We start from the raw sequence: 230,686 nt of genomic DNA, 5'->3' as shown, positions 1-230,686 counted from the left end.
GAATTGTTCGGCTATGCCCCCGGCGCCTTCACCGGTGCCCAGCGCGGCGGCAAGCCTGGCCTGATGGAGCTGGCCGACCAAGGCACGGTATTTCTTGATGAGATCGGCGAGATGTCGCCTTATCTACAGGCCAAGTTGCTGCGTTTTCTCAACGATGGCAGCTTCCGTCGTGTAGGCGGCGACCGTGAGATCAAGGTCAACGTACGCATCCTCAGCGCCACCCATCGCGACCTGGAAAAAATGGTCAGCGAAGGCACCTTCCGGGAAGACCTGTTCTATCGCCTGAACGTGCTCAACGTCGAAGTCCCGCCCCTGCGCGAACGCGGCCAGGACATCCTGCTGCTGGCTCGTTATTTCATGCAGCAAGCCTGTGCGCAGATCCAGCGCCCGGTCTGCCGCCTGGCGCCTGGTACGTACCCGGCCCTGTTGGGCAACCGCTGGCCGGGCAACGTACGTCAGTTGCAGAACGTGATCTTCCGCGCCGCCGCGATCTGCGAAAGCAGCCTGGTGGATATTGGCGACCTGGACATCGCCGGCACCTCGGTGGCGCGCCAGAGTGACGGTGAGGTCAACAGCCTGGAGCAAGCGGTGGAAGATTTTGAGCGCGGGTTGCTGGAGAAACTGTACGCCAGCTATCCCTCGACCCGACAACTGGCCAGCCGTTTGCAAACCTCGCATACCGCCATCGCCCATCGATTGCGCAAATATGGAATTCCCGGAAAGTCATAAAGTCACGCCGTTGTGGGACGGGCTCGATGCTTAGCCTTACCAGTATTGCCGACGCGCTCGACGGACTATTGAGCCCGTCGCATTAAAAAATAACTGCCGGGCCAGACGTTCGCCGATTTTGGAATAGTAAATATCAATCGCGCGGCTGTCAGACACATCGGCGAGGCTTTGAAAACTCAAAAAACGCTCTTGCAGCTTTTTCAGATGACCTGCGGTGTACGGCGTGTCGGGCGAGTCTTGTGCGCTGTAGTGAAAGTGCGCATAGCCCAGCACTGCGCCCGCCTTGTCCTGAATCATATATTCCTGCAAATAGTCGTTCTCGCGCTTGAGCTTGATACGCCCCTGAATCGATAAAATCTCAATCTCGCCCTGGCTTTTAAGGTATTCAATACCCTCCGCGACGGGCGGAAGACGCTTGGTCATTTCTATACGGATCAGCCGGCCCTGCTCGATCAGGCGACCCACAGCCTGTTCTAGCGTGAGCAACCGTTGGGATGTTATGTCCGCTGAGTCAGCGTCTGGATTTTCCCCCAGCGCCATGGCTTTGCGGATCTTGTCGGCGACCGCATTCATAGCGTTGGCCTTGCGAACAAGTCCGGCCTCGACCTGCTCAGGCACCGTACTTGTTTGCGCTTCGATACGGGCCTGATCAATATTGAGCGTTGCTCTTCCCAGCAACCTTTGAGCATCGGCCAACAGTTTTTCCAATGATCGTACCGGGCGCGACACCGCTGGTGTGACGTTGGCAACCGACTCAAACTCACTGGAGCTGCCATCACGGCGAAAGCTTGCCAGGATAAGCTTGTCGACAGGCTCTATCACGTCGACTATTTCTTCTGTCGAGCCCGGCGCACCTGTGCGTAGTAGCCCCACCATGTATCGGTTTTTCTGGTCGCGAACCAAACGTTTATCAGAGTCCAAAGCCGGCCTGCGTCGTGGCCCAGGCCCGGAAAATTTTTCGCGATTCTGCTCGCGAAGCGCAATCGCGAGCAAACGTTGTGCTTCGTGTTCAATACTATTGATGAGGCGGTACAAGCGCTGGATATAGTCCGGATCCAACAACCCAGACGAAGCCCAGTCAGCCCCGCGCAACCACGCCTGGGCGGTTTCGTATTCGCGAAGGTTATCCTTGAGCCCAGTGATGCGTTGCTCAAGGCTGATCGGGCTTGGTGGCTCCAATATCTTCTGTGAGCCTGCCGTCACACTGAGCTGTTCGATCATGTGACTTAAATGCACAAAATCCTCGAACTCCTCCGCGAACGGGCGTCGGTTCAATATCAACCCTCGGTAAACTTCCAACTGCCGCGACTTCCAGTCCAATGGCGTGGTGGACGGGGCCGCCGACAGCAGACTCGACTCCAGGTCATACCCGGGAATAGCTGTCATCTGCTCCCTGTTGTTTCGCTCCAGAATACTCAACTCAATCAACTGATCGTTAAGCTCGGCAGTTTTTAACCCTTGCGTGCGCAACGTCTGGTGCGCGAACTCTGCGACAGATACATCCTCATCCACAAGCTGAGCACGCAACTGCTGCTTTCGTTCGCTAGAAAGTGCTAAAGCGGCACGTGCAGTTTTCAGCACGCTCATTTGCTCGCGCATGTTCTCGATCAACGCTTCCAATTGCAGGATATTTTCCTGCTCAAAACCTGGGAGTGGTCTATTGGCGTTTTTTGCTATCAACAGATCCAGCTTTTCCCGCTGGCAGCGGTTTTGTTTTTTGAGCTCTATCAGGTAGCGTGCTCTGATGTTTTCCCGCAGTAGGTCAGTAAACGCACTCTGGTTCGTCTCGAAGGCTTTTTTATAGAGCTCATGCGCTGCCACCACAGGCCTCTCAGCCTCCATCAGTCGCGTCGTCGCATCGTTGTAATTGCGCCCAAGTATCTGATTATTTCTCTGGATGTTGGCACGCAGCTCGGCAGGTGTCGGTTTGGGCTGCCCCCCACGCAACTGCATACCAAGGTCGATTCCCCACACGCCTCGTGGGTTTCTCCTGAGCCACGGCCCAAGGCGTTCGTCGTTTCTCAAATCGACTATTCGCCAGCGACCGTCCAGTTGCTTGACGCCATACAATTTGCTGTTGATCAGTGTGTAGTCAGCATGGCTGCGTATTCCACTTGTGTGTTGAAGCACCACACGGCCACGTACAGGACTATTTTTTGAAAGGATGGCGGGATTCGTGGGCCTACTCTCCCCTGCCCTCGGCGACCATTGAAACGTCGCAAGCTGCGCACGCTGCGCCGCATTGAGCCTCAGCGTTGCGTTGGCCCAAGAGGAGTCCACAATCGTTACATCCGCCATCGCGCTGTGCCAATCAAACGTCGACACCGATTGCCTTGAGTGAACGGGCGCAATGGCCTCGCCACCACCCGTCCACCGAATGTCAGGCTCGACCCCCATCAAGCCCAAACGCTCCTCCAGCATCACAACAGGGCTCATCAGCAGACCCGAAAGACTTCCGATCAGCTCGGCCATCATATCGGCGCGAGCCTCCTGACTGGCATCGGATGGCAGGGCGAGCACCGCCCGAAAGCTTGCGGATATTTGCAACAGCCATCCGGCGGTGGCCACCGGTCCTCTGAGCATGGGCAGCACCGCATTGAAGAGCTGCCAGAGGTTGTTCCTGAACAGCGTCCAGCGCAGCGCCTCGTTGGAGACCGATTGTTTTTCAGCGCTCTGCCACAGGCTTCTGGCGTTTTGATCGAAGACAACGTCGAGGAACTCCCCGGGCACCGTTTCATCACACAGCAACGCAGGGCTGGAAGCAGGCAACACACTGAACTCATCGCCGGGCAAAACACGTTGAAAACGCGGGTTTAGAAAACCACCATTGTCAAATATCGCCCGGCTGCGCTCGGAGAAACGCTCAAGCACCAAATGCTGCAAGTCGCTGCCTGTCCGAGCGACCTCATCGAGCAATGCCTGGCGACTGGGGAACTGCTCAAGTACAACTGCAGCGTGATCAGGTCGATACAGGACATGAGGCAAATGCCCATTGTCTCGAGGACCTATCACAAACAGATTTGCCGCCGTATGAACCGTTCCGCCGGCGTGAGCAAGAAATCCCAGCGGCCGAGCCACGATCACCTCATCCGCCACCCTGCGCAACGCGTGATCAGTGCGCATCATCGCTTGCACCACGTTGTACCCCTGCCGGGTAAACCCGTTGCTGCGCACGAGGCTGTACTCAAGGGCCAACATCGGTAATTGAAGCATCATTTGGTCGCGGAACAATCGGCGGCGACGTGCCGACTCGGCAGCATCCAGGTACAACTTGTCTTTGAGAAGGACCGGGTAATGTTTGCCCACATCGACAGCCGCCATCAATTTATTCAGGTAATCGCCCTGGGTTAACCAAACCGGCACATTGCCCGGGTCTGCCTGATTGACGATATCTATGCTGGCGTAGGGCGTGGCATACGGGTTTTCCAATGACCACAGGGTCAAGGTTCGTGTGGTGCTCTGTGTCCAACCAATCGTCGAGCCCTGGGTCCGCTTAACGGTGAGCAGATAATCGTCCGGGTTGAGACCCCCCTTTTCCGGGAAATCTATCAGCATCTGCTGCTGCAGCTTTTTGCGTGCATACACATCGATAGGCTCAAGCCCATCGAGAAATGAGGCGCCGCCAGTTCGCCGTTGCAGGTCAGCAAGACGAGCGCACCACTGGCCATAAGCCTGGCGATCAGCCGCCCCGGCTGCTTGCAACCAGAGAGGCAGTTGCTCTTCGTTAGGCTGCCCAACACGCTCCGAGTCGAACCAAACCAGTGGCGAAGTGAGTTTATGAAATACGCCTACATAACTGGCGACCTCGGGTAATTCCGACCAGTCGACCTTTTTCAGGCTCCTCAGTTGCCCGTCCAGCAAAGTCTGCGCCAGGGCATCAAAGGCGTTGCCTGCCGGCTCCTTGAGCACCCATTTGATCGCAATGCCCGGCTTGTAGTCGCGCATATAGCGAGGCAGCAACGCGCCCAAATCATCCAGTGTGCCGAGCCTCACTACATTCATGGCCGGGATATACAATAGGATGACTGTTTCCTGGTCGACGTCGCGCTTCAGGACCAGCATGGGAAGCCATTCACCCAATTGCCCTTCGTGGGCGGCATATACCTGATAGATCCACAATCGGTTCGTCTCGCCCACTACTTGCCGGTCCTGGCGGTCCCCCCAGAGCTGCTCAGGATCATCGCTCAGGAACATTTTTTGTTGCGCGGACGTCAGCGGTGGGTTCTGCCGGGCCTTACGCAAGCACAAGCGCAAGTGCCGGCCTACAGCGTGCCAACGACTCAGCGAAGAGTCATCGGGTACCCGCGCATTCCAATATTCCACGAGCCTCGACCAAAAACCGTCGAGCAACCTGGGGGCGAGGGCGTTGAGCATGAACTCGATATCATCGACCGAGATAGCTTTGTCCGCCGGTTTGAACTCATCACCTGCGGTATTCACCAGCAATTGATGATGGCCCGAGGTGTAGTTCAAGACCTTGCCGACCATGCGGCACTGGATAAGGGCATCGCTCAAAGGTACAAGCTGGTTATAGGTCGCCCCACGATGTGACCCCGTTTGTTGTATGACACCAATCCAACAAGCACTCGCTCGCAGATTGGAGCCGGCAAACAAGTCGTCAAACCATTCCTGGATCATCACTTGGGCGACTTGCGTCAAGGTCAAACGCCTAGCAAACACCCCGGCGAGGTAGTTGTGCGACTCCTGTGCCTGCTGAGTTTCTGTGGGTGGCGATGTGTGGCTGTTCATGGCGATATTCCCGATCAAGTGATGATCGCAACATAGATCGCCGACAAATGAATCAGGCAGTAGATAGATCGCACCTCATGCACGCAGACTCAAAAACGCCCTCCACCCGTATCAAAAACGCTACACCGGAACGATTTCAATACAGCACTAAGTCCCTCTGGTTTTGCAAGGTTTTGATCCCTAAGTGCATTTTTACAACTCAGGCATGTATTGATTTCGTTCCACAACAATCTCCGCCAATTTCAAAAATTAAGCTCAAGCAACTGATAAATATAGATAAATTTAAAATGGCCGATTTTTTGCTTGAAGTTTGGTTATGCGCTCGGCTGACACGAGCATTTAATCCCGTCCACCAGACGATTCTGGCCCTGAGGAGTTTCCATGAGCGAGTTGCGTTTCACTGAAGATCACGAATGGCTGCGCGCCGAAGCCGATGGCAGCGTCACCGTGGGTATCACCGCTTTTGCGCAGGACGCGCTGGGTGATGTGGTTTTCGTGCAACTGCCGGAGTTGCAGGCTTACGACAAAGGCGCTGAAGCCTCCACCGTGGAATCGGTAAAAGCCGCCAGCGGCGTCTACATGCCGCTGGACGGTGAAGTGCTGGAAGTTAACGACAAACTTGATGGCAGCCCGGAACTGGTCAACGAAGACCCGATGGGCGAAGGCTGGTTCTTCCGCTTTAAACCAGCCGACGCCGAGGCAGTGGCTAAGCTGTTGGATCAGGATGCGTACGACCGCCTGATCAAAGCCAACGCCGAAGCTTGAGGAGCGCGCCATGACTGTTCAACTGACGACCGCCAACGAATTCATCGCCCGCCACATCGGCCCGCGCCAGGAAGACGAGCAGCAGATGCTTGCCAGCCTGGGCTTTGACTCCCTCGAAGCGCTGAGCGCCAGCGTGATCCCGGAAAGCATCAAGGGCACCTCGGTGCTGGGCATGAATGACGGCTTGAGCGAAGCCGATGCCCTGGCTTCGATCAAGGCTATCGCCGCCAAGAACCAACTGTTCAAGACCTACATCGGCCAGGGCTACTACAACTGCCACACGCCGTCGCCGATCCTGCGTAACCTGTTGGAAAACCCGGCCTGGTACACCGCCTACACCCCGTACCAACCAGAGATTTCCCAGGGCCGCCTGGAAGCACTGCTGAACTTCCAGACCCTGATCAGCGACCTCACCGGCCTGCCGATCGCCAACGCTTCCCTGCTCGACGAAGCCACCGCCGCCGCCGAAGCCATGACCTTCTGCAAGCGCCTGAGCAAGAACAAGGGCAGCAACGCCTTCTTCGCCTCGATCCACAGCCACCCGCAAACCCTCGATGTGCTGCGCACCCGCGCCGAGCCGTTGGGTATCGATGTGGTGGTGGGCGACGAGCGTCAGTTGAGCGACGTCAGCGCGTTTTTCGGCGCGCTGCTGCAATACCCGGCAAGCAACGGTGATGTGTTCGACTACCGCGAACTGACCGAACGCTTCCACGCCGCCAACGCCTTGGTGGCCGTGGCCGCCGACCTGCTGGCCCTGACCCTGCTGACGCCTCCAGGCGAATTCGGCGCGGACGTGGCCATCGGCAGCGCGCAACGCTTCGGCGTGCCGCTGGGCTTCGGTGGCCCGCATGCGGCCTACTTCTCCACCAAGGATGCGTTCAAGCGTGATATGCCGGGCCGCCTGGTGGGCGTCTCCGTCGACCGTTTCGGCAAGCCGGCCCTACGTCTGGCGATGCAGACCCGCGAGCAACATATCCGCCGCGAAAAAGCCACCAGCAACATCTGCACCGCCCAGGTCCTGCTCGCCAACATCGCCAGCATGTACGCCGTGTACCACGGTCCCAAAGGCCTGACCCAGATTGCCCAACGCATTCATCACCTGACCGCGATCCTGGCCAAAGGCTTGAACGCCCTGGGCCTGAAGGTCGAGCAGGAAAACTTCTTCGACACCCTGACGATCAAGACCGGCGCCAGCACCGCAGCCCTGCACGACAAAGCCCATGCCCAACGCATCAACCTGCGTGTCGTGGACGCCGAGCGCCTGGGCCTGTCGGTGGACGAAACCACTGCGCAAGCCGACATCGAAACCCTGTTCGCGCTGTTCGCCGGCGACAAGGCCCTGCCAGACTTCGCAACCCTGGCCGCCAGTGTCGACAGCACCTTGCCAACTGCGCTGCTGCGCCAGTCGCCGATCCTCAGCCACCCGGTCTTCAACCGTTATCACTCGGAAACCGAGCTGATGCGCTACCTGCGCAAGCTCGCCGACAAGGACCTGGCCCTGGATCGCACCATGATCCCGCTGGGCTCCTGCACCATGAAACTCAACGCCGCCAGCGAAATGATCCCGGTGACCTGGGCTGAATTCGGCGCCTTGCACCCCTTCGCGCCCGCAGAACAAAGCGCCGGCTACCAGCAACTGACCACCGAACTGGAGGCCATGCTCTGCGCGGCCACAGGTTACGACGCGATCTCGCTGCAGCCGAACGCCGGCTCCCAAGGTGAGTACGCGGGCCTGTTGGCGATTCGTGCCTACCACCAGAGCCGTGGCGATGACCGCCGCGATATCTGCCTGATCCCCTCGTCGGCCCACGGCACCAACCCGGCGACCGCCAACATGGCCGGTATGCGCGTAGTGGTCACCGCCTGCGACGCGCGGGGCAACGTTGATATCGAAGACTTGCGTGCCAAGGCCATCGAGCACCGTGACCACCTCGCTGCGCTGATGATCACCTATCCGTCGACTCACGGAGTATTCGAGGAGGGTATCCGCGAAATCTGCGGGATCATTCATGACAACGGCGGCCAGGTATACATCGACGGCGCCAACATGAACGCGATGGTCGGCCTCTGCGCACCCGGCAAGTTCGGCGGCGACGTGTCCCACCTGAACCTGCACAAGACCTTCTGCATCCCCCACGGAGGCGGCGGCCCGGGCGTTGGGCCGATTGGCGTCAAATCCCACCTCACGCCATTCCTGCCCGGCCACGCCGCCATGGAGCGCAAGGAAGGCGCAGTCTGCGCAGCACCGTTCGGCAGCGCGAGCATTCTGCCGATCACCTGGATGTACATCAGCATGATGGGCGGCGCCGGCCTCCAGCGTGCTTCGCAGCTGGCGATCCTGAACGCCAACTACATCTCCCGTCGCCTGGAAGAGCACTATCCAGTGCTTTACACCGGTAGCAACGGCCTGGTTGCTCACGAGTGCATCCTGGACTTGCGTCCGTTGAAAGACAGCAGCGGCATCAGCGTCGACGACGTGGCCAAGCGCCTGATTGACTTTGGTTTCCACGCACCAACCATGTCGTTCCCGGTGGCCGGTACCTTGATGATCGAGCCGACCGAAAGTGAGTCCAAGGAAGAACTGGACCGCTTCTGCGACGCGATGATCGCCATCCGCGAAGAAATCCGCGCGGTGGAAAACGGCACATTGGACAAAGACGACAACCCGCTGAAGAACGCTCCGCACACCGCAGCGGAACTGGTGGGTGAATGGAGCCACCCATACAGTCGCGAACAGGCGGTTTACCCGGTGGCATCGTTGATCGAGGGTAAGTACTGGCCGCCGGTTGGGCGTGTCGACAACGTGTTTGGCGACCGTAACCTGGTATGCGCATGCCCTTCGATAGAGAGCTACGCCTGATCTGACTGAGCGAATACGGTCAAACATGTGGGAGCGGGCTTGCTCGCTCCCACAATTAGACCGATTGCACTCGACACATAATAAGAAACCGGAGAACAACCATGTCCCTTAGCGTGTTCGACCTGTTCAAGATTGGCATCGGCCCCTCCAGTTCCCATACCGTCGGCCCGATGCGCGCCGCGGCCCGGTTTGTCGAGGGCTTGCGACGTGACAACCTGCTGAGCACCACCACCAGCGTAAAGGTGGAACTCTACGGCTCCCTCGGCGCCACCGGCAAAGGCCATGGCAGCGACAAAGCCGTGTTGCTTGGCCTGGAAGGCGAACACCCGGACACCGTCAACACTGAAACCGTGGCTGAGCGCCTGGCGCAAATGCGCAAGGACGGCCGCTTGAACCTGCTCGGCGAACACAGCATTGCGTTCAACGAGAAAGAACACCTGGCGATGATTCGCAAACCCCTCGCCTACCATCCCAACGGCATGATCTTTCGCGCCTTCGACGCCACAAACATCCAGATTCGCAGCCGTGAATACTATTCGGTCGGCGGCGGGTTCGTGGTGGATGAAGACGCCGCCGGCGCCGACCGTATCGTCGAAGATGCAACGCCCCTGACTTTCCCGTTCAAAAGCGCCAAGGACTTGCTCGGCCATTGCGCCACCTATGGGCTACCCATCAGCCAGGTGATGCTGACCAACGAAAGTGCCTGGCGCCCTGAAGCAGAAACCCGCAGTGGCCTGCTGAACATCTGGCAAGTGATGCAGGACTGCGTGGATGCCGGCTGTCGCAACGAAGGAATTCTGCCCGGCGGCCTGAAGGTCAAGCGCCGAGCGGCAGCGCTGCACCGCCAGTTGTGCAAGAACCCGGAGTCCTCACTGCGTGACCCGTTGTCCGTGCTCGATTGGGTCAACCTGTACGCCCTGGCGGTCAATGAAGAAAACGCCAATGGCGGGCGCGTGGTGACAGCGCCTACCAATGGCGCAGCCGGCATTGTGCCAGCAGTGCTGCATTACTACATGCGCTTCATCCCCGGAGCCAGCGAAGACGGTGTGGTGCGTTTCCTCCTTACCGCCGCTGCGATTGGCATCCTCTACAAAGAAAACGCTTCGATTTCCGGCGCTGAGGTCGGTTGCCAGGGTGAAGTCGGCGTGGCCTGCTCCATGGCTGCAGGAGCCTTGTGTGAAGTGCTGGGCGGTACGGTTTCCCAAGTGGAGAACGCTGCAGAGATCGGCATGGAACACAACCTCGGCCTGACCTGCGACCCCATCGGCGGGCTGGTGCAGGTGCCGTGTATCGAGCGCAACGCCATGGGCTCGGTCAAAGCCATCAATGCCGTGCGCATGGCCCTGCGCGGCGACGGGCAACACTTCGTCTCGCTGGATAAGGTCATCCGTACCATGCGCCAGACCGGCGCCGACATGAAAAGCAAATACAAAGAAACCGCTCGCGGCGGTCTGGCGGTCAACATTATCGAGTGCTGACGCCAACTGGCGCGTCCGCACGTTTTTCAGGAGCTGAATATGTCCACCGAAACCCTGTTGAAAACCCCGCTCCACGCCCTGCATATTGAACTGGGCGCGCGCATGGTGCCGTTTGCCGGCTATGCCATGCCAGTGCAATACCCGCTGGGTGTGATGAAGGAACACCTGCATACCCGTGAACAGGCCGGGTTGTTCGATGTGTCGCACATGGGCCAGATTCGCCTGACCGGCGCGGATGCCGCCAAGGCCCTGGAAACCCTGGTGCCGGTGGACATCATCGACCTGCCGGTGGGCATGCAGCGTTATGCCATGTTCACCAACGATCAGGGCGGCATTCTTGACGACTTGATGGTCGCGAACCTGGGCAATGACGAGCTTTTTCTGGTGGTCAACGCTGCCTGCAAGGATCAAGACCTGGCTCACCTTCGCCAACACATTGGCAATCAATGCAGCATCGAGTCACTGTTCGAGGAACGCGCCCTGTTGGCGCTGCAAGGTCCGGCAGCGGTCAAGGTGCTCGCGCGCCTGGCGCCTGAAGTCACCCAAATGACGTTTATGCAGTTCGCGACCCTGCGCCTGCTGGGCGTGGACTGCTATGTCAGTCGCTCCGGCTACACCGGTGAAGACGGTTTCGAAATTTCCGTCCCAGCGGCCAATGCCGAAAGCCTGGCCCGCAGCCTGCTGGCCGAAACCGAAGTCGCAGCCATCGGCCTCGGCGCACGCGACTCACTGCGCCTGGAAGCCGGCCTGTGCCTCTACGGTCATGACATGAACACCGACACCACACCGATTGAGGCGAGCCTCTTGTGGGCAATCTCCAAAGCCCGTCGCGCCGACGGTGCTCGGGCTGGTGGGTTCCCTGGTGCTGATCGCATTTTCACTCAGCAGCAAACCGGCGTCAGACGCAAGCGCGTGGGTTTGTTGCCGCAAGAGCGCACACCGGTACGCGAAGGCGCAGAAATCGTCGACGAGCACGGTACTGTCATCGGCAGCGTTTGCAGCGGCGGCTTTGGCCCAACCCTCGGCGGACCACTTGCGATGGGTTACCTGGATCACGCTTTTACCACGCTGGATACCCAAGTATCGGCAATGGTACGCGGGAAAAAGGTGCCACTTCATGTAAGTAAAATGCCATTTGTGCCACAACGTTACTATCGCGGCTGATTGGTTGTTTCTATAAGTAACGTAGTTGCGCATGCATGCACTAATCTGTAACGCAACCGCCATAAAATAGTGCAGTTACGATAGTCATTATTTTGCGGGACTGCTTATAACAAGTGGCTAAGGCTATCGAATAAGACACTTCGGCAATACTGGCCGAAGTGTCTTATTCCCGTGTAAACAAGCGGCTTGCACAGGGCTTGTTTTTTCCATATTGGTTGGCGTAGAGTTTGCCCACTGTGTTTGCATGGGTCGCTTGGAACCTGGACCTGGGCAGTAGCCAATGTATGCTACAACCCGTTCGACGTCTCTTACTTTCCTGCAACCCAGCCCAGTACTCTTTCATTTGAAAGGGGCTGTCATTAATTTTTAGCGTCAAAGGAAAGAAGAAAATGGCTGAACGTCAGAGCGGTATCGTCAAGTGGTTTAACGACGAGAAAGGTTTTGGTTTTATCACTCCTGACAGCGGTCCGGATCTGTTCGTACATTTCCGCGCCATTCAGGGCAACGGCTTCAAAAGCCTGAAAGAAGGCCAGAAAGTGACCTTCGTTTCGGTGCAAGGCCAAAAAGGCCTGCAGGCCGACGAAGTACAAGCAGAAGGCTAAGCCTGCTGCGACAAAAAGCCCCTGATGGTGACATCAGGGGCTTTTTTATGTGCGTTTGTCCGTAAAATGGCTTTTTCCCTTCAGAGAGCCCAGCCATGTCGAAACACCTGCTAAGCCCCCAAGGCGCATTTCCCCCCGTGGGCCTGGGCCGTCGCCTGGCAGCGATGTTCTATGACTTCCTGCTATGTACCGCTTTGCTGATCGTCACCGCCTTCGTCTACAAACTGGTGGGAATCGCCTTTGTCGGCGAAGCCAGGATGCGCGCACTCTCGGAGTCTGGCGCGCTGGACGGTGACCCCTTGCTGTCGACGCTTCTGTTTTTTGTGCTGTTCGGATTTTTCGCCAAATTCTGGACCCACTCCGGGCAGACGTTGGGTATGCAAGTATGGGGCGTGCGGGTGCAAAACGCCGATGGCTCGCGCATCAGTCTGTGGCAAGCGTTGTTGCGTTTTGTGGTGTCGATTGCGTCATGGCTGTGCGCAGGGCTGGGGTTTATCTGGTCGTTGGTAGACAAGAAAAAGCGCGCCTGGCATGACATCTATTCCGACACGCAACTGGTGCGAATCCCGAAGCAGAAGAAATAAAATTCTAGCCAGTGGACAACAAAATGTGGGAGCGGGCTTGCTCGCTCCCACATTTGCTAATGCGTTTACCTCAAATCAGGCGTTACCCGCCAGCCTCAGGCGCGCAGCCTGGGTGAAGTCGAGCATACGCTTGAGTGGGCGCACTGCATGAGGGATCAATGACGGCTCGACGAAGATCTCGTTGGTGCCTTCACGCAGGCATTGCAACGTGCGCTCCAGCGTATTCATCGCCATCCACGGGCAGTGCGCGCAACTGCGGCATGCCGCGCCATTGCCAGCGGTAGGCGCCTCGACGAAAATCTTGTCCGGACACAGCTGCTGCATCTTGTAGAAAATGCCGCGATCGGTCGCCACGATAAAGGTCTTGTTCGGCAGGCGTTGAGCTGCTGCGATCAACTGGCTGGTGGAACCCACGGCGTCGGCCAATTCGATGACCGCCGTCGGGGATTCCGGGTGAACCAGGATCGCAGCATCCGGATACAGGGCCTTCATGTCCTCCAATTGCTTGGACTTGAACTCTTCGTGGACGATGCAGGCACCATCCCATAGCAGCATGTCAGCACCGGTCTGGCGCTGGATGTAGGTACCCAGGTGCTTGTCCGGCCCCCAGATGATGGTCTCGCCGTTGTCCATCAGGCTTTCGACGATCTCCAGGGCGCAACTGGAGGTCACTACCCAATCAGCACGGGCCTTGACCGCGGCCGAGGTGTTGGCATACACCACCACGGTGCGCTCGGGATGTTGATCGCAGAATGCGGAAAACTCATCCACCGGGCATCCCAGATCCAGGGAGCAGGTCGCTTCCAGGGTCGGCATCAGGATACGTTTTTCAGGGGTGAGGATTTTTGCAGTCTCGCCCATGAAGCGTACACCAGCGACCAGTACGGTCTTGGCCGGGTGCGCAGCGCCGAAACGCGCCATCTCCAGGGAGTCGGAAACACAGCCGCCGGTTTCCTCGGCCAGGGCCTGGATGACCGGGTCACAGTAGAAATGGGCAACCAGTACCGCATCTTGAGCCTTGAGCTCAGCAGCAATGGCAGAACGTAAGCTCGCCTCTTCTTCGACACTGAGCACCTTGGGCTGCTTGGCGTCAAGGTGAGCTTGGACCAGAAGGCGTTCGGAAATTTGCGTCATGTTCGCAAGACCTGCAGGCGCCGTTGCGCGAAAGTCGAGTGTACCACCGGCTCTGGAGCCCTTCGGGCGCCGCCGGACGAAGTGATTGTGTTCATCAAGCACGGTGAAGCTGGGCAAGGCTACAGAATATCGAATGGATTCAAAAGCCTAATCTGGGGTATATGCCCATTGCCGCCAGGTAAAAGTACCTTACTCTTTACTCGCCCTGGGTACATTGCCCATTTCCCTGGCAAGGTCCAGCCAGGCGCGCGCCGCCTGCGGTAGATGCGCGTGGCGGCGCCAGGCCAGGGCTATGTGCCAATCAGTCCGGGGCTCGTCCAAGGGTGTCAACGCGATACCGGGGTGCCGGTGTTTACGGGCGAGCATCTGGGGTAAAAATGCCACACCCAGTCCCGCACTGACCAAATCGACAATAAAATCGATCTGCGCACTGCGAGCTGTTATTCGAGGCACCACTCCCCTGCGCTCGCAAGCGTTGAGAATGATGGGATTGAGGGCAAAACCAGCCTCGTACAGTATGAATGGCGAATCGGCGAGATCGGAAAAATTGACCTTCGCCCGCCCGGCCAAAGGATGGTCCGTCGGCATCACCACCATCAGCGGCTCGACTCGCACGTCCTGATATTCAAACTCGCCCTCAACCGGCACCAACAAGGCCGCCAGGTCCACTTGGCCAGCCTGGAGACACTGAGCAAGTTTCTTGCTGCCGTGTTCGATCAATTCGATCTCGATCTCGGGATAACGCCGCCGATACAGGGCAAACATCGCTGCAAACAACTCCCCACTGCCCACCGGCGGCAATCCGATACGCAACACCCCGCGCCTTAGACCCAACAGGTCATTGATCTCAGCAACCAAATCGCTGCGCTCTGCCAGCAGCACCTGCGCACGACGGTAGGCAATTTCACCTGCGGCTGTCAGCTCGCTCTTATGTCCGATACGGTTGAACAATGGCGTACCCAGTTCGTCTTCCAGGCTCTTTACCGCCTTGCTGACACTGGATTGGGTCAACGAAACCACCTCGGCGGCCTGTGAGAAACCGCCCTGGCGTACCACTTCGACAAAGGTACGCAACGTGCGAAGGTTCATGAGTATTCCGTTTGCGACTGAATTAAAGTTGGAAAAGTTGTTTTTACCATGATGTGCCTTTGTCTATCCTCCTTCCACCGTTCTCTATATTCCGGGGCCTCACTGTTCATGATCATTTCGTCTGCATCGGATTACCGCGAAGCCGCACGCCGCAAACTGCCGCGCTTTTTGTTCGACTATATCGACGGTGGTGCTTATGCCGAACGCACCCTCAAGAGCAACAGCTCGGACCTGGCAGACATCAGCTTGCGCCAGCGCATCCTGCGCAATGTCGAGAGCCTGAGCCTGGAGACCACGTTGTTCGACCAGCCCCTGGCAATGCCGGTCATCATGAGCCCGGTAGGCTTGACCGGCATGTTCGCCCGGCGCGGGGAAGTGCAGGTGGCGAAAGCGGCGGCCAACAAAGGTATTCCCTTCTGTTTGTCGACTGTCTCGGTTTGCCCGATCGAGGAAGTGGCATCCCAGACCGCGCAATCGATCTGGTTTCAGCTCTATGTATTGAAAGATCGTGGCTTCATGAAAAACGCCCTGGAACGGGCGCAAGCTGCGGGAGTGAAGACCCTGGTGTTCACCGTCGACATGCCGACACCTGGCGCGCGTTATCGCGATGCTCACTCCGCAATGTCCGGGCCGTACGCAGCACAGCGGCGGATGCTGCAGGTCGTGGGCAAACCGGCCTGGGCCTTGGATGTCGGTCTTATGGGTCGCCCGCACGACTTGGGCAATATTTCCAGGTACTTGGGCAAACCGACCCACCTCGAAGATTACATCGGCTGGCTGGCAACCAACTTCGATCCTTCCATCAGCTGGAAAGACCTGGAGTGGATCCGCGAATTCTGGAAAGGGCCGATGATCATCAAGGGCATTCTCGACGCTCAGGATGCCAAGGATGCGGTGAGCTTCGGCGCGGACGGGATCGTCGTCTCCAACCATGGCGGTCGCCAGTTGGATGGTGTGCTGTCCACCGCCAAAGCCTTGCCCGCTATCGCACAGGCGGTGGGCAGCGACCTTACGGTGCTGGTCGACTCCGGAGTACGCTCGGGGCTGGACGTAGTACGCATGCTCGCGTTGGGCGCCAGAGGTGTATTGCTCGGTCGCGCGCCCGCCTACGCATTGGCAGCTGACGGCCAGCGCGGCGTGGAGAACCTGTTGGATATCTTTGCCAAGGAAATGCGCGTGGCAATGACCTTGACCGGGGTTACATCGATTGCGCAGATTGACGAGTCGATCCTGGTTCAAGGGCAAATCTGACGTTCAGGCCTCGCTGATCTTACTGACGCTGGTGATCTGGCCGTTCCAGATCATCTCGTAATGAGCAGACTGGACAATTGACGACACCGCCCTGGGTGTCATAAGTGCCCAGCAGTGATTGCCCGGGGCACGCACGGACATGTACCGAAGCCCCGGGCAGCCAGCGCTCTTGAGTGCGCCTCCCAGACGCTGTGCATGGGAGTAATCGTCCGGGTCATAGATGGGATCGGTCATCGGTACGCAAGCCGCATCCTTCATCGAATTGGTCACAAACGAACAGGACAGTCCACGAAACACGAAGCGCTCAAAGTTGAGGCCTTGCACTTTCGACCAATACTGATTCTGATGATGGCGCACTTCCACCAGCGCCGTCTCCATCGTAGCGGCCAGATACAGCACGCCAAAACTGCCATCGCTGAAACGCGAACCGGCAGGGTTCACATGAGTGAATGGCGCTATAGCGTATGAACATCCAGCAATGCCAAAAGGGATTTCGCGGCGAGGTATCAACTCAAGCAAACCAACCTCATTGCCCAGCCTTGGGTTGGTAAGAGCCTGGATCTGGTACAGCACATCAAATTCATCGGCGTCCGCCACATCATCAAACAACGCAATCGGTGGAAACTTGGAATTGACCAGGCGATAGGCCTGCGATAGCTCCCAGGCCAGGTCTCCCAGACACTCCAGCATCACCATTGCGCACCACGCAGCACATCGATCCGGCGAAATGTCTCGTACAAGGAAATCATATCGCCCTGAGCCATGATCTCAAGCGGCGTACGCCCATTGAAGAAGCTGTTGTCGTTCACCATCCCCGGGAAGCCGTACACGTTCTCGGGGTTATCAAAGATCATGCGCAGTGTGGCGTGGATGTTCAGCACAAAACTGATGCGTTGCATCTGGTCGTGATCCAGGCCAATGGTCCACTCGGCATCGCGCTGTCTGGCCCGGGTATAGGTGCTGCGCGAAATGCGCAGGATGCGACAGGCTTGCTCGCTGCTGGCCTGCCATTTTTCGAGGATGCCCACTGCAGCGCGCAACCCGGCCACGCACTGGTCTTTGGTGAAACCCTGGGACTGGAGGACTAGTGTCATGATTTACACCCTTAACTACTCTACAGACTCAAATATAGACATATTGCATCCACAGAACAAATCAAAGGCAAAAAAAAACCCGGAAATCCTCACTTGCGTGGGCCTTCCGGATTTTCTAAACCGCCAAAAATGGTGGGTCGTGTGGGATTCGAACCTACGACCAATTGGTTAAAAGCCAACTGCTCTACCAACTGAGCTAACGACCCGCTGTGTGGTGGCGCGTATAATACTGATTTCTAAGGATTATTCAACACCTTATTTTAAATAAATCAGAAATAACGCGTCGGGTCCGAAATTCCGGCCGCCTGGAAGCCTTCTGCACGCAGCCGGCAACTGTCGCATTTCCTACAAGCACGACCGTCATCGTCTGCCTGATAGCAGGAAACTGTCAGCGAATAATCGACGCCAAGTCCTACGCCAGCCTTGACGATATCGGCTTTGCTCAGGTTCTGCAGCGGCGCCAGGATACGGAAGCCCTGCCCCTCTACACCGGCCTTCGTCGCCAGGTTGGCCATGCGCTCGAACGACTCGACAAACTCTGGACGGCAATCCGGATAGCCGGAGTAATCCACAGCGTTGACGCCGATAAAAATGTCACGGGCATTGAGCACCTCTGCCCAACCCAGGGCCAGAGACAGGAACACCGTGTTGCGCGCCGGTACGTAGGTGACCGGAATGCCGTCACTGGGGGTCTCCGGCACGTCAATGGAGCTGTCAGTCAGCGCCGAACCACCAATGCCGTTGAGGTTCAGGCCGATCACTTTGTGCTCGACCACACCCAAGTCACGGGCAACGCGCGCGGCGGCATCCAACTCGGCACGGGAACGTTGGCCATAATCGAAACTCATGGTGTAGCAGCTGTAGCCCTGTGCACGCGCCATCGCGACGACAGTCGCGGAATCAAGGCCACCGGACAGCAGGATTACCGCACGTTTTTGATCAAGGGTTTGTTCAGTCATTTCAGCGTCCCGGCTCGTCGTTCCAAAGGTATTTATGCAACTGCAATTGCAGGCGCACCGGCAGGTTATCCGCGACCACCCAGTCAGCAAGATCGCGGGCGTTCAAGTCATGATGGCTTGGTGAGAACAATACTTCACCCGCGCGCCGGTCCAGGCCGTACTGGATCAGCTTGGAGCTGGCCCAGTCATAGTCCTCGCGCGAACAGATGACGAACTTGACCTGGTCATTGCTGGTCAACAGGTCGATATTTTCGTAGCGGTTGCGATGCACTTCCTTGGAACCCGGCGTCTTGAGATCGACGACCCGACTGACCCGGGTATCGACCGCAGAAATATCCAGGGCGCCACTGGTCTCCAGGGACACTTCGTAGCCGGCATCACATAGACGCTTGAGCAAAGGAATCGCATTGGGTTGGGCCAAGGGCTCGCCACCGGTCACACAGACGTAACGGGGGCGAAAGCTGGCAACCTGTTCCAGAATATCTTCGAGAGTGCGCACGGTGCCGCCACTGAAGGCGTAGGCGCTATCACAGTACTGACAGCGCAGCGGGCACCCGGTAAGGCGCACAAATACTGTGGGCAAACCGGCGGTGCGCGTTTCACCCTGTAACGAGTAAAAAACTTCGGTGATGCGTAATGTGTCTTGCATAATCGCCACGGGCGTAACAGCTAAACAGGCTGTCCGCCTCCGTCAGGCACTTCAAGGGATCCCGGCAAAGCGTGAACCCCAAAAAGCGTATTTCATAAAAGGGCGTGGATTCTAACGAAAAAAACCGCGACAAGCGCGGGTTTCTTCCAAACGTGGGCCGCATCGCCTACAAGCGTTGCAGGTCCCGCTGAGCCAACTGGGCGGCGGATGTGCCCGGATACTGGGCAACCACCTGCTGCAAGATGCCTTTGACCTTGTCGGTATGACCCAGACGGCGCTCTACATCAGCCAGTTTGTACAGCGAATCAGGCACCTTGGCGTGCTTTGGATAAAGCTGGCTGACCCTGGCAAACGCCTGGCCTGCGCTCTGCAAGTCACCCTTGGCCAGATTGACTTCGCCCAACCAATACTGCGCATTACCCGCGTACTGGCTATTCGGATAACGACCCAGGAAAGCGGTGAACGCTTTGCTGGCCTTGTCGAAATCTTTGGCTTTGATCAGGTCGAAGGCTGCATCGTAGTACAGTTTTTCCTTCGCCGGATCAGCCGGCTCGTTGCTCGCGGCAGGCGTTTGGCTTACACCTGCGGCGGCACCACCAGCGGCGCTTTCAGCGCCCCCGGCAGAAGAATTATCAGGAGTAGCGGCTGGTGTAACGCCGGCTCCAATGCGTCGATCAAGATCCTGGTATCGCTCCAGGCCTTCTTGCTTCAGACGATTGACTTCATTTTGCAGAACTTCAATCGCGCCTTGCTGCTGCGCCAACTGATCCTGCATGCGTTGCAGCTGGTTGAACAGTTCGCCCTGTGCCGAGACAGGGGCCGTAACCCCTCCCCCGGCATAGGCGCCGTTCGTGCCATAACCTGCTGGTGGATAGCTGCTCCCACTATTGTTATAGCCAGAGTTGCTATCTTCCACAGGAACCGCAGCCCACACCGCAAGCGGTGCGAAGCTGAGAGCCAATACGGTTACAACACGACGGCACGTTCGCATGACGAATTACTTACGCAGTTCGACGCGACGGTTTTGAGCCCAGGATTGCTCGTCGTTGCCGGTAGCAACTGGACGCTCTTCACCGTAGGAAACCAGTTCCAGCTGAGCTGGGGAAACACCTTGCAGTACCAGGTAGCGCTGAACGGCTTTCGCACGACGCTCGCCCAGTGCCATGTTGTACTCACGAGTACCACGTTCGTCGGTGTTGCCTTCCAGAACAACGCGAGCGCCGTTACCTTTCAGGTCTTTCGCGTGAACGTCCAGAGCGCGCATGGCTTCTGGCTTCAGGTCCGAACTGTCGTATTCGAAGTAGAAAGTGGTGATCGCGCGCAGAGCAGCTTCTTCGCTCAGGGAGCCGTCAACTGCACCAGTGTTAGCGCCGTAACCAGCGTTTGGATCAACAGCTGCGCCTTCACCGGCATTGTCGCCGCCTTTAGAGGAGCAACCAACGGCTACGGACAGAGCCAGAGCCAGAGCAGCAAACTTACCAAACTTCAGCATTTCCATCGTGAAACTCCTAATGAACCCCAGTGTGTTAAGCAAATCGTATAGCGCCGCGTCAGTTCAGGTAAGGGGACCAGGACGGTTCTCTGACTTCGCCTTGTGCGGTAGGAAGCGGGAGCCTTACGCGTCCATTAATGGACACGAGCATCAAGACTCCCCGGCCCTGCTGGCGGGTGGCGTAGATTACCATGGTGCCGTTGGGCGCAACAGTAGGCGACTCATCAAGAGTGCTATCTGTAAGGATTTTTACGCTTCCGCGCTGCAAATCCTGGGCCGCCACCTTGAAATTAGTGAAACCTTCCTGACGATGGATCATGACCAGAGTCTTTTCATCGGCCGAAAGCTTCGGATTGGCGTTGTAGTTACCAATAAAGGTCACACGTTCTGCACCGCCGCCACCGACGCTGCTCTTATAGATTTGCGGCTTGCCACCACGGTCGGAGGTGAAGTAGATCGTCGAGCCATCCTTGCCCCAGAACGGCTCGGTGTTGATACCCGGGCCCGAAGTGACGCGGGTGATCTGGCGCGAACCGAGGTTCATCACGTAGATATCCGGGTTACCGTCCTTGGACAGTACGAATGCCAGGCGATTGCCATCTGGTGACCAGGCTGGCGCACCGTTAAGGCCTTCAAAGTTGGTGATCTGCTCGCGACGACCGGTGTCAATGTGCTGGACAAAGATGCGTGGACGCTTTTGCTCAAACGAAACGTAGGCGATACGCTTGCCGTCAGGTGCAAAACGCGGCGAAAGAATAGGCTCGCGCGATTGCAGCAAAGTCACCGCCCGGGCACCGTCGTAATCCGAACGTTGCAAGGTGTAGCGGGTGTTGTTTACCGAAAAGCGCTCGGCGGTCACGTACAACAGGCGAGTGGAGAATGCACCTTTGATACCGACCAGTTTTTCAAACGATTGGTCGGCAATGTAGTGCGCCATATCCCGCAATTGATCGACACTTCCCGAAACGCTACCGGTCAGCACCTGTTGCTCGGTGGCAACGTTGAACAGCGCGTATTGAACCTGCAGGCGGCCACCGGCTGGAACGATGCTACCTACCATCAGGTACTGGGCACCCAGCGCCTTCCAGTCACGGTAGATGACTTCGCTGCCTTGGGTGGGCTGGCTGATCATGTTCTGTTTCGGAATCGGTGCGTAATAACCCGAGTTGCGCAGGTCGTTGCCAATGATCTCGGCCATGTCGTCCGGCAACACGCTGCCGCCCTGCCAGCCAAATGGCACTACGGCAATCGGGGTAGCCCGATCGCTGCCACTGGTAACCAGGATGTTCTTTTCATCCGCCGCCGCTATCCCTGCCATACAGCAAATAACGACAAGCATTCCTCGAAGAAGGTTTCTCACAAGGCTAGATCCTCAGGTGTGAATGTCATTTTGAATGAACGATAGGGAGCGAAGTCACTTGGTTTCATTCCCTGCATCTCGGTCAACCGGCCAATATTCTTGACCGCTGCAACCGCCGAACTGTCGAACGAGCCGTCGCCGCTGGACTTGGCCACGTTGACCGAAGTCACCGTACCGTCCGGCAACATGCCGATCTGCAGCACGACTGTCATGCCTTTGCGTGCCGAAGGTGGACGCGTCCAGCCTTCAGCTGCCCGAGCCCGAATCAGATCGTCGAAGCTGCCCGCGACTTCATCGCCAAGCTCATCGGCCAGGGCTTGCTGACGTTGCGGCGTGTCGGAAAGCAAATCAGCCAAGGCCTGGGCCTTTTTGTCTTCGGCGGATTTACGTGCTGCTTCCTGGGCCTTCTTCTTGGAGGCATCGGCAGCAGCTTTCTTCTTCGCATCGTCGGCGGCTTTTTTCTTCGCATCGTCGGCTTCAGCTTTTTTCTTGGCGTCTTGCGCGGCTTTCTTCTTCGCGTCCTCGACTATCTTTTTCTTGGCTTCTTCAGCGGCCTTTTTCTTGGCCTCTTCTTCAGCCGCTTTCTTGGCTTCTTCCTCAGTCTTTTTCTTGGCTATATCAGCCAGTTTTTTCTCTTCGGCTTTTTTCGCTTCGGCAGCTTTCTCGGACTTCTTGGCTTCATCAGCTTTTTTCGCCTCGTCGGCCTTCTGCGCTTCGTCAGCCTTTTTTGATTCTTCGGCCTTTTGAGCCGCCTCTTCTTTCTTTTGTTCCGCAGCAGCCTTCACCGCTTCCTGCTCGACCTTTTTCTGCTCCATCTGCTCGACTTCAGTCTGGCGCGCAGCTGTCTTCTTGGCCTCACCCGCAATCTTCTGATTGGTCTGGGTGGTAGCCTGGCTTTTCGACTTGAGCTGATACAGGGTCGCCTGCACGATCGGTTTGGCCGGCGGCAGCTCCGGGGTCATGGCAAAGCTGACGAACAGCATGCCGAACACCAGGACGTGCAGGGCAATCGCCCACACGCCAGGCCAGAAGTAGCTTTCCGAGGCGGACGGCTCTCGCTGTTGCTGCATCAGGGCGCCTCGGTAATCAAGCCAACATTACCGACCCCGGCCTTCTGCAGCCCGCCCATGGCGCCCATTACGGAACCATAGTCGACGGACTTGTCACCGCGGATGAAGACCTGGGTGAGCTTGCCACCTTCGGTGCCAGCCCGAATGATCTTGGTCACCGCGTCGGTCATTTGCGGCAAGGTCATGGCCTTGTCCTGCTGCTTCTGTGTATCGACTTCGCTGCCAAGATTCCAGTAATAGGTCTTGTCGGACTTGATCGAAATGGTCAACACCTGGGTATTGTTGTCCTGTGGCAAGGCTTCGCTGGAAACCTTGGGCAGATCAACCTTCACCCCCTGATTGAGCATCGGTGCGGTCACCATGAAAATCACCAGCAGCACCAACATCACATCGATGTAAGGCACTACGTTCATCTCGGCGACCGGCTTGCGCTTCTTGCGAGCTCGAGCGATTAAAGCCATTGGGAATTACCTGCTTATTCTTCGCTGGTGTGCACTTTACGGTGCAGGATCGCCTGGAATTCATCGGCGAAGGTGTAGTAACGACCGATCAAGGTCTCACTGGTTGCAGCGAAACGGTTGTAGGCGATTACTGCCGGGATTGCAGCGAACAGGCCGATGGCGGTGGCGATCAGTGCTTCGGCGATACCCGGGGCCACGGTGGCCAGGGTCGCTTGCTGTGCCGTTGCCAGGCCACGGAAGGAGTTCATGATGCCCCAGACAGTGCCGAACAGACCGATATACGGGCTGACCGAACCAACGGTGGCAAGGAACGGCAGGCTCTGCTCGAGCTTTTCTTCTTCACGGGAGATCGCAACGCGCATGGCACGGGCAACACCTTCCATGACAGCTTCAGGGTCGACGCCTGACTGCTGGCGCAGACGGGAAAACTCCTTGAAACCTGCACGAAAGATCTGCTCGACGCCCGAGTCCGGATCTGGATTGCTCCCCGCTTGGCGATACAGTTTGGACAGGTCGATACCCGACCAGAAGCGCTCCTCGAAGCTCTCCAGGGCACGTCGACCAGCGCGCAGCAGGTTGCTACGCTGAAAAATCATGATCCATGAGGTAACCGATGCGGCTACCAGGGTCAGCATTACCAGTTGAACCACGACACTGGCATTGCTGACCAGGCTCCACATGGAGGTATGGTCGACGACGGTTGGTTCCACGCTAAATCTCCTGCTCTGATTGTTTACCCGCGCCGCTCACGCTGGCAAAGGCCGCACGTAGAGTTTCGGGAATGGCCCTGGGTTTCAAACTGTTGGTGCGCACACAAGCCACCAGGAACTGCCCCTCACAGAGCAGCGTTGCATCCGTAGCCCGCCTGACCTGCTGTTTAAAGCGCAGGCTGACACGGTTCAATTCGATTACTTCTGCACTGACCAGCAATTCGTCGTCCAGCCGCGCCGGCGCGTGATAACGGGCCTCGCTGGAATGCACGACGAATAACAGATCCTCACCTGCCAGCGCGGACTGGGCAAAGCCCAATGCCCTTAGCCGCTCGGTTCGAGCCCGCTCCATGAACTTCAGGTAGTTGACGTAATAAACGATGCCGCCAGCATCGGTGTCTTCGTAATAAACGCGACAACGATGTACGAACGACTGATCCCCAATTTGCGCGCGCATACTCTAGTGCTTACTCCTCAGGTTGCCAATCCGGCCAAGCAACTGTTTTTTCATTCTCGAAACATTTCTTACGAAAGAATGACGACGCCAGCCACTAGGACAGCACAAACGCCGAATAAATCGACTTACGCCGCCCTTTTAATCGTCCACTGCATCGAGGAATTCGTCTACTACAGGCATCTCGCCTAATCGTGACGGAATGTTTAACCCAAAATGCAGGTAGGCATGGCGGGTAACCACACGACCTCTGGGTGTACGCATGATGTAGCCTTGCTGGATCAGGTACGGCTCCAAAACATCCTCGATGGTGTGACGTTCTTCGCTGATGGCCGCCGCGAGGCTGTCCACGCCGACCGGGCCGCCATCGAACTTCTCGATCATGGTCAACAGCAGGCGCCGGTCCTGATGGTCAAAACCATGCTCGTCCACATCCAGCAGATTAAGCGCCAGGTCAGCCACTGCCTTGGTGATATGCCCCTTGGCACGCACTTCAGCAAAATCGCGCACTCGCCGCAGCAGGCGATTGGCGATTCGAGGAGTACCACGGGCACGCCGTGCAATCTCAAAGGCGCCTTCCGGGTCCAGCGGCAACCCGAGGATGCCCGCCGAGCGACTGACAATCGTGGCCAGGTCCGCAGTACTGTAGAACTCTAGACGTTGAACAATGCCGAAACGGTCTCGCAACGGGTTGGTCAGCATTCCGGCACGGGTAGTGGCGCCGACCAGGGTGAACGGTGGCAGATCAAGTTTGATCGAGCGCGCCGCCGGCCCTTCGCCGATCATGATGTCCAGTTGAAAGTCTTCCATGGCCGGGTATAGCACTTCTTCGACGATGGGAGACAACCGGTGAATTTCGTCGATAAACAGCACGTCATGGGGTTCAAGATTGGTCAGCAATGCGGCCAAGTCCCCCGGACGCTCCAACACAGGACCGGACGTAGACTTGATCGACACCCCCATTTCCTGGGCGATGATCATGGCCAAGGTAGTCTTGCCAAGACCCGGCGGACCGAAGATCAATGTGTGGTCGAGGGACTCGCTACGCCCGCGCGCCGCCTGGATAAACAACTCCATCTGCTCGCGCACAGTTGGCTGGCCGATATATTCGGCCAGGCTGAGCGGGCGGATGGCCCGATCCTGGACTTCTTCGCGGTCGCGCGGGCCCGTGGCCGCAATCAGACGATCTGCTTCAATCACTTAAATCATTCCCTTCAGAGCGCGGCGGATCATATCTTCGCTGCTCAAGTTCTTGTCTTTGATCGCGGACACCGCCTTGCTGGCTTCCTGTGGCTTGTACCCCAGAGAAATCAGGGCGCTGACAGCGTCGCTTTCGGCGCTGGCCACATGCTCGCGTGGCGCGTCCGGCTGATTCGGCACCAAGGCGAACATACTCGGCACCACTTCCCAGGCCTTGAAACGATCCTTGAGTTCCACCAACAGGCGCTCAGCGGTTTTCTTGCCGACCCCCGGCACCTTGGTCAACGCAGAAGTATCCTGGGCCGACACGGCACGTACCAACTCATCGACTTCCAGGCTCGACATCAACGCCAGCGCCAGCTTCGGCCCGACGCCATTGAGGCGTATCAGTTCGCGAAAGAAATCCCGGTCACGCTTGCCAATGAAACCATAGAGCAATTGCGCGTCTTCGCGCACCACCAGGTGGGTATGCAGGGTCAGCAGCTCACCGACCGATGGCAGGCGGTAAAGGGTGGTCATGGGCACTTCAAGCTCATACCCCAGCCCATCCACGTCCAGAATCAGGTGCGGCGGCTGTTTCTCAGCCAAGGTGCCGCGTAAGCGTCCAATCACGTTCAGATCCTTAAAGCTCGGGTCAGATCAAGGCCTGACCGGTAATTACGCGGGGATGATGGCCGATCACATCGGTTTTTCATGCGACCTGCGCAGAATGATTGCGCTGATGCTATCAGAGACGCAGCCGACCACCACGACTGCGTGCGGTGCCCAGGCCGTGGGGCAGCAAGCTGGAGCGAGTATGGGCATGACAAATGGCAATCGCCAGGGCGTCGGAGGCGTCGATTTGCGGTTTGGCAGTGAGCTTGAGCATATGCATGACCATCATCTGCACCTGCTCTTTATTGGCTGCACCGGTACCGACGACCGCCTGCTTGACCTGGGTCGCGGTATATTCGGCGATTTCCATGCCCTCTTCCGCGCCTGCAACGATCGCGGCACCACGGGCCTGCCCGAGCTTCAACGCGGAGTCGGCGTTTTTCGCCATGAACACTTTTTCAATGCCCATGGTCACCGGACCATAGGTCTGGATCACTTCGCGCACGCCCCGATAGACGATTTGCAAGCGCTCGACCAACTCGCCGGAACCGGTTCGTATGCAGCCTGAGGCAACATAGATGCAGCCCCGTGGAGTCTGCTGGACCACGCCGAAGCCGGTGATGCGCGAGCCGGGGTCGATACCAAGGATTAAAGTCATAACGCCTGCGCGGTAGTGAGAACACACATAACCCCTGTGGGAGCGGGCTTGCTCGCGAAGGCGGTGTGCCAGTCAATGCATGTGCAAGCTGATCTACCGTCTTCGCGAGCAAGCCCGCTCCCACATTGGATCTCTATCGATCTTAAGTAAGCTGTTCAGCCACAGACTCGGGGATGTCGGCATTGGAATACACATTCTGCACATCATCCAGGTCTTCGAGCATATCCAACAGCTTGAGCACCTTCTGTGCGCCGTCCAGGTCCAGTTCGGCACTGGTGGTCGGCAGCATCACGATTTCCGCATCGGTACCCTTGAAGCCTGCGGCTTGCAGAGCGTTACGCACCGCATAGAACCCGGCAAACGAGGTGAACACATCGATGGAGCCATCGTCGTTGGTCACCACGTCGTCGGCGTCAGCCTCCATCGCAGCTTCCATCAACGCATCTTCGTCCACGTCTGGCGCGAAAGAAACCTGCCCCTTGCGCTCGAACAGATAGGCTACCGAACCATCAGTGCCCAGGTTACCACCGCACTTGCTGAATGCATGGCGGACGGCCGCGGCGGTACGGTTGCGGTTGTCGGTCATGCACTCGACCATCACCGCTACACCACCCGGACCGTAACCTTCGTAACTCAGCTCGACCATATCGTCGGTGTCGGCTGCGCCTGCACCGCGCGCAACTGCACGATCGATGATATCGCGACTCATGTTCGCGCCCAGAGCCTTGTCCAGCGCCAGGCGCAGACGCGGGTTAGAACCCGGATCGCCCCCGCCCTGCCTGGCCGCAACGGTCAGTTCGCGTATCCACTTGGTGAAAATCTTGCCTTTCTTGGCATCCTGACGCTCTTTGCGGTGCTTGATGTTCGCCCACTTGGAATGGCCAGCCATAACACAACTCCGAAATTCTCTAGAAACCTTGATCGGTCCCGCCCCAGGCGGGATTTAGCTCTTTAACGCAAAGGCGCATCCGAAGATGCGCCTTTTTTGACTCTCGTAAAACCTTATCGCGCTTTCACACGGCGGCCTTACTCAGCCTTTGGCGCCTCGCGCAGACGGATATGCAATTCGCGCAGCGCCTTGGCATCCACCACCCCCGGAGCCTGCGTCATCACGTCGGCAGCACTCTGGGTTTTCGGGAAGGCAATTACTTCACGGATCGACTGGGCACCAGTCATCAGCATCACCAGGCGGTCAAGACCGAAGGCCAGACCACCGTGAGGTGGCGCGCCGTATTTCAGCGCATCGAGCAGGAAGCCGAACTTCTCTTCCTGTTCCGCCTCGTTGATACCCAGCAGACGGAACACTGCTTGCTGCATTTCCTTGCGATGGATACGGATCGATCCACCACCCAACTCGGTACCGTTGAGCACCATGTCGTAGGCGCGGGACAGAGCGCCCGCCGGATTGGCCTCCAGCTCTTGCGGCGAGCACTTCGGCGCGGTGAACGGGTGGTGCAGGGCAGAGAAGCTGCCGTCGTCGTTCTCTTCAAACATCGGGAAGTCGACGACCCACATCGGTGCCCATTCGCAGGTCAGCAGGCTCAGGTCGTGGCCCAGCTTGATTCGCAGCGCGCCCAAGGCCTCGCTGACGATCTTCGACTTGTCGGCGCCGAAGAACACGATGTCGCCGTCAACCGCGCCAACGCGATCGAGGATCGCATTGAGGTTGGCTTCAGGGATGTTCTTCACGATTGGTGACTGCAGGCCCTCAACACCCTTGGCGCGCTCATTGACCTTGATGTATGCCAAGCCCTTGGCGCCGTAGATACCGACAAACTTGGTGTAGTCGTCGATCTGCTTGCGCGGCATGCTTGCCCCGCCTGGAACGCGCAGTGCGGCAATGCGGCATTTCGGGTCGTTGGCCGGGCCGCTGAACACCTTGAAGTCGACTTCTTTCAGCTGGTCGGCCACATCCACCAGTTCCAGCGGGTTACGCAGGTCTGGCTTGTCGGAACCGTAGCGGCGCATGGCCTCTTCGAACGTCATGTGCGGGAAATCACCGAACTCCAAGTCCAGCACTTCCTTGAACAGGTTGCGGATCATTTGCTCGGTGAGACCCATGATCTCTTTTTCATCGAGGAAGCTGGTCTCGATGTCGATCTGGGTGAATTCAGGCTGGCGATCAGCACGCAGGTCTTCGTCACGGAAGCACTTGGCAATCTGGTAGTAACGGTCGAAGCCGGCCACCATCAACAGCTGCTTGAACAGCTGCGGCGATTGCGGCAAGGCGAAGAAGCTGCCGGCGTGGGTACGGCTCGGTACCAGGTAGTCGCGAGCGCCTTCCGGGGTGGCACGGGTCAGGATCGGCGTCTCGACGTCAAGGAAGCCGTTCTCGTCGAGGAAGCGACGGATGCTGGTGGTCATGCGCGAACGCAGACGCAGCTTCTCGGCCATTTCCGGACGACGCAAGTCCAGGAAGCGGTAGCGCAGGCGAGTTTCTTCGCCAACGTCGGAAAACTCGTTCAATGGGAACGGCGGAGTTTCCGACTCGTTCAGCACTTCAAGCTCGTAGCCCAGCACTTCGATCGCGCCCGAGGCCATGTTGGCGTTGACGGCGCCAGCCGGACGCAGGCGAACCTTGCCGGTGATCTTCACAACGTATTCGCTGCGTACACGATCGGCAGCAGCGAAGCTCTCGGCACGATCCGGGTCGAATACCACTTGGGCCAGACCATCACGATCACGGATATCGAGGAAGATTACCCCGCCGTGGTCGCGGCGACGGTGAACCCATCCGCAAAGGGTGATTTCCTGACCTTCCAGGGTCTCGTTCAGTTGGCCGCAATAGTGGCTGCGCATCATGGTAGTGGTTTCACTTCTCGTAATTCGAAATTCGGTGGAGTTCCTGCTCGATCACCGCACCTTAAGCCAGGCAACGGATAATGCAAGAGCTCGCGCGTAGAGTTCAACTCAGTCTGCTTTGTCGCCGCCAGCCAGGTTTTTCTTCGAACCGGTCTTGAAGTCGGTCTCGTACCAGCCAGTCCCGCTCAAGCGAAAGCCCGGCATCGACAACATTTTCTTAAGCTCGGAAGCCTGACAAGCAGGGCAATCGACCAACGGCGCGTCGCTGATCTTTTGAATGGCTTCCAACTGATGACCACAGGAAGCACATTGATAGTCGTACATGGGCATGGGTTGTCTCGGCGATCACGTCACTGCTGCGCCGCGCCCTGGCCCGGGAACTGAAAAAGCCCGGCATGCGCAGCAAAGAGCGGGATTATATCTGGTAAATCGGGGCTGTGCAGCCGCGGCGGCCACCAGATTCAAAGATAGAGAGCCACGCCGGGTTCAAGCCCGGCACACATCCCGCCCATCGGAGCATCTGTAATCGGGCCGCACAATCACCCCGGACCTGCCTTATTCACTGGCGGTGCTGCCCCTTCAACACATGGACCACGCACACGACCCTGACCAGGCCACTGAAGTTCTTGACCCCGCCATAGCGCAAATGTACTTCCCGATCCACGTAGGACAACAACGCACTGATCGAGCAGGTGTTGACCCTGGCTATTTCCGCCAGAATGTTCCAGTAGACTTCTTCAAGCCTCAGGCAAGTGGAAAAACCATTAAGCCTGACTGAACGAGACAGCGGTCGAGCCAGTGCCATATCGAATCCCTTGGCAAAGGGATCGACCTTTATCCTGTGCAAACCCGAAGTTCCGGTTGCACCATTACCCTCTCCACGCGACATACACTTGACACTCCCTTGCCAAACGGCTGTTGAATAAACTGCTCTTATTTGCCGTTGGGCCTATAAAACAGCAAGTAGACAACTGCAGCCAGAAGACGGGGAGTTGATCACCGTAGGACAAACCGGCAGGCGAGCCAGGAAGCCCGCACGCCAGGATGAGGGAGAACAGGGCAGAGGCGTCAGACCGGCGCCACTGCCCCGTGATTTACTTGGTTTCAAGCAGCGAACGCAACATCCATGCAGTTTTCTCATGAACCTGCATGCGCTGGGTCAGCAAATCGGCGGTCGGCTCGTCACTGACCTTCTCAAGCAAGGGGAAGATCCCGCGCGCCGTGCGGGTAACGGCCTCTTGCCCTTCGACAAGTTGCTTGATCATGTCTTCGGCAGCGGGTACTCCTTCTTCTTCCTTGATTGAAGAAAGGCGTGCATATATCGAGTAGGCTCCCGGCGCGGGGAAACCCAGGGCGCGAATACGCTCGGCAATCGAATCCACCGCCAATGCCAGTTCGTTATATTGCTCCTCAAACATCAAGTGCAAGGTACGAAACTGCGGCCCCGTTACGTTCCAGTGAAAGTTATGGGTCTTCAGATAAAGTACATAGGTATCCGAAAGCAACCGTGAGAGTCCATCCACAATGGATTTACGATCTTCTTCACTGATACCAATATCGATTGCCATGTTTATCCCCTTCAGATGATGGAGTTTCATTGATCAGGTGCCGTTGCACTCTAGCAAGAGCATTCATCTTGCGCAGCCCGCCTTCCTGCTGATGCCTGCGACAAATCGCCCCTTGGGCAGTATTCGCATGCGACCGGCACTGCGCGGCAAGTGGAAAAAAACCCACACCTGTCTAGGACAAGCGTTTGCCCTACAAATGCCCTGTTTCTCGCAACGCCTTGAAATGCTTGATTTGAGTAGGCACAGGCTTTGCTGTTAAATAGGCAGCGTGTCGCTGCCGTTATTTTCTGCGGCAAGCCGCATAGGCTGATACCCGCGCACGTGCCCAACGCCTCCCTATTGTTCAGAAGCGAACCGTGCCAGTCAGCTCTTCCTTGTGATCCGTCTAAACGTGAGTTAATCAAAATGTTGAAAATCGTCCACCTGCTAACGGGCGCCGCAGCCTTGCTGCTGTCCTTTATCCCTAGCCTACGAACCGAAACCCTACCCTACCTGCAACAACCCGATGCTATTTACCTGGCCTTTTTTGGCCTTATCAACTTGACCCTGGCTCCCGTCATTCCCTACTGGAACAAAGGCGCCCGTCATCAATTGCAAAACCTGGTCAGCGCACTACTGGTGCTGGCTGTTGTCGTACAAACCCTGACGCTGCTGGCGCCAATGCCCGAAGTCAGCGGCCATCCTGCCGTCCTGTTGAGCCTGGGGATCGCACTGGTCGCCATTGTTCTGCACCTGGCCGTCAGTTTCTACCGCTCGGCCCCGGCTGCCGCGTCGCAAAACTACGACATGACCAACCGTGATACCGGGACCGTCAAGTGGTTCAACACCTCGAAAGGCTTTGGCTTCATTTCCCGGGACTCGGGCGACGATATCTTCGTCCATTTCCGGGCTATTCGTGGCGAAGGCCATCGCGTTCTGGTGGAAGGCCAGCGTGTGGAGTTCTCCGTGATGAACCGTGACAAAGGCCTGCAAGCTGAAGATGTGATCGCAGCCCTGCCGCGTCGCTGATTCCAGCTCAAAAAAAACCGCGATGCAGCTTTTGCTGGCATCGCGGTTTTTTTTGCCCGGACATCTTCCGGGCATTTTAATAATGAGGCGGCGGGGCTTCTTCTTCGGAAGATTCGAACTGCCCGCCCATCTCCTCCTGACGCTTGAGTAAAGCGCTCATCTGCAATTGCAGACGCTCTACCGCGCGCTGCTGGGCCACCAGAATGTCGTTCAACGTCTCTATGGTGTCGTCCTGAAAAGCCAAGCGGCTTTCAAGGTCCGTCACCCGATCTTGCAGGTCCATGGTTCAATCCTGGGTAAAAGTGAAATCGGCGGGCAACAGCTCGCGCAGACGGGCACCAATAGCCGCTACCTGCTCCGGTATATAGGGCACTGCCGGATGCTTGCCCCAGACCGGTGCAGGCCATGCCGCATCATCACGCTTGCGCGCAATGACATGCACATGCAGTTGACTGACCACATTACCCAGCGCGCCAATGTTCATCTTGTCGACAGCGAAACCCTGATGAACTACCTGCGCCAAAGCCGTGGTTTCTTGCCATAGGCGCTGTTGATCGGCGGCATCAAGCTCAAACGCTTCGCTGATGCCATCAATACGCGGCACCAGGATCAGCCAGAGATAATTAGAGTCGTTGCACAGCAGCAACCGGCACAGAGGATAGTCCCCGATAGGCAGCGTGTCATTTTGCAGACGTGGATCCAAGGCGAACACTGCAGTCACTCCGTTCGGCTAGTGAATTTTTCCAGATGCCCAGCATACCTGCGAATGATCGCTGCTTCACGGGCAATCCCTGACACCACCAGCACACGCACCAAAATGAGTCATTTCTGCCCCATTTCGTGCAACGCCCATCCACCATCTACTCACATCCCGGGGTCAACCGGTAACGTTTTTCCTGGAAGCCGATTGCTCGCCGCCCCAAAAACCAGCGACCTTCCCGCGCCAAGCCCAAACCAAACGACGCAAAAACCCCGTGCTTATGCGGTTTTCACAATCCTTGAAGGTTTTTCACGAAAAAATGACATTCAGTTACCGGTTTGTGCACGCTTGTTGCATTACCACCCACATCGTCGACAACGACACCCGACAGGAAGCGGATGTTTCACGATAGAAAACAATAGTGAGTCAGTGCATTCAGGGAAGTCTTGAAACTTTGAATCGGTTAATTACCAGCTGTATTCAAGGCAATAAGGACAGCATTGAAGTTGTCAGTCTGGTTACACACAGACTGTAAATTTGCGACACGGATCTAGCAATTTACGACAGCCTCGTAAAGAAGCTGAAAGGAAAGATGGGCAAGTATCGCCAATATTGCCAGCGTGCTATAAATTTGCGCTGACACCAAAAAGAAAGAGCCGCCCAGACAAAAATACAGGTGGGACGGCAGTACTCTTCCTAAAAACCAAAGGAGCAAATCACGATGCGCGTGATGAAGTGGAGCATGATCGCCCTGGCTGTTTCAGCAGGCACCTCGCAGTTCGCAATGGCGTCCTCCCAAGACGAATCCAAGGGTTTTGTTGAGGACAGCACTTTCAGCATCAACACTCGCGCCCTGTACTTCAGCCGCGATTTCCGTAACAACCCGTCGGGCACTCAAAGCCGTGCCGAAGAGTCCGGCCTGGGCTTCCACGCCCTGTACGAGTCGGGCTTCACCCAAGGCACCGTTGGTGTCGGCGTCGACGTGATCGGCCTGCTGGGCGTCAAGCTCGACAGCGGCAAGGGCCGCGCCGGCACCGGTCTGTTCCCGACTGGCTCTGACGGTCGTTCGCAGGATGATTACTCCAAAGGTGGTGGCGCCATCAAGTTCCGTATCTCCGATACAGTCTTGAAAGTGGGCGACCAGTACACCACCGCGCCGGTGTTCGCTTCCGATGACAGCCGCTTGCTTCCTGAACTGCCGCAAGGTATCTCGATCACCAGTAACGAGATCAAGGGCCTGAAGCTTGAAGGCGGTCACTTCACTGCAACCCGCGCACAAAGCCAGACTTACCACGACAGCCTGGGCCTGACCAAGACGGACTTCGTGGGTGGTGTGTACTCGTTCACTCCGGAATTCACCGGCAGCCTGTACTACGCCAAGACCGAAGATTACTTCCGCAAGTACTACAGCAACCTGAACTGGACCCACGCCCTGAGCGACGACCAGTCCCTTGCCATCGACTTCAACATCTACGACACCAAAAGCGAAGGTCAAGGCCTGCAACGCGCCTACAACGATGGCACGACCAAGCTTGATAACCGTGCGTTCAGCTTGCAAGGCGCCTACACCATCGGCGCGCACACCTTCACCCTGGCCGCTCAAAAAGTTACCGGTGACGGCGACTACGGCTATGGCGTAGACGGCGGCGGCACGGTGTTCCTGGCCAACTCGGTCGCCCGTTCGGACTTCAACGCCGAAGGCGAGAAGTCTTACCAGGCGCGCTATGACATCAACATGGCTACCTTCGGCGTTCCGGGCCTGAGCTTCATGGCCCGTTACATCACAGGTAGCGGCGCCAATACCGCCACCACCTCGAACGGTAAAGAGTGGGAACGCGACCTCGAAGCCAAGTACGTGATTCAGGCAGGTCCTGCAAAAGACCTGAGCCTGCGCGTACGTCAAGCCACCTACCGCTCCGGTGATGGCGTGTACTACGGCTCGCCGTCGATCGACGAACTGCGTCTGATCGCGCAATACCCGCTGAACATCCTGTAATTAACGCGTTAATTACTACGATGAACTAGAGCTTGGGCTCTAAAAAAAGCCGCTCACTTGATAGCAAGTGAGAGGCTTTTTTATTGCAGTTTTAATAGCATTATGAAACTAGCAAGCTAACTATCTAGTTTACCAGCCGAATCGAACTTGACCACCCGGCCAAATTCAATCCCGATATTCACTATTAATTGGTAACCGTTTCCTGCATCACACGAATAACCCGTTGTGGAAACGGAATATCAATCCCGACCGCTTTCAACCTGTCACGGGCCTTTTCATTAAGCATGAACACCACATCCCAGTAATCCGCGGTTTTCGTCCAGGCCCGCAGGGATACCGTAATCGAGCTATCACCCAAGGTCGAAACCACCGCTACCGGCTCAGGATCAACCAAAACTCGTGAATCCCTTGCCAGTTCAAGCAGAACTTCACGAGCCTTTTGCAGATCGGCCTCGTAGTCCACGCCCACGTCAAAGATCACTTTGCGTGTTGGCTGGCGGTTGGTATTGGTGATGATCCCGTTGGACAGAATCCCGTTGGGCACAATCACTGTCTTGTTGTCACCGGTACGAATCACCGTATGGAAGATCTGGATGCTATCAACGGTACCCGCCGTGCCCTGGGCCTCAATCCAGTCGCCGATGCGAAACGGACGGAACAGCAGGATCAGCACGCCACCGGCAAAGTTCGCCAGGCTGCCTTGCAACGCCAGGCCAATGGCCAGGGTCGCACCACCAATCGCGGCGACAAAAGAGGTGGTTTCCACCCCGATCATGGAGGCCACGCTGATGATCAGCATGATCTTCAGCACAATGTTCGACAGCTTGGTGACAAAGCCCTGCAACGCCAGATCCGCATTGCGCATGGCCAGCAAACGCCCCATTTTATGGGTCAGCTTGTTGATCAGCCACCAACCGATCGCCAGGGTGATGACAGCCAGCAATACCCGGCTGCCGTATTCCATGAGCATCGGGATCCAGGCCTGGGAGGCCTTGACCAAGTGTTCCACTTCAGCATTCAAATCCATCTATATTCTCCTGTTTGCCGGATGTGCAGCTGCAATAAAGGTCGCCACAGCAATTGAGCCCCTAAGGGCTCAATCGTTTCTGCAGGTTCTGCGGCGTGAGACGTCGAAAACGCCCACAGGTTCCCCAAGCGGGTCAGTCGCGGAAGTTATTGAACTGCAACGGCATATCGAAGGTTTTGGCGCGCAGGGCCGCGATGGCCTCTTGCAGATCGTCGCGCTTCTTGCCAGTGATACGCACCTGCTCACCCTGAATCGCGGCCTGGACCTTGAGTTTGGCATCCTTGACATGGGCGACGATTTTTTTCGCCAACTCCTTGTCGATCCCTTCTTTAAGCACAGCTTCCTGCTTCATCAGCTTGCCCGAAGCGTAGGCATCCTTGACCTCAAGGCACTGTGCATCGATCTTGCGCTTGACCAAAGCCAGCTTGAGGATCTCGATCATCGCTTCCAACTGGAAGTCGGCCTCGGCAGTCAAATTGACCGTCAGGTCCTTTTCCTTGAACTCGAAGCTGCCCTTGCCTTTCAAATCATAACGACGGTCCAGCTCCTTGACGGCGTTCTCGACGGCGTTGGTGACTTCGTGCTTGTCCAGTTCAGATACCACGTCGAACGACGGCATGTAATCTCTCCAATAAAAAGGGGCGCGACTCAATAGAGATGGAGCGCGCCTGGCTTGCGGGTAAAATGCCCGCGCATTATAACGACTCTTTACGGTGAGCTGCTCGGCTCGCCCTGCGGCTTGTGGAGCAAAACTGATGTCAACCCTATGGCACGTCCTTGGCGCCGGTAGTCTCGGGACACTGTGGGCTACCCGCCTGACACGCGCCGGACTGCCGGTGAGGCTGATACTGCGCGATCGCTCTCGCCTGGCAAGCTACCAGGCAGTATCAGGATTAACTCTGGTTGAACAGGGTCAAGCCCACACGTACCCGGTCATCGGTGAAACCGCCGACAGCCCCGGCCTGATTCATCGCCTGTTGGTAGCGTGCAAGGCCTACGACGCACAGGGTGCAGTCGCACAACTGGCTCATCGCCTGGCCCCGGATGCAGAACTGATCCTGCTGCAAAACGGGCTGGGCAGCCAGGATGCCGTCGCCGCGCAGTTGCCCCAGGCTCGCTGCGTATTCGCTTCCAGCACCGAAGGAGCGTATCGCGAAAGCGAATGGCGAGTAGTGTTCGCCGGTCATGGCTATACCTGGCTGGGCGATGTGAATCATCCCACCCCCCCACTGTGGCTGGAGGATCTGCATGCCGCCGGTATCGCCCATGAATGGAGTACCGACATCCTCACCCGTCTCTGGCGAAAACTGGCACTCAACTGTGCGATCAATCCTCTGACCGTAATACATCACTGTCGTAACGGAGGCCTGCAGGATCACCGGTGTGAAGTGGCGATCTTATGCTCCGAGTTGACCCAGTTGCTGGACCGCTGTGGTCAGCCGGCAGCCGCGCATAATCTACAGGCCGAAGTAGAACGAGTGATCCAGGCTACCGCGGCCAATTATTCGTCGATGTATCAGGACGTCGCCAATGGCCGGCGCACTGAAATCAGCTATCTGCTCGGTTATGCGTGTCGAGTGGCCCTGCGCCATCAGTTGAGCCTGCCGCACCTGCAGCAACTGCAGGTGCGCCTGGTGCAGCACTTGGACGCACACAGATTGCCCATCGACTGAGGCACGCGCTACCCTGCCAGCTTGTTCCTTGCCTGTGAAAACCCCGATGCCTCTGCGCCAGCGCCTCGAAAATCTACCAGTTGGACAGAAACTGCTGGCGGCACTGCTGGTGCTCCTGACCACCGTACTGCTGGTGGCCAACCTGACCTTTATCAGTGCGGCCTACTGGATATCCCAGGAAAGTATGGCGCCCCAAGCCTTGCAGGCTATCGGTCGCCTGGTGTCCAACCCGGCCCTCGCCGCCCAGGCTCTGGACTCTCCCGCCCAGGCCAAGGCCTTGCTCAACGAGCTGACCAGTTATTCTCCACTTCGGGCAGCGGCACTGTATGACAGCGATGGCAATCGCCTGGCACAGCTGCAACAAGGAGACCAATTGCACCTGCCAGACAATTATCGACACATCCAAGCCTGGCAGGTCACCGAGTTTCGCAGCAACCAGGTCATTACCCTGCCTCGCCCCGGCCAGCCCTCGGGGCACTTGCTCCTGGTGGCCAGTAGCGAACTGCCGACCGCCTTCTACACCGGCACCCTGACCGCCAGCCTCGGCATTCTGATCTTCAGCGTGCTGCTGTGGCTGGTCATTGCCCGGCAGATCAAACGCCTGATCACCCGCCCCATCTATGAGCTGGAAGAGCTGTCGCGCCAGGTCACCCGGGAAGAGAACTACGCACTGCGTGCCAGTCGAGGCAACCGTGACGAGATTGGTAGCCTGGCCGAAGCATTCAATACCATGCTTTCACGCATTGAAGCCCGCGAACAGCAGCTCAAACGCGCGCGCGACGATTCCCAGGCCGCCTATGACCAGGCTCAAGGCCTGGCCGAGGAAACGCGACACACCAACCGCAAGCTGGAGCTGGAAGTTCAGGTGCGCAGCAAGATAGAGAAGAAACTCACCGGGTTTCAAAACTACCTCAACAGCATCATCGACTCCATGCCATCGGCGCTGATCGCCCTGGACGAACAACTCTATGTGACCCAGTGGAACCAGGAAGCCAGCGCCTTGTCTGGCACCCGTCTGGCCGAGGCGTTGAACCAACCGATCTTCCTCGCCTTCGAACCGCTCAAGCCTTACCTGCCCCAACTCAAGGCCACGGTAGAGGAACACACCGTGGAACGCATCGAGCGTGTCACCTGGATCAAGGACGATGAGCCCAGGCACTATGCCCTGACCTTCTATCCTCTTACAGGTGGTGCCGGACGTGGCGTAGTCATCCGGATCGATGACATCACCCAGCGTCTGTCGCTGGAGGAAATGATGGTGCAATCGGAGAAGATGCTATCGGTCGGCGGTCTTGCCGCCGGCATGGCCCACGAAATCAATAACCCGCTCGGTGCGATCCTGCACAACGTGCAGAACATTCGCCGGCGCTTGTCGACAGAGCTGCCGAAGAACCTGGAACACGCCGAGCAGGTGGGGGTTGAGCTGGACACGGTCAACCGCTATCTGCAAAGCCGCGAAGTCCCGCAGCTGCTTGACGGCATCCAGCAGGCCGGCGCCCGTGCCGCGAAGATCGTTACCCATATGCTCAGTTTCAGCCGTCGCAGCAATCGCCAGATGGCGCCCTGCGACTTGCCGGCCCTGATCGACCAGGCGGTAGAAATTGCCGGTAACGACTTTGACCTGGCCATTGGTTTCGACTTCAAAGGCCAGGCGATCATTCGCCAGTTCGATCCGCAACTGGGCCCCGTACCCGGCACCGCCAACGAACTGGAACAAGTGCTGCTCAACTTATTGAAAAACGCAGCCCAGGCCATCCACCTGCGCGCAGATGACAGCGAGCCAGGGCGCATCATCCTGCGGACCCGGCTCAATCCTCCGTGGGCAGAGATTCAGGTCGAAGACAATGGCATCGGGATGAGCGAGAACGTACGCAAACGCACATTCGAGCCATTTTTCACGACCAAGGAGATTGGCCAGGGCACCGGGCTCGGCTTGTCGGTGTCCTATTTCATCATTACCAATAACCACAAAGGCCAGATGGAAGTTCACTCCACTCCGGGCCAGGGCACATGCTTCACCTTACGCCTGCCGCTGGCGGGCAGCCAGTTCCCCCCTCAAGCATTCATTCAACAGGAGCATTGATCATGGGCTTTCGCCTGTCGAAGATTTACACCCGCACCGGCGATAAAGGCGAGACCGGCCTGGGTGACGGCCGCCGCGTGCCCAAAGATCATCCGCGGGTAGAAGCCATTGGCGAAGTCGACACGCTCAATAGTCAGCTGGGGTTGCTGCTGGCTGGCCTTGAGGAACAGAGCGGCAAGCACCCTGGGCTGGAAGACGTCATCGAAGTGCTGGCGCCCTGCCAACACCGCTTGTTCGATTTGGGTGGCGAGTTGGCGATGCCGGTGTATAAAGCGCTGAATGCAGGGGAAGTTGATCGACTGGAAGCGGCGATTGATCGCTGGAATGAGGAGGTCGGGCCGCTGGAGAACTTCATTTTGCCGGGCGGTTCCGCGCTCATTGCCCAGGCCCACGTGTGTCGCAGCCTGGCCCGCAGCGCGGAACGCAGGTGCCAGCAGTTGAATGCGATCGAACCGTTGGAAGGTGTGGGGCTGGCGTATATCAACCGGCTGTCGGACTTGCTGTTTGTTGCAGCGCGGGTGATTGCCAAGCGCCAGGGGGTTGCAGAGGTTTTGTGGCAGGCGGCGGCTAAGCCGCACTGACATTCTGCTGGATTTTGTATTGTTTTATCTGGCCTCAGGCCAAAACGCCCGAATCCCCGCTACACCTTGAGCACCGGCTTCCCAGGCTATTTCACGCTCAGCAGGTCCGACGCCGCCCAAGAGAAAGACTGGCTTGCTGAACCCACTGATCAACTGCTTGGCCTGCTCCCAACCCAACGGCTGCGCATCGGGATGGGTCTGGGTCGGTTGCACCGGCGATAGCGTGACAAAATCCACGTCCATCAATTCGGCCAGCGCCAGCTCCTCGGCATTATGGCAAGACGCCGCCAGCCAGCGATCCTTGGGCAGCGGCCGTCCCTTGCTGGCGTACTTGCGCAGTTGTGCCGACGTCATGTGCCAGCCCGCGGAGGGAAAATCACCCAGCCATTCAAACGGCCCCTTGAGCATCAACTGCGCCTTGCCCGCGCACAGGCCTACAGCGTCTACCGCCAAGTCCCGATATTTCGGGTCGTAGCCGTTGGGCGCGCGTAGTTGCACCAGCTTGATACCGCTAGCAATCGCCTGCTGAATTCCGCGTAACAATGTCGGTGTTTCCAGTTCGCCGGGCGTGATCAGGTACTCGGCGGGCAAACGAGCCGCCGCGACGATAGGTGCATTCGCCGCCGGAAATTCGTAGTTCGACAAGTCCCGCGGCATTACCCATTCAAGAGGCTGCCCTTCCGCGCCATGGGGCTCACCGGTAAACGCCGAAACCTCCCAGACATCCAGCAACACCTGCTTGTCCGGGTAGTCATGCTGAATTTTGATCAACGGTCGCGCCGCAGTGACCTGGATGCCCAACTCTTCCAGCAACTCTCGAGCCAGCGCCGTAGCGACTGTTTCATGGGCCTCCACCTTGCCGCCGGGAAATTCCCAGAGGCCACCCTGATGCTGGGTGTCTGCGCGGCGCGCCAGCAGAATCCTGCCACCACTACCACGAATAACCGCTGCTGCTACATGAACTCGTTTCACCGTACTACGTCCTCCAACCAAACCTTGAATGACAGGGCCGCCGCGCAGCCCTGCCCGCGACTGACGTATCAGGTGCGGTATTCGGCGTTGATCTTCACATACTCGTGGGACAGATCGGTGGTCCAGATAGTCTCGCTGCAATCGCCGCGACCCAATTCGATACGTATGGTGATTTCTTCCTGTTGCATCACCGCCGAACCCTGGGCCTCGGTGTATGTCTCGGCGCGAGCGCCCTTGCTCGCGATGCATACTTCGCCCAGGAACACGTCGATCTTGCTGACGTCCAGGCTCGGTACGCCGGCACGGCCGACGGCTGCCAGAATACGACCCCAGTTGGGATCGGACGCAAACAGCGCCGTCTTGATCAGCGGCGAATGAGCCACCGTGTAACCGACATCCAGGCACTCCTGGTAATTGCCGCCGCCATTGACTTCGACAGTTACGAATTTGGTCGCGCCTTCGCCATCGCGCACGATGGCCTGGGCCACGTCCATGCACACTTCGAACACTGCTTGCTTCAACGCGGCGAACAGCGGGCCGTTGGAAGAGGTAATTTGCGGCACGTCGGCCTTGCCGGTCGCAATCAACATGCAGCAGTCGTTGGTCGACGTGTCGCCGTCGATGGTGATGCGGTTGAACGATTTGTTGGCACCGTCCAGCATCAGGTTTTGCAGCACGTCACGGGAGACTTTGGCGTCGGTGGCGATGTAGCCAAGCATGGTCGCCATGTTCGGACGGATCATGCCAGCACCCTTGCTGATGCCGGTGACGGTAACGGTGACACCTTCATATACGAACTGACGGCTCGCCCCCTTGGGCAACGTGTCAGTGGTCATGATCCCGGTGGCGGCGGCTGCCCAGTTATTCTCGGACAGGTCGTCCAACGCCGCTTGCAACGCGCCTTCGATCTTTTCCACCGGCAGCGGTTCGCCGATCACTCCAGTGGAGTAAGGCAGGATCTGGTTGGCATCGACCCCTGTCAGCTCCGCCAGTTTGGCGCAGGTACGGGCAGCAGCGACCAGGCCCGGCTCGCCGGTACCGGCGTTGGCATTGCCGGTGTTGGTCAGCAGATAACGCACAGGGCCTTCTACACGTTGCTTGGCCAGGATAACCGGCGCTGCGCAGAATGCATTCAGAGTAAATACACCGGCAACGGTAGAACCTTCGGCACAGCGCATCACTACCACATCCTTGCGCCCCGGGCGCTTGATGCCGGCCGAAGCAATACCGAGTTCAAAACCGGCTACCGGGTGCAGCGTAGGCAAAGGACCAAGACCAACAGCCATGAATGCGCTCCTTAGAAAATGTGATGTCTGTGCCGTCGTCATCGACGGAGAAATAATGGCAAAACGCCGCGACGGCTGAGGCCGGTCGCGGCGCAGGGTGTTGCAGCTTCAGGCGAAAATCTTAGTTGATTTCGCCGTGGCAGTGTTTGAACTTCTTGCCCGAACCGCACCAGCACGGCTCGTTGCGGCCCAGCTTCTGCTCGTTGCGTACTGGTGCCTGGGCTACGTCAACCTCTTCGCCCAACACTTGCGGTTCGTCAAGACCAGGTGCCTCGTCATGCTGGAACTGCATACGCGCAGCCAGGGCTTCAGCTTCCTGACGCAGGCGCGCTTCCTCCTCGATCGGGTCTTCGCGGCGTACTTGAACGTGGGACAGCACACGAATCGAATCGCGCTTGATCGAATCCAGCAACTCGGAGAACAGCGTGAACGACTCGCGCTTGTATTCCTGCTTCGGGTTCTTCTGGGCGTAGCCACGCAAATGGATACCATGACGCAGGTGGTCCATGGTCGACAGGTGGTCTTTCCACAGGTCGTCCAGCACGCGTAAAACGATTTGCTTCTCGAAAGTGCGCAGGGCTTCGGCACTCGCCTGCTCTTCTTTCTCGTTATAAGCAGCCAGCAGCTCGGCCATCAGTTTTTCGCGCAGGGTTTCTTCGTACAGATGATCGTCTTCGTCGAGCCATTGCTGGACGGGCAAGTCGACTCCAAAATCGCTCTTCAACGCAGCTTCCAGGCCTGCGACATCCCACTGCTCAGGTAGGGATTGTGGCGGGATATGCGCGGAAACAGTGGCGTTGAGCACGTCCTGGCGGAAATCGGCAATGGTTTCGCCAATGTTGTCGGCGGCCAGCAACGTGTTACGCATGTGATAAATCACTTTACGCTGTTCGTTGTTGACGTCATCGAACTCCAGCAACTGCTTGCGAATATCGAAGTTGCGACCTTCTACCTTGCGCTGGGCCTTTTCGATGGCATTGGTCACCATGCGATGCTCGATCGCTTCACCGGACTGCATGCCCAGGGCCTTCATGAAGTTCTTCACCCGGTCCGAGGCAAAGATGCGCATCAGGCTGTCTTCCAGGGACAGGTAGAAACGACTGGAACCGGCGTCACCCTGGCGGCCGGCACGACCACGCAACTGGTTATCGATACGACGCGATTCATGACGCTCGGAGGCGATCACCTGCAAACCACCGGATTCCAGCACTGCCTGGTGGCGTTTTTGCCAATCGGCCTTGATCTGGGCTATCTGTTCAGGGGTTGGGTTGTCGAGCGAAGCTACTTCAACCTCCCAGTTGCCGCCCAACAGGATGTCGGTACCACGACCGGCCATGTTGGTGGCGATGGTCAGCGCACCTGGACGACCAGCCTGGGCGATGATCTCGGCTTCTTTTTCGTGGAACTTGGCGTTGAGGACCTTGTGCTCGATGCCCTCCTTGTTGAGCAGATTGGACATGTGCTCTGACGTTTCGATGGTGGCGGTACCCACCAGCACCGGGCGGCCGTGGGTCATGCACTCCTTGATGTCAGCGACGATGGCCGCGTATTTCTCTTCGGCGGTCAGGAACACCAGGTCGTTATAGTCTTTACGGGCCAGCGGCTTGTTCGGCGGGATAACCATCACCGACAGACCGTAGATCTGGTGGAATTCGAACGCTTCGGTGTCAGCAGTACCGGTCATGCCAGAAAGCTTGTTATACAGACGGAAGTAGTTCTGGAAGGTGGTCGATGCCAATGTCTGGCTCTCGGCCTGGATATTGAGCACTTCCTTGGCTTCGATGGCCTGGTGCAGGCCTTCCGACAAACGACGACCGGGCATGGTACGACCGGTGTGCTCGTCGACCAGCACGACCTGGCCGTCCTGGACGATGTATTCGACATTGCGATTGAACAGCTTGTGAGCACGCAGGCCAGCATAGACGTGAGTCAACAGGCCCAGGTTATGCGCCGAGTACAGGCTCTCGCCTTCAGCCAGCAGGCCGATCTGGGTCAGCATTTCTTCGACGAACTGGTGACCGGCTTCGTTGAGTTCAACCTGGCGGGTCTTCTCGTCGATGGAGTAATGACCTTCTTTGGTCACTACGCCTTCCACTTCCTCGATGTGCTGTTCAAGGCGTGGGATCAGCTTGTTGATCTCGGTGTACAGGCGCGAGCTGTCTTCTGCCTGGCCGGAGATGATCAGCGGGGTACGGGCTTCGTCGATCAGGATGGAGTCGACTTCGTCGATCACGGCAAAATTGAGTTCACGCTGGAATTTTTCTTCCATGCTGAACGCCATATTATCGCGCAGGTAGTCAAAACCGAATTCGTTGTTGGTGCCGTAGGTGATATCGGCAGCGTAGGCGGCACGCTTTTCTTCCGGCGGCTGGAACGGCGTTACCACGCCAACAGTCAGGCCGAGGAACTCATACAGCGGGCGCATCCAGTTGGCGTCCCGGCGGGCCAGGTAGTCGTTCACCGTCACAACGTGCACGCCCTTGCCGGACAGCGCGTTGAGGTAAACGCCCAGGGTCGCTACCAGAGTCTTGCCTTCACCGGTACGCATCTCGGCAATCATGCCTTCATGCAGGGTCATGCCACCGATCAACTGAACGTCGAAGTGGCGCATGCCCATGACGCGCTTACCGGCTTCGCGGGCTACCGCAAAGGCTTCGGGAAGCAGCTTGTCGAGGGTTTCACCTTTGGCTATGCGGGCCTTGAACTCTTCGGTCTTGGCGCGCAACTGCTCGTCCGACAGGGCAACCATCTGCTCTTCGAAGGCATTGACCAGCTGCACCGTCTTGAGCATGCGTTTGACTTCGCGCTCATTCTTGCTTCCAAAAAGTTTCTTTAACAAAGGCGCAAACATATCGGCAGGTTCTTCCACACTTAGGGATGGAGGGCGCACCGTGAGTGGCCCGAGCAGCCCTCACGGCCGCATGCGAACGCGTATTCTACCCGGAAACGTGGGTGAAGAAAGTGGCGTTGTTGCGCGATGCTGGCTCAGCTCTCTGGGAGGGCTTATTTAAAATAAGGGCTTTTTCCTGAACTTCAACCCATAGGGGCGAGAAGTTACTTATTGATTTAATGGACAAACTGCCGCCAAAGCAATGGGCGCAGTGACGCAGGCACTTTCTGCTACCATGGCTGCTCTGTTACTTAAGGTGTCTGATCATGGCATTTCGCCCACTTACGGCCCGTGCTCCCGCCGTGTTGCTTCGCGAAGCCAAGCCCCTGAAAGCCATCTTTGGTCACGCGCAACGCTTGGGCCAGCTGCAACGCCTGCTGGAAAGCCAATTGCAACCTGCGGCCCGAGAACACTGCCATGTAGCCTCATGGCGCGAAGGTACCCTGCTGCTGATTGTCACCGACGGGCATTGGGCGACTCGCCTGCGCTATCAGCAAAAACGTTTGCAGCGCCAGTTGCAGGCATTTGATGTGTTCGCCAGCCTGACGCGCATCCAGTTCAAGGTTCAGCCACCCACCGTACAGCAAGGTGCGGTGGGGCATACGATGGACCTGTCGGTAAATGCCGCCGAGACGATCCAAGCGACAGCAGATGGGATCAGCGACCCGAAGTTGCGCGCGGCGCTGGAGCGATTGGCCAGTCATGCCAAACCCAAGGCCTGAAGTGACACGCTCCCACAATGTGATGGCTATTTGCGCTTGCTACCGCCCAGCAAAGACCCCAGCAGCCCGCGCACCAACTGCCGGCCCATCTGATTCGCCGCTTGCTGCATCGCTGACTTCAGAGCCTTGCCCGCGGTGGTTCCCAGAAACGCTCCGGCCTTGTCGGTAAAACTCGGCTCTTCAGCCGCCGCCGGGGCGCCAGCTTCAGGTCCCAGCGCTTTGCGTGCCATCAGCACTTCGTAAGCCGATTCCCGATCAACCGGCTTGTCATAGCGGCCCAATAGCGACGAGCTGGCGATCAACGCCGCCCGCTCGGCCTCGGTCAACGGACCGATTCTCGACTGCGGCGGCGCCACCAGCACCCGCTGGACTACCTCTGGCGTACCTTTTTCCTGCAAGGTACCTACCAACGCTTCGCCTGTCCCAAGCTCGGTCAGCGCTGCCAGGGCATCAAACGCCGGGTTCGGCCGGAAGCCATCGGCCACTGCCCTCAGGGATTTCTGTTCCTTGGTGGTGAACGCCCGCAGGCCGTGCTGGATTCGCAATCCCAGTTGCGCCAGCACGGTATCCGGCAAGTCGCCAGGCGACTGGGTGACGAAATACACCCCGACACCTTTGGAGCGGATCAACCGCACTACCTGTTCCAGACGTTCCTGCAACGCCTTGGGCGTGTCGGCAAACAGCAAGTGCGCTTCATCGAAAAACAGCGCCAGCAGAGGCTTTTCGGCATCGCCACGCTCTGGCAGTTGCTCGAACAGTTCCGCCAGCAACCACAGCAAAAAGGTGGCGTAGACCTTCGGAGACTCGTGCACCAGGCGGCTCGCATCCAGCAGATGAATACGTCCGCGGCCGTCGCTGGCCGGTTGCAGAATATCTTCCAGTTGCAGCGCCGGCTCGCCGAACAGGGCTTCTGCCCCTTGTTGTTCCAGCACCGCCAGGCGTCGCAGCAACGCTTGACTGGAACCGGTGGTCATCAGGGCCGCGTCATCACCCAACAGTTCCGGATGAAACTTGAGGTGATTGAGCAGCGCCTTGAGGTCCTTGAGATCCAGCAGCAACAATCCCTCGCGATCCGCCACTTTAAAGGCGGCGTACAAGGTCGACTGCTGACTGTCCGTCAGCTCCAAAAGGCTACCCAGCAACAGCGGGCCCATTTCACTCAAAGTCGTGCGAAGTGGATGTCCAGACTGACCGTGGATATCCCACAACGTCACCGGATATGCCTTAGGCGTGTAGTTCAAGAACGGCATGCCGGCAATTCGCTCGGCCACCTTACCCTGAGGGTTGCCTGCGGCACCCAGGCCACACAGGTCGCCCTTGATATCCGCAGCGAATACCGCGACGCCAGCGTCACTGAATGCTTCCGCCAGGCGTTGCAGGGTCACGGTCTTGCCCGTCCCTGTCGCACCGGCGATCAAGCCATGGCGGTTAGCCAGGCGCATGGCCTGGGCGATCGGCTGAACGTTGAGGTCTGCACCAATCAGGAGTTGCGATGAGTCAGGCATTTTGTCACCCATGGTTAATCTTTGGCGCTGCACGGTCGATACACACAAAGCGAGAGACCAAAAAGGTCTTGAAAACAGACCGGATAGTTCCTGCAGGAGCAGATGGAAATATCACACTTTTTTCAACGCTGCCATTTTGCGCGTTTACATAAGAGCGCGCTTCGGACACTAAGACCTTAGCGGACACGACAAGCCATGAATAAAAATCTGCGCTTCAGCCACAAAATCCTGCTTGCAGCTGCCCTTATCGTCATTGCCGCTTTCGCGTTGTTTACCTTTTACAACGACTACCTGCAACGCAATGCGATTCGCAACGACCTCGACAACTATCTGCACGAGATGGGTGATGTCACCGCCAGCAACATCCAAACCTGGCTCGCCGGACGCATTGTCCTGGTAGAAAACGCCGCACAAAACATCGCCATCAATCCGCAGCCGGCGGTAGTTGCCAGCTTGCTGGAGCAGAAGTCCCTGACAACATCGTTCATGGCCACCTACCTGGGTGACAGCAGCGGTGGCTTCACCATCCGCCCCGATGCCAAGATGCCCGATGGCTTCGATCCACGTGTCCGGCCCTGGTACAAAGGTGCCCAGAGCAGCAACGGCTCAACCCTGACCGAGCCCTATATCGATGCTGCCACCGGGCAATTGATCATTTCCATCGCCACCCCCAGCAGCAAGGCCGGGCAAAGTGTGGGCGTGGTTGGTGGCGATCTGAGCCTGCAAACCCTGGTGGACAACATCGCCGCGCTGGACTTCGGTGGCATGGGCTATGCGTTCCTGGTCAGTGCCGACGGTAAAGTGCTGGTACACCCGGATAAAGACCTGGTGATGAAAGCTCTAAGCGAGGTCTACCCGACGCACACCCCGAAAATCAGCGAAGACTTCAGCGAAGTCGAGGTTAATGGCAAGACTCGCATCGTCACCTTTGCCCCGATCAAGGGCCTGCCTTCAGTACATTGGTACATCGGCCTGTCGGTAGATAAAGATAAATCCTTCGCCATGCTCAGCGAATTCCGCTCATCAGCCATTATCGCCACCATTATTGCGGTGGTGATTATCATCGCCCTGCTGGGTATGCTGATCCGTGTGCTGTTGCAACCGCTGCATGTCATGACCCGCGCCATGGAAGACATCGCCGACGGTGAAGGCGACCTGACGCGCCGCCTGAATATCCAGAACCACGACGAGTTCGGCATTCTAGGCCAGGCCTTCAATCGCTTTGTAGAACGGATTCACACCTCGATTCGCGAAGTATCCTCGGCTACCGGACAAGTCAATGAAGTGGCATTGCGCGTAGTCAGCGCGTCCAACTCGTCGATGATCAACTCCGACGAGCAGGCCAACCGAACCAGCAGCGTTGCCGCAGCGATCAACGAACTGGGGGCCGCCGCCCAGGAAATCGCACGCAATGCCGCCCAGGCCTCTCACCAGGCCAGCGATGCCCGGCATCTGGCCGAGGACGGCCAGCAAGTGGTTGAGCGCAATATCAAGGCAATGAACCAGTTGTCAGCGATGATCAGCACCTCGAGCAGTAACATCGAAGCGCTCAACAGCAAGACCGTAAACATCGGGCAGATTCTCGAGGTCATCACCAGTATTTCCCAGCAAACCAACCTGCTGGCGCTAAATGCGGCCATCGAGGCAGCACGAGCCGGGGAAGCCGGGCGCGGCTTCGCAGTGGTAGCCGACGAGGTGCGTAACCTGGCACACCGCACGCAAGAGTCGGCGCAACAGGTGCAAAAGATGATCGAAGAACTGCAAGTAGGCGCTCGGGAATCCGTCAGTACCATGAGCGAAAGCCAGCGCCATAGCCTCGACAGTGTGGAAATCGCCAACCTTGCGGGCGAGCGCCTGACCAGCGTCACCCAGCGCATCAGCGAGATTGACGGCATGAACCAGTCTGTTGCCACCGCCACTGAGGAACAGACCTCTGTCGTGGAGTCGATCAACATGGACATTACCGAAATCAACACACTCAATCAGGAGGGCGTCGAAAACCTGCAGTCGACCTTGCGCGCCTGCTCTGACCTGGAGCAGCAAGCGTCACGATTGAAGCAATTGGTAGGCAGTTTCCGTATTTAAACTCAGCCCGTTTCAAGGTCTTTGAGAGGCTGGTATTTAAACCGTATCAGGGCCGAGCTTGCCGTGAGGTCCTGACGCCGCTGGCTCCGCAGCCTGCTGTAACTGCTCCCACAACCGCGCCGCGCCGGGAAACTCGGTGCCGTCCTCGGCATCGAGGGCATCCGGGTCATACCGACTCAGACAGCCCTCCCCCAACGTTGCAGGTGCTCTGGATGTGGCTTTATCCAAAGGATCACTCATCATCCGATCCTCCTATCCGAGATTAAGAAAAAGGGCCTGAAGCGATTAAACGCCCAGGCCCTTTGTTCTTCAATCACTACAGATCAATCAGAACACCACAGTCTTGTTGCCATGCACCAGGACCCGGTCTTCCAAGTGATAGCGCAGGCCACGGGCCAGAACCATCTTCTCGACATCACGACCGAATCGCACCATATCTTCAATGCTGTCACTATGGCTGACACGGACCACGTCCTGCTCGATGATCGGGCCTGCGTCCAACTCTTCGGTGACGTAATGGCACGTCGCGCCGATCAGCTTCACGCCCCGCAGGGAGGCCTGGTGATAGGGCTTGGCACCGACAAACGAAGGCAGGAAGCTGTGATGAATGTTGATCACCTTGCCGGCGTATTCGCGGCACAGTTCCGGCGGCAGGATCTGCATGTAGCGCGCCAGCACCACCACATCGGCCTCGTGCTGCTTGACCAGACGTGAGACTTCGGCAAAGGCCGGCTCTTTATTCTGCGAGTCGACCGGAACGTGGTAATACGGGATGCCGTGCCACTCGACCATGCTGCGCAGATCATCATGGTTGGAGATCACGCAGGCGATTTCGCAATCGAGCTCATCGCTGTGCCAACGGTGCAACAAGTCCGCCAGGCAATGAGATTCGCGGCTGGCCATTAACACCACGCGTTTTTTCTGCTCGGTGTCGGCGATGCGCCAAGTCATCGAAAACTCTTCGGCGATAGGTGCAAACGCCTCACGAAAAGCCTCGAGACCAAAGGGCAGCGTGTCGGCACGGATCTCGTGACGCATAAAAAACCAACCGCTGAGATTGTCCGAGTGATGACTCGCTTCGGTGATCCAGCCGTTGTGGGAGGCCAGGAAGTTACTGACTTTAGCAACGATACCGACCCGGTCCGGGCAAGCAATCACCAGACGAAAAGTGCGCATTAGGGGGAAACTCCAGAACTTCGCAAAGGTCGCCATTCTAGCGATTACGCAGAAAAACTGCAGTATTCCTCAAGCTCATTGCACCCAGCGGTGCCACGCCCCCCTTAATCGCACAGGGCTGTGGCCTGTAAACATTCACATACAAACAGCTGTTAGATGAGATTTAAAGCGACTTTCTTAAGCCCCGTAGATCGGTATTAATTAACTCGCTCACAACCGCACATCGCAAATAAAGAATATAAATTACATAAATCCGGCCTTAAATGTTTACTTAAGCAAACCGCCTGATTATTATTGGGCCACTATTTTTGTCACCCAGCGCCCTACATAAGGTATGTCCACATGTCCCTGATCAACGAATATCGCGCCACCGAAGAAGCTATCAAAGAGCTGCAAGCCCGTTTGAAGAACCTGTCCCAAGACGACAAACTGCAAACCGAGCTGGAATTCGAAGGCAAACTGCGCAGCCTGATGGGCGAATACTCCAAATCCCTGCGTGACATCATCGCGCTGCTGGATCCGGAATCGAAAGTTAAAGCGCCACGCGGTGCCGTAAAAACTACCACGACCAAGCGCGCACGCAAGGTCAAGCAATACAAAAATCCACATAACGGCGAAGTGATTGAAACCAAAGGTGGCAATCACAAGACTCTGAAAGAGTGGAAAGCCAAGTGGGGCGGCGATGTTGTTGAAGGCTGGGCTACCCTGCTGGGCTAAGTCCCGCTCGGTCATGCACTGATTCACGACGCAATAAAAAACGCCAGCTTGCTGGCGTTTTTTATTGCGTGGATTTTCTTGAAAACCGATTACAGACTCAGGCGCTGACATAAAGAGTCGGCATACGCCTGCCATTGATCAAGCACCTGACGCTGAAACGTTGTAGCACTAACGTACAACTCGAGCCTGGCTAGATTGAAACTCTCGAAGGTATTTGGCGCTCCGTACGCAGCGTCCGACAAACGTTGCTGACAGAAGAGCTTCCAGCGTTGTTGCTCTTCGCTGTTCAAGGTTTCAGCAAAGTTACGGGCGCGGTAGCGAAACAATAATTCCGGTAATCGGTCATCATCAAAAGGCCATGGCTGGCGCGCCAACTGTGCAGGTTCCGCCGCCCGGACTTGCTCACATAAACGCCGGTCACGGTCGCCGATAAAACCGTCATACAGCTGTTGCTCAGGATCGGCGCATGAAGCAAATTCTTCTTCGGCATAAATCGCCGGTAATTTGTCGCGCCAAACTTCCTGTGCGTCAGTTAGTCGCAGCGCCCTGGCCTGAAATTCACCCATATCCAGGTTCAGACGCTGCCGATCTTCGGCCCGCAACACATTCAACGGCGCCACCACCGGGCAACGATTGATATGTATCAACTTGAGCGGCACCGGCAACTCGCCGTCTGCCAGCTCATCCCGTCGGGTATACAGGCGCTGGCGCAAAGTCTCGGCATCCAGGCTCAGCAACCCCGCGGGATCAAGACCCAGGTCACAGACGATCAGGGCGTTGCGATTGCGCGGGTGCCAAGCCAGCGGCAGGACCACCCCAAGATAATGACGCTCGGCTGAGAAGCGCCCGGAGATATGCACCATGGGTTGTAGTAACCGGATCTGGTCCATGACTCGCTGCTTGCTGCGCTGCTGAAACAGCCAGTGGTAGAGCTTGGGCTGCCTGTCACGAATCAACCGGGCCAAGGCGATGGTGGCGCGCACATCCGACAAGGCATCGTGAGCCTGGCCATGGTCGATCCTATTGGCTGCCGTCAGGCGCTCGAGTTTGAGGGTCACGCGCCCGTCCTGCTCCGGCCAGACAATGCCCTCCGGGCGCAGGGCATAGGCTGTACGCACCACATCAATCAAGTCCCAGCGACTGTTGCCGCCCTGCCATTCCCGCGCATAAGGGTCGAAAAAATTGCGGTACAAACTGTAGCGCGTCATTTCATCATCGAAACGCAGAGTGTTGTAACCCGCACCACAGGTGCCAGTAGCCGCCAGCTCCGTGTGTACGCGCGTCATGAAATCAGCCTCTGCCAGGCCTTTTTCCGCAAGTTGGCCGGGCGTTATGCCGGTGATCATGCACGCCGCTGGATGCGGCAGGATGTCATCACTGGGTTGGCAGTAGAGGTTGACCGGCGGTCCGATTTCGTTGAGTTCGAGGTCGGTTCGAATCCCGGCCACCTGCAGCGGGCGGTCGTTACGCGGATTGATGCCGGTGGTTTCATAGTCGTACCAGAAGATCGAGGTCACGGGCTATTCCTGTGCTGAAGACCGACAAAGTCTAGGCGCTGAACCACAGTTGGGGCCAGCGTCATATGCACTGGATAAACATTCAGTGAAACCTTGGCGCATTTTGAGGTGTTACTTGCACCGACGACACTGCTAGCATCGACCGTTCTTAATGAACCGGCGAGCCGTGAAGGCCGCCCCATATCCAACCATTTCGTACTGACAGAGAACGCAATGCCATCCGCGCCACTGGATACCCGCTACCAGATCGAGACCCCAGAGGGCATCGACCTGCCGCTACGCCCCGCCGGCCTGGCGCCTCGTGCGCTGGCGTTCGGTTTCGACTTGGGCTTGCGCGGCCTTGTGCTCGGCATCCTGTATATCGCCCTGGCCTTTCTCGGCAACCTGGGTGTCGGCCTGGGCGCTATTCTGCTGTTCCTCGTCAGCTGGTGGTACATGGTGCTGTTTGAAGTACTCAACCAGGGGTGCTCGCCTGGTAAACAGATCATGGGCCTGCAGGTAGTACAGGACGACGGCACGCCCATCGGCTGGTCCGCGTCGCTGATCCGTAACTTGCTGCGATTTGTCGACATGCTGCCGTTCGGTTACTTCCTGGGTGCTATCAGTTGTCTGCAGCATCCCCACTTCAAGCGCCTGGGCGACATCGCAGGTGGCACCCTGGTGATCTATCGCCAGCGGCCACTGATGCGGCCACAACTGCCACAGGCAGCAGCCCTGAGCCTGCCTTTTGCGCTTGACCTGAACGAGCAGCGCGCGATTCTCGGTTTCGCCGAACGCCAGGGAGAACTGTCAGCCGAACGCGTCCACGAACTGGCCGCCATTCTCGCCACGCCCTTGCAGGTTCCGCCAGCGCGTGCAGCAGAACAACTCAACGGCGTTGCCCGCGGGTTGTTGGGGCCCGCATGAAACAGAGCCTTTTCGAAAACCGGCACCAACCACAATGGCAAGCTTTTGCGGCTCAACTGCAACAGCTCGAGCAGGGCAAGGCAAAAGCCCAGGACCTGGCCAGCTTCCCCCGTGACTACCGACGCCTGTGCCAGCATCTGGCCCTGGCCCAGGAGCGAGGCTACAGCAGCTATCTGGTAGACCCATTGCAACAATTGGCGCTACGCGGCCATCAACAGTTGTATCGCCACCGTAGCCGACTGGCTGCCAACATCCTGAGTTTTCTGCTGGCCGGTTTCCCCCGACTGGTTCGTGAACAGTGGCGATTCGTCCTAGTGGCCAGCCTGCTGTTCTTCGGCAGCTTGATCGGCATTGCATTGCTGGTCTACCTGTTTCCGGGCCTGATCTACAGCATCGTCAACCCGCAACAAGTCACCGAGATGCAGAACATGTACGACCCCGCCGTCAGCCGCTTGGGGCTCGCCGCCGAACGGGCATCGAGTGAAGACTGGATGATGTTCGGTTATTACGTCATGCATAACATCGGCATCGCGTTCCAGACATTCGCCGGTGGCTTGCTGTTTGGCCTGGGCAGCGTGTTCTTCCTGTTTTTCAATGGCCTGATGATCGGGGCTGTTGCCGGTCATCTCACAGAAATCGGCTACGGGCAGACTTTCTGGTCATTTGTTGTCGGCCATGGCGCCTTTGAACTGACAGCCATCGCCCTGGCCGGGGCGGCAGGCCTGCAACTGGGCTGGGCGCTGATTGCGCCCGGGGCTTTGCCTCGAGGCGAAGCGCTGCGCCTGGAGGCCCGCAAAAGCGTACAGATGATCTGCGGGGTTATTTTATTGCTGCTGATCGCAGCGTTTATAGAAGCCTATTGGTCCTCCATGACTTCCGTGAAGCCTTGGGTCAAATACCTGGTGGGGGCCGCGCTCTGGGCAGTGGTAGCCATTTATCTGCTGTTCGCCGGTCGGAGTCAGCATGCGCCTGAGTGATGCCAGCGTAGTGATTCGTCCCCGCACGTCCTGGGAAGCCATGGACCTGGGCGTGTTGCTGGCCCGCGAGCACCGTGTGTTACTGATGGGCAGTTGGGCCTTGGTGAGCCTGCCGGTTTTTGCCCTGCTCTGCCTTATGCTGTGGGACCACCCTTCCCTCGCAATGCTGCTGTTCTGGTGGTTGAAACCCGCATTTGACCGCCTGCCGCTGTACATCCTGTCCAAAGTCCTGTTTGGCGAGACGCCGACCCTCAAGCAAGCCGTCCGCCAATGGCCATACCTGCTCAAGGGCCAATTGCTGGCCAGCCTGACCTGGCGGCGCTTTAGCCTCAGTCGCAGCTTCCTGATGCCCGTGGTGCAACTCGAAGGTCTCAAGGGGCAGGCCCGCCAGCAACGCCAGGGAATACTTCAACAACGTAATGCCGGTGCCGCCCGCTGGCTGACGCTTATCGGCATGCATCTTGAAATAGTGCTGTGGGTCGGCCTGATGGCGTTGCTCTACCTGTTTCTGCCCTATCAGGTTGAGCTGGATTGGGACTGGCAACAACTGGCACTTGCCAGCGAACAGGACTGGTTCTGGCTGGAGCACCTGAGCAATGCTCTTTACGCCCTGGTCCTGGTGTTCTGGGAGCCGATCTATGTAGCGTGTGGATTCAGCCTCTACCTGAACCGGAGAACCGTGTTGGAAGCCTGGGACCTGGAACTGGTGTTCCGCCGGTTGCGCCAACGCCTGGCTTCAGTTGCTACGGTCATGTTGCTGGCGATCGGCCTGGTGCTGATTGCACCAGCACCACGCGCCATGGCCGGAGAACCGCTGGAAGCCTTGAGCCCCCAAGCTGCCCACCAGTCGATCAAGGCACTGCTGGAGCAACCGCCATTCAAGCACCCGGAAACCGTCACGCATTATCGCTTCGGCGACGAAAAACCTGGCAAAAAACCAGGGCAGGATAGCGAGGCGCATCTGCCCGCCTGGCTGAAATCGCTGCTGGACAACCTTAACAGCAACACATTGAAGCCCTTGGCCCAAATGCTCGAAGTGCTGTTATGGGCGGCCTTGGCAGGCGCTCTCACCTTGATGATCTGGCGCTACCGCGATTGGCTGCGCACCTTTGTCAGCGGCCCCAGCATTCGCCAACCCACGCCCACCAAACCTGCACCCACGCAACTGTTCGGCCTGGACCTGAATGCCCGGACGCTACCCGACGATATCGCAGCAAGCGCCGAACAACTTTGGTCGACACACCCACGGGAAGCCCTCGGCCTGCTTTATCGCGGCTTGCTCAGCCGGCTACTCCATGACTTCAACCTGCCGTTGAAAAGCGCCGATACGGAAGCTCAGGTCCTGGAGCAAGTTCGCCATCTGCAACAACCGCAACTACTAGCGTTCAGCGATGACTTGACCCGACATTGGCAGAACCTCGCCTATGGCCATCGCCTGCCGCCAACCCAGGCTCAAAACCAGCTGTGCAACAATTGGCGAGCCTTGTTCGGCCCTGAGGGGGGGCAATGAATCGGCCACTGCTGGGACTCGGGTTACTGCTCAGTTGCCTACTGGTGGCTGGTGGTTTTTACGCCTGGCACAAGGCAATCCCCTATGAAGAAGTGGTGGATCGCGGCCCCTCCCCTGAAGCCCAGGCCAACCCGTACCTCGCGGCCGAGCACTTCCTGCGCAAGCAGGGCCTGAGCGTCGCGCACGTCAACAACCTTGAACACCTGGCCAGCCTTCCTCCCAATGGCAACAGCCTGCTGTTACTTGGTGAACGCAGCCACATGTCGCCACGCAGGGTAGAACAGTTGCTGGCCTGGACCAAGGCCGGCGGCCATCTGTTGCTGGTGGCCGAAGCCATCTGGGATGACGAAACCCAGGCCAGCGGTGACCTGTTGCTTGATCGCTTGCAGTTGCGCCAACTGTTCAGTGAAAACTTCGATCAGACAGCCCTGCATCGTAAACGCAACAAACCCGACCTCACCCGACTGTATGTCGACAACGAAACCGACCCTACCTTTTTCAGTTTCGATACCGACTTCCATCTCATCGACCCCAGGCACCTGGCTCAGTTCTCGGCCAACAGCGCCAAGGCCAGTCACCTGATGCAGCTTCATCTCGGGCAAGGCAAAGTCACCGTAATCACCGATAGCGAGCTATGGAAAACCCCAGCCATTGCCTTGCACGACAACGCCTGGCTGCTCTGGCACCTGACTCAGGGCACTGATGTCACGCTACTGTCGAACAATGACGCCGAAGACCTGTTCAGCCTGTTGTTGCGCTACTTCCCACAAGCGCTTGTCGCGCTCGCGGCCTTGATCCTTCTAGGCCTGTGGCAGGCTGCCATGCGCCAGGGGCCTGTCCAGGCGCCCGCGCCCAGGGCACGACGACAGTTGCAGGAACACTTGAATGCCAGCGCCGACTTCCTGCTGCGCCGCAGCGGTCAAAACAGCTTGTTGCAAGCCTTGCAACGCGACATTCTGCGCACCGCCCGGCGCCGCCATCCCGGATTTGAACACCTTGATGCCGATGAGCAGTGGCAAGCCCTGGAACGCCTGACCCACCAGCCAGCCCTTATCATCAGCCAAGCCTTGGGCCCACTCCCGGCAAAACGACTTTCCAGTGTCGACTTCAGCCGCCAGGTGGCCTACCTGCAAACTCTCAGGAATGCCTTATGATCGAACATCCAGTTGACCCCTCCCCGACCGCCGACGACGCGCTGACACGGCAACGGGCCAGCCAGTTGGCCCAGGCTCTGCGTACCGAACTGCGAAAAGCGGTGATCGGCCAGGACCGGGTGATCGACGAGGTTCTGGTTGCGTTGATCGCTGGCGGCCATGTGTTGCTCGAAGGCGTTCCCGGCCTGGGCAAGACCCTGCTGGTGCGTGCCTTGGCCCGCTGTTTCGACGGTGAGTTCGCACGCATCCAGTTTACCCCGGACCTGATGCCCAGCGACGTCACCGGGCATGCGGTGTACGACCTGCATACCGAACAATTCAAATTGCGAAAGGGCCCAGTTTTCACCCATCTGCTACTGGCGGACGAGATCAACCGGGCACCGGCGAAAACCCAGGCTGCATTGCTCGAAGCCATGCAAGAACGCCAGGTCACCCTGGAAGGCGAAGCCTTGCCCATCGGGCAGCCATTCATGGTGCTGGCAACCCAGAACCCTATCGAACAGGAAGGCACCTATCCACTACCGGAGGCCGAGCTCGACCGTTTCATGCTCAAGGTGCGAATGGATTACCCCGAGGCACAGCAAGAGCTCGATATGGTCCGCGAGGTGACTCGTTCATCCCGCGCCGACATGCTCGATGTACAGCCACTGCGCACCGTGCTGCAAGCCAGCGATGTGCTGCTGTTGCAGCAAGTCGCCAGTGCGCTGGCACTGGACGAACAAGTACTCGACTACGCCGTACGCCTGGCCCGCACCACGCGCAGTTGGCCCGGCCTGAGCATCGGCGCTGGCCCACGCGCGTCCATTGCACTGGTCCAGGGAGCCCGTGCTCGGGCCTTGCTGCGCGGTGGCGAATTCGTGACCCCCGACGACGTCAAGGACGGTGCCCTGGCCGTACTGCGCCATCGAGTACGTATCGCTCCAGAGCTGGATATCGACGGACTGGAGGTGGATCAAGTACTCAAACAGCTGCTGGACCAAGTGCCGGCGCCACGACAATGACACGCCCATGAGACCCACTCGCCTACTGTTGACCTGGCTCGCGGCGCTGCTAGGCCTGAATATCGTACTCGGCACCTTTGCAGCCTTGCAGTTCAACGTGCCGGACACCCTTCACTCAGTGGCCTGGGGCTTGCTCCTGGCCCTGTTACTGTTGGCCCTGCTGGATGGCGGCCGCCTGCAGCGCCGCCCCTCGCCTAACGTCCGACGGCAGATTCCCGGCAGCCTGGCATTGGGGCGTTGGAGCGACGTGCGAATCACCCTGGACCATAACTACCCGCATGAATTGGCCGTGAGCGTGTTCGATCACGTGCCGGATGGCCTGAGCGTGGACAATCTGCCTCAATCCATCGCTCTGCGACCCGGAGCAAACAGTGAGCTGGGTTATCGCCTGCGCCCTTTGCGCCGTGGGCACTTCAACTTTGAGCACTGCGAAATCCATCTGCCCAGCCCATTCGGGTTGTGGTTGGCACGGCGCCATATACCCGTCAGTGATGTCACACGGGTGTATCCGGATTTCGCGCGGCTCTACGGTGCGCAGTTGTTGGCGGTAGACAACTGGCTCAGCCAGCTCGGCGTACGCCAGCGCCAGCGGCGCGGGCCTGGGCTGGAGTTTCACCAATTGCGTGAGTATCGCGAGGGTGACAGCCTGCGGCAGATCGACTGGAAGGCTACAGCTCGCCAGCGCACGCCGATTGCCCGGGAATACCAGGATGAGCGTGACCAACAGATTGTGCTGATGCTGGACTGTGGCCGGCGTATGCGCAGCCAGGATGGCGAGTTGTCGCATTTCGACCACGCCCTCAATGCCTGCCTGCTGCTCAGCTATGTGGCTCTGCGCCAGGGCGATGCAGTAGGTTTGTGCACCTTTGCCGGGGAACAGCCACGCTACCTGGCGCCGGTCAAGGGCAGCGGCCAACTGAACCAGTTGCTCAACGCCGTATATGACCTGGATACCACCCGCCGTACTGCCGACTATCAGGCAGCCGCCAGCCAACTGCTGGCCCGCCAGAAACGTCGAGCACTGGTGATTGTGGTGACCAATTTGCGGGATGAAGACGATGAAGAGCTACTGACAGCCGTCAAGCGAATCAACCGCCAGCACCGCGTACTGGTCGCCAGCCTTCGCGAAGAAGTCCTCGATCAATTGCGCCGAGATCCCGTGCAAACCCTGCCCCAAGCCCTCGCCTACTGTGGCGCCGTCGATTATCTCAATGCCCGGGAAGAACTCCATGACCGCTTGAAGACCCAGGACCTGGCGTTGCTGGACGCCCGTCCTTCGGAGCTGGGCGCAGCACTGGTGACACGCTATATGGGCTGGAAAAAAGCCGGGGCACTCTAGTGGTAGCTAGGCCGAAGCCTGTAAGGGATCAAAGCTGAAATAATGCAACAGCGCATTGATCAACGACTGATACTCAAGGGAGGCCTGCACTACACGGAACCCCGAATCATAGTGCCGGGGATTGATATCTTCATGGCTCCACAGGCATCTGGCAGTAAGGTCAATGACCTGTACATCGTCCCCAGGCCCTGGAACCTTCAAGCACAGCTCAAAATCCATGTCGACCATCATCGGCAATTGACTGACCAACATAAGACCCTCCTCGGAAACATTGCCCAAGTATCCGATGAGCTTATCCGTATGGCGGTTAAAAACCCGCAAAAAGCATGGTAACTGGTGTCGTTCAATTCGCCGGTGGGTAAACATGATGAAGTCGCCATCCAATGGCCATGAATCTGGCCGCTCCAGTGATTCGGAACGGGCCGCCGTCGCCAGCAGCCCTTCCCCCCCCCTCAACAGACCGCGCTATGCCACATTACAGCTGCCGGATACGGGGTTATACAAACACACTTTCAAAGAATAGCTCTCCTAGGGCAAGAGGCCAGCAGTCAAATGATAAATATCATCACAATGCCGCCGGCCTGGCCTGGTTGGCTCGGCCCGCCGGGTAGTGCCCCAGTTGCGCCAGCGTATCGAGTCGGGCACGGGCGCGGAACGCGTACTCGCTCGCAGGGTATTGGCTGATGATGAATTGATAGGTTTGCACCGCGTCGACAAACAGCTTCTGGCGCTCCAGGCACTGCCCGCGCAACATCGACACCTCGGGTTGCACATAGCGACGGGACCGACTCTGCCGGTCGACCTGCGACAGTTCGAGGGTAACCCGCTCACAATCGCCCACGTTGTAGGCCCGATAGGCGTTATTCAAATGATGGTCCATCGACCAACGGGTACAGCCAGCAACACCAACCGCCAAAGCAACAATGATCACAATTCTCATGAGGGCTCTCCTGTCTTGAGCAGTGTATCGACCCCTATGCGAAAATCTTCAAGACTGTTCACCTGCCCCACAGAGCGAAAACAAGCTAATCAACAATAAGTAGTGCAAACGAACAATGACTACAGCCAAAGAGCATAGTAGCCTTCCCCAGCGCTAGAACTCAGGAGTCCGTGCATGTCCGTCCGTCGTACCAAAATCGTCGCCACCCTTGGCCCGGCCAGTAACTCGCCGGAAGTCCTCGAACAGCTGATTCTGGCTGGTCTGGACGTTGCCCGTCTGAACTTCTCCCACGGCACCCCGGACGAGCACAAGGCTCGCGCCAAGCTGGTGCGCGACCTCGCGGCCAAGCACGGTCGCTTCGTCGCCCTGCTGGGTGACCTGCAAGGCCCGAAAATCCGCATCGCCAAGTTTGCCGACAAGCGGATCGAGCTGAAGATCGGTGACAAATTCACCTTCTCCACCAGCCATCCGCTGACCGAAGGCAACCAGCAGGTCGTAGGTATCGACTACCCGGATCTGGTCAAGGATTGCGGCGTCGGCGACGAACTGCTGCTGGACGACGGCCGTGTGGTCATGCGTGTCGACACTGCCACCGTCACCGAACTGAACTGCACCGTGCTCATCGGTGGCCCGCTGTCGGACCATAAAGGCATCAACCGTCGCGGTGGTGGCCTGACCGCGCCAGCCCTGACCGAAAAAGACAAGGCTGACATCAAGCTTGCTGCCGAAATGGAAGTGGACTACCTCGCCGTGTCCTTCCCACGCGACGCTGCCGACATGGAATATGCCCGTAAACTGCGCGACGAAGCCGGCGGAACCGCTTGGCTGGTGGCGAAGATCGAACGCGCCGAAGCCGTGGCCGATGACGAAACCCTCGACGGCCTGATCAAGGCGTCCGACGCCGTGATGGTTGCCCGTGGCGACCTGGGTGTGGAAATTGGTGACGCCGAGCTGATCGGCATCCAGAAAAAGATCATTCTGCACGCACGCCGCCACAATAAAGCGGTGATCGTAGCGACCCAGATGATGGAGTCGATGATCCAGAACCCAATGCCGACCCGCGCTGAAGTGTCCGACGTGGCCAACGCCGTGCTCGACTACACCGACGCCGTGATGCTTTCGGCTGAAAGTGCCGCCGGCCCGTACCCGCTGGAAGCTGTGCAGGCCATGGCGCGCATCTGCGTCGGTGCCGAAAAGCACCCGACCAGCAAGACCTCCAGCCACCGCATCGGCAAGGTCTTCGAAAGCTGCGACCAGAGCATCGCCCTGGCCGCCATGTACACCGCCAACCACTTCCCGGGCGTGAAGGCAATCATCGCCCTGACCGAAAGTGGCTACACGCCGTTGATCATGTCGCGCATCCGTTCCTCGGTGCCGATCTATGCGTTCACGCCACACCGCGAAGCCCAGGCCCGCGCGGCGATGTTCCGTGGCGTGTACACCATTCCGTTCGATCCGGCCTCGCTGGCACCGAACGAAGTCAGCCAAAAGGCTATCGAAGAGCTGGTCAAACGCGGCGTCGTAGAGAAAGGCGACTGGGTCATCCTGACCAAAGGCGATAGCTACCACACCACTGGTGGCACCAATGGCATGAAGATCCTGCACGTGGGCGACCCGCAGGTCTGAGTGACACGCTGAAAAGCAATGTAGGAGGGGGCTTGCTCCCGATTGCGGTGGATCAGTTACAGATAGGCTGACTGACACACCGCTATCGAGAGCAATCCCCCTCCCACATTTGGTTAGCGTCGATTGATAAACCCCGACAACGCCGCAATCGCTTCCGGCGACCTCAACCGCTGGGTAAACAACGCCCCCTCCTCCTCGATCACCTGCCGCAACTGCTCACGATCAACGTTTTTCATCAGTTGCTTGGTCACCTGCACCGCTCCCGGTGCCAAGACTTCAAAGCGCTCGGCAATTTCCCGCGCCTTGGCCAAGGCCGCTTCGCCACTGTGCAGCGCCTCGGTAGCAATGCCCCATTCAGCCGCCTGCGCGCCCGAAAATTCTTCACCCAGCAGCAACAATTCAGCCGCTTTCGCATGCCCGAGCAAACGCGGCAGGATCAGGCTCGAACCAAACTCCGGGCACAGCCCCAGGTTCACGAACGGCATACGCAATCGCGCATCCCGACTGACATACACCAGATCGCAATGCAGCAGCAGCGTGGTGCCAATACCTACCGCCACACCGGCCACGCCGGCAACCACCGGTTTGCGGCAATTAAGCAGGCTCTTCATAAAGTAAAACGGTGGGCTGTCGAGGTCCGCGGGCGGTTGTTCAAGGAAGTCGCCAATGTCGTTGCCAGCGGTAAAACACTCGCTGCTGCCTTGGATCAACACGGCATTGATAGTCGGGTCTGCATCGGCCTGTTCCAGCGCCTCGGCCAATCGACTGTACATTGCGCGAGTCAGGGCGTTTTTTTTGTCGGGGCGATTGAGTTGCAGGATCAGCAGCCCGCGATCGCGTTGCAACAGGATGGCGTCAGTCATGATCATTCTCGCAAATGAGAATCAGCGTTCAACTACGAGGCAGGAACACATCAGCCAGCAGTTGATTGCGCGGCAATCCGGCCAGGAACAGGCGTTTGGAAAACGCCTCAATGCTGGCAGGGTGCCCGCAGAGTAAGGCCAGTGTTTGCCGGGACACAAGCCGCAGTTGCGCCAAAGCCTCAGCCAACTGCGCCGCAGTCCATAGCTCCACCGTCAGGTTGGAATGACTGGCGGCCAGCGCAGCCAGGGGCTCAGCCAAATAATGGGCGCTGTCATCATGTGCCAGGTGAATCACGCGGATGGCGCCTTGGTGATCCTGGCGCAATGCCTCCCTCAACACACCCCAGAGCGGTGCGATCCCCGTACCGGAACCGATCAGCCAGAGCGGTCGCGCCTGCCAGTCCGGGTCGTACTGCAGCGCCCCGCCGCGTAACTCGCCCAGGTGCAGACTGTCGCCAGCCTTGAGCGTGCGTGCGGCATCACTGAATTCACCAGGCAAACGGCAATCGAGGTGAAACTCCAGGAACGGGTCGACCTGAGGCAGGCTGGCCAACGAATAAGGCCGCGCGACCTTGCCCGCCCACAACACCAGATGCTGGCCCGCCTGATAACGCAGGCCGCGCTCCGGTTGCAGGCGCAGACGCAGGACTGACGGAGTGAGCCAATCGACCCGCAGCACGCGCGCGGCCAAGCCATCGTTCAACGGATCAAAGGCTTCAACCTGCAGGTCGCCAATAACCTGGCATTGGCAGGCCAGGCGCCAGCCCTCCTGACGCTGCGCGGCGCTCAACGCATCGGGTTGTTTGTCCTGGACCTCACCCCGACAACGTACCAGGCAGGCATGACAACTACCGGCCCGGCAGCTGGAGGGCACGGCCACACCGGCCTGGTTCAGGGCATCCAGCAGGTTGTTGCCGGTGGGTACCGACCAGTGGCGTTCGCCGACGTGCAGTTCAGGCATGGAAAGTCTCGGATCAAAAAGGCGGACACAGGAAATCACGCCCGGCAGAGTTTGACCATCGTCGGGTGTATCGGCCATCGCGCCGGGTTATACTGCCGCGCCTTTTTAGCGTCGCGCCAGTACTTTCGGCGTGTCTTGGAAAGGTGCCTTCAGCGACCGATACACCCATCTGAAGACACCTTTATTGAATGTTCCCGTCTTTTAGAGGAGCGCGACTCATGACCGTGATCAAGCAAGACGACCTGATTCAGAGCGTTGCCGACGCCCTGCAGTTCATTTCCTACTACCACCCCGTTGACTTCATCCAGGCCATGCACGAGGCCTACCTGCGCGAAGAATCGCCAGCGGCCCGTGACTCCATCGCCCAGATCCTGATCAACTCGCGCATGTGTGCCACCGGCCACCGCCCGATCTGCCAGGACACCGGCATCGTCACGGTCTTTGTACGTGTAGGTATGGACGTGCGCTGGGATGGCGCCACCATGGGCCTGGACGACATGATCAACGAAGGCGTGCGTCGCGCCTACAACCTGCCGGAAAACGTCCTGCGGGCTTCGATCCTCGCCGACCCAGCCGGTGCGCGCAAGAACACCAAGGACAACACGCCAGCCGTGATCCACTACTCCATCGTCCCGGGTAACACCGTGGAAGTGGACGTGGCGGCCAAGGGTGGCGGTTCCGAGAACAAGTCGAAAATGGCCATGCTCAACCCGTCCGACTCGATCGTCGACTGGGTACTCAAGACCGTTCCGACCATGGGCGCCGGCTGGTGTCCACCCGGCATGCTGGGCATCGGCATCGGCGGCACCGCCGAGAAAGCCGCAGTGATGGCCAAGGAAGTGTTGATGGAGTCCATCGACATCCACGAGCTGAAAAAGCGCGGCCCCAAGAACCGTATCGAAGAGATGCGCCTGGAACTGTTCGAGAAGGTCAACCAACTGGGTATCGGCGCCCAGGGCCTGGGTGGCCTGACCACCGTACTCGACGTGAAGATCATGGATTACCCGACCCACGCAGCCTCGTTGCCGGTGTGCATGATTCCCAACTGCGCCGCCACCCGCCACGCGCACTTCGTGCTCGACGGTTCCGGCCCGGCGTCGCTGGAAGCGCCACCGCTGGATGCCTACCCGGAAATCGTCTGGGAAGCTGGCCCGTCGGCCCGTCGCGTCAATCTCGACACTCTGACGCCGGAAGACGTGCAAAGCTGGAAGCCGGGTGAAACCGTGTTGCTCAACGGCAAGATGCTCACCGGCCGCGACGCTGCGCACAAGCGCATGGTCGAAATGCTGAACAAGGGTGAGACCCTGCCAGTGGACCTCAAGGGTCGCTTTATCTACTACGTCGGCCCGGTTGATCCAGTGCGCGAAGAAGTGGTTGGCCCGGCTGGCCCGACCACCGCCACGCGGATGGACAAGTTCACCCGTCAGATCCTTGAGCAGACCGGCCTGCTGGGCATGATCGGCAAATCCGAGCGCGGCCCGACCGCTATCGAAGCGATCAAGGACCACAAGGCGGTCTATCTGATGGCAGTGGGCGGCGCGGCTTACCTGGTGGCGCAGGCCATCAAGAAGTCCCGCGTCGTGGCTTTCGCCGAGCTGGGCATGGAAGCGATCTACGAGTTCGACGTCAAGGACATGCCCGTCACCGTCGCAGTCGACAGCAAGGGCGAGTCGGTGCATATCACCGGTCCCGCCATCTGGCAGAAAAAGATCAGTGAAAGCCTGGCAGTAGAAGTGCAGTAAGCACCCTCCTGCAAAGATAAAGGCGACTGTGGCCATAGGCTGCAGTCGCCTTTTTTGTGGCTGACGATTTTGTCCTGCCGAACGCGATCAGGTGGTGCGGGCTTGCTCGTCACACCCGCAAAGCGCTGCATGTTATGGTGCTTCCCCCTCCTGCAGCTGTTCATTCTCGTATGATCGCGATCCCTCGCCCATTACGTTTGACCTTCTACTCCCTGCTGATTATTGCCGGTGCCGTACTGGCCGCCGCAGTCGCCATCCGCCAGGCTGAGCGCCAGTCCCTGGTCGACGATGCCGGACGTGCGAGCCAGCAGTTGGCGCTGTATGCAAACTCGTTGCACACCCTGATCGAACGTTACCGCGCCCTGCCCGCCGTGCTGGCCCTGGATTCGGAAATGATCAGCGCCTTGAAAGGCCCTCTGGACCCCGTCACCCAGGACTTGCTGAACCACAAGCTGGAGAAAATCAATGGCGCCGCGCAGTCCTCCACCCTGGAGTTGATGGACAGTACCGGCCTGGCGGTGGCGGCCAGTAACTGGCGCTTGCCCAGCAGTTATGTCGGCAATAACTACGCATTTCGCCCCTACTTCATCCAGACCCGAAGCCAGGGCACCGGGCGTTTTTATGCGGTGGGCGTAACCACCGGAATCCCGGGTTACTTCCTCTCCAGCGCGGTACTCGACGAGCACCAACAGTTTATCGGGGCCATGGTAGTGAAACTGGAGTTCCCGGAGCTGGAGCGCGAATGGGCCCAGGGTAATGATCTGCTGCTGGTCAGCGACGCACGGGGTATCGTGTTTATTGCCAATCAACCTGGCTGGCGTTATCGCAACTTGCGCCCGCTGTCAGAAACCGACCGCGCTGAACTCAAGGCCACTCGTCAGTACGACAAAAAACAGCTACTGCCACTGGGCACCCGGGAGCTGCAACGCTTTGACGAAAACAGCCATCTGATGCGAGTCGACGGCCCACAAGGCAGCGCCAATTACATTTGGGAATCCCTGCCCCTGAAAGCCGAAGGCTGGACCCTGCACCTGTTGCGCAAGCCCCAGGTCGCTGCCGAAGACCAACGCAACGCCGGCCTCGCAGCGGCGGGCCTATGGTTGACGCTGGTGTTCCTGCTGCTGTTCCTGACCCAGCGCTGGCGCCTGGCCCGCCTGCGCCAGCGCAGCCGCGAGGAACTTGAGCAACTGGTGCAAGAGCGCACGCGTGCGCTGCGCACCGCCCAGGATGGCCTGGTGCAATCGGCCAAGCTGGCGGCACTGGGGCAGATGTCTGCCGCCCTGGCCCACGAGATCAATCAGCCGCTGACCGCCCAGCGCATGCAACTGGCCACCTTGCGCCTGTTGCTGGAACACGGCCGTGTCGATGACGCCTATCAGGCACTGACGCCGCTGGACGAGATGCTCACGCGCATGGCCGCCCTCACCGGTCATCTCAAGACCTTCGCCCGCAAAAGCCCCAGCGGCCTGCGCGAACGCCTGGACCTGTCGACTGTCGTGGATCAAGCCCTGCACTTGCTCGATGCACGCCTGCGCGACGAGTCCATCGGTACAGTGTTGGAACTGACCCGCCCGGCCTGGGTACGCGGCGACGCAATCCGCCTGGAACAGGTATTGATCAACCTGCTGCGCAATGCCCTCGACGCCATGGCTGATAAACCACGCAAACGCCTGAAAATCTGCCTGCGAGCCGACCAGCAACTCTGGCAGCTGACCGTCAGTGACAGCGGCGGCGGGATTGCCGAGGAGCACCTGGGCAGCGTGTTTGACCCGTTTTTCACCACCAAACCGGTAGGCGATGGGCTCGGCCTCGGGCTGGCAGTGTCATACGCTATCGTGCATGAATTGGGTGGACACCTGAGCGCTGGCAACCTGGATGACGGCGCCGTCTTTACCCTGACCCTGCCTATCGCACTGGAGACACCAGATTTATGCTGAACGCCGTGATCATCGTCGATGACGAAGCCAGCATCCGCACCGCCGTGGAACAATGGCTGAGCCTCTCGGGGTTCGAGGTGCAGCTGTTCAGCCGAGCAGATGACTGCCTGGCACAACTGCCCCGCAACTTTCCCGGCGTGATCCTCAGCGATGTGCGCATGCCAGGGCTCAGCGGCCTGGAGTTGCTGGCCGAAGTACAACGGCGCGACCCCGACCTGCCGGTGATCCTGCTGACCGGCCACGGCGATGTACCGATGGCTGTCGAAGCCATGCGCGACGGCGCTTATGATTTCCTGGAAAAACCTTTCAGCCCCGACGCGCTGCTCAGCAGCCTGCGCCGGGCCCTGGACAAACGTGGCCTGGTCCTGGAAAACCGGCGACTGCATCAGCAGGCTGATCATCGGGCCAAGCTGGAGTCGAGCCTGTTGGGAGTGTCTCGCAGCTTGCAGAATTTGCGCCGCCAGGTGTTAGACCTCGCGGCCTTGCCGGTCAATGTGCTGATCCGCGGCGAGACTGGCAGCGGCAAGGAACTGGTTGCCCGCTGCCTGCATGACTTCGGGCCGCGGGCGAAGAAGCCGTTTGTCGCGTTGAACTGTGCAGCGATTCCCGAGCAATTGTTTGAAGCCGAACTATTCGGCCATGAAAGCGGCGCCTTCACCGGCGCCCAAGGCAAGCGCGTCGGTAAACTGGAGTACGCCGACGGCGGTACCTTGTTTCTTGACGAGATCGAAAGCATGCCCCTGGCCCAGCAAGTGAAACTGCTGCGGGTATTGCAGGAACAGAAACTCGAGCGCCTGGGCTCCAACCAGAGCATCAAGGTGGATTTGCGTATTATCGCCGCCACCAAACCGGATCTGCTGGACGAAGCGCGGGCCGGTCGTTTTCGCGAGGACCTGGCTTACCGTCTGACCGTCGCACAACTGCGCTTGCCGCCCCTGCGCGAACGTCGCGAAGATATTCCGCTGTTGTTCGAGCACTTTGTCCAGGGAGTTGCCGAACGCCTGGGCCGCAGCGTTGCGCCGCTCAGCGGCCCGCAATTGGGGCGTCTGCTCAGCCATGACTGGCCAGGCAACGTACGCGAACTGGCCAACGCCGCCGAACGTCAGGCACTTGGCCTGGGTGACCCTGAGCCGGACGCCATCGAGGCCGGACAATCGTTGGCGGCACAGCAGGAGGCCTTCGAAGCGCATTGTTTGAAAGCAGCGCTAAGCCGGCATAAAGGCGATATCAAGGCGGTACTGGCCGAACTGCAACTGCCGCGGCGTACGCTGAATGAAAAGATGCAGCGCCATGGCTTGGTGCGGGAGATGTTTCTTTAAACCTCGCCCCAGCGCTCAGGCTTACTCATACCGTGGACGCTTCGATAAACGTAAGCGGATTTCCGCTCATTCCCTGCAAAACATCAGCGACTTTCCGCTCAAAAAAATCCTGGGACCCTTCTAGCCCGGGCCTTCATCCGCTTGGCACAACTCCTGCTATAGCCCCGACAGGCTGCGCTTGAGCGCGCTCCACAAAAACAATTAGATGAAGGATCCTTCAATGGATAACTCCAACTCCCTGCCTCTGGGGTCGGCAGCCGCGCCGGCAAAAGAACGCACCACCTCCAGTCGCATCAAATCGATCTTCAGCGGTTCGGTCGGCAATATGGTCGAGTGGTACGACTGGTACGTCTATGCCGCTTTCTCGCTGTACTTCGCCAAGGCTTTCTTTCCCAAAGGCGACACCACCGCCCAATTGCTCAACACCGCCGCGATCTTCGCCGTAGGCTTCCTGATGCGCCCGATCGGGGGCTGGCTGATGGGGCTGTACGCCGACCGCGCCGGCCGCAAAGCGGCGCTGATGGCCTCGGTATTGTTGATGTGCTTCGGCTCGCTGATCATTGCGCTCAGCCCCGGTTATGAAACCATCGGCGTCGGCGCGCCGATCCTGCTGGTCTTCGCCCGTTTGCTGCAAGGTTTGTCGGTAGGTGGCGAATACGGCACCTCAGCCACTTACCTGAGTGAAATGGCAACCAAGGAGCGTCGCGGCTTCTTCTCCAGTTTCCAGTATGTGACCCTGATCTCCGGTCAGCTCATCGCGTTGGCGGTGCTGATCGTGCTGCAGCAGGTCCTCACCACCGAAGAGCTGTATGCCTGGGGCTGGCGTATCCCGTTTGCCATCGGTGCCCTGTGCGCGGTAGTCGCGCTGTATCTGCGCCGCGGCATGGAAGAAACCGAGTCGTTCACCAAGAAAGAAAAAGCCAAGGAAAGCGCCATGCGCACCTTGATGCGCCACCCCAAGGAGCTGATGACCGTGGTCGGCCTGACCATGGGCGGCACGCTGGCGTTCTACACGTACACCACCTACATGCAGAAATACCTGGTGAACACGGTCGGCATGAGTATTTCCGACTCCACCACCATCTCGGCCGCCACGCTGTTTCTGTTCATGTGCCTGCAACCGATTATCGGCGGTCTCTCTGACAAGGTCGGTCGCCGGCCTATCCTGATTGCCTTCGGCGTCCTCGGCACGTTGTTCACCGTACCGATCCTCACCACCCTGCATACCGTCCAGACCTGGTGGGGCGCGTTTTTCCTGATCATGGCGGCGCTGATCATCGTCAGCGGCTACACGTCGATCAACGCGGTGGTAAAGGCCGAACTGTTCCCTACCGAAATCCGTGCCCTGGGCGTTGGCCTGCCTTATGCGCTGACGGTATCGATCTTCGGCGGCACCGCCGAATACATCGCGCTGTGGTTCAAGAGCATTGGTATGGAAACCGGCTACTACTGGTACGTGACTGCCTGTATTGCCGTATCGCTGGTGGTCTACGTGACCATGAAAGATACCCGCAAGCATTCGCGGATCACCACGGATTAAGGCCGCTGGGGGCACACCGACAGTGCCCCTGGAAGAAGCTCGAAAACATGAAACCAAGCACGCCGGTTTGATCGTTGTTGTTCGTGCAAACGAACACATCCGACAAACCGGTGCTCTTGCTTTCGATACCCCTTCTCCCTTCCTGCCAGGGCAGGTTCACTCAATAACTATGCACACCACCTCGGCTCTACGGGTCAAGTAAAACTGGCACGACCCGTTAATCCCCAAACCGAGGAGCCCTTATGTTATTGCGCTACGTCACCCCGGCCCTACTTCCTGCACTGCTGTGCCTTGCTGGCCTGACCTGTGCCAGAGACCTGGCAGAAGGGCTGACCGATCAGTCCCCATCCGTTGCACTCCAGAACCACAGTCAAGCTTATGCGCTGTGGTCTGGTATCGGCCGGTTGAAAAACTCCATCGGCCACACCTGCAATGCGGTGCTGCTCGATACCCGTAATCGCAAGGGCAACGCCGTCGGCCCGGCCTACGCACTGACCAGCGGGCACTGCGTGTTCTTCAGCTATGGCACCGCACGCCTCAGCAAAACCATCGACGCGAGCATCATCTTCAACTATTTCTACGACGTCCCTGAACAACAGCACACTGCGCACGTTAAAACCACTCTTTGGAGCAGCATGGCCGGTACTGACCTGGCGATTCTCGAGCTGGATACCACACTGGCGACACTTATCGCCAAGGGCATCATGCCTCTCAAACTGGCTGACCATTATCAGTATGCGGGGGAGCGCGAGGTGATCAACGTCGGATCACCAAGCGGATTTCTTCAGAAAGGCTTGCGCATGAGCGTCTGCAAGGAGTCCACCACAGACAGTTTTGTCGAACATCCCGGTGTCTTTCCCGGCGCCATGAAAAACCGCTGTAACGACCTTCAGTTCGGCAGTTCCGGCAGCCCGATGCTGGATCGTCAGACCAACGAGATCACCGGCATCGTCAGCAAGGTCGCAGCCGTGATAAAAAAAGAGATTCTTAACAACTGCAAAAACACCTCTGCCTGTGAAGCAGCCAAGTTCAACTACAGCTATCCAGCGCACGACCTGCGGCACTGCTTTGTCGATGGGCTGTTCCTGAACAACACCGTGAGTTGTCAACTCAAACCCGTCGAGATAACCCTGGAGGAACCCTGGAACCTACCGCCCTTCGTGCACATACAAGAAGGTGCCACCCAGCAAAGTATCTTGCCCACCTGGAATGTCAGGTTTTCCATCGAGGACCCCTTTTATCGTTATAAAACAGTGAACAGCGTCAAGAATTGCGACGTTCCCTCTGGCTACAAAAGCGCCATGGCATCGACCGATGCCTATATCAATCAGGCGATCGGCCCAGCCTTGGGCCCACATGTGCTGTGCATCATAGGACTGACTACACGCAGCCAACCTCTGACCTCGGCCTTGCTGCACAATGCGTATACACACGCTGTGTTCTTGATGCCTGCAGCGCCAGCTCCGAAAATCAGCCTGAATTACCGGTTGGCCTGGGAAGACCAACACGCAGGTTTTATTCACTATTACGCCTATATCGTACGGTCGCTCGCAGCGTCCTGCGCCGACAGCAGCGACGCCCGCTACGCACCGACCACCGGTAGCGTTACCTTTGAGGCATCCCAGCTACCCGTTACGGTTTGCAGCTATGCACGCAATGCCGCGGGTCAACCCTCGGCCACACGCAAAGATGTGATCGAAGGCTCAACGCCAGGCTCTTGAGTGCAGACACTGGTGGAAATCCGGCGCTACGGCTTGCACTATGACGCCTTCTTTTGAGCGCCCAGCAGGAACCCGGCCATGCCCGACGATATTCATTTCTACGAACCCGCCAACGGACACGACCTGCCCCATGATCCGTTCAATGCCATTGTCGGCCCACGGCCGATTGGCTGGATTTCTTCACAGGACCGCGAAGGTCGACTGAACCTGGCGCCTTACAGTTTCTTCAACGCGTTTAACTACATTCCACCCATCATTGGATTTTCCAGTGTCGGGCGTAAAGACAGCCTCAATAACATCGAACAGACCGGTGAATTTGTCTGGAACCTGGCCACCCGCCCGTTGGCCGAGCAAATGAACCAAAGCTGTGCCGCCGTATCGCCCGAGGTTGACGAGTTTGCGTTGGCCGGTCTGACACCGGTGGCTTGCAGAGTGATCGCCGTGCCTCGTGTGGGTGAAAGCCCGGTGTCGTTCGAATGCAAGGTCACGCAGATCATTCAACTGCAGCGCGCCGACCAGGAGTTGGTACCCAGCTGGCTGGTACTCGGCGAGGTAGTCGCGGTGCATATCGCCAAATGGCTGCTCAAGGATGGTATCTACGACACCGCGGCCGCCGAACCGATTTTGCGCGGCGGCGGCCCGGCGGATTACTTTCAGTTGGGGCCTGAGGCGTTGTTCAAAATGCACCGCCCCAAATAATCCACCTACACCACCGCCGCCCAGACCAACTGACCTTCTTCGTCGATGTCGATCAAGCGTTCAAGCTGCTGCCCTGCAGCAGCATCGGCATCGTCGGCGGTCTTGAAGGTCTGTCCATCGAGGATCTGGTGAAAGCGCGGGGCGCTCATGCCGTCCAGCGCCTTGACGGCGATGGCGGCGCGGTAGCCACCTTCATCCTGGCGTACCAGAGCGGAAACAGCTTCGTGGTGGGCAAATTCTTTACGTGCCATGTTGCATGGTCCTGGCCAATGGAAAGTCAGCCATTCTAGACGTTCAGCCGGCCAGTTGCAGGTATTGCCCATAGCCGTTGACGGCAGAGGTGTCGGTGAAGGTCTGGAAGTCCATGCTGCGCACCAGCATGTCGTTCAACAATTCGGTGAAGATCATCAGCGCCGGAGAGCTGAAATATGCGCTCATCGCCTGTTCGCTACTCCAGAAACCCGACACCAGCCACACGTCAGGATCCACCTGGGAGCGCTGTAGTGAAAACTGCAGGCAACCAGGAACCTCGCGCCCCGGTTCGATCAAACTGCTCAAGCGTGCACCCAGTTCTGGGCTGCACCCGGTACGGGCACGGATAAAGGCCATATGGCTCGCGGGAATGGGGGTGGACATGTTCGACTCTCCCGTTGAGAAGTGATGCTCGGCAGACACCGTGAGGGTGTGTTGCCACAAGATCAAAGATACGGGCGCGAGCACAGGGGCGGTTAGTCGATTCCTGCTGGCTTATTGCACAATCCTGCGAGATGCGCAGAGAGAGCGATCGAGGCCGACAGTTTTTTACCCCATGAACGCTTTGTTTCAGAAGCGTGACTTGCCTGATTCGCGAAGATTCGCAGGATCAGGCAAGGATTGTGCAGAATTGGCGTAACACTGTTTACTCGCTCGCCTTTAATCTGCCCACCATCAACAAAGCTTGCCGAGGTCGCCCCATGTCGTTGCCCGACAATCACGCCACGCCTCTCGACGCCGAGATGGAAAAGCAACGCGCTGAACTGGCCGGTATCGTGCGTCGGCACACTTGGGATGAAGGCTCCTACGGTACCGCGATCACGTCGCTGTTCCTCAACCGCCATAACACCCCCCGTGACTTTATGCCTGTGCTGGTGGAGCCCGCCTTGTGCATCCTGGCCCACGGCAGCAAGGAAGTGCGCCTGGCCAACGAAACCTTCGCCTACGACCCACTCAATTACCTGGTGTTTTCGGTGGCGATGCCGGTGGCTGGCAGGATCATCGATGCCACGCCGCAAGATCCCAACCTGTCGATTCGAATCAATATCGACCCGGCCCAACTCACTGCATTGATCGCCGAAGCCGGCCCCATGGGCGTACCCACCCGCCCCACTTCGCGCGGCATGTACGTGGACCGTATCGATCAGCAGTTGCTCGATGCCGTGTTGCGCCTGACCCGGCTGCTGGACAGCCCCAAGGACATCGCGATGCTCGCGCCCCTGGTCAACCGGGAGATTCTCTATCGACTATTGCGTAGCCCGCAGGGTTACCGACTGTACGAAATCGCTGTCGCTAACAGTCAGAGCCATCGTGTCAGCCGAGCCATCACCTGGCTCAACAGCAACTACGAACAACCGCTGCGCATCGACGACCTGGCCAGGGAAGTCAACTTGAGTGTCTCGACCCTGCATCATCGCTTCAAGGCGATCACCGCCATGAGCCCGCTGCAGTATCAGAAGCAATTGCGCCTGCAGGAAGCCCGGCGCCTGATGCTCGCCGAGGGCCTGGAAGCCTCGGCGGCGGGATATCGGGTCGGGTATGAAAGCCCGTCGCAGTTCAGCCGCGAATACAGCCGCCTGTTTGGTGCGCCGCCGTTGCGCGATCTGGCTCGCTTGCGCCAGAGCGTTTAATCCAGGCTGCGGGGCAATTGCAACGTGACCCGCAGGCCGCCTTCGCGCAAATTCTGCAAACTCACTTCGCCGCCATGGCTGTGGGCAATGTTGCGAGCGATACCCAAACCCAAGCCGTAGCCCTGTTGTTGCCCGGCAAGCCGGAAGTGCGGCTCGAACACTTGCTCCAGACGCTGCTCCGGAACGCCCGGGCCTTCGTCATCAACATGAAGAATGAATTCAGCGCCGTTGTCCTCGATATGCAGATGAGCGTTCTGCCCGTACTTCAAGGCATTGTCGATCAGGTTGCCGATGCAGCGCTTGAGGGCCAGCGGCTTGCCCGCAAAAGCCGCCAACGCCCGACCTTGCTGGGTAATGCGGCCGTTGCCGTTGGGTGCCAGGTACGGCTCCACCAGGCAGTCGAGCACGTGATTGAGGTCCACCGGCTCGATGTTTTCGTGGATATCGGTGTCTTTGACGCATTGCAGGGCGCCCTTGACCAGCAATTCCAATTCATCCAGGTCACGGCCAAACTTGGCTTGCAGTTTCTCGTCCTCCAATAACTCGACCCGCAGACGCAGGCGCGTGATCGGCGTGCGCAAGTCATGGGAGATAGCGCTGAACAATTGGCTGCGTTCGGTGAGGTAGCGACTGATGCGATCGCGCATGGCATTGAACGCACGGCCCACTTCCACCACTTCGCTGCCGCCGCCTTCGGCCACCGGCTCCACATCGGCGCCCAGGGACATATCTCGCGCGGCGCGGGCCAGGCGTTTGAGTGGACGACTTTGCCAGTGCACCAGCAGGCCGATGAACAGCAACAGGAAGCCGCTGGTCAGCACAATAAACCACACTTGCTGGGACGGCAGGCCTTGTTCCTCAAGGCTGGTGTAAGGCTCGGGCAACAACGAGGCGATATACAGCCACTCGCCGGCCGCCAGTTGAATCTGTGTGACCAGTACCGGAGGATTGACCGGTTCCAGGGTCAAGGCGTAATGCGCCCAGGAGCGCGGCAGTTCATCAAGCTTCAAGCCGGCATTGAAAATACGCAGGTCTTCGGCGCCGACAAACTCGATCGAGACGTGCACGTCGCGGCCCAGGGTCTGGTGCAACACCTCTTTCACCGCACCGAGTACCGCCTGCTTGCGCGGGGTTTGAGGCAATACCTGCATGTCCAGCGGCTTGTCGTTGAGTGTCACGACAAATCGTGTGCCCCCCATGCTGCGCAACTGGTCCAGCACCAGCGGCCGATAGGCCACCGGCAGCGAACGGAAATAGCTGACGCTGGCCGTCATCGAATGGGCCAGGCTGCGGGCACTGGTGACCAGCCCCTCCAATTGGGTAGCACGCAACTGCGAAACCCAGATCACGCTGGACAGCGTCTGGGCAAACAGCACCGCCAGCAAAGTCAGCAGGAGCATGCGCCCCAGCAACGAACGGGGTACTGGAATCCGCCGGCGCAGCTCGTTCAGCCGCTCAATGGGCATTACTGGCAACCACACTGGCCGCCAATTGATAACCGCTGCCGCGCACAGTGCGGATCAGCCGTGGAGGTTTTTCAGTGTCACGCAGGCGCTGTCGCAGACGGCTGACGGCCATGTCGACAATCCGGTCCAATGGCATCAGGTCACGGCCACGGGTGGCATTGCCAATGGTGTCGCGATCGAGGATTTGCTGGGGATGATCAAGGAACAGTTTCAATAACGCGAAATCGGCACCGGAGAGGATGACTTCCTCGCCATCCAGATGAAACAGACGGTGGCTGACCATATCCAGGCGCCACTCATCGAACACCAGCACGTCGCCACTGCGCTCCTGGCCAAACTGGCACCGACGCAACAGAGCCTTGATCCGCGCCTGCAACTCCCGCGGGCTGAAAGGCTTGCCGATATAGTCATCGGCGCCCAGCTCCAGGCCGATAACCCGGTCAGCTTCATCCGAGCTGGCCGTCAGCATAATGATCGGCACCTGCGCCTGGCGCGGATGCTGGCGGATCCACCGGCAGAGGCTGAAACCGTCTTCATCCGGCAGCATGACGTCGAGGATCACCAGGTCGCACGGCGCATCGCTCATCGCCTGGCGAAACCCCGCGCCGTTGGGCACACCCCGCACCTGGAAGCCAGCGCGGCTGAGGTAGGTCTGCAGCAATTCGCGGATTTCCTCGTCGTCATCGACCAGGAGAATGGATTTACTGATTACGCTCACGGGGGTCCTCCTTGTTGTTATGGGTGAGGCCGGTCAGGCAAACGCTTGCTCCAACGCCACACCCGCTCCGGTCAAGCCGGAATACGGTGCAGTTACCAACCACACCGGGATGCCCTTGAAGTAGTCGCTCATGCAGCCTTTGTCGCCAAAGCTCCTGGCAAACCCGCTGCGGATAAAAAAGTCGGCAAACCGCGGGATCACCCCACCGACGATGTACACACCGCCGCGCCCGCCGGTGGTCAGCACGTTGTTGCCGGCCACGCGGCCCAACCAAATGCTGAACTGGTCCAGTACTTCCATGGCAACCGGATCGCCCGCAAGCCCCGCCGCCGTGATGGCTTCCGGGGTTTCCAATACCGGCACATGGCCGTCAACCGCGCAAATCGCCCGGTACAAACGCGGCAAACCGCCACCGCTCAATACCGTTTCAGCGCTGACATGTCCGATTTCGCTGTAGATGTGCTGCCATAGCTGGGTTTCCCGTGGGCTGCTCAGTGGCAGATCGACATGGCCGCCCTCCCCCGGCAACGCCGTCCAACGCCCCGCGCCGTGGTCCAGCAAGGTGCCGACGCCCAAACCAGTGCCCGGGCCAATCACGACCGCAGGACGCAATGGCTCCGGGGTGCCTTCGCAGACCACGCGAAACTCATCGGGCTGCAAGCGCGTCATGCCCAGGGCCATGGCCGAAAAATCGTTGACCAGCAGCAGCTCGTCTACCTGCAAGGTTTTGCAGAATGCAGTCTTGCTCAAACGCCAGTGATTGTTGGTGAACTTGAATTCATCACCGCTCACCGGCCCGGCCACTGAGAGGCACACGGCGCCAATCTCGCCGACTTCCAGGCCTTGTTGCTTGAGGTAGACCTTGATGGCTTCCTCAGGGCTTTCGTGATCCGCCGTGGCCTGTACCTGGACTGAATGCAGATCCTGGTCCCGCCACAACGCAAAACGGGCGTTGGTACCGCCGATGTCACCAACCAGCGCAAGCTTCACTTAAGTGTCTCCAGGGCAGAGGTAAAGGCGCTGGCGCCTTGCTCTGCGGAGCTTGCGGCCAGGCGCATAAACGCAAACAGTTCGCGACCGGCCCCCACGTTATTGCCCAGCAGGCCCGTGGCAGGCGTGCGCGCTGCAAATTCTTCGGCGTCCACCTTAAGCTCCAAGGTGCCTTTGACGCCATCCACACGAATGATATCGCCATCCTTGACCCGCGCCAGCGCACCGCCGCTCTGAGCCTCGGGGTTGACATGAATCGCGGCGGGGATCTTACCCGAGGCGCCGGACATGCGCCCGTCTGTTACCAGCGCCACCTTGAAACCACGGTCTTGCAACACGCCAAGGAACGGCGTCATCTTGTGCAGCTCCGGCATGCCGTTGGAACGCGGGCCCTGGAAGCGCATCACTGCGACAAAGTCTTTCTCCAACTGGCCGGCCTTGAACGCATCGGCCAAGTCCTGTTGATCCTGGAACACCACCGCCGGCGCTTCGACGACCTGGTGCTCAAGGGCCACGGCGGATACCTTCATCACGCCCCGCCCGAGGTTGCCCTCCATCACACGCAAACCGCCCTCGGGAGAAAACGCGCGGGCGACCGGGCGCAGGATGCTCTCGTCGAGGCTTTCGATCGGGCCATCGCGCCAGATCAACTCGCCGTCTACCAGGAACGGCTCCTGGGTGTAGCGGCTCAAGCCATGGCCCGCGACGGTGTTGACGTCTTCGTGCAGCAAGCCGGCTTCCAGCAGTTCGCGGATCAGGAACGACATGCCGCCTGCAGCCTGGAAATGGTTGATGTCGGCCTTGCCGTTCGGGTAGACGTGGGACAGGGTCGGCACCACTTCAGAGAGGTCGGCCATGTCTTGCCAGGTCAGGATGATGCCCGCCGACATGGCAATGGCTGGCATGTGCAAGGTGTGGTTGGTGGAACCGCCGGTGGCGTTGAGGGCAACGATGGAGTTGACCAGGGATTTTTCGTCGACGATTTCGCCAATCGGCATGAATGAACCGTTTTGTTTGGTCAGGCGCGTAACCTGATGCGCGGCTTCACGGGTCAACGCATCACGCAGCGGCGTGTACGGGTTGACGAACGACGCGCCCGGCAAATGCAGGCCCATGACTTCCATCAGCAACTGGTTGGTGTTGGCGGTGCCGTAGAAGGTGCAGGTGCCGGGGCTGTGGTAGGACTTCATCTCCGATTCCAGCAACTCTTCGCGCGTGGCCTTGCCTTCGGCATAGCGCTGGCGCACGTCGGCCTTCTGCTTGTTGGAAATACCCGACGGCATCGGCCCGCCCGGTACGAAGATCATCGGCAGATGTCCATACCGCAGGGCCCCCATCATCAGGCCAGGGACGATCTTGTCGCAGATCCCGAGCATCAGCGCGGCGTCGAACATGTTGTGGGACAGCGCTACCGCCGTGGACATCGCGATCACTTCACGGCTCAGCAGGCTCAACTCCATGCCGGGCTCGCCTTGGGTCACCCCATCGCACATCGCTGGAGTGCCGCCCGCAAACTGGCCGACCGAGCCGATCTCGCGCAGGGCCTTTTTGATTTGCTCGGGAAAATGTTCGTAGGGTTGGTGCGCTGACAGCATGTCGTTATACGAGGAAACAATTGCCACGTTGGCGGCGTTCATCATGCGCAGGCTGTTCTTGTCTTCGGTGCCGCAACCGGCGACGCCATGGGCGAAGTTGGCGCATTGCAGCTTACCGCGCATCGGACCGTCGCTGGCAGCGCCGCGAATCAGCGCAAGGTAAGCCTCACGGGTGGGGCGGCTGCGGGCGATAAGGCGTTCGGTGACCTCAAGTACGCGGGGATGCATGTGTAGAACTCCAGGCTAACGGATGTGGCGACCTTCGTTCCTATGCTGGTCAAACGCCCGCAGCCAAGAGGCTGGCAGACAGTTACTTGACCAATCGGACCAGTTGATTCAGGTCACTCGTTGTAGATTGAACAAAATATTGCCACTAAAAAGGCTTGTTTTCTATTTTTATGCGAATAATCTTGTAATTCTTACAACAAATCGACGACAGGCGCTTTCAAATGACTCTTCGAATTGCAATCAATGGTTTTGGCCGTATTGGCCGCAACGTCCTGCGCGCACTTTATACCCAAGGCTACCGCCAGGATTTGCAGATCGTCGCCATCAACGATCTGGGCGACAGCTCGATCAATGCCCATCTGCTTAAATACGACACGGTTCACGGCACGTTCGATGCCGAGGTCGCTCATGATCAGGAAAGCCTGACCGTCAACGGTGACCGTATTGCCGTCAGCGCGATTCGCAACCCTGCCGACCTGCCGTGGGCTGCCGAGAAGATCGACGTGGTCTTCGAATGCACTGGTCTGTTCACCGACCGCGCCAAGGCTGCTGCCCATATTAGCGCCGGCGCCCGCAAAGTAATCATTTCAGCTCCGGCCAAAGGCGCAGACGCTACCGTGGTCTACGGGGTGAACCATGACATTTTGCGTCAATCCCACCAGATCATTTCCAACGCTTCGTGCACCACTAACTGCCTGGCACCGGTCGCCCAGGTGCTGCACCGCGAGCTGGGCATCGAAAGCGGCTTGATGACTACGATTCATGCCTATACCAATGACCAGAACCTGACCGACGTCTACCACACCGACCCGTACCGTGCGCGCTCTGCCACCCAGAACATGATCCCGAGCAAGACCGGCGCCGCCGAAGCCGTGGGCCTGGTGTTGCCGGAATTGGCGGGCAAGCTGACGGGCATGGCCGTGCGTGTGCCGGTGATCAATGTGTCGTTGGTAGACCTGACTGTACAGCTCAAGCGTGAAGCCAGTGCCGATGAGGTCAATGCCTTGCTCAAGGAGGCCAGCCAGCATTCGAAGATTCTGGGGTACAACACCTTGCCGCTGGTTTCCAGCGACTTCAACCATAACCCGTTATCGTCGATTTTCGATGCCAACCACACTAAGTCCAGCGGTAAGCTGTTGAAGGTGTTGGCCTGGTATGACAACGAGTGGGGCTTTTCCAATCGCATGCTGGATAACTGCCTGGCGTTGTGTAACGCGGAGTAAGCAGGATTGGGGTGCGTATATCCATTGCTGCGGTAATAACGGCTATTGGTTGCACCCTTATGGCCAGCTCTTTCAAGGGAAAGCCGGCCAGAAAGATCTGTCGAGTAACCGTGTGGGAACGGGCTTGCTCGCGATGACGGAGGGTCAGTCAATACCTTAGGTGACTGGTCTACCGCTATCGCGAGCAAGCCCGCTCGCACATTTGGATCGAGATGAATCAGGCCGATATCCGATACTTTCAGACCGTCGCGGGAGAATATTCGCAACCCACAATGATTTCACTTCACCGGGCGCAAACCATATCCGTTATTACCGCAGCAATGGATATGCCCACCCCTTGCCTTTTACGCTGATGATAAGCATTATCATTCGCTACCAATCGGCCTGGTATCACTGTGAGCCAATCTCGCTTCAATCATGTCTTCCTCACCCAACGGGTGATTCTTCTGCGCACCTTGCAGCGGATGGTGAACAACCCCAGTACCGCCGAGGACCTGCTACAGGAAACCTACCTGCGCGTAACCCGGGCTCTCAGCGAACGGCCGATTGATCATCTGGAACCCTTCGTTTTCCAGACCGCACGCAATTTAGCCCTGGATCATCTGCGCGCCCGCCGGATTCAATCCCGCACTCTGCTCGAAGATGTCCCGATGGACGTCCTGCAAAGTGTCGCCTCCCCCAGTAGTACCCCGGAAGACGCGACCCATGCCGAACAATTGCTGGAGCACCTGAGCGTCAGCCTTGGACAGTTGAGCTCCCGCCAACAGCGGATTTTCATCCTCAGCCGCTTGCATGGCTGCAGCTACCAAGAAATCGCCGATCAACTCGAAATCTCCCTGAGTACAGTGCAAAAGGAGCTGAAACTGATCATGGCGATTTGCGTGGGTGTGGCTGAACGACTCGATCGCCCTTAAGCTTTGTCAGGACAAACCGACAGAAACGTCGCAAAAATGCGCAAGACATTGAATAAAACGTGGCGAAGACCCGAGGAACACCGTGACGGACCCGAATAAACTGCACCCCCATGAGCTCGCGCATGAGGTGTTGCAACATACGGCCATGAACCAAGCCCTCGATTGGCTGATCGCCTTGCAATGCCCGGCGCCCGGCCAGCAAGCCGAGTTCCAGGCCTGGCTGGCCGCCGACCCCGCACATGCCCAAGCCTTCGCCAAGGCCCAGGCCGCCTGGGGTGGTGCGCCCGTCCACAGCGCCGCCGCGGCCCTGAATGCGCCGCGCAAACCCAGGGCCTGGCGCCGCATGAAGCCACACTGGAAACCCTTGGCCACCGCAGCGGTGTTGCTGTTGGGGCTGTTCAGTTTCAGCAATCTGCCGGTGCGCCTGCAGGCCGATCATCTGACCGTGGTCGGCGAACGCCAGCGCGTGCAGCTTGATGACGGATCCAAGGTATTGCTCAACACCAACTCGGCATTCTCCAGCACCATCAATGACCAGCAACGCGTCGCGCGGCTGTACCAGGGCGAAGCGTTTTTCGAAGTGGTCGCCAGCCGTGGCCGGCCCCTGCAAATCGATGCCGGCCCGGTACGCGCCAGCGTCAGTGATACCGCCTTCGCCGTGCGTTACCTCAACGGTGAAGCCCAGGTCCAGGTGCAACGCGGCGATGTCGACCTGAGCACCACTTCCGGCAACAACCGAGTGCGCCTGAGTGCAGGCGAGAGCATCCGCATCGGACCCAAGGGCTTTGGCCAACCGGCCAGGCTCGATGCCAGCAAGGATCTGGCCTGGGTCCAGGGCCGGCTGGTGTTTGAAAACTGCCCGATGAGCGAAGTACTGGCCGAACTGCGGCGCTATTATCCAGGCTGGATCGTCAACACCAATGACCGGCTCGCCAGCGTCGCCGTCACCGGCAATTACCGCCTGGACCAGCCGCTGGATGTGGTTCGTTCCCTCGCCCACATCACCTCGGCCAAACTCTCGGAGTTCCCGGCGCTAGTCATTATCAATTGAGAATAATTATTTTTACTCGTTAGCCCACGCTGGTACGTCTAGTCTTAGCCAATGCAACTGATTCCCATTTGAATCGGTTTCGTAACTATAAGATTCGTACCTTCCGGAGCGCTTTCGATGTCCTCTTGTTTCAACCGCCGGTCTTCGTCGCCCACCCGTCGGCATGGCCTCTCCCTGCTGACTGCCGCCATCCTGCTGGCGGGCAGTCCGGTCATGACGGCCATGGCCGCCGACGCCGCCCCGCGCAGCTACACCGACTACACCTTCAGCATCGAACAGCAATCCCTGGTCTCGGCACTGAACGCCTTTACCGCCGTTACCGGCTGGCAAGTCGGCTTGCCGGCCGAACTGGGCGAAGGCGTTTCGTCCCCCGGCGCGCGGGGTTCGCTGAGCGCAGAAAAAGCGCTGGACCGGCTGTTGGTGGGGACCAACCTGAGCTACCGCAAACTGGGCAACAACAATATCGTCCTGGAAAAGCGCGGGGCGAGTAACACCATTACGCTGCAACAAGTCACCATCAGCGCCACTCGTCAGGAACAAGATGTAAACAGCGTTCCCAGCACTGTCACCGTACATACGCGCGAGGAACTGGACCGCCACAACGTCAACAACATCCGGGACCTGGTGCGTTATGAACCCGGGATCTCGGTCGGTGGTGCCGGTACCCGCTCCGGCAACTCCGGCTACAACATTCGCGGCATCGATGGCGACCGCATCCTGACCCAAGTGGATGGCGTCGAAATCCCGAACAGTTTCTTCAACGGTCCCTACGCCAAGACCCGCCGCAATTACGTCGACCCGGAAATCGTCAAGCGTGTAGAGATTCTTCGCGGCCCGGCTTCGGCCCTGTACGGCAGCAGCGCCATCGGCGGCGCGGTGAGTTATTTCACCCTCGACCCTAGCGACATCATCAAGCCGGGCCAGGACTACGGCGCACGCCTGAAAACCGGCTACAGCTCTGCTGACGAAAGCTGGCTGACCTCCGGCACCGTCGCCGGCCGTGTAAAGGACTTCGACGGGTTGTTGCACCTGAGCCAGCGCAACGGGCATGAAACCGAGTCCTACGATGGCAACAACGCCACCGGCCTGGCGCGCACCGGCGCCAACCCGGAAGACGTGCGCAGCACCAACGTATTGGCCAAGCTGGGCTGGAACTACGGCGATGAAAACCGCTTGGGCCTGACGTATGAGAAGTACAAGGACGATCGCGACGTCAATATGAAGAATGCCGTGGGCGGCCCGTTTGCTGGCGGTCGGGGCTTCAATTTCTACCGTGACCGCAGAGGTAATGACACCATCACCCGCGAGCGCTTCGGTATCGAAAACCGCTTCGCCCTCGACTCGCCGATTGCCGATCACATCAAGACCAGCCTCAATTACCAGATCGCCAAGACCGATCAGACCACCGCAGAAATCTATCAGCCATCGCGCCGTGTTTTGCGCACCCGCGAAACCTTGTACGAAGAAAAACAGTGGGTCTTCGACGCCCAGTTGGACAAGGCCTTCGCGATTGGCGAAACCAATCATGTGCTGACCTACGGCACCACGCTCAAGCAGCAGAAAGTCACCGGCTCCCGGGAAGGCGCCGCCACCTGCCTGGCCGTGGGTGCCGGCTGCACGGCCATCGGCGCGCCCAGCCCGTCCGCTGGCGACAGCGTAAAGAAAGCCAGTGACTTCCCGGACCCAACCATCAACAGCTACGCGCTGTTCGTGCAGGATCAGATCAGTTGGAATGACTGGACCTTCCTGCCGAGCCTGCGCTACGACTATATCCATCTCAAACCCAAGCTGACCGAAGAGTTCCTCAACACCGTCGATCCTCAGCGCCAATATGACCACAGCGACAAAGAGAAAAACTGGCACCGCGTCACGCCAAAGTTCGGCCTGACCTATGCGCTGACCGAGCAGTACACCTGGTTCGGCCAGTATGCCGAAGGGTTCCGCACACCGTCGGCCAAAGCGCTGTACGGGCGCTTTGAAAACCTTGACCAAGGCTACATGGTCGAGCCCAACCCAGACCTCAAGCCGGAAACCAGCAAAGGCGTCGAAACCGGTATTCGCGGCAACTTCGATTCCGGCTCGTTTGAAATTGCGGTGTTCTACAACAAATACCGTGATTTCATTGATGAGGACGCCGCCGTCGCCGGTAGCACTGTGGAGGCCTTCCAGGCGACAAACATCAAGCGCGCGACCATCAAGGGTATTGAAGTCAAAGGACGCATGAGCCTTGACGCACTGGGTGCGCCGCAAGGCCTGTACACCCAGGGTGCGATTAGCTACGCCCATGGCCGCAACGACGACAGCGGCGAGCCGCTCAACAGCGTCAACCCGCTCAAAGGCGTATTCGGCCTGGGTTATGACCAGGAGCACTACGGCGCCCTGGTCAGTTGGACCCTGGTCAAGAAACAGAACCGTGTCGACAGCGCGACCTTCTTTTCGCCGGACGGCAACACCGCGAACGGCCCATTCAAGACACCAGGCTTCGGTGTCGTCGACCTGACCGGTTTCTATAAAGTCACCGACGACCTGACCGTCAACGGCGGCTTGTACAACCTGACCGACAAGAAGTACTGGAACTGGGATGACGTGCGCAGCTACGACGGCGTCGGCGAGGCCGGTGTGACCTCCCCTGCCAGCCTGGACCGCCTGACCCAGCCAGGCCGTCACTTCGCGCTCAACCTGGTCTGGGACATCTGACCCATGCCGCCTCCCTCGCCAGATTCCGCGCTGGCGAGGTGAGGATTTTTTACTGTGCCACGTCTTCTTGTTCGTCTAGTCATTACAGCTCTGCAACTCTTTGGAGTCACAAGGCGCTTCCTCTTCTCAAGGACACAACATGACCGCTTCCCCTACCACAGAACGCCCGAACCTGCGCTCCCAACGCCTGAACCAGATCACCAACGAGCCACACACCAAACTTGATGCATTGGTCAAGGCGCATGCGCCGTTCGAAACCCAGGCCAATTTTGCCCGCTTTGTGGTCGCGCAATACCTGTTCCAATCGGAATTGGCGTCGCTATACAACGATGCAGAACTGATCAAGATTGTGCCGGACCTGGCCGAGCGTTGCCGCGCCGATGCGGCCAAGCTGGATCTGGCCGACCTGGAAACCGACGTTCCGGCAGCGGTGGCCGGCGCACTCAAAAACCCGAGCACAGCCCAAGCCCTGGGCTGGCTGTTCGTCTCTGAAGGTTCCAAGCTGGGCGCTGCGTTTTTGATCAAGCGGGCCGTTGGCCTGGGCCTGAGCGACACCTTCGGTGCCCGCCACCTGGGCGAGCCGGCCGGCGGCCGTGCCGAAGGCTGGAAGCGTTTCACTCGAACCCTTGACGGCCTGGAATTCAGTACCGAAGAAGAGGCCGCCGTGGAGAAAGGTGCGATTGACGCGTTCGTGCGCTTCACCGTGCTGCTGGAACAGGCGTACGCTACGGCCCCGGAAATGGCCTGAGCTTGAGCATCCGTAGCAGTTGTCAGGGCTCGACAACTGCTTCGCGATTGCTTCAAGAGCCTGCTCCCCCCCTTTCATCACCCAAGCTCTTTTCATGACCGGTAAACCTCAATCCTCCTCGCGAATTGCCCGAATCCTGTTCGGCCTGCTGGCCTACGTCAGCCTGGGCATCGGCTTGATTGCGATTGTGGTACCAGGCCTGCCTACCACCGAGTTCATTCTGCTGGCGGCCTGGGCTGCGACCAAAAGCTCGCCGCGCCTAAGTGCCTGGCTGGAAAACCACCGGCTGTTCGGGCCGATCCTGTTCAACTGGCGCAACGGCAAGATCATTGCGCGCCGAGCCAAGGTCAGTGCCACCGCGAGTATGTTGCTGTGTGCAGTGCTGATGCTGGTGATGCTGGATCACGGCTGGCCGATCTACCTGGCAATTGTCGGGATGGGCCTGGGCAATCTGTGGATCTGGTCACGTCCGGAGCGCCGGGCAAGCACCACACTGTAACCCCTACCGCCCATCGCCTGCCCCTCATGAAATCCTCGCCGATGCCGATGTTGCGAGCATAGCGCCGAACGGACTTGGCCTTGGAGTCAGCCCTTGACTCGTCTTGCATACCAATAAGTTCAGACGCGAGTAATGCCATGTTCGACACCCTCTCCATACGCTTGAAAATCGTGCTGCTGTCCGGCCTTTGCCTGTTGGGGGTGATTGCACTGGTTGTCAGCCTGAACATCTACCAGAACAATCAGAATGATCAACTGATCAGCACTTCAAGCTCACGCATGCTGACCGCCAGCGGCGAGAACCTGTTGCAAGCCAAAGCGGCCGAGCAGGCCGTACACCTACAGCGAATCTTCGGCGAGAACCTGCTGGCAGTGACCGCCCTCGCCGACCAGGTCAAGGATTTGCGCAACATGGCGAGCACGCGTTCACTGGAGGCCGCGACCCTGCGTGAAGAGCTCAACCAGCGCATCAAGACCGCCTTTGAACGCAACACCAAAGTGCTCGGTATCTGGCTGTCCTTCGAGCCCGATGCCCTGGACGGCAAGGACAGCGAATTTATCGGTGACAAGCTGCGCGCGTCCAATGAGGCCGGACGTTTTTCCAGCTATTGGAGCCGTGCCGGCGGTGAAAACCTGAACACGGTGATGGTGGAAGCAGATCTGACCAAGACCACCCTCAACCTCAGCGGTACGCCTTACAACATTTGGTATACCTGCCCGCGTGACACCCAACGCACTTGCTTGCTGGATCCGTATGCCGACGAGGTCGCCGGCAAGTCGATGCTGATGACGACGATTTCTCTGCCGTTGCTGGCTGACGGAAAAGTCATCGGCGTGGTAGGCATCGATATCGCCCTTGATGCCCTGCAAGCGGCAGCCGACAGCGCGCAACGCGAGCTGTTCGATGGCGCGGGAAACCTGCAAATAGTGGCCGGCAGCGGTTTGCTGGCGGGTTATAGCGGCCAGGCTGACGAAGTCGGCAAGAACATCGGCGATGTGCTTGGCGCCGATGGCAAACAGATCGTGCAATTGCTAGCCAGCGACACGCGCAAGCTGGTTGATCAAGGGGAAGTGATTCGTGCCGTGTACCCGGTCCGGCCGATTGCCGACGCCAAACCCTGGGGCGTGGTGATCGACCTGCCCAAGCAAGTGCTGCTGGCGGATGCGTCAAAACTGCAGGCAGTGCTCGATGACGCCCAAGCCAGCGGAACCCTGAAGGCGCTGCTGGTGGCCGCCGCCGCCGGGCTGCTGGGTTTGCTGCTGATCTGGCTGACCGCCACCGGCGTCACCCGTCCGATCAACAGCGTGGCAGCCATGCTCAAGGACATTGCCAGTGGCGACGGCGATCTGACCCAGCGCCTGGCCTATACCAAAAAAGACGAATTGGGCGAGTTGGTCAGCTGGTTCAACCGCTTCCTCGACAAGCTGCAACCGACCATCGCGCAAATCAAGCAAAGCATTACCGAAGCCCGTGGCACCGCGGACCAGTCCTCGGAAATCGCCCGGCAGACCAGCGAAGGCATGCAGGTGCAGTTCCGTGAAATCGATCAGGTGGCCACCGCTTCCAACGAAATGAGCGCCACCGCCCACGACGTTGCCAACAGCGCATCCAACGCCGCCAGTGCCGCTCGTGGTGCCGATCAATCGGCGCGCGAGGGCATGTCGATCATCGAGCGCAGCACCCGAGACATCACCACCCTGGCCGAAGAAGTCAGCAAGGCAGTGACGGAAGTTGAAGCCTTGGCAGTCAACAGCGAGCAGATCGGCTCGGTGCTGGAAGTGATCCGCAGCATCGCCGAGCAGACCAACCTGCTGGCACTGAACGCCGCCATTGAGGCAGCGCGGGCTGGAGAAAGCGGGCGCGGGTTTGCGGTGGTGGCGGACGAGGTACGCAACCTGGCCAAACGTACTCAGGATTCAGTCGAAGAGATTCGCCTGGTGATCGAGCGCATCCAGAGCGGCACCCGAGACGTGGTCGCCACCATGCATTCGAGCCAGAGCCAGGCGCAAAGCAATGCCGGGCAGATTCATCAGGCTGTGCAGGCCTTGGGCAAGATCAGCGACGCCGTCACCGTGATCAGCGACATGAACCTGCAAATCGCCAGCGCCGCCGAGCAACAGAGCGCCGTGGCCGAAGAGGTCAACCGCAATGTCTCGGCGATCCGCACCGTGACCGAGACCCTGACTGGCCAGGCTACCGAGTCGGCAGCGATCAGCAGCCAGCTCAATGCATTGGCCAATCAGCAGATGAAACTGATGGATCAGTTCCGGGTGTAAAAACGCCCGTGGCGGGGTTAACGTGCAGGCCAGGCGCTGACAAACGCCGTCAGGTCTTCTTTCACCGCGGTACGTGGCGGATTCTGCGGGGTGCCCAAATAGAGGAAGCCGATCACTTCCTCATTGGCGCCCAGCCCCAGGCCTTTGGCCACATGCGCCGAATAGGACAGCTCGCCGGTGCGCCACACCGCGCCAATCCCCTGGGCGTACGCCGCCAACAGAATGCCGTGGGCTGCGCATGCTGCTGCCAGCAGTTGCTCGGACTTCGGCACTTTGTGTTCTTGCAGGCGGGCGATGACCACCACCACCAGCGGTGCACGCAAAGGGCCATTCTGCGCCTTGTCGATGACGGCTTGCGGGGCCTCAGGGTCTTGCAGGCGGGCGGCTTCGGCGAGCAGGGTGCCCATCTGCTCGCGAGCCGGGCCTTCTACCGTCAGGAAGCGCCAGGGCCGCAGTTGACCGTGGTCTGGCGCGCGCATCGCAGCGGCGAACAGCACTTCGCGCTGTTCGGCGTTAGGTGCCGGCTCCAACAGTCGCGGCACGGAAACACGGTTAAGCAAAGCGTCGAGAGCCTGCATTGGCCACCTCCAGAAAAATGTGCGGCCATTCTAGCGGGAATGACCCAAAAGCGAGCAAACGATAATTGCTCTTATTCAATCCGCCCTGCCCTGTTAGACTTTGCGCCCCGAACTCCATTCACCGCTGCTCGTTTCTCCAGGATCATCGATGCCCCGTTTGCTGCTTCGCTTGTCCGCACTCTTGATGGCTGTGAGCCTGAGTGCCTGCGATGACGCCCCACCTGCGGTTTTTACCCAGGCCGAGCCGGGTGAGGCGCGCTCGGGAGGCAGCGCGACAGTACGCAAGGCTGATCACAATGCCTTTTCACTGCCCTCGGCCAACTTGCCACCGACCCGGCGCCTGGACTTCAGCGTGGGCAACAGTTTTTTCCGCAACCCCTGGGTGATTGCGCCAGCCACCACCACCGCACGGGATGGCCTCGGGCCGCTGTTCAATACCAATGCCTGCCAGAACTGCCATATCAAGGACGGTCGAGGTCATCCTCCCGCCCCCAATGCCAACAATGCCGTGTCGATGCTGGTACGCCTGTCGATCCCGGACGCGCCGCCGTACGCCAGGCTCATCGAGCAGATTGGCGTGGTGCCGGAGCCGATCTATGGCGGACAACTGCAGGACATGGCCGTGCCCGGCGTGGTTCCGGAGGGCAAGGTGCGGGTCGACTACACACCGGTAAACGTTACCTTCAAGGACGGCAGCGTGGTCGAACTACGCAAGCCGACGCTGCAAATCACCCAACTGGGCTACGGCCCCATGCACCCGGATACACGCTTTTCCGCCCGGGTGGCACCGCCGATGATCGGCCTGGGTTTGCTCGAAGCGATTTCCGACGCCGACATCCTGCAAAACGCCAGCAAGCAGCCTGATAAAAATGGCGTGCTCGGTCGTCCGAATTGGGTGTGGGACGACGCAGAGCAAAAAACCGTCCTTGGCCGATTCGGCTGGAAAGCCGGGCAACCGAACCTCAATCAACAAAATGTGCACGCATTCTCCGGTGACATGGGACTGACCACACAGCTGCGACCTTTCGATGACTGCACCGACGCCCAGGTGGCCTGCAAACAGGCACCCAACGGCAATGGCGAGAATGGCGAGCAGGAGGTCAGCGAGAACATCCTGCGCCTGGTGCTGTTCTACACCCGTAACCTGGCCGTACCGGCCCGCCGCGATGTCGACGGGCAACAGGTGCTCGCCGGCAAGACCCTGTTCTATCAGGCCGGTTGCCAGTCGTGTCATACCCCAAGTTTCACCACATCAAGCAACGCCGCTGAACCTGAGCTGGCCAATCAAGTAATTCGCCCCTACAGCGACCTGTTGTTGCACGACATGGGCGAAGGGCTGGCCGACAACCGCAGCGAATTCAAGGCCGGTGGCCGCGACTGGCGCACCCCGCCGTTGTGGGGCATCGGCTTGACACAAAACGTCAGTGGCCACACCCAGTTCCTGCATGACGGCCGCGCCCGCAACCTGCTTGAAGCCGTGCTGTGGCACGGCGGCGAGGCGCAGGCGGCGCAGAAACATGTGCTGTCTTTCAATGCCCAGCAGCGCGCCGCGTTGCTCGCATTCCTGAATTCTCTATAAGCTTTTCCCCAATTATTGAAGGGAGCTCGACATGTTCCGTCCCAAGTTGTTGTTCACCAGCCTTGCCGCGCTAGCCCTCGGTGCCTGCTCGCCCCAGGACCCACAAGCCGTTACCTCGGCAGCCATCGCCAAACAAGTGATCCTGCCGACCTACAGCCGCTGGGTCGAAGCCGACCGACAATTGGCGGTCAGCGCCCTGGCCTACTGCCAGGGTAAGGAAACACTGGAGACCGCGCGCGCCGATTTCCTGCATGCGCAAAAAGCCTGGGCCGAATTGCAGCCGCTGCTGATCGGGCCGCTGGCCGAAGGCAACCGTGCCTGGCAAGTGCAATTCTGGCCAGACAAGAAAAACCTGGTCGGCCGGCAGGTCGAGCAGTTGGCCACTGCCCAGCCGCAGATCGATGCAGCCGCCCTGACCAAGTCGAGCGTGGTGGTGCAAGGCCTGTCGGCTTACGAATACATCCTCTATGACGCCAAGACCGACATCGCCGACAAAGCCCAGAAGGCTCGCTACTGCCCACTGCTGATCGCCATCGGCGAACGCCAAAAGCTATTGGCCGAAGAAATCCTCGCCAGTTGGAACAGCACCGACGGCATGTTGGCGCAGATGACCAAGTTTCCCAACCAGCGCTACGCCGACTCCCATGAAGCCATCGCTGAGCTGCTGCGCGTCCAGGTTACTGCCCTCGATACCTTGAAGAAGAAACTCGGCACGCCAATGGGTCGCCAGACCAAAGGCATCCCGCAGCCATTCCAGGCCGATGCCTGGCGCAGCCAGTCTTCACTGCAAAGCCTGCAAGCCAGCCTCGCCGCGGCCCAGACCGTATGGGTCGGGGTCGACAACAAAGGCATGCGCGGCCTGTTGCCTGCCGATCAAAAGCCGTTGGCCGACAAGATTGATGCAGCGTACGCCAACTCGTTGAAGCTGCTAGCCAGCAATCAGCGCTCCCTGGATCAACTGCTGACCGACGAAGCCGGACGTCAACAACTCAACGCGATCTATGACAGCCTCAACGTTGTCCACCGTCTGCACGAAGGCGAACTGGCCAAGGCGCTGGGCATCCAACTGGGCTTCAATGCCAACGACGGTGACTGATGATGCTCAGGCGACAGGCTTTAGCCATCGGCAGTGTGCTGCTCAGTGCGATCACCCTGGGCGGCTGGACGCTGTTCAAACACAAGGGTAAAAGCCCGCTGCTGCTCTCTGCACGGGATGATGCCGACGGCAAGCACTACGCCGTCGGCTATCGCCTGGACGGCACCCGGGTGTTTGCAACCGAAGTCGGTCAGCGCTGTCACGACATCATCAACCACCCCACCCTGCCGATCGCGCTGTTCGTCGCCCGCCGCCCCGGGACCGAGAGCTATCTGGTGGATCTGCGTGACGGGGCGCTGCTGCAAACCGTGACCGCCCAGGCCAACCGGCACTTCTACGGCCACGCGGTGATCCACAACAGCGGCGAATGGCTGTACGCCACGGAAAACGACACCACAGACCCCGGTCGCGGCCTGCTCGGCGTGTACAGGTTCGAAGGCGAACGGCTGGTACACAGCGGCGAGATCTCCACCCACGGTATAGGCCCGCACCAGGTGTCGTGGATGCCGGACGGTGAAACCCTGATCGTGGCCAATGGCGGCATTCGCACCGAAGCCGAAAGCCGGGTCGAGATGAACCTCGATGCCATGGAACCGAGCCTGGTATTGATGCAGCGCGACGGCACCCTGCTGAGCAAGGAAACCCTGGGCCAGCAAATGAACAGCGTGCGCCACATGGGAATTGCCAGCGACGGCACCATTGTCACCGGACAGCAGTTCATGGGGCCGTCACAGGAGCGCTCCGAGCTGTTGGCGATCAAGCGGCCGGGCCAGCCTTTCGTGGCGTTTCCAGTGGCCGACGAGCAGTTGCAAGCCATGGGGCACTACACCGCCAGCGTCGCGGTACACAGTGAGTTGCGCCTGGTAGCCCTGACCGCGCCGCGGGGCAACCGGTTCTTTATCTGGGACATGGACAGCGGTGAGTTGCGCCTGGACGGACCACTGCCAGACTGCGCCGGTGTCGGCGCGGTGGCCAATGGTTTTGTCGTGACCTCGGGCCAGGGCCGCTGCCGCTTCTACGATTGCCGGCAGCAACCTCTGGTGGCCAAGCCCCTGGACTTGCCGACCGGGCTCTGGGACAACCATCTGCATCTGATCTGATGCCAAATCCGCATTGACCTCATCGCTCCCGGGCCAACGCTTGGGAGCGTATTCATCCTGCCCCGGCGGCACTCAACGCAAATCCTACAAAGTCTGTGAAGTATTCCCTCGATGAGAGGCCAGAACTCCCTCAGATACTCGCGACTTTCCGCCTTATAACACCCTCCTTTCTCGTGAAAACTGTGGAGTTCAACGTGCCAACGAGCGCTCCTGCATGCTCGTCCTACGCTCCAACCCGCACGAAATCGCCATCACAAGGAAGCAACTATGCCAGGCCGTCGGATGATTACCATGCTAAGCATCGTCCTGACGGTCGTGCTGATGCTCGCCAGCTATAAAGCGTTATGGATTTACCAACAGCTGCAGCTTCTGCATGCGCCGAAGCCGCCCGTCAGCGTGGCGGTCTCCAGTGCATTCGAAAAGCCTTGGCAGCGTCAGTTGCCAGCGGCGGGCACGCTCAAGGCGTTGCAAGGCATCAACCTGAGTATCGAGGTACCCGGCGTCGTCACCCATCTGCACTTCGATTCGGGACAAGAGGTCAAGGCAGGGCAAGTCCTGCTGCAACTTGAGCATCAGACCGAGCAGGCAGAGTTGGACGTGGCCCTGGCAGATCGGAGCCTGGCGCAGCAAAACTTTCAACGTGGTCAGAGCCTGGTGGCTATCAACGCCATCTCCCAAGGCGAATTTGACCGACTCTCCGCCGAACTCAACCGCAACAACGCCCTCGTTGCACAACGCTGCAACGCGCTGAAAAAAAAACGTATCGTCGCACCGTTCAACGGCACCATCGGTATCCGCCAAGTCAGTATTGGTGACTACCTGCAAAGCTCCACGGTGATCGCCAGCCTGCAGGATACCCATAGCCTGTACGTTGACTTCCATATCCCCGAGCAAGCCGTTCAACTGATCAAGGTCGGCCAATCGGTACGGATTGAAGTCTCGGCCCGTCCAGGACTTTTCAGCTTGGCCACTGTCAGTGCCATCAACCCCATAGTCGATGACGACACTCGAAATGTGTTGGTACGCGCCACGCTGGCCAACCCGACCAACGATCTGCTGCCGGGCATGTTCGCCCACTTGCAGGTGTTGTTGGGCAACCCGACATTGCACATCGTGACCCAAGAGAGCGCTATCGCATACAGCCCATATGGCCAGTACGTGTACGTGGTGACATCACGCAAAAACAGCGAGGAGCGCGACGATTTGAATGGCGAGCGCGTACCGGTCCTGATCGCCGAACAACGCCTGGTCGAAACCGGCGAGCGACGCGACGGTGACATCGTGATTGTCAAGGGCCTGGCAAAGGGTGAACAGATCGTCACTGCCGGCCAAATCAAACTGGAGCATGGCACACCTGTGCACATCAGCATTGATCGCAATCAGCCAGATGAACGGCCCCTGACAACTGATCGAGAGAACGCCGAATGAGGTTCACCGACCTGTTTATCCGCCGCCCCGTGCTGGCCCTGGTCGTCAGTCTGTTGATCCTGCTGCTGGGATGGCAGGCCTATGAGCAACTGCCGCTTCGCCAGTTCCCGCAGATGGAAAGTGCACTGATTACGGTGACCACGATTTCTCCGGGCTCCAGTGCCGAAACCGTCCAGAGCCACATCACTCAACCACTGCAAAAAAGCCTGGCAAGCGCGCAAGGTATCGACTACATGCACTCCTCCAGCCGCCAGAACGTTTCCATTATTTCAATCTATGGTCGGGTCGGCGCCGACAGTAACCGTTTGTTCACCGAATTGCTGGCCAAGACCAACGAAGTCCGAAACCAGCTACCCCAGGAGATTGAAGACCCCGTCCTGAGCAAAGTCGCAACAGATAACACCGCACTCATGTACCTGAGTTTCTCCAGCGACACCATGAACAACGCCCAAATCAACGACCTGCTGCTTCGGGTAGTCCAGCCTCGGTTGGTGACACTGCCAGGCATGGCCGAGGCGCAGATCATCGGCAACCAGAGCTTTGCCATGCGCCTGTGGCTTGACCCCTTCAAACTGGCAGGGTTTGGTTTAAGCGCCGGCGATGTGACCCAGGCAATCAAGCGCCACAACGTACAGCCCATCGCCGGCGACGCCACTGGCGAATTTGTCGTCACCAGCGTGACGGCCAATACCGAACTGCAATCGGCTGAAGGCTTCAGGGCCATCACCTTGAAAACCGACGGCGATAGCCAGGTCCGTCTCGGTGATGTGGCGCGGGTGGAGTTGGGCTCGCAGAATTACGACAGTTTCAGTACGTTCAAAGGCCTTCCGGCGACCTATGTCAGCATCAAACCGGCACCCGATGCCAACCCGCTGGAGTTAGGCAAGCGAGTACGCGAACTGATGCCCCAGCTGCAGGCGCAGTTACCCCGCAACCTGCAAGCGGATATCGCCTACGACTCGACGCTGTATATCAACGCCTCTATCGACCATGTGCTGTCGAGCCTGATGGAAGCCATTCTGATTGTGGTAATAGTGGTGTTTTTGTTTCTTGGCTCTTTGCGTTCGGTGGTGATTCCCGTCATCACCATTCCCCTGTCACTGGTCGGTACGTTGTTCTTTATGCAACTGATGGGTTATTCCATCAACGTCCTGACGCTGCTTGCAATGGTCCTGGCCATCGGCCTGGTCGTCGATGACACCATCGTGATGATGGAGAACATTCATCGGCATATCGAAAAAGGCAGATCCCCCCTTGAGGCCGCGATCAAGGGCGCAAGGGAGGTATGCATGCCGGTGATATTCATGACCATCACCCTGGCTGTGGTGTATACGCCTATCGGCTTCCTGCAGGGCTTGACCGGTGCGCTGTTCAAGGAGTTTGCCCTGACCCTGGCCGGCGCGGTGGTGATTTCCGGCATCGTGGCGCTGACACTGTCGCCGATGATGTGCGCCATGCTGCTGCGCCCTGAAGAACAGTCTCGGGGTCTGCCTCTGGTCCTGGATCGGTTTTTCAACAATCTGAAGCAGCGCTATCAGCGCCGGTTGCGTCAGATCATGGAGGCGCAATCGGTAGTCATCGTGTTCGCCCTACTCGTCCTCGGACTGATCCCGGCCATGCTCACATTCACCCTCTCGGAGTTGGCGCCCGATGAGGACCAGGGCCTGATCTTTATCCTTTCCAGCGCTCCGCAACCCACCAACCTTGCCTATCTCAATACTTACACCCAGGACTTTATCGAGCAGTTCAAGACCTTGCCCGAGTACCAGGCCTCCTTCCAGATCAATGGCGTGGATGGCGTACATTCAGGCGTAGGTGGTTTCCTGCTGCAACCCTGGGATAAGCGCGACCGCACACAGATGCAGGTTCTGCCGCAATTGCGCAAAAAGCTGAATAGTATCCCCGGCCTGCAAGTCTTTGCCTTTAACCTGCCCTCCTTGCCGGGTACTGGTGAGGGGCTACCTTTTGGCTTTGTCATCAGTTCCCAACAGGACCATGAGTCGATGCTGGGCATGGCCGAACGCGTCAAGCAACGTGCGATCGACTCGGGGAAATTCGCCTATGTGGATATCGACCTGGCATTCGACCGGCCCGAAGTGGTGATCGACATTGACCGGGTCAAGGCCGCGCAAATGGGCGTTTCCATGGAAGACCTGAGCCTGACCCTGGCGACCCTGTTGGCTGAAACGGAAATCAACCAGTTCAGGATTGATGGCCATCTCTACAAAGTAATTGCCCAGGTCGAGCGTACCTACCGAGATAATCCAGACTGGCTGAATCACTACCATGTAAAAAATGCCAAAGGCCAATTATTGCCTTTGTCGACACTAATCACGGTTTCCAGCCAGCAGGTACGAGCGCGGCAGTTGAATCAATTCCAGCAACTCAATTCGGTGCTGGTGTCAGCGTTCCCGATTGTCGGCATGAGCAACGCACTTGAGACCCTGCAAACCATCGCAGGCGAGGAGGCCCCGGTGGGTTACACCTTCGATTACAGTAACGCCACGCGCCAGTTTGTCCAGGAGGGGAATGCGCTATGGGGCACTTTCGGTCTGGCATTGGCGATCATCAGCCTGGTGCTGGCGGCACAGTTTGAAAGCCTGCGTGACCCGCTGGTGATACTGGTGACGGTGCCGCTGTCGATATGCGGCGCATTGATTGCTCTGTTCCTGGGCTGGTCTACCCTGAACATCTACACGCAAATTGGCTTGGTCACATTGATCGGTTTGATCAGCAAACACGGCATCCTGATCGTCGAATTCGCCAACCAATTGCGCAAGGAACAAAGCCTGTCCCCGCGAGCAGCCATCGAGGAAGCCGCAACGATCCGCTTGCGGCCGGTGTTGATGACGACAATAGCCACCGTACTGGGCGTGATCCCGCTGATTTTCTCCAGCGGTGCGGGTGCGGTCAGCCGGTTTGATATCGGCATGGTGATTGCCACTGGCATGTCGATCGGAACCTTGTTCACCTTGTTCGTCCTGCCGTCTGTGTATACAGCGCTGGCCACGGACGACAACCGACGCCAACGCTCTGAAACAGGCTCTCACGGGAAAGGACTGACAGCTTTCCCCCCATCCCCCACGACACCTCGTAACCGTGGAGCTTGAGTCCGTTCGCCGGGAGTGAAACTTACCAGTTGGAATCCCCCTGAAACTCGGAGTAATGTGCCGAAACGTTCATTTTAGTCTGTCTCAGTTTTTTCCAAGGAACCGGAATATGCTGCGTCGTCGCATGCTCATCATGTTGGCTGTTGTCCTGCTGATCATCCTGCTGCTGGGGGGCTACAAAGCCTTCTCCATCTACCAGCAGATCCAGGTTTTTTCCGCCCCCAAGCCACCGATCAGCGTGGCCGTCGTCACGGTGGTCGAACAGCCATGGCAACAGCGGTTGCCAGCGGTGGGCACGCTCAAGGCGCTGCAAGGGGTCAGCCTGAGCCTGGAGATCGCGGGCACCGTCAAGGAGCTGCAGTTCGAGTCGGGGCAGAAGGTCAAGGCCGGGCAACCGCTGGTGCAACTCGACAGCGCAGTGGAAAGCGCCCTGCTGCAAACTGCCCAGGCCGACCTGGGGTTGGCCCAACTGGATTATGGCCGGGGCAGTCAACTGGTGGGCAGCCAGGCAATCTCCAAAGGCGAGTTCGACCGTCTCTCGGCGCAATTGCAAAAGAACAAGGCCACGGTCAACCAACTCAAGGCGTCCCTGGCCAAGAAACATATTGTCGCGCCGTTCAGCGGCACCATCGGTATTCGTCAAGTAGATGTCGGTGACTACCTGGCCAGCGGCACGGTGATCGCTACGCTGCAGGACGTCAGCAGCCTCTACGTCGACTTCTACGTTCCCGAACAGGCGGTGCCCAAGGTGGCCGTCGGCCAAGCGGTGCAGGTGGAAGTCTCGGCCTACCCCAAGCAGACATTCCCTGGCACCATCAGCGCTATCAACCCCAAGGTCGAGGACAGCACACGTAACGTGCTGGTACGCGCCACCCTGGCCAACCCCGACAACCAACTGCTACCGGGCATGTTCGCCAGCCTGCAGGTCCTGCTGCCCGACCCGATGCCACAGGTCGTCATACCGGAAAGCGCAATTACCTACACCCTTTACGGCAACTCGGCGTACGTCGTCGCGCAGAAAAAGACTGAAGACGGCAGCATCGAGAAAGACTCCGACGGCCAGCCGATCCTGATTGCCGAGCGACGATTCATCGAGACCGGTGAGCGTCGCGGTGGCCTGGTGCTGGTGAGCAAGGGCCTGGACAGTGGCGAGCAAGTGGTCAGCGCCGGCCAGATCAAGTTGGACACTGGCGCCCATATCACCATTAGCCCGGACAAAAACCTGCCGGCTGCTCCTGGCCAACCTCCGCACACCGACGGTTCAAGGAACTGAGCCATGGCGTTTACCGACACGTTCATCCGCCGCCCGGTATTGGCCATGGTGGTCAGCCTGCTGATTGTGCTGCTGGGTTTCCAGGCCTATAGCAAACTGCCGCTGCGCCAATACCCGTCCATGGAAAACGCCCTGATCACGGTCACCACCGCTTACCCCGGGGCCAATGCCGAGACCATCCAGGGCTATATCACACAACCGTTGCAGCAAAGTCTGGCGAGCGCCGAAGGTATCGACTACATGACCTCGGTCAGTCGCCAGAACTTTTCGGTGATTTCAATCTATGCCCGCATCGGTTCCAACAGCGACCGACTGTTCACCGAATTGCTGGCCAAGGCCAATGAAGTCAAGAACAAACTGCCGCAAGACGCCGAAGACCCGGTGCTGAGCAAAGAAGCCGCAGACGCCTCGGCACTGATGTACATCAGTTTCTCCAGCCAGCAACTGAGTAACCCACAGATCACCGATTACCTGTCGCGGGTGATCCAACCCAAGCTGGCGACTCTGCCGGGCATGGCCGAGGCCGAGATCCTCGGCAATCAGGTATTTGCCATGCGCTTGTGGCTTGACCCGGTAAAACTTGCCGGCTTCGGTTTGAGTGCCAGCGACGTCACCGACGCGGTGCGCCAGTACAACTTTCTCTCTGCCGCTGGCGAGGTCAAAGGCCAATACGTGGTCACCAGCGTCAACGCCAACACCGACCTCAAGACTGCCGAGGCCTTCGCCGCCATTACCGTGAAGACCGACGGCGACAGCCGAGTCCTGCTCAGAGATGTGGCCCGAGTGGAAATGGGCGCAGAAAACTACAACGCCATCAGTTCCTTTGGCGGCACGCCCTCGGTGTATATCGGCATCAAGGCGACACCCAGCGCCAACCCGCTGGATGTGATCAAGGAAGTACGCAAGATCATGCCGGAGCTGGAATCCCAGCTGCCGCCCAACCTCAAGGCAGAAATTGCCTACGACGCCACGCTGTTCATCCAGGCCTCCATCAACGAAGTGGTGAAGACCTTGTTTGAGGCGGTACTGATCGTGATCGTCGTGGTGTTCCTGTTCCTTGGGGCATTGCGCTCGGTGGTGATCCCGGTGATCACCATTCCGTTGTCGATGATCGGCGTGCTGTTTTTCATGCAACTGATGGGTTACTCCATCAACCTGCTGACGTTGTTGGCAATGGTCTTGGCCATTGGCTTGGTGGTGGATGATGCGATTGTGGTGGTGGAGAACATCCACCGCCATATCGAAGAGGGCAAAACCCCGCTGGATGCGGCATTGGAGGGCGCGCGGGAGATTGCCATGCCCGTGGTGTCGATGACCATCACCCTGGCAGCGGTCTACGCGCCCATCGGCTTCCTTGAAGGGCTGACAGGTGCGCTGTTCAAGGAGTTCGCCCTGACCCTGGCCGGTGCGGTGGTGATTTCCGGCATCGTGGCGCTGACCTTGTCACCGATGATGTGCGCACTGCTGCTGCGCCACGATGCAAACCCCACGGGGCTGGCCCATCGCCTGGACCGGATCTTCGAAGGCCTCAAGCGCCGCTACCAGGCAATGTTGCACGGTACCCTGAACACCCGGCCGGTGGTGATCGTGTTCGCGCTGATCGTACTTTGCCTGATCCCGGTCTTCCTCAAGTTCACCCAGTCACAACTGGCGCCGGACGAGGACCAGGGCATCATTTTCATGATGGCCAGCGCACCGCAGCCGACTAACCTGGAATATCTGAACACTTATACCGACGAATTCATCACGATCTTCAAGGAGTTCCCGGAGTACTACTCTTCGTTCCAGATCAACGGTTTCAACGGCGTGCAATCGGGCATCGGCGGTTTCCTGCTCAAGCCGTGGGACGAACGCAGCCGTACGCAAATGGAAATCCTCCCCGAAGTCCAGAAGCGCCTGGAGCAGATCCCGGGCCTGCAAGTGTTCGGCTTCAACCTGCCTTCCCTGCCCGGCACAGGCGAAGGCTTACCCTTTGGATTTGTGATTAATACGCCCAACGACTACGAGTCCCTGCTGCAGGTCGCCGACCGAGTGAAAAAACGCGCCATGGAGTCCGGCAAGTTTGCCTTTGTCGATATCGACCTGGCCTTCGACAAGCCGGAAGTGGTGGTAGACATCGACCGCGCCAAGGCCGCGCAGATGGGCGTATCGATGCAAGACCTGGGCGGAACGTTGGCGACCCTGCTGGCGGAGGCCGAGATCAACCGCTTTACCATCGATGGCCGCAGCTACAAGGTCATCGCCCAGGTAGAGCGCGCCTACCGTGACAATCCTGAGTGGCTGAGCAATTACTACGTAAAAAACACCCAGGGTGAATTGGTGCCGCTGTCGACCTTGATCAGCGTCACCGACCGCGCCCGCCCCAGGCAGTTGAACCAGTTCCAGCAACTCAACTCGGCGCTGATCTCGGGCTTTCCGATTGTCAGCATGGGCGAGGCCATCGACACCGTACGCCAGATCGCGATTGAAGAAATGCCTGCTGGCTACGCCTACGACTACAGCGGGGCGTCACGCCAATTTATCCAGGAAGGCAGTGCGTTATGGGTCACGTTCGGCTTGGCGCTGGCGATCATTTTCCTGGTACTGGCCGCGCAATTCGAGAGCTTTCGTGATCCGCTGGTGATCCTGGTGACGGTGCCGCTGTCGATCTGCGGGGCGTTGATTCCGCTGTTCCTCGGCTGGTCAAGCATGAACATCTACACCCAGGTGGGGCTGGTGACGTTGATCGGGCTGATCAGCAAACATGGGATTCTGATCGTTGAGTTTGCTAACCAATTGCGCAAGGACAAAGGCCTGACGCCGCGTGAGGCCGTGGAAGAAGCCGCAGCGATTCGCTTGCGCCCGGTGCTGATGACAACGGCGGCGATGGTGTTTGGCATGGTGCCGTTGATATTTGCCACCGGGGCTGGCGCTGTGAGCCGGTATGACATCGGGATGGTGATTGCTACCGGGATGTCGATCGGGACGCTGTTTACGTTGTTTGTATTGCCCTGTGTGTATACGTTGTTGGCCAGGAAGGATCAGGGGTGATAGGTGCCTATCCGTTGCTGTGGCCAGGACGGATAGGCAAAAAAAAGGCCTCGAAACAATCCGAGGCCTTTTAATCGTTCACAAAATTTTTCAACTCGCTGGCCCCATCCCTTGGGACATCCCAAACATAAACAACAACAGCTGATGATCCGGCTGCGTCGCACTTGTCACCTTCGCGATCCGTGGCAACGGGCATTGCCCGCCACCGTGCACCGCACTCAGGACTTCTGTACGTGGCTGCTCCCAGGCAGCCACTGCCAAGGACGCAACGCCCAAGGCCGCCAACAGAAACAAACCTCGTGCTATTTCTAGCTTCATCAGGTTAAACCTTTGATAGCGCTGCCAAACGCCGCTTCGTAAAAGTAGCTGAGTTTTTGCCAATCGGAAGAATTCCACGACGAATGGCGCCGCAATTGCTGCATGTCATGGGAAGCAGCCTGACGCGCGGTCAGGCGCTGGCGGCATTTCTCGAAGTCCAGCAGGGCCACTTCAACCACCGCCGCATCACCTTCGCCGCTGACCCTGACAAAAACGTGCTTGATGTAAAGACACCCGTGCTGCCAACGCCCCTTGTGCATGCGCACCAAGGTTTGCGCCAGCTCTTGGAGCAGGCGTTCATGTACCAACTCGCCGTAGCGCTCACGCCCACCTGCGGCATACCAATTTTCGATTTCATCAAAGCCATCCAGCGACGCAGTCACCAGCAGGGCTTTCCATTGATGCTCAGGGTCACGGCGAGCTTCGCAAAACACCAATTCCGGTACGCGCACATTCAAATGCCGCAGCCCCATAAGGGCATCGCGCTCGCGCAGCACGGTTGGACGTCCAAAAGGATGAAGCCAGCTGCGGTAGATGTGGCCCGTCTGGCGCTTGCTATAGAGCAGACGTCCATTGGGGCCCATCACACGCTGCACACCACTTTCACCGCCTCGGCGAACATTTGGCTCCTCGACCCACTCGCCCTTCAGACGCCAGAAATAATCAAATCGCTCTTGGGGAGCGACTTCACTACCTGCTACGCACTCAACTGCCATCCTGTTACCTCTTACGCAATACATACACACGCCACATGGCGTACAACGGTATGAAATCCAGGTGTTCCTGAACACGGAAACCGGCCTGCTCGAACTCTGCCTCGACAGTAGCAGTCGGTAACACAAACCGATTTTGGTAACCTTCCTGCTCACCCTTTTTGCGACGTCGAACCTCGGAGCGCTTGCGTTTCCAGGCCTTGAAATTGCCATCCACCCACAACGAAACAATCACGCTATCGCGGGTCACCCGATAAAACTCGCGCAAGATCCCCAGCCTGTGCTCAGGATCACCAATGTGATGCATGAGACGCATGCAGAAGATGTTGTCCACTGCGTTATCCGGTAAATCGATATCAAAGGCCGACGTCTGCAAAGGCCGTACCCGTTTCACCACGTCAGCCGGTTGAGCCACCGTAGCAACCTTGAGCATCGACTCGGAATTGTCGGCACCGATAATCACGCGATTGGGTTTTTCTGCAAGCAACGGCCAAAAACGCCCTGCACCACACGGCAGATCCAGCACCAGGCCAGGCTCACCAGCCATGGCCAGCGCACCTCGGGCAAGTTGTTCGTCACGCTTGTGGGACAACCGACGAGCCAAATTGTCCTGATGTTTGAGCAAATAATTCTGGGCGTGCTGATCGTCGTACTTTTCGGAAAATTCGAGCTTGATCGGGCTAGACATCGACTGCCTCCTGTTACTGATGCCTACAACCTTAAGCAGTTGCGTGTCATCCCGAGGTCAATCGATTGTGAAAAAAACGTCCCGTCCAACGGTAAAACATTACAAAGCTTTACAGTTAAAAGCCATAGCAGGATGCCATCTTCGTCGAACCTACGGCATTCTGCCATCCAGGAAGGCAGAAAAGGCCTCAGGCCTTGACCGGCATCAACTCAACGTGGAACCGGCAACCATTGGGCTCCATGGTGCTCAGACTGACCACCCAGCCCTGGTTCTCACAGATTCGCTGCACCAGGGATAACCCCAGCCCCAAGCCGTCACCGCGTTTTTCATTGCCGCGCACGAAGGGTTCGAACATGGCTTCGCGCTTGTCTTCAGGGATCCCCACGCCGGTGTCTTCCACCACAAACCCGGTGGGCTCCAGGGTCAGGCGGATAAAACCTTGTTCTGTGTAATGCAGGGCGTTGCGCAGCAGGTTGCCCATCACGGCATGCAGGAAGGTGGCGTTGTAGCGGGTTTCCAGAGGATTGCCCGGCTGGTAGAACAGTTCGATACCTTTGCGTTCGATCGGGTCGCGCCAGATCCCCAGCAGGCCTTCAGCCACCTGGGCGAGGTCGACTTGGGGCGCCATGGTCGTGTCGTCGTGCTGGGCACGGGCCAACATCAGGAATGTCTGCACCAGCTCGCGCATCTCTTCACAGGCCCGGGCGATTCGCTCGACTTGTTTGCGGCCCCGGGAATCGATGGCAGGGTTTTCCAATAGCAGTTCGCATGAACTGGCCAATACCATCAGTGGCGTGCGCAGTTCATGGCTCACATCGCTGGTAAACAGACGCTCGCGGTTGAGCGCCTGGCGCAGACGGCCAAGGGTCGCGTCGAACGCCACCGCCAATTCCCCCACTTCGTCGGCCGCATAGTCGGGAGCCAGCGGGGGCGCCAGGCCGAGCAACTGGTCACGGTGACGCACCTGACGAGCCAGGCGTACCACGGGCGCCATCACTTTGCGCGCCAGCACCCAGCCGAGGAATACCGCCAACGCAAGACTGAGGACAAACCCCACCAGTACCACCGCGAACAATACCCGCTCGCGCTCTTCGAAATCGCTCTGGTCCTGCAGCAGCACATAACGCCGACCATCCACGATCTCGACCATCGCATGGTAGGAAAGCGCCTCACGAAATACTTCATGAAAGCCTGGGTCCAGGTGCCGCAAATCTTTCGGAAGCTCGAACTCTCCATGTCCACCGCTGAAATAGAACAGCTGGTCAGGCTCGGGCCGATGGCGCCAGTCCTCGACGCTGTCCATCAACAACAAACGTTGCAGATCACCCCCCAGGCCTGCCGATATCAGTTTTTCTTCCACCAGGTGCACGGTGGCGACGATGCCCATGGCGAACGCCCCCGCTACCAACGCACTCATCAGCGCAAAGGCGATGATGATCCGTTGGGCAAGGCTTTGCTTAAACTCCATCTCGACCCTCGGCCAAGCGATAGCCCACGCCATGTACCGTCTGCAACAGTGGTTTGGCGAAAGGCTTGTCGATCACCTGGCGCAATTGGTGAACATGGCTGCGCAGGCTGTCGCTGTCCGGACAGTCGTCGCCCCACAACGCTTCTTCGAGAATCTCGCGGCGCAATACATGCGGGCTTTTCTGCATCAGCACCGCCAGCAGTTTCAGGCCCACCGGATTAAGCTTGAGCAGGCGCCCTTCGCGGGTCACTTCCAGGGTATCGAGGTCGTAGTTCAGGTCGCCGACCTGCAACGCCCGCCGACCGCCACCTTGAGCACGGCGCAGCACGGCTTCGATGCGTGCGGCCAGTTCCGACAGCGCAAACGGTTTGAGCAGATAGTCATCGGCGCCGGATTTGAAGCCTTGCAGGCGGTCATCCAACTGGTCACGCGCCGTCAACATGATCACCGGTGTGTCGCGGCGCGCATCTTCGCGCAGGCGCTTGCACAGGGTGTAGCCGTCGATACCCGGCAGCATGATGTCGAGCACGATCAGGTCGTAATGCTCTGTGGCGGCCAGGTGCAGCCCCGACAAGCCATCCTGCGCACAATCGACGGTGTAGCCCTTGAGCCCCAGGTAATCAGCCAGGTTGGCCAGAATATCGCGGTTGTCTTCAACCAGTAGAATTCGCATGGGCATGTCTCCGTACGCGGTAACGGCCGTGGTGGCTCGCGCAGCTTAAGGCCTAGTCCGGCTTGCGGCTAGGGTCGGCGTAAGACTCTATGCAGTTTTTCAACCGATTGCCGTGACTCACAAGTTTTTCACTATCAGTTAACGCAACGTGCACAGCCTGGGTGTCAGGCTTGTGTGCCATTGCGTCGATCACAAGAGCGCTCCAGCCACGAACACCGGATGTAAAAAAGCCCCGCCTGATCACTCAGGCGGGGCTTTTCAGTACAGGGGAAAGGCTGGCTTACATCATGCCGCCCATGCCACCCATGCCGCCCATGTCTGGCATACCGCCGCCAGCCGAGCCTTCTTTCTTCGGTGCTTCGGCAATGGCAGCCTCGGTGGTCAGGATCAGACCGCCGATGGAAGATGCCGCTTGCAGAGCCGAACGAGTCACCTTGGTTGGATCCAGGATGCCCATTTCGATCATGTCGCCGTACACGCCAGTCGCAGCGTTGTAACCGTAGTTACCTTTGCCGTTCTTGACTTCGTTGACCACAACGCTTGGCTCGTCGCCGCTGTTGGCGGAGATTTGACGCAGCGGAGCTTCAACAGCGCGACGCAGAACTGCGATACCCACGTCCTGGTCGGCGTTTTCGCCTTTCAGGTCAACGATGGCTTCCAGGGCACGAATCAGTGCCACGCCACCGCCAGGTACCACGCCTTCTTCGACGGCTGCGCGGGTTGCGTGCAGGGCGTCTTCAACGCGGGCTTTCTTCTCTTTCATTTCAACTTCGGAACCAGCGCCAACCTTGATCACTGCTACGCCGCCGGACAGCTTGGCCAGACGTTCCTGCAGTTTTTCACGGTCGTAGTCCGAGGAAGTTTCGGCAACCTGAGCACGGATCTGAGCGATACGGCCTTCGATGTCGCCTTGTACGCCAGCACCGTCGACGATGATGGTGTTTTCCTTGGAAATGGTCACGCGCTTGGCGCTACCCAGGTTTTCCAGGGTGGCGCTTTCCAGGCTCAGGCCGATCTCTTCGGAGATAACGGTACCGCCGGTCAGAACAGCGATGTCCTGCAGCATGGCCTTGCGACGATCGCCGAAGCCTGGAGCCTTGACGGCTGCGACTTTAACGATACCGCGCATGTTGTTCACAACCAGAGTCGCCAAGGCTTCGCCTTCAACGTCTTCGGACACGATCAACAGTGGGCGGCCGGCCTTGGCAACGGCTTCCAGTACTGGCAGCATTTCGCGGATGTTAGAGATCTTTTTGTCGACCAGCAGGATCAGCGGGCTTTCCAGCTCGGCGACCATGGTTTCCGGCTTGTTGATGAAGTACGGGGACAGGTAACCACGGTCGAACTGCATGCCTTCTACAACCGACAGTTCGTTATCCAGGCCAGTGCCTTCTTCAACGGTGATCACGCCTTCTTTACCGACTTTTTCCATGGCTTGGGCAATGATGTCGCCAATGGAGCTGTCGGAGTTGGCAGAGATAGTGCCGACCTGAGCGATGGCCTTGGTGTCGGCGCATGGCTTGGACAGGTTCTTCAGTTCTTTGACGATGGCGATGGTCGCCTTGTCGATACCGCGCTTGATGTCCATCGGGTTCATGCCGGCAGCGACGGCTTTCAGGCCTTCGTTGACGATAGACTGAGCCAGGACGGTAGCGGTAGTGGTGCCGTCGCCTGCGTCATCGTTGGCACGGGAGGCAACGTCTTTGACCAGCTGCGCGCCCATGTTTTCGAAACGGTCTTCGAGTTCGATTTCCTTGGCAACGGAAACGCCGTCCTTGGTAATGGTCGGAGCACCGAAGCTCTTCTCGATCACTACGTTACGGCCTTTCGGGCCCAAGGTCGCTTTTACTGCGTCAGCCAGGATGTTGACACCGGTGAGCATTTTCTTGCGGGCGGAGTCGCCGAATTTAACTTCTTTAGCAGCCATGATCGATATTCCTTAAATACTTGGGAGTAACGGGAAAATGAGCGGGGAATCAGCCTTCCAGAACGGCGAGAATCTCATTCTCAGCCATTACCAGCAGGTCTTCGCCGTCGACTTTCACAGTGTTGCTGCCGGAGTAAGGGCCAAATACAACCTTGTCACCGACTTTAACGGCCAGCGCACGTACTTCACCGTTTTCCAGGGACTTGCCTGGGCCGACAGCGAGAATCACACCATGGTTGGCTTTTTCAGCAGCCGAACCTGGCAGGACGATACCGCCAGCGGTTTTCTTTTCTTCTTCGCTGCGACGGATTACGACGCGGTCGTGCAGAGGACGAAGCTTGCTCATTGTCGATCTCTCCTAATTGTATGTTTCATCGGCCGGTGTCAGTACCGGCTGGTTGTCTTCCGGCGATGCCGGTCGCGGTTCGCTGGGCGAAACGCGGAAGTCTGTCTGGTGTCGCCACCAGAAACCTTGCGGTGACCGTTACATAAGGGCGAATAAGACTATTACAAGGGCTGCAGATGAAAATTTTTGTGTCTGGCGCCTCTGCAGAAACAACACGGCGCCTGAAGCAGGCGCCGTGTCTATGGAGCGATTACTTGGAGTCGCGGTGTTCGAACTCACCTTCGATCACGTCCCCCTCGCGCTCAATCGGTTGGCGAGGTGCCGGACCGCCACGAGGTTGCAGATCTTCGGAAAACGCGCGCTGGCGAATCGCCGCTTCTTCGGCACGCCGGCGCATCTTGCCGGCCAAAAAGCGGCGAGTAATAGGCAACAGCAGGATCAAACCGAACGCATCGCTGACAAAGCCCGGCAGGATCAACAGACCGCCACCCAAGGCCATCATCAGGCCTTCAAGCATGGTCTGGGCAGGCAACTCGCCACGGTTCAAGCTTTCACGGGCGCGCAATGCGGTGGCCAACCCGGCGATACGCAACACGAACACGCCGAGCATCGAGCCGAGAATGATCAGCAGCAGCGCCGGGAAAAACCCGATAGCTCCGCTGACCTTGACGAATACGAACAGCTCCAACACCGGGAACAGCAGAAAGAGCAATAAAAAAGGGCGCATCAAATGGTTCCTCAACGCAAGAATGCCTTGCTACTGAACCTTAGATGACGTCGCCCTTGCATTAATTCAAGCTTAAACCGTGGCTTTTTTCGGCCACTCCTGGGCGTGGGCCAGGAAAACCAAGGCTTCTCGTACTTGTGTCGGAGTGTTGCAGGTATCGGAGAAAGGCAGCCAGTACAAGCCTTGGCCAATGCGCAGGTGCATCCCTTCGCTGTCGATACCGGCCAACCGCGCCGGCTCGAATGTCGGTAAACCGGTCAACTCGACATAGTGGGCGATGGCCTTGGCGTGATCGCTGTTCATATGCTCGATCATGCTCGACTCGGCTTTACCGGCAAACGGGTTGGCCAAGGTCAGTTGATCGAGCCAGTGAATAGCGCCAAAACCGCCGATATAGCGATGACGGACCGGCTTGAGCACCCAGAAGTCAAAATCGTGGGCCTTGTGATAATTGGCCGAGTCCGGAAAGTACCGATAGTAACGCTCGGCCGCGGCGGCAATCGCGGCCTCGTCCTCAAGCTTCTCGGCTTGCGCCATATAGGTCAGGCGCCCCACCGCCTGCACATCTTCGGCTTCACGCTCACCGACCAACAACGAGCACTTGGGGTCTTTTTGCAGGTTGTGAGTGTGCTGGGCGATCCGGCTGATAAGAATCAGCGGCTGCCCTTCTTCGTCCAGGCAATACGGTACTACCGAGCCAAAAGGGAAACCGGGCATGGCCTTGGACAACGTGGAGAGCGCTCCACGGTATTCCTTGAGCAGTAGTTCTCGGGCATTCTTGGCAACGTGCGCGCTCAACTTATGACTCCTTTGATAAATTCCGTCAAAAAACGGGCTTGGGCACCCGCTTAACTCTGCTCACAGGACATGCGAATGCATCTCAACGACAAAGTAATCATTATCACCGGCGGTTGCCAGGGCCTGGGCCGCTCCATGGCCGAGTATTTTGCGAGCAAAGGCGCGCATTTGGCGCTGGTAGACCTCAACCAGGAAAAACTCGAGGTGGCCGTTGCGGCCTGTCAGGCTTTCGGGATTACGGCACGCGCTTATCTGTGCAACGTGGCCGATGAGGAACAGGTTACCCATACAGTCGCGAAGATCGCCGGCGACTTTGGTGCGATCCACGGTTTGATCAACAACGCCGGGATCCTGCGGGATGGCTTGCTGCTCAAGATCAAGGATGGCGAGATGACCAAGATGAGCCTGGCCCAGTGGCAGGCAGTGATCGATGTCAACCTGACCGGTGTGTTTCTCTGCACCCGCGAAGTCGCGGCGAAGATGGTCGAACTGAAGAGCCAGGGGGTCATTATCAACATCTCGTCGATTTCCCGCGCGGGTAACATCGGCCAGACCAACTACTCCGCCGCCAAAGCCGGCGTGGCCGCGGCTACCGTGACCTGGGCCAGGGAACTGGCACGCTACGGCATCCGCGTTGCGGGCATTGCACCTGGTTTTATCGAGACCGAGATGAGCCTGGGCATGAAGCCCGAAGCGCTGGAGAGAATGACGTCCGCCATCCCCCTCAAGCGCATGGGGCGGCCGGAGGAGATTGCCCATTCGGCGGCGTATATCTTCGAGAACGATTATTACACCGGGCGAATCCTCGAACTGGATGGCGGGTTGCGGTTGTAACACCAACCCCGCCCTATCCTGGTTACCAGGTCACGCCAAAACCTGCGGTGTAGCGAGTCTTGCTCAAGTCACTGTCCGAGCCGCCACTAATAATGTCGCGCTCGGCCTTGAGGTTGAGCGAAGCCCAGTCCGTGACTTTGTAGCGCAAGCCCATTTCGGCATCGAGCGAGTAATCAGCCGGACCGGCCAACGGCTTGCCCAATTCGCCACTGGTGAAGAATTCGACCGTCTTGCCGATCAGATAGCGGTTGTAATCCCACTTCATTGCCAGGGAATAGAAGTTGTCCTTGCCGCCATCCTGGTATTCATAGTCAGTGCGGTTAAGCAGCGATCCTAGGGAAAAGGCCCCAAGCTCGTCATCCCAGAACTGATAGCCCGGACCGGTACCGACAGTACGCTGGCGGCTCAGGTCCTCGACCTTGTCGCGCTTGTAGGTCAAACGTCCCTGCCAGAACCACTGATCGGTAATGAAGCGGTCCAGTGCATACTCGCCGCTCCAGTTGTCGGTGGTGACCACATCATTCTGAAAGGCGCGATTGTATTCGCCTTCAGCGGTGTGCCTCCATCTGCCGTGGCGGGCCGAGGTCTTGAAGTCCACGTCATAGTCATCGGTGTCTTTTTCTGCACGCTTGTAGTCCAGCGAGACATCGACATTCCCCTTCCACACCAGGTCCTCGATCACAGGTTTAGGCTTGATGATCTGCTGGATGCTCGCCAACTCGACGGTTTTTGGCGCCTCGCCGTTGGCCAGGATGACCTTGCCTTCGTCGGCGGCTTGCAGAGACTTGGCTTTTTCACCGCTGTAGGCATCTTGCTTGACCAGCAGTTCCTGGTCGCTTTCAAGGGTTTTGACCTCTTTCCAGTCCACCGCGATGGCGCCGGCGTATTCGGTCTGGATCAGCAGCTTGCCGCCGTCGAAAACCTTGATCTTGCCGGTCAGGCGATCACCGTTTTTCAACCAGACCGTATCGGCCAACAGGGGTGTAGAAGCAGTGAAAACAGCAAGGCAAAGCAGGGTTCTGGACAACATAAGCGAATGAGGGGCTCAAGTTTGGCGGAAAAAGGGGGCATTATCAGGGTCGTTGACGTCTTAGCAAGGACTGACTCGAAGATTTCTATCGAGTTCAATTCTCAACACCACTTTTACAGACGCTTCTTACAATGAGACGACACTTTTGAACTGGACCCGCCTAACGTGAACGACCCTGCACAAATGCCGCAAAGCCCGGCTCAAATGCGCCGTACCGCCCTGTACCTGACCCTGGCCCAGGTGCCGGAGGGGTGTGTCGTGAGTTATGGCGAACTGGCGCAGCTGGCAGGCCTTGGCCGAGCTGCACGCTGGGTGGGCCGTGCTCTCAGCCAGCTTCCCGATGGTTCGAAACTGCCTTGGCACCGGGTGGTAGCAGCCGGCGGTCGGATAAGCCTGCCGGTGGGCAGTGCTTCGGGTGATGAACAACGTGCGCGTTTGCGCAGCGAAGGTGTCAGTATCCTGAACAATCGCGTTGATATTCAGCGTCATGGCTGGCGCCCGGTAGAGCACAGCGGTTAGAGTGCGCGCTTTGTTTCCGTAAATCTGAGGCAGACTCCAGCCCATGCCCCGTAAAACCTGGCGCGCCGCGCTCGCTGCCTATGCCAGCCCCTCGACTTTAGTGTTGCTGCTGCTCGGCTTTGCTGCCGGCCTGCCTTACATGTTGGTGTTCTCGACGCTTTCGGTATGGTTGCGTGAAGCCGGCGTGGCCCGCGAAACCATCGGTTATGCAAGCCTGATCGGCCTGGCGTATGCCTTCAAGTGGGTATGGTCGCCGCTGCTCGATCAATGGCGCCTGCCGTTGCTCGGCAAGCTCGGGCGTCGTCGCTCCTGGCTAGTACTTTCCCAGGCGTTGGTGATTCTCGGATTGATCGGCATGGGCTTCTGCGACCCCCAGAAACACCTGTCCTGGCTGATCGCTATTGCTGTCATCGTCGCTTTCGCCTCCGCCACCCAAGACATCGCGGTCGATGCCTATCGCCTGGAAATCGCCGACGACAGCCGCCAGGCTGCCCTGGCCGCCAGTTATATGTCTGGCTACCGTATCGCCGCCCTTCTGGCCACCGCTGGTGCACTGTTCTTCGCCGAAGGCTTCGGCTCCACCGGTTTCAACTATAAGCACTCGGCATGGACCGGTACCTACGTACTGTTCGGTGTCTTGATGGTCCCCGCCCTGCTGACCAGCTTGTTCATGCGCGAACCGGATGTGCCGTTGCGCACCCAGTTGCAGGCCGGGCGCTACAGCTTCGTGCACCAACTGATGTCGGTATTCGTGCTGATCATCTTGCTGGTATCGGTACCCGCGATGTTCACCCAGCTGTACAACACCGACTTTGCCAGCGTGCTGTTCGAGGGTGTCAGCCTGCTCGACCTGCTGCTGGAAGACCGAGCGTTCCTGCGGGCCATCCTCTATATCATTCTGACCTCGCTGTGCCTTTCGGCCATGGGCCGTCGCGGCCTGGCGCCAGTACTGACACCGGTCAACGATTTTATCCTGCGCTATCGCTGGCAAGCCCTGTTGCTGCTGGGGCTGATTGCGACCTATCGCATGTCGGACACCGTGATGGGCGTGATGGCCAACGTGTTCTACATCGACCAGGGCTTTACCAAGGACCAGATTGCCAGCGTCAGCAAGGTATTCGGCCTGATCATGACCCTGGTCGGTGCCGGCATGGGCGGCCTGTTGATCGTGCGTTTCGGCATCCTGCCCATCCTCTTTATCGGCGGCATCACCTCGGCCGGCACCAACCTGCTGTTCCTGATGCTCGCTGGCATGGGCGCCGACCTGCAGATGCTGATCTTCACCATTTCCCTGGACAACTTCAGTTCGGGCCTGGCGACTTCAGCGTTTGTCGCCTACCTGTCGAGCCTGACCAACTTGAAGTTCTCCGCCACCCAGTACGCCTTGCTCAGTTCGATCATGCTGCTGCTGCCGCGCTTGATCGGTGGTTACTCAGGGGTCATGGTAGAAAAATTCGGCTATCACGACTTTTTCCTGATCACGGCGTTTCTGGGGGTGCCGACCTTGCTGCTGATTGCCTTGCACTGGTACCAGGAGAGTCGGCGGTTGCGTCTGAATCCGCCCATCCCGGATTGAAGCCTATCCTGTGGGGGGAGATAGGTATGTCTTGGTTGGGCTGGGTACATATCCGTTGCTGCGGTAACGGATATGCCCCCGCTCCGGGCACGCACCCTAACGCGGATTTGGCGCAACGGGTGAAGAACTCAAGGACACCGCGTTCAACCTAGCCTCCCGCGTCACTCTTGACGCCCTTCGCGAGTAAGCTCGCTCCTACAGCCTGTACTCCCGGCGCTGCCGCCCGTACAATCACTGGTCACTCAACGTCCAAGCAACCGACAACGGCCTACCATGCGCACCAGTCAATATTTGCTCGCCACACAGAAAGAAACGCCTTCCGATGCGGTCGTGATCAGCCACCAACTGATGCTGCGTGCCGGCATGATCCGCAAACTGGCTTCTGGCCTGTACACCTGGCTCCCCATGGGTTTGAAGGTGATGCGCAAGGTCGAAGCGATCGTTCGTGAAGAAATGAACGCCGCAGGCTCTTTGGAAGTGTTGATGCCGAGCACTCAGCCGGCTGAGCTGTGGCAAGAATCCGGGCGCTGGGAAGAGTACGGCCCTGAATTGCTGCGTTTCAAGGATCGTCATGGCCGCGATTTCTGCGCAGGCCCGACCCATGAAGAAGTGATCACTGATCTGATGCGCAACGAGTTGAGCAGCTACAAGCAGTTGCCGCTCAACCTGTACCAGATCCAGACCAAGTTCCGTGACGAAATCCGCCCACGCTTCGGTTTGATGCGCGGCCGCGAATTCATCATGAAGGACGCCTATTCGTTCCATGCCGACCAGCCTTCGCTGCAGGTCACCTACGACCGCATGCACCAGGCCTACTGCAACATATTCACGCGTCTTGGCCTCAAGTTCCGCCCGGTTGAAGCCGACAACGGCTCCATCGGCGGCGCCGGCTCCCACGAGTTCCACGTACTGGCCGAGTCCGGCGAAGACGATATCGTTTTCAGCAACGGCTCCGACTATGCGGCGAACATCGAAAAAGCCGAAGCCGTGCCACGGGAAACCTCCCGTCTTGCGCCGGCTGAAGAGCTGCGCCTGGTAGACACGCCAGAGACCAAGACCATTGCGGCCCTGGTGGAAAAATTCAATCTGCCGATTGAAAAGACCATCAAGACCCTGATCGTGCACGCCGAAGAAGAAGGCAAGCTGATCGCCCTGGTGATCCGTGGCGACCACGAACTCAATGAGATCAAGGCCGCCCAGCAACCAGGCGTAGCCAACCCGCTGGTCATGGCCAGCGATGCCGAACTGCGCGACGCCATTGGCGCCGGTGCTGGCTCCCTGGGACCGCTGAACCTGCCACTGCCGATCATCATCGACCGCTCGGTCGAACTGATGAGCGATTTCGGTATCGGTGCCAATATCGATGACAAGCATTACTTCGGCGTGAACTGGGAACGCGACCTGCCGGTTCCGACCGTGGCTGACCTGCGCAACGTGGTTGCCGGCGACCCGAGCCCGGACGGCAAGGGCACCCTGGAGATCAAGCGTGGTATCGAAGTCGGGCACATCTTCCAGTTGGGCAACAAGTACAGCAAGGCGATGAAGTGCGAAGTGCTGGGCGAGAACGGCAAGCCGGTCACCCTGGAAATGGGCTGCTACGGCATCGGCGTTTCCCGCGTGGTGGCTGCTGCCATCGAGCAGAACAACGATGAAAAAGGCATCATCTGGAGTGACGCCCTGGCCCCGTTCCAGATCGCCCTGGTGCCGCTGCGTTATGAAACAGAACAGGTGCGCGAAGCCACCGACAAACTGTATGCCCAACTAACGGCTGCCGGTTTCGAGGTGCTGCTGGATGATCGCGACAAGAAAACCAGCCCAGGTATCAAGTTCGCCGACATGGAACTGATTGGCATCCCACACCGGATCGTGGTCAGTGACCGCGGCCTGGCCGATGGCAATCTGGAATACAAAAGCCGGACCGAAGCCCAAGCCCAACCGTTGCCGGTGGCCGATGTGCTGTCTTTCCTCCAGGCGCGTATTCGTCGCTGAAAACCAGATCAAGAGAAGTCATGTTCAAGCGAAACACCAGAGCTCTGGGGGGCGCCGCCTTGTGCGGCGCCCTGCTGGTCAGCGGCTGCGCCAATCACATGTCGCAACGCAGCGAGCACGAGGAACGTGTCGAGCGCAAACTGCTCGACCATAGCCTGCAGATCGATGTCGGCGAACCCAAAGTGCTTGAACTGCCGCAACGCCGAGTGCGCATTCATGAGCAGCGGACCTTCGAGGTCACTGAGTTTGAAGTCACCCGTCATTATGATCGCTACACGCCCTATCAACCCTGGCGGGAACTCTATGAGATCCCGCTGGGCGCTGTGGCCGTGGTGGCGGGCGCTGGCGCCAACGTGGCCAATATCTTCGCCCTGGGCAACCTGCCGGACAGCATGACCCATGACTGGATCAGTTACGGTGTGGCCGGGCTCAACCCGTTCATGAACGCGCCGTCTCACGGCCGCGCGCAACAGAACCTGGCGAGCATCGATGAAGTCCAGCGCGACAGACGCCTGGAATATTCAAGCCTGCCGTGGAGCGAGCGACCGGTCCAGGTAACGGCCGGCAAGCAGACCCACGAGATGACCACTGACCGCAACGGCGTCTTGCGCCTGAACCTGCTCGACAGCCCGTTTGCCGAGCAAGACCTCAATCAGGTCCGCACCTTGCGCATCAGTATTGAAGATGCCCAGGACGATGTGCATTCGGACTCGTCCCTGGCGATCAGCAAGACCCTGCGCGGGAAGTTACTGGAAGCCCACGGCTTGATTTACGACGACTTGGAAGATGATGAAGTCAGCCAGTGGGTACACCGGGTCATACGCTTGTCGGAACTGGGCCTCGAAGAGGAGGCCAGCGAACTGGAACAGAGCCTGATCGAGCTGACCCGCAATGATCCGGAATTGCAGCAAGAGTTTCTCAAGGCCCTGACCCAGGATGGGGGGCGGCTGGTAGCGGATCCAGGCGCCAAGTAACCTGGTTACCTGCTAGCGGGTGAACAGCTCCAGCTGTTCATTGCCGCCGCTCAGGTCCAGCAAACGTACACCGATCCCCAATAACCGTACCGGCTTTGCTCCACGCTTGAACGCCTGGGTCAGCAATTGCTGGTAACTCTCCAGATCCCGCCCTGCCCCCGCCTGCTCCAGTGTGGTCTGGGTAAAGTCATGGAATTTAACTTTGACGAAAGGCTTGCCTGGTCGATAGCTGCTGTCGATGCGCTGCATGCGCCCGGCCAAGGTTTCCAGGAGCTCGGGGAGCTTTTCCAGACAGCTGGGCAGATCCGGCAGGTCCACGTCGTAGGTGTTCTCGACACTGATGGATTGCCGGCGACTGTCATTCTGAACCACCCGATCATCAATCCCACGCGCCAGGCTCCATAATCGCTCGCCGAAACTGCCGAACTCACGCACCAGCGCGAGCTTGCTCCACTCCCGCAACTGCAGACAGTCCTCGATCCCCAGCCGCGCCAATTTGTCAGCCGTCACCTTGCCGACGCCGTGCAACTTGCTTACCGGCAACGCCGAGACAAAATCTTCCACTTGATCAGGCGTGATCACGAACAATCCGTTGGGTTTTTTCCAGTCGCTGGCGATCTTGGCCAGGAATTTGTTGGGCGCAACCCCGGCAGAAACAGTGATGTGTAGCTGATTGGACACCCGTCGACGAATATCCTGGGCGATACGCGTGGCGCTGCCGCCAAAATGCGCGCAGTCGGAGACGTCCAGATACGCCTCATCCAGGGATAGCGGTTCAATCAGGTCGGTGTAATCGCGGAAGATCGACTGGATTTCCTTCGAGGCCTCTTTATAGGCATCCATGCGCGGCTTGACGATGGTCAAGTCCGGGCACAGCTTCAAGGCGTGACGAGAAGACATGGCCGAACGCACACCGTAGGCCCGCGCCTCGTAGTTGCAGGTCGCGATCACCCCGCGACGGTCCGCCGAGCCCCCTACCGCCAGCGGCTTTTGTGACAAAGTCGGATCATCACGCATCTCGATGGCGGCGTAGAAGCAATCACAGTCGACGTGGATGATTTTGCGCTGCGTCATAAATAGAGAAGGTGGCCAGGCAACATGAGGAACGGAGCGCCAGTATCGCACTGACAACTGTATATAGCACCAGTACCTTGAATCTTCTGACAAAACGGTGGGAAAACGCCCGGTAAATTTACTTCCTCAATCAAGACAGACGCTCTAATAGAGCCGAAAGCCTTGCCCTGCCTGGGCCCGGATGCTGTCCAGAGCCCTTGAAAAAGCGCTAACCATTTGAACCAAAAGCGCTTTTCTTGGAATCAACGGTTGACACGCCAGCATTCCTCTGTAGAATGCCGACACACAGACGCGGGATGGAGCAGTCTGGTAGCTCGTCGGGCTCATAACCCGAAGGTCGTCGGTTCAAATCCGGCTCCCGCAACCAAACATCAAAAAAGGCTACTCGAAAGAGTGGCCTTTTTTGTGCGCGCCTGTTTTTACCTCTTTCCAATTGTCTGACAAAAATCCCTTCCCCATCGGGCACTTACTGCGCAGCGTTGAGCAATACCGGCTTATTTACACTTATTTGACCTATTGCTCCATTAACGGTTGACACCTCGTCGTTGCGCTGTAGAATGCCGCCCACAGACGCGGGATGGAGCAGTCTGGTAGCTCGTCGGGCTCATAACCCGAAGGTCGTCGGTTCAAATCCGGCTCCCGCAACCAAACATCAAAAAAGGCTACTCGAAAGAGTGGCCTTTTTTGTATTCGCAGAAAAAGTCCTTTTGAAACAGTGCACTGTCATGTTTCATGAAACCGCAGACGATTTCTGGAGTCCATCCCGTCACGTGCCAAGCTCAGTGTTCGGGCACATGTTTTTGCCGCCAATGGGCTGCAGTCGCCTGACTCGGTGATTCGCGCTAAAATTTGTAATTATTTTTGTCAGCAGGGATTGGTAACTGGACTGGATACCCCCATCCTGTCGCGCACAATCCTCGAGGTGATTGATGCGCGCCACCCCCCCAGAACCAAAAGACACTGCCACGACAAACCAACCGATCACACCCACGCGCTTGCGCTGGCTCGACCTGTTAAGCAAGTACCGTCAACCCATCGGGCTGGCCGTCACTTTATTGTTGTTTGCAATCGCTCTGCTCGCCTGCCGTCACCTGCTGCTTGAGCTGGATCTCAACGCCCTTCATGACTCGATCCTCGACGTACCGATGCCTTCCCTGCTGGGTGCATTCGGCGCTGCCGTCGCAGGCTTCATTATTATGTTGGGCTACGAGTTTTCCGGCGCACGCTATACCGGCGTGAAGTTACCCGCAACGACTCTGGCCTACGGTGGCTTTACCGCATTCGCCATTGGCAACGCGATTGGCCTGTCGATGCTGTCTGGCGGTTCGGTACGATATCGCTTGTACGCACGCCATGGCATCAGCGCCGCCGAAGTGGCCCGCATGACCGTGTTTGCCAGCCTGGCCCTGGGTTGTGCCCTGCCGCCGCTGGCCGCACTGGCCACCCTGAGCAATTTGCCCGCGGCATCCACCGCACTGCACCTGCCCGCCAGCCTGCTGGCCGGTGTTGCCGGCACCGTACTGCTGTTGACGGTAGCGCTGTGCATCGGCATTTATCGACGCCGTCTGCCGGAACAACCCTACCCGGACAATCTGCTAGTGAGGGTCGGCCGTCGCACTTTACGCCTGCCCGGCCGTCGCTTGACCTTCATGCAGTTGATCATTACCGCACTGGACGTCGCTGCAGCTGCCACCGTGCTTTATATGTTGCTGCCTGAAGCCCCGCCTTTCGGTACGTTCCTGCTGGTGTACTTGCTGGCGCTGGCCGCGGGCGTACTCAGTCACGTACCGGGTGGCGTCGGGGTATTTGAAGCGATCCTGCTGGCGGCCTTCGCCGACAAGCTCGGCGCTGCGCCACTGGCGGCCGCCCTCTTGCTGTACCGCATGATTTACGTGGTACTGCCGTTGTTGATTGCCTGCGTATTCCTGTTGATCAGCGAAGCCCAGCGCCTGTTCCAGACCCAGCAAAGCCTGCGGGTAGCTTCCGGCCTGGCGGCGCCGGTGTTGGCGGTGCTGGTTTTTTTGTCCGGTGTGGTGCTGCTGTTTTCCGGCGCCACACCGGAAATCGACTCTCGCCTGGAAAACATCGGGTTTCTGATTCCCCACCGCCTGATTGACGCCTCACACTTTGGCGCCAGCCTGATCGGCGTGCTCTGCCTGTTGCTGGCTCAAGGCCTGCGCCGTCGCCTGTCAGCCGCCTGGATGTTGACCACCGTATTGCTGCTGCTGGGCGCCCTGTTGTCGCTACTCAAGGGCTTCGACTGGGAGGAAGCCAGCCTGCTGACAATGACCGCCACCCTGCTGGCAATCTTCCGTCGCTCGTTCTACCGCCCGAGCCGCTTGACCGAACTACCCTTCTCACCGCTGTACCTGGTGGCCAGCCTGTGTGTGCTCGGCGCATCGATATGGCTGTTGCTGTTTGCCTATCAGGACGTGCCCTACAGCCATGAACTCTGGTGGCAGTTCACCCTCGATGCCAATGCGCCGCGTGGCCTGCGCTCACTGCTGGGCGCCGCTGTGGTGCTGGTGATTGTCTCGCTGACCTGGTTGTTGCGCACCGCACGCCCCGTGATTCACTTGCCGATTCCCGAAGAGCTGGAGCGCGCCAGAAAGATCCTGATGGCTTCGGCACAACCCGATGGCGGCCTGGCACTGACCGGCGACAAAGCGCTGCTGTTCCACCCCAATGACGAAGCATTCCTGATGTACGCCCGGCGCGGACGCAGCCTGGTCGCCCTGTACGACCCGATTGGCCCGACCCAGCAGCGCGCCGAAATGATCTGGCAGTTCCGCGACCTGTGCGACATTCATCACGCTCGCCCGGTGTTCTATCAGGTGCGCGCCGAGAACCTGCCCTTTTATATGGACATCGGCCTGACCGCGATCAAGCTCGGTGAAGAAGCCAGGATCGACCTCAAGCGCTTCGACCTGGAGGCCAAGGGCAAGGAGATGAAGGATCTGCGCTACACCTGGAATCGTGGCACCCGGGATGGCTTGTCCCTGCAGATCCATGAACCGGGCCAGGCGCCGATGGATGAACTCAAAGTCATTTCCGACGCGTGGTTGACCGGTAAAAACGTACGGGAAAAGGGTTTTTCCCTTGGACGTTTCAGCGACGACTATCTCAAGCACTTTCGTATCGCGATCATTCGCTTTGAAGGGCGCCCGGTGGCCTTTGCCAACCTGCTCGAGACCTACAACCACGAGCTGACCAGCCTTGACCTCATGCGCGCACACCCGGACGCACCAAAGCTGACCATGGAGTTCATGATGATCGGCCTGATTCAACACTATAAAAGTCATGACTACGCCCGCTTCAGCCTGGGCATGGTGCCATTATCCGGCCTGCAACCACGACGCGGCGCGCCCTTGACCCAGCGCCTGGGCTCAATCGTGTTCCGCCGTGGTGAACAACTGTATAACTTCCAAGGCCTGCGCCGCTTCAAAGACAAATTCCAGCCTGACTGGGAACCCCGTTATATGGCTGTGCCCGCCGGGCTTGATCCGCTGGTGGCACTGGCCGACACCGCCGCCCTTATCGCGGGCGGCTTGACTGGATTGGTGAAACGCTGATGATTCGACGCACCTGGCGGTATGTATTGGCATTTTTGGTGGTGCTGGCCCTGATCCTCGGCGGCGGTTACTGGTACTGGAACCGCCCCACCCCCCAGCCGATCCTGGAGCAACTGCCCCAGGCCGATGGCTCGGTACTGACTCGCGTCACTCCCGGCACCATGGTCAAGGCCAGGGTTGTCGTAGCGGCAATGGCTGACGCGCCCCTGAGCGACAATCAATTGATCGCCCTCAGCCAAGGCGGTGCCGCGCAAATCGTGCAAGTAATTGTGCCCAAGGACGACTGCAAATTGCAGGAGCAAGCCTTGCAAACCGCCCTCGGCCAACTTAAAGGCCCGGCGACCCTCGTCAGCGGTATCGGCCCCGGCGCCGCGCTGGCCTGGCGCTGGCTGGCGGCGCAAACCGATGACAAGGCCAACGCGATATCGGTAGGTTTCACCCTGGTGCAGGAAGGCTGCACGGACCCATTGCCAAAAACCGCAGCCCACGGCCAGTGGCTGGTGGCTTGGAACGATAATCCGGACGATGAAAGTGCCAGTTTCGTACGCGACACGCCGCGCGCTACCACCAGCATCAGCGACTACGACGTTCATTATCCCCAAGTGCTGAACAACGAATTGCGCAAGCAACTGGTCGGGTCAGATAACGGCGGGCTGGCTATCCCAGTGGTGGAAGTGCCGGCTGGCGAAGCCAAGGACACCGTCACCCTGTTTCTTTCCGGTGACGGTGGCTGGCGTGACCTGGACCGCGATGTGGCCGGTGAAATGGCCAAGATCGGCTACCCGGTCGTCGGCATCGACACCCTGCGCTATTACTGGCAGCACAAGAGCCCGGAGCAAAGCGCCAAGGACCTTGGCGAACTGATGCAGCACTACCGGCAGAAATGGGGCACCAAGCGCTTCGTGCTGACCGGTTACTCATTCGGCGCCGACGTCTTGCCGGCAATCTATAACCGCTTGCCGGAAACCGAGCAGCAACGCGTCGATGCAATCATCCTGCTGGCCTTTGCCCGTACCGGCAGCTTTGAAATCGAAGTCGAAGGCTGGCTGGGCAATGCCGGCAAGGAAGCCGCCACCGGCCCGGAAATGGCCCGGCTGCCGGCAGCCAAAGTCGTGTGTATCTATGGCACCGAAGAAGCCGACGAGAGCGGTTGCACCGAAAAGACTGCCGTAGGCGAAGCGATAAAGCTGCCAGGCGGCCATCACTTCGATGAAAACTATCCAGCGCTGGCCAAGAGGCTGGTGGACATGATTGAAGAAAGGCAGCGGTAAGCGGCAAGCTTCAAGGGCAAGGGAAAAGCGGCTCTCCACTTGCGGCTTGAAGCTTGCTGCTGACACCTACATTTCTACCTGTGTACCCAACTCGATCACCCGGTTTACCGGCAACTTGAAAAAGCGCAGGTTGCCGTTGGCGTTCTTGAGCATGAACGCGAACAAACCTTCCCGCCAACGCGCCATGCCCTCGAGCTTGGAAGCAATGACCGTCTCCCGACTGAGAAAGTACGTGGTGCGCATAGGACTGAAGTCCAGATCATCCAGATGACACAGCTTTAGCGCTTCAGGCACGTCCGGCTCATCGGTAAAGCCGAAGTGCAAAATCACCCGGAAGAAGCCGGCACCATAGGCCTGCACCTCGAAACGCTGCTGCGCCGGAACGCGCGGAATGTCTTCGTAGACCACCGTCAGCAATACGACTTGCTCGTGCAGCACCTGGTTGTGCAACAGATTGTGCAACAAGGCATGGGGCACCGCGTCAGGCCGTGCGGTGAGGAACACCGCCGTACCCTGGACACGGTGCGGCGGCTGCACGTCAATGCTACGGATAAAGATCGGCAAGGGCAGGCCACCCTCATCCAGGCGATCCACCAGCAATTGCTTGCCGCGCTTCCACGTGGTCATCAGGACAAACAGCACGATCCCCGCCAGCACCGGAAAGGCCCCGCCCTGCACGATTTTTGGCACGTTGGCGGCAAAGAACAGACCGTCCACCAGCAAAAAGCCCAAAAGCACCGGCACTGCCAGCGCAGGCGGCCATTTCCACAGCAGCAACATCACCGCCGAGACCAGGATGGTGGTCATCAGCATCGTGCCAGTCACCGCCACGCCGTATGCCGAAGCCAATGCGCCCGAAGACTCAAAGCCCAGCACCAGCAGGATCACACCAACCATCAGCGACCAGTTCACCGCGCCGATGTAGATCTGGCCTTGCTCGGCGCTGGACGTGTGCTGGATGTGCATGCGCGGGATGTAACCGAGCTGGATGGCCTGGCGCGTCAGGGAGAACGCACCGGAAATCACCGCCTGGGAAGCAATTACCGTGGCCAGCGTCGACAAGCCCACCAACGGAACCAATGCCCAGCTCGGCGCCAGCAAGTAGAACGGGTTACGTGCCGCTGCCGGGTCGCCCAGCAGCATCGCGCCCTGCCCGAAGTAGTTGAGCACCAGCGCCGGCAACACCAGGATGAACCAGGCGCGGGCGATGGGCTTGCGCCCAAAGTGGCCCATGTCGGCATACAGCGCCTCGGCGCCGGTCAGGGCCAGGACTACGGCGCCGAGGATCGCCACGCCAATGCCCGGATGTGCCACGAAGAAACGTACGCCCCAGACAGGATTCATCGCGTGCAGCACTTCCGGATGCTGGAGTATGCCGTGGATCCCCAGCCCAGCCAGCACCAGGAACCAGGTCACCATCACCGGACCGAACAACTTGCCGATGCGGTCGGTGCCATGTTTCTGGATCAAAAACAGCCCTACCAACACTACCAACGCGACGGGCACGACCCAGCGCTCCAGCCCGTCGAACGCCAACTCCAGACCTTCGATGGCTGACAACACGGAAATCGCCGGAGTGATCATGCTGTCACCATAGAACAGCGCCGCTCCGCACAAACCGCAGACCACCAGGAAACTGCGCAGCCTTGGATGGCTACCCGCCGCCCGCCTGGCCAGCGCCGTCAGGGCCATGATGCCGCCTTCGCCCTGGTTGTCGGCACGCAAGACAAAAAGCACGTACTTGATCGAAACCACCCAGATCAGCGACCAGAAGATCAGTGCCAGAATGCCCAGCACCCCGTCATGATTGACCTGAACCCCGTAACCGCCGGAAAAAACTTCCTTGAGGGTATAGAGAGGGCTGGTGCCGATATCGCCGTAGACCACCCCAACTGCTGCCACCAACATGCCGATCGGCTTTGCATTGGAATGCTCGGCACCTGCTGCCTGACTACTTGCCTGACCCATCTACCACTCCTGCCCTTTGACCCTAGGTCTTCAATAAACAGCGCGCCTGCGAGCGAACGCCTAAGCTGTCCGCAGCATGCGCCGTTTTACTTCTCGTAACAGATGATTTGTTGACCGCCTGGATTAATGGAGCTCAACGGCGCGAAGCATAGCGCAGCACTCGTCGCATTTCCCTGCATAAAGCTGGTAAAGAGCGATTCACGTCGCTAGAATTGCGCACTTTTTGATCAGAGGCACACCAAGTGCCCATCCGCTGCTTTGTCGTGCGCGATTGGCAGCGTCATTCAATACCGAGGTTAGACATGTCCACCACCATCGCAAAAGCCAACCCCAAGGTTGGCTTTGTATCCCTGGGTTGCCCGAAGGCTCTGGTCGACTCCGAACGCATCCTGACGCAACTGCGCATGGAAGGTTATGACGTCGTGTCAACTTATCAGGACGCCGACGTGGTGGTAGTCAACACCTGTGGGTTCATCGATTCGGCCAAGGCTGAGTCCTTGGAAGTGATCGGCGAAGCCATCAAGGAAAACGGCAAGGTCATCGTGACCGGCTGCATGGGCGTGGAAGAAGGCAATATCCGCAACGTACACCCAAGTGTGCTGGCCGTGACCGGTCCGCAGCAGTACGAGCAAGTGGTCAACGCCGTACATCAAGTGGTACCGCCGCGCCAGGATCACAACCCGCTGATCGACCTGGTGCCGCCGCAAGGCATCAAGCTGACGCCGCGCCACTATGCCTACCTGAAGATTTCCGAAGGCTGCAACCATAGCTGCAGCTTCTGCATCATTCCGTCGATGCGCGGCAAACTGGTCAGTCGCCCAGTAGGCGATGTGCTCGACGAAGCCCAGCGCCTGGTCAAGTCCGGTGTCAAAGAACTGCTGGTGATCTCCCAGGACACCAGCGCCTACGGTGTCGACGTCAAGTACCGCACCGGTTTCTGGAACGGCGCGCCGGTGAAAACCCGCATGACCGAACTCTGCGAAGCCTTGAGCAGCCTGGGTGTCTGGGTGCGCCTGCACTACGTGTACCCGTACCCGCACGTGGACGAGCTGATCCCGTTGATGGCCGCTGGCAAGATCCTGCCGTACCTCGACATCCCGTTCCAGCACGCCAGCCCGAAAGTGCTCAAGGCCATGAAACGCCCGGCCTTCGAAGACAAGACCCTGGCGCGGATCAAGAACTGGCGCCAGATCTGCCCGGAGCTGATTATCCGTTCGACCTTCATTGTCGGCTTCCCCGGCGAGACCGAAGAAGACTTCCAGTATCTTCTGGACTGGCTGACCGAAGCCCAACTGGACCGCGTCGGCTGCTTCCAGTACTCACCTGTGGAAGGTGCTCCAGCCAACCTACTGGACGCCGCCGTTGTGCCGGATGAGGTCAAGCAAGACCGTTGGGAGCGCTTCATGGCCCATCAGCAGGCCATCAGCTCGGCACGCCTGCAACTGCGCATCGGCAAGGAAATCGAAGTGCTGATCGATGAAGTCGACGAACAAGGCGCAGTCGGCCGTTGCTTCTTCGACGCACCGGAGATTGACGGCAACGTATTTATCGACGACGCCAGCGGCCTCAAGCCGGGCGACAAGGTCTGGTGCACGGTGACGGACGCCGACGAATACGACCTCTGGGCGCAAAAGCGCGACTAAACGCTACAAACTTGAAAAAGCCCTGCTTCCGGACAAGATGCGGGGCTTTTTTAGGTCTATCGTTTGCCCAATAGCAGCAAGGAGCAGCCGATATGGCGCAGCATTCGATTATCCACACCCCCAAAAGCAGTGATTACGAGGAACTGGCACGGATCTGGGAGGCTTCGGTGCGGGCCACCCATGACTTTCTGCCGGAAAACTACATCAAGCGATTAAAAGACCTGGTGCTGACTAGCTACCTGGACTCCGTGATGCTGATCTGCACCAAGGACTCGCGCCAGCGTATCACCGGGTTTGCCGGCGTCGCGGTGGGCAAGGTCGAAATGTTGTTCATTGACCCACAATACCGGGGCCAGGGCCTGGGGCGGAAATTGTTGAGTTATGCGATCGACCACATGAACGCCGACGAACTGGACGTCAACGAACAGAATCCGCAGGCCTTGGGTTTCTATCTCAAGGAAGGTTTCGAAGTGATCGGCCGCACGGAGCATGACGGCATGGGCAAACCTTATCCGTTATTGCATATGCGCTTGCGTCAGGAGCAGCGAGTGCAACGCGGCCAAATGAAATAGAACCGGGATTAAGCGACTCTACACAGGTACAATAGCTGCCCCCTTTTGTTACGGCCCTTGTCATGACTGACCCCATACGCCTCTCCAAACGCCTCATCGAGCTGGTCGGCTGCTCCCGTCGGGAGGCTGAGCTGTTCATCGAAGGCGGCTGGGTCTCGGTGGATGGAGAAGTGATCGACGAGCCACAGTTCAAGGTCACGACACAAAAAGTCGAACTTGATCCCGACGCCAAGGCCACGCCTCCGGAACCAGTGACTATCCTGCTCAATGCCCCCGCAGGAATGGATACCGAGAGCGCGATGCAGACCCTGAACGCCGAGACCTTGTCGCAAGAGCACCGCTTCAGCAAACGTCCGCTCAAAGGCCATTTCCTGCGCCTGACCGCCAGCGCCGACCTGCAAGCCAAGGCCAGCGGGCTGTTGGTGTTCACTCAGGACTGGAAGATCCTGCGCAAGCTGACGGCCGATGCTGCCAAGATCGAGCAGGAGTACATCGTCGAAGTGTCCGGCGACGTGGCGGAGCACGGCCTGAACCGGCTCGCCCACGGCCTGATGTACAAAGGCCGCGAACTGCCAGCGGTGAAGGCCAGCTGGCAGAACGAGAACCGCCTGCGCTTTGCCTTGAAAAACCCGCAGCCGGGTGTAATCGCCTTGTTCTGCGAAGCCATCGGCTTGAAGGTCGTCGCCATCCGACGCATCCGCATTGGCGGCGTTTCCATCGGCAAGGTACCACTGGGCCAATGGCGCTACCTGTCCGGCAAAGAAAAGTTCTAAGCCGCTCCATTTCTCGACATCGCCTGCCCGGGCGACGTCCATAGCTGAATACCAGGATTTCCCACATGATTCACAATGACGTACTGCGTAGCGTGCGCTACATGCTCGACATCAGCGACAACAAGATGGTCGAGATCATCAAGCTCGGCGGCATGGAAGTCACCAAGGACGATCTGCTGACCTACCTCAAGAAAGACGAGGAAGAAGGCTTTGTGTTCTGCCCGGACGAGGTCATGGCGCACTTCCTCGATGGCCTGGTGATCTTCAAGCGCGGCAAGGACGAAAGCCGTCCACCGCAGCCGATTGAAACGCCAGTGACCAACAACATTATCCTCAAGAAGCTGCGGGTTGCCTTCGAACTGAAGGAAGACGACATGCACGCCATCCTCAAGGCGGCGGAGTTCCCGGTATCCAAGCCTGAGCTGAGCGCGCTTTTCCGCAAGTTCGGTCACACCAACTACCGTACGTGTGGCGACCAGTTGCTGCGCAACTTCCTCAAAGGGCTGACGCTGCGGGTTCGTGCGTAAGCCATGAGTTACAACGTTTCACCCATCGGTTTCGTGCGCTCCTGCTTCAAGGAGAAGTTCGCCATCCCGCGCCAGCCGCAACTGGCGCCCGCCGCCCGTGGCGTGCTGGAACTGGTGGCTCCGTTCGATCAGGGCGAGGCGGTCCAGGGCCTGGAGCAGGTCAGCCATGTGTGGCTGCTGTTTCTGTTCCACCAGGCCCTGGAAGACAAACCTCGATTGAAGGTGCGTCCGCCGCGCCTGGGCGGCAACAAGTCCATGGGCGTGTTTGCCACCCGCGCCACCCATCGCCCGAATGGCATTGGCCAATCGGTGGTGAAACTGGACAGGGTAGAGGCCGGCCGGCTTTGGGTTTCGGGGATCGACTTGCTCGATGGCACGCCGATTCTCGATATCAAGCCGTATGTGCCGTACGCCGATATCGTCGATAGCGCGACCAACAGCATCGCCAGCACCACACCAGCACTGATCCCGGTGCAGTGGCTGAAGACCGCCCTGAAACAGGCTCACACCCATGCTCAGCGTCTTGGTGAGCCATTGGTGGAGCTGATTGAACAGTGCCTGGCACAGGACCCACGACCGGCGTACCAGGTGCCTGGGCCTGAACGCGAATATGGCGCGCAGTTGTGGGATGTAGATGTGCGTTGGCATTATCCCGAGGCAGGGATGATTTGCGTGCTGGAAGTCATTCCAACCGAATAAAGCCGTAAACCCAATGTGGGAGCGGGCTTGCTCGCGATAACGGAGTGTCAGTCAACGAATTTATCGACTGGTACACCGCTATCGCGAGCAAGCCCGCTCCCACATTTTTTTGACCTGCGCTTATTTCTCGACGAAGGCGCGCTCGATCAAGTAGTCACCCGGCTCACGCATCCGCGGCGAAACCTTCAGACCGAAGCTGTTCAACACTTCGCTGGTTTCGTCGAGCATGCTTGGACTGCCGCACAACATGGCGCGGTCGTCCTCAGGGTTGATCGGTGGCAGGCCAATGTCGCTGAACAGCTTGCCGCTGCGCATCAGATCGGTCAGGCGGCCTTCGTTTTCAAATGGCTCGCGAGTCACGGTCGGGTAGTAAATCAACTTGTCGCGCAGAGCCTCGCCGAAAAACTCGTTCTGCGGCAGGTGCTCGGTAATGAACTCACGGTAGGCAACTTCATTGACGTAGCGCACGCCGTGGCACAGGATCACTTTTTCGAAACGCTCGTAGGTTTCCGGATCCTGGATCACGCTCATGAACGGAGCCAGGCCGGTACCGGTGCTGAGCAGGTACAGATGTTTACCTGGCTTCAAATCGTCCAGCACCAGGGTGCCAGTCGGTTTTTTGCTGATGATGATCTCATCGCCTTCCTTCAAGTGCTGCAATTGGGAAGTCAGCGGACCGTCTGGCACCTTGATACTGAAAAACTCCAGATGCTCTTCCCAGTTTGGGCTGGCAATAGAATAGGCACGCATGAGCGGGCGGCCGTTGGGCTGCTGCAGGCCGATCATCACGAACTGACCGTTCTCGAAGCGCAGGCCCGGATCGCGGGTGCACTTGAAGCTGAACAGAGTGTCGTTCCAGTGATGAACACTGAGGACACGCTCGTGGTTCATGTTGCTCATGTACGTGGGACTCCTGGAGATGGGTCTGCACCAAATGATAGGTGCGCAATTGCACAGCATTCTAATGGCGGCGACAATATCTGTTAACTGAATTATTAAGATAAGGGTTATCGGTTATATCGATATGCGATTTACTCTACGTCAACTGCAAGTCTTCGTTGCCGTCGCCCAGCAGGAAAGCGTCTCACGCGCTGCTGGCCTTCTGGCCCTGTCCCAATCCGCCGCCAGCACCTCGATTACCGAGCTGGAGCGCCAATCCAGCTGCCAATTGTTTGACCGCGCAGGCAAACGCCTGAGCCTCAACGCCCTCGGCCGTCAGTTGCTGCCTCAAGCAGTTGCTTTGCTGGATCAGGCCAAAGAGATCGAAGATTTGCTCAACGGCAAGTCCGGCTTCGGCTCCCTGGCGGTCGGCGCAACCCTGACCATCGGTAATTACCTGGCGACGCTGCTGATCGGCAGCTTTATGCAGCAGCATCCCGAAAGCCAGGTGACGCTACATGTGCAGAACACTGCACATATCGTGCATCAGGTTGCGCATTACGAAATTGATCTGGGTCTAATCGAAGGCGACTGCAGCCACCCGGATATCGAAGTGCAGACCTGGGTCGAAGATGAGTTGGTGGTGTTCTGCGCCCCGCAGCACCCGCTGGCCCTGCGGGGCCAGGCGACCATGGAGCAATTGACCCATGAAGCCTGGATCCTGCGAGAGCAAGGCTCCGGCACGCGCCTGACTTTCGATCAGGCCATGCGACATCATCGCAGCGCACTTAACATCCGCCTGGAGTTGGAACATACCGAGGCGATCAAGCGCGCGGTTGAGTCGGGATTGGGGATTGGCTGCATTTCCCGGCTGGCACTACGCGATGCATTTCGCCGGGGCAGCCTGGTGCCGGTGGAGACACCGGACCTGGACCTGGCCCGGCAGTTCTACTTCATCTGGCACAAACAGAAATACCAGACCTCGGCGATGCGTGAGTTCCTGGAACTGTGCCGCGCCTTCACTGCAGGGGTGCAGCGCAGCGACGAGATTGTGCTGCCCAATATTGCCTAGATCAGAATCACAGCCCATACCAGGGTGATCATGGTCAACGCCACGAACTGTGCAGCGCTGCCCATGTCCTTGGCGTTTTTCGACAAAGGGTGACGATCCAGGGAAATCCGGTCAATCGCCGCTTCCACAGCCGAATTGAGCAATTCGACAATCAGCGCCAGCAAGCACACTGCAATCAGCAGCGCGCGCTCTACACGGCTGACGCTCAAGAAAAAGCTCAACGGAATCAGAATGGCGTTAAGCAGTACCAACTGACGAAAAGCCGCCTCGCCAGTGAAAGCCGCACGCAGGCCGTCCAGGGAATAGCCCCCTGCGTTGAAAATACGTTTGATACCGGTTTGACCTTTGAAAGGCGACATAGAGTAGGCAACTGAATAAAAAGGTGGGAGGAAACTACAGTAACCGCAGTCAAAAAAACGTGAATCCATACCGTCTTATTGGTGCGAAATTGACTCGAGCTGCTGTAGGAGCAATGCGGCCTGAGTACGTGTGCGTACCCCTAGCTTGCGGAAAATAGCAGTCACATGGGCCTTGATCGTCGCTTCTGACACACTCAGCTCATAGGCAATCTGCTTGTTCAACAACCCTTCACAGACCATGGTCAGCACGCGGAACTGCTGGGGCGTCAGGCTTGCCAAACCATCCCGCGCAGCCTTGGCTTCGTCGGAGACGTTGATCTCTTCAAATGCCTGTGGCGGCCAGGAAACATCGCCGTCCAGCACTGTACGCACCGCTTTCTGGATATCTTCCATGGAGCTGGATTTTGGAATGAAACCGCTGGCACCGAACTCCTTGGAGCGTACCACCACAGCGGCCTCTTCCTGGGCTGAAACCATCACCACCGGGATCTGAGGGTATTGCCCACGCAACAGCACCAGACCTGAGAACCCATAGGCACCGGGCATGTTCAGGTCCAGCAACACTAGGTCCCAATCGGATTTTTCACTGAGCCGGGCTTCCAGTTCGGCGATGCTCGCGGCTTCAACCAGTCGAACATCCGGCCCCAAGCCAAGCGTGACCGCCTGGTGCAAAGCGCTACGAAACAGGGGATGGTCATCGGCAATCAGGATTTCGTATGTGGCCATTTATTAAATGATCCTGTTTTTATGGGAGCACCTACGCGGTCGGTACTCCCAACGTACAAGGTGCCAGCCAGGATGCTGTCACCGAAGAGCACGTTCACTATAAAGCGCAAAAAAGACGTCTCAATTTGCGACGGCGCCCTAATCGGCGCCAAGCATGCCCAGCACGGCCTGGGCGGTCAAGCGTTACGCCCGGGCGGAGTTTAGCGAGCCCGCGGTGACAGTGCCATCATGCAAACGTCGTCTGGTCATATGCACTATAGATAAGGCGCCAGGCGCAGGTGGGCTTCGTCGCCCGGGTCCAGGGGTAGCAGGAATTTAGCCGCCAGGTAATGGGTGCTGAAAACATCCAAATACGCATCCAATACTTCACTGGCCGGCTGGTCATTGGCCAGCTCCAGGCAAAGGGCCGCTACTTCGGCGGTGCAGAAATGATCGTCGCGCTTGGAGCGGCGCAGCTTATATCGGGACAGTTGTTCAGGCGCCAGACTGAGTACAGGCAAGTGTTCAAGGTACGGACTCTTGCGAAACATCTTGCGCGCCTCGCTCCAGGTGCCATCCAGCAGGATAAACAGCGGGCGCTTGCCCTGCCCAAGAACGACCTCGCTGACCACTCGCTCTGGCGCGACAAACTCACCGGGAAAGACGATGTAAGGCTGCCACTGCGGGTCGGCCAACAAAGTCAGCAACTGAGGGTCGACTTCAGTCCGCGACCAGGCAAACGCGGTGGTGTCACCAATCACATCGGCAATCAGCCACCCGGTATTACTGGGTTTCATCGGCTCGACATCATGCATCAGCAGGCACACTGCGGAGTTGGCCTGGACGTTGGGGCGCCAGGCGCACAGGCAATATTCAGGAATGACCCGGCATCCTGCACAGCGCTCGGCACGAGACCCGCGAGCGACAAAGGGCTTGATAGCGCGGGCCAGACGCCGGGCGCGTAAACGGGAGACCGCGTGGCTCATCGGGTGCGCCGCTGCAAAAAGATGAAAACTGACACAGACAGAACTCTGGAAAGGCAAAAGTCGCTGCAGTTTACCAGAGCAACCTGCACGTACCCGCACTTACCGCCGATACGCCTGGCTGTAGCGCCCCAGGGTCACCTATAATCGCGCGCCACTGAACGCACAGCGCAGTGGCGGGTCTATGGACCAGTAACCGAATCAGGAGATTTTCATGCTGCGTCTTATGTTGCGTCTTGCCGCCCCAACTGCCCTGGCGCTGGTTTTGCCTTTGGGCGCCCAGGCAGCCTCCTTGCTGGAGCTGCAAATGAACAAGAAGCTGCAAAGCGTGGCGGCGGAAAGTAATAAAGACCTGCCCAGGGAAATCGATGAAAAAACCCTGGAAGTGGCCTACACCGTCGAAGGCATGCAGTTGATTGACCATCTGAGTGTCATGCCCGACCGTGCAGAACAAATGCGCGCCAATCCCAAGGCTGTGTATTTCCAGCTGGGCCAAAGTGTCTGTCTGAACAAGGGCTATCGCGAGTTGATGGCCAAAGGTGCAGTGATGCGTTATGAAATCACTGAGAACAAGACCAATCGTCCAGTCGCGTCGGTCAAGTTCCAGGAGTCTGATTGCCCGGCACCCGTGAAGAAGAAAAAGTAAACGTTTCCCCCGCGCGCCGCTGATCAGTGGCGCTGCAGCCCTTCCTGCAAAACGTCATCAGCCCTCAACAAGCAATTGCCACGCAAGAGTTTATAGGCTCATGATCAAGTCACCCTGTAACATCCCCAGGGCACAAGAGGCTTGTCCTCACAGACTTGCAGTGCAAAAGTTTAAATCACAAGGAACATACAGAGCCGAGTTCGTCCGCCTCGACAGCCAGAGGCTCGACGAAACCTATGCAATGCCCGGCTACGAGCTGCGGCATGCAGCGACACATGAGTGTCGAAGATGCCGATGAATCTCTCGTCGCCACCCAAGGCTCTGTGAAGAAGGAGAAGTTGAATGCCTGACCAACCAAATGATCTCCTGCTCCGTCATTTCCAAGAGAAGGGAACTGATCTCAACCAGCAGATCGAAGCACAACTCAACCTGATCGCTCCCAGTAGTCCGAATATCCCTCTTTATCGCGACATGATTCTTACCGTACTACGTATGGCTCATGACGACCGCGACCGCTGGAATGCCAAGATTACCCTGAAGGCAATACACGAGTTGGACCATGCCTTCCGCGTGCTGGAGCAGTTTAAAGGCCGGCGAAAAGTCACCGTGTTCGGCTCGGCGCGTACGCCGGTAGAAAGCCCACTCTATGCGTTGGCCCGGGAAACCGGAGCCGCCCTCGCTCGCTCAGACCTGATGGTGATTACCGGCGGCGGCGGCGGAATTATGGCTGCAGCCCACGAAGGTGCCGGCCTGGAGCACAGCCTGGGATTTAATATCACCCTCCCCTTCGAGCAGCACGCCAACCCGACCATCGATGGCACGGAAAACCTGCTTTCCTTCCACTTCTTCTTTACCCGCAAGCTGTTTTTCGTCAAGGAAGCCGACGGCTTGGTGTTGTGCCCTGGAGGCTTCGGCACCCTGGATGAGGCAATGGAAGTCCTGACCTTGATCCAAACCGGCAAAAGCCCGCTAGTTCCGGTAGTGCTACTGGATGCGCCGGGTGGCAGCTTCTGGCAGGGCGCTCTGGACTTTATTCGCAATCAGCTGGAAGCCAACCACTACATTTTGCCTGCTGACCTGAAGTTGCTGCGCCTGGTGTACAGCGCCGAGGACGCGGTAAATGAAATCAACCAGTTTTATGCCAACTTCCACTCAACCCGTTGGCTGAAGCGCCAGTTCGTGGTCCGCATGAATCACCCACTCAGTGATCGCGCATTGGCGCATATGCAGACCGCCTTCGCAGACCTGCGACTCAGTGATGATTTCCATCAACTCGCCTACGCCGGGGAAGAGCACGATGCACCTCACTTCAGCCACCTGACGCGGCTGGTGTTCAACTTCAACGGTCGCAATCAGGGTCGGTTGCGCGAGCTGGTGGACTACATCAACTTGCCGGAAAACTGGGCCAAAGCCCAAGGAAAGACTCAGTTACGAGCGACAGAAACGGCATAACCCAGACGTAAAAAAGCCCGCTATTTTCATAGCGGGCCTTTTTTTGTAAAACGGCTAACAGCTCAATCATCCAGCTCCCGGCCGCTCAGCAAGCGACTGATCATCTCCATCGAGAACCCTCGATAACTCAAAAAGCGCCCCTGCTTGGCACGCTCTCGAACATCGATAGGCAGATGGCCGCCAAACTTGCGACGCCAGATATCTTCCAGCTGTGCTTGCCAACTGATACCACACTCACGCAAGGCAAGATCGATATCAGCACGCTGCAACCCTCGCTGGCTCAGCTCTTCACGAATTCGAGCCGGGCCATAGCCAGAGCGTGCGCGGTATGAAACAAAGCTTTCGAGGTATCGGGACTCTGACAGCAGCCCTTCCTCCGTCAAACGGTCTAGGGCCGTATCAATCATCTCGGGGCAAGCACCGCGCTGACGTAATTTGCGCGTCAGCTCGACTCGGCCATGCTCGCGTCGCGCGAGCAAGTCCATTGCAGTACGCCTTACGGCAACAAGCGTATCCAGTACAACCGTCATCGTTTGACTCAGATATCAGCGTCTGCTTCAGCCATATCGTCAACAGGTTCACGGTTGGCCGCTGCCTTGACGTCTGGCGCTGCAGTCAGCAGCTTGTCGCGAATCTGCTTCTCGAGGGCGGCTGCAATATCTGGGTTGTCTTGCAGGAACTTGGCCGAGTTGGCTTTGCCCTGCCCGATCTTGCTGCCGTTGTAGGCATACCAGGCACCGGACTTCTCGACGAAGCCATGCACCACACCCAGATCGATCATCTCGCCATTCAGATAGATTCCCTTGCCGTAGAGAATCTGGAACTCCGCCTGACGGAAAGGCGGAGCCACTTTGTTCTTCACAACCTTGACACGGGTTTCGCTCCCCACCACCTCGTCGCCTTCCTTCACCGCGCCGGTACGGCGGATGTCCAGACGGACCGAAGCGTAGAACTTCAGCGCATTACCACCGGTGGTGGTTTCCGGGCTGCCGAACATCACGCCGATTTTCATCCGGATCTGGTTGATGAAGATTACCAGGCAGTTGGCATTCTTGATGTTACCGGTGATTTTACGTAGCGCCTGGGACATCAGACGGGCTTGCAGGCCAACATGCATGTCGCCCATTTCGCCTTCGATTTCCGCTTTTGGCACCAGCGCGGCCACGGAGTCGACAACGATCACGTCGATGGCATTGGAGCGGACCAGCATGTCGGTGATTTCCAGGGCCTGCTCACCAGTGTCTGGCTGCGAAACCAGCAGGTCGTCAACGTTGACGCCTAGCTTGCCGGCATATTCAGGATCCAGCGCGTGCTCGGCATCGACGAACGCACAGGTGGCGCCCATCTTCTGTGCCTGCGCGATCACCGACAGGGTCAGGGTAGTTTTACCGGAAGATTCAGGGCCGTAGATTTCAACAATACGGCCTTTAGGCAGGCCGCCAATGCCGAGTGCGATATCCAGACCCAGAGAGCCTGTGGAGATAGCCGGGATCGCCTGACGGTCGTGATCGCCCATACGCATTACGGCACCCTTGCCGAATTGACGTTCGATCTGACCCAGGGCCGCAGCCAAGGCTTTCTTCTTGTTGTCGTCCATTAAAGTCCTCACGTAATCAATAAGGCCTGACGGCCAACACCTGTATAAGTAGACAGTATTGTTCCACAAAGATCCGGGATCGCCTACCCCTGTTTTCCTATTTCTGCTGCAGCTCGTCGCAATAACCCATCCAGTGCAGCTTTTACCGTTTGTCGGCGCACTTCATCACGGTCGCCGACGAAGTGTTCAAGCTCGGCACTGACCTCCTCGCCAACCCCCCAGGCCAGCCAAACCGTGCCCACAGGTTTATCCGGGGAACCTCCATCCGGCCCCGCGACGCCACTGACCGCCACGGAAAACCGCGCCCGGCTTTTTTCCTGGGCGCCCCTGGCCATGGCTTCGACTACTTCACGGCTCACGGCTCCGACCTTGGCAAGCACTGCTTGGGGCACATTGAGCTGGAGTGTTTTCTGTCGATTTGAATACGTGACATAACCCGCCTCAAACCAGGCAGAGCTCCCCGGAATCCGTGTGATCGCTTCGGCGATCCCTCCACCGGTACAGGACTCGGCCGTGGTGACATGGGCATTGAGCACCTGCAAACGCCGACCGAGCTCAGCGGCGAGTTGGGTAATTTCCTTCACGGTCATCTCCAGAAGTGGACGGACATCCGCCTACCCTACAGGAGGCAATTGCAGGTGCAAGTGACAGACTGGATCAAGATTCTAACGAGCGATTGCACGCACATAGGCCTGGCATGCCCGCAGTGCAATCAATCCATCGTCGCCGCTGTCGGTGATGCCGATAATTCGTTGAGCATGCGTCGGGTCAAGTCGGGCGCTATGGGCAGCATGAACCACGCTGCCGGCGGCGGTGGCGGCTCGCATCGGGCAGTTCCTTGCGGGATCGCTGGCGTCGAGAAGGACTGACAAGCGCACATCAGCAGTGGCCAGGCGATCACGCAAGCGCCCTTGATCACGTTGTGCATCGCTTAACTCCCGGACATGTTGTTGGTCATTGGCACTCAGTAGCCGCTCAAGGGCAAGGCGCTTTTGCTGCTCGGCCAGTTGTCGACGCAATGCCGCCTGGCTTTGCTGATTGAGCAGGTCCATCTGCAACGCTACCTGATGTTCAAGCAGGGCCTCATAGCGCCAGGCTTGAACTCGCCAGGCTGACGCAAACGAACCGCCGGCCACGCTGGCTAGCAGCAGGAGCAAGCCCATCAACCGGCAAGGCGCCGAAATCAGCTCGAAGAAACGCACAGCACCACCCTCGCCCGCTCCCACAATTGCAGCCGGTGCTCCAGGCCATTGATCCCGCCGTTGATACGACGGGTGATCGTGGTAAAGCGGTGTTTGTCGGCCAACTCATTCAAACCATTGCTTTTCCAGAACCAGGCGGCGGACTCGGCAGCCCATTGCGGCTGCTCCAGCAATTCCGGGAAAAACAGCAAACGATCATCGGCAAACAGCCCCTGGCTGCACACTCGGTAATTGTGCCGACCAGTGATCTGAATCAGGCCGCGGCCGCGATACTTCTGGCCATCACCATCGGCGTCGGGGCTATTGCCCAAACGTGCGGCCAAGCTGCCGGTGTCATATTTGCTGAGGTAGTGGTCGCTGCCCAGTTCACGCACATAACGCAACTCGCCGGACTCGTGACCGATCTGGGCGATGAAGGCAGCCATGCGTGGGGTGGTCGTGATTTGATGACGAAGCATCGCCGCGTTCAGCGCGGATATGAAAACGCCCGCTTGAGAGCGGGCGTTGGGTAGAATCTGTTGAAGTTGCGCAAGTGTCATCACCCTCAACCTCCATCCATTCAAGAAGCCAATCCACTGGCCATGATCGAACTGCGATAGCCTGCCGACGGCTCGCCGGAATGCGTCACTTTGTCTATCGACCACCGCCCCTGCATATACCCCGGCCAGGTTTCATCCAGCAGCAACAGTCCCTCTGCGGACAACAACGGGTTGCCAGGGCAATCAATCGCTATCGTCAGCCCCTCACGCCCCACGCGACGCAACTCGCCCTCGGCCACATCACGCGCTTCATCCTCATTCTGACAACGTTGGCGCAAAGTCTTGAAAGGCGCGATACCAACCTCGACTACACGCTGGCGAGAGGCCGCCGCATCCCACCAACTGACACGGCAACCCTGGTATTTGGCCCTGGCTGCCTCATCGATTCTGGCGGTGGTAAACGCCTGTTCGCCGGGGCGGTTATCTTCGGTTATCGACAGCCGCGCGTCCGGTAATTGCTGCCCCGATAGCGACTTGACCTGCCCACTTTCGGCCAGCACATAGAGTTCATTGATCGGCTTGGTCACCGCGTTGTAACGTTTGGCGAGCCGAGTGATAAACCCCATGTCGGTCTCGTTGGACTGGTCAACATGATGGATCAAGATCCCGTCCAGGGCCGGTGCAACGCGGGGCGAAAAACCATGCCGTATCGCCAGTTGGCGAAACAAGGTGCCCAGGGTGGTGGGCCCGTGGCTGGCGGAGCGGCGCTGCCGGTAACCGCTTTGATCGGTCACGCTGAACGGCGCCGCTGTCGCGACAATAGCCAGGCGCATGGGAAACAGATAGGGCGTTCTTTGAGTGATGACGAACTGGCCTTTTTCCACCAAGCCCGACTCCAGGTAACCCACTCGCAAGCCGATTTTACCGCCCAGGCTTGGCAAGCCTTCCAGCCCCTCGATATTGATCGTCAACTCCAATCGGTCGGATTCGATCCCGGCCGCGTCGGTGTGCTTCCATTGCATCAACCGTGGATTGATCAACGCTGCATTGGCCCCATAGATTTCTACGATCGGAGTAAATCCCATTGCCATACCACCTCCTTAATCCCAGGCCAAAACCGGACGTGTGGCGCCGGGCCGTGACTCCATTTCAGGCACAATCACCCAGATGCCCACCGGCAACAGCGGGCCGTGTTCCGCGAGCCCTGGGTTCAAGCGCCAGAGCATTTCCTCGGCGTCATCATCACAACGGCCCAACTCGCGGTAGAGCAGCAGGTTGACTGAGTCACCAGCAATACTTCGAACTCTACGCATTAACAAACTCCTCCAGCACCATGGTCCACTTGATCAGCATGGCGGTGCCGTCATCAATCACATTGGACTGGTTCTCCGACACCGTGACGATGCGCCACAGCCCCCAGTTGCGGCCGATGCCATCCACCAGCGGCAGAGGTGCGCACGCATCCAGCAGGGCGCGCAGCTCATCCAGCCGCTGCATGCCCACCGCCGACATGGCGCTGCCACTGAAGGTCAGTTTTTCCAGTTTCTGACCGTTCTGTCGCGATTGGGGTTTGCTGGCGACAATCTCCAGATTGGCCCAGCCTCCATCACTGCTGCGCTGGAGCGTGGAATAGGCAAAGCCTCGGGACAGCCCGAAAATGAAACTGCCCAACACCATCTGCTGCCGCATTAATCACCTCCATCGGTCAGAGCCACATTGCGCCGGACCGCCAGTGAATCGGTCAGCATCGGCATACATTGGTTCTGCAGGGTTTGAATCACTAGGTTCGCCAACTCCTGGGCGCTGGCCGCGGCCTGCCCGCTGATCTGGATCACGGGCGCGAAGCTGATCTGTCGATTATCGGCAGGTGCGCTCGTCAGCTGCGTACCGACCTCTTCAGGCGAGCGCAGACGATCAACCAGGCCGCCGAACTTGTCGCCCATCCACGCACCCGCTTCGCTGCCCAGCAACCCACCCAGCGCACCGCCCACTGCGGTACCCACACCAGGAAAAATCAACGTGCCAAGCGCCGCACCGGCAGACGCACCCGCCCAGGCGCCACCGGCCGTACCGACGCCGGTACCGACGGCACGCAGGTCGCCGTCGCGTACGCCCTGCACGGCCTCCATCGTCGCCGTAGCGATCCGCAATGGAGCAAGCCGCTGCGTCGCAACCGATTCCAGGCGGATGATTGCCCCCGACAACCCGGCAGCCAGCCCCTTTGCTCCAGGAAGAGAGGCGACTTTGCTGGCGGGGAGCGCGGTGGAAGGAGCGAATGTATTGCCCGGCAAGGAGCCCTGAGGCTGGGCAGCGCCCTTATTCGAAAACGCCCGCAACGGCTCGCCCTTGATATTGAGCACAGATGTACGCTCGGACTGTTCTGCGCGTTGATGCAGATTCAGATCGGGCCGCTTGCCACTGCGTAGCGTCTTCGCAGCCCGGGCAGGCGGCCTCGATTGAAGCGGATTGTTCGGTTTGGGCAACCCGACGCGCCGGGGCTGCATCTTGCCAGGATAACGCGCCCGGCCTTTCTTCCTGACGGTGTCGCCAACGCTCTCGGGCAGCCGCGCCGCAGGGGCATCCAGCGCGCTACGCCGGGTGTCGTCCGGGCAGCAACACGATTTATCCTTGCCTTTATCACTGAGCAGATCGCCGAACGGCTTGGGCAACTTGGCGGCGGCCATATCAATAAGGTTGCCCGAGACCCGCGATTTGATCGTGTCCCACAGCCCGGAAACAGCTTCGCCGGCAACCCACGCCGCCGGGGTGGCGACCGCCGCGCCAGCGGTTTTGACCGCGTCGGCCGCAGTTGGCGAATGACTTGCGAGGTCGTTGATAGCGTCGGTCAAAAACGTCTTGGTACCCAGCCAGCGCTCTTCCAGTAACACCGAAGCAGGTTCCAGGGTCCCGGATAGACGCGCCTTGCTCTCGCTGTACTCCTCTCGTTTAACCTGAATCGACGACTCGGAAGCCTCGGAGTCGCCCCTGGCGTAGGAAAGCTGGGTACCTGAGTACCGAAGCGTACCTGCCGCATCGAAAATAGGGCTATCACCCCGCATCATGGCTTCGCGGGTCAGCCGCAAGTCCAGGGTGACGACCGGCGACTCGCTGGCTTTGCCCTTCTGCTCGTCGGCAGGCCTGCTGTCGGCACGCTCATCGGTTTTGACAAGACGGGCATCAAATGCGTCAAGCAATGACAGGCGCGTATTGAGCGTATCCAGGTGGCCGCGCAGCAGCCCAAGGGACAGCATCAATCCACTCAGTTCGAGCCCTGCATTCTTCAGGTCCAACCCCGAAGACGCTGGCTGAACCTCGTCAAGAACCGAGCCCCCCGTAAGGGGTTGTGACAAGCCCATGTGGTTGATATCGGCATTCCCGCCACTGCCGAGCCGGCCATCCCTGGCCGCAACGTAGGTCAGCGAATAATTCTCTTGCATCCCGCTCTACTCCTGTTTGACGCCAAGGCGAGCGATCGCGATATCGTAGCGGCGCAATGCTTTGCCGGCGTCCCAATCAAGGATCTCCGCTTCGCTGACTGAGTAAATCAACGGCACGACATCGAGAATTACGTCGATGTCGCGCTCCGAAAGAATGCCGCCGGCTGGTTTAAAAAATCGTCGATGCGCTCCTGCAGCTCGGTCCAGTCGGGCACGCTCAAGCCAGCAAGATCGGGGATCATCAGCCCACTGCAATGGGAGGTGATGAACTCGGCGCGCTCCTTGGCCGTGGTGAGCTTTTTCATGACTTTGGTGGCGCGCAGCGCGGGCATTTCCAGGGTCACTTCGGTCAACGTGCGACCAGCGACTTCGAGGGGCAGCAGCAGTTGCACCTGCTCGCGGGTCAGGGACTCACGCGGTGCGCCGGAGTCTTGCAGGAAGAACGAAGCCGGGCGCGTCGACATGTCGTGTACGTATTGGGCAATACTCACGTAGTCCGGACGCTTGAGCTGGTCGAGCTCCTTTTCCGACAATCCCGTGGCGAGTTTCGCCAGTTCGAAGAACTGGTCATCTTCATCGTCACCAGCGCGAGCCAGGGCTTCTTTTTGCGGAGCGTAGAACAGCGGTTTGAGTTGAATCTGCGTGATCGTGGCGCCGCTGTCGGCAGTGATCGGGGACAACAGAACATGAAGCGCAGGCATCCAGGCCATAAGGTCAGTTCCTTGATAAATGCATCTGAAAAAACCGCAAACCCAGGCGGGCAACCACGTTGACGGCGCCCGCACCGGACCTGCGACAGCCTTACGGCATCAGCACCGCACGCCGGGCGTCACCGAGAATGTCGACGCCGTTGAGCATGAACTTTTGCGTGCGCACGTCGATGTCGATCACCGGCACACCATTGTCCAGGCGATTGTAGGTGCGGCAGGAGAGCTCCAGGGTGGTGGTGGCCTTATCGCCCATTTTCAACTTGGCCTCGGTCAGGGATTTGAGCTTGCCGCCGACGGTGTGGTAGGTGAAGAAAGTCTTGCCGTCCTGGTCCTGACCCGCCTCACGAACGTTCAGCAGGATATCTTCACCCGCCCTGACACCCAGGGCCAACATGATTTCCGGACCGGCGCCCTGCAACACCAGGGTCGCACCGAGCACCTTGCCGCTCTTGGCCATTTCCTCGGCGATGAAACGTCCGCCGGACATGGCTTCCATGTCGAACTCGATCTTCGGCGGGGTGAATTCTTCCACGGTTGCGGACAACGGCAGGCCTTGGAGGGTGGCCGCAATGGCCTGTCTGACTCGGTTGGTAAACATTAGAGAACGTCCTCCAGGAACTGCTCGATGATTTCATCGCGGGCATTGAGTTGATAAACCATGTGTTCGTTCGGCGCGTAGCGGCCATAGTCGATAACGATGAACCAGGTACCGTTCTTGTATTTCTCGACACTATTGAGTTCCGGATGCAGGTACACGCTGCCGCCAGGAATGGTTTCATCGGCGACCAGGGTCTGCAGCCAGTCGTTGATACGCTTGACCTCCTGATCCATGAACGACTTGGTCAGGTTATGCGCCATGGCCTTCTGCCCGGCCTTGACCAGCTTGCGGCTGATGGCATCTTCCAGGCCGACATAGCTGATGAACTTGCCAGTGACGGAGCGGTTGCCCAACAGCGAGAAGCCACCCAGGATAGTGCGTGCGTAATAGCTCACACCGTAGCGGTTGAGCAGGTCGCCTTCAGTGGAGGTATCGAGAATGTTGTACTCGACCACGCGGGAAACGTCCTCGGCGAAGGTCACCTGATTGCCTGGGCTTTCCCATTGCTTGACCTTGGCCAATGCGGCGATAGCCAGGGACGAAGGCGCCAGGAACACATTTTTCTTCGCAGCCTTGGAGTACACCGACGGCATGTTGTGCACCAGCAGGCAGCGGTCAAAACCGAGATCGGCACCACCCAGCTCACCGCTGTAAGTCACCTGATCGGCTACCGCAGCGTCCTTGCCATCCAGTACCACGCGGGCCTTGATGCGCTTGCCAAAAGCAGCGAATTCGCTGGCCACGGCCTTGCTGCCGGTAAAGCCTGGAGCGCCGATGATGGTCAGGTCCTCGGGAACACTGCTCAGGGCAGCCAGGCCCAGTTTGCGACCCGTGACGGCCTGGTTGCCGCCAATCACATTCTTGATGGTGTCGGCCGGGGTTGCGCCCTGTTCGACGATCACTACGTACACCGGTACCTTGACCACTTTGAGGATCTGGTACACCGCCTGAAACAGTGTGCCAGCCTCGGCGCCGCTAGGGTCCAGCAGCGCCTGGGCGGTGAAGCTGTTGATACGAAACGGGGCATTTTTCGGGATCGATACATGCGCGTTGGGCGCGGTACCGACCAGACCGATCACGTTGTCACCCACGCCGCCCATGGGCTCAGGGGACTCAGTGGCATTGACGGTGATACCGTTATGCTCGAAATTCAAAACCTCAGCCATGATTATTCAGCCTTCTCGGTGACGGCCTGCTTGGCCTGGGTGGTGTCCTTGACGGCGCCCAGCTCGCTGGTCAGTTCCAGGCGGCCGGCGGTGTGCAGAGCAGATGCTTCGACGTCCAGCAGATCCAGCTCCTGACCCACGGTGGACCAGTGGCCACCTCCAGTAGGAAAGGGGATTAGGACGGTGTAGTTTTGGCGGTTGGCCATGGGGGAAATTCTCCGGGTGTAGAAACGCCAAAGCCCCTGCGGGAGGGGCTTTGGGGAGGCGAAAAAAACCGCTTTCGCGGTAGCTTTTTACTTCAGGAATGCCGGCAGGAGGGGCCAAACGATCTCTAACGGGTCCTCAACCTGCTCGGGGATATCACGTAATACTTTGCGATAGGCGGCGACTTCTTTGCGTTGCGTATCGGTCGCGGGAAAATCCGGCAGTTGGGTAAAATCTGTGGCGCGAAGAAACTGATCGCGCTGCGCGCGAATAGCAGCCCATTCAACCTCAGGAAGAGGAGTAGCCAGCGGCCATTCAGTATTAGAGTCTGTTGACATGTTAACCCTCCAATCCAAAAACTACAGTTTCGGTCAACGATAGTTTTGTCTTTAGATCACCTAAAGCAAATAGCCTACCGTTCCCTACCCGCATGGTATCTATACGCAGAGTCGTGAAATAAATACTTGGCACAAGAATTCGCATAACGATATTCCCATTATCATCCACATAAATACCTGGTGTCATATTGCCAAATGTAGAGACACTTTGCAGCCTCCGCCCAGGGTGATAGCAGTAACCAACAAGAGTTTCCTCGATGATTTTAGCCGTACCATAGCTATAACCTTTTATATTAAACCAAAACATCTCAGAATTTACATTCACATTGAGTGGAATTTTAAAATGTATAAAAACATTTTCACCACTTCCTAGGTCTGTCGCAACAAAATCCCCTTTCGCAGATGGCACGTGGGTACCACCCGTTCCATATATATGCCCTTGGAGAAGATTGCGACGAATTGTACCTAGCGCGGCGGGATCACCCTCCACATCCTTTAGGTTTCGCCACTCATTAAACTGAGCCAGAGCTGTCGCCATGGTCGAGTTAATGCTACCAATCTTTCCATTTACCGCAGTGGTCAAATTATTGGCCGCTGTCACCAGCGACGCAATCGTTGTCTCGAGACTCATCCTTGAACTCCTTATTTATTTAATCAATATAGCTTTACTACCAGACTCAAGCGACATCACGCGAAACAGCAACTCGGTATGCCGAGCCATATTGTCAATATTGGCTGTAGCCAGAACCGCAACTTCTCCACCCAACAGCACATTCAAATTTTCACTCCCCACCACAATCGTCACGCTATCGGCCGGTAATGGCGAAATATCCAGCGTAAACTTTTGCAGTACCCGTGCCGCCGCTGCCTTATACGTCAGTAACTTCCCAGCCACGGAATACACCGCCAGCAAGGTCCCACTGGCGAGATAAAACCCGAACTCGCCGATCTCATACTCGGCCTCGCCATCAAACAGCGCGGCCATTCTGAGTTGCCGCGCACCCAAGTCTTCGTAATCCACGATGGCGACTCGTTGGCGCTCATTGCGCAAGGCCGTTTCGGTGCCAGTAGGGTTGTAACGGCCGGTGCCGGCGCCAATATGGGTAATTTCGCCTTTCAAGCCCTGGTTCTTTGCCTGTAGCACTTCATCCAAACCCTTGGAGGTGAAGCGCACCAGGCGCGTAATGTCATCTGTCATGGCTGCGCCCTGAGGTCGTAGTCGTTAATGGTGTAGTGACGGGCAACCCCGGCACCGTTAAGTTGGGCAACCAGCCCGAATGCAGGCAGTGCGCCCCACAGGTACAGCTCGCCATCGCACAGCGGGGTATGGGCAGCAGTGCCCAATGCCAGGGCTCCGTGCAACGTTACGTCGGGCAAGGCGCCCGGCTGGCTGTCATCACCGATGCTCAGCCCTGGGTCAGCCCCAACGGTCGCCAGCAGGCCGCCTACGGTTTCGTGGACAATCGTGATAGTGGCGATGTCCCGCTCGCTTTTGGCCGCGCTGATGCGCCGAATCAGCCGGTTGTGGTCTCCGCTGGACCAACTGCGGCCGATGATTGCCTGTACATCGAACGTGTAAGGCTGGGCCTGCGGCTGTTGTTGGTACCAGGCGATGATATTGGGCGTGAAGCCCAGGGATTCGACGGCATGACTCAACGCCTTGGGAGTGCCCGCCTGACGTTGGATCTGCCAGGACAGCATCACCGTGAGACGCTTTTCGGCCTCGTCGGCATCGGCGCTCCATTCGCTGACTCCACGGTCGACGGCCAGGTAGGGCAGGAACTCCACCGGTGTCTGCAGCGGACTCATCAACTGCGCAAACGGCGGCGCGACCCGGTCGAGCAAGCGCCCAAAACCCAGGTCCAGGGCCTTCTCCAACGGCGAACTGTTGGCCGGAAGCAGGCTGGGTACGCAAGTATTCATAACGTGCGCACCTCTACCTCGATCCCCGTGCAATACGGGGCCTGGAAAGCCGTGCAGATAATCGGCTGCAGCGGTTCGAGAATTTCCAATTGCGCAGCACCGGCGGTGTGGATGGTGTAGTCGATCCAGCTTGGATCCACTCGCCCTTCCAGGCGATGACAGGATTCGGCATAGGTTTGCAGCAGTTGCCGGGCTGCCACCTGAGTCAACCCGGAATCCGGGCCCGCGTTGATCTTGGCGATCACCCGAATCTTGTAGGGTAGTACTTGCGCACCCTGCACTGTCACCCGGTCCGTTTCGGGCCGTACATCCGGCCGTGCGAAATGGCGACGGACACCGTCAAGCAGTTCCGCCGACGGCCTTCCATTGCCTACCCTGGACAAGACCGTGACCATTACTTCACCAGGTGCCGTGCGTCGGCCGTTACCATCCTTGACCTGAGCGGCATAGCCATCCGGGTCGAAGGTATAACTGACGGTCACCACGCCAGGCGCCGCACTGTCCACTTTCACCACTGGTCGCCCGCCAAGCGTGAACACTTCACGGCGATACTGCATCCGCGAACCCGCGGCCGGAGCATGGGGTGCCAGGTAATAACGCAGGCGCGCGTCATCGTCGCTTTCCAGGGTCGGCGGGACAGGCGGGAACGCTGCAGGATCACCGGCATCCAGGACCTGACGCTGCAGGCCCATATCGGCGAGGCGTGCATCAAGGTTACTGCCCGTGGCCCACCAAGACAGCATCTGCTGAATCCGCGCGTTGTATTTGCGTTCATGGGTTTGCAGGCGAACGCAGAACGCTTCAAGTGCCAGGGTCAGCAATTCACTCTGGTTTTCCAGGCTGACCTTGAGCCTTGCTGCGTTTTGCGGCGAACGCTCGGCCACGTAACTCACGACAAATGCCTTGAACTCAGCCAATAACGGCTCGAATTCGTCAACGGCAACCATTGCAGGAGGCGCCAACTGATTCTGCCCGGGGATCAACATACTCATGTCACCACCTCGAAGGATTGCTTGCGGTTTTTCCAAGTACCGGCAAAACGCAACAGCAAACCGGCTCCCTGCCGCTCGGCGACAATGACTTGGGGAGCAAAATCAGCGATGCCGTTGTGTGGGTTGTAAAACGCTTGGGCGGCGTGGCTTTGGGCGAGAATCAACAGATCATCCCCCAGGTTGCGCCCGAGCAGTTGCGGGATCATCGAGCCGTAGAGCGGGCGTTTTTGCCGGGTGCCCAATGGCGTGGTCAGCGCCCGGGTGGCGCGCTGGACGAATTGCAGCCAGTCATCGACCGCGACCCCGGTGTTTCTATCAATACCGATCATGGCAAATCCTTATGCCGTGCTGATGACTCGACCCTGATGGTCCACCAGCGGGCCACTCAAATGAACGCCAGATGCGTCCAGCACGATGCCGACTGCACCGACTTGCAGGCTGATGGCTTCGCAGGTCATGGCCAGACTGGTGGCACCCAGGCTCATTTCCACTCGTTCGCGCGAGCCGGTGAACGCGGTCGGACCGTTAACCCAGTCGACGACATGGCCAGCGGCGTCGTAGCTGAGTTGCGTGCCGTCCTGCTGTCGACGACGGGTAAGCGTCGCAACACCGGAAAGTGGCGGAAAGCGGTCACTGTTCAGGCCGAACAGCGCCACCGACTGCGCCCCGCCATCGCCGCCGCCATAGTTGAGCAGCAGGCATTGTTCGCCGACGGTCGGGATACGTGTTTCGGTCTGCGCTCCAGCGCTGGGATTGAAAAAGCGAATGGGCGGGGTGAGCAACTCGCCGTGACTGATCTTGCAAGTATTGCTCGACGCATCAACTTCCTGGCACACCCCGATCCGGCAGAAGCTTTCGGCGCGCCGATACAAGTCTTCGAGCTGGGTTTCCATCTGCGCCAGGCGTTCGACGATCGGTTCCAGTTGCATGCGTAACAGCACGTCAAACATGGGTCGCTCCTGCGATCGGCTGGTATTGATCGGGATCATCGATGTCCGAAACCTCCCATGTACAAGCGAAAAGAGGCGTGCCGGTGGGATCCTCAAGCAGCGGTGGCCCCAGATAAAGGGTTTGCGTGAAGGAAACGGTCCAGGCGTCGTAATCAGTTTCAGCCCCGGCCAATGTCGATGGCACTGCGACAATATTCATCGGCACCTCGCACTGGGTCGGCGGCAAATTCCAACGGTTGTCCAACACCAGATCCATCAGCCGACTTGCCAGATCACAAGCCTCAAAGGGCTGCGCGCCCTGGCCGACCATAACCTTGAGCAAGACTGACAACACATGGGCCTTGCGCCCCTCCAGGGAGCGCACTGCTGGACCATTGCGCTCGACCGTGATCACTACACAGGTTTTATTCGTCGCCTGGAAATCCTGCGCGCTGCCCACCTGCAGGTCTGGGAGCGCAACACGCAGCGCTTGACCAATGGCAAGCGGCAACTCTGAAGGTTTTTCAATCGGTGTCATGGTGTGGCCTCCTTGCGACAATCACTATTGGTCCGGGTGGGAGCCGGGTGACTGGTTCACCCCGATCCGCTTCGCTGCCCAACGCTCATAGAGGCCGATGGCGACGTCGGCCCCCGCCATCGCGGTCAGGCAACCGAGGGCGCCGGCGGTCCAGATCGACATGCCGGCGGCATACAGCAACATCAGCGCCGACACCCCGCACACCATGCACGCCCCTGAACGCAGGGCCAGTCGACGTACCAGTGACCAGCCGCGGGCGCCCTCCTTGTCGGCCCGCCACATTTCTCCTGAAATTGCGCCGATCAGGGCCAATATGATGACCAGCCAGATAGGCATTTCCGCTAACGCTTGCTGCTCGTTTGTCATGTCACGCCTCCTGGAATGAGTAAAACCGGCAGGTGCCGGTGTTTTGATAAATAGATGGGTTGCTTGTCGGCAAGCATTCCAAAAAGCCCGGTTGCCCAGGCTTTTCAGTAATGCAGTCCTCGATCTTTCGGCGCTACTGGCGCGGTACGGATCTTTCCTCGATGTTTTTCCGACCACGATCCCTGTCTGCCGGATAACTGCTTCTGGTGCTTTACGCTGCACACCCGGGTCAGTTGCCAACCCTCTGAACCGTCAAGGCCGGTTCATCGCTGCCTGTAGTAAAACCGTGAAACTAAAGAGCGTCGGCGTCCTGCCGGCATTGCTCGGCGTCCTTGCCACCGCTCGGTGGCGTCCATGCCGTATTGCGTGACTTCCGTGTCGTACCTGGCAGCATCCTTGCTGCCCTCACCAGCGTTTTCGGCTGGCTTGAGACAAAGAATATGCATGTATGCATATACAGTCAATGCATAAATGCATTTATTTTGACATGGCGAATGCACAGACGCATAAACCCCTTAGCGGTCAGTCTCTTGCAGGCGTGTTGCAGACGAAAAAAAGCCCGCTTGCGAGCGGGCTGGTTTATTACAGAGGGGGCTACCGGGCGTACATGCCCCACCAGAAAACGTGACCGAGAATGCTGATCTGCTCTTCCTGGATGTCCTGGAAGCTGTAGTCCTCATCCGGGTGCTCATCGCGATTAAAGCTACGCAGACGAATCCCCGTAGGCAGGCGATAGAGCTGTTTGACCCGCAGCTGACCGTTATGATTGATGGCATACAAGTCGCCATCGACAATGTCACCAATCCCGCTCTTGCCAGCATTGACGCCCACCGTCGCGCCATCGCGCAGCACCGGCAGCATACTGTTGCCACGCACCGTTACGCATTTGGCCTGGTCGAACTGCACACCGTTGTGACGCAGGCTGCGCTTGCCGAAACGCAAGCTGGCCTTCTCGCTTTCCTCGATGACGAATCTTCCTGATCCAGCAGCCAATTCAACCTCGCGCAAAAAGGGGATCGACACCTCGTCATCATTGACCGGGGTATCGTCGTCCCACAGGCTTATGTCCTTGAGTTCCGAATGCATCGGATCACGCTCGTCCTGCCACACAGCAGCCGCACGCCCGCGTAACTGGTCGGTGCTGACACGAAAGTAATCGGCAATACGCGAGATGTGCTTGTCCGACGGATCGACGATCTTGCCGTTGAGGATCCGGGACAATGTGGACTGAGGCACGCCGGTGCGCCGGTGAAGCTCCGTGGGGGAGATCCCGTCGCGATCGAGCAACTCTCTTAATACGATAGAAACATTGCGTTTTTGCATAACGCGAATATTGAAGCCAGTCCTGGCCGATGGCAAATGCTATTTTGCATATTTAACGCATGAAACCCACAAGAACCGCTGGCCGTCTGCGAACTGCGAAGCACAGACCTTGCGTGTTAACCTTGCGCCCATCGCAAAAAATGCTGGGCCAAGCGCGCCCTTTGCCCCATCACTTTCAACGAATCCGCTAAGTATCTGATGAGTAAAAACACTTCCGATCTGTCCTCCCACACCCCAATGATGCAGCAGTACTGGCGCCTGAAAAACCAGCACCCTGATCAGTTGATGTTCTATCGCATGGGCGACTTCTACGAGATCTTCTATGAAGACGCGAAGAAAGCGGCCAAATTGTTGGACATCACCCTGACCGCTCGTGGGCAGTCGGCCGGGCAGTCGATTCCGATGTGTGGGATTCCTTACCATTCGCTGGAAGGCTATCTGGTCAAGCTGGTGAAGCTGGGCGAGTCGGTAGTGATCTGTGAACAGGTCGGCGACCCGGCTACCAGCAAGGGGCCGGTAGAGCGTCAGGTGGTGCGCATTATTACGCCGGGCACGGTGAGCGACGAGGCGCTTCTGGATGAGCGTCGCGATAATCTGATCGCCGCCGTACTGGGAGATGAGCGCCTGTTCGGCCTGGCCGTGCTGGATATCACTAGCGGCAACTTCAGTGTGCTGGAGATCAAGGGCTGGGAGAACCTGCTGGCGGAGCTTGAGCGTATCAATCCGGTGGAACTGATGATCCCGGATGACTGGCCCAAAGACCTGCCAGCGGAAAAGCGTCGTGGGACCAAACGTCGCGCACCGTGGGATTTCGAACGCGATTCGGCACTCAAGAGTCTGTGCCAGCAGTTCTCGGTGCAGGATCTCAAGGGTTTCGGCTGCGAGACTTTGACCCTGGCCATCGGCGCCGCCGGCTGCCTGCTCAGCTATGCCAAGGAAACCCAACGCACCGCCCTGCCGCACTTGCGCAGTCTGCGCCATGAGCGGCTGGACGACACGGTAGTGCTTGATGGCGCCAGCCGTCGCAACCTGGAGCTGGATACCAACCTGGCCGGCGGACGCGATAACACTCTGCAATCGGTGGTCGACCGCTGCCAGACCGCCATGGGCAGCCGCTTGCTGACCCGCTGGCTGAACCGTCCACTGCGGGACTTGAGCGTATTGCAAGCGCGTCAGTCTTCTATTACCTGCCTGCTGGATGGCTATCGCTTTGAAAAGCTGCAGCCACAACTGAAGGAAATTGGCGATATCGAACGCATCCTGGCACGGATCGGCCTGCGCAACGCGCGCCCCCGTGACCTGGCTCGGCTGCGTGACGCCCTCGGTGCCCTGCCCCAATTGCAAGTGGCGATGACCGAACTGGACACACCGCACCTGCAACAATTGGCCGTTACCGCCGGCACTTACCCGGACCTGGCAGCCTTGCTGGAAAAAGCCATCATCGACAACCCGCCGGCGATCATCCGTGATGGTGGCGTGCTGAAAACCGGTTACGACAGCGAACTGGACGAGCTGCAGTCGCTGAGCGAAAACGCCGGGCAGTTCCTGATTGACCTGGAAGCCCGCGAGAAAGCCCGCACCGGCCTGGCCAACTTGAAGGTCGGTTATAACCGCGTCCACGGCTACTTCATTGAGTTGCCAAGCAAGCAGGCCGAACAGGCACCTGTCGATTATCAGCGGCGCCAGACGCTCAAAGGCGCCGAGCGCTTTATCACGCCTGAGCTCAAAGAGTTCGAAGACAAGGCGCTGTCGGCCAAAAGCCGTGCCCTGGCGCGCGAGAAGATGCTCTATGAAGCCCTGCTCGAAGACTTGATCAGCCGCCTTGCCCCGCTGCAGGACACCGCCGCCGCCCTGGCGGAACTGGATGTGCTGAGCAACCTGGCCGAACGTGCGCTGAACCTGGACCTGAACTGCCCACGTTTTGTCAGCGAGCCATGCATGCGCATCGTGCAGGGACGCCACCCAGTGGTGGAGCAAGTGTTGACGACGCCGTTCGTCGCCAACGACCTGGCGCTGGATGACGATACCCGCATGTTGGTGATTACCGGTCCGAACATGGGCGGTAAATCCACCTACATGCGCCAGACCGCCTTGATTGTGCTGCTGGCGCATATCGGCAGCTTTGTCCCGGCCGCGAGTTGCGAGTTATCACTGGTTGATCGCATCTTCACGCGGATCGGCTCCAGCGACGACCTGGCCGGTGGTCGTTCGACCTTTATGGTGGAAATGAGCGAGACGGCCAACATCCTGCACAATGCCACCGAACGCAGCCTGGTGCTGATGGACGAAGTCGGTCGCGGTACCAGCACCTTCGACGGGCTGTCCCTGGCCTGGGCTGCGGCCGAGCGCCTGGCACACCTGCGCGCCTATACGCTGTTCGCCACCCATTATTTCGAACTGACCGTACTGCCCGAAAGCGAGCCACTGGTCGCGAACGTGCACCTCAACGCGACCGAGCACAACGAGCGTATTGTGTTCCTGCACCATGTACTGCCGGGCCCCGCCAGCCAGAGTTACGGCTTGGCGGTGGCGCAACTGGCGGGTGTTCCGAACGAAGTGATTACCCGCGCTCGCGAGCACCTCAGCCGCCTGGAAACCACCGCGCTGCCCCACGAAACAGTGGTTGCCAGCCCGGCCAAGGCCAAGAGCAAAACCAGCACGCCACACCAAAGCGATATGTTCGCCAGCCTGCCCCATCCCGTCCTGGATGAATTGGCAAAGCTTGACCTGGATGACTTGACGCCGCGAAAAGCATTGGAATTGCTCTATGCACTGAAGACACGGGTCTAACGCAGATGCTTGCAAGCTGATATTATCTCGCGCGGTTTGGGATGCTGCGGGCTTTTAGCCTGGTTCGCAGACTATCGCTCCCGAACCTCGCGAGCCCTGCCATAAAGGGTTTCGCTGCCGCCGCCTGAGGAGAGAATTAGAAATGACCTTCGTCGTCACCGACAACTGCATCAAGTGCAAGTACACCGACTGCGTAGAAGTGTGTCCGGTGGACTGCTTTTACGAAGGCCCGAATTTCCTGGTCATCCACCCGGACGAGTGCATTGACTGCGCCCTGTGTGAGCCAGAATGCCCGGCCGTTGCGATTTTCTCTGAGGATGAAGTCCCGGAGGATATGCAGGAGTTTATTCAGTTGAACGTCGAGCTGGCGGAAATCTGGCCGAACATCACTGAAAAGAAAGAATCGATGCCTGACGCAAAAGAGTGGGATGGCGTGAAAGGCAAGATCAAGGATCTCGAACGCTGATTGCGTCGCTGCTCTTCAAAGGCCCCTTGCGGGCCTTTTTGCGTTCTGGGACTTTCTACTTTTCTCCAGGCAAAAAAAAGGGGCGGTTTGACCCGCCCACATTTTTTCCCTAGTCCCTGTGTTCCTTTTCATCATCCTGATGAATCGCATCCTGCGAGGTTCCCTGAGTCATCGTTCCTTGATGACTGTGTCAATCCGTCGACACAGGGCTGATATTAGAGACTTCCCGATTAAGTTCAAACGGAACCAATCGTAATCAACGCTCGCAGCTCACGTAAAATCGGAATAAATAGTTATTGTTTTTCAACAAGATAGGAAAAACATCTGACCATTCGAGACGAGCTTACCGGGTAAAAAGAACGAACACTTACGGAAAAGTAAGTGAATGCTTACACCAGCAGCAGGCTAAAAGCGCAACCGCTACCTCGGCGAGCTTGCACCAGGCAAGAAAAAGCCCCGACAACGTCGAGGCTTGTTTACTTCCAGGCAGATCAGTCGTCGCTGACAGTAATCGTCGGCATTGCCTGTGAACCCGCTTCCTGCAACACAATCCGCGCGCCCACGTGACGAGCGAGTTCTTGATAGACCATGGCGATCTGGCCGTCGGGCTCGGCAATCACTGTTGGCTTGCCGCCATCGGCCTGCTCACGTATGCCCATCGAAAGCGGTAACGAGGCCAGCAGCTCGACTCCATATTGTGTGGCCAACTTGGCCCCGCCGCCTTCGCCGAACAAATGCTCGGCATGACCACAGTTGGAACAGATATGCACCGCCATGTTCTCCACAACGCCCAGCACCGGGATGCTGACCTTGCGGAACATTTCCACACCTTTACGGGCATCCAGCAGCGCCAGGTCCTGCGGTGTGGTCACGATGACCGACCCCGCTACCGGTACCTTCTGCGCCAGCGTCAACTGAATATCGCCAGTGCCCGGCGGCATGTCGATCACCAGGTAATCCAGGTTGCCCCAATCGGTCTGCGTGACCAGTTGCAGCAAGGCGCCGGAGACCATGGGACCGCGCCAGACCATCGGCGTATTCTCGTCGGTCAGGAACGCCATGGACATCACTTCCACCCCATGGGCCTCGATCGGCACGAACCACTTCTGATCCTTGATCTTGGGGCGGGTGCCTTCAGCAATACCGAACATCACACCTTGGCTGGGACCATAGATGTCGGCGTCGAGAATACCGACCCGCGCACCTTCACGGGCCAAGGCCAGAGCCAGGTTGGCGGCTGTCGTGGACTTGCCCACCCCCCCTTTGCCGGACGCCACGGCTACTACATTCTTGACGTTGGCCATGCCGGGGATCTGCGCCTGAGCCTTGTGTGGCGCAATCACACATTGGATCTCGACCTTGGCAGCGCTGACCCCGTCCAGGCCTTCAATCGCCATTTGCAGCATCTGCGCCCAACCCTTTTTGAACAGACCGGCGGCGTAGCCCAATTCAAGCTGGACCGAGACTTGACCGCCCTGGACATCAATGGCCCGGACACAGCCGGCGCTGACCGGATCCTGATTCAGATAGGGGTCGGTGTACTGGCGAAGGACGGCTTCCACCGCTGCGCGATTAACGGCGCTCATGGGCTACTCCCGAAAAGACAGACAAAACAGGCGGCTATCCTAACCGTTCCGGCGACCGAGAGGCATGTTTCGCTGCCTTGGAAAATGCTGAAACAGCCGCACGGGGTGAAATATATTCTTCGGCGCTTTATAGTGGCCGACCTCCGTTTCATCAAGTAGCCGAGCCCCATGTCCGAGCCACGCAAGATCCTCGTCACCAGCGCCCTGCCCTATGCCAATGGTTCAATCCACCTTGGCCATATGCTTGAGTACATCCAGACCGATATGTGGGTGCGCTTCCAGAAGCATCGTGGTAATCAATGCATTTATGTCTGCGCGGACGACGCCCACGGCTCGGCCATCATGTTGCGCGCTGAAAAAGAAGGCATCACCCCGGAACAACTGATCGCCAATGTGCAGGCTGAACACAGCGCCGACTTTGCCGAGTTCCTGGTGGACTTCGACAACTTTCACTCGACCCACTCAGAAGAAAACCGCGAGCTGTCGAGCCAGATCTACCGGAAGCTACGTGACGCCGGGCACATTGCCACGCGCTCGATCACCCAGTACTTCGACCCGGAAAAGAAAATGTTCCTGGCCGACCGCTTCATCAAGGGCACCTGCCCCAAATGTGGCACGCAGGACCAATATGGCGACAACTGCGAAAAATGCGGTGCTACTTATGCGCCTACCGATCTGAAGGATCCGAAGTCGGCTATCTCTGGCGCCACCCCGGTGCTCAAGGATTCCCAGCACTTCTTCTTCAAGCTTCCGGATTTCCAGCAGATGCTGCAAACCTGGACCCGCAGCGGCACCCTGCAGGACGCCGTGGCGAACAAGATCGCCGAGTGGCTGGATGCAGGCCTGCAACAGTGGGATATTTCCCGGGATGCGCCGTACTTCGGCTTCGAGATTCCCGATGAGCCAGGCAAGTACTTCTATGTGTGGCTGGACGCGCCGATCGGCTATATGGCCAGCTTCAAGAACCTCTGCGAACGCACACCTGCACTCGATTTCGACGCGTTCTGGGGCAAGGATTCCACCGCCGAGTTGTATCACTTCATCGGCAAGGACATCGTCAACTTCCACGCGCTCTTCTGGCCAGCGATGCTCGAAGGTTCGGGCTACCGCAAGCCGACCGGCATCAACGTACACGGCTACCTGACGGTCAACGGACAGAAGATGTCCAAGTCCCGTGGCACCTTTATCAAGGCCCGCACCTACCTGGACCACCTGTCGCCGGAATACCTGCGTTACTACTACGCGTCCAAGCTGGGCCGTGGCGTCGACGACCTGGACCTGAACCTGGAAGACTTCGTACAGAAGGTCAACTCTGACCTGGTAGGCAAGGTCGTCAATATCGCCAGCCGCTGCGCCGGGTTTATCCACAAGGGCAACGCCGGTGTCCTGGTTGCAAAAAATGCCGCCCCGGAGCTGACCGAGGCCTTCCTGGCCGCCGCGCCGAGCATCGCCGATGCTTATGAAGCCCGTGATTTTGCCCGCGCCATGCGCGAGATCATGGGCCTGGCCGATCGCGCCAACGCCTGGATCGCCGACAAGGCGCCGTGGTCGTTGAACAAACAGGAAGGCAAACAGGATGAAGTCCAGGCGATCTGCGCCACGGGCATAAACCTGTTCCGCCAGCTGGTGATTTTCCTCAAGCCAGTCCTGCCATTGCTGGCAACTGATGCCGAGGCCTTCCTGAATGTCGCACCGCTGACCTGGAACGACCACGCCACCTTGCTCGCCGACCATCAGCTCAACGAGTTCAAGCCACTGATGACCCGCATTGATCCGGTAAAAGTCCAGGCCATGAGCGACGCCTCGAAAGAAGATCTTGCCGCCAGCCAGACCGACACCGGCCAAGCAGCGCCGGCGGGCAACGGCGAACTGGCCAAGGATCCACTGTCCCCTGAAATCGAGTTTGACACGTTTGCCGCCGTCGACTTGCGCGTCGCGCTGATCCTCAAGGCCGAAGCGGTCGAAGGCGCAGACAAGCTGTTGCGACTGACCCTGGACATCGGTGACGAGCAACGCAACGTGTTCTCCGGTATCAAGAGCGCATACCCGGATCCAGCCAAGCTGGAAGGTCGCCTGACCATGATGATTGCCAACCTCAAGCCACGGAAAATGCGCTTTGGCATCTCCGAAGGCATGGTAATGGCCGCAGGCCCAGGTGGAGAGGAAATCTACCTGCTCAGCCCGGACAGCGGCGCCAAGCCTGGCCAGCGCATCAAGTAACCCTGACTCCCGCCCGATAGTTGCGACATTGGCCGCTATCGGGCGGTTTCAGCTAGTGCCCTCCCCGTGCTTGCCGGATAATCAGGCCCTGTTCGCTTAACCGGCCCGACCATGACCGATATGCTTGTCCCCGTTGTCAGCGCCGCCCTGATCAGCAATTTCGTGCTGCGAATGCCGCTGGCCAGCGATCAGTTGCTCAAACGTCAGCGGGTAAATGCCTTGGGGCTGGCGACCCTGTTGCTGATGATTCTCAGCGGCATATTGGGCTATCTGCTCCATCACTATTTACTTCTGCCATTGGCCCTGCCATCACTGCGACTGTTTATGCTGCTGGCAATCACGGCGCTGCTGATCCAGCCGCTGCTGAGTACCCTTTCACGTTGCGCGCCGAGATTGCCATTCGACGGGCTATGGCCGCTACTGCTAGGCAACGCCGGAGTGCTCGGCGCAGTACTGCTGGGTGCTCGGCACGACCATGACCTGGCCTATATGGCTGTCTTGAGCCTGGGAACCGGTCTCGGCTTCTGGCTTGCGCTCAGCCTGTTCAGCGACCTGCGCCACCGCGTCGCCGGCAATGATATCGCGCAGCCCTTCAAAGGCCTGCCGCTGGATCTGATCGGGGCCGGCTTGATGACCGTGGCCTTCTTGGGTTTCAACGCAATGATCAAATCATGAGCCTGATTCAACACATCGACGCTTTGTTACCGCAGACTCAATGCGGCAAATGCGGGCACCCGGGGTGCAAGCCCTATGCGAAGGGGATAGCCCAGGGCGAGGCAATCAACAAATGCCCGCCGGGCGGTCAGGAGACCATAGCCGGGCTCGCACAGTTGCTGAACGTTGCGGTAGTGCCGCTGGATGCCTCGCGGGGCGAAGCACCTGCGCAAATCGCGTTTATCCGTGAAGCCGAGTGCATCGGCTGCACCAAGTGTATCCAGGCTTGTCCGGTGGACGCCATCATCGGCGCAGCCAAGCTGATGCATACGGTAATCGTCGATGAATGCACCGGTTGCGATTTGTGCATTGCACCCTGCCCGGTGGACTGCATTGAAATGCGACCATTGCCACTGGGCATCGCCTTGCCGATTGTCGGCGACCTGACGGCCAGCCCTCAGGAACGCATGGCACGCGCCTCCAAGCGCGACCGCGCCCGACGTCGTTTTGAGCAGCGCAATGCTCGCCTGCAGCGTGAGGAAGCGCTCAGACATGCCGAACGCCTGGCCCGCACCCAACGCGCCGCGCCGGCCGAGCAAGTGAACAACTCTGTGCAGGCCGCGATTGAACGCGTACGCGCGCAAAAAACCGCCGAGCTGGACGCCGCGGTGAAAAAGGCCAAGATCAACCTGGCGATGAGCCGGGCCCAACTCAACAAGTCGCTCAAAGCCTTTGGCCATCCACCAACCTTTGAGCAGCAGTCGCAACTGATCCTCCTGCAGCGACAGTTTGAAGCCGCCGAACAGGCGTTGGCTGTGCTCGAAGCGAATAACTTGCAACGGGTAGATCAACCTCAACACCTGGTGGATGCACATGTCGGCACTTGAGACCGCCAACCGTCAGCAACAGGCGATGAAACGCGTGCTGCTGGCGACGGTTCCCGGTTTTCTGGTGCTCTCGTGGTTTTACGGTTGGGGGGTATTGATCAATCTGATATTGGCTGGCGCTTGCGCATCAGTGGTGGAAGCCTGCGTTTATCGTCTGCGCGGGCGCCGCCTGGGTTGGGCGCCCACCGATATCAGCGGCCTGGTCAGCGCGACGCTGCTGGCCCTAGCCCTACCGCCGTATTGTCCGTGGTGGTTATGCGTGGCCGCCGTCGCCAGTGGGTTATTGCTGGGAAAACACGTATATGGCGCAAACCAGAATCCGTTTAACCCGGCCATGGTCGGCTATGCACTGATGTTAGTGACCTTTCCCCAACAGATGACCCTCTGGCCTGTTTCCCACGGCATGGATCTGTTGGCTGGCCTGCAACAGATAATGGGCGCACAGGGTAGCCCTCCTGATGCCTGGACCCAGGCAACCGCCCTGGACACGTTGCGGATCAATGAAAGCCTGACCGTCGACGAGCTTTTTGCTGAAGACCCGGCCTTCGGCCATATCGCCGGCAAAGGCAGCGAATGGGTCAATCTGGCGTTTCTCGCTGGCGGCGTCTTTCTGCTTCAGCAACGGGTTTTCAGTTGGCACGCTCCGGTCGGCATGCTCGCCAGCCTGTTTACCATCAGCTTGCTGTGCTGGAACGGCTCTGGATCGGATTCCCACGGCGCCCCGCTGTTTCATCTGCTGACTGGCGCAACCATGCTCGGGGCGTTTTTTATAGTCACCGAACCCGTATCCGGGGCCAAAAGCCCGCGGGCGCGTTTGCTGTTTGGTATCGGTGTGGGATTGCTGACGTATTTGATCCGCACATGGGGCAGCTATCCCGACGGCGTAGCATTTGCAGTGTTGTTGATGAACCTGGCGGTGCCTGCACTCGAGCGCCTGGCAGCACCCAAGCCACACGCGGTGAAAGGATGAAGCTCATACGGGAAGTGCTGATCGTGATGACAGTGGCTATCGCCGGCATTGGTCTGACCGTGGCCTTGCAGAAACTGACCGATGAGCCCATCGCCGCGCAACAACGCGACCTGAAAAACCACACCCTGCTGGATTTCATGCCGGCCGATGTCTACGACAATCAGCCGCTGGAACATCCGCTGCTGGAGAGCCCTGTAGCCCTGGGCAACAGTAGCCTGCTCAATGGCTATCTCGCAACCTTGTCAGGGCGGCCAAATGTCGTGATCCTGCATTCACAAACCATGGGCTACAGCGCCAGCATCGAGTTGCTGATCGCCATCGCCAGCAACGGAAAATTATTGGGGGTAAAATCCCTCAAGCAGTCGGAAACGCCGAGCCTGGGAGGCCACATTGCCGAACCTGGAAACCCCTGGCTGGCAGCATTCAAAAGGTTGACGCCAATCAATCCGCAAGATCCAGCCTGGACCTTGAAAAAAGACGGCGGACAATTCGATCAAATAGCTGGCGCCACCCTTACATCACGAGCAGTGCTCAACGCCGTCCACGATGCCCTGCGCTATTTTGATGAACACCATCAGTCGTTGTTGGAGCGGTCCGCTTATGACTAAGTCCTTCAACCTGCCGTATGCGCTGATGCTCCTCCCGGTTTTGAGCGTCAGTGACACATTGGTCAGAGCCTTGGTTTGCTGGATGCTGTGGGTAGTGACTGTGACGATCTACGGGTTGAGCATGAGCCTGGTTCGTCACCGTCTCAGTGGTCTCCGCCCGCTAATGGCAAGCGTGTTGCTGGCAGCGACCTGGGTCAGTTGCGCGCACTTGGCGATGCAGGTCTTGGCGCTGAACGTGTCGGCAGACTTGAATGTCTATCTGATGCTGATCGGCGTGCAATGTGTACTGCTTGAGCAGGAGGGATTTTTCCTGCCTGGCTCGGGCAAGCTGCGGCTTCGTCTGTTTGCCGCATTTGGCCTGCTGATGCTGGTAATGGTCCTGCTGCGCAGCTTGATAAACAGCAACATCACCACACTCGCCCCCGGCGGGTTTATTCTGCTCGCCCTGCTACTCGCCGCGTGGCAGGCATGGCCTCAACCTTCAAAACCACACTGACCGTTTGCAAGGAACCGCTCGCGCCATGAATGCCGCAAAACGCCTGGAAATTTTCCGTCGGTTTCACGAAGACAATCCGGAACCGAAAACCGAACTGGCTTATTCCTCACCGTTTGAGCTGCTGATTGCCGTGATTTTGTCCGCGCAGTCAACAGATGTTGGCGTCAATAAGGCCACCGCCAAGTTGTTTCCCGTGGCCAATACCCCGGCAGCGATCCATGCGCTGGGGGTCGAAGGGTTGTCGCACTACATCAAGACCATCGGCCTATACAACAGCAAGGCGAAAAACGTCATCGAGACCTGCCGCTTGCTGGTAGAACTTCATAACGGCGAGGTCCCACAGACTCGGGAGGCACTTGAAGCCCTTCCTGGTGTAGGACGCAAGACTGCCAACGTAGTGCTCAATACGGCGTTTCGCCAGTTGACCATGGCGGTGGACACTCACATCTTCCGCGTCAGCAACCGCACCGGGCTCGCACCAGGGAAGAATGTGGTGGAGGTGGAAAGACAGCTAATGAAGTTTGTGCCCAAGCCCTATCTTCTCGATTCACACCATTGGTTGATCCTGCACGGGCGTTACGTTTGCCAGGCCCGCAAGCCCCGTTGCGGCAGTTGCCGTATCGAAGACCTGTGCGAATACAAGGAAAAGACGTCCGACGATTGAGGGATCATTGATTTTATTGATCAATCGATTGAAAAAATCTTTTTTACCCCGCCGACGATTGTCGATATAAGGAGCGCCAACGGCAGCCTTAGCCTGGAGTTAACCTTATGAGCACTGGCAAAGAACAACTGGAAGTGGATGTAGAGGATGACTTTGTTGCCACGGACTCTGATGAGGCAACTGAAGCACCTGTTGAGGTGGCCAAGACCAACTTGAGCAAACGTCGCACCATCGACAACCTTCTGGAAGAACGACGCTTGCAAAAACAGCTGGCCGATTACGATTTCGATCTTTGATCAAGCGGGTCGCAATCAGAAGCCTCCACTTGGGAGGCTTTTCCTGTCTCGACGTCGACAGCACCCCAACCTAACACCTACCGTCTATACCAAGCCGTTACGTTGGGCGAGTTCTATCAGGTCCACCAGTGATCGGGCGTTGAGTTTGAGCAGCAAGCGCGTCTTGTAGGTGCTTACGGTTTTGTTGCTCAGGAACATGCCATCGGCAATTTCCTTGTTGGTTTTCCCGCGCGCCAGTTGCTGCAATACCATCATCTCCCGGCCCGAGAGGCGCTCGACCATATCCGCTTCGCTGGCATTGCCTTGCGTGGACCGCACCGAGTTAAGCGCCTGGTTGGGAAAGTAGCTGTAGCCGGACAACACCGCCTTTATCGCACTCAGCAGCTCGGTAAGGTCCTGTTGCTTGCATACGTAGCCCGCAGCCCCCGCCTGCATGCATCGCATGGAGAAGTGGCCCGGCGCCTGTGACGTCAGCACCAGCACTTTGAATGGCTGCACCTGCTTGGTTGAAGATAATCGGCAGATGACCTCCAGACCATCGAGTTTGGGGATTCCAATATCAAGAATGACAATGTCCGGCATGTGCTCTCGAGCAAGTTGCAATGCATCGACACCGTTATCGGTCTCGGCAACAACCTCGTATCCATGACGCTCCATTAGCATACGTACAGCAAGGCGAATGACGGGATGATCATCCACGATCAGCACTTTATTCATGGGCAAGTCCAATTTCGCTGTTCGAATTATTTAGAGTCAGCACAATAGCCTAGTCGTTTCCCTCTTGGCATAGCACTCCCCCCCAAGTAACAGCAAGCAGAGACCCAACCCACAGAGCTACAGGAATTAACCTACAAAAAAACGCCTGGAAGGACGTGTGATATTCCATTCGGCCTTTCAGAACTTTCCGCAACCAAACATATCTTGAGTAAAAAAACATATCCAAGAGCGGATAATATAAACATACCCCACAAAGGCATCAACAAATGCCTCTTGCAGGCTTTGAATCTGCCGGTATCGGTTTGCAAAAATGCTCTTCAAAAAAGTTCCCCGGGAAAAACCACGCCTTACAGCGATTGCCGCCCAGAACAGAAAACTTATTACCTACAGAAAAAACAGAAATCTCTTACGTGTCGTAACTTCCATAAGTTTATACAGTCGTTGCCCAGCTCAAAAAAACCGAGAGCTTCGAATCCATATTAAACAAATATAAACAAACCACCCTCCTACGAAATAAAAAAAATGGCTCCTCTATTGAGGAGCCATTTCTGAAATTACTCAACCATTTCAGAACAACTTGCGACCTTTGTTGGCCGCAATGCGCATGCGCAACGCGTTGAGCTTGATGAAGCCGGCAGCATCCGCTTGATTGTAAGCACCGCCATCTTCTTCAAAGGTGGCAATGTTGGCGTCGAACAGAGAGTCATCGGACTTACGGCCGGTAACGATCACATTACCCTTGTACAGTTTCAGGCGAACCACACCATTCACATTGACCTGGGAAGCATCGATCATCTGTTGCAACATAAGACGCTCAGGGCTCCACCAGTAGCCGGTGTATATCAGGCTAGCGTACTTGGGCATCAGTTCGTCTTTGAGGTGAGCGACTTCACGATCCAGAGTAATGGACTCGATGGCGCGGTGGGCGCGAAGCATGATTGTCCCGCCCGGGGTCTCGTAGCAGCCACGGGACTTCATGCCCACGTAACGGTTCTCGACGATATCCAGACGGCCGATACCGTGCTCGCCACCGATACGGTTCAGGGTCGCCAGTACGGTGGCCGGGGTCATTTCGACGCCGTCCAGCGCGACGATGTCGCCGTTGCGGTAGGTCAACTCCAGATATTGCGGCTTGTCGGGAGCGTTCTCCGGAGAGACGGTCCACTTCCACATGTCTTCTTCGTGCTCGGTCCAGGTGTCTTCCAGCACGCCGCCTTCATAAGAGATGTGCAGCAGGTTGGCATCCATCGAGTACGGGGACTTCTTCTTGCCATGACGCTCGATAGGGATCGCATGCTTTTCAGCGTAATCCATCAGCTTTTCACGGGACAGCAGGTCCCATTCACGCCAAGGCGCAATCACTTTCACGCCTGGCTTCAAGGCATAGGCGCCCAGTTCGAAACGGACTTGGTCGTTGCCCTTGCCGGTAGCGCCATGGGAAATGGCATCAGCGCCGGTTTCGTTGGCGATTTCGATCAGGCGCTTGGCGATCAGAGGACGTGCGATGGAGGTACCCAGCAGGTACTCGCCTTCGTAGACAGTGTTGGCGCGAAACATCGGGAAAACGAAATCGCGGACGAACTCTTCGCGCAGGTCGTCAATGTAGATCTCTTTCACGCCCATGGCTTGCGCCTTGGCACGTGCAGGTTCGACCTCTTCGCCCTGACCCAGGTCAGCGGTGAAGGTCACCACTTCACAGTTATAAGTATCCTGCAGCCACTTGAGGATCACCGAAGTGTCCAGGCCGCCGGAATACGCGAGAACGACCTTGTTTACGTCGGCCATGCCATCACTCCACGGGTTTTACGGAAAGGCGTCGATTCTACCGATCAAAACCGTGAAATTACAGGGGCGCGACAGCAAATGAAGATAAAGCGACAGATTATGTCGGGCGGGCGACGAATGACCGCCCCTCAGGACGTGGCGGTCGCGTTGGCCGGGGCAGTCACCGGTGGCGCGGCTTTTTCAGGGGCAGGCACTCGATCCAGGTGAATATTGACGCGCCGGTTCTTGGCCCGGTTAGCCATGCTGGTATTGGGCACCAGAGGATAACGCTCGCCATGAAAGCGCAGGACAATCTGCGTCTCCGGAATACCGTGGGCCTTCAGAAAGTCCATCACCGCCAGGCCCCGACGCCGCGACAGGTCGCGATTGGTCAGGCGATTACCGGTGTTGTCCGAGTGACCGTCAAGCTCGATATGGTTCACAGTGGGGTCGGCTTTGATGAACTCCAGCATCACCATCAGCCTGGCTTTGGCGGCCGGGTCCAGATCGATGCCGCCGCCTGGGAAACCGACCTGACTCTGCTTGATTTGCTCGAAGTTCATCGGCAGCAGTTTTGCCGTACACAGTTGATAGTCGTTATAGGCCTTGCTGAACTTCACGGGCAACAGGCGGATCTCGGCATAACCACCGTCCCGCGAATAGTGGCGCACCGTTGGGCTACGGCCATCCAACAGGCCATTGAACAAGCGCCCGGCCTGGGCCTGGGAGCTGTTGAACAACACATCGCCGCTGCCCGCGCGCACCGCACCAAGATTGATATCGCCCCGCCCCGGCTGCCAGGGCGCCGCCGCCGCCAGTAATGTCGCAGAGCCAACGCCCAGCGAGCCACTGTAGGCTTTCAGGCGAAATGTCGCCTGCTCACCGGCCCGGCGCACAAACTCACCAGAACCAAAGTCGGCAATGGGCTGGCTCAAGCGGCATTCGAATTTATCGCCTTCCACCTTCCACTCGATATTCTCCAGGCGCGTCTGGAAAGTCAGGGCCATGGCTGGCAGGCTGGCGAATACGCCGAGCAGGGCTAGATAATGCTGGCGCACGGGCGGCTCCACTGGTTTCTACAACACATCAAGGCGTCATATATCGTTAAGACATACCCAAGGATATCGGTTGCATCCCGCAAAACTTGATAGCGAGTGCCTGCAAGTGTCTTTTCCGGTAGCATTCCCACCAGATTGACCCGCCTGGAATCCCCAATGTCCGACCGCCTGACCCTGCTGCGTCCCGACGACTGGCATATTCATCTTCGCGATGGTGCTGCGTTACCCCAAACCGTAGCCGATGTAGCGCGCACGTTTGGCCGCGCCATCATCATGCCCAACCTGGTACCGCCGGTGCGAAATGCCGCCGAAGCCGACGCCTACCGCCAGCGCATTCTCGCTGCACGGCCGGCCGGTAGCCGCTTCGAGCCATTGATGGTGCTGTACCTCACCGACCGCACCCAACCCCAAGAAATCCGCGAGGCCCATGCCAGCGGTTTTGTCCACGCCGCCAAGCTCTACCCGGCCGGCGCGACCACCAACTCCGACTCCGGCGTGACCAGTATCGACAAGATCCTGCCAGCCATCGAAGCCATGGCCGAAGTCGGCATGCCACTGTTGATCCACGGTGAAGTCACCCGCGGCGATGTCGATGTATTCGACCGCGAAAAAATCTTCATCGACGAGCACATGCGCCGTGTGGTCGAACTGTTCCCGACATTGAAAGTGGTGTTTGAACACATCACCACGTCTGAGGCCGTGCAGTTCGTCACCGAAGCATCGGCCAACGTCGGCGCGACCATCACCGCCCATCACTTGCTGTACAACCGCAACCATATGCTGGTGGGCGGGATTCGACCGCACTTCTACTGCCTGCCGATCCTCAAGCGCAATACTCACCAGGTTGCCTTGCTGGATGCCGCTACCAGCGGCAACCCGAAGTTCTTCCTCGGTACCGACTCAGCGCCCCATGCCCAGCATGCCAAGGAAGCCGCTTGTGGTTGTGCCGGTTGCTACACCGCTTATGCAGCGATCGAGCTGTATGCCGAAGCGTTCGAGCAACGTAACGCCCTGGACAAGCTTGAAGGGTTCGCCAGCCTCAATGGCCCGCGCTTCTACGGCCTGCCGGCGAATACCGACCGTATTACCCTGGTCCGTGAAGACTGGACTGCCCCTACCAGCCTGCCATTTGGCGAGCTGACCGTTATCCCGCTGCGCGCCGGTGAAACACTGCGCTGGCGCCTGCTGGAGGAACACGCGTGAGTGAAGACCATTTCGACGACGAACACGAAGGTCATGGCGGCTCCCGCCATCCGATGGCTGAGCGCTTTCGTGGCTACCTGCCAGTGGTCATTGACGTAGAAACCGGCGGTTTCAACTGCGCCACCGATGCTTTGCTGGAAATCGCTGCCACAACCATCGGCATGGATGAACAGGGCTTCGTGTATCCGGAACACACCCATTTCTTCCGCGTCGAGCCCTTTGAAGGCGCCAACATCGAAGCGGCAGCCCTTGAGTTCACCGGGATCAAACTCGACCACCCACTGCGCATGGCTGTCAGTGAGGAAGTGGCACTGACCGACATCTTCCGTGGCGTGCGCAAAGCCTTGAAAGCCAACGGCTGCAAACGCGCAATCCTGGTAGGCCACAACAGTAGCTTCGACCTGGGCTTCCTGAACGCTGCTGTGGCGCGACTGGACATGAAACGCAACCCGTTTCATCCCTTCTCCAGCTTCGACACGGCAACCCTGGCCGGCTTGGCATACGGCCAGACCGTACTGGCGAAAGCCTGCCAGGCTGCCGGTATCGATTTCGACGGTCGCGAAGCCCACTCGGCGCGCTATGACACCGAAAAGACCGCCGATCTGTTCTGTGGCATCGTCAACCGCTGGAAACAGATGGGTGGCTGGGAAGACTTCAACGACTGAGGTTGAATCACGCCCATAAAAAACCGGCCCTCTCGGGCTAATGCCAGTCAGTTAAGCTGACTGGCATTTTTATTTCTGCTCGAATACTTCCGTGATTTGAGGCGGATGGCGCGAGGATATGAACCACTGTACTGGACGCCACCAATGGGCGTTGCCCCGGCAGCGACTGACCACATCCCATGCCGACATACGCCGAAAGAACGCCATGGAGATCACGCACCAGAGCATCATTTCCAGCGGCAAAAGCCGCTTGCGCAGGTCGCCACACCGGCCTGCTCAAGGGATTGCTCGACCAAAGATGGCTCGAGCAAGGAATCCAGTCCCTCGACTGAGTTGGGGGTGGAGACAATGTTGTGGGTCAGCTCCGGTGCTCAAGCGAGACGCATAAAAAAATCCGGTGCCAATACCGGCATCGGATTTTGATTTCTTGCGACCAAAGGTCAAGCAAGAGAACTTAACTGATCGGCACTACCCTTTGGGATGCTTTTTTATGCCTGGGATTTGCTCGCACGGCGACTCCACCAACAACACAAATCAAATGTGGGAACGGGCTTGCTCACGATAGCGGTGTATCAGCCAACATTTTCGTCAACTGACCCAGCGCTATCGCGAGCAAGCCCGCTCCCACAATTTCAGCCCTTGGATTATTGCTCGTTCTGACCGAGGATCAAGCGACCTTCCTTATCCACTGGAATCTGGCCGCCCGGATCACGATCCATGCGCACCGACCCTTCCTTGCCATCGAGGTTGTAACGCACGTCATAGCCAACAACCTTGTCGCTGATGTCATTGACGGTATTACAGCGAGTCTGAGTGGTGGTGTAGGTATCACGGTTCTGCATACCTTCCTGAACCTTGTTACCGGCATAACCCCCACCTACTGCGCCAGCTACGGTGGCAATCTTCTTGCCCGTACCGCCACCAATCTGGTTTCCCAGCAAGCCACCCGCCAAGGCGCCAACCACGGTACCGGCGATTTGATGTTGATCCTGCACCGGCCGCTGCCGGGTCACGGTGACGTCCTTGCAGACCTCACGCGGGGTTTTGATCTGGGTCTTGACCGGCTGCACTGCCAGTACTTGCGCATACTCAGGGCCGCTTTTTACCAGGCTGTAGGTGGCAACAGCACCCCCGGCAGTCACACCGACAGCACCCAATACCGCACCAACCAGTAACGACTTGTTCACATGAACCTCCTGACCATCACAAACGGACTGAAACGTCCGTGCTATACCTAGCCTTGGAGCAGAAAAAAAGGCGCGAGTTCAATACTCGCGCCTTCTTTGTAACAGCAGATCAACAAACGCCATCAAGGACGATCGTCAATCTCCTTGTCTGTAACGACCGGAGGAATCAAGTCTTCGCTACTGAGATCCAACCAGATCAACACCACGTTTGCGATGTAGATCGACGAGTAAGTACCCGCCAGCACACCGATAAACAGCGCCAGAGAGAAGCCCCACAGGTTGTCGCCACCGAAAATCATCAGCGCGCCGATCGCCAGCAAAGTCGAGACTGACGTCGCCATGGTCCGCAGCAGGGTCTGGGTCGTGGAGATGTTGATGTTCTCGATCAACGTCGCCTTACGCAGGATCCGGAAGTTCTCGCGAACCCGGTCGAACACCACAATGGTGTCGTTGAGGGAGTAACCAATGATTGCCAGTACCGCCGCCAATACAGTGAGGTCGAAGGTAATCTGGAAATACGCCAGGATACCTACGGTCACGATCACGTCGTGGATCAGCGAGACGATAGCGCCCACCCCGAACTTCCACTGAAAGCGGAAAGCCAGGTAGAGCATGATGCCGCCCAGCGCCATCAGCATGCCGAGGCCGCCCTGGTCGCGCAGCTCTTCACCCACCTGCGGGCCCACGAACTCGACGCGCTTGACCGACGCCGGATTGTCGCCACCCACCTTCTGCAAGGCTTCAGCAACCTGGTGCCCCAGTTGTGGATCTTCGCCCGGCATGCGCACCAGCAGGTCGGTAGTCGCACCAAAGCTTTGCACCACAGCTTCGTTGTAGCCCGCCTTGACCAGCTCGTTGCGCACCTGGCCAACGTCAGCCGGCTTCTCGTAGGTCAGCTCGATGAGCGTACCGCCGGTAAAGTCCAGACCGTAGTTCAAACCCTTATGGAACCAGCTGAACAACGCCAGAACGGTAAGGAGCACAGTGACGCCGAACGCAATGTTGCGAACGCCCATGAAGTTGATTGTACGTAACATGGCAGCCCCTTAAATCCACAACTTCTTGAAGTCACGCCCGCCAAAGATCAGGTTGACCATTGAACGGGTCACCATGATGGCCGTGAACATCGAGGTAAAGATACCCAGGGACATGGTCACCGCAAAGCCTTTGACCGGGCCGGTGCCCATGGCAAAGAGAATCCCACCGACCAGCAACGTGGTCAGGTTGGAGTCGAGAATCGCGGTAAATGCCCGGCCGAAGCCTTCGTTGATTGCCCGTTGCACGCTCATGCCCGCCGCGATCTCTTCACGGATCCGCGAGAAGATCAGCACGTTGGCGTCCACTGCCATACCCATGGTGAGTACGATACCGGCGATACCTGGCAGGGTCAGCGTAGCCCCCAGCAGCGACATCAGCGCCAGCAGCAGCACCATGTTCACACCCAGCGCCACCGTGGCGATCACGCCGAAGAAGCGGTAGATCGCGATGATGAACAGCGACACGAACAGCATGCCCCACAGGGAAGCATCGACACCCTTGGTGATGTTGTCTGCACCCAGGCTCGGGCCGATCGTGCGCTCTTCGACGAAGTACATCGGCGCCGCCAGGCCACCGGCTCGCAGCAGCAGCGCCAGCTCGGACGATTCACCCTGGCCATTGAGGCCAGTGATACGGAACTGAGCACCCAGCGGCGACTGGATGGTCGCCAGGCTGATGATCTTCTTCTCTTCCTTGAAGGTCTGTACCGGTACGTCTTTCTCGACACCGTTGACCATTTGCTTGGTGTAGGTGGTTACCGGACGCTGCTCGATGAAGATCACCGCCATGCTGCGGCCGACGTTGCTGCGCGTTGCGCGGCTCATCAACTCGCCACCATGACCATCCAGGCGGATGTTCACTTCCGGTGTACCTTGCTCGCCAAAACCAGCCTTGGCGTCAGTCACCTGGTCGCCAGTGATGATCAGGCCACGCTCGATCTGCGCCGCAGGACGATTGCCTTCACGGAACTCGAACGTTTCGGAGGTCGCCTTGGAAGCACCCGGCTCAGCCTCTAGGCGGAACTCGAGGTTGGCAGTCTTGCCGAGGATCCGCTTGGCTTCAGCGGTGTCCTGCACACCCGGCAGCTCAACCACGATGCGGTTGGCACCCTGGCGCTGAACCAAAGGCTCGGCCACCCCCAGCTCGTTGACGCGGTTACGCACCGTGGTCAAGTTCTGCTTGATGGAGTATTCGCGGATTTCCGCCAGCTTGGCCGGGGTCATCGCCAGACGCAGCACCGGCTGGCCATTGAGGTCAGCGGCAACAATGTCGAAATCGTTGAAGCTCTTGCGAACCAGCGCACGCGCCTGTTCACGGACCGCTTCGTCAGCAAAGCCCAGCTGGATGGCACCGTTGAGCTGCGGCAGGCTGCGATAACGCAGGCGCTCCTTGCGCAACAGGCTCTTCACGTCGCCTTCGTAGACTTTCATGCGCGCGTCGAGGGCCTTGTCCATATCCACTTCCAGCAGGAAGTGCACACCACCGGACAAGTCCAGGCCCAGCTTCATCGGATGCGCGCCAATGCTGCGCAGCCACTGCGGGGTGGTCTGTGCCAGGTTCAGCGCGACGACATAGTCATCCCCCATGATCTTGCGCACGACATCTTTGGCAGGCAGTTGGTCTTCTTGCTTGGTCAGGCGCAGCAAGCCGCCTTTCGCATCAGCTGCCAACGTTGCCGCCTTGACCTGGATGCCCGCCTCGACCAGCGCTTTGCTGGTGCGGTCCAGATCGGCCTGGGTGACCTGCAGCGCAGTGCTGGCGCCAGTGATCTGGATCGCCGGGTCATCAGGATAGAGATTGGGAGCGGAATAAATAAAACCAATCGCCAGCACCGCCAGGATCAGTACGTATTTCCACAGAGGGTATTTGTTCAGCATCACGCCGCCCGCTTATGACGCGGGGCGCCTTGCGCGCCCCGTCAATTGGTAAAGGTTGGAACTTAGATCGCTTTGAGCGTGCCTTTTGGCAGCGTGGCGGCGATGGCGCCTTTCTGGAACTTCATTTCAACGGTGTCGGAGACTTCCAGAACCACGAAAGCGTCGGAAACCTTGGTGATCTTGCCAGCGATACCGCCGGTGGTAACCACTTCGTCACCTTTTTGCAGGCTACCCAGCAGGTTTTTCTGCTCTTTGGCGCGCTTGGCCTGTGGACGCCAGATCATCAGATAGAAGATGACCAGGAAACCGACCAGGAAAATCCACTCGAAACCACCGCCCATCGGGCCGGCAGCGGCAGGTGCAGCGGCGTCAGCCATAGCGTTAGAGATAAAAAAGCTCATTTAGCACTCCAGTTGCAAATAGTGAATCTTAGGGTCGGAAAACTCAGTCCAAGGGCGGCACAGGCAGCCCGCGCTTGGCATAGAAGGCATCGACGAAGGCGGCCAATGTACCCTGTTGAATAGCCTCGCGCAAACCAGCCATCAGGACTTGGTAGTGACGCAAATTATGGATGGTATTCAACATGCTACCCAGCATTTCCCCACACTTGTCCAGATGATGCAGATAAGCACGGGAGAAGTTCTGGCAGGTATAGCAATCACAGGTGGGATCCAGCGGCGAATCATCATGGCGATGGAACGCGTTACGGATCTTCAGCACGCCTGTATCAATGAACAGATGCCCATTGCGAGCATTGCGGGTTGGCATCACGCAATCGAACATGTCCACACCGCGGCGCACACCCTCTACGAGATCTTCCGGTTTGCCAACGCCCATAAGGTAACGAGGTTTGTCAGAAGGCATCAGGCCAGGCAGGTAATCCAGCACCTTGATCATCTCGTGCTTGGGCTCGCCTACCGACAAACCGCCGATGGCCAGGCCGTCGAAGCCGATCTTGTCGAGGCCTTCCAGGGAGCGCTTGCGCAAGCTTTCGTGCATGCCGCCCTGGACGATACCGAACAGCGCCGCAGTGTTGTCACCATGGGCATTCTTCGAACGCTGGGCCCAGCGCAACGACAACTCCATCGACACCCGCGCCACGTCTTCATCGGCGGGGTATGGCGTGCATTCGTCGAAAATCATCACGATGTCGGAGCCAAGGTCACGCTGGACCTGCATCGACTCCTCGGGCCCCATGAATACCTTGGAACCGTCCACCGGCGAGGCGAAGGTCACGCCCTCCTCCTTGATCTTGCGCATGGCGCCCAGGCTGAACACCTGGAAACCACCGGAGTCAGTGAGAATCGGGCCTTGCCACTTCATGAAATCATGCAGGTCGCCGTGTTTCTTGATCACTTCCGTGCCCGGGCGCAGCCACAGGTGGAAGGTATTGCCCAGGATGATTTCGGCACCGGTGGCGACGATATCTCGTGGCAGCATGCCTTTTACCGTGCCGTAGGTACCCACCGGCATGAACGCCGGGGTCTCCACGGTACCGCGCGGGAAAGTCAGACGACCGCGACGGGCCTTGCCATCGGTGGCCAACAATTCAAACGACATACGACTCATAAGGTTTCCTCTGGGCCGCGCGGCGCCGGATTGCGGGTGATAAACATCGCATCACCGTAGCTGAAAAAACGGTATCCATCGTCGATGGCGGCTTGATAAGCAGCCATGGTTTGCGGGTAACCGGCGAATGCCGAGACCAGCATCAACAGCGTGGATTCCGGCAAATGGAAATTGGTCACCAGGGCATCGACCACATGAAACGGCCGGCCTGGGTAGATAAAGATATCGGTGTCGCCACTGAACGGCTTGAGCACGCCATCGCGCGCTGCACTTTCCAGGGAGCGCACGCTGGTCGTTCCGACCGCCACTACACGCCCACCGCGCGCCTTGCACGCACTGACCGCATCGACAACTTCCTGGCTGACCTCCAGCCATTCGCTGTGCATATGATGGTCTTCGATGTTATCCACACGCACCGGCTGAAACGTCCCGGCCCCCACATGCAGGGTCACGTAGGCGGTCTCGACGCCCTTGGCGGCAATTGCGTCCAGCAGCGGCTGGTCAAAATGCAGCCCCGCAGTCGGCGCAGCCACGGCACCGAGGCGCTGGGAGTAAACCGTCTGATAACGCTCGCGATCCGAGTCTTCGTCGGGCCGGTCTATATAAGGAGGCAACGGCATATGGCCGACGCGCTCAAGCAGCGGCAATACCTCCTCGGCAAACTTGAGCTCGAACAACGCCTCATGGCGCGCCACCATCTCGGCTTCGCCACCACCATCGATCAAGATCATGGAACCCGGTTTCGGCGACTTGCTGGAGCGCACATGGGCCAGCACGCGGTGGCTATCCAGCACCCGCTCCACCAGAATTTCCAACTTGCCGCCGGAAGCTTTCTGGCCAAACAGCCGCGCCGGAATCACCCGGGTATTGTTAAACACCATCAAATCGCCCGGGCGCAAATGCTCAAGCAAATCAGTGAATTGACGGTGTGCAAGGGCACCGCTGACCCCGTCCAGGGTCAACAGTCGGCTGGCGCGACGCTCGGCCAAAGGATGGCGAGCGATCAGCGAATCCGGGAGTTCAAAAGTAAAGTCAGCAACGCGCATGATGGGGTTCGTCTAGCAGGGCCGCGAAGTTTAGCGGAAATAGTGAAAATAGACCATGAAACGTGATTGACCAACGGTAATCTCATCTCTATACTTCGCCGCCATTGAGCCCTGATGGCGGAATTGGTAGACGCGGCGGATTCAAAATCCGTTTTCGAAAGGAGTGGGAGTTCGAGTCTCCCTCGGGGCACCATCTTAAAAAAAGACCTTGAAATCCAAGGTCTTTTTTTTCGTCTGCAAAAAAGCACACGGCCAGCCAAACCATCCTCACCGCACGTCATCCACTGGGAAACGCAGCCTCCTGTGGGAGCTGACTTGCCTGCGCAGACGCCAGCCCCAACACCCTCAAATCATCGGCTTACGCACCAACAGATCTCCTCCTCTGCCCCCCATTCGACAACATTCCATCGACCACCGCCTTCGCCATTCCCCAGATAATGCGCAGACCAGCCGTAACGATCTGCCCCGTTGCCCGTCGCCGCATCCAACACCAGCATTTTTGAGCAATGAAGAAAATCGGAGGCATGCCCCAGCGCATCGCGAATGAGGCACCGGGATTGACGCGAAACAGAAGGTGGAGGTTCGGCTATTTGCCGCAGGTGTAGAAGGTAATGACGCGAACGTTTTTGTTGAGCGGCGGGTAATCATTGAGCACCTCTCAGGTGGCCGGAAGTGCCCTTCGGGCGAATGGGTAGCGCAGAAGGCTGACGGGAACGGCGACCTTCTGGCTTCAAACGAAAGCGAGTATGACGTCGCTCAAACGTGCAACGTCGATGACGGGAACTGAAAGAGTTGAGCCATGAGGACTTGATGAAAATCGAATGGCGATGGCCGTTAATGGTCATCGCCCTAGCGTTGCGATCTATGTAAAAACAGCTGGCCAAAGAATAAAAGCGGGAACTAACCAAACACCGCTACAGTTTGCCGGCTGAGTGCCAGCAATTGCCCATCGGGTGCCCAGAACGATACCGAACAGGCACTGTAACCTTCCAGTGCGAAATCAGTTGAGGCAGACATGGCGCACCAGGCATTGGCTGGAAGATTGATAAGCGGTTGTGGGAACTCCACACTCCACGTTAACGAACTGCCTTGCGCCAGGCCGCGGTGCTGGGAGAGTACCGCTGGCGGCCAGGCATCGAGCATCGTCAGTAACTGCGCTTGATCCAGCCTTGCATCACAGGCAGTGTCTTTCAGTTGTATCCATCCGCTCGTCGCCCTCGATGAGGCACCGGTGAATGGCATCCCGCCATCCCCCCAACGGATGTCGAAATGCTGCAGGTACCTAGGAGCCACATCAGGCAGCAAGGGCAAGGGTTCGCACTTTTCCAGCGGTGGCAATGCCGGCATCTGCGCAGCCGCAAGCATCAACGTCGATGGCCTGGCGACTCCAAAACAAGCATGGATGGATGTGACGGTCTGTTCCGACTGCACGGCCCGGCAGTGCAGTTGAGTAACCGCGCTACCTTCACGCAGAACTTCGGTCTCAAAAAAGAGAGGCTCGTTGACAGCCACAGGTCCTACGAATGTCAGCGATAAAGATCGTAGCGTGCGATCTCGAGGGACGAACTGACACATGGCTTCGTGTGCAAGTGCTGCGACAACACCACCGAAAGCAGCACGACCCTGGCTCCAACTGACAGGAATCATCACCGGGCGATGCTGCAGACGACTTGCTTCAATTAGCACTGATAGATTCATTATTCGTTCACCGTTTATATTAGGAACCCAATAATAAGTCAGTCCAAATTTACTCGCGACCGCTAGTCACTTCCACTATTAGAAGTGATAGTTGCATTTGAAAATTCATGAAGCAAAGTTATTGCAACTCGCCAATTAAAGTCACTTTGCGCGCAACAGCACAGGCGGATCTAATACTTTTGATAGTTACCTTTCAGGGAGGCAAGACAAATAATAAGCGCTTTGAAAAGGAGATAATAATGGCTATCGCAATTGGTCCCCGAACTGAGCTTGATGACGTACGCCTTGAGCAAATGCACAGGCTCCGTGCCAAAATTTTCAAGGATCGCAAACGTTGGGATGTGTCGATTATTGCTGACATGGAAATCGATGGTTACGACGCGCTAAACCCCTATTATCTGATTCTGGATGATGAGTCTGCCTCTGAGAGTTTGTTTGGATGCTGGCGGATCCTGCCGACCACTGGCCCCTATATGCTCAAAAATACCTTTCCCGAGCTGTTGTATGGTGCTCAAGCGCCCAATTGCGAACGCATATGGGAGTTAAGTCGCTTCGCGATCCTGTCACGAGAGATATCCCCTCAGGGCCTGTCACTTGATTCCATCATGGCCATCAGAGCACTGATCCAGTTCGCAATCGAGCGGGGGGTCGAACAGTTTGTGACAGTGACTACGCTTGGCGTGGAAAAACTACTGAGGCGAAAAGGTCTGGATATCAGTCGTTTTGGCCCAGCCATGCGCATCGGCATAGAGAACGCTATCGCCCTTCGAATAGAACTGAATGACGTCACTCGCCAATCCCTTTCCATGTGAAAGGGGGACTCGCATGAATGTGTTGAAGACATCCCAATAGGTGAATGCCGCGGCGAAATGTCGGCGTGGCACTAATCGACTATCAGTTCTGATAGTCGCCCCGCACGCGGGTTGACCTGTCGCAGGTGCCCCTATCAAATGTTCTATTTGGTTTCAGCCTCCACGGCTCTCCATTTAATGGAATGGGGGCTGAATGCTCGCCAAGTACCGAAGCAGAGGAATCAACGCTATGACTAAACGAATTGTAATTACTGGCATGGGCGCGGTATCCCCATTGGGTGTAGGCGTTGAACACAGTTGGAAGCGTCTGTTAGAGGGTAAGTCTGGCGTTAGAAAGATTGATCGAATGGGGGATCTGCCGGTTGAAATTGCCGGCACTGTGCCCGATATCAGCTCCGATCCCGAAGCCGGTTTCGATATCAACACTTTCGTCAATCCGAAAGACGCACGGCGCATGGATCGCTTCATCATTTTCGCCTTGGCCGCCGCCAGCGAGGCTCTTCGGCAATCAGGCTGGACGCCGATAACCGATGAAGACAAGGCACGCACGGCCACTATCATCGCCTCGGGAATCGGAGGACTGAATTACATTCGTGATGCAGTGAATTCGATCAACGAAAGTGGCGTACGTAAAGTTTCGCCTTTTACCGTTCCGGGTTTTTTGGTGAATATGGCCTCTGGACAAGTTTCCATCAAGTACGGCTTCAGGGGGCCGTTGGGAGCGCCTGCAACGGCATGCGCTGCTGGTGTGCAGGCGATTGGCGATGCGGTTCGCATGATCCAGAACGATGAAGCCGATGTCGCGATCTGTGGTGGTAGCGAGGCATGCATCAACGAAGTAAGCATCGGCGGGTTCGTCGCAGCCAAGGCAATGGCCACTACCTTCAACGACCGTCCACAAGAGGCTTCCCGTCCTTTCGATGCTGATCGCGCCGGGTTCATTATTGCAGAGGGTGCTGGGCTGATGGTCATCGAGACCCTGGAACACGCCTTGGCTCGAGGCGCCAAGCCTATTGCCGAAATTGTCGGTTATGGCACCAGCGCTGACGCCTACCATGTAACCGCTGCTCCTGCAGATGGCGCAGGCGCCCAAAGATGTATGCGGGTCGCTCTGAAACAAGCCGGTGTTGAACCAGGTGCGGTGAAGTACATCAACGCTCACTCAACTTCGACGATGATCGGAGACAAAGGCGAGCTTGCAGCTGTGAAGGCCGTTTTCGGTCCGAAGAACGTTGCTGTGTCTTCGACCAAGTCATCTACCGGCCACCTATTGGGTGCAGCCGGTGGACTGGCTGGTATTTTCACGGTCATGTCCCTGGTTAACCAAGTGGCGCCATTCAACCTCAACTGCCACCGACCTGATGAGGATGCTTTGGATGTCGATTTGGTGCTGGGCGAGCCGCGCTCGATAGAGATGGATTATGCACTTTGCAATGGCTTCGGATTCGGCGGAGTAAACGCCAGCCTGTTGTTCAAGGCATGGCGCGAGTAACACTTGCGCATGGTTCCTGATCGTCTCTGCTGGTCGCGGACCTGCCCCCCGCCCCCCACTTGAACTTTGGGTAGCATTTTACTGCCGGGCTTGCTCGGCAGCTCCCTCTTCCTGTAAAGAGTCGACTTGAGCGATTAGACGCACTTTCGGTAATGCCTTAGGTTATCCATTAACCAGGGCTTGCTGCCCCAGTATTTGCCGCAACGTCGTTTGCCGCAACGGTTTCACCAACTCCGTAAATCTACTCGTTTTACGCATCTGCTGCCGATACTTCCTCATAACCCTAGCTTCGTTATTGCTGTTACAGCAATGACCGATGATGAGTGCGTGCAATTTAAAACTGACCGACCAACTTGCTTTCATCCCTGCACAGCCAAACTTCAGACAGACTAGCAGTTATGCTAGTTGGCATGTATCTCGACAAGCACACAAACACCCTGCAAGAAATCTCGCACACCACGCTATTGCTGTGTCATGAGTACAGCATGCAGCATATGCTGCATATTGGTTGGTACTGTTCATTGTGATAGTCAACTGGCGACGCCCTTGACTTAAAAAATATCAACTGCAAACATAAACCAAACAAACAAAGGCAATAGTTAAAAATGAAATACGACCCACAGGAAGATAATTGTCCACTGCCTCACTCTCCGTTCAGAAGTTGTGTTGTTCCTCGTCCGATTGCTTGGATTTCCTCAGTTGATGAACAGGGCAATGATAATCTCGCACCTTTCAGTCAGTGCGGTATTCTTACATTTGATCCGCCTATGGTCATGTTTGCCGCCAATCATTACCCAACAGGTCAGCGAAAGGACTCCGCAGTCAATGCTGAAAAAACCGGCTGGTTTGTTTGGAACATGGCGACCGAAGCACTCAAGGAGGCCGTGAACATCTCGGCGATGATTGTGCCCTCCGACCAGAGTGAGTTCGAGTTGGCGGGCCTTGAAAAGATAAAAGCCGATCTTTCCGATGTGCCTATGGTAAAGGATAGTCCGTGTCATCTTGAGTGCCGCTATGTGTCGACGACTGTAATAAAGGGCAGCAGCGAACTTGGAACAGTGGACCTCATCATCGGCGAAGTGATTCGCGTGCATATCAATGATGAGTACATAAAATCTGATGGCTGTGTCGATATTGAAAAGGTTCGACCTATTGGAAGGATGGGCTATCTCGATTACACCGTGATTGATAACACGTTCTCCATGGAAGTGCCGATGTCCGATGAAATACGCGCCATCATGAGTGAAATCATGGCTGGTAGCGCCAAGAAAAATGAAACCACAGGAGTGGAATGATGAACGTTGAAACCGTGATTACTAATGTTATTGGGGAACTAACCGACTTCGATATCGACACCCTTACAGAGGACACCCTGATCAGCGACATTCACCTTGTCAGTCTCGATTACGTCAGCATTCAAGTTGCGCTTAAAAAAGAACTTGGCATCGCCATAGACGTTAATAAGCTTCCCGAAATAAACCTGAGCACCCTGGGCGATTTATATACGTTCTGCCGAAACGAGCAAGCTTGATCCAGCCCGTCGACATGACAACGGTAATACAGCTCGAGAGGGATGCGCAGTGCAAACTAAGAAAAGGGTAGTCGTCACGGGATTCGGCGCTGTCTGTGCCTTGGGTCGTAACACAGACGAAATCTGGGGTGCCATAAAAGACTATCAAATGGGTTATGCCCGACACCCGATGAACGATCAATCAGTCACGGCAAAGTTTTTTGGAAAGATCGAGTTTCCGATAGAGCTCAAGTCGGTACCGAAACGCATCGCCAAGAATCTTCCCCGCTTTGCGCGAATCGGCATGTCCGCTTCGGAGCAAGCATTGTGCTTGGCTTTTGGTGAGGATCCGGTGGCAGAGATGGACAAACACTATTCGCCCTTTGACCGGGGCGTAGTGTTGGGAACAGGGTGGGGAGGAGTCGACTCAACCATCGACAATAACGACATGTATGTCGAGTCGGGTCTCGCTTCTCCGCTCAGTACAATTTTTTCCATGCACAGCGTATGGACCGGGTCGGTTTCAATGGCCTGGAATATGAGGGGTTACCAGAACACGCTGGTGGCAGCCTGTGCCACAGGCAACATCGCAATCGGCGACGCATGCGAACTCATTCGTAACGGCAGGGCCAAATGCATGCTTGCCGGAGGCAGCGAGAGCATTACAGGAGACTACAACGTCTGGTCGGTGGATATCCTGGGGGCCTTGAGCAAGGAACAGGAAGACCCGGCAAAGGCTTGTTGTCCGTTCAGTAAGGGGCGAAGCGGATTTGTGTTGTCCGAAGGCAGCGCCGTGTTGGTACTCGAAGATCTGGATGAGGCGCTCAAGCGAGGCGCTACCATCTATGCCGAGATCGGTGGGTACGCCAACTATTCGGATGCTTACGATATCACCGCTCCGGCCGAGGATTTGCTGGGTCGAGCGATGTCGATCGAAAAGGCGATCGAGGATGCGGGTCTTAATGTATCGGACATCGACTACATCAATGCACACGGGACCTCGACTCAGCTCAATGATCTGAATGAGACCAATACCATCAAGAAGGTCTTTGGCGAGCGAGCAAGCTCGATTCCCATCTCCAGTACGAAATCGTATACCGGCCATCTGATCGCTGCAGCGGGTGCTATTGAAACTGTTTTCTGTATCAAGACCCTCCAGACCGGAATGGCGCCGGCAACGATCAATCTGGCGTGCCCCGATCCTCTTTGCGATCTTGATTACATCCCTAACGAACACCGGCATTTAGAGACGGTCGACAACGTACTGAACATCAACTACGGATTCGGCGGGGCCAATAGCTGCCTAGTTGTCAGAAGGTATTCGTGATATGCGTCGAAACTTTAATCATGAAGACCTGGAGAACTGGGCGGTATTTTCTGGCGATCGGAACCCAGTACATTTCGATGGCGATTTCGCCATCAAAAATGGTCACTCCGGGCGGATTGTTCATGGAATGCTTGCCATGTTGCCGCTCAAGAATCATCTGGCGCTCGAGGCTCCCATTTGTGCCCAGACTTGCGAGATAAAGCTGCATCTCAAGCATGCAGTGCCGATTGACCAGTTCGTAGACTACACACTCAGTCCTGTACAGAACATTAAAGTCAGCTCTGACGGGAAGTCGCTGTATACAGGCAGCGTGAAGGCCAGAAGCGCTTCGCAAGCTACTGCGGAGACAGCGTCGGACGAGCGTCGACCAATACTCGAGCGCTATTGCACCGAGGTGCTGGATAAAAAATACGAACTGTTGTCGACCCTTGTTGGCTCACATTTACATCCGAGCGTGTATTGGGACGCCATCCTATTTTCGATTTACATCGAAGACAACCGCAAGTCTGCGTTAGCCAGTGATGTTCAGCGTTTTCTCGCCAGAGAAGGTATATCCAGCAACCGCCCTTATGTCGTCTATCAGATCTCCCATGCGCTGACGCTGATAGATACCGACTGGACTCTGGCGCCAGGGTCGAACTACGAATCAATTGCTTACAGCGTTAAAGGCAAGGATCTGATCAGAGTCAACGATTCCATTTTTGCCTCTGTTGTCTTCACCTTGTACTCGCATGACCGACCGGTGCTGGCTGTAGAAATGGGATTGATCGCCAACCTGCTGGAGGAATCGGCATGAAGCGTAAATGGATATTCGTCACGGGTGGGTCTCGTGGCATCGGTGCAGAGATCGTGCGTTCGGCAAGCAGGAACTACGATGTTGTATTCACCTACAAGACCAGCATGATCGAAGCCAAGGCGCTGGCTGAACAATTGAATAATGAACCTGGTAATCGGGTAGAGGCGGTTCACTGCGATGTATCCGATGTGAGCCAGGTTGAAGATGTGGCGCAATCGCTTATTCAGCGCTATGGACCGCCTTATGCAGTGATCAACAATGCTGGGGTCGCTGAGGACAGCCTTTTCTCGAACCTTGATGAGCAAGCCCTGACCCATATATTCAGTCAAAACGTCTTTTCTGCATTTTCGGTTTCCCGAGCTTTTATCGGTTCGATGATGGGGGAGTCTGATGCTTGCATTATCAACATCAGCTCCGTTTCAGGAATCAAAGGCAATGTCGGCCAGTCAGCATATTCAGCCACCAAGGCCGCACTGATAGGCATGACCCGCTCGCTGGCTCTTGAAATGTCTCGATTTAATATGCGGGTCAACAGCATTGCCCCTGGCTATATCGAGACCGATATGACCCGGCATTTGAAAGACAGCGGTACGGGGCTGAAGAAGAGCATTCCGCTACGTCGTTTCGGAAGCACGGTTGAGGTAGCGTCATTGGTTGATTACCTACTAAGCGAGGGAGCAGCCTATATCACCGGCCAAACGCTGGTGATCGACGGCGGCCTAACTTGCTGATCGACTTTTTTATTAACCAAGCAATACCTGAGTTGCTCTCTGCCGGGCGACTCAATTCAGGGAGAATCTTGCATGTCAGGGATTAGCACCATCGTCAATTTCGGCTGCCTTTCCGACGAACAAAGGTGGGACGCACAACGGTATGAATGGAAATGGCTGGCCGAGCTCGATGAGCATGATCGGGATATTGTCAACTTGCTCGACTGCTTGTCGGATGGAGAGTTTTCCGGACAGGCATCAGCGGTACAGTTTCATGACCTATTGCTCAGTGAAATCCGTGAAGGTTATCCAAAAAGCCTGGCCAACGACTGGGGGCAGATTCTTGCCTATGTCAATATCATTGCCTATGAAGAAATGCGTCATGGCATCGCTCTTGCGACCGCCCACCATTACGTCTCTACCGGTGAGTTGAGTTATGTAGACAAACTTTCCGTCCGCGAATATTCGCAAAAGTACATCTGGTGCTATGAGGATCGAAAGTACTGGGATCTGTACAGCTATACATTTGCCCACCTATTTGGCGAAGTGGTCAATACTGAGTTGTACCGGGATGTACGCAGTCAGGTACACCACCCGGCCCTCCAGGCCCTAATAACCAACATTATGAAAGACGAGGCACGGCATACCCAGGCGTGGGCGGCTGTCATTGAAGAGTTGGTAAAGTCCGATCCTGAGCACCTGGAGCGTTCACTGGCGGTGATTGACGTCGGCCTTACCTATCATAATGCGATGGTCCACGAGACTTATTTTGAAGGGCAAAACAAATTGATGCAGTTGTTCCTACCGGCCAAGCGGGGAGAGGGAGCAGTGGATCGCATTGTGCGTAAAAAAACTCAGTTAATGGAGCAGATCTTCGGTAACCGAAGTCCGTACAGCCAGGAACAAATGCGTGCACAGCATGTTTCGTTTTTGGTCAAAGGGTTGGGACAGACCCGGGCGATTCATTCCCCGGAAAGTGAAGACGGGATTCTGTTTCTTCAGAACTGACAGTACCGAGCAGGCACTCGTCCAAGGACGAGCGCCTTTTCGCGATAGGCAGCCAGGACGCAACATGAGAATCAGAAGAATTCCATTCGATATAAGAAAGGCCATGAAAGTCGGGGCGGATTTTGATTTTCGCTGGGCGTACGACGAACAGACTTCTCTGGTGGGGTTGGGGTATTCCTTTTATCTGGAATACATTGAATACTTTTGTAATTTTGTCAGCAAACACTCCCGGGGGTTGATTGCCGATGAAGGGTTGCTGGACCTTGAGCACACCTTCCTGGTACAGGAAATGCACCACGCCAAAGCCCATAAATATCTGAATTCATTTCTTTGCCCAGGCAGTATATACAAGGATCAATTTCACCCTCGGGTATATCCCTACCTTCACGAGTTTCACGTAAATCACTACGAACCTATTTTGCAGAGGGTCGCCAAGGGAGAGCGTGAAGGCGTCAGGGATGCGTTGCTGAAAATTGCAGTATTTGAGAGCAAAAACTGTATTTCCAGTTTTATTTTTTTTGAACAGCTGTTTTCTGGAAAGAATTTCGCTCGCACTTGCAGCATTTCAGCGAACCTCGGGGTGCTCTACCTATTGGGTTACCACTTTGCAGAAGAAATAGAACATTGCGACGTCGCCATAGACGTCTATCAACATATCTATCAGGAGCCGGTCTGGAATAAGGATCGTGTCCGAACGCAAGTCATGCAAGTCAGCCACTCCGAACACGAAGCACTCGCCGCTGCGTTGTATTGCGCAAAACGCCTTGGTGTTGAAACTGACGCCCGACGCTTAACCGCGTCGCCTTTCATGTCTTATACCAAATCCAGGCAAATCGAGCTGATCGATGCTGACTTTGACTTAAATAGTCCGCAGATCTTAGAACAGCGCAAACACTATGTACAACAGTGGGATGAAGTTTGGGAGCCAGCGCTCAGAGAGCGCGTGCTCAGAGAAATCGAAAGCCGGACGTCTTGCGCATAAACAGCACAGCAACACATGAGTTTTATTAGTAAGGCACGACTGAGCCAGGCAGTTGTCGGTTGACGACTGCCTGCTTCAAAAATCCAGCAACCCCGTTTGCAAGGCTTTAACGATTGCCATTCTCCTCGACCCTACATTGAACTTTTTTCTGATTTTGGCAAAGTGATAATTAATGTTGGCTTCCGAACAACTGAGAATACGAGCAATTTCCCAAGTGGTTTTGCCAAATGCACTCCATTTGAGTATCTCCAACTCCCGATGCGTGAGCGCGACAGGCTCTTCAGCACTTTCCTTGCCAAGCAGGTTGAGAAACGTATCCAGGGCGTAGTCGCGGATAAGTGTCAGGTTGGGGAGCGTCCGTGCTAAATGGTGTTTAAGTTGCCGTTGCGGAGTAGCCTCGAAACGGGCACTCAACATCCCCACTTGGCCGGCAGCGCCATGAATAGGCAAACTGACACCTTGTGCCAGGCCAAATTTTTTGGCTTCCTCTCTGAAGTTCAGCTGCTGGACAGAGGTGTAGATATTATCGAACCACACAATGGGCACTGTCGAGGTTAAACAGTGAGAAACAACGGGGTCAATCCGAGCAAACTTCTCAGCGTCGTATTTCTGGCGCCAAGCTGCTGGATAGTCACTGAGGATAATGGCTTGGTCGTTATCAACATTATTGTTCGATTTGTACGCAAACAGCACGCTATCACAACCCAGCGCCGTGGTATTTATCTTGAGGGCTTCGAACCAGTCGCTCTTTCTCGACAAACCCGACATAATGAGAAGTTCGTCCAATGAAATCATGAATCATTCCTTTACTGATGTCGTGCATTCCGCATAACGGTTCCGATGCCCAGATGACTGCAATCGGGATTCGGCTATGGCAGCTGTATATCAACGGACTGACAATATCGCCGTCAGTGCGCTTTCTCTCTCATCGTGAGTGAGCCAAGGCCTGTTTTTGAGTATTGACCCTCGATCGACTGCAGCCGCGATTTTACATTATTGGAGAGTGGTAGATGCAACCACAAGTTAAATTTATTTCATAGTGCCATATAAGATCGCGCTGATCTCTAACCCACACGCCGGAAACATCAACTAGTTAGCACTATGGTTCTAACTCAACAAGACTGTTCTGTATGGAATGTTACGGCCTTTCCCAGAGGCTTCGAAGAGTAATATGCCTGTACACATATGGCTTCTCGTCACCCCCCTGCCAGCCATGGCGGAGAGGTCGTATACGAACGTTTGAATTACGCGGCGCCCTAGGCACCCCACCTATCTGCATACGCGTAGTAATTACCTGACCTGGTGCGCAAGTACTCGATGTCTTTTTTTTCTGTCGCAGAACAGTGATCATCGCCCTCCCCTAAAAGCACCGAGGAACCGAGACCATGGAATTGACGCTGGAAGCTGTTGCGCTCTTTGCACTCAAGCTGGTGCACGAGACCGACGGCAGCAGCCCGGTTTTACGCGATGATCCGGTGATGGATGGGTATGAGCGGGAAGTATTTGGATTGTTGGTGCGCCAGGGGGATTTGGCTGCAATTCAGTCGAAGCTGGATGAGTGCATTGCCCAGGCACTAAACAGCTTGGGCGGCGCCGACACGGTGCTCGGTCGTGAGCTGCAAAGACTTGCGCTGCAGGTTCAACAAACGTCAACGCTTGAGGAACTGGGCACACCACTCGACGCACTCAGGGACTACCTCAAGGCTATCCTTTAACGCGACGCGCCCTCACTGACACACTACAAGGCCCACCCATGATCGACTTCAACAACAAAGGCTTCTTCAAACTCAAGCAAAACAACGAATACGCCGAACGTGTTGCGTCCCTGTTGTTGGATGACGAACACGTAGTGGATGCGTACAAATCCATGCGCGATGGGGTGGTATTCACCACCAAGCGCATCATCGCCGTGAACGTGCAAGGGATAACCGGCAGCAAGAAGGATTTCACGTCACTGCCGTACAAGAATATTGTGGCCTACTCCGTGGAAACTTCCGGCACATTCGACTTGGACTCAGAGCTTGAAATCTACTTTTCATCCTTGGGCAAAGTGAAGTTTGAATTCACCGGCAAGACCTCCATCGTCGAAATCTCGCGGCTTATTTCCAAACACTTGCTCAACTGAGCCCGGCGCAAATGGTGAACACATGGCCAGATCGCCTCTGGTAAAAATCGACTTGAGCCACGTAGAAACATCCGACCAACTCCATTGCATGCTGGGCGCCACACTTGGTTTTCCAAACTGGTACGGTCGAAACTGGGATGCATTCTGGGACGCCATCACCGGGCTGGTCGAGATGCCAACAATGCTGCAACTGACCGGCTGGAGTGGTTTTGCGCAGCGTCTCCCGCGCGACGCGCAGCTTATGCAACAGTGCCTTGCGCAGATGGTGACCGAATACCCGGATCTGGCGCCGATGGTTCAGTACATCGATTAAAAACAGGGCAGCGGACGCGACATCTATTTCTACTGGTTATTAGCCATTCTAATTTTGCATTAGCTGAAATCATTAGAGCTAATCATCCCCAGCCGGTAGAAATGCCCTCACTTTCAGCGTTGCATTACCTGCCACTTCTCAAGGCTCATACTTTCCAAGGAACCATTGATGTCGTCTGTCCGCCCCTTGATTACCTCGCAAATCGCCGTCCTGGCTCCAGGCTTCAGGGCGTTGAGCATTTGTGTCGAAGCTGCCCCCCTCATCAATCCGGACTTTGCCCAGAAAGCCTTGGCCGACGCGTGCCAGGCAGTGATGAACGATGACCCGGCCTGGGCGCAAGCGCACCTGGGAGCCTGGGCCGAGGTATTTCGCGGATTCGGGGCCAAGCCGCAGCGCACGCCGTGCTCCGCCGAGGCCTTGCGCAAGCGAGTGCTGCGAGGTGGCGGGCTGCCGCCGATTGATCCAATCGTCGACCTCTACAACGCGATCAGCCTTGAGTATGCAATACCCGTCGGCGGCGAGAATCTCGCGGCCTATGTCGGCACGCCTAGGTTGGTGATCGCCGATGGCGATGAACTGTTCGATGCGGTCAAGGATGGGCAGATCGTCAATGAGTCCCCGGAGCCGGGAGAGGTGATCTGGCGTGACGATATGGGCGTAACCTGCCGGCGCTGGAACTGGCGCCAGGGCGTCAGGACTCGCTTGAGTTCGGACGCGACCCGGATGTGGTTCATCCTGGAAAGCCTCCCACAGATGCCGCTCGATGCGCTACAAGAGGCTGGCGGGCGTTTGGTTGAAGGGCTTGGGGTGATGATGCCGGGGACGCTTATCGAGCAGGAGCTCATCGGCCCGGATGCGGGATAAGCAGCCCGCGAAATAGCGCCTGGCTCCGCCCTTTGTGGAGCCGGTGATTTTTCCACGCGCAGCATCGAACAAAGCCAATTTCAGCTCCCTCCCCCCGCGTAGGTTCACTCCCTCGCCCCCCAGACGAAGATCCAGCGGCGCGAGCAGGGAATATCGAGCCTTCAAATCAGTTCAGGCACAAAACCCACCTTTGTTCATTCAGGCTCCACTATCGGCCCAACCAATCCATCCCCCCAATCTATCGATTTGAGCTATCTCCTACCCTCCCTGACTATGGCGCCACTTCCAACAATAAAAATCAGGAACCCGCCATGAATGCCCGATTCCATAACCCGGTAGACACCCGTTTCGGCTGGGGCTGCCTGCAAGACCTGGTCAATATCACCGAGCACCAGACTGTCGCCCTTGTCACCTTTCCCGAAGCGCGTGGCCTGGGTTTGATCGAGCGGATTCAAGCGCTGCTGGGGGATCGCCTGGTGTATGTGATCGAGGACGTGCAACCCAACCCCGACGTCGCGCAACTGCGGGAAACCTACGAGCGTTTCTGGCTGCAGGCCGCAGCGTGTGACGTGGTACTGGCAGTGGGTGGCGGCAGCGCGATTGATACGGCCAAGGCATTGATCGTGGGTACCGAATCCGGGCAGTTCGATGAGTTGCTGGCGCAGCTGGCAACGGGCCAGCCCTTCGTGCCCACGCACTACAAGACGCTGATCGCGGCGCCCACCACGGCGGGCACCGGCAGCGAGGTGACACCCTGGGCGACGATCTGGGACTCGGGCAGCCACAAGAAGTATTCACTGCACCTGGATTGCACTTGGCCGAAAGTGGCGATTATCGATCCGCAATTGATGCTCACCGTACCAGCCGGAGTCACGGTATCCACCGGGCTGGATGCACTCTCCCATGCGTTGGAGTCGATCTGGAATATCAACGCCAACCCGGTGTCGGACACGTTTGCAGTGTCTGCCATCGAGGACATTCTGGAGTGCCTGCCGCTGCTTCATCGCGACCTGGGCAGCCAGGAGTTGCGGTCACGCATGGCGTTGGCAGCGCTCAAGGCCGGCCTGGCGTTTTCCAATACCAAGACCGCGCTGGCCCATTCCATTTCCTACGAGATGACCCTGCACCACGGCCTGCCCCATGGCATCGCCTGCTCTTTCACCCTGCCATTGGTTCTCGGGCTGGCATGGGGACATGACGCGGCGCGTGATCGCACCTTGCACCGGGTGTTCGGCGCGGACTTGCCCAAGGCCCAGGCACAGTTGCGCGACTTTCTCCACAGCCTGGAGGTCAAGACCGAGTTTGCCGACTACGGCGTAACGCCAACCGAAGCCCAAGCGATGATCCGCTTCGCCATGCAAGGTGCGCGCGGCAAGAACTTCATCGGCTCGCAAGCGGCCTAGACCCAGCGTAATTCGGTCGTTTCCTGCTGCACCTGTAAAGCGTGCCCCCCTGCGGCTGCGGTCGTCGGGGCGAATAACAATAAGGAAAACATCATGAATCGTGCACATACCCTGTCTGGCCCTGCTGTGCGCAGCGCTTCGTTCCGAGTTGCCCAGTGGCGCATGCTATTGGCGGCGATGTTTTGTTATCTGTTTTTCTACACCGGACGGCAAACCTTTGGTTTCGCCATTCCGGGGATCCAGGCCGAGTTCGGCTTTACCAAGGAACACCTTGGATGGGTATCGGCCGTCATGCTCTGGGCCTATGCCATCGGCCAGGCGATCAACGGCAATCTTGCCGACAAGTTTGGTGGACGGCGCATCATGACCGCCGGTGCCGTGCTGTCCTGCGCGGCCAACTGGGTGACCAGTTTTGCCAGCAACTTTGCCGCGCTGATCCTGCCCTGGGGCATCAATGGTTATTTTCAGGCCTTGGGTTGGGCACCGGGCAGCCGGCTGATTTCCAACTGGTGGAGTGCCGGCGAGCGCGGCAAGGTCTACGGCTTGTACGTTTTCGCCGCGGGCTGCGCCTCGGTGCTGTCCTATGTCACCTCTATCGTAGTGCTGGAAGTGCTGCAACTGGAGTGGCGCTGGATCTTCCGCCTGCCGGTGTTGCTGATGTTGGCCGGTGGCATCCTGTTTTACCTGGTGGCCCGTGAGCGCCCACAGGATTTAGGCTTCGAGCCGCTGGACAACACCGGCGTGGCCAACGCCGATGACAAAGGCCATGAAGTCGCCCACGGTGAAGAGGAAACCTCGGCCCAACGCTACAAGGCCGTGTTGAAAAATGCGCGACTGATCATCGCCGCGGTCTCCCTGGGTTTCCAGAACGCGGCGCGCTACGGCCTGATCGTATGGGTGCCGGTGCATTTCCTCGGCGCCAACTGGAAAAGCGGCGACAGCATGATCGATCCGAAGTGGATCACCGTCGCCCTGCCAGTGGGCATGGCCATCGGCGCCCTGAGCAACGGTTGGGTCTCGGACAAGCTGTTCGGCTCCAAGCGCTACCTGGCGATCATGCTCTACATGTTCCTGGGCGCCGCCACCAGCCTGTGGATGTGGAGCCTGCCGCCACACAGCGCAGTCGGCGTGGTGGCGTTGTTCCTGTGCGGGTTCTTCGTGTATGGCCCGGCCTCGAGTTTCTGGGCGCTGTGCCCAGACCTGGTGGGCGCCAAGCGTGCTGGCACGGCGACCGGTGTGATGAACTTTTCGTCTTATCTGTTCGCCGGCCTGGCGGAACCGCTGATCGGCAGTATGCTCGACAGTACCGGCAATACGTCGCTGATCTTCATCGTCGTCACCTCGGCCTGCCTGTGCAGTGCGGTTGTGGCCTTGTTTATCCGCCGTTGATGGCCAGGCTCGGCTGATCTTGGAGCACGACACGCTATGTACCAGTACCACAAGTGGCTGCGCTCCTTTCATGCAGTGGCCAAGACCGGCAGTTTCACCCTCGCTGCCGACTACCTGAGCGTCGGCCAGCCAACCATCAGTGAACAGGTCAATGCACTGGAAAAGCAGTTCTCGGTGGAGTTGTTCCATCGCCGTGGGCGCTTTATCGAGATGAGTTCGGCAGGGCACGCACTCTATGCAATCACCCAGGGCCTGTTCGGCCAGGAGGATGAGGCCATGCAGCTGCTGCAGAGTTTCAAGCAACGCAAAACCGGAATGTTACGCCTGGGGGCGGTCTCGCCACCCATCGCCATGAACCTGACATATGAGTTGATGCAGCGCCATCCGGACATTGAGCTGGAGACCTCGTTTTCGCCGGAAAAGGAAACCCTGGACCGCCTGTTCAATTTCGATATCGACGTGGCGATTCTGGCCCTCTCCGAGTTTGACCATCGCTTTGACACGCAGTTGTACCGGCGCTATCCGATCATCGCCGTGGTCCGCGACGATCACCCCTGGGCCCGGCAGAAAGAAGTCCACGTCGAGCAGATCAAGCACGAGCGCTGGGTCTTGCGCGAACGCAGCTCGCGTACCCGGCAGTTGGTGGAAGAAAGCTGCAAGCGCCTGGGGGTAGACCTCAACTGTGTCATGCAGCTCAACAGCCGCGAAGCGATCGTGCATGCGATCGCCAAGGGCATCGGTATCGGCTTTGTGTCCGCGGTGGAGTACACGCAAACCCCGGGCACCACACCGATCACCTTTGTCGATCACCCGTTTTCCATTGACTACCACCTGTGCTGCCTGGGCATCCGGCGCAACCGGCCGATGATCGCCGAACTGTTCGAGGCCAGCCCAATCCCGGCTGGCTGATTCGCTTCACCCGTTTAACCACTCAAGCGGCTTGTCTCTTTCTGGAAAAGGGGACGGCCTGCTCACACCCGAAAATGGAGAATAGCCATGCATTACCAACAACCGTCCAAACTGCAAGCCGTGGTCCTGGACTGGGCCGGTACCGTCGTCGACTTCGGCTCATTCGCGCCCACCCAGATCTTCGTCGAAGCCTTCGCAGAGTTCGGTGTCGCAGTTTCCCTGGAAGAAGCTCGCGGCCCGATGGGTATGGGCAAGTGGGATCACATTCGCACCCTGTGCAATCAGCCGCAGATTGCCGAACGCTACCGCGCCGTGTTCGACCGCCTGCCGAGCGATGAGGATGTCACCGCGCTGTATGAGCGCTTCATGCCGCTGCAGATCGAGAAGATCGCCCTGCATTCGGCAGTCATTCCCGGCGCACTGGAAGCCATCGAAACCCTGCGTAGCAAGGCGCTGAAAATCGGCTCCTGCTCCGGCTATCCAGCGGTGGTCATGGCCAAAGTGGTGGAGCTGGCGCGACAGAACGGCTACGTGGCGGATCACGTAGTGGCTACCGACGAGGTGCCCAACGGTCGCCCGCATCCGGCCCAGGCCTTGGCCAACGTGATCGCACTGGGTATCAGCGACGTTGCGGCCTGCGTGAAGGTTGACGATACATGGCCAGGGATCCTGGAAGGTCGCAGCGCCGGTATGTGGACCGTTGCCCTGACCTGCTCCGGCAACGCGCTGGGCCTGACCTATGAGCAATACAAGGCATTGCCCACCGCTGAACTGACACAGGAGCGCGAGCGCATCGCACGGATGTTTGAAGGTTCACGACCGCATTATCTGATCGACACCATTGTGGAACTGCCGGCGGTCATCGACGACATCAATGCACGGCTGGCCCGGGGAGAAACCCCGCAGGGTTCCTGACACCCGACAGGAGCTATCGACGCCTGAGGCTGGGATAGCTCCAACACTACTGCGCCTGGAAGGTCTCAAGATAAGCCAGCAGGTTTTCAATCTTTTCCTGATCGCTGATCCCCCAGAAGATCATCCGCGTACCGCTGACTACTTTCTTCGGGTTCTCGATATAGGCCGCCAGTTTTTCCCGCGTCCACACCACGCCCGAGTTTTTCATCGCATCGGAGTACTGATAGTCCGTAGTAGCGCCGGCCGCTCGGTCGATGATGCCATTGAGCTGTGGCCCGAAACCGCCGCGAGCATTAGTCCCGACGCTGTGGCAACCCCCACAGGTCTTGCTGAACAGTCTTGCACCGGCCTCAGCGTCACCAGTGGCTGCCTGCAGGTTGCAGGAGCTGCCAAGGATCAGGGCGAATGTCAGTAAAGCGGCGTACTTCATGAAATGGCTCTCGGCAACGATGTCGGGGGGCGAGCGGTAATTATGCCTGTTCACAGGGCCGCTCTTCCAACCGCGAACCACAAGCTTTCAACCGTTGCAGGACCGGCGCCACACCATGGCACACCTGCTTCCCGGAGCAAAACCATGAGCGTATTCATCACGCAGGATCGCAGCCAGGCGCGGATCCGGTCTGGCCAACGAGTCCCGCTCAAACCCCAGGCGCTGGTAGAACGGCGCATTCCACGGCACATCATTAAAAGTGCTCAAGGTGACTGCCCGCAGCCGTTGTGATCTCACCTCGTTCATCACCGCTTCGATCAAGCGCCGCCCCACACCCTGCCCCTGCATGGACTGTTTGACCGACAGTTCATGGATGTGCAGATCATCGCCATACCGTTGCACACTGATAAACCCCAGGAGTTGGCCACTCGCATCCGACGCCACCCAACAGGTGGAAAGTGCAATCAGTTGCCGATGCCGTTCAACGGTCATGACGTCTGCGTCGGCGAGCCAATGCAATCCGTCAACGGCACGGAAAAGCTGGGCGGCGCTGCGCTCTATGGCGGGCAAATACACCGCGTCGCAAGGGATGGCAAGTCGGATAACAAGGGACATAAAACGGCCTGGAAACACTGATCCAGCAAAGCTTAACATTCAGTCACAGCCATTCAATTGCCATCATCACGCCGCTCTGCTTGTATGCGCACTTGCGTCAATAGGTCAACTCAGGAGCCAAACGATGAAAACCATGGTGGTCGGTGCAAGCAAAGGATTGGGCAGGGCTTTGATGCAAGGGTTGGGTGGCCCGGGAGATACCTTGATCGGCGTCTCTCGCAGCCGTCCCACAGACCTGGCCTCAAGTACAGGCGCCGAAGTGCTGTGGGTGGAAGCCGACCTTGGCCAGCCGGCCCAGGCGACTAAGATCATCGAGCAAGCAGTGGCCGCGGGAGGCCTGGACACATTGATCTATAACCTGGGCATTTGGGAGGAGCGGGCTTTTGAAGAGGCGTACAGTTTCCTGAAGGATGACGACACCCAGGTAGAAGCTATCGTCAGTTGCAACATCACCGCGCCGCTGTTGCTGGTCAAACGGCTCCTTGTACCGCTGTTGAAGAGTACGAACCCGCGCATCATCCTGACCGGCTCGACATCAGGCTTGCCTCAGAGCGGGCGCCCGGAAGTAACGTTCGGTGCGTCCAAGTTTGCCTTGCGGGGCATGGCCGATGCATTGCGCGAAGGCTATCGGCATCAGGGCCTGGGCGTGACCTGCCTCAACCTGGGCTACCTCAATACGCAAGATCCGCTCAGCACACCCCGGCACGAAGCCGAACTGCGTGGCGAGGGCCAGTTGATCCCGGTGCATGACGTGGTGCAGGTGGTGCGTATGATCTTGAGCCTGTCATCGGCCAGCTTCGTCAAGGAGCTGACATTGCCTGCATTGAGGGATGAGCGCTTTTAAGCAAACCCGGTAGCGTTTACCGGAAAACGTCGCGGACATTCCGTGCCGCGACGTGTTTATCCCCTGATCCTGCGAATGACCACCCATCGAATACAAGACATCTGATCGAACCTATCTGGCGCTCGCCCACTCCATCATCTGAACCCTGGTGATGGTGTAGTGATTATGGCGCAGCCATCGATATTGGTACTGGAAGACGACGCAATCATCCGCGCGCTGATGGTGGCGGTACTGGAAGACTTCGGCGCGATGGTAACCTCCTTCCCGTCGGCCGATGAAGGCATGATTTTTCTGGAGCGGACCAGTGATCCGGTGGACTTGATTGTCAGCGACATCCAGATGCCCGGACTGCTCAACGGCTATGACCTGAGTCGAGTCGTGGCCCATCGTTGGCCAACGCTCCCGGTGGTGCTGACCTCCGGTAACACACAGCTGGCTGCACAGTTGAACAGCAACGTGAAGTTCTTGCCCAAACCGTGGACCACCAAGGGCTTGCTCGACTATGTGCAAGCGGCCTTGGAGCACGGCAAGTCCCTGCACTGATAGCACTTCGCAACACGCCGCCAGGCTGGCCTTGAACAATCCACGAACTATCTGGTCATGTAGTCGGTCTTGCTACATGGGGGATCACGCACCTGAGGCCATGCCTACACCGACAGCAGCACCAGCGACTCCAACCCACCGCCGGAACGCTCCGGAAAGTTCAGGGTGCCACCATGCTCCAGCACAATCGCCCGAGGTGACTCTTCGATCACCCGCCTCGATACGACGTCATGATTTGACGTGAGGCGTTTATGGTTCAAGGGTGGCAAGGGACTGCCCGTGCATTGCCCTGTTGCACGCACGCACGTCTTAACAAAACACTGACATCCACTGCGCTACGCTAGTCAATCCACAATTGTCCGGAGCCGTGTTCTTCATGCTGCAACCCGATCTGTTGCCCGCTGTACTTGCCGGTCCTTTGCTGCGTCGCCTTGAACCGGGGCGCCTGGTGTTATGGCTGGTGGGCAGTCGCGCCCTGGCATTGACCCTGAAACTGGAATGGATCGAGGACGACCGCCAGCAGGCGCTTGATATCGAACTGGATGCCGCACGCTGCCAGGTTATCCCGGTAGGGCAACAGGCATTTATCCACCTGATCGACGTGGCACTGGACACCCCCCTGCCCCAGGATGTGTCCATCCGCTACGACCTGCTGATCGACGCCGCCGATGGCAAACCGTGCGGTATCGCACAATGGGCGCCACACCTGCTGTACGCCAATGTCCAGGCGCCGGATTTTGTCCTGCACAGCCGCATCCGCCAGTTGATGCACGGTTCTTGCCGCAAACCCCACCATTACGCCGACGAAGGCCTGCTGTGTGTCGACCGTGTACTGGCCGAAGCCCGCACACCGGAGCAACGCCCGGCGCTGCTGATGATGAGTGGTGACCAGGTCTATGCCGACGATGTGGCGGGGCCGATGCTGCGGGCGATCCATGCGCTGATCGCGCGCCTGGGTCTGTTTGACGAGTATCTGGACGGCGCGGTGGTGGATGACAGCACCCGCCTCTACGACCACCCTGCCAGCTATTACCATCGCGCCGACCTGCTGCCGGCGCTGGAGAGCAACGAGACGCTGCGCGAACGCTTTTTTGGTGGGGCAAAGAAACCGATTTTCACCAGCAGCACGGCTGACAACCATTTGGTGACCTTTGCCGAGGTCATCGCGATGTACTTGCTGGTCTGGTCGCCAACCCCTTGGACATTGATCAGCCCGCAACCGCCACGCCTGACCGGCGACGAACAGCCGCGCTATGCCCGTGAGCAGCTGCAAGTAGACAAGTTTCGCGACGGTCTCGGCGGTGTGTCGCGGGTCTTGGCCCATATGTCATGCCTGATGATTTTCGACGACCACGACATCACCGATGACTGGAACCTGAGCGCCCAGTGGGAAGAGACCGCCTATGGCAATCCATTCTCCAAGCGCATCATCGGCAATGCCTTGCTCGCCTACATGCTCTGCCAGGGTTGGGGCAACAACCCGGATGCCTTCGCAAGCATCCTGGACAAAACCCTGGCGCTGACCACTGCGCCCCCGATGCAGGGCAACCATCTGGACGCGTCTGCCCAGGACGAACTGCTGGATGAGTTGTTGAAATTCCAGCAATGGCACTACGTGCTGCCGACCCAGCCCGCCCTGGTGGTGCTCGACACCCGCACCCGGCGCTGGCGCAGCGAGTTCACCCTCAAGCAACCGTCCGGCCTGCTGGACTGGGAGGCCTTGAGCGAGTTGCAGCACGAACTGCTGGATCACCCCTCGGCCATCATTGTTTCACCGGCGCCGATCTTCGGCGTCAAGCTGATCGAAACCGTGCAGAAAGTCTTTAGCTGGTGCGGTTATCCGTTGTTGGTCGATGCCGAAAACTGGATGGCTCACCGTGGTGCGGCGCAGGTGATCCTGAATATATTCCGGCACTCACGCACACCGGGCAACTACGTGATCCTGTCGGGCGATGTGCATTACTCATTCGTCTACGAAGTGCTGATCCGCCATCGCAACGCCGGGCCGAAGATCTGGCAGATCACCAGCAGCGGTATCAAGAATGAGTTCCCCCGTGGGTTGCTGGAATGGTTCGACCGCCTGAATCGCTGGCTCTACTCCCCCCGTTCACCGCTGAACTGGCTGACCCGTCGCCGGCGCATGCAAGTGGTGCCTCATACCCCGGAACATGCAGAGGCCGGCGAGCGGTTATGGAACAGCGCCGGCATCGGGCAGGTGTTCTTCAACGAGCACGGACAGCCCGAGGCGGTTTATCAGCACAATGCCGACGGTTCGGCTCGCACCCGCATGGTAGAGCCTCAATAGGCACGGCGAGCTGTGCACCACGATTGACGGCGCTCAGCCATAAATCTTCAGCCTCTTCTCTGCTGCCAAACCTCGTTGTACAGTAGCGCAAGCCACGGAGTATCGGCGTTTACACCTGACTGGCCATTTCAGGCCAGCACCCTTGCAGGGAGCGCGCAGATGGGCGATACATCCGATATGGAACCGTTGAAGAGCGAACTCTTCGACCTGAATGCAGACGTGCTCCATGCCGTCATGGAGCTGGTCAGTGATGGCATCTGGGATTGGAACGCCAATACCGGGTTTGTCTATCGCAACCCCGGTTGGTACGAGATGCTGGGCTACGGCCGCCACAGCCTGGAAAATACCGTCTTCACTTGGGAAAACGTGATTCACCCCGACGACTATCCCCATGTAATGAAAGTCTTCGACGACTACATCAACTCCCGTACCCCTCATTATCAAGCCCAATACCGTTGCCGCAGGAGCGATGGCACCTGGCTGTGGATCGAAGACCGTGGCTACGTGGTCGCGCGCAATGCCGACGGTTCTGTGTGGCGGATGGTCGGCGCCCACCGCAGCATTCATGAGCGCAAACGCTCCCTGCAACAGCTCGAGCGACGCAACCAATCCCTCGAGGCCCTGGTGGCCGATCGCACCCGTGAACTGTCCCGAGTCAACCAACAACTACAGTTGCAACTGGATGAAAACCGCTCCCTGGCCGAACGCGATGCCTTGACGCGCATTGCCAACCGCTATCGCCTGGAAAAAGCCCTGCTGGAAGAATGTGACCGCGCACAACGGTTTCGCCTGCCCTTGTCGCTGATTGCCATGGACATCGATGACTTCAAGCCCATCAATGACCGGCACGGTCACGCCGTGGGAGACTCCACCCTGTTGCAGGTGGTGGAACGCCTGGAACGCTGCGTACGCCAGGGCGATCTGTTGGCGCGCTGGGGTGGCGACGAGTTTATAGTGGTCCTGCCCAAGAGCACCGTTGAGACCGCCAAGATGCTGGCCGAGCGAATCCGCCAGGAAATCCTCGACTTACCAGCCATCGGCGAATTCAAGGTGACCTTGAGCCTGGGCGTAGTGCAACGCCAGGATAACGAATCGCCCGCTACCCTGATGGGCAGGGCGGACCAGGCACTGTACCGATCCAAGGCGGCGGGTAAGAACGCAGTATCCTGATGAACCTCTAGCGCACAGGTGGCGCGTACTGGATGCCGCCGTTGTTCCACAGGGCGTTGAGACCCCGCGGAATCTTCAGAACGCTGCCCTGGCCAATGTTGCGTTCGAACACTTCGCCGTAGTTGCCCACTTGCTTGACGATTTGCACCACCCAATCCTTGCGCAATTTCAGATCCTTGCCGTACTCGCCGTCGGCTCCCAACAGGCGCGCCACGTCCGGGTTCCTGGTGGTTGTGGCTTGCTCTTCGACGTTCTGCGAAGTAATGCCCATCTCCTCGGCATTGAGCATGGCGAACAGTGTCCACTTGACGATGCTGAACCAGTCATCGTCGCCCTTGCGCACCAGTGGGCCCAGCGGTTCTTTGGAGATCACCTCGGGCAGCACAATAAATTCATCCGGCTGCGCCATCTTGATCCGCTGGGCGTACAGACCCGACTGGTCGGTGGTCAGCACATCGCAGCGGCCGGCTTCCAGGCCCTTGGCGCTTTCATCGGCAGTGTCGAAAGTGATGGGGGTGTACTTCATGCCGTTGGCGCGAAAGTAATCGGAGACGTTGAGCTCAGTGGTAGTACCGGCCTGGATGCAGATGGTCGCGCCATCCAGTTCCTTGGCGTGTTTGACGCCAAGCTTGGTGTTCACCAGAAACCCGATGCCGTCGTAATAGGTCACGCCGGTAAACACCAGGCCCATGCCCGTATCACGGGAGCTGGTCCAGGTAGTGTTGCGCGAGATCAGATCGATTTCCCCGGACTGCAGCGCAGTGAAACGCTCCTTGGCCGTCAACTGGCTGAACTTCACTTTCGAGGCATCGCCGAACAACGCGGCAGCCACGGCGTGGCACACATCCACGTCAATGCCGGTCATCTTGCCCTGGGCGTTCGGCACGCCGAAACCGGGCAGGCCGTCGCTGACACCACACTGGATAAAGCCCTTCTTCTGGATCGCGTCCAGTGTCGTCCCCGCATGAGCGGCACCGACCAGCCCCAGGACAGTCGCGGCGGTAAGTGCGGCCAACGTGTTTTTCAGGTTCTTCATGCAAGGCTCTCCCTGTCGGTCTTTATTATTCGGCGCCGAAAAGCCGGGCCGGTTTATAGTATTGCCGCTCAGTATCAACGGCTTTAGACCTGGGTCACAAACGACGTTTAGGCAAAGGCTCCTTCCGATTTGGAATGAACTCCCATGATCTCAAAACGCTTGACCCCTTCGATGACCGCCCTGCAATGCTTCGAAGCTGCCGCCCGGCACCTGAGCTTCACCCGCGCCGCCGAAGAACTGCACCTGACCCAAAGTGCCGTCAGCAAGCAAGTGGCGCAACTCGAAGAGATGCTCTGTCACAACCTGTTCGAGCGGGTACGCCAGCGTTTGTACCTGTCGCCGGCAGGTTCCCTGTACCTGGCTGAGGTACACAAGATCCTCACGCAAGTAGACATCTCCAGCCGCTATATCCTCACCTACGGCGGCGAAACCGAAGTGCTGCGTATTGCCACCCAACCGACCTTCGGTGACCGCTGGCTGGTGCCCAAGCTCAAGGAGTTCGCGGCCAGGCATCCGAACATTCATCTGGATATCCGCAACGAACTGGAACCCTTCGACGTGTTGCAGGCCAAGGCCGATATCGCGTTTTTCTTCGGCCGGGGCTCGTGGCCAGGCGCCACCTGCATCGAGTTATTTCGCGAAGCGGTGGTGCCGGTCTGCGCGCCAGGCTTTGTCGATCCGGGCAGCGCCGCGCCATCGCACCATACGTTGCTGCAGTGCACCTCGCGTCCCGAAGCCTGGCACGAGTGGTTTCTGGAACAGGGGCTGCATTCGCAGAACAGCTACCACGGGCCGCGTTTCGACACGTTCTACATGTGCATTCGCGCAGCACAATCGGGCTATGGCGTGGCATTGGTGCCGCAATATCTGGTCGCCGAAGAACTGGCCCAGGGCAGCCTGATGATTCCCTGGAACTACGCCATGCCCAGCGCCGGCGCGCACTTTATCGCCCACGCCGAGCACGCGGGTGAGATCCCCAAGGTGAAGGCGTTCCTGAAGTGGATGGTGGAGTACGTCAAGGTACATCCCGACTTTTAATAATGACCCGGCGACTTTATTTCGTTTGCGAGCGCATGGGACACACGGCTTAGATAAGGGCACGTTTGCCTTTCCGAGCCAGGGTCCATGAGCCACAAAACCATTAGCCAGTCGATTTCCATCGTCCATCCCATCAGCCTCAGCCAGGGTAGAAATGCCGAAGTCTGGGACACCGACGGCAAACGCTATATCGACTTTGTCGGCGGGATTGGCGTGCTCAACCTTGGCCATTGCCACCCGGCGGTGGTAGACGCGATTCGCGAGCAAGCCACACGGCTCACTCACTACGCTTTCAACGCCGCGCCCCATGCGCCCTATATCGAACTGATGGAGCGCCTCACGGCGTTTATCCCGGTGACGTATCCGGTCAGCGGCATGCTCACCAACAGCGGTGCGGAGGCCTGCGAAAACGCCCTGAAGATCGCGCGTGGCGCAACCGGCCGCACGGCAGTCATTGCCTTCGACGGTGGGTTTCATGGCCGTACACTGGCCACGCTGAATCTCAACGGCAAGGTCGCGCCCTACAAGCAAAACGTCGGTGTCCTGCCCGGCCCCGTGTACCACCTGCCCTATCCCAGCGCAGACAACGACGTGACCTGCAACGATGCGCTCAAAGCCCTGGAGCGGGTGTTCAGCGTCGAAATCGATATCAATGACGTCGCCTGCTTCATCGTCGAACCGGTACAGGGCGAAGCGGGTTTCCTCGCACTGGACGTCACTTTCGCCAAACACCTGCGGCGCTTGTGCGACGAGCACAATATTCTGCTGATCGCCGATGAGATCCAGTCTGGCTTTGGCCGGACCGGCCAGCGCTTCGCCTTCTCGCGCCTGGGCATCGAACCGGACCTGATCCTGCTCGGCAAAAGCATCGCCGGCGGCGTACCACTGGGCGCCGTGGTCGGTCGCAAAGAACTGCTGGACACCCTGCCCAAAGGCGGGCTGGGCGGCACTTACTCGGGCAATCCGATTGCCTGCGCGGCCGCCCTGGCCACCCTCGATGTAATGAGCGATACACAGCTGCAGGCCTGGGGCGAACAACAGGAAGCGGCCATCGTCGGACGCCACGCCGCGTGGCAAAGCAAAAAACTCTCGCCTTACCTCGGCCGTCTGACCGGCGTCGGCGCCATGCGCGGCATCGAGCTACTGCATCCGGACGGCACCCCGGCCAGCGCTCAATTGACCCAACTGCTGAGCCTGGCAAGAAATGCCGGTTTGTTGCTGATGCCCAGCGGCAGGTCCCGACACATTATCCGGCTGCTGGCACCGTTGACCATTGAGCCTGCGGTGCTGGAGGAAGGGCTGGATATTCTTGAGGCATGCCTGCAAAAGCTGGATTGAAACAGGCAAAGTGGGAGCCGTATCAACACAGCACCCACCCGGTTACGCCATCAATACCGCGCATCCACCGGTTTACCGCCGTTAGGCCAATCGTTCACCTTGTCCGGGAAGTCCGGACGCGGTTGTCGGGAAAAATAAGCAGCAACGTCTACCGCTTCCTGATCCGACAACCCGCCCTGCCCCAACGGGAATTTCTCGTGGAAGCCGATCGGCATGTTGCGTTTGACGAACGCCGCCGCCGTGTAGGTGCGGGCCATGCCGGCGCCAATATTGAACGATTGGTCACCCCACAGCGGCGGATACACCAGGCTACCGTCGGCGCGGGCCAGGCCCTCGCCGTTGCTGCCGTGACATACCGCACATTGCTGGGCATAGACCTGCTTGCCGTTGGCCAGGTCTGGCTGGATGGCCGGGTCGATCTTGCCCACGCCACGGCCCGGTACTTTATCCTCGGGCCGGGTGTTGTTTTTCATCCAGTCGAAATACGCCACCATTGCCTGCATGTCGACCGATTGCGCCGGCAGCGGTTTGCCGTTCATAGAGCGGCGAAAGCAACCATTGATCCGCTCTTCAAGGCTCACGACTTTGCCGGCACGGGGGGCATAGCTGGGGAAGAACGCTGACACACCGACAAAGGGCGATCCGTCTGCCACAGTTCCTGCATTGAGGTGGCAACTGGTGCAATTGAGCGAGTTGCCAACGTTGTTTGGCAGCAGCTCCTTGGTTTGCAGGTGCAAGCGCATGCCGCGCACCACTTGCTCGGCGTTGGGTGCCGCCAGCAGGTTGGCCAGGCGTGGGGTTTCGAAGGCCGATGAGTCGGCACTGCCCGGGTTGAGCTGATCACGCATTTTCTTGACCTGGGCCGTGCGGATCGGTGAGCCCGTGTTGCCCCAGCGGGTACGGACAAACGTGAGGATTTCGGCGATTTCATTATTGGCCAGGCGCGCAAAACCCGGCATGGTATAGACCCGGGGGTGGGCCGCCGTTTCTGCGGTTGCCCAACCGGTGAGCGTGATGTGCAGCAACGAGGTCGGGTTGTTGGCCACAATGCTCGGGTTGCCGGCCAATGGCGGGAACAATCCCTTCACGCCGCCACCATCACTGCGGTGACAATCGCTGCAAAACTGCATATAGCCCAGCCCGCCACGGCTGGTGAACAGGTCTTCGGGCAAGGCCGTAGGCGTCTTCGCCACCGCCGGCATTGGCAGATCATCCTTGCCCGGTGGCAGGGACTTCAAATAGGTGGCAATCGCCGTCAAGTCGGCGTCGTTGATGTGCTGGGTGCTGTGGCGAATCACTTCGGCCATGTTGCCGGACACCGTCGCGAAGCGGTTTTGCCCGGTCTTGAGCAGTTGTACGGTATCGTCCACGGTCCACAGGTTACGCAGGCTCAGCGCACGCCAATGTTCGACCGTTTCACCGGCCAGGTAATGCTCGCCGCTGCGTCCGGAATCGCTCATGGCTTTTTCCTGGAAAGCGATGCCGCGCGGGGTATGGCATGAGCCGCAGTGCCCCAGCCCCTGCACCAGGTAAGCCCCACGGTTCAGCACTTCATCGCGGGCCGGATCGGCTTCGAACGGTTGAGGGTCAAGAAACGCGAAGTTCCACAACGCCAACCCCCAGCGCTGATTGAACGGAAAGCCCATGTCTGCTTCAAGGTTGGCCTGGCGCACCGGCTGCATGTCGTGCATCAGGTAGGCAAACAAGGCGCGCATATCAACTTCGCTCATCTTCGCGTAGGAAGGGTACGGCATGGCCGGGTACAAATTCATTCCGGCCGGCGTCACACCTTCACGCATGACCCGGTCGAACTGTTCAAAGGAATACCCACCAATACCGGTCTCGCGATCCGGCGTGATGTTGCTGGAGTAGATGATGCCCATCGGCGTGCTCAACTCCAGGCCGCCAGCCATCACCGCGCCCTGCTTGGCAGTGTGGCAAGCAATGCAGTCGCCCAATTGAGCAACGTACTTACCATGTTCGATCAGTTCCGTATCCGGAGTTGCCGGTTCGCTGGCGTACAGGGGAACCGCCAGGCATAGCGTCGCTCCCACCAGGGCCAGACGGGACAGGGAAAGTGCCATCGCAATATTCCTTTAATGACCCGGCCTGGGGAGTGGCCCCTGGGTACAGGTCTGCAATTTTTTATGGGGTCATCAGGCGGATAACCGGGGCAGAGTCAGCCCCGGTTATGTTGTAGCGGATTCAGTGAGGGTGGCCCTTGATATGGATCAGGGCCGAAGGAGGTTCAAGCGTTTTGCAGGTATTGCGTGGCGTCGATTTCGACCATCACCGGCCCGCGGGTGTCGGCCAGGTTATGCAGCAACGCCTGTAGGGCCTGCGGCGTATTGGCGGTATGGTGGGCAACATGGAAACTGCGGGCCATCGCAGCAAAGTCCGGAGTCATGATATCCACCCCCAACGGCTCGATCTCACGGGCCTGCATGTAATCACGAATCTCGCCGTAGCACTGGTTGTTCCACACCACCATGATCACACCCACGCCCGCCTCGCGAGCGGCGATCAGTTCACTGCAGGAAAACTGCAGGCCGCCGTCGCCCACCAGCGCCACCACGGGGCGCTCGGGCTTGGCCAGCTTGGCGCCGATGGCCGCCGGCAAACCGTAGCCGAGGGTGCCGTAGCCGGTGCCGGCATTGAACCAACTGTTGGCGGCCGGCGCCTGATAACCCACTGCGCCTTGATACACCGGCTGGGTGGAATCACCCACGATCAATGGGTTGACCAGGCTGTCTCGCAGCAGCTCCAGCAAGGCTTGCAGTCCCTGTTGCCGGGCGCTCCAGCTGTCACGCTCAATGCGATTTACGCGCTGTACTGCGTCCAGTGCCCAGCGCCCACCAGGCGGCGACGGGTTGACCTCACCCAACAGCGCCTGCAAGCCTTCAGCGGCATCACCCACCAGCCCGACATGGGCGCGTTGCACACCCATCACTTGCATCGGGTCAATATCCAGGCGAATCAATGGCGCCTTGAACTTCAGTGGGCCAAGGCCGAAGAAGTCGTAGTCGGTTTCGCCCAACTCAGTGCCCACCGCGAGAATCACGTCGGCCTCGTCAAACAATGAGCGGCCATGCTGGGATGACTGCACGCCATCGAGCAGTAAGGGGTGGCCCATTGGCAGCAAGCCACGGGCATTGGTGGTCAGCGCCACAGGTGCTTGCAGACGCTCAGCCAATTGCTGCAACAGATCGCTGCACCCCCCGGCGCCTCCACCGGCGAGGATCAACGGCCGCCGCGCATCATTCAACAGATTGAGCGCCGCACGTAACGAAGCCGGCGCCGGGGCAGGAGCTCCGGGAAGACTGCGGGGCATCAAGTTGAGGTCGACGGCGGGCATCTCCAGCACATCCAGCGGGATTTCCAGATGGACCGGACGTGGGCGCGCGCACTTGAACACTGCAAAGGCACGGGCCAGCAGTTCCGGCAGTTGCTCCGGCGATTGCAGGGTGTGGCTGAACGCACAGACGCCGGCGACCATCGCCCGCTGATCCGGCAGCTCATGCAAGTGTCCGTGCCCCAGGCGCAGGTGATCGCGGCGGTTGGTGGTGGAGATCACCAGCATCGGTACCGAATCGGCATAGGCCTGGCCCATGGCGGTAAGGATATTGGTCATGCCGGGGCCGGTGATGATGAAGCACACACCAGGCTTGCCGCTGGCGCGGGCGTAACCGTCGGCCATGAAACCTGCGCCCTGTTCATGGCGCGGGCTGATGTGCCGCAGACGACTGCCCTGCAGGCCACGGTAAAGCTCGACGGTGTGGACGCCGGGGATGCCAAAAACGGTGTCTACCCCATAACCTTCCAGCAGGCGAACCAGGGACTGGGCGCAGGTGGTCATTGCTCGTTTTCCTTCTTATTGTTCTGGGTCGATGAGTCAGACCATAAGCAGGGTTTGTGGGAGGGACAAGCAAAAAATTTGCTGGGGATAGGCAAAAAAAATTCACGGATTGGGAGGGAGTAAAATATGGGAGCGAGGTGTCAGCCAATACATCCGGCGACTGACCCACCGCCATCGCGAGCAAGCCCGCATTTGTAATGCTTACACTCGAAAGCACGCTCCTCCATGCCCACTGAGAAAACGCTAGAGCAGGTTCTAAAACTTTTGGCTCGATCTAAAGCCCACCCCCCAACTGCAACTTCACCCAATCTCCGAACGCCTGCACCACCGGCCGCTCAACCTTCTGATGGTCAGCCACCAGGTAATACCCACGATTGGACTCGATCTCGGTTTCAAACGGTCGCACCAGCAATCCCCTGGCAAGCGCTTCGCCGCTGATCAAGTTGTCGCCCATTGCAATACCCTGGCTGGCGATGCAGGCCGATTGCACAAAATGCGCATCGGCAAACACGATCCCGCGCTGTACATCGACGTTCGGAGCGCCGGCAGCGGCCAGCCACACACGCCAGTCGGAGTAGTCAATCATGTGCAACAGCGGCGCAGCCTCCAGATGTTCCGGGGTTTTCAGCCCGCCCATGGTGTTGACCAAGCGCGGGCTGCACACCGGAAAATAGCGCAGCGAAACGATTTTCTGCACATGCTGGTTAGGCCAGTCGCCCATGCCATAGGCAATAAACAGGTCGGCGTTATGATCGCTGGTGTCGTCCGGGGTGCGCGGTGAAATCAGATGCAGTTGAACCTGTGGATAAAGCGCCTGGAAGTCAGCAATGTGGGTACACAGCCAGTAGGTGGCAAAACCCGCCGGGCTGCTGATGCACAAGCGACCACTGACTTGCTGGCCGTCAAAACGTTGCCCGGCCTCCAGGATATTGGCCAGCAAAACATGTATATCCCGGGCGTAACGCTCGCCCTGCCAAGTGATACGGATATTGCGCCCGACACGCTCGGTCAGGGCAAAACCCAGGGTCTGCTCCAGACTCTTGATCTGATGGCTGATGGCACTGGGGGTGAGGTTCAGCTCGGTGGCGGCGTCTGACACGCTGCCCAGACGAGCCACCGCATCCAGTGCGCGCAAGGCGGTCATGGAGGGATAACGCATAGGTCTTCACCTGCTCGAAGTTACCCGCACCATAGCCGTAATCGCGGACCAGAAACAGTCACCCGCCCACGGCACCGCACCTGCAACAGTTGAATTAAATTTCAATGTTGCGCAAAAAAAGCTCGATTGACCTCAAATGGCCAGTGGCTATTCTCGATCCCCATCACGGCAACACCCGTGAGGTCCGTCAGCCCTACAAAAACAAGAGGGACAACCCTTGCAAGCGCAGCCCAACCCAGTCACTCCAGTGGTCGCCATCGATGCCCTGCACAAGAGCTATGCCGCACACCACGTGCTTAAAGGTATTTCCCTGCGTGCCAATGAAGGCGACGTGGTATCGCTGATCGGCTCCAGCGGCTCGGGCAAAAGTACCCTGCTGCGCTGTATCAACCTGCTGGAAATCCCGTGCAGTGGCAGCCTGCGGATCAATGGCGAACAAGTGCGCTTGAAAAAAGACCGCGCCGGCAACCCACTGATTGCCGACCCCGACCAAGTCGCGCGACTGCGCACGCAACTGGGCATGGTGTTCCAGAGTTTCAACCTGTGGCCCCATCGCACCGTGCTGGAAAACGTCATTGAAGCGCCTGTGTATGTGCTCGGCGAAGACCGCAAGGACGCCATCGCCCACGCCGAACATTTGCTGGAAAAAGTCGGCCTGGCCAACAAGCGTGACGCCTTTCCTGCGTTCCTCTCCGGCGGCCAGCAACAGCGCGTGGCCATTGCCCGGGCCCTGGCCATGCGCCCACGGGTGCTGTTGATGGATGAACCGACTTCGGCGCTGGACCCGGAACTGGTCGGCGAGGTGCTGAAAGTGATCCAAGGCATCGCCGAAGAAGGCCGCACCATGATTCTCGTCACTCACGAAATGGCCTTTGCCCGCGATGTATCGAGCAAAGTCATGTTTTTGCACCAGGGATTGGTCGAAGAAGAAGGCACGCCACAGCAAGTCTTCCAGAACCCCACCAGCGAGCGTTGCCGCCAGTTCGTCATGGCCCAGGACAATCGCGTTTGAACTGCCGCTTCCATCCTTCAAAACAATAACTTCGAAAGGGTCAGGCCATGCATAACACTCTCAAATCCCTCGCCGCCGGCTGCGTATTGGCCGTGCTTTCCCACAGCGCCGTTGCCGCCGAGAAAATTGTCTTCGGCATCGCCCTGGAACCTTACCCGCCGTTCTCCGAAAAAGCCGGCAACGGTGCCTGGAGCGGCTTTGAACCCGACTTGATCAAGGCCCTGTGCGAACGCCTCCAGGCCCAGTGCCCACTCAAGGAAGTGTCTTGGGACGGACTGATTCCGGCACTGCAGTCGAGCCAGATCGACGTGATCCTCAACTCCTTGAGCATCACCGAAGAGCGTGGAAAGGTGATCGATTTCACCGCCCCCTACTACCAGACCCCGGCCATGTGGGTCGCCGACAAGAGCCTAAAGTTGGACGTTACGCCCGAAGGCCTCAAGGGCAAGTTGATCGGGGTCCAGGGTTCGACTTCCAACGCCACGTACCTGAAGGCGTACTACGCCAAGACTTCGACCTTGCGCTACTACAACACCCAGGACGACATGACCGCTGACCTGCAAAGCGGGCGGATTGACGTGATGCTCGCTGATGCCCTGACCATCGAACCCATGCTCAAGTCCGCCGCCGGCAACGGCCTGGCCGACAAGGGCCTGGCGCCGAAAGACCCGTTGTTCGGTTCAGGTATCGGTGCCGCCGTGCGCAAGGGCGACAACACCCTGCGCGAGCAGCTCAATACGGCGCTGGCGGCGATGAAGGCCGATGGCACCTACGACAAAATTCGCAGCCGCTATTTCAGCGTCGATATTTCCGCGCAATAACGTCCAACGGAAAGCGCCATGATTTCTTTGCCCGAACTCACCCAACTGTTCGTCGTCGATGGCTGGCTCGCCGCCCTGCTCCAGGGGGCGGTGGTGACCTTGCAGATCTCCGCCGGGGCCTTTGTGCTGGGCCTGGGCATCGGCCTGCTGGTGGCCATGATCAAACTCAAGGGCCCCCGCTGGATGGTGCGCCTGGCCAACCTCTACACCACGCTGTACCGCGCGGTTCCAGAGTTGTTGCTGATCCTGCTGTTGTATTACGCCGGCACCGACCTTCTGAATATGGCGATGGCGGCGATGGGGCGCGACAGCGTGACAGTCAACGGCTTTATCGCCGCGGTGCTGGTGCTGGGAATCGTGCAGGGTGCGTATTCGGCAGAGATCATTCGCGGGGCGATCCAGGCGATCCCGGTCGGCCAGTTGGAGGCCGCACGGGCTTTCGGTATCGAACGCTGGCTTTTGGTACGCCGGGTATTGCTGCCAAGCATGCTGCCGTTCGCCATGGCCGGCCTGTCAAACCTGTGGCTGGTGCTGGTCAAGGACAGCGCACTGATCAGCATCGTCGGCTACAGCGAGTTGCTCTCGGTGGGCAAGCAGGCGGCCGGTTCCACCAAGCATTACCTGGTGTTCTACCTGGCAGTGGCGGCGGTGTACTTCATCATCACGTTGATTTCCAACGGCGCCTTCCGGGTGTTCGAACGACGAATCAACCGCTGGATGCCGCAGCACTAAGGAGCGCAGCCGATGGATTTTTCATGGATCAACAGTTTTGCCAACGAGTTGCTGCACGGCCTGGGCATCACCTTGAAATTGCTCGCCCTTTCCGGCGTCTTCGGTTTTCTGCTGGCGGTGTTGGTGGCCCTTGGGCGGTTGTCGTCCAACCCATTGATCAGCGCGCCCTTGCGCGCCTACACCGCTGTATTTCGCGGCACGCCGCTGCTGGTGCAAATCTACATCCTGTATTACGGCGTGGGCAGCGTGTTTGCCAGCTACCCGTTGATTCGCGGCAGTTTCCTGTGGCCGTACTTGCGTGAAGGATTCTGGTACGTGGCCCTGGCCCTGATCCTGTGTGTCGGCGCCTATGTCGGCGAAGTCCTGCGCGGCGCCTTGCGCGCCGTGCCACGAGGTGAACTGGAAGCCGCTCGGGCCTTTGGCATGAAACGCCTGATGGTGTTGCGCCGGGTCTGGCTGCCACGGGCGCTGGAGCTGGTAAAGCCGACGCTGGTGGGCGAGACCGTACTGCTGCTCAAGGCCACCGCCCTGGCATCGACAGTGGCGGTGACCGACCTGCTTGGCGCCGCCAACCTGGTACGCGCACAGACGCTGCGGGTTTATGAGCCGTTACTGGCGGTGGCGCTGATTTACATTGTCCTGGCGTTCGTGATCGAACACGGCTTCTCACGCTGGGGAAAAGCCCCCCAGCGCCAGGTTTGAAACCATTTTGCTAAGGAGAACAAGGATGCGTTATTCACCCTTTGTCGAACGCATTAGCGGCGAAGCAGTCAGCGCCTGGGACATTCACTACGCCGCCGTCGAAGCCCGTGGGCGTGGCGAGGATGTAATCGTGCTGAGCGTGGGCGACCCGGATTTCGCTACCGCCAGCGCCATCTGCGAAACCGCTGTCGACGCCCTGCGCGCCGGCGACACGCATTACACCCACGTGCTGGGGCGCCCTGCCCTGCGCGAGGCGATTGCCGCCAAGCAAAGCCGCTTGCAGGGCATTGCCGTACACGCCGATAACGTGGCCCTGGTGGCTGGTGCACAAAACGGCTTGTTCGCCACCTCGATGTGCCTGTTCAGCCACGGCGACGAAGTGCTGGTGCCGGAGCCGATGTACCTGACCTACGAAGCATGCATCCATGCGTCCGGCGCACGTATCGCGACCATCGAGCAACCGGCGGCCAACGGTTTTCGCCTGACCCGTGCGGCGCTGGAAGCTGCGGTCACCGACAAGACCCGGGGTATCGCCCTGGCCACGCCGTGCAACCCTACCGGTAATGTCTACAGTCGCGAAGAACTGGAGATGGTTGCCGAGGTCGCCCGCCAGCATGACTTGTGGGTGATCTCCGATGAGGTCTATGGACAGATTACCTACGACCACACGCATCTGAGCATCGCCGCGTTGCCAGGCATGGCCGAACGCACCGTGGTGCTCAACAGCCTGTCGAAAACCCACGCCATGACCGGCTGGCGCGTAGGTTGGGTGGTGGCACCGAAAACCCTGGTGGCCCACCTGGATAACCTGCTGCTGTGCATGCTCTACGGCTTGCCGGGGTTTATCCAGGAAGCGGCGATCAAGGCCCTGGAACTGGATGACGAAGTGGTCGACGACGCGCGCACGGTGTACCGCCGCCGGCGTGACCTGGTGGTCGCCGGGTTGCGCGGCATTGCCGACCTCGATTGTCGTGTGCCGCAGGCCGGGATGTTCATGTTGGTGGACGTGCGCCGTACCGGGCTTTCGAGCATGGACTTTGCCTGGCAACTGTTCCGCGCCACCGGCGTCTCGGTGCTCGATGCCCAGGCCTTCGGTGCGAGTGCCGAAGGTTTTGTACGGATCTCCTTCACCGTCGCCGACGACACCCTGAAAGACGCCTGCCAGCGCATTGCCGGGTTTGTCGAAGGCCTGCGCGCCCACCGCTGATTGCATGAACACCGGGTTTTATGTGGGAGCTGGCTTGCCTGCTCCCACATTTGATCTTCGCTCGTCTTGAATATCGAGGTTTGCCCCGTGACCGCTTCCGACCAATACACTTCCACCCACTCAGCCGTCGGCGAGCATGCTGACCTGGTGCTGCACCACGGCCGCTTCTACACCCTCGACCCGGCCCAGCCGTGGGCCGAGGCGGTAGCGATTCGCGGGGGACGCTTCATCGCGGTGGGTACACTCACCGACCTGCAACACCTGATCGGCCCGCAGACCCGCCAGCATGACCTGCAAGGCGCATTCTGCATGCCCGGCCTGCACGACATGCACACCCATCCCGACCTGGCCCTGGCGCCGCGTTACAGCGATGACCTGGATGTCGGCATCGAAGACCCGACCCCACAGCAACTGGCGACCGCGATCCACGCCTACGCCGCTACCCACCCGGGCGACGGCTGGATCTACGGCCAATACTGGGTGCGCTACACCTTTCGCGAAGCGGGGCTGACGCCAGGTCGCGAATGGCTCGACAGCATCATGCCGGACCGCCCCGTAGCGCTGCTGGACCGCATGTGGGGCACGATGATGGTCAACTCCAAGGCCCTGCAATTGGCGGGTATCGACCGCCACACCGCCGACCCGCGCAATGGCTATATGGAGCGCGACGAACTCAGTGGCGAGCCCAATGGCCTGATGATTGACGGCGCCTACGCGCTGATCCACGCCGCCATGCCACCGACACCCGTCGCCGTGTTGCGCCGCGCCTACCGTGATGGCGTGCATTTCCAGAGCTCGCGAGGCGTCACCGCGACCAAATACGTGCACGTCTGCGAGCATCGCCTGGATGCCCTCAAACAGCTGGACGATGCCGGCGAATTGAGCGTGCGGGTCGAAGCCGCGATCAGTTGGCAGGACGATATCTTTCCGGTGCGCAGGCGCTGGGAACTGCTCGGCGGTGAGCGCCATTACTATCGCAGCGCCCGCTTGAACGCCAACGCCGTGAAGTTCCACTTCGACGGCACCGTGGAACCCAAGTCTTCGTACCTGATGACCCCATGGGCCGCGGATTCGACCTGGCGCGGCAAACTCAACCTGACCCCGGAACACATCACCGATATGGTGGTGGATATGGATCGCCGCGGCCTGCGGGTGATCGCCCACTGCACCGGCGACGGGGCATCCGATGTGTTCCTCGATGCAGTGGCCCAGGCGCGACGGGTCAACGGTGACAGTGGAATCCGCCATCAATGTGCCCACAGCACCCTGCTGCATCCGGGCAACCTCAAGCGCTTCAAGGCGCTGAACGTGATCGCCGAGTTTTCCCCGGCGGCCTGGTACCCGACGCCCTTTGCCAGCGGCGCCCGTTCCGGCTATGGCCAGGAGCGGCTCAAGCGCATTTATGACTTCAAAGGTGTATTGGCCGAAGGTGGCCTGGCGGTGATGGGCACTGACTGGCCGGTAGCCTCGATCGATCCGTGGCTGGCCCTGGAAACCATGATCACCCGGCAGAACCCATGGAATCAGGAACCGGAATGCTTCGGCGAACCGATCACCCTGGAACAGGCGCTGCAAGTGGCGACCCTCAACGGTGCCCATGCCATGGGCCTGGAGCATTCCACCGGAAGCCTGGAGGTGGGCAAGTGCGCCGACCTGATCGTGATCGACCGCGACCTGTTCGCCCAGCCAGCGCGTAATTACATCCACCAGACCCAAGTGCTGCTGACCTTTGTCGACGGTTGCCCGGTCTACGACCGTCTCAATGTGTTTGCAGACACGGCGCTGCAAGCTGTGTGGCAAGGCCTGCCGCCGGTGATCGAATGAACGCCCAGAGCATCGCCGTGACGGTAGTGTCCGGCTTCCTCGGCGCAGGCAAGACCACCCTGCTCAACCGGTTGGCCCAGCAACCGCAACTGGGGCGGATGGCTGTGATCGTCAATGATTTTGGCGAGCTGAACATCGATGCAGCGATCATCGCGCAAGTCACCGACGCTGTGTTCAGCCTGCAGAACGGCTGTATCTGCTGCACCGTGCAAGAAGACTTGCTGGCGCAGCTGGTGAGTCTGACCCAATTGCGGCCTCGCCTGGATCGCATCGTGATCGAATGCAGCGGCGTATCCGACCCGCAACGCATCGTGCAGACCCTGGGCTATCCACAACTCAAGGCGCACCTGCACCTGGACACGGTAATTACCTTGGTCGACGCCAGCGCTTATCGAGGGCTGGAAGGCGAGTTCGCACGCTTGTCCCGTGCCCAGGTGGCCTGTGCCGACCTGGTGCTGCTGAACAAGGCCGACCTGGTCAGCGCCGCTGAGTTGCAAAGCCTGCGCGCCGAGATCGGCTCGCGCACGCGGATCGTCAGTACCGTTCAGGCGCAGATCCCGGACGCCCTGTTGTTGGGCGAACGCAGCACACGCACCGGCCTGACGCCCGTGCCGGCGCCCCATGATCAATTGTTTGAAAGCTGGGTCTGGCAAGGCAGTCGGCCATTGCCCGCCAAGCCCCTGCGCGACTGGTTGGCCCAACTGCCCAAGGACCTGTTCCGTCTCAAGGGCCTGGTGCATTTACAGGGCAATGACCAGCCCTTCTGGTTGCAACACGTTGGCCACCGCAGCCAGTTCAGCCTGGCCAGCGGACAACAACCGGAACACCCGGCACAGTTAGTGTTTATCGCCCGGCGCGGCAGCGGCTTGCGCGAGACCCTGGAGGCACAGTTGCGCGGCATGTAAGACACGGGGAGGCTTGGTGTGACGATGAGGGCAGAGTGCCGCCTTGACCTCATCACCCTCGCCCTTGAAAATGCGCGACGCTTTTCTCGTCTCCCCGTTTATTGAAGTAGTGAAATTTCAATGTCTGATTCCCGTACCGAAGAATCCGTATCCACTTTGCAGTCCAAAGCTGAATACGAAAACGCCATCAATCTTTCACAGCACGTGCCAGCGGCCAAGAGCATCAGTGAGATGGTGCTGGACGCCTTCCACACTTCCAAAGAAAGCGACCAGATCCGCGAACTGCGGGTTGCCATCCGTCACGCCCATGACGCCTTCGATGATGACCGCGCCTACGAGCTGATGGGCCAGCTCAAGCAACTCAAGGACGCCGAGGCCGCCGACAGCGCCGCCCTCGAAGACCTGAGCAGCAAGTTCTCGATCAGCCGCATCCTCTCCAGCTTCAAGGACGACCCGCAGTTTCAGGAGTTGGTCTACGGCCTGGCCCTCAAGGTGCTGAACCAGACCCACCAGGCCATCAGCAACCCCGGCGCCGGCAAAGGCAAGGCCGCACGGGCGAAGAAGGAAGTGGAAGTGTTTGCCATCAGCAAGGACGGCATCAGCGTCACCCTGCCGCTGCGCTCGCCACGCTCCAAAGCCAACGTTGATCGCGAAGCGTTTGAGTTCCTCGGTTTCAATTTTGTAGGTGAAGGCGATGAGGCAGAACTGGAAAGCGAGACCTTTGTGGACAACACCGGCACCGAACAGCCGCTGACCCGTAAAAGCATCATCACCGCGCTGCAACAGCAGACCGCGTTCGACGGCTACAGCATCGCCGCGCAGTGACACAGCCCTACACCCTGTAGCAGCGCTTTCTCCTACAGGGTGTCCAGCGTCTGGGCAAAGACTTCGCGAAAGCGTTGCATCTGCTGGGCATTTCCCACGCTCACTCGCATCCAGTTCGGCCAGGCGCTAAATACCCGCCCGACCAGGACGTTGTGCCTGGCCAACCCATCTATGACCTGCCCGGCAGGCCGGCCCACGTCAATCATGAAACAGTTGCTGTGAGACACCGTGCAAGTCAAGCCACGGCTCTTGAGCCATGCCACGGTTTGATCCCGCAGTTGTGTGTTGAGTGCCTTGCGCTCGGGCACCAGGCCAGGGTCTTCCAGGCTGGCCCGAGCCCCAAGCAGGCTGGAAACGGCCGGCGGGTTGTGCCCGCCGAAGGCTTGCAATTGCTCCAGCAACGCTGGGTGACCAATCGCCAGCCCCAGGCGCGCACCGGCCATGCCATAGAGTTTTGAAAAAGTGCGCAGTACCAGCAAGTCGTCGTGGTCCTTGACCCAGGCCACGCAACTGGGAGCATCGCAGAAATCTATATAGGCCTCATCCACCACCAGGATGCTGCCCTTGGGCTTTCGGAGCAGCGCCTGTTCGATGGCCTGGCTCGCAGTGATGCTGCCCGTGGGATTGTTGGGGTTGCACACATAGATCAGTCCCGGCGCCGGGTCGGCGGCGAGCATGGCGGGGATGTCGTGGGCATGCTCGGCAGTCAACGGCACTTCATGTACCGGCGCCTTGCGCACCTGGGCAGCCTTGCGCGGGACTTCATAGGTCGGCGTCGCCATCACCACTGCGCGCTCCGGACTGCTAAACGCCAGCACCGCATACCGCAGCACAGCCATGGAGCCGGCACACACCAACACTTGGTCATCGGCAATGCCGTGCTGTTTGGCAAATACCTCGGCCAAGGCATACATGTCCTTGTAGGGATAATGTCCTGATGCAGCAATACCGCGTTGCATCGCCTCGCGCGCAGCAAGCGACGGACCGTACGGGCTTTCGTTGTAGTTGAGCAGCACCTTGTCGGACAGCGCTGGCGCGGGGCTGGCCATGGCAAAATCCAGCTTCCCGAACAACGGCAGGGCCGCGCCCAGGGCGATCAGGGAACGGCGGCTTACGTTGAGCATGGTGGCTGCTTCCTTGTCGATTGACCGAGAACGGACTCGCAATGGATCGTACAAGCAATAGAACGATTAAAAGCCCCCTGGATTTACTCGACGCCAGATCAAAGCCATGAAAAAGCCCCGCGCTTCTCTCGAAGGGCGGGGCTTTTTACTGCATCTGCACTCAGTGGGCGTAAGTCAGCAGCAACTCTTTCGGCACCTGGAAATCCAGGGACATCATCACGCTCAAGGCAGTGATGGTGAAGATCGAGAAGACAAACAGCTTGCGCGCCCAGACGGTGTCATCGACCGCCTTGTAGCCGGTCCAGGCCATGTACAACCAGTACATGCCCATGGCGGCGGCCACGGCGAGGTAGCTCATGCCGGCGTAGCCACTGAAGGTCAACATCAAGGTCGCCACGAGGAAGGCCAGGATGTAGAGCAGGATGTGTTTCTTGGCCACCTGAATGCCACGCTTGACCGGCAATACCGGAATAGACGCAGCCAGGTAGTCATTGAAGCGGAAGATCGCGATGGCATAAGAGTGCGGCATCTGCCACAGGCTGAACATCACCAGTAGCACCAGCGCAGCCATGTCGAAGCTATTGGTCACAGCCACATAACCAATCACCGGCGGCATCGCGCCCGACAGACTGCCCACCAGCGTGCCGTGAACCGACTTGCGCTTGAGGTACAGGCTGTAAAAGCCGACGTAGATGACGAAACCGATGACGGCAAACAGCGCCGCCAGTGGATTGGCCACTGTGTACAACAATGCCACGCCGGCAACACCCAGGACGGTCGCGAAAACCAGCGCCAGCTTCAGGGAGACAAGGCCCTGTACCAGCGCACGATTCTTGGTGCGTTCCATCTTGATGTCGATGTCGCGGTCGATGCAGTTGTTGAACACACAACCGGAAGCTACCACCAGGGACGTGCCGATCATTGCCGCCAGGAAAATGGCCAGATCGACATGCCCCTTGGAGGCCAGGAAGAAACCGCCTGCCACAGAAAGCACGTTACCGAAAATGATCCCCGGTTTGGTGATTTGGATAAAGTGCTTAAGCGACATCGGGTCTTACCTCACTTCGCCATCATGTAGGTGTGGATGCTGAACATGATCCACAACGACAGGCCAACCAGCAGCACGATCACAATGGCCGTGAACACAAACGCAACCACGTTGTTACGCTGGGCCTGGGAGCGGTCCAGGTGCAGGAAGTAATACAGGTGAACAATCACCTGGATCACTGCGAACAACAGCACGATAGCCAGTGTCATGGTCTTCGGCAGGGTTGGGTACATCACCAGGCCGAACGGGATGACAGTCAGGATCACCGACAGGATGAAGCCGATAGCGTAAGACTTTACGCTGCCATGGCTCGCATCATGGCTGTCATGGGAGTGTGCATTAGCCATTACAGGGTCCCCATCAAGTAGACAACGGTGAAGACGCAGATCCAGACCACGTCCAGGAAGTGCCAGAACAGGCTCAGGCAGCTCAGGCGGGTCTTGTTGGTCGACGTCAGGCCATGCTTGTTGACCTGATACATCATGATCGCCATCCAGATCAGACCAGCGGTCACGTGCAGACCGTGAGTACCGACCAGGGTGAAGAACGCCGACAGGAAACCGGAACGGCTAGGACCGTAGCCTTCGGAGATCAGCAGGTGGAACTCGTTGATCTCCATGGCGATAAAGCCCAGGCCCAGCAGGAAGGTCAGGCCCAGCCACTTGAGCACGCCTGCCTTGTTACCCCGGAAGAACGCCAGCATGGCGAAGCCGTAGGTGATCGAACTGAATAGCAGCAAGGCGGTTTCGCCCAGTACGTAGTTCAACTCGAAGATGTCGTGGCCCGACGGGCCACCGGCAACGTTGTTTACCAGTACCGCGTACACCGCGAAGATCGACGCAAACAGGATGCAGTCGGTCATCAGGTAGAGCCAGAAACCGTAGACGGTCATCTCGCCAGCGTCGTGGTGGTCATCGTGCCCATGGTCATCGACATGGGCGTGTCCAGCATTGGTCACTAAGTTCGACATGGTTTAAGCCTGTTCCAACGAGGTTTCAACACGGTTGGCCGGGATTTTCTTCTCGGCTACCAGGCGAGCGTGCTGCTCGGCTTCGATGCGTTCGATCACGTCGACCGGCACCATGTAGCCTTGATCATCACGAGCCGCGTGGATCACGAAATAGATCACAGTGCCAGCCAGGCTGGCGATCGCCAGCCACCAGATGTGCCAGATCATCGCGAAACCGAATACCGTCAACAGAGCCCCCATGACCACACCGGTCGCGGTGTTGTTGGGCATGTGGATCGGCGTGTAGCGAGCCGGCTTCTGGTACGCGGTACCGTCTTCCTTGGCTTCGGTGAACGGGTCGATCGTCTCGGCTTTCGGCAGTACGGCGAAGTTGTAGAACGGTGGTGGCGACGAAGTCGACCATTCCAGGGTGTGTGCATTCCATGGGTCGCCGGAGTCGCAGGCGTTCAGCTTGCGGTCGCGGATACTGACGTACAGCTGGATCAACTGGCAGGCAATACCGACGGCGATCATCACCGCACCGAACATGGCGACGTACAGGTACGGCACCCACTCAGGGTTGGTGGTGGCGTTCAGACGACGGGTCATGCCCATGAAGCCCAGTGCGTAGAGCGGCATGAACGCGACGAAGAAGCCGCTGATCCAGAACCAGAATGCAGCCTTGCCCCAACCTTCGTGCAGCTTGAAGCCGAACGCTTTCGGGAAGTAGAAGCTGAAACCAGCGATATAACCGAAGACCGCGCCACCGATGATCACGTTGTGGAAGTGAGCGATCACGAACAAGCTGTTGTGCAGTACGAAGTCAGCACCCGGGATGGCCAGCAGTACGCCGGTCATGCCGCCGATGGCGAAGGTCACCATGAAGCCCAGGGTCCACAGAACCTGGCTGGTGATACGCAGGCGACCGTGGTAGATGGTGAACAGCCAGTTGAACAGCTTTACCCCCGTGGGGATCGAAATCAGCATCGTCGCCAGGCCGAAGAAGGCGTTGACGCTGGCCCCCGAACCCATGGTGAAGAAGTGGTGCAGCCAAACCATGAAGCCCAGTACCGAGATCGCGCCGGAAGCGTAGATCATCGAGTGGTGACCAAACAGGCGCTTGCCGGAGAAGGTCGAGATCACTTCGGAGAAGATACCGAACGCTGGCAGGATCAGGATGTACACCTCAGGGTGACCCCATGCCCAGAACAGGTTCACGTACATCATTGGATTGCCACCAAGTTCATTGGTGAAAATGTGGAAATCCATGTAACGGTCAAGCGTCAGCAAAGCCAGGGTAGCGGTCAGGATCGGGAACGAAGCCACGATCAGCACGTTGGCCCAAGTGCAGGTCCAGGTGAAGATCGGCATGTCCATCAGCTTCATGCCAGGGGTACGCATTTTCAGCACGGTGGCCAGGAAGTTGACCCCCGTCAGCGTCGTACCCAGCCCTGATAACTGTAGCGCCCAGATGTAGTAGTCCATCCCCACGCCCGGACTGTATTGCAGCCCCGACAACGGCGGATAGGCAACCCAACCGGTCTTGGCGAATTCGCCGACGCCCAGGGACAGGTTGATCAGCACGACACCGGAAACCAGCAGCCAGAAGCTCAGGGAGTTGAGGAACGGGAACGCAACGTCACGCGCACCGATCTGCAGCGGCACTGCCAGGTTCATCAGGCCGGTGAAGAAAGGCATCGCCATGAAGATGATCATGATCACACCGTGGGCGGTGAAGATCTGGTCATAGTGTTCAGGCGGCAAGTAGCCAGGCGAACCCTCGGTGGCCATGGCCAACTGGGTACGCATCATGATTGCGTCGGCAAAACCGCGCAGCAGCATGATCATGGCGACGATGATGTACATCACGCCGATTTTCTTGTGGTCGACCGACGTCAGCCACTCGGTCCACAGATAGGTCCACTTCTTGAAGTAGGTGATTGCCGCAAACAGCGCCAGACCACCCAGCGCGATCATGGCGATGGTCACCATCACGATCGGCTCATGGAACGGGACCGCTTCCCAACTTAATTTACCAAACATCGTTTACTCCTCTGCCCCGGCAGCTGAATGCGAATTTGCGTCCGTCCCTTCCACAACAGCCACTTCTTTCTTCTCGTGCTTGACCGGCTTGCCTGGTTTCATCCCTTCATACTTATCGATGATTTTCTGAAACAGGTCCGGCGTGTACGAGGAGTACAGCTCTACAGGGTTGTTCTGGCTTGGCTTGGCAAGGGCTTCGTATTCAGCTTTTTCAAGCTGTTTTGGTGAGCTCTTGGCTTCTTGTACCCAGGCGTTGAAATCTTCCTGGGTGGTGGCGATTGCTTTGAATTTCATGCCGGTAAAGCCCGCGCCACTGTAGTTGGCGGAGATACCGTCGAGCTCGGCGTTCTGGTTGGCAATCAGGTGCAGCTTGGTCTGCATGCCGGCCATCGCGTAGATCTGGCCACCCAGGCCCGGGATGAAGAACGAGTTCATCACCGCGTCAGAGGTCACTTTGAAGTTGATCGGGGTGTTGGCCGGGAACACGATCTTGTTCACGGTGGCGATCCCTTGCTCGGGATAGATGAACAGCCACTTCCAGTCCAGTGCTACCACTTCGATAGTGATAGGTGGAACGTCGGATTCCAGCGGACGGTAAGGGTCCAGCTCGTGAGTCGACTTATAGGTGATGTAACCCAGGGCGATGATGATAAGTACAGGTACCAGCCACACCGCGATTTCAATCTTGGTGGAGTGCGACCACTTCGGCGCATAGGTCGCCTTGGTGTTGGACGCGCGGTATTTCCAGGCGAACGCGAAGGTCATCACAATCACCGGCACCACGACCAACAGCATCAGCAGAGTGGCGGTGATGATCAGGTTACGTTGCTCCACGCCGACCTGCCCTACAGGGTCGAGCAACGTCCAGTTGCAGCCTCCCAGCAATAGCATGCCGAAAAGCGGCACTATGCCTAGTAATCGGGTGTACCTGTTTTTACTCATCTCACGACCTCTAAAGCAGCTTGCGCAATGCAGTTGGGTTTTGATCGCCAACACTTCACCCTGCCAAGGGTTGGCATTTCTCTTCGATTGAATAAGGGCCTGCCCGGCGCTTCATGCGCTGATTGACACGTCCAGGTCTGGCGGTAGTTTCTTATTCGAATTCGTTGGTCAAAGGCCTTGTTACAGACCAATTCCATTTGGTGCGGATAGTTGAAAGGCTGCCGGCACCGGGGTCGCATGAAGCAGGTTTTTCGCCTCTCGACCGCCCTATTTGCTCAGGGTTGAGCAGCACCGGACACTCAGTGCGGGCGATTGTAGTTAGCTGGCGATGTATAAACCATGACTTATAACGAAATAATTTTTATCGAATCCAGCAATAATCTTGCGCCAATGTTGCAAAGGTGCAGGATCCTATCGCGTTTGATTCTCAACAAAAACCCCAAAAAATGCCCTGTTATTTGCCACTCTGTCGCACCCCACCCTCCCCCTCGACCTTCTTCAAACCCATTCAAGCCCCCTAAAGACAAGGCATACAGAGATCCCTCAAGAGAGCGGACACCACGCCGGATGCGGCTTCGGCCGGACGACAAACTGACAGGCATAACCGGCGCAACGGTGGTCGATTAAGCAGTGGGTCACGAGGTGGGAAACGTCCTGCGACAGGCTCAGTGTGACAACGTGTCGCACGTTGTCGCGCATCAAACTTGTCCAGCGTCACAGTCCTTTCACAAAATGCCCGCATACAAAAACGCCCCGGCCTTGCTCATGCAAGACCGGGGCGCAGGCGGTGGCTCAGGAGTTGTTTTTACGGTTACGGTAAATACCCAGCGGCACCAGGATCACCGTCAGCACAAACGCCACCAACGCCCATTGGGCCAGGGACAGGCCAAGCACCGGCGGGTACGGTGTGCTGCAGAAGCCGTCGACCTGGAAGCCCAGCGGGAAGATCTTCGCCAGGGGCAAGTCATCGACGATAGGTTGCAATACATCGACGCCACAGCTGATCGCCGGATAGAACTGGGTATAGACATGGTGCCCGGCGGCAGCGACACCGCCCAGCGCACTGAGTACTACCAGCCCTTCAAAGACACTGACGCTGCGCTGGGTACGCATCGCGGCGCCGATAAAGGCAAACAGCGCGATCAGCAGCAGGGCATAGCGTTGCAGGATGCACAGCGGGCATGGCGCCTCACCCAGCACCACTTGCATATAAAGCGCCCCGCCGATCAGCGCCAGACAGATAATGCCCAGCAACACCAGGAACCGCCGCTCGCGTCCCAACCGCATTTCGTCACTCATCCCCGTTTTCCTTTGCCTGATAATGGTGTGCCAATGCCCGCAAGTTTACACACAGGAAGTGAAAATTTAGCAGTAGGCGTCGCAAGGTTAGAGGTGGGGGTGTTAACGGGGGATTAATCGTGAAAAATGTTGTGGCTATGCCGACCCCTTCGCGAGCAAGCCCGCACACATTTTGATCTGTGGACACATTCAAAATGTGCGAGCGGACTTGCTCGCGATGAGGCTGTTGCGGTTCTAGAGCTCAGCCACTCATTCCAACGCCGCAGCCGGGCCGAAGAACTCGTAGCGGCTCTGCTGCTCTGGCACTCCGAGGGCCTTGAGGTGGCGCTTGACCGCACTCATAAAGCCTTTTGGTCCCAGGAAGTAGGCATCCACGTCGCGCTGCTCGGGCAGCCAGGTCGCCAACTGGTCCTGGGTGAGCATTCCCACTTTGTCTGCCGCCGGGCTGATGCCGTCGTCCTCGGCATAGCAATAAAAGCGTTGCAGTTGTGGATGGCGCTCGGCCAGGGCATCGACCCAGTCACGGAACGCATGCACGCCGCCATTGCGCGCGCAGTGAATGAAATGCACCGCACGCTCGGTGGCCAGGGCCGCTTCCAGCATCGGCAGGGTTGGTGTGATCCCCACGCCGCCGCTGATCAACACCAGTGGTTTGTCGCTGGCCGCCAGGGTGAACTCGCCCGCAGGCGGGAACAGATCGATGTTCGCACCGACCTGGAATTGATCATGCAGGTAGTTGGACACTCGGCCGCCCGCTTCGCGCTTGACGCTGATACGGTACTGACCCGAAGCGGTGCGCGCGGACAATGAATAGTTGCGGCGCACCTCTTCGCCATCGAGCAGCAGTTTCATGCCGATGTACTGGCCAGGCTCGGCGGCCAGGATCGGACCTTTATCCACAGGAGCAAAGTAGAACGAAGTGATTTCACTGCTCTCCTCTACACGCTTGACCAGGGTAAATGCCCGCGCCCCGCGCCATCCGCCCACGGTCTGGGCCTTTTCGTCATAGATTGCAGCTTCCGCACCGATCAGGATATCTGCCAGTTGGCCATAGGCCGCACCCCAGGCATTCATTACTTGAGGTGTGGCAATTTCGCTGCCCAACACTTCGGAGATCGCCCGCAGCAGGCAATTTCCGACAATCGGGTAGTGCTCCGGAAGGATTTGCAGCGCAACGTGTTTGTTGATGATCTTGGCCACCAGATCACCCAGCTGGTCCAACTGGTCGATGTGGCGCGCATACATCAACACACCGTTGGCCAACGCACGGGGCTGGTCGCCGCTGGCCTGATGCGCTTGGTTGAACAACGGGCGCACTTGGGGATATTCGGACAACATCATCCGGTAGAAGTGAGTGATCAGGGCCTCACCGCCGCTTTCCAGCAGTGGCACGGTGGACTTGACGATGGCACGGTCTTGAACGCTAAGCATGAGGAAACTCCCGAGCTTTTAGGGCTTCTGAATAATTACCTTTGTGTAATCAGTATTCGTGCCAACGAATAATTCGTTATTTATCAATAGATTGATTTTAAAGTAGTCAGTATGACCCCCTACACCATATAGTCATAAAGACTACAAGGAGTCATTATGACTGCGCATTCGCTGCTTACCACCCTGCTACCCCTGGTCGCCGACCTGTCCCGCGAACTGCCTGAAGGCGAGCGCTATCGGCGCCTGCTGCAAGCCATGCGCGCCCTGTTACCGTGCGACGCCGCTGCGCTCCTGCGGCTGGACGGCGAATGGCTGGTGCCGTTGGCAGTGGATGGCTTGAGCCCCGACACATTGGGGCGGCGTTTCAAGATCAGCGAACATCCACGCTTCGAAGTGCTGCTGGGCAGCGCCGGCCCGACGCGGTTCGACAGCGACAGCACATTGCCCGATCCTTATGACGGCTTGGTCGCCGGCCTGCACGGCCACCTGGAGATACACGACTGCATGGGTTGCCCGCTGTTTATCGACGACCAGCCCTGGGGCCTGCTGACCCTCGACGCCTTGGACACGGAGCGTTTCGAGCGAGTGGAACTGGATGCCCTGCAAGCCTTTGCCAGCCTGGCGGCAGCCACAGTCAATGTGGCTGAACGCATTGAGCGCCTGGCCTTGCGTGCCGAAGACGAGCACCAGCGCGCCGAGATCTATCGCCAGGCCAGCGGCCAGCAGCACAAGGAAATGATCGGCCAGAGCAAGACCCACAAACGCCTGGTAGAGGAAATCAAACTGGTGGGCGGCAGCGACCTGACGGTGTTGATCACCGGCGAAACCGGGGTCGGCAAGGAACTGGTGGCGCAGGCGATCCACGCCGCCTCATCCCGCGCCGAAAAACCGCTGATCAGCCTCAATTGCGCTGCGCTGCCGGAAACCCTGGTGGAAAGCGAACTGTTCGGCCATGTGCGCGGAGCCTTTACCGGTGCGTTGAACGAGCGGCGCGGCAAGTTCGAACTGGCCAACGGCGGCACGCTGTTTCTCGATGAAGTGGGCGAACTGTCCCTGAGCGTCCAGGCCAAGCTGTTGCGCGTGCTGCAGAGCGGCCAGTTGCAGCGCCTGGGCTCGGACAAGGAGCATCAGGTGGATGTGCGCCTGATCGCCGCCACCAACCGCGACCTGGCCGAAGAAGTGCGCACCGGCCGCTACCGCGCTGACTTTTATCATCGTTTGAGCGTGTACCCGCTGAAAGTCCCCGCCTTGCGTGAACGCGGGCGCGATGTGCTGCTGCTGGCCGGCTTCTTCCTCGAACAGAACCGCTCACGCATGGGCCTGGGCAGCCTGCGCCTGACCAGCGATGCCCAGGCCGCATTGTTGGCGTATGCCTGGCCGGGCAATGTGCGTGAGCTGGAGCACTTGATTGGCCGCAGCGCCTTGAAGGCGCTGGGCAACTGCCGGGAACGGCCGAAGATTCTCAGCCTGAGTGCCACGGACCTGGACCTGCCGAATGAAGCTGCGCCTTTGCTCGAGGAGCAAGCCGAAGCGCCGACCGTCACCGGCGACTTGCGTCTCGCCACCGAGAACTATCAACGGCAAGTCATACACGCGTGCCTGGAGCGTCACCAGCACAACTGGGCCAGCACCGCCCGCGAACTGGGCCTGGACCGCGCCAACCTGGGGCGGATGGCCAAGCGGCTGGGCCTCAAGTAACACCGATCGACATGTGGGGCGCGAGTTTGTGTGGGAGCGGGCTTGCTCGCTCCCACATTAGATCTGCTTCGGCTTATAGAGCGTATGCACTGGCACGACGACACGAGTTTTGCGAAACACCAGCACATTGCCCAGCATCACCAGTACCAGGCCGACCAGCGCCGGTGCGGTCCACTGATAGCCCTCGACCCAAGCCGAAATGTTCAGCGCCACCACCGGGAACAATACCGTGCAATACGCCGCACGCTCCGGCCCCATGCGCCCGACCAGGGTCAGGTAGGCAGTAAAGCCGATCACCGAACCGGGAATCACCAGATACAACAACGAACCGACGTAGCGAACGTTCCACTCCATGTCGAAAGGAATGCCCTGCACCACGCAATACATCGCCAGCATCGCCGCGCCGTACGCCATACCCCAGGCGTTGGTGGTCAAGGGCTTGAGCCCGGCTTTCTGTTGCAGACTCGACAGCATGTTGCCCGCCGAAAAACACATAGTCCCCAACAGCGCCAATCCCAGCCCCAACAATGTTTGCGGGCTGGCGGCATGCCCGGCCAGTTCGGGCCAGAACAGCAAGCCCAGGCCAAGCAATCCGAGGGCGCCACCCAGCAACACATTGCGCGCGACTTTCTGGCCGAGGAACACCCTGGCGTTCAAGGCGTTCCACAACGTCGCGGTGGAAAACACCACCGCCACCAGGCCGCTGGGGATCCACTGGCTGGCCGTGAGAAAGCACATGAAGTTCACGCAAAACAGACACAAGCCCTGGGCCAGGCAGATCAAATGACCGCGGCGGTTCATCACCTGCAATTTGCGACTGAGCAACAACAGCACAAACAGAACCAGTGCCGCCAGGCCAAAGCGATAGACAATGGATGCTTCAATCGCCACCACGCCCAGTTGCCACTTGAGGGCAATCCAGGTGGTGCCCCAGATCAGCACGGTGAGTAAATACAGGGAAAGGTTCATGGCGCGCTCCGGTTGTTGAACCACAGTCTGGCCCCGCCTTCACCCTGCCACTTGCAGATTCTTGCGCTTTTGTCGGCGGATGGGCTCACAGCGTCGATTGCCGGGAGTAGGATGCAAGACGTCGGAGACAACCACATGCCAGCACTGGAAAACCTGCAAGTCTTTCAAGCCCTGAACCGCTCGCCCAATGCTCGCCTTGAGCTCAGCGCCGAGCTCGGGGACGGCTTGTCTGCAGCTTTGTGGAGCAACCATCACGACGCCCAGGCATATGAAGCGCCGAGCCATCACACGCTGTCCTGCTACATCGGCGGCGGCACCGGCACGTTTCGCCGTGACCAGCCGGGCACCAAGGGCGGCCCCGACAAGCTGTGCATCCTGCCCGCCGGGCACCAATCGGAGTGGGTGATCAACGGCGAGATTCGCCTGGCTCATGTGTATTTCAGCGCGGAGCAATTCGCCCTCGGTTGCGTCACGTTGCTCGACCGCGAACCCCGAGCGTTGCAACTGCACGAAAGCACCTTTCTTGAAGACGCCCGGCAAGCCCGGCGTTTTCATCAACTGATCAGGCTGAACTGGCAGGAACCCGCCGAACGCCTGCTGACCAGCAGCCTGGCCTTTGAAATGCTCAGCCACACCTTACTTAGCCAAGTGGGCTTGCGTGAAGGGTTGCGATTGAAAGGCGGGTTGGCAGCGCACCAGCGTCGACAGTTGATGGAGTTTATCGACCAGCAGTTGGCCGAGCCCATCAGCCTGGGGCAACTGGCCGGATTATGTGCGTTGTCGGAGTACCACTTTGCGCGGATGTTTCGCACAAGCTTTGGCTTGCCGCCCCATCAATATCTGCTGGCCCGCCGCCTGGCCCGCGCCCAGGCGATGCTGCGCGAAGGCTCATTGCCGCTGGGGGAGATTGCCTTGGCGTGCGGGTTCTCCAGCGCCAGCCACTTTACCAACCGGTTTCGCCAGGCACTGGGCGCGACGCCGGGACAATACCGGCAGGCGTTCCTCTGAACCTCAACTCGCTCGCGAAAAACCTGAGCGCACCACGTTGACCCATATAGCACGCGTTATCGTTGACGATTATCGCGAGCAAGGGCTAGGGCTAGGCGCCCCCCTCGTTCCTACTCAGGATGATTGCCAGCCGGTCTTCCAGGGCTTTGATCCGAGCGCCTTCGACCACATAGTTATTGGTCAGCATCGAAAACATCAACCGCCGCCCCTCGGCATCGGTGATATAGCCGGTCAATGAAGACACCCCGCCCATCGATCCCGTCTTGGCATGCAGGTTGTTTTGCGCCGACGTCTCCTGCAGCCGATACCGCAGGCTGCCGCCAACCAGGCGTTTTGGGTTGCCGGCCACGGGAAGCGCGGCATACCAGGTGTTAAACCATGGCTGCTTGCTCACCACCAGCAGCAGATCGGTGAAGTTCTGAGCCGACAACAGATTGCGCCGCGACAACCCGGAACCATCCACTTGACTCAACGTCGTCGGGTCCAGGCCCTGACGCGTCAAAAAATCCGCCACCGCCGTCACGCCCGCGGTCGCCGTGCCGGCATTGGCCTGCTGGCGGCCCATGGCCTTGAGCAGCGCTTCGGCCATGCTGTTGTTGGAGAGCTTGAGCAATGGCCTAATCAGTTCCTGCAACGGTGCCGATTGGTGCTGCGCTAGTACACGGGCCGTCGCCGGGCTGGTACCGTCAATCACGCGCTTGCCCTGCACCGCGATGCCCTGCTCGGCCAATGCCCGTGCAAACAGGTTGGCCACCAGTTGCGTCGGCTCCCACACGCTGACCGATTGGCGACTTTGCGTACCCGGCGCCAGCGTGCCCCGCAGACGCAACAGATTCGTGCCGTGCTGGCGATTGAGCCCATAACTGTTACCCATGCCGCTGACCGCCAGGTTGCTGAGTTGCACATAATCAGTGGGTGGGCTGAGCGTGATGCTCACCGGCTGGCCGACCACCGCAGGCGCCTTGGCCGTGACAGTCAGGGTGCCCGCATCAAAATCCGCATTGGGCGACACCGTCAGCGCCGAAATCTGCGCGCCGTAATATTTGTCTTCGTCGTCATGCGCCCAGTCGAGCCCCAGACGCTCGGCGTCGAACCATGTGTCATCGAATACCAGGTCACCCTGCACCTGCCGGATGCCCTGCCCCGCCAGGTTCGCCGCCAGCGCCTGGTAATCCGCCCATTGAATGGTCGGATCGCCCAGGCCGCGCAGGTACAGATTGCCCATCAGGCGCTCGCCTTGCCGGCCGCCATCGCTCAGCAGTTGCGTGGAAAACCGATACTGCGGCCCCAGCACATCCATCGCCGCAGCGGTGGTCAGCAATTTCAGGCTGGAGGCCGGGATCAGTCGAGTGCGCGGGTTGTGCTGGTACAACGTGCTGCCAGTGCGCACATCGCGCACCATCAGCGACACGCTGGCGCCCGCCAGGGCCGGGTCCGCCAGCAGTTGGTCCAGCGCCTGTTCAGACGTATTGGAAGATGTGGCGCAACCACCCAGCAACAGCCCCAAGCCCACCAGCATTGCGCCGGTGTGTATCCATTGTCCCAAGCGCATCGATGTTCCCTGGCAATCATCAAAAAAACCAACGCTAGCAGCTCAGACCGCCAGCGTCATCGGCCACATTTTAAAACTCCAGCGTGCTCGACACCGAAACTTGTCGCGCATCGCCCATGGACACGAACAGACGACTGACGGCCGAGGTGTAGTAGGTACGATCGAAGAGGTTCTTCACGTTGACCTGGAACTTGACCTTCTGCCCCTCGATTCTGGTGTCATAGGTGGCGAAGGCATCGGCCACGGTGTAGCCCGGCAAGTCGAAACTGTCGAGGGCATCGCCGGCACGTTCGCCGACGTAACGGGCACCGGCGCCGATCCGCAGCTGGTCGCCGCCCAGGATCGTGCCGAAGTCATACACCGCTGACACCGAGCCGGAATTTTTCGCCACATTCTGCAGGCGTTTACCCTTATAGACGGGGTCTTCGGTCACCTCGGCATCGGTATAGGCATAGCTGCCGATCAGGCTCCACTGATCGGTCAACTGCCCGCTCACGTCCACCTCCAAGCCACGGGAACGTACCTGGCCGGCCACGCTG

218 protein-coding genes, 4 tRNA genes and 3 pseudogenes (2 of these 225 running past the window's edge) are annotated in these 230,686 nt (G+C 58.4%); 109 read left to right on the top strand and 116 right to left on the bottom strand.

Annotation, left to right across the window (positions count from 1 at the left end; all coding sequences use genetic code 11):
• On the top strand, nt 1-729 hold the final stretch of the coding sequence (locus tag OQ460_RS05985) for a sigma-54-dependent transcriptional regulator (RefSeq protein ID WP_410020950.1). Its footprint begins 780 nt before the window's first position; only the last 729 of its 1,509 coding nucleotides appear in the window; its start codon lies off the left edge, out of view; its stop codon occupies nt 727-729.
• Between the two features lie 36 nt (nt 730-765).
• Here OQ460_RS05985 and OQ460_RS05980 read toward each other — a convergent pair whose 3' ends face one another.
• A complete protein-coding gene (locus tag OQ460_RS05980; protein ID WP_410020949.1) occupies nt 766-5,478 on the bottom strand; it encodes a hypothetical protein in 4,713 nt (1,570 codons plus the stop codon).
• A gap of 381 nt (nt 5,479-5,859) precedes the next feature.
• Between OQ460_RS05980 and gcvH the strand changes: the two genes are divergently transcribed.
• From gcvH to OQ460_RS05950, 6 genes are all read left to right on the top strand, one after another.
• Nucleotides 5,860-6,243, top strand: coding sequence for a glycine cleavage system protein GcvH (gcvH, locus tag OQ460_RS05975; protein ID WP_410020948.1), 384 nt, complete (start codon nt 5,860-5,862; stop codon nt 6,241-6,243).
• Nucleotides 6,244-6,253: 10 nt separating this feature from the next.
• Nucleotides 6,254-9,103: an aminomethyl-transferring glycine dehydrogenase gene (gene gcvP / locus OQ460_RS05970; protein ID WP_410020947.1), complete on the top strand. Its 2,850-nt coding sequence runs from the start codon at nt 6,254-6,256 to the stop codon at nt 9,101-9,103.
• 101 nt (nt 9,104-9,204) lie between these two features.
• Nucleotides 9,205-10,581 (top strand): L-serine ammonia-lyase, encoded by a 1,377-nt coding sequence (locus OQ460_RS05965; RefSeq protein ID WP_410020946.1) that lies wholly within the window; start codon nt 9,205-9,207, stop codon nt 10,579-10,581.
• Between the two features lie 39 nt (nt 10,582-10,620).
• On the top strand, nt 10,621-11,745 hold the full coding sequence (gcvT, locus tag OQ460_RS05960) for a glycine cleavage system aminomethyltransferase GcvT (protein WP_410020945.1): 1,125 nt from the start codon (nt 10,621-10,623) through the stop codon (nt 11,743-11,745).
• A gap of 389 nt (nt 11,746-12,134) precedes the next feature.
• Nucleotides 12,135-12,347 (top strand): cold-shock protein, encoded by a 213-nt coding sequence (locus OQ460_RS05955; RefSeq protein ID WP_410020944.1) that lies wholly within the window; start codon nt 12,135-12,137, stop codon nt 12,345-12,347.
• A 95-nt stretch (nt 12,348-12,442) separates the two neighbouring features.
• Nucleotides 12,443-12,931, top strand: coding sequence for an RDD family protein (locus OQ460_RS05950; RefSeq protein WP_410020943.1), 489 nt, complete (start codon nt 12,443-12,445; stop codon nt 12,929-12,931).
• A gap of 75 nt (nt 12,932-13,006) precedes the next feature.
• Here the strand turns inward: OQ460_RS05950 and nadA are convergent, their stop codons facing one another.
• Both nadA and OQ460_RS05940 read right to left on the bottom strand, forming a co-directional pair.
• Nucleotides 13,007-14,065 carry a quinolinate synthase NadA gene (gene nadA, locus OQ460_RS05945; protein ID WP_410020942.1) on the bottom strand — a complete coding sequence of 353 codons (1,059 nt, stop codon included), beginning with the start codon at nt 14,063-14,065 and terminating at the stop codon, nt 13,007-13,009.
• Nucleotides 14,066-14,254: 189 nt separating this feature from the next.
• Nucleotides 14,255-15,154, bottom strand: a complete 900-nt coding sequence (locus OQ460_RS05940) for a LysR family transcriptional regulator (RefSeq protein WP_410020941.1) — start codon at nt 15,152-15,154, stop codon at nt 14,255-14,257.
• Between the two features lie 108 nt (nt 15,155-15,262).
• Between OQ460_RS05940 and lldD the strand changes: the two genes are divergently transcribed.
• A complete protein-coding gene (gene lldD, locus OQ460_RS05935; RefSeq protein WP_410020940.1) occupies nt 15,263-16,405 on the top strand; it encodes an FMN-dependent L-lactate dehydrogenase LldD in 1,143 nt (380 codons plus the stop codon).
• 3 nt (nt 16,406-16,408) lie between these two features.
• Here the strand turns inward: lldD and OQ460_RS05930 are convergent, their stop codons facing one another.
• The 20 genes from OQ460_RS05930 to OQ460_RS05835 form a co-directional block, all read right to left on the bottom strand.
• Nucleotides 16,409-17,101 carry an RES family NAD+ phosphorylase gene (locus tag OQ460_RS05930; RefSeq protein WP_410020939.1) on the bottom strand — a complete coding sequence of 231 codons (693 nt, stop codon included), beginning with the start codon at nt 17,099-17,101 and terminating at the stop codon, nt 16,409-16,411.
• Nucleotides 17,095-17,499, bottom strand: a complete 405-nt coding sequence (locus tag OQ460_RS05925) for an antitoxin Xre-like helix-turn-helix domain-containing protein (RefSeq protein ID WP_410020938.1) — start codon at nt 17,497-17,499, stop codon at nt 17,095-17,097. Before OQ460_RS05925 ends, OQ460_RS05930 begins: the two co-directional genes overlap by 7 nt.
• 130 nt (nt 17,500-17,629) lie before the next feature.
• Nucleotides 17,630-17,705: transfer RNA gene (locus OQ460_RS05920), tRNA-Lys, on the bottom strand.
• Between the two features lie 63 nt (nt 17,706-17,768).
• Entirely contained in the window at nt 17,769-18,458 is a 690-nt protein-coding gene (gene queC / locus OQ460_RS05915; protein WP_410020937.1) for a 7-cyano-7-deazaguanine synthase QueC, read from the bottom strand.
• A 1-nt stretch (nt 18,459) separates the two neighbouring features.
• A complete protein-coding gene (queE, locus tag OQ460_RS05910; protein WP_410020936.1) occupies nt 18,460-19,107 on the bottom strand; it encodes a 7-carboxy-7-deazaguanine synthase QueE in 648 nt (215 codons plus the stop codon).
• Nucleotides 19,108-19,273: 166 nt separating this feature from the next.
• Nucleotides 19,274-20,098: a tol-pal system protein YbgF gene (gene ybgF, locus OQ460_RS05905; protein WP_410020935.1), complete on the bottom strand. Its 825-nt coding sequence runs from the start codon at nt 20,096-20,098 to the stop codon at nt 19,274-19,276.
• A gap of 6 nt (nt 20,099-20,104) precedes the next feature.
• A complete protein-coding gene (gene pal / locus OQ460_RS05900; RefSeq protein WP_029300299.1) occupies nt 20,105-20,605 on the bottom strand; it encodes a peptidoglycan-associated lipoprotein Pal in 501 nt (166 codons plus the stop codon).
• Between the two features lie 52 nt (nt 20,606-20,657).
• Entirely contained in the window at nt 20,658-21,938 is a 1,281-nt protein-coding gene (tolB, locus tag OQ460_RS05895; RefSeq protein WP_410020934.1) for a Tol-Pal system beta propeller repeat protein TolB, read from the bottom strand.
• 17 nt (nt 21,939-21,955) lie between these two features.
• Complete coding sequence (gene tolA, locus OQ460_RS05890) at nt 21,956-23,029, bottom strand: cell envelope integrity protein TolA (RefSeq protein WP_410020933.1); 1,074 nt, start codon at nt 23,027-23,029, stop codon at nt 21,956-21,958.
• Nucleotides 23,029-23,481, bottom strand: coding sequence for a protein TolR (gene tolR / locus OQ460_RS05885; RefSeq protein WP_410021936.1), 453 nt, complete (start codon nt 23,479-23,481; stop codon nt 23,029-23,031). The genes tolA and tolR overlap by 1 nt, the downstream gene beginning before the upstream one ends.
• Before the next feature lie 23 nt (nt 23,482-23,504).
• Nucleotides 23,505-24,200, bottom strand: coding sequence for a protein TolQ (gene tolQ / locus OQ460_RS05880; RefSeq protein ID WP_410020932.1), 696 nt, complete (start codon nt 24,198-24,200; stop codon nt 23,505-23,507).
• A gap of 1 nt (nt 24,201) precedes the next feature.
• A complete protein-coding gene (gene ybgC, locus OQ460_RS05875) occupies nt 24,202-24,657 on the bottom strand; it encodes a tol-pal system-associated acyl-CoA thioesterase (RefSeq protein WP_410020931.1) in 456 nt (151 codons plus the stop codon).
• 138 nt (nt 24,658-24,795) lie between these two features.
• A complete protein-coding gene (ruvB, locus tag OQ460_RS05870; protein WP_410020930.1) occupies nt 24,796-25,854 on the bottom strand; it encodes a Holliday junction branch migration DNA helicase RuvB in 1,059 nt (352 codons plus the stop codon).
• On the bottom strand, nt 25,855-26,466 hold the full coding sequence (gene ruvA, locus OQ460_RS05865) for a Holliday junction branch migration protein RuvA (RefSeq protein ID WP_410020929.1): 612 nt from the start codon (nt 26,464-26,466) through the stop codon (nt 25,855-25,857). It lies immediately after the preceding gene.
• 115 nt (nt 26,467-26,581) lie between these two features.
• Entirely contained in the window at nt 26,582-27,106 is a 525-nt protein-coding gene (ruvC, locus tag OQ460_RS05860; RefSeq protein WP_410020928.1) for a crossover junction endodeoxyribonuclease RuvC, read from the bottom strand.
• Between the two features lie 142 nt (nt 27,107-27,248).
• Entirely contained in the window at nt 27,249-27,995 is a 747-nt protein-coding gene (locus OQ460_RS05855) for a YebC/PmpR family DNA-binding transcriptional regulator (protein WP_410020927.1), read from the bottom strand.
• Between the two features lie 137 nt (nt 27,996-28,132).
• Entirely contained in the window at nt 28,133-29,908 is a 1,776-nt protein-coding gene (gene aspS, locus OQ460_RS05850) for an aspartate--tRNA ligase (protein ID WP_410020926.1), read from the bottom strand.
• Nucleotides 29,909-30,016: 108 nt separating this feature from the next.
• Nucleotides 30,017-30,238 (bottom strand): FmdB family zinc ribbon protein, encoded by a 222-nt coding sequence (locus OQ460_RS05845; RefSeq protein ID WP_410020925.1) that lies wholly within the window; start codon nt 30,236-30,238, stop codon nt 30,017-30,019.
• A 229-nt stretch (nt 30,239-30,467) separates the two neighbouring features.
• Complete coding sequence (locus OQ460_RS05840) at nt 30,468-30,797, bottom strand: ribbon-helix-helix domain-containing protein (protein WP_410020924.1); 330 nt, start codon at nt 30,795-30,797, stop codon at nt 30,468-30,470.
• 205 nt (nt 30,798-31,002) lie between these two features.
• Nucleotides 31,003-31,476: a Dps family protein gene (locus OQ460_RS05835; RefSeq protein ID WP_410020923.1), complete on the bottom strand. Its 474-nt coding sequence runs from the start codon at nt 31,474-31,476 to the stop codon at nt 31,003-31,005.
• Between the two features lie 405 nt (nt 31,477-31,881).
• Between OQ460_RS05835 and OQ460_RS05830 the strand changes: the two genes are divergently transcribed.
• On the top strand, nt 31,882-32,484 hold the full coding sequence (locus tag OQ460_RS05830; protein ID WP_410020922.1) for a cold shock domain-containing protein membrane protein: 603 nt from the start codon (nt 31,882-31,884) through the stop codon (nt 32,482-32,484).
• A gap of 76 nt (nt 32,485-32,560) precedes the next feature.
• On the opposite strand, the gene OQ460_RS05825 is transcribed toward OQ460_RS05830, so the two are convergent.
• Both OQ460_RS05825 and OQ460_RS05820 read right to left on the bottom strand, forming a co-directional pair.
• The gene (locus tag OQ460_RS05825) at nt 32,561-32,767 is read right to left on the bottom strand and encodes a SlyX family protein (protein ID WP_410020921.1); all 207 of its coding nucleotides are present in this window, start codon (nt 32,765-32,767) and stop codon (nt 32,561-32,563) included.
• Nucleotides 32,768-32,770: 3 nt separating this feature from the next.
• Complete coding sequence (locus OQ460_RS05820; RefSeq protein WP_410020920.1) at nt 32,771-33,196, bottom strand: HIT domain-containing protein; 426 nt, start codon at nt 33,194-33,196, stop codon at nt 32,771-32,773.
• Between the two features lie 709 nt (nt 33,197-33,905).
• Between OQ460_RS05820 and OQ460_RS05815 the strand changes: the two genes are divergently transcribed.
• Entirely contained in the window at nt 33,906-35,180 is a 1,275-nt protein-coding gene (locus OQ460_RS05815) for an OprD family porin (RefSeq protein WP_410020919.1), read from the top strand.
• Between the two features lie 184 nt (nt 35,181-35,364).
• Here the strand turns inward: OQ460_RS05815 and OQ460_RS05810 are convergent, their stop codons facing one another.
• Nucleotides 35,365-36,207, bottom strand: a complete 843-nt coding sequence (locus tag OQ460_RS05810) for a mechanosensitive ion channel family protein (protein WP_410020918.1) — start codon at nt 36,205-36,207, stop codon at nt 35,365-35,367.
• A gap of 133 nt (nt 36,208-36,340) precedes the next feature.
• Entirely contained in the window at nt 36,341-36,826 is a 486-nt protein-coding gene (locus OQ460_RS05805; RefSeq protein WP_410020917.1) for a YajQ family cyclic di-GMP-binding protein, read from the bottom strand.
• A gap of 136 nt (nt 36,827-36,962) precedes the next feature.
• Between OQ460_RS05805 and OQ460_RS05800 the strand changes: the two genes are divergently transcribed.
• From OQ460_RS05800 to OQ460_RS05790, 3 genes are read left to right on the top strand one after another with little or no spacing between them, the layout of a single operon-like run.
• Nucleotides 36,963-37,880 carry a putative 2-dehydropantoate 2-reductase gene (locus OQ460_RS05800; protein WP_410020916.1) on the top strand — a complete coding sequence of 306 codons (918 nt, stop codon included), beginning with the start codon at nt 36,963-36,965 and terminating at the stop codon, nt 37,878-37,880.
• A gap of 46 nt (nt 37,881-37,926) precedes the next feature.
• Nucleotides 37,927-39,963, top strand: coding sequence for a sensor histidine kinase (locus tag OQ460_RS05795; protein ID WP_410020915.1), 2,037 nt, complete (start codon nt 37,927-37,929; stop codon nt 39,961-39,963).
• A 2-nt stretch (nt 39,964-39,965) separates the two neighbouring features.
• Complete coding sequence (locus OQ460_RS05790) at nt 39,966-40,544, top strand: cob(I)yrinic acid a,c-diamide adenosyltransferase (RefSeq protein ID WP_410020914.1); 579 nt, start codon at nt 39,966-39,968, stop codon at nt 40,542-40,544.
• A gap of 24 nt (nt 40,545-40,568) precedes the next feature.
• Here the strand turns inward: OQ460_RS05790 and OQ460_RS05785 are convergent, their stop codons facing one another.
• The 3 genes from OQ460_RS05785 to secA all read right to left on the bottom strand — a co-directional run bounded on the left by OQ460_RS05785 (nt 40,569) and on the right by secA (nt 45,653).
• The gene (locus OQ460_RS05785) at nt 40,569-41,516 is read right to left on the bottom strand and encodes a Nudix family hydrolase (protein ID WP_410020913.1); all 948 of its coding nucleotides are present in this window, start codon (nt 41,514-41,516) and stop codon (nt 40,569-40,571) included.
• 68 nt (nt 41,517-41,584) lie between these two features.
• The gene (argJ, locus tag OQ460_RS05780) at nt 41,585-42,802 is read right to left on the bottom strand and encodes a bifunctional glutamate N-acetyltransferase/amino-acid acetyltransferase ArgJ (protein WP_410020912.1); all 1,218 of its coding nucleotides are present in this window, start codon (nt 42,800-42,802) and stop codon (nt 41,585-41,587) included.
• 121 nt (nt 42,803-42,923) lie between these two features.
• On the bottom strand, nt 42,924-45,653 hold the full coding sequence (secA, locus tag OQ460_RS05775; protein ID WP_410020911.1) for a preprotein translocase subunit SecA: 2,730 nt from the start codon (nt 45,651-45,653) through the stop codon (nt 42,924-42,926).
• Between the two features lie 305 nt (nt 45,654-45,958).
• On the opposite strand from secA, the gene OQ460_RS05770 reads away from it, so the two are divergent.
• Nucleotides 45,959-46,414 carry a DUF721 domain-containing protein gene (locus OQ460_RS05770; protein ID WP_410020910.1) on the top strand — a complete coding sequence of 152 codons (456 nt, stop codon included), beginning with the start codon at nt 45,959-45,961 and terminating at the stop codon, nt 46,412-46,414.
• 26 nt (nt 46,415-46,440) lie between these two features.
• Here OQ460_RS05770 and OQ460_RS05765 read toward each other — a convergent pair whose 3' ends face one another.
• Complete coding sequence (locus OQ460_RS05765) at nt 46,441-47,919, bottom strand: helicase HerA-like domain-containing protein (RefSeq protein ID WP_410020909.1); 1,479 nt, start codon at nt 47,917-47,919, stop codon at nt 46,441-46,443.
• A gap of 195 nt (nt 47,920-48,114) precedes the next feature.
• On the opposite strand from OQ460_RS05765, the pseudogene OQ460_RS05760 reads away from it, so the two are divergent.
• Nucleotides 48,115-49,146, top strand: a pseudogene (locus OQ460_RS05760) (cache domain-containing protein); the annotation flags it as partial.
• Between the two features lie 93 nt (nt 49,147-49,239).
• Entirely contained in the window at nt 49,240-50,004 is a 765-nt protein-coding gene (locus OQ460_RS05755; protein WP_410021935.1) for a methyl-accepting chemotaxis protein, read from the top strand.
• A gap of 36 nt (nt 50,005-50,040) precedes the next feature.
• Here the strand turns inward: OQ460_RS05755 and OQ460_RS05750 are convergent, their stop codons facing one another.
• Together OQ460_RS05750 and purU are read right to left on the bottom strand one after the other, a co-directional pair.
• Nucleotides 50,041-50,244, bottom strand: coding sequence for a hypothetical protein (locus tag OQ460_RS05750; RefSeq protein WP_410021934.1), 204 nt, complete (start codon nt 50,242-50,244; stop codon nt 50,041-50,043).
• Between the two features lie 87 nt (nt 50,245-50,331).
• Nucleotides 50,332-51,180: a formyltetrahydrofolate deformylase gene (purU, locus tag OQ460_RS05745; RefSeq protein ID WP_410020908.1), complete on the bottom strand. Its 849-nt coding sequence runs from the start codon at nt 51,178-51,180 to the stop codon at nt 50,332-50,334.
• Nucleotides 51,181-51,522: 342 nt separating this feature from the next.
• Between purU and mvaT the strand changes: the two genes are divergently transcribed.
• Nucleotides 51,523-51,897 carry a histone-like nucleoid-structuring protein MvaT gene (gene mvaT, locus OQ460_RS05740; protein WP_410020907.1) on the top strand — a complete coding sequence of 125 codons (375 nt, stop codon included), beginning with the start codon at nt 51,523-51,525 and terminating at the stop codon, nt 51,895-51,897.
• Between the two features lie 89 nt (nt 51,898-51,986).
• On the opposite strand, the gene sbcB is transcribed toward mvaT, so the two are convergent.
• Complete coding sequence (gene sbcB, locus OQ460_RS05735) at nt 51,987-53,414, bottom strand: exodeoxyribonuclease I (protein WP_410020906.1); 1,428 nt, start codon at nt 53,412-53,414, stop codon at nt 51,987-51,989.
• A gap of 213 nt (nt 53,415-53,627) precedes the next feature.
• Between sbcB and OQ460_RS05730 the strand changes: the two genes are divergently transcribed.
• Genes OQ460_RS05730 through OQ460_RS05705 form a run of 6 tightly spaced genes read left to right on the top strand, consistent with a single transcriptional unit; the run spans nt 53,628 to nt 60,301 of the window.
• Nucleotides 53,628-54,320 (top strand): RDD family protein, encoded by a 693-nt coding sequence (locus OQ460_RS05730; RefSeq protein WP_410020905.1) that lies wholly within the window; start codon nt 53,628-53,630, stop codon nt 54,318-54,320.
• On the top strand, nt 54,317-55,297 hold the full coding sequence (locus OQ460_RS05725; protein ID WP_410020904.1) for a stage II sporulation protein M: 981 nt from the start codon (nt 54,317-54,319) through the stop codon (nt 55,295-55,297). The genes OQ460_RS05730 and OQ460_RS05725 overlap by 4 nt, the downstream gene beginning before the upstream one ends.
• Nucleotides 55,284-56,807, top strand: coding sequence for a DUF4129 domain-containing protein (locus tag OQ460_RS05720; protein WP_410020903.1), 1,524 nt, complete (start codon nt 55,284-55,286; stop codon nt 56,805-56,807). The genes OQ460_RS05725 and OQ460_RS05720 overlap by 14 nt, the downstream gene beginning before the upstream one ends.
• Complete coding sequence (locus OQ460_RS05715) at nt 56,804-57,961, top strand: DUF4350 domain-containing protein (protein WP_410020902.1); 1,158 nt, start codon at nt 56,804-56,806, stop codon at nt 57,959-57,961. The genes OQ460_RS05720 and OQ460_RS05715 overlap by 4 nt, the downstream gene beginning before the upstream one ends.
• Nucleotides 57,958-58,962, top strand: a complete 1,005-nt coding sequence (locus OQ460_RS05710) for an AAA family ATPase (RefSeq protein WP_410020901.1) — start codon at nt 57,958-57,960, stop codon at nt 58,960-58,962. Before OQ460_RS05715 ends, OQ460_RS05710 begins: the two co-directional genes overlap by 4 nt.
• Nucleotides 58,963-58,969: 7 nt before the next feature.
• Entirely contained in the window at nt 58,970-60,301 is a 1,332-nt protein-coding gene (locus tag OQ460_RS05705; protein WP_410020900.1) for a DUF58 domain-containing protein, read from the top strand.
• Nucleotides 60,302-60,307: 6 nt separating this feature from the next.
• Here the strand turns inward: OQ460_RS05705 and OQ460_RS05700 are convergent, their stop codons facing one another.
• Nucleotides 60,308-60,667 (bottom strand): PilZ domain-containing protein, encoded by a 360-nt coding sequence (locus tag OQ460_RS05700; protein WP_410020899.1) that lies wholly within the window; start codon nt 60,665-60,667, stop codon nt 60,308-60,310.
• 199 nt (nt 60,668-60,866) lie between these two features.
• Nucleotides 60,867-61,241 (bottom strand): tetratricopeptide repeat protein, encoded by a 375-nt coding sequence (locus OQ460_RS05695; protein WP_410020898.1) that lies wholly within the window; start codon nt 61,239-61,241, stop codon nt 60,867-60,869.
• 174 nt (nt 61,242-61,415) lie between these two features.
• Here OQ460_RS05695 and pyk point away from each other — a divergent pair, with 174 nt between their 5' ends.
• Nucleotides 61,416-62,867, top strand: a complete 1,452-nt coding sequence (pyk, locus tag OQ460_RS05690) for a pyruvate kinase (RefSeq protein ID WP_410020897.1) — start codon at nt 61,416-61,418, stop codon at nt 62,865-62,867.
• Between the two features lie 113 nt (nt 62,868-62,980).
• On the opposite strand, the gene OQ460_RS05685 is transcribed toward pyk, so the two are convergent.
• Nucleotides 62,981-63,730, bottom strand: coding sequence for an enoyl-CoA hydratase-related protein (locus tag OQ460_RS05685; RefSeq protein WP_410020896.1), 750 nt, complete (start codon nt 63,728-63,730; stop codon nt 62,981-62,983).
• Between the two features lie 28 nt (nt 63,731-63,758).
• Entirely contained in the window at nt 63,759-64,691 is a 933-nt protein-coding gene (locus tag OQ460_RS05680; protein ID WP_410020895.1) for an iron-sulfur-binding ferredoxin reductase, read from the bottom strand.
• A gap of 218 nt (nt 64,692-64,909) precedes the next feature.
• Between OQ460_RS05680 and OQ460_RS05675 the strand changes: the two genes are divergently transcribed.
• The 6 genes from OQ460_RS05675 to OQ460_RS05650 all read left to right on the top strand — a co-directional run bounded on the left by OQ460_RS05675 (nt 64,910) and on the right by OQ460_RS05650 (nt 73,649).
• A complete protein-coding gene (locus tag OQ460_RS05675) occupies nt 64,910-66,433 on the top strand; it encodes a fumarate hydratase (protein ID WP_410020894.1) in 1,524 nt (507 codons plus the stop codon).
• Between the two features lie 170 nt (nt 66,434-66,603).
• On the top strand, nt 66,604-68,370 hold the full coding sequence (locus OQ460_RS05670) for a sensor histidine kinase (protein WP_410020893.1): 1,767 nt from the start codon (nt 66,604-66,606) through the stop codon (nt 68,368-68,370).
• Entirely contained in the window at nt 68,364-69,689 is a 1,326-nt protein-coding gene (locus OQ460_RS05665) for a sigma-54-dependent transcriptional regulator (RefSeq protein ID WP_410020892.1), read from the top strand. Before OQ460_RS05670 ends, OQ460_RS05665 begins: the two co-directional genes overlap by 7 nt.
• Before the next feature lie 220 nt (nt 69,690-69,909).
• Nucleotides 69,910-71,229, top strand: coding sequence for an MFS transporter (locus OQ460_RS05660; protein ID WP_410020891.1), 1,320 nt, complete (start codon nt 69,910-69,912; stop codon nt 71,227-71,229).
• A gap of 242 nt (nt 71,230-71,471) precedes the next feature.
• Nucleotides 71,472-72,950: a trypsin-like serine peptidase gene (locus OQ460_RS05655; protein WP_410020890.1), complete on the top strand. Its 1,479-nt coding sequence runs from the start codon at nt 71,472-71,474 to the stop codon at nt 72,948-72,950.
• A gap of 78 nt (nt 72,951-73,028) precedes the next feature.
• On the top strand, nt 73,029-73,649 hold the full coding sequence (locus OQ460_RS05650; protein WP_410020889.1) for a flavin reductase family protein: 621 nt from the start codon (nt 73,029-73,031) through the stop codon (nt 73,647-73,649).
• Between the two features lie 5 nt (nt 73,650-73,654).
• Here the strand turns inward: OQ460_RS05650 and OQ460_RS05645 are convergent, their stop codons facing one another.
• A complete protein-coding gene (locus tag OQ460_RS05645; protein WP_410020888.1) occupies nt 73,655-73,900 on the bottom strand; it encodes a hypothetical protein in 246 nt (81 codons plus the stop codon).
• Nucleotides 73,901-73,943: 43 nt separating this feature from the next.
• Entirely contained in the window at nt 73,944-74,285 is a 342-nt protein-coding gene (locus OQ460_RS05640) for an antibiotic biosynthesis monooxygenase family protein (RefSeq protein ID WP_410020887.1), read from the bottom strand.
• A 317-nt stretch (nt 74,286-74,602) separates the two neighbouring features.
• On the opposite strand from OQ460_RS05640, the gene OQ460_RS05635 reads away from it, so the two are divergent.
• On the top strand, nt 74,603-75,532 hold the full coding sequence (locus tag OQ460_RS05635; protein WP_410020886.1) for an AraC family transcriptional regulator: 930 nt from the start codon (nt 74,603-74,605) through the stop codon (nt 75,530-75,532).
• Here the strand turns inward: OQ460_RS05635 and OQ460_RS05630 are convergent.
• The 4 genes from OQ460_RS05630 to edd are packed head-to-tail and all read right to left on the bottom strand — an operon-like array spanning nt 75,529 to nt 80,529.
• Nucleotides 75,529-76,998, bottom strand: coding sequence for an ATP-binding protein (locus tag OQ460_RS05630; protein ID WP_410020885.1), 1,470 nt, complete (start codon nt 76,996-76,998; stop codon nt 75,529-75,531). The two genes, OQ460_RS05635 and OQ460_RS05630, sit on opposite strands and share 4 nt — an antisense overlap.
• Nucleotides 76,988-77,716 (bottom strand): response regulator, encoded by a 729-nt coding sequence (locus OQ460_RS05625; protein WP_410020884.1) that lies wholly within the window; start codon nt 77,714-77,716, stop codon nt 76,988-76,990. The genes OQ460_RS05630 and OQ460_RS05625 overlap by 11 nt, the downstream gene beginning before the upstream one ends.
• Nucleotides 77,717-77,749: 33 nt before the next feature.
• The gene (locus OQ460_RS05620) at nt 77,750-78,706 is read right to left on the bottom strand and encodes a glucokinase (RefSeq protein WP_410020883.1); all 957 of its coding nucleotides are present in this window, start codon (nt 78,704-78,706) and stop codon (nt 77,750-77,752) included.
• Nucleotides 78,703-80,529: a phosphogluconate dehydratase gene (edd, locus tag OQ460_RS05615; protein ID WP_410020882.1), complete on the bottom strand. Its 1,827-nt coding sequence runs from the start codon at nt 80,527-80,529 to the stop codon at nt 78,703-78,705. Before edd ends, OQ460_RS05620 begins: the two co-directional genes overlap by 4 nt.
• Nucleotides 80,530-80,750: 221 nt before the next feature.
• On the opposite strand from edd, the gene gap reads away from it, so the two are divergent.
• The 8 genes and pseudogenes from gap to OQ460_RS05575 all read left to right on the top strand — a co-directional run bounded on the left by gap (nt 80,751) and on the right by OQ460_RS05575 (nt 89,937).
• Nucleotides 80,751-81,752, top strand: a complete 1,002-nt coding sequence (gene gap, locus OQ460_RS05610; RefSeq protein WP_084380478.1) for a type I glyceraldehyde-3-phosphate dehydrogenase — start codon at nt 80,751-80,753, stop codon at nt 81,750-81,752.
• A gap of 395 nt (nt 81,753-82,147) precedes the next feature.
• The gene (locus OQ460_RS05605; protein ID WP_410020881.1) at nt 82,148-82,666 is read left to right on the top strand and encodes an RNA polymerase sigma factor; all 519 of its coding nucleotides are present in this window, start codon (nt 82,148-82,150) and stop codon (nt 82,664-82,666) included.
• 82 nt (nt 82,667-82,748) lie between these two features.
• Nucleotides 82,749-83,717 carry a FecR family protein gene (locus OQ460_RS05600; RefSeq protein ID WP_410020880.1) on the top strand — a complete coding sequence of 323 codons (969 nt, stop codon included), beginning with the start codon at nt 82,749-82,751 and terminating at the stop codon, nt 83,715-83,717.
• Nucleotides 83,718-83,834: 117 nt separating this feature from the next.
• Complete coding sequence (locus OQ460_RS05595) at nt 83,835-86,414, top strand: TonB-dependent receptor (RefSeq protein ID WP_410020879.1); 2,580 nt, start codon at nt 83,835-83,837, stop codon at nt 86,412-86,414.
• A 139-nt stretch (nt 86,415-86,553) separates the two neighbouring features.
• Nucleotides 86,554-87,162: a biliverdin-producing heme oxygenase gene (locus tag OQ460_RS05590; protein ID WP_410020878.1), complete on the top strand. Its 609-nt coding sequence runs from the start codon at nt 86,554-86,556 to the stop codon at nt 87,160-87,162.
• A 94-nt stretch (nt 87,163-87,256) separates the two neighbouring features.
• A complete protein-coding gene (locus tag OQ460_RS05585; protein WP_410020877.1) occupies nt 87,257-87,661 on the top strand; it encodes a YbaN family protein in 405 nt (134 codons plus the stop codon).
• Between the two features lie 137 nt (nt 87,662-87,798).
• Nucleotides 87,799-89,079 (top strand): annotated as a pseudogene (locus OQ460_RS05580) (HAMP domain-containing protein); the annotation flags it as partial.
• Nucleotides 89,080-89,181: 102 nt separating this feature from the next.
• Nucleotides 89,182-89,937, top strand: coding sequence for a methyl-accepting chemotaxis protein (locus OQ460_RS05575; protein WP_410021933.1), 756 nt, complete (start codon nt 89,182-89,184; stop codon nt 89,935-89,937).
• A gap of 17 nt (nt 89,938-89,954) precedes the next feature.
• On the opposite strand, the gene OQ460_RS05570 is transcribed toward OQ460_RS05575, so the two are convergent.
• Complete coding sequence (locus OQ460_RS05570) at nt 89,955-90,515, bottom strand: nitroreductase family protein (RefSeq protein WP_410020876.1); 561 nt, start codon at nt 90,513-90,515, stop codon at nt 89,955-89,957.
• A 148-nt stretch (nt 90,516-90,663) separates the two neighbouring features.
• Between OQ460_RS05570 and OQ460_RS05565 the strand changes: the two genes are divergently transcribed.
• The 7 genes from OQ460_RS05565 to OQ460_RS05535 all read left to right on the top strand — a co-directional run bounded on the left by OQ460_RS05565 (nt 90,664) and on the right by OQ460_RS05535 (nt 103,131).
• The gene (locus OQ460_RS05565) at nt 90,664-92,094 is read left to right on the top strand and encodes a di-heme oxidoredictase family protein (RefSeq protein ID WP_410020875.1); all 1,431 of its coding nucleotides are present in this window, start codon (nt 90,664-90,666) and stop codon (nt 92,092-92,094) included.
• 31 nt (nt 92,095-92,125) lie between these two features.
• On the top strand, nt 92,126-93,190 hold the full coding sequence (locus tag OQ460_RS05560) for an imelysin family protein (protein ID WP_410020874.1): 1,065 nt from the start codon (nt 92,126-92,128) through the stop codon (nt 93,188-93,190).
• 2 nt (nt 93,191-93,192) lie between these two features.
• The gene (locus tag OQ460_RS05555; protein WP_410021932.1) at nt 93,193-94,290 is read left to right on the top strand and encodes a DUF1513 domain-containing protein; all 1,098 of its coding nucleotides are present in this window, start codon (nt 93,193-93,195) and stop codon (nt 94,288-94,290) included.
• Between the two features lie 267 nt (nt 94,291-94,557).
• The gene (locus OQ460_RS05550; protein WP_410020873.1) at nt 94,558-95,718 is read left to right on the top strand and encodes an efflux RND transporter periplasmic adaptor subunit; all 1,161 of its coding nucleotides are present in this window, start codon (nt 94,558-94,560) and stop codon (nt 95,716-95,718) included.
• Nucleotides 95,715-98,828: a multidrug efflux RND transporter permease subunit gene (locus OQ460_RS05545; protein ID WP_410020872.1), complete on the top strand. Its 3,114-nt coding sequence runs from the start codon at nt 95,715-95,717 to the stop codon at nt 98,826-98,828. The genes OQ460_RS05550 and OQ460_RS05545 overlap by 4 nt, the downstream gene beginning before the upstream one ends.
• 109 nt (nt 98,829-98,937) lie before the next feature.
• Nucleotides 98,938-100,101, top strand: coding sequence for an efflux RND transporter periplasmic adaptor subunit (locus OQ460_RS05540; RefSeq protein WP_410020871.1), 1,164 nt, complete (start codon nt 98,938-98,940; stop codon nt 100,099-100,101).
• Between the two features lie 3 nt (nt 100,102-100,104).
• Nucleotides 100,105-103,131, top strand: coding sequence for a multidrug efflux RND transporter permease subunit (locus OQ460_RS05535; protein WP_410020870.1), 3,027 nt, complete (start codon nt 100,105-100,107; stop codon nt 103,129-103,131).
• Between the two features lie 90 nt (nt 103,132-103,221).
• On the opposite strand, the gene OQ460_RS05530 is transcribed toward OQ460_RS05535, so the two are convergent.
• The 9 genes from OQ460_RS05530 to OQ460_RS05490 all read right to left on the bottom strand — a co-directional run bounded on the left by OQ460_RS05530 (nt 103,222) and on the right by OQ460_RS05490 (nt 110,789).
• Nucleotides 103,222-103,449 (bottom strand): hypothetical protein, encoded by a 228-nt coding sequence (locus OQ460_RS05530; protein ID WP_410020869.1) that lies wholly within the window; start codon nt 103,447-103,449, stop codon nt 103,222-103,224.
• Nucleotides 103,449-104,165, bottom strand: coding sequence for a lipopolysaccharide kinase InaA family protein (locus OQ460_RS05525; protein ID WP_410020868.1), 717 nt, complete (start codon nt 104,163-104,165; stop codon nt 103,449-103,451). The genes OQ460_RS05530 and OQ460_RS05525 overlap by 1 nt, the downstream gene beginning before the upstream one ends.
• 4 nt (nt 104,166-104,169) lie before the next feature.
• Nucleotides 104,170-104,850: a class I SAM-dependent methyltransferase gene (locus tag OQ460_RS05520; protein ID WP_410020867.1), complete on the bottom strand. Its 681-nt coding sequence runs from the start codon at nt 104,848-104,850 to the stop codon at nt 104,170-104,172.
• 187 nt (nt 104,851-105,037) lie between these two features.
• Complete coding sequence (locus OQ460_RS05515; protein ID WP_410020866.1) at nt 105,038-106,318, bottom strand: sensor histidine kinase; 1,281 nt, start codon at nt 106,316-106,318, stop codon at nt 105,038-105,040.
• Nucleotides 106,308-106,991 (bottom strand): two-component system response regulator ColR, encoded by a 684-nt coding sequence (gene colR, locus OQ460_RS05510; protein ID WP_003208587.1) that lies wholly within the window; start codon nt 106,989-106,991, stop codon nt 106,308-106,310. Before colR ends, OQ460_RS05515 begins: the two co-directional genes overlap by 11 nt.
• A gap of 280 nt (nt 106,992-107,271) precedes the next feature.
• The gene (groL, locus tag OQ460_RS05505; protein ID WP_410020865.1) at nt 107,272-108,918 is read right to left on the bottom strand and encodes a chaperonin GroEL; all 1,647 of its coding nucleotides are present in this window, start codon (nt 108,916-108,918) and stop codon (nt 107,272-107,274) included.
• A 49-nt stretch (nt 108,919-108,967) separates the two neighbouring features.
• Nucleotides 108,968-109,264, bottom strand: a complete 297-nt coding sequence (locus OQ460_RS05500) for a co-chaperone GroES (protein ID WP_410020864.1) — start codon at nt 109,262-109,264, stop codon at nt 108,968-108,970.
• A gap of 250 nt (nt 109,265-109,514) precedes the next feature.
• On the bottom strand, nt 109,515-109,991 hold the full coding sequence (locus OQ460_RS05495) for an FxsA family protein (RefSeq protein WP_410020863.1): 477 nt from the start codon (nt 109,989-109,991) through the stop codon (nt 109,515-109,517).
• Nucleotides 109,992-110,063: 72 nt separating this feature from the next.
• Nucleotides 110,064-110,789 (bottom strand): HugZ family protein, encoded by a 726-nt coding sequence (locus OQ460_RS05490; protein WP_410020862.1) that lies wholly within the window; start codon nt 110,787-110,789, stop codon nt 110,064-110,066.
• 75 nt (nt 110,790-110,864) lie between these two features.
• On the opposite strand from OQ460_RS05490, the gene OQ460_RS05485 reads away from it, so the two are divergent.
• Nucleotides 110,865-111,623: an SDR family oxidoreductase gene (locus OQ460_RS05485; RefSeq protein ID WP_410020861.1), complete on the top strand. Its 759-nt coding sequence runs from the start codon at nt 110,865-110,867 to the stop codon at nt 111,621-111,623.
• Between the two features lie 22 nt (nt 111,624-111,645).
• On the opposite strand, the gene OQ460_RS05480 is transcribed toward OQ460_RS05485, so the two are convergent.
• Nucleotides 111,646-112,653, bottom strand: coding sequence for a DUF481 domain-containing protein (locus OQ460_RS05480; RefSeq protein ID WP_410020860.1), 1,008 nt, complete (start codon nt 112,651-112,653; stop codon nt 111,646-111,648).
• A gap of 183 nt (nt 112,654-112,836) precedes the next feature.
• On the opposite strand from OQ460_RS05480, the gene OQ460_RS05475 reads away from it, so the two are divergent.
• From OQ460_RS05475 to OQ460_RS05460, 4 genes are all read left to right on the top strand, one after another.
• Nucleotides 112,837-113,172, top strand: a complete 336-nt coding sequence (locus OQ460_RS05475) for an MGMT family protein (protein WP_410021931.1) — start codon at nt 112,837-112,839, stop codon at nt 113,170-113,172.
• A gap of 43 nt (nt 113,173-113,215) precedes the next feature.
• Nucleotides 113,216-114,748 carry an AmpG family muropeptide MFS transporter gene (locus tag OQ460_RS05470; RefSeq protein WP_410020859.1) on the top strand — a complete coding sequence of 511 codons (1,533 nt, stop codon included), beginning with the start codon at nt 113,216-113,218 and terminating at the stop codon, nt 114,746-114,748.
• Between the two features lie 273 nt (nt 114,749-115,021).
• Nucleotides 115,022-116,737: a proline--tRNA ligase gene (locus tag OQ460_RS05465; protein ID WP_410020858.1), complete on the top strand. Its 1,716-nt coding sequence runs from the start codon at nt 115,022-115,024 to the stop codon at nt 116,735-116,737.
• Nucleotides 116,738-116,757: 20 nt separating this feature from the next.
• Entirely contained in the window at nt 116,758-117,711 is a 954-nt protein-coding gene (locus OQ460_RS05460) for a hypothetical protein (RefSeq protein WP_410020857.1), read from the top strand.
• A gap of 12 nt (nt 117,712-117,723) precedes the next feature.
• Here OQ460_RS05460 and dinB read toward each other — a convergent pair whose 3' ends face one another.
• A complete protein-coding gene (gene dinB / locus OQ460_RS05455) occupies nt 117,724-118,785 on the bottom strand; it encodes a DNA polymerase IV (RefSeq protein ID WP_410020856.1) in 1,062 nt (353 codons plus the stop codon).
• Between the two features lie 290 nt (nt 118,786-119,075).
• Between dinB and OQ460_RS05450 the strand changes: the two genes are divergently transcribed.
• From OQ460_RS05450 to OQ460_RS05435, 4 genes are all read left to right on the top strand, one after another.
• Nucleotides 119,076-119,152, top strand: a tRNA-Met gene (locus OQ460_RS05450).
• Between the two features lie 204 nt (nt 119,153-119,356).
• Nucleotides 119,357-119,433, top strand: a tRNA-Met gene (locus OQ460_RS05445).
• 281 nt (nt 119,434-119,714) lie between these two features.
• Nucleotides 119,715-122,357 (top strand): bifunctional lysylphosphatidylglycerol flippase/synthetase MprF, encoded by a 2,643-nt coding sequence (gene mprF / locus OQ460_RS05440; RefSeq protein ID WP_410020855.1) that lies wholly within the window; start codon nt 119,715-119,717, stop codon nt 122,355-122,357.
• Nucleotides 122,357-123,628, top strand: a complete 1,272-nt coding sequence (locus OQ460_RS05435; protein WP_410020854.1) for a virulence factor family protein — start codon at nt 122,357-122,359, stop codon at nt 123,626-123,628. Before mprF ends, OQ460_RS05435 begins: the two co-directional genes overlap by 1 nt.
• 66 nt (nt 123,629-123,694) lie before the next feature.
• On the opposite strand, the gene OQ460_RS05430 is transcribed toward OQ460_RS05435, so the two are convergent.
• Entirely contained in the window at nt 123,695-125,596 is a 1,902-nt protein-coding gene (locus OQ460_RS05430; RefSeq protein ID WP_410020853.1) for a potassium transporter Kup, read from the bottom strand.
• Nucleotides 125,597-125,898: 302 nt separating this feature from the next.
• Between OQ460_RS05430 and rimO the strand changes: the two genes are divergently transcribed.
• From rimO to tsaA, 5 genes are all read left to right on the top strand, one after another.
• Complete coding sequence (gene rimO, locus OQ460_RS05425) at nt 125,899-127,239, top strand: 30S ribosomal protein S12 methylthiotransferase RimO (RefSeq protein WP_410020852.1); 1,341 nt, start codon at nt 125,899-125,901, stop codon at nt 127,237-127,239.
• Nucleotides 127,240-127,331: 92 nt separating this feature from the next.
• A complete protein-coding gene (locus OQ460_RS05420) occupies nt 127,332-127,811 on the top strand; it encodes a GNAT family N-acetyltransferase (protein ID WP_410020851.1) in 480 nt (159 codons plus the stop codon).
• A gap of 62 nt (nt 127,812-127,873) precedes the next feature.
• Complete coding sequence (locus OQ460_RS05415) at nt 127,874-128,584, top strand: rRNA pseudouridine synthase (protein WP_410020850.1); 711 nt, start codon at nt 127,874-127,876, stop codon at nt 128,582-128,584.
• Between the two features lie 65 nt (nt 128,585-128,649).
• Complete coding sequence (locus OQ460_RS05410; RefSeq protein WP_339532133.1) at nt 128,650-129,111, top strand: DUF1456 family protein; 462 nt, start codon at nt 128,650-128,652, stop codon at nt 129,109-129,111.
• Nucleotides 129,112-129,114: 3 nt separating this feature from the next.
• Complete coding sequence (gene tsaA, locus OQ460_RS05405) at nt 129,115-129,810, top strand: tRNA (N6-threonylcarbamoyladenosine(37)-N6)-methyltransferase TrmO (protein WP_410020849.1); 696 nt, start codon at nt 129,115-129,117, stop codon at nt 129,808-129,810.
• A gap of 120 nt (nt 129,811-129,930) precedes the next feature.
• Here tsaA and fpr read toward each other — a convergent pair whose 3' ends face one another.
• Nucleotides 129,931-130,710 (bottom strand): ferredoxin-NADP reductase, encoded by a 780-nt coding sequence (gene fpr, locus OQ460_RS05400; RefSeq protein ID WP_003189055.1) that lies wholly within the window; start codon nt 130,708-130,710, stop codon nt 129,931-129,933.
• Nucleotides 130,711-130,834: 124 nt separating this feature from the next.
• On the opposite strand from fpr, the gene OQ460_RS05395 reads away from it, so the two are divergent.
• Nucleotides 130,835-131,761 carry a LysR family transcriptional regulator gene (locus OQ460_RS05395; protein ID WP_410020848.1) on the top strand — a complete coding sequence of 309 codons (927 nt, stop codon included), beginning with the start codon at nt 130,835-130,837 and terminating at the stop codon, nt 131,759-131,761.
• Here the strand turns inward: OQ460_RS05395 and OQ460_RS05390 are convergent.
• The 3 genes from OQ460_RS05390 to OQ460_RS05380 form a co-directional block, all read right to left on the bottom strand.
• The gene (locus OQ460_RS05390; RefSeq protein WP_410020847.1) at nt 131,758-132,120 is read right to left on the bottom strand and encodes a diacylglycerol kinase; all 363 of its coding nucleotides are present in this window, start codon (nt 132,118-132,120) and stop codon (nt 131,758-131,760) included. The genes OQ460_RS05395 and OQ460_RS05390 overlap by 4 nt on opposite strands.
• Before the next feature lie 75 nt (nt 132,121-132,195).
• Entirely contained in the window at nt 132,196-132,846 is a 651-nt protein-coding gene (gene erdR, locus OQ460_RS05385; protein ID WP_410020846.1) for a response regulator transcription factor ErdR, read from the bottom strand.
• 254 nt (nt 132,847-133,100) lie between these two features.
• Nucleotides 133,101-133,811 carry a tRNA-uridine aminocarboxypropyltransferase gene (locus tag OQ460_RS05380; protein WP_410020845.1) on the bottom strand — a complete coding sequence of 237 codons (711 nt, stop codon included), beginning with the start codon at nt 133,809-133,811 and terminating at the stop codon, nt 133,101-133,103.
• A gap of 211 nt (nt 133,812-134,022) precedes the next feature.
• Between OQ460_RS05380 and OQ460_RS05375 the strand changes: the two genes are divergently transcribed.
• Both OQ460_RS05375 and OQ460_RS05370 read left to right on the top strand, forming a co-directional pair.
• The gene (locus OQ460_RS05375; RefSeq protein WP_410020844.1) at nt 134,023-134,454 is read left to right on the top strand and encodes a PA3611 family quorum-sensing-regulated virulence factor; all 432 of its coding nucleotides are present in this window, start codon (nt 134,023-134,025) and stop codon (nt 134,452-134,454) included.
• 342 nt (nt 134,455-134,796) lie between these two features.
• Complete coding sequence (locus OQ460_RS05370; protein WP_410020843.1) at nt 134,797-135,906, top strand: LOG family protein; 1,110 nt, start codon at nt 134,797-134,799, stop codon at nt 135,904-135,906.
• 62 nt (nt 135,907-135,968) lie between these two features.
• On the opposite strand, the gene recX is transcribed toward OQ460_RS05370, so the two are convergent.
• The 23 genes from recX to OQ460_RS05255 form a co-directional block, all read right to left on the bottom strand.
• Nucleotides 135,969-136,436 (bottom strand): recombination regulator RecX, encoded by a 468-nt coding sequence (gene recX / locus OQ460_RS05365; protein ID WP_410020842.1) that lies wholly within the window; start codon nt 136,434-136,436, stop codon nt 135,969-135,971.
• An 8-nt stretch (nt 136,437-136,444) separates the two neighbouring features.
• On the bottom strand, nt 136,445-137,503 hold the full coding sequence (recA, locus tag OQ460_RS05360) for a recombinase RecA (protein ID WP_084381341.1): 1,059 nt from the start codon (nt 137,501-137,503) through the stop codon (nt 136,445-136,447).
• Nucleotides 137,504-137,586: 83 nt separating this feature from the next.
• Nucleotides 137,587-138,087 (bottom strand): CinA family protein, encoded by a 501-nt coding sequence (locus OQ460_RS05355; RefSeq protein WP_410020841.1) that lies wholly within the window; start codon nt 138,085-138,087, stop codon nt 137,587-137,589.
• Between the two features lie 81 nt (nt 138,088-138,168).
• Complete coding sequence (locus OQ460_RS05350; protein ID WP_410020840.1) at nt 138,169-138,705, bottom strand: lysis system i-spanin subunit Rz; 537 nt, start codon at nt 138,703-138,705, stop codon at nt 138,169-138,171.
• A complete protein-coding gene (locus OQ460_RS05345) occupies nt 138,687-139,244 on the bottom strand; it encodes a glycoside hydrolase family 19 protein (RefSeq protein ID WP_410020839.1) in 558 nt (185 codons plus the stop codon). Before OQ460_RS05345 ends, OQ460_RS05350 begins: the two co-directional genes overlap by 19 nt.
• A gap of 20 nt (nt 139,245-139,264) precedes the next feature.
• Nucleotides 139,265-140,275, bottom strand: a complete 1,011-nt coding sequence (locus OQ460_RS05340; RefSeq protein WP_410020838.1) for a phage late control D family protein — start codon at nt 140,273-140,275, stop codon at nt 139,265-139,267.
• A gap of 9 nt (nt 140,276-140,284) precedes the next feature.
• Entirely contained in the window at nt 140,285-140,497 is a 213-nt protein-coding gene (locus OQ460_RS05335) for a tail protein X (protein ID WP_410020837.1), read from the bottom strand.
• A complete protein-coding gene (locus OQ460_RS05330; protein ID WP_410020836.1) occupies nt 140,490-140,873 on the bottom strand; it encodes a phage tail protein in 384 nt (127 codons plus the stop codon). The genes OQ460_RS05335 and OQ460_RS05330 overlap by 8 nt, the downstream gene beginning before the upstream one ends.
• Nucleotides 140,873-142,621: a phage tail tape measure protein gene (locus OQ460_RS05325; protein ID WP_410020835.1), complete on the bottom strand. Its 1,749-nt coding sequence runs from the start codon at nt 142,619-142,621 to the stop codon at nt 140,873-140,875. The genes OQ460_RS05330 and OQ460_RS05325 overlap by 1 nt, the downstream gene beginning before the upstream one ends.
• A gap of 128 nt (nt 142,622-142,749) precedes the next feature.
• Nucleotides 142,750-143,331, bottom strand: a complete 582-nt coding sequence (locus tag OQ460_RS05320) for a phage tail assembly protein (protein ID WP_410020834.1) — start codon at nt 143,329-143,331, stop codon at nt 142,750-142,752.
• Between the two features lie 91 nt (nt 143,332-143,422).
• Entirely contained in the window at nt 143,423-143,929 is a 507-nt protein-coding gene (locus OQ460_RS05315) for a phage major tail tube protein (RefSeq protein ID WP_410020833.1), read from the bottom strand.
• Nucleotides 143,929-145,095, bottom strand: a complete 1,167-nt coding sequence (locus OQ460_RS05310) for a phage tail protein (protein WP_410020832.1) — start codon at nt 145,093-145,095, stop codon at nt 143,929-143,931. The genes OQ460_RS05315 and OQ460_RS05310 overlap by 1 nt, the downstream gene beginning before the upstream one ends.
• Nucleotides 145,096-145,097: 2 nt before the next feature.
• Nucleotides 145,098-145,301 (bottom strand): hypothetical protein, encoded by a 204-nt coding sequence (locus OQ460_RS05305; RefSeq protein ID WP_410020831.1) that lies wholly within the window; start codon nt 145,299-145,301, stop codon nt 145,098-145,100.
• Nucleotides 145,302-145,388: 87 nt separating this feature from the next.
• Complete coding sequence (locus tag OQ460_RS05300) at nt 145,389-145,637, bottom strand: tail fiber assembly protein (RefSeq protein ID WP_410020830.1); 249 nt, start codon at nt 145,635-145,637, stop codon at nt 145,389-145,391.
• A gap of 1 nt (nt 145,638) precedes the next feature.
• Nucleotides 145,639-146,268, bottom strand: coding sequence for a hypothetical protein (locus tag OQ460_RS05295; protein ID WP_410020829.1), 630 nt, complete (start codon nt 146,266-146,268; stop codon nt 145,639-145,641).
• Nucleotides 146,269-146,283: 15 nt separating this feature from the next.
• Entirely contained in the window at nt 146,284-146,835 is a 552-nt protein-coding gene (locus tag OQ460_RS05290; protein ID WP_410020828.1) for a hypothetical protein, read from the bottom strand.
• Nucleotides 146,832-147,560 (bottom strand): phage tail protein I, encoded by a 729-nt coding sequence (locus OQ460_RS05285; RefSeq protein ID WP_410020827.1) that lies wholly within the window; start codon nt 147,558-147,560, stop codon nt 146,832-146,834. The genes OQ460_RS05290 and OQ460_RS05285 overlap by 4 nt, the downstream gene beginning before the upstream one ends.
• On the bottom strand, nt 147,557-148,552 hold the full coding sequence (locus OQ460_RS05280) for a baseplate J/gp47 family protein (RefSeq protein WP_410020826.1): 996 nt from the start codon (nt 148,550-148,552) through the stop codon (nt 147,557-147,559). Before OQ460_RS05280 ends, OQ460_RS05285 begins: the two co-directional genes overlap by 4 nt.
• A complete protein-coding gene (locus tag OQ460_RS05275; protein WP_410020825.1) occupies nt 148,549-148,881 on the bottom strand; it encodes a phage baseplate protein in 333 nt (110 codons plus the stop codon). The genes OQ460_RS05280 and OQ460_RS05275 overlap by 4 nt, the downstream gene beginning before the upstream one ends.
• 9 nt (nt 148,882-148,890) lie before the next feature.
• Complete coding sequence (locus tag OQ460_RS05270; RefSeq protein ID WP_410020824.1) at nt 148,891-149,502, bottom strand: phage baseplate assembly protein V; 612 nt, start codon at nt 149,500-149,502, stop codon at nt 148,891-148,893.
• Nucleotides 149,495-150,019, bottom strand: coding sequence for a hypothetical protein (locus tag OQ460_RS05265; RefSeq protein ID WP_410020823.1), 525 nt, complete (start codon nt 150,017-150,019; stop codon nt 149,495-149,497). The genes OQ460_RS05270 and OQ460_RS05265 overlap by 8 nt, the downstream gene beginning before the upstream one ends.
• Nucleotides 150,020-150,043: 24 nt before the next feature.
• Nucleotides 150,044-150,385, bottom strand: a complete 342-nt coding sequence (locus OQ460_RS05260; protein ID WP_410020822.1) for a phage holin family protein — start codon at nt 150,383-150,385, stop codon at nt 150,044-150,046.
• A 594-nt stretch (nt 150,386-150,979) separates the two neighbouring features.
• Nucleotides 150,980-151,708 (bottom strand): LexA family transcriptional regulator, encoded by a 729-nt coding sequence (locus OQ460_RS05255; RefSeq protein WP_410020821.1) that lies wholly within the window; start codon nt 151,706-151,708, stop codon nt 150,980-150,982.
• 198 nt (nt 151,709-151,906) lie between these two features.
• On the opposite strand from OQ460_RS05255, the gene mutS reads away from it, so the two are divergent.
• Together mutS and fdxA are read left to right on the top strand one after the other, a co-directional pair.
• Complete coding sequence (gene mutS / locus OQ460_RS05250; RefSeq protein ID WP_410020820.1) at nt 151,907-154,498, top strand: DNA mismatch repair protein MutS; 2,592 nt, start codon at nt 151,907-151,909, stop codon at nt 154,496-154,498.
• Nucleotides 154,499-154,640: 142 nt separating this feature from the next.
• Nucleotides 154,641-154,964: a ferredoxin FdxA gene (fdxA, locus tag OQ460_RS05245; RefSeq protein ID WP_410020819.1), complete on the top strand. Its 324-nt coding sequence runs from the start codon at nt 154,641-154,643 to the stop codon at nt 154,962-154,964.
• A gap of 491 nt (nt 154,965-155,455) precedes the next feature.
• Here fdxA and apbC read toward each other — a convergent pair whose 3' ends face one another.
• Entirely contained in the window at nt 155,456-156,550 is a 1,095-nt protein-coding gene (gene apbC, locus OQ460_RS05240) for an iron-sulfur cluster carrier protein ApbC (RefSeq protein WP_410020818.1), read from the bottom strand.
• 168 nt (nt 156,551-156,718) lie between these two features.
• On the opposite strand from apbC, the gene metG reads away from it, so the two are divergent.
• The 8 genes from metG (at nt 156,719) to OQ460_RS05200 (ending at nt 163,345) form a co-directional block, all read left to right on the top strand.
• Complete coding sequence (metG, locus tag OQ460_RS05235; RefSeq protein WP_410020817.1) at nt 156,719-158,770, top strand: methionine--tRNA ligase; 2,052 nt, start codon at nt 156,719-156,721, stop codon at nt 158,768-158,770.
• 111 nt (nt 158,771-158,881) lie between these two features.
• Entirely contained in the window at nt 158,882-159,445 is a 564-nt protein-coding gene (locus OQ460_RS05230) for an Rnf-Nqr domain containing protein (protein ID WP_410020816.1), read from the top strand.
• The gene (gene rsxB / locus OQ460_RS05225) at nt 159,442-160,311 is read left to right on the top strand and encodes an electron transport complex subunit RsxB (protein WP_410020815.1); all 870 of its coding nucleotides are present in this window, start codon (nt 159,442-159,444) and stop codon (nt 160,309-160,311) included. Before OQ460_RS05230 ends, rsxB begins: the two co-directional genes overlap by 4 nt.
• Nucleotides 160,298-161,281 (top strand): RnfABCDGE type electron transport complex subunit D, encoded by a 984-nt coding sequence (locus OQ460_RS05220; RefSeq protein WP_410020814.1) that lies wholly within the window; start codon nt 160,298-160,300, stop codon nt 161,279-161,281. The genes rsxB and OQ460_RS05220 overlap by 14 nt, the downstream gene beginning before the upstream one ends.
• Nucleotides 161,278-161,889 carry an RnfABCDGE type electron transport complex subunit G gene (locus OQ460_RS05215; protein ID WP_410020813.1) on the top strand — a complete coding sequence of 204 codons (612 nt, stop codon included), beginning with the start codon at nt 161,278-161,280 and terminating at the stop codon, nt 161,887-161,889. Before OQ460_RS05220 ends, OQ460_RS05215 begins: the two co-directional genes overlap by 4 nt.
• The gene (locus tag OQ460_RS05210; RefSeq protein WP_410020812.1) at nt 161,882-162,385 is read left to right on the top strand and encodes an Rnf-Nqr domain containing protein; all 504 of its coding nucleotides are present in this window, start codon (nt 161,882-161,884) and stop codon (nt 162,383-162,385) included. The genes OQ460_RS05215 and OQ460_RS05210 overlap by 8 nt, the downstream gene beginning before the upstream one ends.
• Before the next feature lie 25 nt (nt 162,386-162,410).
• Nucleotides 162,411-163,049, top strand: coding sequence for an endonuclease III (nth, locus tag OQ460_RS05205; protein ID WP_410020811.1), 639 nt, complete (start codon nt 162,411-162,413; stop codon nt 163,047-163,049).
• A gap of 107 nt (nt 163,050-163,156) precedes the next feature.
• Nucleotides 163,157-163,345, top strand: coding sequence for a PA3496 family putative envelope integrity protein (locus tag OQ460_RS05200; protein ID WP_410020810.1), 189 nt, complete (start codon nt 163,157-163,159; stop codon nt 163,343-163,345).
• Nucleotides 163,346-163,429: 84 nt separating this feature from the next.
• Here OQ460_RS05200 and OQ460_RS05195 read toward each other — a convergent pair whose 3' ends face one another.
• The 3 genes from OQ460_RS05195 to OQ460_RS05185 all read right to left on the bottom strand — a co-directional run bounded on the left by OQ460_RS05195 (nt 163,430) and on the right by OQ460_RS05185 (nt 166,884).
• Nucleotides 163,430-164,062, bottom strand: coding sequence for a response regulator transcription factor (locus tag OQ460_RS05195; protein ID WP_084381370.1), 633 nt, complete (start codon nt 164,060-164,062; stop codon nt 163,430-163,432).
• 567 nt (nt 164,063-164,629) lie between these two features.
• A complete protein-coding gene (locus OQ460_RS05190; protein ID WP_410020809.1) occupies nt 164,630-165,847 on the bottom strand; it encodes an argininosuccinate synthase in 1,218 nt (405 codons plus the stop codon).
• Between the two features lie 128 nt (nt 165,848-165,975).
• The gene (locus OQ460_RS05185; RefSeq protein ID WP_410020808.1) at nt 165,976-166,884 is read right to left on the bottom strand and encodes a flagellar protein MotY; all 909 of its coding nucleotides are present in this window, start codon (nt 166,882-166,884) and stop codon (nt 165,976-165,978) included.
• A gap of 156 nt (nt 166,885-167,040) precedes the next feature.
• On the opposite strand from OQ460_RS05185, the gene pyrC reads away from it, so the two are divergent.
• Complete coding sequence (gene pyrC, locus OQ460_RS05180) at nt 167,041-168,087, top strand: dihydroorotase (protein ID WP_410020807.1); 1,047 nt, start codon at nt 167,041-167,043, stop codon at nt 168,085-168,087.
• Nucleotides 168,084-168,752, top strand: coding sequence for a ribonuclease T (rnt, locus tag OQ460_RS05175; protein ID WP_410020806.1), 669 nt, complete (start codon nt 168,084-168,086; stop codon nt 168,750-168,752). The genes pyrC and rnt overlap by 4 nt, the downstream gene beginning before the upstream one ends.
• Nucleotides 168,753-168,821: 69 nt before the next feature.
• Here the strand turns inward: rnt and OQ460_RS05170 are convergent, their stop codons facing one another.
• The 7 genes from OQ460_RS05170 to queA form a co-directional block, all read right to left on the bottom strand.
• A complete protein-coding gene (locus OQ460_RS05170) occupies nt 168,822-168,959 on the bottom strand; it encodes a hypothetical protein (RefSeq protein ID WP_410020805.1) in 138 nt (45 codons plus the stop codon).
• A gap of 437 nt (nt 168,960-169,396) precedes the next feature.
• The gene (locus OQ460_RS05165) at nt 169,397-169,939 is read right to left on the bottom strand and encodes a glycine zipper 2TM domain-containing protein (protein ID WP_410020804.1); all 543 of its coding nucleotides are present in this window, start codon (nt 169,937-169,939) and stop codon (nt 169,397-169,399) included.
• Nucleotides 169,940-170,061: 122 nt separating this feature from the next.
• The gene (secF, locus tag OQ460_RS05160) at nt 170,062-170,976 is read right to left on the bottom strand and encodes a protein translocase subunit SecF (RefSeq protein ID WP_410020803.1); all 915 of its coding nucleotides are present in this window, start codon (nt 170,974-170,976) and stop codon (nt 170,062-170,064) included.
• A 9-nt stretch (nt 170,977-170,985) separates the two neighbouring features.
• Complete coding sequence (secD, locus tag OQ460_RS05155; RefSeq protein ID WP_410020802.1) at nt 170,986-172,854, bottom strand: protein translocase subunit SecD; 1,869 nt, start codon at nt 172,852-172,854, stop codon at nt 170,986-170,988.
• A gap of 62 nt (nt 172,855-172,916) precedes the next feature.
• Nucleotides 172,917-173,255, bottom strand: coding sequence for a preprotein translocase subunit YajC (yajC, locus tag OQ460_RS05150; RefSeq protein ID WP_003175975.1), 339 nt, complete (start codon nt 173,253-173,255; stop codon nt 172,917-172,919).
• Between the two features lie 43 nt (nt 173,256-173,298).
• On the bottom strand, nt 173,299-174,414 hold the full coding sequence (gene tgt, locus OQ460_RS05145) for a tRNA guanosine(34) transglycosylase Tgt (protein WP_410021930.1): 1,116 nt from the start codon (nt 174,412-174,414) through the stop codon (nt 173,299-173,301).
• A gap of 5 nt (nt 174,415-174,419) precedes the next feature.
• Nucleotides 174,420-175,469, bottom strand: a complete 1,050-nt coding sequence (queA, locus tag OQ460_RS05140) for a tRNA preQ1(34) S-adenosylmethionine ribosyltransferase-isomerase QueA (protein ID WP_410020801.1) — start codon at nt 175,467-175,469, stop codon at nt 174,420-174,422.
• Nucleotides 175,470-175,577: 108 nt separating this feature from the next.
• Here queA and OQ460_RS05135 point away from each other — a divergent pair.
• Nucleotides 175,578-175,662: transfer RNA gene (locus OQ460_RS05135), tRNA-Leu, on the top strand.
• Between the two features lie 157 nt (nt 175,663-175,819).
• Here OQ460_RS05135 and OQ460_RS05130 read toward each other — a convergent pair.
• From OQ460_RS05130 to OQ460_RS05120, 3 genes and pseudogenes are all read right to left on the bottom strand, one after another.
• Nucleotides 175,820-176,002: a DUF3077 domain-containing protein gene (locus OQ460_RS05130; RefSeq protein ID WP_410021929.1), complete on the bottom strand. Its 183-nt coding sequence runs from the start codon at nt 176,000-176,002 to the stop codon at nt 175,820-175,822.
• Between the two features lie 367 nt (nt 176,003-176,369).
• Nucleotides 176,370-176,834 (bottom strand): acyl-CoA thioesterase, encoded by a 465-nt coding sequence (locus tag OQ460_RS05125; protein ID WP_410021928.1) that lies wholly within the window; start codon nt 176,832-176,834, stop codon nt 176,370-176,372.
• A gap of 33 nt (nt 176,835-176,867) precedes the next feature.
• A pseudogene (locus tag OQ460_RS05120) lies at nt 176,868-177,116 on the bottom strand (acyl-CoA thioesterase domain-containing protein); the annotation flags it as partial.
• A 290-nt stretch (nt 177,117-177,406) separates the two neighbouring features.
• Between OQ460_RS05120 and OQ460_RS05115 the strand changes: the two are divergent.
• The 9 genes from OQ460_RS05115 to OQ460_RS05075 all read left to right on the top strand — a co-directional run bounded on the left by OQ460_RS05115 (nt 177,407) and on the right by OQ460_RS05075 (nt 185,804).
• Entirely contained in the window at nt 177,407-177,979 is a 573-nt protein-coding gene (locus OQ460_RS05115) for an acyl-homoserine-lactone synthase (protein WP_410020800.1), read from the top strand.
• A 229-nt stretch (nt 177,980-178,208) separates the two neighbouring features.
• Complete coding sequence (gene fabF / locus OQ460_RS05110; protein ID WP_410020799.1) at nt 178,209-179,471, top strand: beta-ketoacyl-ACP synthase II; 1,263 nt, start codon at nt 178,209-178,211, stop codon at nt 179,469-179,471.
• 605 nt (nt 179,472-180,076) lie between these two features.
• A complete protein-coding gene (locus OQ460_RS05105) occupies nt 180,077-180,766 on the top strand; it encodes a flavin reductase family protein (protein WP_410020798.1) in 690 nt (229 codons plus the stop codon).
• Nucleotides 180,763-181,002, top strand: a complete 240-nt coding sequence (locus OQ460_RS05100; RefSeq protein ID WP_410020797.1) for an acyl carrier protein — start codon at nt 180,763-180,765, stop codon at nt 181,000-181,002. Before OQ460_RS05105 ends, OQ460_RS05100 begins: the two co-directional genes overlap by 4 nt.
• A 49-nt stretch (nt 181,003-181,051) precedes the next feature.
• Nucleotides 181,052-182,308 carry a beta-ketoacyl-[acyl-carrier-protein] synthase family protein gene (locus tag OQ460_RS05095; protein WP_410020796.1) on the top strand — a complete coding sequence of 419 codons (1,257 nt, stop codon included), beginning with the start codon at nt 181,052-181,054 and terminating at the stop codon, nt 182,306-182,308.
• Between the two features lies 1 nt (nt 182,309).
• Nucleotides 182,310-183,104 (top strand): MaoC/PaaZ C-terminal domain-containing protein, encoded by a 795-nt coding sequence (locus tag OQ460_RS05090; protein WP_410020795.1) that lies wholly within the window; start codon nt 182,310-182,312, stop codon nt 183,102-183,104.
• The gene (locus OQ460_RS05085) at nt 183,101-183,835 is read left to right on the top strand and encodes an SDR family NAD(P)-dependent oxidoreductase (protein WP_410020794.1); all 735 of its coding nucleotides are present in this window, start codon (nt 183,101-183,103) and stop codon (nt 183,833-183,835) included. Before OQ460_RS05090 ends, OQ460_RS05085 begins: the two co-directional genes overlap by 4 nt.
• Before the next feature lie 72 nt (nt 183,836-183,907).
• A complete protein-coding gene (locus OQ460_RS05080) occupies nt 183,908-184,822 on the top strand; it encodes a hypothetical protein (RefSeq protein ID WP_410020793.1) in 915 nt (304 codons plus the stop codon).
• A 64-nt stretch (nt 184,823-184,886) separates the two neighbouring features.
• Nucleotides 184,887-185,804, top strand: a complete 918-nt coding sequence (locus tag OQ460_RS05075; protein WP_410020792.1) for a metal-dependent hydrolase — start codon at nt 184,887-184,889, stop codon at nt 185,802-185,804.
• Nucleotides 185,805-185,879: 75 nt separating this feature from the next.
• Here the strand turns inward: OQ460_RS05075 and OQ460_RS05070 are convergent, their stop codons facing one another.
• Nucleotides 185,880-186,599 (bottom strand): autoinducer binding domain-containing protein, encoded by a 720-nt coding sequence (locus OQ460_RS05070; protein ID WP_410020791.1) that lies wholly within the window; start codon nt 186,597-186,599, stop codon nt 185,880-185,882.
• A gap of 590 nt (nt 186,600-187,189) precedes the next feature.
• Here OQ460_RS05070 and OQ460_RS05065 point away from each other — a divergent pair.
• The 8 genes from OQ460_RS05065 to phnX all read left to right on the top strand — a co-directional run bounded on the left by OQ460_RS05065 (nt 187,190) and on the right by phnX (nt 193,722).
• A complete protein-coding gene (locus tag OQ460_RS05065) occupies nt 187,190-187,519 on the top strand; it encodes a hypothetical protein (RefSeq protein WP_410020790.1) in 330 nt (109 codons plus the stop codon).
• 38 nt (nt 187,520-187,557) lie between these two features.
• On the top strand, nt 187,558-187,929 hold the full coding sequence (locus OQ460_RS05060) for a PH domain-containing protein (protein ID WP_410020789.1): 372 nt from the start codon (nt 187,558-187,560) through the stop codon (nt 187,927-187,929).
• Between the two features lie 22 nt (nt 187,930-187,951).
• Entirely contained in the window at nt 187,952-188,242 is a 291-nt protein-coding gene (locus OQ460_RS05055; RefSeq protein ID WP_410020788.1) for a barstar family protein, read from the top strand.
• 168 nt (nt 188,243-188,410) lie between these two features.
• The gene (locus OQ460_RS05050) at nt 188,411-189,106 is read left to right on the top strand and encodes a B3/4 domain-containing protein (RefSeq protein ID WP_410020787.1); all 696 of its coding nucleotides are present in this window, start codon (nt 188,411-188,413) and stop codon (nt 189,104-189,106) included.
• A 311-nt stretch (nt 189,107-189,417) separates the two neighbouring features.
• On the top strand, nt 189,418-190,509 hold the full coding sequence (gene psrA, locus OQ460_RS05045) for an iron-containing alcohol dehydrogenase PsrA (RefSeq protein ID WP_410020786.1): 1,092 nt from the start codon (nt 189,418-189,420) through the stop codon (nt 190,507-190,509).
• Nucleotides 190,510-190,602: 93 nt separating this feature from the next.
• Nucleotides 190,603-191,898, top strand: coding sequence for an MFS transporter (locus tag OQ460_RS05040; protein WP_410020785.1), 1,296 nt, complete (start codon nt 190,603-190,605; stop codon nt 191,896-191,898).
• A gap of 36 nt (nt 191,899-191,934) precedes the next feature.
• Entirely contained in the window at nt 191,935-192,807 is an 873-nt protein-coding gene (locus OQ460_RS05035; protein ID WP_410020784.1) for a LysR substrate-binding domain-containing protein, read from the top strand.
• Between the two features lie 87 nt (nt 192,808-192,894).
• Nucleotides 192,895-193,722: a phosphonoacetaldehyde hydrolase gene (phnX, locus tag OQ460_RS05030; RefSeq protein ID WP_410020783.1), complete on the top strand. Its 828-nt coding sequence runs from the start codon at nt 192,895-192,897 to the stop codon at nt 193,720-193,722.
• Between the two features lie 46 nt (nt 193,723-193,768).
• On the opposite strand, the gene OQ460_RS05025 is transcribed toward phnX, so the two are convergent.
• Complete coding sequence (locus OQ460_RS05025; RefSeq protein ID WP_410021927.1) at nt 193,769-194,152, bottom strand: c-type cytochrome; 384 nt, start codon at nt 194,150-194,152, stop codon at nt 193,769-193,771.
• Between the two features lie 87 nt (nt 194,153-194,239).
• On the bottom strand, nt 194,240-194,767 hold the full coding sequence (locus OQ460_RS05020) for a GNAT family N-acetyltransferase (RefSeq protein ID WP_410020782.1): 528 nt from the start codon (nt 194,765-194,767) through the stop codon (nt 194,240-194,242).
• Nucleotides 194,768-194,891: 124 nt separating this feature from the next.
• Here OQ460_RS05020 and OQ460_RS05015 point away from each other — a divergent pair, with 124 nt between their 5' ends.
• The 4 genes from OQ460_RS05015 (at nt 194,892) to OQ460_RS05000 (ending at nt 199,629) form a co-directional block, all read left to right on the top strand.
• Nucleotides 194,892-195,611 carry an SDR family NAD(P)-dependent oxidoreductase gene (locus OQ460_RS05015; protein WP_410020781.1) on the top strand — a complete coding sequence of 240 codons (720 nt, stop codon included), beginning with the start codon at nt 194,892-194,894 and terminating at the stop codon, nt 195,609-195,611.
• Nucleotides 195,612-195,776: 165 nt separating this feature from the next.
• A complete protein-coding gene (locus OQ460_RS05010; RefSeq protein WP_410020780.1) occupies nt 195,777-196,154 on the top strand; it encodes a response regulator in 378 nt (125 codons plus the stop codon).
• Nucleotides 196,155-196,530: 376 nt separating this feature from the next.
• On the top strand, nt 196,531-198,459 hold the full coding sequence (locus OQ460_RS05005; protein ID WP_410020779.1) for an alkaline phosphatase family protein: 1,929 nt from the start codon (nt 196,531-196,533) through the stop codon (nt 198,457-198,459).
• A gap of 159 nt (nt 198,460-198,618) precedes the next feature.
• Nucleotides 198,619-199,629, top strand: coding sequence for a diguanylate cyclase domain-containing protein (locus OQ460_RS05000; protein WP_410020778.1), 1,011 nt, complete (start codon nt 198,619-198,621; stop codon nt 199,627-199,629).
• A 7-nt stretch (nt 199,630-199,636) separates the two neighbouring features.
• On the opposite strand, the gene OQ460_RS04995 is transcribed toward OQ460_RS05000, so the two are convergent.
• On the bottom strand, nt 199,637-200,665 hold the full coding sequence (locus tag OQ460_RS04995; RefSeq protein WP_410020777.1) for an amino acid ABC transporter substrate-binding protein: 1,029 nt from the start codon (nt 200,663-200,665) through the stop codon (nt 199,637-199,639).
• Nucleotides 200,666-200,809: 144 nt separating this feature from the next.
• Between OQ460_RS04995 and OQ460_RS04990 the strand changes: the two genes are divergently transcribed.
• The gene (locus OQ460_RS04990; RefSeq protein WP_410020776.1) at nt 200,810-201,703 is read left to right on the top strand and encodes a LysR substrate-binding domain-containing protein; all 894 of its coding nucleotides are present in this window, start codon (nt 200,810-200,812) and stop codon (nt 201,701-201,703) included.
• Between the two features lie 87 nt (nt 201,704-201,790).
• A complete protein-coding gene (locus OQ460_RS04985) occupies nt 201,791-203,041 on the top strand; it encodes a 2-aminoadipate transaminase (protein WP_410020775.1) in 1,251 nt (416 codons plus the stop codon).
• A gap of 50 nt (nt 203,042-203,091) precedes the next feature.
• Here OQ460_RS04985 and OQ460_RS04980 read toward each other — a convergent pair whose 3' ends face one another.
• The 3 genes from OQ460_RS04980 to OQ460_RS04970 all read right to left on the bottom strand — a co-directional run bounded on the left by OQ460_RS04980 (nt 203,092) and on the right by OQ460_RS04970 (nt 208,056).
• Nucleotides 203,092-205,125 carry a c-type cytochrome gene (locus OQ460_RS04980; protein WP_410020774.1) on the bottom strand — a complete coding sequence of 678 codons (2,034 nt, stop codon included), beginning with the start codon at nt 205,123-205,125 and terminating at the stop codon, nt 203,092-203,094.
• Nucleotides 205,126-205,289: 164 nt separating this feature from the next.
• Nucleotides 205,290-206,897 (bottom strand): 5-guanidino-2-oxopentanoate decarboxylase, encoded by a 1,608-nt coding sequence (locus OQ460_RS04975; protein ID WP_410020773.1) that lies wholly within the window; start codon nt 206,895-206,897, stop codon nt 205,290-205,292.
• A gap of 274 nt (nt 206,898-207,171) precedes the next feature.
• Nucleotides 207,172-208,056, bottom strand: coding sequence for a LysR substrate-binding domain-containing protein (locus OQ460_RS04970; protein ID WP_410020772.1), 885 nt, complete (start codon nt 208,054-208,056; stop codon nt 207,172-207,174).
• Between the two features lie 217 nt (nt 208,057-208,273).
• Here OQ460_RS04970 and OQ460_RS04965 point away from each other — a divergent pair, with 217 nt between their 5' ends.
• The 8 genes from OQ460_RS04965 (at nt 208,274) to OQ460_RS04930 (ending at nt 216,084) form a co-directional block, all read left to right on the top strand.
• Nucleotides 208,274-209,068, top strand: a complete 795-nt coding sequence (locus OQ460_RS04965) for an ABC transporter ATP-binding protein (protein ID WP_410020771.1) — start codon at nt 208,274-208,276, stop codon at nt 209,066-209,068.
• 47 nt (nt 209,069-209,115) lie between these two features.
• Nucleotides 209,116-209,889, top strand: coding sequence for a transporter substrate-binding domain-containing protein (locus OQ460_RS04960; protein WP_410020770.1), 774 nt, complete (start codon nt 209,116-209,118; stop codon nt 209,887-209,889).
• Nucleotides 209,890-209,907: 18 nt separating this feature from the next.
• The gene (locus OQ460_RS04955; protein ID WP_410020769.1) at nt 209,908-210,621 is read left to right on the top strand and encodes an ABC transporter permease; all 714 of its coding nucleotides are present in this window, start codon (nt 209,908-209,910) and stop codon (nt 210,619-210,621) included.
• 12 nt (nt 210,622-210,633) lie between these two features.
• Nucleotides 210,634-211,323, top strand: coding sequence for an ABC transporter permease (locus tag OQ460_RS04950; RefSeq protein WP_410020768.1), 690 nt, complete (start codon nt 210,634-210,636; stop codon nt 211,321-211,323).
• A gap of 25 nt (nt 211,324-211,348) precedes the next feature.
• On the top strand, nt 211,349-212,530 hold the full coding sequence (locus OQ460_RS04945) for a pyridoxal phosphate-dependent aminotransferase (protein ID WP_410020767.1): 1,182 nt from the start codon (nt 211,349-211,351) through the stop codon (nt 212,528-212,530).
• 87 nt (nt 212,531-212,617) lie between these two features.
• Nucleotides 212,618-214,354 carry an amidohydrolase gene (locus OQ460_RS04940; RefSeq protein ID WP_410020766.1) on the top strand — a complete coding sequence of 579 codons (1,737 nt, stop codon included), beginning with the start codon at nt 212,618-212,620 and terminating at the stop codon, nt 214,352-214,354.
• Entirely contained in the window at nt 214,351-215,259 is a 909-nt protein-coding gene (locus OQ460_RS04935) for a CobW family GTP-binding protein (RefSeq protein WP_410020765.1), read from the top strand. Before OQ460_RS04940 ends, OQ460_RS04935 begins: the two co-directional genes overlap by 4 nt.
• A 120-nt stretch (nt 215,260-215,379) precedes the next feature.
• Nucleotides 215,380-216,084 (top strand): hypothetical protein, encoded by a 705-nt coding sequence (locus OQ460_RS04930; protein WP_410020764.1) that lies wholly within the window; start codon nt 215,380-215,382, stop codon nt 216,082-216,084.
• A gap of 32 nt (nt 216,085-216,116) precedes the next feature.
• Here the strand turns inward: OQ460_RS04930 and OQ460_RS04925 are convergent, their stop codons facing one another.
• The 8 genes from OQ460_RS04925 to hmpA all read right to left on the bottom strand — a co-directional run bounded on the left by OQ460_RS04925 (nt 216,117) and on the right by hmpA (nt 224,920).
• Nucleotides 216,117-217,208 carry a pyridoxal phosphate-dependent aminotransferase gene (locus OQ460_RS04925; protein WP_410020763.1) on the bottom strand — a complete coding sequence of 364 codons (1,092 nt, stop codon included), beginning with the start codon at nt 217,206-217,208 and terminating at the stop codon, nt 216,117-216,119.
• A 160-nt stretch (nt 217,209-217,368) separates the two neighbouring features.
• A complete protein-coding gene (cyoE, locus tag OQ460_RS04920) occupies nt 217,369-218,256 on the bottom strand; it encodes a heme o synthase (RefSeq protein ID WP_410020762.1) in 888 nt (295 codons plus the stop codon).
• 11 nt (nt 218,257-218,267) lie between these two features.
• On the bottom strand, nt 218,268-218,603 hold the full coding sequence (cyoD, locus tag OQ460_RS04915; RefSeq protein ID WP_410020761.1) for a cytochrome o ubiquinol oxidase subunit IV: 336 nt from the start codon (nt 218,601-218,603) through the stop codon (nt 218,268-218,270).
• A complete protein-coding gene (cyoC, locus tag OQ460_RS04910; RefSeq protein WP_029300213.1) occupies nt 218,603-219,226 on the bottom strand; it encodes a cytochrome o ubiquinol oxidase subunit III in 624 nt (207 codons plus the stop codon). The genes cyoD and cyoC overlap by 1 nt, the downstream gene beginning before the upstream one ends.
• A gap of 3 nt (nt 219,227-219,229) precedes the next feature.
• Nucleotides 219,230-221,248 (bottom strand): cytochrome o ubiquinol oxidase subunit I, encoded by a 2,019-nt coding sequence (gene cyoB / locus OQ460_RS04905; RefSeq protein WP_410020760.1) that lies wholly within the window; start codon nt 221,246-221,248, stop codon nt 219,230-219,232.
• Between the two features lie 3 nt (nt 221,249-221,251).
• On the bottom strand, nt 221,252-222,190 hold the full coding sequence (gene cyoA, locus OQ460_RS04900; protein ID WP_410020759.1) for a ubiquinol oxidase subunit II: 939 nt from the start codon (nt 222,188-222,190) through the stop codon (nt 221,252-221,254).
• 792 nt (nt 222,191-222,982) lie between these two features.
• Nucleotides 222,983-223,489 (bottom strand): disulfide bond formation protein B, encoded by a 507-nt coding sequence (locus OQ460_RS04895; protein ID WP_410020758.1) that lies wholly within the window; start codon nt 223,487-223,489, stop codon nt 222,983-222,985.
• Nucleotides 223,490-223,738: 249 nt separating this feature from the next.
• Nucleotides 223,739-224,920 carry an NO-inducible flavohemoprotein gene (gene hmpA / locus OQ460_RS04890; protein WP_410020757.1) on the bottom strand — a complete coding sequence of 394 codons (1,182 nt, stop codon included), beginning with the start codon at nt 224,918-224,920 and terminating at the stop codon, nt 223,739-223,741.
• Nucleotides 224,921-225,076: 156 nt separating this feature from the next.
• Between hmpA and norR the strand changes: the two genes are divergently transcribed.
• On the top strand, nt 225,077-226,618 hold the full coding sequence (norR, locus tag OQ460_RS04885) for a nitric oxide reductase transcriptional regulator NorR (RefSeq protein ID WP_410020756.1): 1,542 nt from the start codon (nt 225,077-225,079) through the stop codon (nt 226,616-226,618).
• A 57-nt stretch (nt 226,619-226,675) separates the two neighbouring features.
• Here the strand turns inward: norR and OQ460_RS04880 are convergent, their stop codons facing one another.
• Nucleotides 226,676-227,587 carry a DMT family transporter gene (locus OQ460_RS04880; protein ID WP_410020755.1) on the bottom strand — a complete coding sequence of 304 codons (912 nt, stop codon included), beginning with the start codon at nt 227,585-227,587 and terminating at the stop codon, nt 226,676-226,678.
• A 135-nt stretch (nt 227,588-227,722) separates the two neighbouring features.
• Between OQ460_RS04880 and OQ460_RS04875 the strand changes: the two genes are divergently transcribed.
• On the top strand, nt 227,723-228,595 hold the full coding sequence (locus OQ460_RS04875; protein ID WP_410021926.1) for a helix-turn-helix domain-containing protein: 873 nt from the start codon (nt 227,723-227,725) through the stop codon (nt 228,593-228,595).
• Nucleotides 228,596-228,686: 91 nt separating this feature from the next.
• Here OQ460_RS04875 and dacB read toward each other — a convergent pair whose 3' ends face one another.
• The gene (gene dacB / locus OQ460_RS04870; RefSeq protein ID WP_410020754.1) at nt 228,687-230,147 is read right to left on the bottom strand and encodes a D-alanyl-D-alanine carboxypeptidase/D-alanyl-D-alanine endopeptidase; all 1,461 of its coding nucleotides are present in this window, start codon (nt 230,145-230,147) and stop codon (nt 228,687-228,689) included.
• A 70-nt stretch (nt 230,148-230,217) separates the two neighbouring features.
• On the bottom strand, nt 230,218-230,686 hold the final stretch of the coding sequence (locus tag OQ460_RS04865; protein WP_410020753.1) for a TonB-dependent siderophore receptor. Its footprint extends 1,964 nt past the window's final position; 469 of the gene's 2,433 nt are visible here — the last part of the coding sequence; the start codon falls outside the window, past its right edge; it ends in the stop codon at nt 230,218-230,220.

Source organism: Pseudomonas imrae (genome assembly GCF_046352735.2).
In the GTDB taxonomy this organism is placed as follows: domain Bacteria; phylum Pseudomonadota; class Gammaproteobacteria; order Pseudomonadales; family Pseudomonadaceae; genus Aquipseudomonas; species Aquipseudomonas imrae.
Note: the sequence above shows the minus strand (reverse complement) of the source record. Positions and strands in the feature narration are given on the sequence as shown.

Coding starts and splice junctions, on each gene's coding strand:
- OQ460_RS05980 (WP_410020949.1), bottom strand. CDS start 5,478: ATGAACAGCCACACATCGCCACCCACAGAAACTCAGCAGGCACAGGAG.
- gcvH (WP_410020948.1), top strand. CDS start 5,860: ATGAGCGAGTTGCGTTTCACTGAAGATCACGAATGGCTGCGCGCCGAA.
- gcvP (WP_410020947.1), top strand. CDS start 6,254: ATGACTGTTCAACTGACGACCGCCAACGAATTCATCGCCCGCCACATC.
- OQ460_RS05965 (WP_410020946.1), top strand. CDS start 9,205: ATGTCCCTTAGCGTGTTCGACCTGTTCAAGATTGGCATCGGCCCCTCC.
- gcvT (WP_410020945.1), top strand. CDS start 10,621: ATGTCCACCGAAACCCTGTTGAAAACCCCGCTCCACGCCCTGCATATT.
- OQ460_RS05955 (WP_410020944.1), top strand. CDS start 12,135: ATGGCTGAACGTCAGAGCGGTATCGTCAAGTGGTTTAACGACGAGAAA.
- OQ460_RS05950 (WP_410020943.1), top strand. CDS start 12,443: ATGTCGAAACACCTGCTAAGCCCCCAAGGCGCATTTCCCCCCGTGGGC.
- nadA (WP_410020942.1), bottom strand. CDS start 14,065: ATGACGCAAATTTCCGAACGCCTTCTGGTCCAAGCTCACCTTGACGCC.
- OQ460_RS05940 (WP_410020941.1), bottom strand. CDS start 15,154: ATGAACCTTCGCACGTTGCGTACCTTTGTCGAAGTGGTACGCCAGGGC.
- lldD (WP_410020940.1), top strand. CDS start 15,263: ATGATCATTTCGTCTGCATCGGATTACCGCGAAGCCGCACGCCGCAAA.
- OQ460_RS05930 (WP_410020939.1), bottom strand. CDS start 17,101: ATGGTGATGCTGGAGTGTCTGGGAGACCTGGCCTGGGAGCTATCGCAG.
- OQ460_RS05925 (WP_410020938.1), bottom strand. CDS start 17,499: ATGACACTAGTCCTCCAGTCCCAGGGTTTCACCAAAGACCAGTGCGTG.
- queC (WP_410020937.1), bottom strand. CDS start 18,458: ATGACTGAACAAACCCTTGATCAAAAACGTGCGGTAATCCTGCTGTCC.
- queE (WP_410020936.1), bottom strand. CDS start 19,107: ATGCAAGACACATTACGCATCACCGAAGTTTTTTACTCGTTACAGGGT.
- ybgF (WP_410020935.1), bottom strand. CDS start 20,098: ATGCGAACGTGCCGTCGTGTTGTAACCGTATTGGCTCTCAGCTTCGCA.
- pal (WP_029300299.1), bottom strand. CDS start 20,605: ATGGAAATGCTGAAGTTTGGTAAGTTTGCTGCTCTGGCTCTGGCTCTG.
- tolB (WP_410020934.1), bottom strand. CDS start 21,938: ATGCTTGTCGTTATTTGCTGTATGGCAGGGATAGCGGCGGCGGATGAA.
- tolA (WP_410020933.1), bottom strand. CDS start 23,029: ATGCAGCAACAGCGAGAGCCGTCCGCCTCGGAAAGCTACTTCTGGCCT.
- ybgC (WP_410020931.1), bottom strand. CDS start 24,657: ATGCGCGCGCAAATTGGGGATCAGTCGTTCGTACATCGTTGTCGCGTT.
- ruvC (WP_410020928.1), bottom strand. CDS start 27,106: ATGACTTTAATCCTTGGTATCGACCCCGGCTCGCGCATCACCGGCTTC.
- OQ460_RS05855 (WP_410020927.1), bottom strand. CDS start 27,995: ATGGCTGGCCATTCCAAGTGGGCGAACATCAAGCACCGCAAAGAGCGT.
- aspS (WP_410020926.1), bottom strand. CDS start 29,908: ATGATGCGCAGCCACTATTGCGGCCAACTGAACGAGACCCTGGAAGGT.
- OQ460_RS05845 (WP_410020925.1), bottom strand. CDS start 30,238: ATGCCCATGTACGACTATCAATGTGCTTCCTGTGGTCATCAGTTGGAA.
- OQ460_RS05840 (WP_410020924.1), bottom strand. CDS start 30,797: ATGTCGCGTGGAGAGGGTAATGGTGCAACCGGAACTTCGGGTTTGCAC.
- OQ460_RS05835 (WP_410020923.1), bottom strand. CDS start 31,476: ATGGCAATCGATATTGGTATCAGTGAAGAAGATCGTAAATCCATTGTG.
- OQ460_RS05830 (WP_410020922.1), top strand. CDS start 31,882: ATGTTGAAAATCGTCCACCTGCTAACGGGCGCCGCAGCCTTGCTGCTG.
- OQ460_RS05825 (WP_410020921.1), bottom strand. CDS start 32,767: ATGGACCTGCAAGATCGGGTGACGGACCTTGAAAGCCGCTTGGCTTTT.
- OQ460_RS05815 (WP_410020919.1), top strand. CDS start 33,906: ATGCGCGTGATGAAGTGGAGCATGATCGCCCTGGCTGTTTCAGCAGGC.
- OQ460_RS05810 (WP_410020918.1), bottom strand. CDS start 36,207: ATGGATTTGAATGCTGAAGTGGAACACTTGGTCAAGGCCTCCCAGGCC.
- OQ460_RS05805 (WP_410020917.1), bottom strand. CDS start 36,826: ATGCCGTCGTTCGACGTGGTATCTGAACTGGACAAGCACGAAGTCACC.
- OQ460_RS05800 (WP_410020916.1), top strand. CDS start 36,963: ATGTCAACCCTATGGCACGTCCTTGGCGCCGGTAGTCTCGGGACACTG.
- OQ460_RS05795 (WP_410020915.1), top strand. CDS start 37,927: ATGCCTCTGCGCCAGCGCCTCGAAAATCTACCAGTTGGACAGAAACTG.
- OQ460_RS05790 (WP_410020914.1), top strand. CDS start 39,966: ATGGGCTTTCGCCTGTCGAAGATTTACACCCGCACCGGCGATAAAGGC.
- argJ (WP_410020912.1), bottom strand. CDS start 42,802: ATGGCTGTTGGTCTTGGTCCTTTGCCTACGCTGCACCCGGTAGCCGGT.
- secA (WP_410020911.1), bottom strand. CDS start 45,653: ATGTTTGCGCCTTTGTTAAAGAAACTTTTTGGAAGCAAGAATGAGCGC.
- OQ460_RS05770 (WP_410020910.1), top strand. CDS start 45,959: ATGGCATTTCGCCCACTTACGGCCCGTGCTCCCGCCGTGTTGCTTCGC.
- OQ460_RS05765 (WP_410020909.1), bottom strand. CDS start 47,919: ATGCCTGACTCATCGCAACTCCTGATTGGTGCAGACCTCAACGTTCAG.
- OQ460_RS05755 (WP_410021935.1), top strand. CDS start 49,240: ATGATCAACTCCGACGAGCAGGCCAACCGAACCAGCAGCGTTGCCGCA.
- OQ460_RS05750 (WP_410021934.1), bottom strand. CDS start 50,244: ATGAGTGATCCTTTGGATAAAGCCACATCCAGAGCACCTGCAACGTTG.
- purU (WP_410020908.1), bottom strand. CDS start 51,180: ATGCGCACTTTTCGTCTGGTGATTGCTTGCCCGGACCGGGTCGGTATC.
- mvaT (WP_410020907.1), top strand. CDS start 51,523: ATGTCCCTGATCAACGAATATCGCGCCACCGAAGAAGCTATCAAAGAG.
- OQ460_RS05730 (WP_410020905.1), top strand. CDS start 53,628: ATGCCATCCGCGCCACTGGATACCCGCTACCAGATCGAGACCCCAGAG.
- OQ460_RS05725 (WP_410020904.1), top strand. CDS start 54,317: ATGAAACAGAGCCTTTTCGAAAACCGGCACCAACCACAATGGCAAGCT.
- OQ460_RS05720 (WP_410020903.1), top strand. CDS start 55,284: ATGCGCCTGAGTGATGCCAGCGTAGTGATTCGTCCCCGCACGTCCTGG.
- OQ460_RS05715 (WP_410020902.1), top strand. CDS start 56,804: ATGAATCGGCCACTGCTGGGACTCGGGTTACTGCTCAGTTGCCTACTG.
- OQ460_RS05710 (WP_410020901.1), top strand. CDS start 57,958: ATGATCGAACATCCAGTTGACCCCTCCCCGACCGCCGACGACGCGCTG.
- OQ460_RS05705 (WP_410020900.1), top strand. CDS start 58,970: ATGAGACCCACTCGCCTACTGTTGACCTGGCTCGCGGCGCTGCTAGGC.
- OQ460_RS05700 (WP_410020899.1), bottom strand. CDS start 60,667: ATGTTTACCCACCGGCGAATTGAACGACACCAGTTACCATGCTTTTTG.
- OQ460_RS05695 (WP_410020898.1), bottom strand. CDS start 61,241: ATGAGAATTGTGATCATTGTTGCTTTGGCGGTTGGTGTTGCTGGCTGT.
- pyk (WP_410020897.1), top strand. CDS start 61,416: ATGTCCGTCCGTCGTACCAAAATCGTCGCCACCCTTGGCCCGGCCAGT.
- OQ460_RS05685 (WP_410020896.1), bottom strand. CDS start 63,730: ATGACTGACGCCATCCTGTTGCAACGCGATCGCGGGCTGCTGATCCTG.
- OQ460_RS05680 (WP_410020895.1), bottom strand. CDS start 64,691: ATGCCTGAACTGCACGTCGGCGAACGCCACTGGTCGGTACCCACCGGC.
- OQ460_RS05675 (WP_410020894.1), top strand. CDS start 64,910: ATGACCGTGATCAAGCAAGACGACCTGATTCAGAGCGTTGCCGACGCC.
- OQ460_RS05670 (WP_410020893.1), top strand. CDS start 66,604: ATGATCGCGATCCCTCGCCCATTACGTTTGACCTTCTACTCCCTGCTG.
- OQ460_RS05665 (WP_410020892.1), top strand. CDS start 68,364: ATGCTGAACGCCGTGATCATCGTCGATGACGAAGCCAGCATCCGCACC.
- OQ460_RS05660 (WP_410020891.1), top strand. CDS start 69,910: ATGGATAACTCCAACTCCCTGCCTCTGGGGTCGGCAGCCGCGCCGGCA.
- OQ460_RS05655 (WP_410020890.1), top strand. CDS start 71,472: ATGTTATTGCGCTACGTCACCCCGGCCCTACTTCCTGCACTGCTGTGC.
- OQ460_RS05650 (WP_410020889.1), top strand. CDS start 73,029: ATGCCCGACGATATTCATTTCTACGAACCCGCCAACGGACACGACCTG.
- OQ460_RS05645 (WP_410020888.1), bottom strand. CDS start 73,900: ATGGCACGTAAAGAATTTGCCCACCACGAAGCTGTTTCCGCTCTGGTA.
- OQ460_RS05640 (WP_410020887.1), bottom strand. CDS start 74,285: ATGTCCACCCCCATTCCCGCGAGCCATATGGCCTTTATCCGTGCCCGT.
- OQ460_RS05635 (WP_410020886.1), top strand. CDS start 74,603: ATGTCGTTGCCCGACAATCACGCCACGCCTCTCGACGCCGAGATGGAA.
- OQ460_RS05630 (WP_410020885.1), bottom strand. CDS start 76,998: ATGCCCATTGAGCGGCTGAACGAGCTGCGCCGGCGGATTCCAGTACCC.
- edd (WP_410020882.1), bottom strand. CDS start 80,529: ATGCATCCCCGCGTACTTGAGGTCACCGAACGCCTTATCGCCCGCAGC.
- gap (WP_084380478.1), top strand. CDS start 80,751: ATGACTCTTCGAATTGCAATCAATGGTTTTGGCCGTATTGGCCGCAAC.
- OQ460_RS05595 (WP_410020879.1), top strand. CDS start 83,835: ATGTCCTCTTGTTTCAACCGCCGGTCTTCGTCGCCCACCCGTCGGCAT.
- OQ460_RS05590 (WP_410020878.1), top strand. CDS start 86,554: ATGACCGCTTCCCCTACCACAGAACGCCCGAACCTGCGCTCCCAACGC.
- OQ460_RS05585 (WP_410020877.1), top strand. CDS start 87,257: ATGACCGGTAAACCTCAATCCTCCTCGCGAATTGCCCGAATCCTGTTC.
- OQ460_RS05575 (WP_410021933.1), top strand. CDS start 89,182: ATGCAGGTGCAGTTCCGTGAAATCGATCAGGTGGCCACCGCTTCCAAC.
- OQ460_RS05570 (WP_410020876.1), bottom strand. CDS start 90,515: ATGCAGGCTCTCGACGCTTTGCTTAACCGTGTTTCCGTGCCGCGACTG.
- OQ460_RS05565 (WP_410020875.1), top strand. CDS start 90,664: ATGCCCCGTTTGCTGCTTCGCTTGTCCGCACTCTTGATGGCTGTGAGC.
- OQ460_RS05560 (WP_410020874.1), top strand. CDS start 92,126: ATGTTCCGTCCCAAGTTGTTGTTCACCAGCCTTGCCGCGCTAGCCCTC.
- OQ460_RS05555 (WP_410021932.1), top strand. CDS start 93,193: ATGCTCAGGCGACAGGCTTTAGCCATCGGCAGTGTGCTGCTCAGTGCG.
- OQ460_RS05550 (WP_410020873.1), top strand. CDS start 94,558: ATGCCAGGCCGTCGGATGATTACCATGCTAAGCATCGTCCTGACGGTC.
- OQ460_RS05545 (WP_410020872.1), top strand. CDS start 95,715: ATGAGGTTCACCGACCTGTTTATCCGCCGCCCCGTGCTGGCCCTGGTC.
- OQ460_RS05540 (WP_410020871.1), top strand. CDS start 98,938: ATGCTGCGTCGTCGCATGCTCATCATGTTGGCTGTTGTCCTGCTGATC.
- OQ460_RS05535 (WP_410020870.1), top strand. CDS start 100,105: ATGGCGTTTACCGACACGTTCATCCGCCGCCCGGTATTGGCCATGGTG.
- OQ460_RS05530 (WP_410020869.1), bottom strand. CDS start 103,449: ATGAAGCTAGAAATAGCACGAGGTTTGTTTCTGTTGGCGGCCTTGGGC.
- OQ460_RS05525 (WP_410020868.1), bottom strand. CDS start 104,165: ATGGCAGTTGAGTGCGTAGCAGGTAGTGAAGTCGCTCCCCAAGAGCGA.
- OQ460_RS05520 (WP_410020867.1), bottom strand. CDS start 104,850: ATGTCTAGCCCGATCAAGCTCGAATTTTCCGAAAAGTACGACGATCAG.
- OQ460_RS05515 (WP_410020866.1), bottom strand. CDS start 106,318: ATGGAGTTTAAGCAAAGCCTTGCCCAACGGATCATCATCGCCTTTGCG.
- colR (WP_003208587.1), bottom strand. CDS start 106,991: ATGCGAATTCTACTGGTTGAAGACAACCGCGATATTCTGGCCAACCTG.
- groL (WP_410020865.1), bottom strand. CDS start 108,918: ATGGCTGCTAAAGAAGTTAAATTCGGCGACTCCGCCCGCAAGAAAATG.
- OQ460_RS05500 (WP_410020864.1), bottom strand. CDS start 109,264: ATGAGCAAGCTTCGTCCTCTGCACGACCGCGTCGTAATCCGTCGCAGC.
- OQ460_RS05495 (WP_410020863.1), bottom strand. CDS start 109,991: ATGCGCCCTTTTTTATTGCTCTTTCTGCTGTTCCCGGTGTTGGAGCTG.
- OQ460_RS05485 (WP_410020861.1), top strand. CDS start 110,865: ATGCATCTCAACGACAAAGTAATCATTATCACCGGCGGTTGCCAGGGC.
- OQ460_RS05480 (WP_410020860.1), bottom strand. CDS start 112,653: ATGTTGTCCAGAACCCTGCTTTGCCTTGCTGTTTTCACTGCTTCTACA.
- OQ460_RS05475 (WP_410021931.1), top strand. CDS start 112,837: ATGCCGCAAAGCCCGGCTCAAATGCGCCGTACCGCCCTGTACCTGACC.
- OQ460_RS05470 (WP_410020859.1), top strand. CDS start 113,216: ATGCCCCGTAAAACCTGGCGCGCCGCGCTCGCTGCCTATGCCAGCCCC.
- OQ460_RS05465 (WP_410020858.1), top strand. CDS start 115,022: ATGCGCACCAGTCAATATTTGCTCGCCACACAGAAAGAAACGCCTTCC.
- OQ460_RS05460 (WP_410020857.1), top strand. CDS start 116,758: ATGTTCAAGCGAAACACCAGAGCTCTGGGGGGCGCCGCCTTGTGCGGC.
- dinB (WP_410020856.1), bottom strand. CDS start 118,785: ATGACGCAGCGCAAAATCATCCACGTCGACTGTGATTGCTTCTACGCC.
- mprF (WP_410020855.1), top strand. CDS start 119,715: ATGCGCGCCACCCCCCCAGAACCAAAAGACACTGCCACGACAAACCAA.
- OQ460_RS05435 (WP_410020854.1), top strand. CDS start 122,357: ATGATTCGACGCACCTGGCGGTATGTATTGGCATTTTTGGTGGTGCTG.
- OQ460_RS05430 (WP_410020853.1), bottom strand. CDS start 125,596: ATGGGTCAGGCAAGTAGTCAGGCAGCAGGTGCCGAGCATTCCAATGCA.
- rimO (WP_410020852.1), top strand. CDS start 125,899: ATGTCCACCACCATCGCAAAAGCCAACCCCAAGGTTGGCTTTGTATCC.
- OQ460_RS05420 (WP_410020851.1), top strand. CDS start 127,332: ATGGCGCAGCATTCGATTATCCACACCCCCAAAAGCAGTGATTACGAG.
- OQ460_RS05415 (WP_410020850.1), top strand. CDS start 127,874: ATGACTGACCCCATACGCCTCTCCAAACGCCTCATCGAGCTGGTCGGC.
- OQ460_RS05410 (WP_339532133.1), top strand. CDS start 128,650: ATGATTCACAATGACGTACTGCGTAGCGTGCGCTACATGCTCGACATC.
- tsaA (WP_410020849.1), top strand. CDS start 129,115: ATGAGTTACAACGTTTCACCCATCGGTTTCGTGCGCTCCTGCTTCAAG.
- fpr (WP_003189055.1), bottom strand. CDS start 130,710: ATGAGCAACATGAACCACGAGCGTGTCCTCAGTGTTCATCACTGGAAC.
- OQ460_RS05395 (WP_410020848.1), top strand. CDS start 130,835: ATGCGATTTACTCTACGTCAACTGCAAGTCTTCGTTGCCGTCGCCCAG.
- OQ460_RS05390 (WP_410020847.1), bottom strand. CDS start 132,120: ATGTCGCCTTTCAAAGGTCAAACCGGTATCAAACGTATTTTCAACGCA.
- erdR (WP_410020846.1), bottom strand. CDS start 132,846: ATGGCCACATACGAAATCCTGATTGCCGATGACCATCCCCTGTTTCGT.
- OQ460_RS05380 (WP_410020845.1), bottom strand. CDS start 133,811: ATGAGCCACGCGGTCTCCCGTTTACGCGCCCGGCGTCTGGCCCGCGCT.
- OQ460_RS05375 (WP_410020844.1), top strand. CDS start 134,023: ATGCTGCGTCTTATGTTGCGTCTTGCCGCCCCAACTGCCCTGGCGCTG.
- OQ460_RS05370 (WP_410020843.1), top strand. CDS start 134,797: ATGCCTGACCAACCAAATGATCTCCTGCTCCGTCATTTCCAAGAGAAG.
- recX (WP_410020842.1), bottom strand. CDS start 136,436: ATGACGGTTGTACTGGATACGCTTGTTGCCGTAAGGCGTACTGCAATG.
- recA (WP_084381341.1), bottom strand. CDS start 137,503: ATGGACGACAACAAGAAGAAAGCCTTGGCTGCGGCCCTGGGTCAGATC.
- OQ460_RS05345 (WP_410020839.1), bottom strand. CDS start 139,244: ATGACACTTGCGCAACTTCAACAGATTCTACCCAACGCCCGCTCTCAA.
- OQ460_RS05340 (WP_410020838.1), bottom strand. CDS start 140,275: ATGGCAATGGGATTTACTCCGATCGTAGAAATCTATGGGGCCAATGCA.
- OQ460_RS05335 (WP_410020837.1), bottom strand. CDS start 140,497: ATGCGTAGAGTTCGAAGTATTGCTGGTGACTCAGTCAACCTGCTGCTC.
- OQ460_RS05330 (WP_410020836.1), bottom strand. CDS start 140,873: ATGCGGCAGCAGATGGTGTTGGGCAGTTTCATTTTCGGGCTGTCCCGA.
- OQ460_RS05325 (WP_410020835.1), bottom strand. CDS start 142,621: ATGCAAGAGAATTATTCGCTGACCTACGTTGCGGCCAGGGATGGCCGG.
- OQ460_RS05320 (WP_410020834.1), bottom strand. CDS start 143,331: ATGGCCTGGATGCCTGCGCTTCATGTTCTGTTGTCCCCGATCACTGCC.
- OQ460_RS05315 (WP_410020833.1), bottom strand. CDS start 143,929: ATGTTTACCAACCGAGTCAGACAGGCCATTGCGGCCACCCTCCAAGGC.
- OQ460_RS05310 (WP_410020832.1), bottom strand. CDS start 145,095: ATGGCTGAGGTTTTGAATTTCGAGCATAACGGTATCACCGTCAATGCC.
- OQ460_RS05305 (WP_410020831.1), bottom strand. CDS start 145,301: ATGGCCAACCGCCAAAACTACACCGTCCTAATCCCCTTTCCTACTGGA.
- OQ460_RS05300 (WP_410020830.1), bottom strand. CDS start 145,637: ATGTCAACAGACTCTAATACTGAATGGCCGCTGGCTACTCCTCTTCCT.
- OQ460_RS05295 (WP_410020829.1), bottom strand. CDS start 146,268: ATGAGTCTCGAGACAACGATTGCGTCGCTGGTGACAGCGGCCAATAAT.
- OQ460_RS05290 (WP_410020828.1), bottom strand. CDS start 146,835: ATGACAGATGACATTACGCGCCTGGTGCGCTTCACCTCCAAGGGTTTG.
- OQ460_RS05285 (WP_410020827.1), bottom strand. CDS start 147,560: ATGAATACTTGCGTACCCAGCCTGCTTCCGGCCAACAGTTCGCCGTTG.
- OQ460_RS05280 (WP_410020826.1), bottom strand. CDS start 148,552: ATGAGTATGTTGATCCCCGGGCAGAATCAGTTGGCGCCTCCTGCAATG.
- OQ460_RS05275 (WP_410020825.1), bottom strand. CDS start 148,881: ATGATCGGTATTGATAGAAACACCGGGGTCGCGGTCGATGACTGGCTG.
- OQ460_RS05270 (WP_410020824.1), bottom strand. CDS start 149,502: ATGTTTGACGTGCTGTTACGCATGCAACTGGAACCGATCGTCGAACGC.
- OQ460_RS05265 (WP_410020823.1), bottom strand. CDS start 150,019: ATGACACCGATTGAAAAACCTTCAGAGTTGCCGCTTGCCATTGGTCAA.
- OQ460_RS05260 (WP_410020822.1), bottom strand. CDS start 150,385: ATGACAAACGAGCAGCAAGCGTTAGCGGAAATGCCTATCTGGCTGGTC.
- OQ460_RS05255 (WP_410020821.1), bottom strand. CDS start 151,708: ATGCAAAAACGCAATGTTTCTATCGTATTAAGAGAGTTGCTCGATCGC.
- mutS (WP_410020820.1), top strand. CDS start 151,907: ATGAGTAAAAACACTTCCGATCTGTCCTCCCACACCCCAATGATGCAG.
- fdxA (WP_410020819.1), top strand. CDS start 154,641: ATGACCTTCGTCGTCACCGACAACTGCATCAAGTGCAAGTACACCGAC.
- apbC (WP_410020818.1), bottom strand. CDS start 156,550: ATGAGCGCCGTTAATCGCGCAGCGGTGGAAGCCGTCCTTCGCCAGTAC.
- metG (WP_410020817.1), top strand. CDS start 156,719: ATGTCCGAGCCACGCAAGATCCTCGTCACCAGCGCCCTGCCCTATGCC.
- OQ460_RS05230 (WP_410020816.1), top strand. CDS start 158,882: ATGACCGATATGCTTGTCCCCGTTGTCAGCGCCGCCCTGATCAGCAAT.
- rsxB (WP_410020815.1), top strand. CDS start 159,442: ATGAGCCTGATTCAACACATCGACGCTTTGTTACCGCAGACTCAATGC.
- OQ460_RS05220 (WP_410020814.1), top strand. CDS start 160,298: ATGTCGGCACTTGAGACCGCCAACCGTCAGCAACAGGCGATGAAACGC.
- OQ460_RS05215 (WP_410020813.1), top strand. CDS start 161,278: ATGAAGCTCATACGGGAAGTGCTGATCGTGATGACAGTGGCTATCGCC.
- OQ460_RS05210 (WP_410020812.1), top strand. CDS start 161,882: ATGACTAAGTCCTTCAACCTGCCGTATGCGCTGATGCTCCTCCCGGTT.
- nth (WP_410020811.1), top strand. CDS start 162,411: ATGAATGCCGCAAAACGCCTGGAAATTTTCCGTCGGTTTCACGAAGAC.
- OQ460_RS05200 (WP_410020810.1), top strand. CDS start 163,157: ATGAGCACTGGCAAAGAACAACTGGAAGTGGATGTAGAGGATGACTTT.
- OQ460_RS05195 (WP_084381370.1), bottom strand. CDS start 164,062: ATGAATAAAGTGCTGATCGTGGATGATCATCCCGTCATTCGCCTTGCT.
- OQ460_RS05190 (WP_410020809.1), bottom strand. CDS start 165,847: ATGGCCGACGTAAACAAGGTCGTTCTCGCGTATTCCGGCGGCCTGGAC.
- pyrC (WP_410020807.1), top strand. CDS start 167,041: ATGTCCGACCGCCTGACCCTGCTGCGTCCCGACGACTGGCATATTCAT.
- OQ460_RS05170 (WP_410020805.1), bottom strand. CDS start 168,959: ATGGCGTTCTTTCGGCGTATGTCGGCATGGGATGTGGTCAGTCGCTGC.
- secF (WP_410020803.1), bottom strand. CDS start 170,976: ATGTTACGTACAATCAACTTCATGGGCGTTCGCAACATTGCGTTCGGC.
- secD (WP_410020802.1), bottom strand. CDS start 172,854: ATGCTGAACAAATACCCTCTGTGGAAATACGTACTGATCCTGGCGGTG.
- yajC (WP_003175975.1), bottom strand. CDS start 173,255: ATGAGCTTTTTTATCTCTAACGCTATGGCTGACGCCGCTGCACCTGCC.
- tgt (WP_410021930.1), bottom strand. CDS start 174,414: ATGTCGTTTGAATTGTTGGCCACCGATGGCAAGGCCCGTCGCGGTCGT.
- queA (WP_410020801.1), bottom strand. CDS start 175,469: ATGCGCGTTGCTGACTTTACTTTTGAACTCCCGGATTCGCTGATCGCT.
- OQ460_RS05125 (WP_410021928.1), bottom strand. CDS start 176,834: ATGCTTGCGGCTGCGCAGATGCCGGCATTGCCACCGCTGGAAAAGTGC.
- OQ460_RS05115 (WP_410020800.1), top strand. CDS start 177,407: ATGGCTATCGCAATTGGTCCCCGAACTGAGCTTGATGACGTACGCCTT.
- fabF (WP_410020799.1), top strand. CDS start 178,209: ATGACTAAACGAATTGTAATTACTGGCATGGGCGCGGTATCCCCATTG.
- OQ460_RS05105 (WP_410020798.1), top strand. CDS start 180,077: ATGAAATACGACCCACAGGAAGATAATTGTCCACTGCCTCACTCTCCG.
- OQ460_RS05100 (WP_410020797.1), top strand. CDS start 180,763: ATGATGAACGTTGAAACCGTGATTACTAATGTTATTGGGGAACTAACC.
- OQ460_RS05090 (WP_410020795.1), top strand. CDS start 182,310: ATGCGTCGAAACTTTAATCATGAAGACCTGGAGAACTGGGCGGTATTT.
- OQ460_RS05085 (WP_410020794.1), top strand. CDS start 183,101: ATGAAGCGTAAATGGATATTCGTCACGGGTGGGTCTCGTGGCATCGGT.
- OQ460_RS05080 (WP_410020793.1), top strand. CDS start 183,908: ATGTCAGGGATTAGCACCATCGTCAATTTCGGCTGCCTTTCCGACGAA.
- OQ460_RS05075 (WP_410020792.1), top strand. CDS start 184,887: ATGAGAATCAGAAGAATTCCATTCGATATAAGAAAGGCCATGAAAGTC.
- OQ460_RS05070 (WP_410020791.1), bottom strand. CDS start 186,599: ATGATTTCATTGGACGAACTTCTCATTATGTCGGGTTTGTCGAGAAAG.
- OQ460_RS05065 (WP_410020790.1), top strand. CDS start 187,190: ATGGAATTGACGCTGGAAGCTGTTGCGCTCTTTGCACTCAAGCTGGTG.
- OQ460_RS05060 (WP_410020789.1), top strand. CDS start 187,558: ATGATCGACTTCAACAACAAAGGCTTCTTCAAACTCAAGCAAAACAAC.
- OQ460_RS05055 (WP_410020788.1), top strand. CDS start 187,952: ATGGCCAGATCGCCTCTGGTAAAAATCGACTTGAGCCACGTAGAAACA.
- OQ460_RS05050 (WP_410020787.1), top strand. CDS start 188,411: ATGTCGTCTGTCCGCCCCTTGATTACCTCGCAAATCGCCGTCCTGGCT.
- psrA (WP_410020786.1), top strand. CDS start 189,418: ATGAATGCCCGATTCCATAACCCGGTAGACACCCGTTTCGGCTGGGGC.
- OQ460_RS05040 (WP_410020785.1), top strand. CDS start 190,603: ATGAATCGTGCACATACCCTGTCTGGCCCTGCTGTGCGCAGCGCTTCG.
- OQ460_RS05035 (WP_410020784.1), top strand. CDS start 191,935: ATGTACCAGTACCACAAGTGGCTGCGCTCCTTTCATGCAGTGGCCAAG.
- phnX (WP_410020783.1), top strand. CDS start 192,895: ATGCATTACCAACAACCGTCCAAACTGCAAGCCGTGGTCCTGGACTGG.
- OQ460_RS05025 (WP_410021927.1), bottom strand. CDS start 194,152: ATGAAGTACGCCGCTTTACTGACATTCGCCCTGATCCTTGGCAGCTCC.
- OQ460_RS05020 (WP_410020782.1), bottom strand. CDS start 194,767: ATGTCCCTTGTTATCCGACTTGCCATCCCTTGCGACGCGGTGTATTTG.
- OQ460_RS05015 (WP_410020781.1), top strand. CDS start 194,892: ATGAAAACCATGGTGGTCGGTGCAAGCAAAGGATTGGGCAGGGCTTTG.
- OQ460_RS05010 (WP_410020780.1), top strand. CDS start 195,777: ATGGCGCAGCCATCGATATTGGTACTGGAAGACGACGCAATCATCCGC.
- OQ460_RS05005 (WP_410020779.1), top strand. CDS start 196,531: ATGCTGCAACCCGATCTGTTGCCCGCTGTACTTGCCGGTCCTTTGCTG.
- OQ460_RS05000 (WP_410020778.1), top strand. CDS start 198,619: ATGGGCGATACATCCGATATGGAACCGTTGAAGAGCGAACTCTTCGAC.
- OQ460_RS04995 (WP_410020777.1), bottom strand. CDS start 200,665: ATGAAGAACCTGAAAAACACGTTGGCCGCACTTACCGCCGCGACTGTC.
- OQ460_RS04990 (WP_410020776.1), top strand. CDS start 200,810: ATGATCTCAAAACGCTTGACCCCTTCGATGACCGCCCTGCAATGCTTC.
- OQ460_RS04985 (WP_410020775.1), top strand. CDS start 201,791: ATGAGCCACAAAACCATTAGCCAGTCGATTTCCATCGTCCATCCCATC.
- OQ460_RS04980 (WP_410020774.1), bottom strand. CDS start 205,125: ATGGCACTTTCCCTGTCCCGTCTGGCCCTGGTGGGAGCGACGCTATGC.
- OQ460_RS04975 (WP_410020773.1), bottom strand. CDS start 206,897: ATGACCACCTGCGCCCAGTCCCTGGTTCGCCTGCTGGAAGGTTATGGG.
- OQ460_RS04970 (WP_410020772.1), bottom strand. CDS start 208,056: ATGCGTTATCCCTCCATGACCGCCTTGCGCGCACTGGATGCGGTGGCT.
- OQ460_RS04960 (WP_410020770.1), top strand. CDS start 209,116: ATGCATAACACTCTCAAATCCCTCGCCGCCGGCTGCGTATTGGCCGTG.
- OQ460_RS04955 (WP_410020769.1), top strand. CDS start 209,908: ATGATTTCTTTGCCCGAACTCACCCAACTGTTCGTCGTCGATGGCTGG.
- OQ460_RS04950 (WP_410020768.1), top strand. CDS start 210,634: ATGGATTTTTCATGGATCAACAGTTTTGCCAACGAGTTGCTGCACGGC.
- OQ460_RS04945 (WP_410020767.1), top strand. CDS start 211,349: ATGCGTTATTCACCCTTTGTCGAACGCATTAGCGGCGAAGCAGTCAGC.
- OQ460_RS04935 (WP_410020765.1), top strand. CDS start 214,351: ATGAACGCCCAGAGCATCGCCGTGACGGTAGTGTCCGGCTTCCTCGGC.
- OQ460_RS04930 (WP_410020764.1), top strand. CDS start 215,380: ATGTCTGATTCCCGTACCGAAGAATCCGTATCCACTTTGCAGTCCAAA.
- OQ460_RS04925 (WP_410020763.1), bottom strand. CDS start 217,208: ATGCTCAACGTAAGCCGCCGTTCCCTGATCGCCCTGGGCGCGGCCCTG.
- cyoE (WP_410020762.1), bottom strand. CDS start 218,256: ATGTCGCTTAAGCACTTTATCCAAATCACCAAACCGGGGATCATTTTC.
- cyoD (WP_410020761.1), bottom strand. CDS start 218,603: ATGGCTAATGCACACTCCCATGACAGCCATGATGCGAGCCATGGCAGC.
- cyoC (WP_029300213.1), bottom strand. CDS start 219,226: ATGTCGAACTTAGTGACCAATGCTGGACACGCCCATGTCGATGACCAT.
- cyoB (WP_410020760.1), bottom strand. CDS start 221,248: ATGTTTGGTAAATTAAGTTGGGAAGCGGTCCCGTTCCATGAGCCGATC.
- cyoA (WP_410020759.1), bottom strand. CDS start 222,190: ATGAGTAAAAACAGGTACACCCGATTACTAGGCATAGTGCCGCTTTTC.
- OQ460_RS04895 (WP_410020758.1), bottom strand. CDS start 223,489: ATGAGTGACGAAATGCGGTTGGGACGCGAGCGGCGGTTCCTGGTGTTG.
- hmpA (WP_410020757.1), bottom strand. CDS start 224,920: ATGCTTAGCGTTCAAGACCGTGCCATCGTCAAGTCCACCGTGCCACTG.
- norR (WP_410020756.1), top strand. CDS start 225,077: ATGACTGCGCATTCGCTGCTTACCACCCTGCTACCCCTGGTCGCCGAC.
- OQ460_RS04880 (WP_410020755.1), bottom strand. CDS start 227,587: ATGAACCTTTCCCTGTATTTACTCACCGTGCTGATCTGGGGCACCACC.
- OQ460_RS04875 (WP_410021926.1), top strand. CDS start 227,723: ATGCCAGCACTGGAAAACCTGCAAGTCTTTCAAGCCCTGAACCGCTCG.
- dacB (WP_410020754.1), bottom strand. CDS start 230,147: ATGCGCTTGGGACAATGGATACACACCGGCGCAATGCTGGTGGGCTTG.